Consider the following 202,769-nt stretch of genomic DNA (forward strand, 5'->3'; position numbering starts at 1 on the left):
GTAGCAGCGCCGGCATGCCGGCGCCAGGCGCCGGGACGCCGGCAGGGGGCACGGCCGCTGCCGCGCCCGGGGCAGCGACGGCGGCCGGGGGCAGCGCGCGCTGCATGGCTTGCAGCGCTTCGCGCGCCAGCGAAAAGCCGGGACTGTCCCGGCCCAGGCGCGCATCGGCGGCCTGCTCGAGTTCCGCCAGCGCGTCCAGGCAGAACTGGGCGTCGGCGGCGAAGGCGGCGCGGAACTGCGCCGAATTGTTGCGCCGCGCAGCCTCCATGTCCGCCAGTTTCACGCCGTTGACGCCATCCTGGTTGCTGGCGGCCCGCTTGCGCGCCGCGTCGAAGTCGATGCTCGACCAGCCGCCGGACTGCCTGTCCGTCAAGGCCATGGCGCGCACCAGGGCGGGCGTGCGCGCGAGAATCCAGCTCAGGTTGCCGATGCGCTGCTCGTGGTCGCCGTCATCGGCTTGCGGATACAGGCCCAGGTCCCAGTATTGCCGGCACAGGCCGGCCAGCAGCCGGTAGCCCTGGCCCAGCCCCTGCAAATGGTCTTGCCTGGCGCTCGCTTCGGCCAGCCAGGCGGCCAGCCGCAAGTCCTTGCTTTTTTCGGCCAGCAGCGCGGCGCAGCGGCGCTGCACGAAATCCCAGTCGGCTTCCTTCAGGTCGGTGACCCATTCGCCCTGGTCGAGCGAGGGATCGTCGAACTTGCGCGCCTGGCTGATCGCATCGAGGTCGGCGGAAAAGGAGAGGTCGATGCCGCACGGTTGTACGGCGCTGATGGGAAGGAGAAGCTGGTCGGCTGAAATCATGGTATTCCCGAAAATGGTGGCGGATGGCTTGGCGGGTGTGGCGGCCAGGTCTTACTGGACCATGCGAAATTCGATGCGGCGGTTGCGCGCGCGGCCGTCGATGCTGTCGTTGCTGGCGATGGGCCGGTCCGGCCCCTGGCCCGAGGCACTCAGCAAGTCGCCATCGATGCCCTTGGCCGCCAGATAGGCCTTGACCGCCTCGGCGCGCGCCTGGCTCAGGTGCTGATTGCTGGCGCGCAGCCCCTGGTTGTCCGTGTGGCCGATGATGTCGACCTTGCGTCCCGCCAGCTTTTGCAGCGCCGCGCCCATTTCGTCGAGGATGGCGCGGCCGGACGGCGTCAGCGTGGTCTTGCCGCTTTCGAACTCGATGGTGCGGTTGGCCAGCGTGCTGTCGAGGATATTCTGGTCCGCCGCGGAGACGCGCAAGCCATTGTTGACGGTGTAGGTGGGATTGAGGCTGGTGGCGATATCGCTGGCGATCTTTTGTCGCTGCGCCTCGTTGGCCACTTCGCCGCGCACGCTGACGACGCTGCCGTCGATCGTCAGCTGGCCACGGCGGATCTGCTTCAGGTCGGGCGTCAGCAGTTTTTGCACGTAGGCGTTCCAGTTGGCCGGCAGCGCGACCTGGCCGACGGCGATCTGGTCGACCACCTTGTCGGCGCCATACAGGTCGCGCAGGCGGGCCAGCACGGCGGCCTTGGACGCCTCGTCGGGCACCGTGCCGCTGGCCAGCACCTGGCCAGGCTGCGGCGTGGCGGCCGCCGGTATCGCGGGCATGGCGGCAGGGGCGGCCGCCGCCTGGGCGCGGGCGCCGGACGCGGCAAGCGCCAGGCAGGCGAGGAGGGCAATCCGGAATTGGCGCATGATCAGGTCCCGATGAAGGCGGCGCGAAACGAGTCGTGCGCCGATTTGAGTGACAGGTTCGCCTGCGCGAGGTAGGTTGAAACCTTCTTGATGGCGTAGTCGGCGCCCACGTGTTCCTCGACCCAGGCCAGGTCGTCGAAGGCGATGTGGTGCTCCAGCGCCGCCTGCGGCTCCATGATGGCGTGCAGCGTCTGTGCCGAGGCGCCGCAAAAGCCCAGCACCAGCGCGTGGCGGCCGCGGATGCGGGTGAGGAACAGCGCCAGTTCGAAGTCGGCGCGCGCCAGGAAGGGCGCGATCAGGTGCATCCAGAACGCCGCCACCAGGTTGCGGTACAGCGGGTCGTCCGGCAGCGGCAGTTCCAGGCTTTTTTCCAGCCGGCTGGAACTGCTGGCCATGACGGGCTGCAGCAGCATGCCCAATGCCAGCAGCACTTGCCGCACCGAGCCGCCAAAGCCCGTCGGCGCCAGCAGCGCGTCGAGGGCGCCGACCGTCTGCAGGTCGAGGAAGTCGTCGAAGGCGGCGTCATAGGCGCTGCTGCGCAAGTCCAGCTCGATGCTGGCGCTGGCTGCCGCCTGCAGCGCGGCAGCCGCTTCGGCGCCGCGCAGGCCGCCGCTGAGCGCATCGAGCCGGTTCCACAGGCGCGACAGCACCAGCGGGCTGGTGGGCACGAAGCCGGCCGGGTTGCCCACTTCCATCGCGCTCATCATCAGGAAGGGAAAGCGGCGCGACGAGGCGTCGCTGCTGGCGGCGATGTGGCCGGCGATGGCGCGTCCGCGGCGCGGGCCGATGAAGGCGAAATGCAGCGGCGCCAGCGCGTCATACGTGAGCTTCCAGCGCGCGTCGGCGCTCATCAGGTCCATGGCGTTGGCGAGCCAGTCGTCGAGCATCTTCAGCAGCGCGGGATTGTCGCCGCTCTTGACGAAGTCGCCACGGCTGGGGATCTTGCCGAAATAGCCGATCGCGGTGGGTGTCGGGCGGCTCATGGCGTGTTCCCGGCCAGTGCGGCGCCCGTGTCGGGGACGCTGTTGACCACCGTTTCCGGCAGCTTCAGGCCGCGGAAACCCTGGCCGCCGGCGGGGGCCGCCGCCGGTGCCGGCGTGGTGACGATCTTCAGGTTGGCCGTCACGGTGACGCCGCTGTTTTCCCAGCTCAGTTCGAATACGCCGCCTTCCTTGCGCGTGCGCTTGGCCGAATCGATCATTTTCTTCAGGCCGAAATGGCCGGGCTCATTCAGCAGCACCACGTTGCGCCCTTCCGGCGTGATGGCGCTGATGCGCGAACCGGGCACGCCTTGCGGGTTGGGCCAGACCATGTGTATCCACGGCTGCGGCTGGCCGCGCCAGCGCAGCGCCTGGCCATCGATCTCGATCGTGTATTCGCTGGCGCCGGGCGCGCTCAGCGCCTGCAAGTCGAAGCGCGTCTGCGCTTCGGCGGCGCCGGCCGCCGTCGCCACGCCGTTCGCGCTGAGCGGTGCGATCCAGCCCGGCAGGCTGGCCACCACGGGCGGCGCCAGGCTGATGCCCATCGATGCCCACGTCCTGGCGCTGATGCTGTCGCCGCGGCGCACCACCAGCGGCCCGATGGCGGTATTGAAGAACTTGGCGATGGCGCCTTCCGGGCCGAAGACCTGGCCGATGTCGGCGTTGCTCGCCTCGGTGCGGGAATCGGGCGCGAACGGGTATTTCGCCGCCAGCGTTTTCTGGAACGGTTCGAGCACCTGCGCCAGCCAGACCTTGTTGATTTCCGTTTCGGTGGGCTTGACGATGACGGCGAAGGTTTGCATCAGCGGGCGCACCAGCAGCGGCCGGATGGCCTGCTTTTGCGGATCGCTCATGCCCGTCAGCATCTGTTCGTCGACATATTTCAGGGTATCGGCCAGTTCCGAACCGCTGCCGTCCAGCGTTTGCTGCATCAGCTGCTTGGCGCCGGGCCCCGTGTCGCCCTGGTTCTTGATCTGGTTGAGGCGCACGCGCAGCTTGGACAGCGTGGCCAGGTAGCCGCGCATCGGCGAGGCATCCTTGTCCCGGGCGACGACCAGGCGGGCCACGCCGGAAAATTCGCGGCCGACGGGTCCCATCGGCAGGGCGCTGCCGGCCTGGCCGCCGGCCACGGCCGGTTTCTGGCGCAGCACCGTTTCCTTGAACCAGTCCATCACCCCGCGCTGCGCCCGCTGCAAGCCCTGGCCCAGCAGCGAAGGATTGTCCCACGAGGTTTCCTGGTACACCGTCTCGATCAGCTTGTTGATGGGCGACGATTGCGGGTCGCCGAGGCGGTTCATGGCTTGCGCCGCGTTGTCGAAGCCGTTCAATTCGCGGATGCTGACGCCCTGGAGGAATTTCTGCCATTCCTTCGCATAGTCGTTCTTGTACAGTTCGACGAGGGCTTTCTGGATCTGCTCGGGGCTGCCTTCCAGGGTCAGGTCGTCCTTCGACGCCGTTTTCAATACCCAGTCGGCGCTTTGCAATTCGCGGTTGGCCGCTTCCTGGAACGCTTGCTGGATGTATTTCTCCCAAGCGTCACGGGTAAACGTGCCGGGGATGGCGTAGCTGCCCAGCACCAGTTCCTTGTCCTGCTCGCCAACGATGCGGGCCACCGTCATCGACGGGAAGCGCGTGGCGGCGCGCGCCTTGACGTCGGCATACACGCGGTCGCGCGCCGGCATGCCGCGCACGACGCGGCGCAGGCTGTCGCGCGACTGGTCGACGAGGGCCAGCTTGCTGTCGATCTGCGGCCACGACGGATCATTGATCTGCGTCAGGTAGAACGAGATCATGCGCTCGGCGCTGCGTATCATCTGTTCGCGCGGCATGCTGCCCCGGTTGGCGTCGAGCCAGCCGCGCCAGTAACGGGTCAGCTGGTCGTTCAGGTGGCTGGCCTCGGCACGCGACTTGTCGCTCAGCATCAGATACGTCTTCAAGCCGTTGTAGGCGTCTTCCACGTTCGCCGGCGCGGCATCTTTGAATTGCTGGACGGCAGGTGTGGCGGAAGGCGCCGCCGGGGCAGCCGCAGCCGGGGCGACGGCGACAGTGGCCGTTGCTGCCGGCACGGCGGCCGCTGGCGGCGTGCCGGCCATCGGCTGCAGGCGGCCGGCGCCCGCATTGACTTCCGACAAGAACGCTTCCAGCGATTGCGTCACCGGCTTGAGCATGACTTCGCGCACGCCGGAAAAATATTCTTCGCGCAGCTTGCGCTCCAGGAAGTCGCCCTGGTACAGGCCCAGGCTGAGGGCCAGCGGGCGCTTGCTGCGGTACGCTTCCAGCTGTTCGATGCGGTCCTGCAGGATTTCCAGCGCCTCGAAGCGCGAATGCAGGTCCAGGCGCTTGTCCTGCACCTTGATGGCTTGGTCCAGGTCGGCCTGCACATTGGCCGCCAGCTGGCGGTTGGCCAGGTAGGACCAGCTCCAGCCGCCCAGCGCCAGGCCGGCCAGCGCGATGGCGGCAAAGAAGGTGGCGTAGCGCAGCCGGGTCTTGCGCGGGCTGGCGTACTGGGCCACCAGGTCCTTGTCGGCGAAGATGACCTTGCGGAACAGGTTGAGCAGGAAGTAGCCGTGCTGGTCCTGTACCGCCGCCTGTTCCTGCGGCTGCAGCTTGAGGTCGAAGCGCTGCGCCACCCGTTCCGACGAGGCCGAGACCGACACGCCTTCCTGCAAGGCGCTGGTGAAATAGAAGCCACGGAACACGGGCTTGAACTGGAACGGGTTTTCCTCGAACAGGGTGGCGATGAAGGTGCGCAGCGGCCCCTTGATCGAGCTGAATTCCAGCGGAAACGTAAACACGCCGGGCGGCATGCGCTCGCGGCCCAGCAGGGCCATGCTGGCCAGGCTGAGGTCCTTCAAACCATCGTACAGTTCGTCGAAGCGCTGGTCGAACTGTTCCAGCACGTCCTGTTTCGAACTGCTCACGCTGTAGGGCAGGGTGGCGCCCCAGACCTTGTCGCGCTCGCTGCGTTCGGCATCCTGGAAAAATTCGGTGAAGCCCGTGATCAGGTCGGCCTTGGTGAATACCACGTACACGGGGGCGTGGACTTCCAGCTTTTCCGTCAGTTCCTGCACGCGCTGGCGCAGGTTCTTCGCCAGTTCGATGGCGAATTCGGGCCGGCTGCCCGTCAGTTCGGCGATGCTGACGGCGATGATGATGCCGTTGATGGGCGCCCGCTTGCGGTGCTTTTTCAGCAGGCCGAGAAAGCCGAACCATTCGGCGCGGTCTTCGTCGTTGACGGAGTAGCGGCCTGCCGTGTCGAGCAGGATGCCGTCGGTGGTGAAGAACCAGTCGCAATTGCGGGTGCCGCCCAGGCCTTGCACGATCTTGCTGTCGACAAAGGGGAATTGCAGGCCGGAATTGGCGATGGCCGTGCTTTTGCCGGCGGCGGGGTTGCCGATGATCATATACCAGGGCAATTCATACAGGGCCGCGTCGCCCGACAGCTGGCCCAGCCTGGAGGTCTTGATGGTGCCGATCGCTTCGAGCATGCGTTTGCGGATGGCTTCGGTTTCCTCGCGCTGCACCGCTCCCGCCTTCGGCGCGGCGCCGGCCGCCTGCTGTTCCAGCATGTTGCTGAAGCTGGCGCCGTCGCGCCGCCGCCGCCGCTGGCGCCACCACCACGCGATGGCGACCAGCAGCGCCGCCGCGGCCAGGACCGCCAGCACGGGCAGGTAAGGCCATTCGAAGATGACGGTGCACACCAGGAGCAGCAGGACAAAAGCCACGCCGCCCAGGATGAGCAGGCTGAAGCGGGTAGTGAGGAGGTGCCAAAATCGTTGCATCATAGTGTAGTGAGCAAGCCGTTAATGTGCGTGGGTGGAAGGTGTCAGCGTCAGCCGGCGGCGTCGCCGTTGCCGGCGGGCGGGCCGACGACGATGGCGCCGTAGTGCAGTGGATCGAGGTTGCTGAGGCATAAGACCTGGCCGCCGCTGGCCGCCGCGTGCTGCGCCAGTGCCAGCGCCGCCAGGGCGGCGACGGGACCGGCATGGCCGCACGCCGCGCCGACGCTCAACACCTGGGTGCCGAGATCGAGTTCAGGCAGCAGGGCGCTGGTGCAATTCATCAGTTCGAGCATGCGGCCGGCGCGCTGGTCCGTATCGGCGCTTACCAGCGTGATGTCGGCGCTGGCCACGGCGGCGCTGGCCAGCGCCTGCGTGGCGAGGCTTGCCAGCAAGCCCGGCTCGCCCTGCTTGCGTGGCCCGGCGGCGCTGTCGCGCGCCTGCGCGGCTCCGCGGTGCAGCAGTACGGACGCCGGCGCTTCCAGCAGCGCCGCTTCGGCCGAGTTCGCCAATAGCAGGCCGGCCGCGCCTTCCCCTGGTATCTGTCCGTCGGCCTGCCCGGCGCTGAACAGCTGCTCCCTGCTGGCCCAGTCGTGCACGCTCATCTCGCCGATGTAGGAGTTGCAGGCCAGTACGATGGCCAGGACAGGTTGCCCGTCCTGCGCCGCGCGCGCGGCAATCTGTGCGAGCAGCGCGAACGGCGCCGGTTGCGGTGTGGCGGACAGCGTCGGCAAGGCCAGCTTTTCGGGCGGCCAGCCCTGCTCCAGCAGCAGCCGGTGCAGCCAGGCGCTGCCCGCCTGCGACTGGGCGGGGCTCCACGCCGCCGGCAGCAGCAGGTGCAGTTGCAGCGTGGGCAGCGCCATGGCCGCGCGGGCCGAGGCGGGCGCCATCAACCATGCGGGCAGCAGCGGATGCCGCATGGCTGCGTACATCAGGTCGGCCAGCACTTCGCCGCCCAGGGCCAGCGCGCGCACATCCTCGGGATTGAAGGGGAAGCGTTCTGCATCCAATCCTGGCTGCGGATGCTGGCGCAGCCAGGCGGCCAGGGTTTGCTGCTGCGTGTCTTCCTGTACCCCGGCCACTTTTCCACACAGCAAAGGGTAGCCGTTTTCATCGAGCAGGTCCGGGTCGAGCGCGGGACGGGCCTGCCTCGCTTGCATGGCCGTAGTCAGTTCCTCGGGCGTGGCGCCGCCCGGCATGCGCAGGGCGGCCGCGACGATATGCAGCGGCGCCGGCGGCGCTGCCGTGGGCGCGGCGTCGGCCGGTGGCGTCGCCGCGACGGCCGCCGCCATGGCGGGCCTGGCCGCCAGCCTGGCCAGCAGCTTTTTGCCCAGCCAGAAGGCCAGCAACAGCGACAGCGGCAGCAACAGCATGGCGCCGGCCAGGTCGCCCGCCGTCGGCACGCGCGTGCCGGCGCGCCAGTACCAGATGGCGCCGCCCCAGCACAGCGCGAACACGGCCAGCACCAGCAGGCAGCGCCGCAGCCACGCGCGCATCAGCGCTGTTCCTCGTGCCGGCGCGCGCTCATGCCTGGTCCGTGGTCGCTTGCTGGCTGGCGATCAGCACCGCGCCGCAGCTGGTCTTGTCGCCATGGCGGGCCACCGGCCGGCCATCGACGACCAGGCTCGGGTCGCCGCTGACGATGGGACAGACGCCGTGGCCCGGCAGGGGACAGGCAACCTTGTCGCCCACGCGCGCGATGCCGATGCCGCCGCTGTCGCTCACGGTCGACGCTTCGAGCACGGTGCCGCCGTGCGAGGTTTTATCGCCCAATCTGATTACCGGACCCGCCATATGCGCTCCTGTCAGCTTTTTTCATCACACCGGGCAAACGCAGCTCGGTATGTCCGAAATCCATCATTTTCCAGCGACCGCCCCACGTCATGCCGACCGATTCGGCCACTTCGCCATACAACTGATAGCCGCGCATGGCCCACGCATCCTTTTCCGAGATGACCAGCTTGCCGTCGCGCAAAAATGCGCTATCGGCGGCCAGGCCATACTGGTGCCAGCTCTGGAAGGCGGCCGCGTTGCTTACGCTGGGCCCCATGGCCGCCAGGGTGTTTTGCCGCTCCGGACTGCGATAGCCCTCCAGCAGCGCCATGTCGTAGCCATGCTTTTCCTTCATTATTTTAAAGACAAGCAATAAACGTTGCGCGTATTCCGTATTCAACAGTGTCCAGTTGCGGCTGGCAGATATCAGCAAGGGCCGCTCCAGCCGCACTTCTTCGGTGGCAAACACGAGCGGCGGGAGGTCGACGGGCGGCACCAGTTGCTCGCCCTGCAGCAGGCTGGCGACCTGGGCATTCATTTCACGCGTGGAGACGTCGTAGGCGCCCAGCATGCGCTTGCTGTCCGTCATGAGGACTAGTGCCGTCGGCAGGCTGATCACCGCCATGCCCGCCAGGCACAGCAGGTAGTGGCGCCGCAGGAAGGCCGCCGTGTGGCCGAGCGCCGCCGTCCCGCCCTGGCGCACGCTGGCCAGGCCCGCCTGCCGCTGTCTGGCGAAGCGGCTGACGTACGCGGCAAGGCGTTGCTCCGCGCCATACATTGCTTGCATGACGAAATCGCGCCCGGCCGGAAACAGCGCCAGCCAGCTGACCAGGCATGCCAGTATGAAATACAGTGCTACCGCGAGTAGAAACACGCGCACCTCAATCAAAAGAATGTTTGGCTGCAGAGTTTGTGCTATCCGCGGCGCGATGCCGGTGCATGGACACGGATATTGCTCGGGAGTATATCTTACAAAACTGCTAATTAACGGGCGGTGCATTTCAATTGTGCGGGGGTGCGCACTGTTGATTTTATGGCACGCGTCATCATTTTGTTGAATAGCGTAAAGTCTTGCAAATATTACAGGAGCTCACATTTTGCGACCTCACGACGACAGCCCCAGGGCCTCGGCCCGGCCCAGCCTATTGACGCCAGCGCAGCAGGCCGAGGCCGACCGTAACCGTATCCTGACCACGCTGCAAGGCGGCAAGGGCGGGGCTGTCGCAGGCGGCGCGACGGGTGGCCGGCTGGCGGTACGCTATGGGGCCGGGGCGGCTGCCGCCCTGTTGCTGCTGGCGGCCGGTGTCTGGCTGGGGCAGCGGGGAGCGGACGCACAGGCGCCGGTGGTCGCGGCCTTGCCGGCCGCCGCCGCGACTGTCCCGGATGCGCCGCCCGCCGTCGCCCGCATTCATGACGAGGTGCCGGCCGCCATCGACCCGGCGCCGCGGCAAAGCCTGAATGACATGCTGACGGCCGCTCCCGCCCGTAGCGCCGCCACGCCTGCCGGCGATGTGTTGAGCAAAGCCCTGGAAACGCCCTCGGCGCCTGCGGCGCGGCCGGCCAAAACGCCAGCCAGGAGTGTCCCTAAAGCATCTCATCCGCCGGCGAAGAAGCCGGCCGCCAAGGCCGAGACGGCGCCAGCTGCCAGCCGCGAGGAAGAAAGCGACATCGCCTTGCTGGCGGCCCTCGTGGCCCACGCGCAAGTTGCTCCTGTTCCCGCACCGCCCGTCGCCAGCCTGCAATCCCAGCTTCAGCAATGCGCCAGGTTGAAACGGACGGCCGCCGACGCCTGCCGCGAACGCGTCTGCAAGGGCCGCGGCGCCGGCAATGCGCAATGCAAGGCGGCCAGGTCCGCCGCGAGGGCCGGCGCATGAGCGGCGCGCGCGCCGACCAGGCCGCGCAGGTCGGCGCGTCGCTGGCCGGTTTCAGCAGCGTGACGCGGCTGTACGAGCTGGTCCTGGGCGGCGAGGGCGGCGATGCGGGGGACGCATTGCTGGTGGAAGCGTTTGCGTCCGACGAGCGCTTGCACGGGGTGGGCGCGCGCGACATCATCGTGCTGTCCACCAATGCCAATCTGGCGCTGGCGCCGCTGCTGGGCCAGCCTGCTACCTTGCAGGTCAGCCTCGCCGACGGCAGCCGCGCCGCATTCAGCGGCCATGTCAGCGAGGCGGCCATGCTGGGCAGCGAAGGGGGACTGGCCCGTTTCCGGCTGCGCCTGACGCCATGGCTGTGGCTGCTGAGCCAGGCGCGCAATAGCCGCGTGTGGCAAGACAAGAGCGTGATCGAGATCGTCGACAGCGTCTTCGACGCCTATGCGCCGCAGGCCGTCTGGCGCTGGAGCGATGACACGGGGCCGTTCATGCAGGAGGCGTCGCCGCGCAGCTATTGCTGCCAGTACCGCGAATCGGACCTGGCCTTCGTCAGCCGCCTGCTGGCCGAAGAAGGACTGGCATGGCGTTTCGAAGAACAGGATGGCGGCCACTGCCTGGTGCTGTTCGCCGACAGCAGCGCGCTGAGCGCCGTGCCGGAAGACGCCAGCAGCGCTGCCGGCGGCGGCTTGCGTTTCCATGGCGCGCGGGCCATGGAACAGGCCGATGCGGTTCAGGCGATCAGCCGTGGGCGGGCGCTGAGCACGTCGGTCGCGACCGTCCTCAGCTACGATTACAAGGCCAAGAAAGCCGTCAGCGCCAGCGTGCCGACGCGGCTGGCGCCCGGTGGCAAGAACGCCATGGTGCTGGAAAGCTATGATGCGCCGGGCCAGTATTTCTATGCCGATGCCGCCCAGGCCGCGCGCTATGCCTTGCTGCAGATGCAGGCCATCGAAGCGCGCAGCGAACGCTGGGAGGCGCGCTCCACCGTGCGCACCTTGCGCGCCGGCACCCGTTTTACGCTGACGCAAGGTCCATTGCAGCAGGAGGGCGGCGCGGCGCCCGCGCTGGTCGTGTTGCGCGTGTGCAGCGTGGGCGTCAATAATTTGCCGGCGCCGGCCCGCGAGGGGCTGGCTGAGCTGTTCGGCCCCATTCCCGCCTTGCTGCAGGAAGGCCTGGCCGACCAGGCGTTGGCACCGCGCGACATCGCGCATTTCGGACAGGTGATCGCGCAGGCGGCCGAGAGCGGCTATGCCAACCATATTGAAGCGATCTCGGCCGATACGCCATGGCGCCCGGCACAGGACGGCGGCGACGTGCGCCACCATCCGAAACCCACGGCCTTGGGCAGCCAGAGCGCGATCGTGGTGGGCGCCGATGGCGGCAATGCGGCCGGCGGCGCCAGCGAGATTTACTGCGACAGGCTGGGCCGGGTGCGCATCCGCTTTCACTGGCAGCAGGACGGCAGTGCGACTTGCTGGGTGCGCGTGGCGCAGCGCTCGGCCGGTGGCGGCATGGGCAGCCAGTTCCTGCCGCGCATCGGCCAGGAAGTGCTGGTGCAATTCCTGGAAAACGATATCGACCGCCCCATCATCGTCGGCGCGCTGTACAACGGCCAGGGCGAGGGCGGCCTGGCGCCGACGCCGGGCGGCGCCGCCAGCGCGAATGCGAGCGCCGCCGGCGTGTTCGAGGCGGCGCACGACCACGCCCCATCGGCGCAGGGCAACGTGGCCGGTGGCAACAGTCCGCTGTGGCATGGCGCGGCGGGCGGCACTGCGGGCCACCGCAACGGCACGGCGCAATGGGGCATCCGCAGCAAGGAATTCGGCGCCAGCGGCTATAACCAGCTGCTGTTCGACGATACGGACCAGCAGGGCCGCATCCAGCTCAAAAGCAGCCATGGCGCAAGCGAGCTCAATCTTGGCCACCTGATCCACGCGGCAGACAATTACCGGGGCAGCCTGCGCGGCACGGGCGCCGAGTTGCGCACGGATCACTATGGCGCCGTGCGGGCGGGCGCGGGCTTGCTGGTCTCCAGCTACCTCGTCAACCATGACGTGCAGGCGCGCGACCCGGCCGGCGACAATGCGCCTGGCATGGTATTGCTCAAGCAGGCGGCCAAGCTGGGCGAAACGTTCAGCGCCGCCGCCGTCACGCACCAGACCGTGGCCCTGGCCGGCCATCTGGGCGCGGCCAAGGCGGATGCCAGCGTGCTGGACGACAAGGCGGCGCCGCTGAAGGCATTCCTGACGACGGCGTCGGGCATGCTCAGCCAGGACAATACGACAGCCGCCAGGCGCGACGCGGCCGCCAAGCCCACGACTCCCGGCGACGACAAGCTGCCGCACAGCAGCGACGCCATCATTGCCATCGCTGCCCGGGCCGGGCTTGGCGTGCTGGCCGGCAAGGATATCCAGTTGGCGAACGGCGAAACCGTGTCGCTGATGAGCGGACTCGATACGCAGTTCGTCGGCGGCGGCCAGCTGCGCGTGCATGCCGGCCAGGCCATCGGCACCCTGGGCGGCGTCGTCAAGGCGGGCGAGAACAATATCGGCCTGCAGATGATCGCCGCCAAGCAAGCCATCGACCTGCAGGCGCAGGCCGACGTGCTCAAGGTGCAGGCGCGCGACGAAGTCAATGTGATCAGCGCCACGGCGCACATCGACTGGGCGGCGGCGAAAAGCATCCGTTTGTCGACGGCGGGCGGGGCGAATATCACTATCGAGGGCGGCAACATCACCATCCAGTGTCCGGGCAAGATCACGATCCATGCCGGCAAGAAAAGTTTTATCGGCCCGGAAAGCATGGCGTATGCGATGCCCGGTTTGCCCAGCAGCATATGCGTGGAGTGCCTGAAAAAGTCCCTGATGGCCGGCTCCGCTTTCACCATGGCAGGATAGACGATGCTGATTGCCCCTTATACGGATGGCTGGCTGGCGCAGTGCGACACCTTGGCGCGCGAGGCGGCGCCGGCAAACGCGCGGCTGTATCTCTTGCTCGACGGCGTCTTCCTGCCGGGGCTGCAGCGCAAGCTGGCCACGCTGTCGCCGGCCCTGCTGTTTGAAAGCTTGCCAGGCTGCAATGACGCCACGCGCGACGTATCGCCGCTGCTGCTGGCGTATCCCGGCCCGGGCATGGGCATGGCCGAGGCGTCCTGGCTGCAGCGCTGCAGCGGCTGGCCCATGCTGAGCGCCATCGCCACGCGGGAAAGCCAGGCGGCACTGGCCGAAAGGCTGGCGGCCTGGTGCGTCATCGAAGGCGAAGGCCAGCGCTTCAATTTCCGTTTCCCCGACACGCGCCGGCTGCCGGCCATCTATGCCGCGCTGACACCGGTGCAGCAGGCGCAGCTGGCTGGGCCCGCCGTCAGCTGGTCCTATATCGCCCGCGACGGCAACTGGCGGCAGTTGCCGGTACCTGGGCTGGACAGTGCGCTGGCGGAGCGGCCCGTGGCGCTGAGCGAGCAGCAGTTTGCCAGCCTGATCGGCGACAGCGAAGCCGATGAAATCCTCGCCATGCTGCATGAGCGCGGGCACGACCACAGCCATGACCGCCATGGCGCCTACCGCGGCGTGGCGCAAGCCCTGGCCGCCATCCAGGGCGAGCCGCTCGATTACTATGAAAAGGCCGACTGGTGCGAGCGTTGGCTGCAGAGTGGCGCAGCGCCCGATGCCGCGCGGCCGCCTGAAACCAGCCTGCAAGCGCAGGGGGACGCATGATGATCGTTCGAACAGCCGCCGGCGCGGGCTGGCGCGCGTTGGCAATGGGCGTGCTGTTGCTGCCCATGCTGAGCGCTTGCGCCGACAAGAACGTGCCGGTCAGCATACACGGCGTCAATTACAGCGGAGAAGTCTTTCGTTACGCCATCGTCGATCCCGCCAACAAGGACAATGCGGGCGGCGGCGAAACGATCGACCCGTATGCCGCCGGCGGCACGATGTGCTGCTACGACTTGCCCCGGCGCTGGCGACCCGGCATTCAGGTGCAGGTGGACGCCACCTACTGGCTGCCCCGGAAGGCTGATGGCAGCCTGCCGGAAGTGAAGCAGACGCAGGTGCTCGAAGTTCCCGCGTATGCCGACGGCAAGCCGGGCGAGCTGTGGGTGCTGCGCGGCGCCGATGGAAAGCTGGCGATCATTTCCAGCGACTACCAGCCCGATCACGCCAGCTGGCCGGGGAAGGTCAAGGGCTGGCCGCTGCCGTCGCTGGAATATCGGCGAGAGAAATGGGATGCCTACATTCAGCATGAAGAGGGCGGCGTCGAATTGTGGGAAAAGCTGCTTGAACAGATGCGCCTGGCGCCGCTCAAACATGCCAGGGAAGTGTGGGAGTCTGAGCGGAAATCAGACCCGAAAGCGTTCAGCGACTATACGGGACCTGACGATACGCGCTTTCACGCGTATTTGCGCGCGGACTATGCCCGTTTGCTGGCTGGCAGCCGAAGCAAATTGGAACAGTTAAAAAAGGAGCGTCCATGAGTTTCAGATTGATCGAGCCCGTCCCCGCGGAGTTTTCCAAGGCTGCCGATTTCGATACCTTGTTTTCTGCTATTGAATCGAGAAAAATACGCAAGACAGCGGAGGAGATCGAGAAGTCTGTCGTCAAGCCTCCCTGCGCAACCTGCAAAACCAATCTCTTTTTGGGTTTTTTCTTTGACGGCACGAAAAATAATTATATCCAGGCCGACGCCGGGAAGAATCACTCGAACGTCGCCCGCCTGTATGACTGTTTTCCAGGCCTGAGCACGCCGACGGTGCTGCCCGATGCCACCGATTGGGTACACGAAAAGGCAGCGTATTCGCATTTCTTCAAGGTGTATATTCCTGGCGTGGCGTCGCCGTTCGAGCAGATCGGCGACAGCGGCAAGGGCTTGCAACTGACGCGGGGCGCGGCTGCCGGTTATGGCGGTGAAGCGCGCATTCTGTGGGCGCTGCTGCAGGCGATTAATAATATACACCGCTATTTTTTGAAGAAACCCCTGTTATCGCCCGATGAAACAAAGTCGATCCTGAATAGAATCGTGCTCGACAGGGCACGGCGGCGCCTGATGAAACCGCGCCAGCGGTTTGAACGCGAGATGCCGAATGACGAGCAGAATGAAAAGACGCGTCTCGAATTTGAAAAAATCCTGAAGCGCCTGCATGCGGCAATCGCCGTGCACATGCCGGATAAATATGGCAATGTCAGGCAAAAAGACCCGGCGACGGTGAAGAAAATCTTCATTTCCATTTTTGGTTTTTCGCGCGGTGCCACCCAGGCGCGCGCCTTTGTCAACTGGCTCATGTCGATGTGCACGCTCGATGCCCATCTGTGTAAAAAAGCGGGCGTGATGACGCTCGGTGGTTTCGAGGTGGCATTCAATTTCCTCGGCCTGTTCGATACGGTGGCATCCGTCGGCCTGGGCAATACCCTGGGTAATAGCCTGCTGGGCAAGATGTTCGATGGCCATGGCGGCTGGGCCGATACCGATGACAGCTTGCGCATCCCCCCGGGTATCCCATGCCTGCACCTGGTCGCCGCGCATGAATTGCGGCGCAGCTTTCCGCTCGATTCGATTTCCGTCAAGCAGGCGTTGCCGCCGAATTGCGATGAGGTGGTCGTCCCTGGCGTGCACTCCGACCTCGGTTGCGGCTACATGCCGGGCGAGCAGGGCCGTGGTCTGGACAAGATGGGGGCCGACATGCTGTCGCGCATTCCGCTGATCTATATGTACCGGGCGGCCAGGCTGGCAGGCGTGCCCCTGAAGCTGGAATTCGCCAGCGCCGTGGCCAAGGAGCGTTTCAAGGTTGCGCCGGAGACGATCACGGCGCTGAACGCTTACCTGGCCACGTGCAAGGTGAAGACGGGCACCTTGACTGCCATCATGCGCGAACAGGGCAAGAATCATATCTTGTGGCACAGGTCGCGACGACCGACCAGCAAAACCCCGCTGGAATCGACGGCCAGCTTTGGCCGCGCCTCGAACTTCGACAAGAACGATCTGCAAAGCGCCAACCAGGAATTTGAACAGGAAATTCGGGCGTTCGAGACCTGGCTGGCAGAGAAGGGCAAAGGCTACAGAGCCAAGGCGCAGGAGCCGGGTTTTGACAATGACCACGACAATGAATGGGAAGAGATCGCGACCTGGTGGGGCAGCGCGCCGCAGCCTGGCGCCGAGACGCTCCATTTTTTTGACAATTACGTGCACGACTCGCGTGCCTGGTTTAAGTTAATTCCCGGAAATCCTGACAATGAAGGGGATTTGATCGAGAAGTTGCAATCCTGGAGCGCGAAGCGAAAAAGGGTGCAGCAACTGAATGTCAGCGGAGCACTGGCCCACGAGGAACGGCAAAAGATGATGGCGCGCGCCTACGGCATGAAATCGACAACGGGCCTGCAGCCCTATACGCCGATGAAGGATGGCCTGGACGATGCGCAGCGCAAGGCTGTCGAGGAGTTTGATCGCACGGGCAAGATTCCGCGCATGCAGACGGAGGGACGCGAACCATTCGATTCAAGCTGGGCCAGCTATGGCCTGTCCGGCCGGGCCGGCTATTTGCGTTACCGCAAGGTGTACAGCGGCTATGACAGCGTGCTGATCTCGAGAAATGGCAAGGCGACGGAAGAAGCCATCGCCTGAGCAGCCAGGCAAGCGGGCTTGTCTTGCCGCTATCGGGCGCGGGACGCCGCGGTGGCTTGCTGGTCGCACTCGCGCACGGCCGCTTTGCATGCGGAAAACGCCTGCAGATAGGTCACGGTGGCTTGCCGCTCTTCGACCAGTTCTGCCACCCGCTGTGTGAGCTGCTGCGGTGTCGACGAGGGCAGTTTCTCCAGTTTCTTGCTGATGTCTTTGAGAAAACGTTGCTGACGCGCCAGCTCCGCCGCCAGCACGGCCTTGTGCTCGGCAGCGGGCAGGGCCGGATACGGCCTGCCATTGCCGGCCTTGACGCTGCCATCCGAGGTCATCGACAGCGATTCGTGCGGGGCGCGAAATTCCAGCGCCAGCTTGCCATCGGCTTGCACGACGACCAGCAGCTCGTCGGTAGCATTGCCGGCCGGCAGCGCCAGCGTGCGCGTTTCCCGCTTGCCGTCCGGCAGCCAGCGGTATTCGATGTTGACCTGCAGGGGCTGCTGCGATGCGGCCGGCAGGTAGAAACAGCAATTGGCGGCGCTGCTCATGTAGGGATTCAGCGGATCCGTATCGACGGCATTCGCGGGATTGCCGGCGTCGCTGACGCCGACCTGGATGGGACGCGCGCTGTAGTTCAAGGTGCTGACCGATATCTTCGCTTCATCGGCCCCGGGCCGGTAGTCGTGCTGGCCGCGCTCGCCGCGTTCGGCATGGCCTGCCAGCAGCGGCCGGCGCTGCATGGACTGGATGCCGATGGCAAAGATATGGCTCAGGTAGCCGGTTTCCGAGCGGCCGTCGCGCGAATAGCTGTCGCCGGGCGTGTGGTAGAGGTAGCCGATGTCGGCGATCGCCAGGGCGTGCACCTTGCTGTCCTGGGGAAATAATGCTTGCTCCAGATAGCGATCCCTGGCGCCCATGACCTTGGCGGAAAGGACGCCGGCCCACGCCCGTTCCCCCGCGAAGCGGGGAAAGACGTTGAATTCGCCGTGGATGAACGGTTCGACCTTCAGCACATCCCGGGTCATGCCCGTGACGGGATCGATGACGGAATAAATCCCCGGGAAGGGCGTGTCGGCGGCATGCGAAGGCGGCGCCACGGCGAAGAACAGGCAGCCAGCCCCGGCGATGGCCGCCATGACGGCGGTTTTGCTTTGCCTGCTGCTTCCAGTAGCGGTAAAGGCGGGCATGCTCAGTTCTCCAGATAGCGCCAGACGGTCAATCCATATCCGGAACCAAGGTCGAGCATGGGCTGCTCCCGCTCGTACGACATGGCGCGCGCGGGAATATCGAGCGATTCCCACGTTCCCGCCTTGGGACAGGGATCGCCGGCCTTGGCGCGCAATTCGTTTGCCGGCACAGGGCCGCTGCCGGCCGGCGCATAGTCCATGCGTGCCTGCCGGAAGAAGGCCGTCAGGTCTGCCGGATAGAATTTGGCATCGCGATAGCTGCTGTCGTCGATATCGAGCAGGCAAGTAATGGCCGCCGCTTCCCATGACCAGTAGCCTGAAAAGGAGGTGTCGCGCTCGTGGCTGCCATAGTAGGGCTCGCGACGGCTGGCGTAATACCATTCGTCCAGGTAGTCCTGCATCAACGCCGGGCGATCATTTTTTTCTGCGGCGAATATCTTGAGCGTCTTGAAGTAGGGCAGGTGGCGCGTGCATTCCGGCCAGGCGGTATCCCGGCCGGCGATGGAAAATGCCAGCAGGCGTTCGACCAGCCCATCTTTTTCATGGTTGTTGAAATCGATGACTGGCGCCAGGCGGGGTAGCAAATTGCCCCAACCCAGGAGTATGCCCAGGCAGATCATCCGGTTGACCTGTTCGTACGCGACGTCGGGCAGGGCGAAGTGGGGAAATCCCTGTTCCGCGGCGCTTGCCTGCACGTCGAAAGCCTTGTCATATTTGGCATACGCTTCCCAGTATTCCAGTATCGTGGGATACAGCGCGCGCAGATCGGCCGTGGCATGGCCGGCGCTGTATGCGAGGGAGAGCTGGTCGATGCCGTCCCAGGCCCGCTCGCGCGTCGCCGTCATGAAATTTTCGGGGGGAATATTCTGCAGTACTTCCGCCGGCTGTTGCAAACCTGCCTGCACCATGTCGAAACCCTCGTCCTGGCTGGTTTTGCTTTCAACATAAATGGCGTATGACAACAGCAATTCTCTGCGGGATGCGAGAAAAGTCTTTTCATCCAGTGTCTGCATGCTTATTTCCTTAATATGTTGTCTGGAATATCCAGCATCAATTGGATTTCATGATTGCTTCCCTTCGACTGCCGATGCTTGTTCAACTGACGACCGGTGACCAGCGAGATCCAGCGCAGATACGGGGGCTTGGCGTCAGGGTTGAGGAGCTGGCCTGTGGCGTATTTTTTCATCAAGGGCTTGATGGTGAGTCCGGTAGCCGTCAGTTTTTCCTGCTGGAGCGAGCGGGCTATCCATGCGTGGCTCATTTGCGTGGGCAGCTTCGTTTCCTTATTTTCCCTGTTCAAGCCTTTTCTCAGTTCTTTTTCATCCGCTTCCTTGTTTCCCATTCTGGCGCTTTGATTTGCATGGGCATCGCGGTCCGCGTTATCGAAAATATTCGGTTTGTTATTGTTTGGCGTGGGATTCGCCGCTTCGTCCGCCCTCAGGGAACTGAATTTTTCCTGCAGATCGGCGGGCAGCGCCGCCATCAGGCGAAAGGAGTCGAAGATGCTCGACTTGGTTTCACCGACAATGAAAGGCTGGCTAAGGCCGGCGCCCTTGAACCACAGGTGATCGAGTCCGGTGTGCGGCACGCTATGCTCTTCCGTCAGCTTGCCGGCATTGTTTGCCTTCTTGAACAGCGCATGTCTTTTCTTCACGAAGTAATCGGTGATGTGCTCGGCCGGCACGCCGGTGCGCCATTTCTGTTTTTTCTTTTCGCCTTTTTTCTTGGTATTGACCTTGCTGGAATTCGGCTTGGCCTGATTTCCTGTGACATCCTTGTTCTTTTTCGCGGCGAGCCTCTTTTCGGCCTTGCTGGCGGCCTTTGCTTCCTTGCCGGCGATATCCTTCCCCACCTCCCGTGCTTCATGCTGCACGGTCTTTCCCGTGGCGTTGCCGACGGCGGCCGTGTTATGCGGCAAGTCATGGCCCATCATCTTGCCGTGCAGTTTTTTCAGTTCGGCGAAGGCGTCCTCGATCATTTTCGGACCGCGTTTCTGGATTGCCTGCATTTCCTGGATCAACAGCTTGACTTCCGACTTTCCCGCCACGGCTTTGACGACCCAGCTGTCAATGCCGTCGATGAAGGTGTCGATCACGCCCTTGAAGAGTCCCTTGCTTTCATGCGCCAGCACGTTCCAGTCGATCTTGCGCATGAATTTTTCGACGTTGCCGCGCAGCTTGGGCGAGACGGCTTCCAGCACGCGGCCGAAATTGTGCCCCTTGTTCATCAGCTTGAAACCGACCTTGAGCGTATCGCCCACGGCCGGTACGCAACCGACCAGGGTGATGGCCAGTTCCACCCAGGCGCCGATGGCGGACGGTGATTTGCTGATGACGATGATGCCAAGGATCAGGTCGCGCGCATCCATGGCCTGTCCCACGCCAGGGACGACACCGAGTATGCCGGTGATGATGATGTGCGCGGGAGAGGAACCGGAGCCGGTGACGAGGTCGCTCAGCCAGGTACCGATGCCGTCATCGGCTTGCCTGAGCGCGCGGCTGGCTGGCGAGGCGCCACGGATGGTGCTGGCCGGGACGGCTGGCGTGAGGCCGCTCATGACTCGCCGTCTTGCTGATCGTGCAAGTCGCGGTAGCTTTTGCTTGCGGCCTTGTCCGCACTGCTGTCTTCGTCCTTGTAGCGATAATCGTCGTAGTGAAAATCGTATTCCAGGGTGCTGGCGGTGGCGCCTGCAGGAAAGTCATCCGCCATGTCGTCTAGCTCATCCGGAAAGAAATTGTCTTTGTAATAGGCTGCCTCCTGTGCCAGGTAACGTTCGAGGACCGATTGCGCCTCGTCGTCACTTTTCGGCTTGCTGCCAGCCAGCTGGTTCGGTTTCTGCTTGTGGCGTGGAACCGCTTCCCTTTCGTCTTCGCCGTAGATCACGACGGCATTGCGATCAGGCAGGTTTTCCAGGCGGGCAAAGCCGTTGGCATCGAGCTTGCCTTCAAGGCGGGTGCCGTTGTCGAACAGCAAGACGTACGGCGCCCCCACCATGGGCTGTAAATCATCCCAGCGATAATTCAATTCCATGAAATTGCTTGCATCCCCAGCCTGCGGTAACAACGGTAATTTTGGGGTGCTGCTGGCCGGCCCCGTCAATTCCTTCATGCTGGCCTTGAAGTCGATTTTTCCGGGGCCGTGCAGCATGATGTTGCCGCCTTCGAGGCGGATGTAGGCGCCCTGGGCCGTCATCAGCACGTGCTGCTGGGCCGCCACGCCGACGCTCTTGGCCGTGCTGGTGACGGTGACGGCCTTGTCCGCCGTGAGCCGCGTTTCGTCGGCCTGGCTCTGGCTGCTGACCTTGCCGCTGGCCGCATGCAGGCGAATGCCGGTTTCCTGGTTCGGCTTGTCATTGTTGCTGGCCTTGCCGTAGGTAAACAGGCTGATGCCTTTCCCCAGCGCATACATGCTGTTGCCCTGCGCGGCGAAGTTGATGTCGGCGCCGGCCGTCACGCTGGCGCTGCCGCCCGCGGTGAGCACGGCAGTGGCGGGCGTGGTGGCGGCGATGCCCGACGGGCTGGACAATTGCAGATGCGCTTCGCTGTAAGCGCTGGCGTGGCCCTGGCCGCCCGCTGCCTGCTGGCCCTGTCCTGGGTCCGCCGCCTGGCCGGCGGCCGTTGCGCCCAGGACGGTCATGCTGTGTTCCATTTGCACGATGGCGGGCAAGGTGGCCGCCTCCGGCGCCGTGTCCGGCTGCGTCTGCGCCGCCGTTGCTGGCGGGCCGGCGTCCTCCGGGATGGCGAGCTGGAGTGCCTGATGCTTGTGCGCCTGCTCGGCCAGCGAGGTTTGTAATTGCAGGCTTTGCCGGACTTGCTCCAGCGCTTCCTGCGCATCCATCTGGCTGCCGGCGCCGCCATCGCGGCCATGCGCCGACAGCAGCAGGCCCGCTCCCGCGCGCAGAGCGGCGCTGTGTTCCGTTTTCAGCTCGGCGCCGAAACCGGCCGGCGCCAGCCGCTGGTTATCGCTCTGGTGGCGCAAATGGCCCAGGTTCAGCTCGGCCGTGCCCGCGTGCACGCCCGCATGGCGCTGCAGGGCGACGCGGGCCTGGCCCGGGCTGTCGTCGAACACCAGCTGGCTGTAGGCACCGGCGCCGCCCTGGCTCGCCTGCATCGCCTGGGTCTTGATGCCAGACAGCGCGGCAGGGTGGGCGTGGGCGCCGGTCTGGCCGGGAAACCAGGCCGGTGCATTGCCCGTCGCCGCGCCCGTGCCTTGGCTGACCTGGTTGCTTTGCGCATCGGCCTGGCCACGGCCGTTGTACAGCGTGCCGATCACGACGGGGCGGTCGATATTGCCCTCCAGGAAGTCGACCAGTACTTCCTGGCCCACGCGGGGCAGGGCATTGCTGCCCCAGTTGGCCCCGGCGACGGGCGCCAGCGGCGTTGCCACCCGCACCCAGGTGCCGGCGCTGTCGTCGCCGGGCGCGCCCGCATGGCCATCGGCGGCAGGATGGGCCAGCCGGCTGTGGCTTTGCGCGCCGCGCTGCCAGTGGAACTGCACCTTGATGCGGTGGTCGCGGTCCGTATGCAGCTGCGCGCCGGCCGGCCCCACGACGATGGCCGTCTGCTGGCCGAAGACGGTGGGGCGCGGATGCAGCAAGTGGCCGTGGCTGTCGGCGCGGCTGCTGCGGTACGGTATCTTGCTGCGGATGGCGTCGATACGGTTGCGATAGGGCGCGCGCTCGGCGATCGACTTGCCTGCCGCCAGCAGGCTGTCCGTTTCCGCATCGCCGGTCAGCATGTCCAGCAAGCCCTGGCCAAAGCGCTGCAGCAGGCCGCCGCCCAGTTCCGCGTCCAGATTGTTGTGCATCAGGTGCACGGTGCGCACGACGAGGAAGCTGCGTTCGTCGTCATTGGCCGCCGCATCGGTCTGCGCCTGGCCGGTGAGCGCGAAGGTGGTGCCTGGCGCCAGGGTGCGCACGGTGCCGGCGCCGACAAAGACTTCCTTGCCCGCCGTCAGCGCCTGCAGCTGCTGCTCGGCGATGCGCTGGCCCTGCTCGCGCGAGGCATAGGCATAGGCGCCGGGCGCGTCGCGGCTGACCAGCGGCATGCCGTCGGCGGCGGCGCCGCCAGCGCTGACGGGACGCTCGCCGCGCGTGCGGTAATCCCAGCTCGACAGCTCGATGCCGTTGGTTTGCTGGCGCACATGCATGCGCCAGCGGTCGATGCTGTCCTGCGGCATGACGGCGCCGGGCTGGGTGTAGGCGATGCTGGCCTGGGCATTCGGCTTGAAGCTGCCGTTATGGTCGGCGATCACGATGGTGTGGCTGCCCAGGCTGGCGCTGCCCGCGTCGCCCAGGTGCTCGACATGGTAAAACAGGCCTTCCTCGCTCATCAGCCGTTCCGCGAAGGCCCAGTCGCTTTCCTGGTACTGCGTGCAGATGCTGCGCTTCGGATAGCGCGTGCGGTCGAGCAGCTCGAAGCGCCAGGCCGGCGCCAGCATGCCCTGGCCCTGGTAGCGCTGGAACAGGACCTCGAGGATGTCGGGCACCGCCATGTCCTGGAAGATGCGGCTGTCGCGGCCGTGTGCGAGAAAGGCGCTCCACGGCTCCATCGTCAGCTTGTAGCGGGCAAAGCCGCCGTTCGCGCCGGCCAGTTCGACGGCGGTGACGTGGCCGTGGAACGGGCGCCAGCCGCCATCGGCCATGAGCAATTCCAGCAGGACGGGCTGGCCGATCAGCGACTTGAGCGGAATGGCCGCGTCGAGCGAGAGGGCGGTGATATGGAACACGCATCCCTGGCTCAAGCCTTCCTCGCCACGCACGGATTCGGCCAGCAGCTTGTCCGGGCCCAGCGGCGTGCTCAGCTTCAGCAGGCGCGTGGCCTGGCTGACGCCGTTGGCGACGGGTGACGGCGACGCGCTTGCTTGGACCAATTCGGACATTGAAGGGAACTCCGTGTGGCGAAATGAGCGTACTTGCAATTAATTCAATGACTTGCTTATAAGATTACACCTTAGAAATAGCGATTTCACAAGCGCGATTCAATTGAATCGCGCGCCAGGGGCTGTCTTGCGCAGGCCGTGCGGGCGATTTTGTCTCCGTCAGGTAGAGTGCCGTTCTTGCCAATTCCACCATCAATAAAAAATTGTGCAAAATATTATGTAGAAGCAACATGATGGCGGGCCGGGCCTGTTTCCGGCCGTCATTGCCGTGCCACGTGAACCGGAGAAAGTATGAATACGATGAAATGCGCCGCCGCCGCGCTGTGTGCCAGCCTGTCGCCCGCCATGGCGGCGTCCGCCCCCGTCGCACCGCCGTTCCTCGATGTGCTCGCCTATCAATATGCCAATTGCGTCCGGCCCGCCTATCACCAGGCCGACCTGCGGGTGCAGGATGGGGCGGGGCGCTACCGGATCGAGGTCAAGGGCGAGGCGTACACGGTCGAACTGCAGGAACGCATGGGCTTTTCGCTGCAGGCGGGCATCGGCGGGCCGGTGGCGGCCGTGGTCAAGCTCGACCGGCCGCCGGCGGGGCAATTCGAGGAACAGGCGCGCTGGCGTGAGCGCTGGCTGCGCGATGTGGCCGAACGCAGCGGCGTGGTCCTCGAAGAGCGGGCGCTGGCCGGCGGCGCGCGCCTGCTGGCCGTGAACAAGGGCGAGATCAAGGGAAATTATGTGGGCCAGTCCCTGCTGATCGATCCGCAACGGCTGTTGTTCATCGATATCGCGTGGCCGAATGCCCTGGACACGTATCGCGGCGCGGACGGCTTGCGGCACGTGCGGCAGGTGCAGGATGACGTCTGGCAGCACATGCTGTCCTGTTCGCCCGCTGCCTGACGCCGGCGGCGCTCGCATATCCCTACTGCGCACACGTGCATGCGCAAATAATAATGATTCTCATTTATAATGCGGCTCAATGGGGTGGCGATGGGCCGGCGCAATGGCGCCACGCGTGTGAAGGAGGGCATGATGGGCAGTTTGTACGGTAACGAGGATTTGATTGCGCACGAACATCGCGTGCTGATGGGCGAATATGGACGGGCGCAGGCCCGTTGCAGTGCGCAATTGGCCGGGCAGGCGGCGCGCATTGCGCAGCTGGAAGCGGAATTGATGCGCGCGCGGGCACAGGTCGTCATCCGCGACACGAAGCTGGCGCTGGCGCGCGAGGAACTGGCCGAGCTGGCTGCCGCCGCGCCGGGTTTGCCGACGCGCGCGCGGCTGGCGCGCAAGGTCGAATGGCTCAGCGAGCGGGTGCAGGACCTGATGCGCGAATTGCTGCGCCTGCAGTGGGTGCCTGCGCCCTCGGCCGTGCCCCGTGCCGCGCTGCAAGTGGACCTGCTGGCGGGCGTGCGCGAAAAGGCCGTGCTGTATGTGGGTAACTATTTGCACCCGGAAGCGGGCCAGGATGCGGATGGCGCCAACGTGGCGCAGCAAGCCATCGAGCAGGCCGGCGGACGCTTCCTGCATCACGCGGGCGGCGACGATGGCGCAGACGATGCGGCGGCGCTGGAAGCGGGCCTGGTGGCGGCCGACCTGGTGATTTGCCAGACGGGTTGCGTCAGCCATGACGCCTATTGGCGCGTGCACGACCACTGCAAGCGCACGGGCAAGCAGTGCGTGCTGGTGGACCAGCCGCAAGCCATGCACTTCGTGCGCAAGGAAGCGCTGGCCACCTGATTTCGCGCCGCTTAACGCCTGCTTAATCCGCATGGGGCAGAATGGTCGTCCATTCGACGAGATAGAGAGCGCCCATGCTGTCCCTGCAAATCGGCCCCCTGGCCCTGCCCACAGGCCTGGTCCTGCTGATCGTTTCGCTGTGCGTGGCCTACGGCGTGGCGCATTGGCTGCAACGCCGGCGCCAGATGCCCGATGCCGGCCCCCTCGTGTCCGACATGCTGATCGCCGGGCTGCTGGCGGCGCGGCTGGCCTTCGTGCTGCGCTGGCATGAACAGTACCTGGCGGCGCCCTGGTCCATCATCAATATCCGCGATGGCGGTTTCCTGGCACCGGCCGGCATCGCCTGCGCGCTGCTGGTGGCCGCGTGGCGCTGCCGGCGTCCCGCCATGGCGGCCGCGCGCCGTCCGCTGGCGCTCAGCGTGGCGTCGGGCGCGCTGGCCTGGGGCGTGCTGAGTGCGGGCCTGGGGCTGGCATATGACAAGCCGACGGCCCTGCCGGCCGTGGCGCTGCAGACTGTCGACGGCGCGCCGACGACCCTGGCGGCGCTGGCCGGCGGCAAGCCCATGGTGGTCAACCTGTGGGCCAGCTGGTGCCCGCCGTGCCGGCGCGAGATGCCCGTGCTGGCCGCCGCGCAGAAGGCGCATGCCGGTATCGTCTTCGTGTATGCGAACCAGCGCGAGGACGCCGCCCCCGTCCACGCCTTCCTTGCGCCGGGCGGCCTGGCGCTGCGCAATGTGGTGCTCGACAGCGAGGCGGCGCTGGGCAAGGCGGCCGGTTCCTCGGCCCTGCCCACCACCCTGTTCTACGACGCGCAAGGGCGATTGGTCGATACGCACCTGGGCGAATTGTCCGATGCGTCGCTGGCCAGCAAGCTGCAAAAGATCGCCGATCCTGCCTCATAAAACGTCGTCGCCATGCAGCCGCCCGTCCGCCAGGATGCGCGGCTTTTTTTGCGCCTTGCCGCGGCCGTGGCGGTTTCTGATAGTATACCCCCCTATAGTATTTATCGAGACGAAATCATGGGACACACATCGCACAACAAGACCAGGCTGCTCAATCGCGTGAAGCGCATCCGCGGCCAGGTGGAAGGCCTGGAGCGGGGCCTGGAAGAGGGGCGCGACTGCGGCGAGGTGCTGCAGCTGATCGCCGCCGTGCGCGGCGCCGTGAATGGCCTGATGGCGGAAGTCATCGAGGAGCACCTGCGCGAGCACGTGGCCAGCCCGGACATCGGCAGCGACGAGCGGGCCAGGGGCGCCGACGATATCGCGGGCATTTTGCGCACCTACCTCAAATGACACGGCAAGGAAGAACGGCATGAAACAGCAAAACATGGCGGAAGACCTCTCCGCCTGGCAGCACGAGCATGTGTTTGACGGCGCCAATGGCAAGGCGGAAAGCCGCGCGCGCCTCGTCATGTGGATCACCCTGGCCACCATGGCGCTGGAAATCGCCGCCGGCTGGTGGTACAACTCCATGGCCTTGCTGGCCGATGGCTGGCATATGAGTTCGCACTCGCTGGCCATCGGCCTGGCCGCGTTTGCGTATGCGGCGGCGCGCCGCTATGCGCGCGATCCCCGCTTTGCCTTCGGCACGTGGAAGATCGAAGTGCTGGCCGGCTACACGAGCGCCATCCTGCTGCTGGGCGTGGCCGTGCTGATGCTGGCCGCTTCCGTCGAGCGCCTGTTCTCGCCGCAGGCCATCCACTATCCCGAGGCGATGGCGGTGGCCGCCTTTGGCTTGCTGGTGAACCTGGCGTGCGCGCTGATCCTCGGCGGCCACCATGACCACGGCCACCACCATGGGCATGAGCATCACGAGCATCACGAGCACAACGGCCACCACCATGGCGAAGACCTGAACATGAAGGCCGCGTATGTCCACGTGCTGGCCGACGCCGCCACGTCCGTGCTGGCCATCGTCGCGCTGGCGGGCGCCTGGCTGTACGGCTGGCGCTGGCTCGATCCCGTGATGGGCATCGTCGGCGCCGTGCTGGTGGCGCTGTGGGCGAAAAAGCTGATGCAGGAGACGGGCAAGGTCTTGCTGGACCGCGAAATGGACCACCCCGTGGTGCAGGAAATCCGCGAGGCGGTGGAGGTGGACAGCGCCGGCGACACGCCGCGCATCGTCGACCTCCACGTCTGGCGCGTGGGCAAGCAACTGTATTCGTGCGCCTTGTCCGTCGTCAGCCGCGATCCGGCCTTGACGGCCGCCGAGCTGCGCGCGCGCATCGGCGTCCACGAGGAAATCGTCCACAGCACCATCGAAATTGTGCGCCGTACTTGATAATGATGGCTAAAAAAGCACGCTGATGCGGGGCGTAGGCAGTATACTGTCGGCTTTTACAGCACAACGCTGTTCACCAGACAGAGAGAAGTATGAGCACATTACCACCATGCCCGCAATGCAAATCCGAATTCACGTACGAAGATGGCAGCCAGTTGATCTGCCCTGAATGCGCGCATGAATGGTCGGCCACGGCTGGCGATGCGGTGGAAGAGGGCGCCAAGGTGTACCGCGACGCGGCCGGCAATATCCTGCAGGACGGCGACACGGTCAGCGTCATCAAGGACTTGAAGCTGAAGGGCGGCGGCGGCGTCGTCAAGATGGGCACCAAGGTCAAGAACATCCGCCTGGTCGATGCCGACCATGACATCGACTGCAAGATCGGCGGCTTCGGCTCGATGAGCCTGAAGACGGAATTCGTCAAAAAAGTCTAACGCTTTTACCCGTAATACGGCGCGCCGGGCTTCATTCCTGCGCGCCGTTTTCTTATTCAGACGCCATGCAAATCGACCACCTCCGCCAGCGCCTGCGCGCGCTCGGCGCCAAGCCCCTGCACGAACAGCGCGTGCTGCGCGACTGGATACAGGCGCAGCCGCATGATCAGGGCCGGCGCCGCGCCGAGGATTTCCTGCCGCTGCCCGTGCGGCTGGCCTTGCCTGCGCTGGACCTCGAATTGCAGGGCATGCTCAAGCTGCTCAGCACCCATCCGGGCGCGGACGGCTCGGCGCGCCTGCTGGTGGGACTGCATGATGGCCAGACGGTGGAAAGCGTGCTGCTGCCGCGCGACGGCCTGTGCGTCTCCAGCCAGGTCGGCTGCGCCGTCGGCTGCCAGTTCTGCATGACGGGCCGCGATGGCCTGATCCGCCAGGTGACGAGCGGCGAGATCGTCGCGCAGGTGGTGCTGGCGCGCACGCTGCGCCCCGTGAAGAAGGTCGTCTTCATGGGCATGGGCGAACCGGCGCATAACCTGAATAATGTGATGGAAGCGATCGAGTTGCTGGGCACCGAGGGTAATATCGGCCACAAGAACCTCGTGTTTTCCACCGTGGGCGACCCGCGCGCCTTCGAGCGCCTGCCGCAGGGACGGGTGAAGCCCGCGCTGGCGCTGTCGCTGCACACGACCAAACAGGACTTGCGCGAGCAGCTGCTGCCGCGCGCGCCCAGGCTGTCTCCGCGCGAACTGGTGGACTTCGGCGAGTCGTATGCGCGCCTGACCGGCTATCCGGTGCAATATCAATGGACCCTGATGGAAGGCGTCAACGATGGCGACGACGAGATGGATGGCATCGTCGACCTGCTGAAGGGGAAATATGCGGTGCTGAACATGATCCCGTATAACACCATCGACGACTTGCCGTTCCGGCGCCCCAGCTGGGACAAGGCGCGGGCCATCGCCGCCGCATTGCACGAGCGGGGCGTGCTGACCAAATTGCGCGATTCGGCGGGGCAGGACGTGGAAGGGGGCTGCGGGCAGCTACGCGCGCGCGAGGCGAAAGGCAAGGTCATTCCCATCCGTGCCGGCGTGACGGCGTAGGTCGGATTAGCGGAGCGTAATCCGACATTCGCACATACGCCAACAATGGTGTCGGATTACGCGGTGCCCGCTAATCCGACCTGCCCGGTTCACACCCCGCCGAGCAGATCGTTTTCATTCAGGATCGCAAACGCGATCTCGGGATGCGCGGCCAGGCAGCGCCGCACGGCGGCGGGGATGGCGGCGCGCGTCTTGCGGCACAGGCCCGGACGCTCGAGCAGGCGGATCTGGAAGCCGCGCACGGTGCGCACTTCGCCGCCGCCCGGCGCAATCTGCAGTTCCACTCCCAGGTTGGCCTGCAGGCGCTGCTGCAGCTGTTTCAGCTGCGCATACGTGGCAATGCCGTCGATATGCGCGAGCAGGCGCTTTTCTTCCGTCAGGTTCAGGCGCAGGATGGTGACATCCGCCTGCGGATCGGCGAGCAGCCGCTCGCGCTCGCAGTCGCACAGCTGCGGCGGGCACTCCTTGCGGACTTCAAAATCGACGATGCGCATGCGGGCGTTCCAGTGGCGTTCTATTGGCGATCCGGGATGAATCAAGTATCGGCCGGCGCCCGGCGCCTGTCAATCTGCGCCGCACAATCCACGCACAATCGCGCGCCGCCGTCAGCGGGGGCTGACGATCAGGCGCCAGCGGATCGCGCCCTGCTCGCTGCTGTGCTGGTGGTGGTTTTGCGGCGGCATGACGTGGCCTTCCGTCGAGACGATTTCATGCGCGCAGCCGTCGCAGCGGTAAATGCCCGAATACGGCACGGCTTCGCCGGGCGACGTCAGTTCGTCGAAGCGCGGATGCATGGAGCGGGCCACGTAGCTGGGATTCTTGTAGTCGGCCATGGGTTCCTCTGGAAGTGTGCGATGGCCCCATTCTGGCACACAATTGCATGCGCGCTTGACCGCGTGCCTTGGCGCGCGCACTCTCCCTATGTTGTAATGTTGATCATTCATACTGACGACCCAAGACCATGAGAACCCGCATCAAGATCTGCTGCATCGCTTCCATCGACGAGGCGCAACTGGCGATTGCGGCCGGCGCCGACGCGCTGGGGCTGGTGGGCGCCATGCCGTCCGGCCCCGGCCCGATCCCCGACGCGCGCATTGCGCAGATCGCCGCGTGGACGCCGCCGCCCGTGTCCACCTTCCTGCTGACATCCGAAACGACGGCGCAGGCCATCGCCGGGCACGTGCGCGCCACGCAGCCGACCACCGTGCAGATCGTCGGCCATGTCGACCCGGGCGAGGTGGCCGAACTGGCGCGCCTGCTGCCCCACGTGCGGCGCGTGCAGGTGATCCACGTGGAGGGAGACGAGGCGCTGGAGCTGATTCCCGCCTACGCGCCCCATGTGCATGCGTTTTTGCTCGACTCGGGCCGCCCCGGCGCGCCTGTCCCGGAACTGGGCGGCACGGGCCGCACGCACGACTGGGGCATCAGCGCGCGCTTCGTGCGCGCCAGCCCGCGTCCCGTCTTCCTGGCTGGCGGCCTCGATGCGGCCAATGTGACGGACGCGCTGCGCCAGGTGCGCCCGTACGGCATCGACCTGTGCTCGCGCGTGCGCACCGACGGCAAGCTCGATGTCATGAAACTGGCCTTGCTGATGGCGGCCGTGCGCGAGGCCGATGCGGCGCTGTACGCGGAAGGTTAATCCGCCGCCTGCAGCCCGTTCATCTCGCGCACGAACGCTTCCGTGAACGCGGCCACCATGCCGCTGGCCGCGCGCGGCGAGATCAGGCCGACGACGGAATGCGACTCGTCGTCGGGCAGGGCGATAAAACGCACGCCGGGCGGCGCCACCAGGCGCATGCTGTCGGGGACGATGGCGATGCCCATGTTGGCTTCGATCAGGTTCAGCTGCGACGTCTTGCGCGACAGGGCGCGCGCCGCCTTCGGAAAGAAACCCTGCGCCAGGCACAGGCCCGCCACCAGGTAGCTGAGGCCGCCGCGTTCCTTGTGCGGGATCGAGACGAACGCTTCGTCGCGCAGGGCGGCAATGGTTGTGCTCTGCAGCACCGCCAGCGGCGACGCCGCCGACACGGCCACCACCAGCTTTTCCGCGTACAGGTCACGCACGACGATGTTGGCGTGCTTGCGCAGGGTGGGCAGGCGCACGAGGCCCAGGTCGGCACGGCCTTCCTCGATGTCGGCCGCCTGGTTTTCCGACGAGCCTTTCGAGATATCGAGCGAGACGCCGGGAAACTGCGCCAGCAGCCGGTTCAGCACGGCGCCGATGGCGGGCGTGAGCGTGACCGAGCTTGAATGCAGCAGGCGGATGATGCCTTGCGCCCCTTGTCCCACGTGGCGCGTCTGGCGCACGGTTTCCTCGATATCTTCGAGGATGCGCCTGGCGCGTTCATAAAATACCTGGCCGGCCGGCGTGAGCTCGATATGGCGCGCGTCGCGCGTGAGCAGCAGCGCCTGCACCTCGTTTTCCAGCTCCTTGATTTGCCGGCTCAGGGCCGACTGGGCGATATACAGCTTTTCCGCCGCGCGCGAGTAGCTGCCCGCATCGACAATCTCGACAAAGTACTTGAACTGTTTGAGGGAAATCAATCGTATGCCTTTTCGAGATCGTTGACTGCCTGATTTGATATTAGCCTGGGTCCCGCAAGCACGCTACAGTGGACTGGTCTGCTGTCACTGCAAAGGAAAGACCATGCTGGAATTGATCGGGCTACTGGGGCTGCTCGTCAGTATTATCGTAAAACTGATTTTCGTCCAGGTCGGCGGGGCGGCCGAGGGCAAGGAAGATTAGTATGCCAGGGTCGCCACATGCGGTGCCGGCAACGTCAGCGCCTGCAGGCGGCAAGCTGGCGCGGCCGCGCTCCACTCCGCCAGCGGCAAGCCCGCGCACTTGAGCGTTGCCTCGCGCGCCGTCCAGGCCTGCGCCAGCCGCAGCGGGCGCTGCGCGGCGGGGCAGGCGGCCAGTTCCCGCGTCACCAGCGGCCCCAGGTAGTCGCGTGCCAGATTCGCCCAGTCGGGAATGTCCTGCACGCGCATGACGTCGATGCCGACGGCGCCATGCAGGCCGATGGCGGCCAGCGAGATGCCCTCGTCATGGCTGAACGACAGGCCCGCAGTTCGGCCGGCCAGCAGCAAACGGGGAGGGCTGCCTGGCGTCGATTCCAGCGCGATGGCGGCGATGTCCAGCTTCAGCCACCGCGCCACGGCCTCGCGCACGGCTAGCCGCAACCGCCGTCGTGCCTCGGGGCGCGAGGTCGGGGCAGGGATGCCGATCACCAGCAATCCATCCCCGGACCAGTACTGCGTCGCCTCCATCACGTCCGCAGCGGCGCGGCCGGGCAGCCGGCCCAGTTGCTGCCGGCGGGGATGTGTTCGCCCTTCATCACCAGGGTCAGCGGGCCCAGGCGCGCATTGTCGCCCACCCTGGCGCTGTACAGCACGGAGCTGCGCGGGCCCATGTAGACGCGCTTGCCGATCTCCACGTGGTCGATCTTCATCACGCGGTCTTCGAACAGATGCGTCTGGGGACAGGTGAGGGCGTTCAATTCGCTGTAGTCGCCGATGTGCACGCAATCGAATTCCGTGATGTCGGTGGTATCCATGTAGACGCCGCGGCCGATCTTGCAGCCGAACAGGCGGAAGGCCAGCGGCAGCCACGGCGTGCCGCGCAGGTAGCGCATGAAGTTGGGCACGGCGATGCCTTCGTACAGATTCGTCACGCCTTCCGATACCCACACGAACGGCGTCCACATGGGCGCCGCGTGCTTGCGGTAGCGCCCCAGCAGCAGCCACTTGAACAGCAGGACGACGACGAAATTGCCGATGCCGTAGGCGATGCCGGCAATCGCCAGGTCGCCCACCACTTCGCCCCAGCGTCCGGCGCCGGCGATCGGCATCACGTCGAGCACCAGCGTGTAGCCGACGGCGATCACCACCGCGTGCGGCGCGACGATGCGGAACGCTTCGATCAGGCTGCGGCCCAGGCGGCGCAGGATGGATGGCTTGAAGGTCAGGTGCTCGGCAAAGCCGCTGACCTGTTCGCGCGCCGGCAGGTGCATGGGCGGAGAACCGAGCCAGGTGTCGCCGCTGTGCATCTGTTCGTTGCGCGGCGCGTGCGTGTGCACGCCGATCAGCACGTGCTCGGGCAGGACGGTGCCGTCCGGGATGTAGCTGCCGTTGCCGACGAAGCTGCGGTGCGAGATGACGGTGGGGCGCATGGTCATCCAGCCGCCGTCGATCTGTTCGTCGCCGAGCATGACGGCGTCGGCGATGAAGGTGTCGTCGCCCAGGGTCAGCATGTCGGGCACCACGCCCAGCGCCGTGGAAATCTCGGCACCCTTGCCCACCTTGGCGCCCAGCAGCCGGTACCAGTACGGCGCGTACACGGTGGCGTAAATGCCGTGCAGCACGTTCAGGCTCGATTCCTGGATGTGGCTGACGAGCCACTTGGCGCAATAGATATTGCTGTGCACAGGCGAGCTGCCCGGTTTCAGGCGCGGCAGCGCGCCCCAGCGGATGGCCGCCGACAGCAGTGCCGTCAGCACGATCAGCACGGCGCTGGCGGGGAAGGCCAGCACAAAGTAGCGGGCCAGCTGCGTCGTCACGTCGCGGCCCTGCAGCCACGGCATCATTTCGCGTTCGTCGAACCAGTCGATCAGCACGAAGCTGGGGAAGACGGGCATGAAGAACAGCACGGCGATGAGCACCATGCCGTAGCAGAAGAACACGGTTTCGCCCATCAGGCGCAGGCGCGAGACGGCAGGACGCGGCGGCTGGCTGGCCGGGTCGTAGGGGCCGATGTCGCGCGCGGGCGAACCGGTCCAGATGCGGCCCGCCGGCACGGCCACGCCGTCTGCCAGTGCCGACTGCCCTTCCAGATGGGCGAAGGCAGCCATGCTGGTATTGCCTTCCATGATCGCGTAGGAGCTGATGCAGCAATCGTCGGCGATGCGGATCTGGCCCAGCAGCAGCCGACCCCGTTCGACCCGGGCGTTTTCGAAGTTGACGGCATTACCCACGCTGACGTTGTCGCCGATGTCCAGCAAATCGGGCGCGCGCAGGGTCATCGAGCCGATGACGACTTCCTTGCCCACTTTCGCGCCCAGCGCGCGCAGCCACCAGCTGTTCAGCGACGAGCCGCTGAGCAGGTAGGTGGGCGCCGATTCGACCAGGCGGTCGGCCAGCCACCAGCGGTAATACGTGACGCCCCACAGCGGATAGCTGCCCGCTTTCAGGCGTCCGGCGATCAGCCACTTGCCGCCGATGGCGATGGCAAATTCGGCCAGTGTCGCCAGCAGGAAGACGCCGATCGAGGCGGCGACGGCGCGCGGCACCGTGTCGCCCGCGTCGCCCGTGAAGAAGTGGTAGGTGAAGAAGGGCGCCAGCCATTGCGCCATGCGCAGGGTCACCAGGCCCGGCACGGCCGCCGCCTGCGCCGCGCCGCAGATCCAGCGTTTCCACGTCGAGGGCGGCGTCCACTCGGCTTCCGGCGTGGCCAGTGCGGGCGCTTCATTGAGCACGGCGGCGATCTTGCCGATCTGGCGGTTCTGGTAAATGTCGCGCACCGTCATGTGCGCGTAGGCCGGATTGGCGCGCAGGCTGGACGCCAGGCGCGCGGCCAGGAACGAGTGGCCACCGAGGTCGCTGAAGAAATCGAGCTGGCGCAGTATCGCCTGGCCAGGGAACAGCTGCGCCAGCGCCGCGAACAGGGCTGTCTCGGCCGGCGTTTCCGGCACGTCCGATGCACCGGCTTCGCCCGGCGGCGGGGCGGACAAAGGCATGGCTTTCAACGCTTTGCGGTCGATCTTGCCGGAAGTGAGGCGCGGCATCAGCGGCAGCAGTTCGAAGCGGCCCGGCACCATGTACGGCGGCAGGTGCAGGTTCAAGGCCGCGCGCAGGGTTTTCGCCGCCAGCGCGTCTTCCTGCGCATCGTCGCTGCCGACGATGTAGGCCACCAGCTGGTCGATGCCGTCGTCCTTGCGCAGCAACACGGCCACCGTGCCCACGCCGGGCTGCTGCGCCAGCACGGCTTCGATCTCGCCCAGCTCGACGCGAAAACCGCGGATCTTCACCTGGTCGTCGGCGCGGCCCAGGCACAGCACCTGGCCGTCAGGATCGATGCGCGCCAGGTCGCCCGTGCGGTACAGGCGCGCATCGTCGGGACAGGTGCTCCACGGATTGGGCAGGAATTTTTCCAGCGTCAGGTCGGGCCGGCCCAGGTAACCCTCGGCCAGGCCGGGGCCGATGATGCACAGCTCTCCCGTCTCGCCGCGTGGCAGCAGGGCCACTGGACGGTTTTCTCCCGGCTCGGCCACCTGCAGCACCAGCAAGCCGTAATTGGGCAGCGGCGTGCCGATGGTGACGGGCTCTCCCGGCCGCAGGCGGGCCAGGCTGCACGACACGGTGGCCTCGGTGGGGCCATAGGTGTTGAACATGGCGCGGCCCGGGCGCGACCAGCGCTCGACCAGCGATTCCGGGCACATTTCGCCGCCCAGGTTGATCAGGCGCAGGCTCGGCACGTCCTCCGCGAACAGGGCCAGCAGGGTCGGCACGGCATGCAGCACGGTGACGTGGTTGGCCGCCAGCGCGCGCGGCAGCGCTTCCGGGTCGCCCGAGATGTCCTTGGGGCCCAGCCACAGGGTGGCGCCCACCAGGTAGGCAATCCAGATTTCCTCGAACGACATGTCGAAGGCCACGGAAAAGCCCTGGTAGACGGTGTCGTCCTGCCGCACTTCGAGCACGGCGTTTTCGCTGCGCAGGAAGTGGCAGATGCTGCGCTGGCTGATCAGGATGCCCTTCGGCTTGCCCGTGGAACCGGACGTGTAGATCACATACGCGGGGTGGTCGGGCTGCACGGCGCCGCGCGCGGGCAGGCGTTCTCCCGGCGTGGCGGGCGCCAGCAGGCTTTCCGCCGTCCATACGGGGCGTTGGACTCCGGCAGCTTCCAGGCGCGGCGCAAATTGCGCGCAGCTGACGACGCCGGCCCCATTGGCGTCGTCGAGGCACACTTGCAGGCGCTCGACGGGCGTGTCTTCGTCGACGGGCAGCCAGGCGGCGCCCGCCTTGGCGATGGCCGCCTGCATCAGCAGCAGGTGGGCGCCGCGCGGCAGCCACAGCCCCACGATATCGCCGGGCTGGACGCCGGCCGCCACCAGGCGCGCCGCCGCCAGGCCGGCCTGGGCATCGAGTTCCGCATAGGTGATGCGGCGCGCGCCGTCGATCAGTGCGACTTGCTGCGGGCAGCGGCGCGCCGTCGCTTCCAGCAGGTCGGCCAGCACTTCCTCGCGCAGCAAATCCGGTCGCGGCGGACCGTACAGGATGTCGGCGTGGGTGGAGGGGGTGCCTGGGCTGGCTGCGGTGAAATCGTTCATGGATGACGCTTATCTGTAGTGCTGTGTGATGGATCAGACGGGCCGCGCGTGGTGCGCGGCGCAGTTGATACATTACAGCAAGCAGGGCATTTCAGCGTTGCAGAACGGGGAATTTTGTGGGGCTTTCAGCAATTATGTGGCTGCAGGCTCAATTGCCATGGTTACGGAATGTAAAACGGGGAAACATGGCGCCCAGTTGCGCCAGGGTCTGCGCCGCCGGATAGCCGTGCAGGGGGCGGCCGGCCAGCGCCGCATCGAGGCAGCCGTCGGCGCGGAACTGCTGCAGCACGTAGTTGCTGACGCCTTTGCCGGCCAGGGTGGCGGCCAGGGCCAGCAGCTGTTCATCGGGCAGCAGGTCCGGGTGGGCCGTGGTGCGGCATTCGTAGGCGACGCCGCTGGCCAGGATGGCGTCCAGGCAGGCGCGCGCCGGATCGCCGCTGCCGGCGACGCGGGTCACATGACGATAGTCGGCAAACGGCGCCTTGATGTCGAAGCCCACCCAGTCGAGCAGGGGCAGCACCTCGGTCAGGCGCTGCGGATAGATGCAGGCCGTATGCAGGCCGATGCCGAAGCCCAGCGCCTTGACCTCGACGATGGCGCGTCCCAGCGCCGGGTCCATGCAGGCCTCGCCGCCGCTGAAGACGACGGCGTCGACCAGGCCCACGCGGCGGCGCAGCCAGGTCAGGACGTCGCGCCAGGGCATCGCGCCGTCCGGCGTGCGCGCCTGCAGGTGCGGATTGTGGCAATAGCCGCAGCGCCACGGGCAGCCCTGCACGAAGACCACGGCCGCCAGCTTGCCCGGATAGTCGCTGGCGGAAAAGGGCGTCAGGCCGCCCACTTTCAGTTCAGCCGCCATGGCAGGCGGGCTGGCCAAGCCGGGCGCCCGTTTCCGTAAAGTACTGGCGCTCGTGGAATTCGCCCTGTTTGCCGATGTTGAACGAGGCAACGGGACGGTGATAGCCCATCACGCGGGTCCAGATTTCGCAGCGCTGGCGTTCGCTGTCGACGAGAGTGATGGCGGGAGTGAAGTCGGGACGTGCGTTCATGGCGTTTCCTCAAGAGATGCAACAGGGTGGGCCTGCTTGCGGGCGATGAGCTCCGCGTCGCAGGTGGGACAGAATTCGTGCTTGCCGGCCAGGTAGCCGTGGCGCGGGCAGATGGAAAACGTGGGCGTGACCGTGATGTAGGGCAGCGAGAAGCGGCTCAGGGCGCGCTTCACGAGTTCGCGGCAGGCGTTGGCGTCCGACAGCGCTTCCGTCATGTACAGGTGCAGCACCGTGCCCCCCGTATACTTGCGCTGCAGCGCATCCTGCAGTTCCAGCGCCTCGAACGGGTCGTCCGTATGGCCCACGGGCAGCTGCGAGGAATTCGTGTAGTAGGGGTTGTCCGGCGTGCCCGCCTGCAGGATGGCGGGGAAGCGCTTGCGGTCTTCGCGGGCGAAGCGGTAGGTCGTGCCCTCGGCCGGCGTCGCTTCCAGGTTGTACATATGCCCCGTCTCTTCCTGGAATGCCAGCATGCGGGCGCGCACGTGGTCGAGCAGGCGCACGGCCAGCGCATGGCCTTCGGGCGCCGTGATGTCATAGGCGTCGCCGCTGAAATTGCGGATCATCTCGTTGATGCCGTTCACGCCCAGCGTGGAAAAGTGGTTGCGCAGGGTGCCCAGGTAGCGTTTCGTGTAGGGGAACAGGCCTTGCTGCATCAGTTCCTCGATGGTGGTGCGCTTGATTTCCAGGCTGGTCTTGCCCAGTTCCAGCAGGCGGTCCAGGTCGGCCAGCAGCGCTTTCTCGTCGCCGCGCCACAAATGGCCCAGGCGCGCGCAGTTGACCGTCACCACGCCGAGGGATCCGGTCTGCTCGGCCGAACCGAACAGGCCGTTGCCGCGTTTCAGCAGTTCGCGCAAGTCCAGCTGCAATCGGCAGCACATGGAGCGGATCATGTTCGGCTTGAGTTCCGAATTGATGAAATTCTGGAAGTAGGGCAGGCCGTAGCGGGCCGTCATCTCGAACAGGCGTTCGGCGTTCTCGCTATGCCAGTCGAAGTCCTCGGTGATGTTGTAGGTCGGGATGGGGAACGTGAAGACGCGACCCTTGGCGTCGCCCGCCATCATGATCTCGATGTAGGCGCGGTTGATCATGTCCATCTCGGCCTGCAGCTCGCCATAGCAGAAGTCCATCTCCTGGCCGGCGATGACGGGGATCTGCTCGCGCAGGTCGTCCGGGCAGACCCAGTCGAAGGTGAGGTTGGTGAACGGCGTCTGCGTGCCCCAGCGCGATGGCACGTTGAGGTTGAAGATCAGCTCCTGCATGGACTGGCGCACGTCCTCGTAGCGCAGGCTGTCCTTGCGGATGAAGGGCGCCATGTAGGTGTCGAAGGAGCTGAACGCCTGCGCGCCGGCCCATTCGTTTTGCAGCGTGCCGAGGAAGTTGACGATCTGGCCGATGGCGCTCGACATATGCTTCGGCGGGCTCGATTCGATCTTGCCCGGCACGCCATTCAAGCCTTCGTGCAGCAGGGTGCGCAGCGACCAGCCGGCGCAATAGCCGGCCAGCATGTCGAGGTCGTGGATGTGCAGGGCCGCTTCGCGGTGCGCCGCACCCACAGCCGGCGGGTACACCTGGTCGAGCCAGTAGTTGGCGATGACCTTGCCCGAGACGTTGAGGATCAGGCCGCCCAGGGAATAACCCTGGTTGGCGTTGGCGTTCACGCGCCAGTCGCGCCGGTCCAGATATTCATTGACGGACGCGGCGACATCGACCTGGCCGGGGGCTGCTCTTGCTGGTGCTGTAGTTGACATGGAATCTCCAATAAACACAACATGCGGTGTTTTCATGGAGATTAATCACTAAATGTAGTGACGTCAAAGGGGGCGTACAGTTGCTTGCCAAATCCTTGACGCAGGTGAAAAAAGCGCCCCCGTTTACTTTTTCGCGCGCCCCTGGCGCAGGATGAAGCAGCTCAGGCCGAACCAGGCGGCGCCGCAGACGGCGATGCTGAGGAGGGAGGCGGGCAGCACGTGCGCCCAGATTTCCAGCGGCGAGAACGTGCTCCAGCTGGCGACGCGCAAGTCGAAGGTGACGTAGTTCGCCAGCAGCCAGTAGACGGCCAGCAGGCCCGTGCAGATGGCCGCCTGGCGCGGCACGGACATGGCGCGGCGCGCCAAGGCGGCCTGCAGGAACAGCAGCAGCACGCCCGGATACGCGCCCAGTACCTCGGGCGACAGGATGGACAGCGTCTCGGCGTCAAGGCCGTCGGCCGGCGCCGCCCACTGCACCTGCAGCACGGTGAGGAACAGGGTCAGCAGGAAGATCAGCAGCGGTTTGCGGGGCATGGCGGTCAGTGGAATCGGGTAATGGGACGGGCATTTTACAGCCAGGTCAAGCAATTCGCGCGCGTGCCGGCCATGCATGCATTCCTTCACCTGGGTCAAGGACTGGGCGCCATGGGCGGGGCTATAGTCTGCACCCTGAGCCGACACAGGAATGTGAATATCATGATGCTTGAAGCAACCACCGCCACCCGCGTGGCCGGACCGCTGGAACTGGTCTGTCCCGCCGGCAGCCTGCCCGCCCTGAAAGCGGCCGTCGACAATGGCGCCGACACCGTGTACCTGGGTTTTCGCGACGCCACCAACGCGCGCAATTTCGCCGGCCTCAATTTCGACGAGAAGGCCATCGCCGAGGGCGTGCGCTATGCGCACCAGTATGGACGCAAGGTCTTGCTGGCCTTGAATACCTATCCGCAGCCGCACAACTGGGCCGTATGGCGCAGCGCCATCGACCGCGCCGCGCAGGCCGGCATCGACGCCATGATCGTCGCCGATCCGGGCCTGATGGCGTATGCGGCCCAGCACCAGCCGCAGCTGCGCCTGCACCTGTCCGTGCAGGGGTCGGCCACCAATTACGAGGCCATCAATTTTTACCATGAACACTTCGGCATCGCCCGCGCCGTGCTGCCGCGCGTGCTGTCCATGGCGCAGGTCGAGCAATTGATCGCCAAGACGGATGTCGAGATCGAGGTCTTCGGCTTCGGCAGCCTGTGCGTGATGGTCGAGGGCCGCTGCGCGCTGTCCTCGTATGCGACGGGCGAGGCGCCGAATACCCACGGCGTGTGCTCGCCGGCCAAGGCCGTGCGCTGGCTGGAGACGCCGAACGGCCTGGAGTCGCGCCTGAACGGCGTGCTGATCGACCGTTACGCGCCGGGCGAGAACGCCAGCTACCCGACCCTGTGCAAGGGACGTTTCGAGGTCAACGACGAAGAGTATTACGCGATCGAGGAGCCGGCCAGCCTGAATACCCTGGCGCTGCTGCCGCAATTGATCGCCATGGGCGTGCGCGCCGTGAAGATCGAAGGGCGCCAGCGCAGCCCCGCCTACGTGGCGCAGGTGACGCGCGTGTGGCGCGAGGCGATCGACGCCTGCCGCGAAGGCAATGCGCGCTACGCCGTCAAGCCGGGCTGGATGGCGGCCATGGACAAGCTGGCCGAGGGCCAGCAGCACACGTTGGGCGCTTACCACCGCTCCTGGAAATAAAGGATGAACATGCTGAAACTCTCTTTGGGCCCCTTGCTGTACTACTGGCCGCGCGCCACCGTGTTCGAGTTTTACCAGCAGATCGCCGGCACCGCCGTCGATATCGTCTACCTGGGCGAAACCGTGTGCTCGCGCCGGCATGAACTGCGCCTGGCCGACTGGCTCGACATCGCCGACATGCTGGCCGCAGCCGGCAAGGAAGTGGTGCTGTCGACGCAGGCGCTGATCGAGGCGGGCGCCGAACTGGCGACCCTGCGCCGCATCACGGGCAATGGCCGCTATGCGGTCGAGGCGAACGACATGGGCGCCGTGCACTGCATGGCGAAGGGCGCGCCTTTCGTCGCCGGCCCGCACCTGAACCTGTTCAATGGTCCCAGCCTGCAATTGCTGGCGCGCCTGGGCGCCCGGCGCTGGGTGATGCCGCTGGAAATGGGCCAGGAAGCGCTGGCCGAGATGCAGCGCCAGAAACCGGAGGGGCTGGAAACGGAAGTCTTTGCCTATGGCCGCATGCCGCTGGCGTTTTCCGCGCGCTGCTTCACGGCGCGCAACCGCAACCTGCCGAAGGACGATTGCGGCTACAGCTGCCTGGAAGAGCCGGATGGCCTGCTGCTGCGCACGCGCGACGAAGTGCCGTTCCTCGTGCTCAACGGCACGCAGACGCAGTCGGCGCTGGTCTACAACCTGGTGCGCGAACTCGACGCCATGCACGCCATGGGCGTGTCCGTCGCGCGCCTCAGCCCGCAAGCCATGCACACGGATACAGTCATCGCCATTTTCGACCGCGCGCGGCGCGGCCAGGTCAGCGGCGTCGGTGCGCAGGCCCAGCTGGCGGCCTGCCAGCCGGCCGGCGCCTGCGACGGCTACTGGCATGGCCAGCCCGGCATGGAACAGCACGCCGCTCATTGAACGCATCGAAAGGAAGCACCATGCAAGATCAACTGGAACGATTGCCCGTCCCCGTGCCGGCCCCCGCCCAGGCCAGGGCTGGCCTGCCGAAGGGACCGCTGGCTTACCGGCTGCCGGAACCGCTGGCCGAATTGCTGTCGAAGCTGCCGCCGTATCCGGCGTCCTGGCTGTTCGTGCAGGGGCTGAACCGCCTGCTGGCGCCCCAGTTGCCCGACGATGTGCGGCAGAGCCTGGAAGGCCGCAGTCTGCGCTTGCGGCTGCTGGATGCGGGCATCGCCTTCGATTTCGAGTGGCAGGGCACGGTCTTCGTGGCCGAGCGCTATGTCGACGTGCCCGAGCTGTGCATCGCCGCCAGCGTGCACGACCTGATGCTGCTGGCGCGGCGCCAGGAAGATCCCGACACCCTGTTTTTCAGCCGCCGCCTGAGCCTGGAAGGCGATACGGAGCTGGGGCTGCTGTTCAAGAACACGCTCGACGCCATCGAGCTGCCGCCGTTCGACCTGCAGGCGCTGGGGCCGCGCCGCGTGCTGGCCCATCTGCGCGACCGCGGCGCGCGCGGCGGCTGACCGGCCGGGAAGGGGTTCAGTGGCGGCAGTGGCCGCAGGCGCCGCTGCACGACGGCAGCTGCTCCCCATCGGATGCCTCGCCCATGAAACCGGCATCGTTGACGGCGGCCAGCAGGCGCTCCTGGCTGGCCAGCCGCTCGTCGAATTGCACCGTGGCGCCGTGGCGGGCCAGCGAGACGCACACCGTGGCCACGCCGCTGACGGCTTCGAGCGCGCCCGTCAGCCTGTCGGCGCAGCCTTCGTGATCCATTCCGATAATATTCAAACGCGCTGTCTGCATGGATTCCTCTTGTTTTTCAGATAAAAAAAGAGCGTAGGCGAGGGGCGTGCATGCCGTCCAGAGCAGCACGCACAAATTTTTTTATATTTGTGCTTTTATTGATCTGGATTAATTCCAGCTCATCCAGGACTGCCTGAAACTACTGTTGTTTTGTACACAGTTTCCATATTCCAGTCGACAAGCGTGCTCTGCTGCGCGAGAATGTTATTCTGATAAGAATATGCTGGAAAGGAGGGGCCATGCAGCGCCGCCCCCTGCTCATGCTCGCCTGCCTGTGGCCGCTGGATGCGGCCATCGGCGCGCCGTCGCTGCCGCAAGCACTGCTATACCCGCGCCACCAGGCGCAAGACGATCCGCAGCAAGCCTATGTGACGGCCTTGCTGCGGCTGGCGCTCGCCCGTTCGGGCCATGCCTACGTACTGCGCCGTTCCGCACTGCGCATGGTGCAGACGCGCGCCATGCAGGAAATCGCCACGGCGACGGGCAGCGTGGATGTCGTCTGGGCCATGACCAGCCGCGCCAGCGAAGCGCAGTTGTTGCCGGTGCGCATACCCATCGACCGTGGCCTGATCGGCTGGCGCGTGGCCCTGGTGCAGGCGCGCCAGGCTCAGCTGCTGCGCCAGGTGCGCAGCCTGGCCGACCTGGCGCGCCTGTCCGCCGGGCAGATGCGCGACTGGCCCGACGCGGCCATCCTGCAGGCGAACGGCTTGCGCATCGATACGTCGAGCACTTATGAGGGCTTGTTCCAGCAACTGGCGGCGGGCCGCATCGATTACTTTCCCCGTTCCGTGATCGAGGCGCAAAGCGAGCTGGCCAGCCATGCGCGGCTGCCGCTGGCGCTCGATACGCACCTGGTGATCCGCTATCCGGCGGCCCTGTATTTTTTTGTCGGCAAGCACCGGCCCGAACTGGCCCGCCACATCGAGGCGGGACTGGAAAAAATGCTCGTCGATGGCAGTTTCGCCCAGCTGTTCCAGCGCCATTTCGGCCGCCTGGCGGACCAGCTGAAGCTGGCCCAGCGCCATGTACTGGACCTGGCCAATCCGGACCTGCCCGAAGAGACGCCATTGGCGCGCAAGGCGCTCTGGTACCGTCCAAAATATTACTAGTGGTATTGTTGATCGGTGTCAAATAGGCACTTCAATCGTGCGCAGCCTGTTTGAGAAATATCAAGACGAGTTCAACAGAACACCTGTTGACACTTAGAAAATTTTCGCCGAACATGATTCCACGTTACAACATTTTCCCAGTGCTTCCCCCTCTATGGCAGGTGTTGCGCGGGACCCCATACGCCCGTTCGACAGCCAGCGCCTGCCAGCCCAAGAACGCGCAGCCATCCGTATCTTTTCGAAGGTTTGCTCATGCTCGATTCGATCGCGTCGGTATTGCACCAGGTTCCCGAATTGGCCTTGTTCCTGGCCCTGGCCCTGGGCTACGCGGTGGGACAGATACGCTTCGGTCCGATCCAGCTGGGCGGCGTGTGCGGCACCCTGATCGCCGCGCTGCTGATCGGCCAGGTGGGCATCACCCTGGACGCCAGCGTGAAGAATGTCTTCTTCATGCTGTTCATCTTTGCCCTCGGGTATGCGGGCGGCCCGCAGTTCTTTGCCAACCTGAATGCCAAGGGCTTGCGCCTCGGCATACTGTGCCTGATCGAAGTGGTGGCGGTGCTGGCCCTGGTGCTGCTGGCCACGCGCATCATGGGCCTGGACCAGGGTACGGCGGCCGGCATGATGGCGGGCGCGGCGACGGAGTCGGCCGTCGTCGGCACGGCCACGGACGCCATTTCCAAGCTGGCCTTGCCGGCGGCCCGCATCGCCGAGCTGCAGGCGAACGTCGTCACCGCCTATTCGATTACGTATATCTTCGGCCTGATCACCATCGTCATCGCCACCAGCCAGATTTTCCCCATCTTGTTGCGCGTCAACCTGCGCGAGGAAGCGGACAAATTGTGGGCGCAGATGGGCGGCGCGCAGGCGGACGCCGACGCCTTGCAGGCGACGCCGGAAATGGTGGGCCGCGCCTACCGCATCAGCCGTGGCGCGGGGCGCCGTCTCGATGCCTTGCAACATATTTTTGCGGGCCGCGCCAGCATCACGCGCGTGCGCCGGCATGGCAAGGTGCTGGCTTTGGTGCCGGAACTGCGCCTGCGCACCAACGATGAAGTGCTGGTGATCGGCCACCGGCCCGCGCTGGTGGCGGCCGAAGCCATCCTGGGCGAGGAATTCGCCGATACGACGGGCTTGAACATGGCCGTCTCCGCCGTCGAAGTGGTGCTGCAGCAGGCGTCGCTGGTGGGCCAGTCGCTGCGCCAGGTGGCGCTGCCGGCCGGCGTGCATGTGGCGGCCGTCGTGCGCGGCGAACACAGCATGCCCCCGCTGCCGGACCTGACCTTGCAGCGCGACGACGTGCTGCGCCTGTATGGCACGACGGAAGGGCGCGACTTGAACACGGCCCTGGCCGCCATCGGCAAGCGCGTGCCCACGGGCGACCGCAGCAATATCGTGTATGCCAGCATCGGCATCGTGCTGGGCGTGTATATCGGCGGTTTTTCCGCCAGGCTGGGCGGCATTCCCTTTTCGCTGGGCACGGGGGGCGGCGCCTTGCTGACGGGCCTCGTGTTTGGCTGGTACCAGGCGCGCAAGCCCGGCATGCCGGGCATCCACCCCAGCGCGCTCGACATGATGAAGGATATCGGCCTGGCCACCTTCATCGCCTGCGTGGGCCTGGCGTCGGGGCCGCAGGCGATCGACCTGATCCGCCAGTACGGCCTGTCGCTGCCGCTGATGGGCGTCCTGATCGCCGTCATCCCCGCCTCGATCTCCTTGTGCGTCGGGCACTTTTTCCTGAAGCTGGAAGCGCCCGTGCTGCTGGGCGCCATTGCCGGCCAGCAGTGCAGCACGCCGGCCCTGTCCGCCGTGCAGAACGCGGCCGGCAATTCGACGCCCTTGCTGGGCTACACGATTACCTATGCCATCTCGAATGTGGTGTTGCCCCTGATGGGGCCCCTGATCGTGGCCCTGGCCGGCTCGGTGCACGCGTGAGCGCGGCCGCGGGCCGGTTTCAATGAATTCCTTCAAAACGAAAGGCGGTTAGCATGGAATGGTTGCATGAGTTATTCAAGAAGTCGCCTGAAATTGCCTTGTTCCTCTCTCTGGCAGTGGGCTACTACATCGGCAAGATCAAGTTCGGCTCGTTTCAGCTGGGCGGGGTCGCCGGTTCACTCCTGGTGGCGGTGCTCGTCAGCCAGGTGGGCGTCGCCATCGACCCGGGCGTCAAGTCGGTGCTGTTTGCCCTGTTCATTTATGCGGTCGGCTATGAAAGCGGCCCGCAATTCTTCAATTCCCTGGGCCGCCAGTCGGTGCGCGAAATCATCCTGGCCGTGGTGCTGGCCGTGACGGCGCTGTTGACGGTGGTCATCATGGCCAAGATCTTCGGCCTCGACAAGGGCCTGGCGGCCGGCGTGGCGGCGGGCGGCTTGACGCAGTCGGCCATCATCGGCACGGCCGGCGACGCCATCACCAAGCTGGGCCTGGCGGCCGACGAAGTGGCGCGCCTGCAAGGCAATGTGGCTGTCGGCTATGCCGTGACCTATGTGTTCGGTTCGTTCGGCGCCATCATCGTCTGCGTCAATATCCTGCCGAAGCTCATGGGCCGCACCATCCGCGAAGACGCGATCAAGGCGGAAACGGCGCTGCAAGCGGGCGTGCAGGTGCTGGGACCCGGCCAGACGCCGGCCGCGCCCGACCTCATCGGCCGCATCTATGAAGTGGGCCCGGGCGCCGGCCGCTCCGTGGCGGAGATCGAAAGCGCCAATCCGAACACGGCCATCACCATCGAGCGCGTCAAGCGCAATGGCCAGATCGTCGACGTCAGCCCCGACCTCGTGCTGGCGGCCGACGACATCGTGCTGCTGGTGGGGCGCCGCGAAGCCATGCTCAGCGTGTCTTCCCAGCTGGGCAAGGAATTGCATGCCGTCGAAGGCATGGAACTGGTCATGCAGCGCCGCGACATGGTGCTGACCAACAAGGTGTACCACAACAAGACGGTGGGCGAGATCCGCAACGCGACGGCGCCGGGCGTGCGCCACGGCATCTTTGTCGTGCAGCTGAGCCGCATGGGCAAGATCCTGCCCATGCAGTCGGAAACCGTCGTGCAGACGGGCGACGTGGTGACCATCTATGGCGCCGAGCAGGACGTCAAGCGCGTGGCGGCCGAAGTGGGCTACATGATCGTGCCGAGCGCCAAGACGGACTTCGTCTACATGGGCGCCGGCCTCGTCGTCGGCCTGCTGGTGGGCTTGCTGGTGGCGCGCATCGGTTCGATTCCGCTGACCCTGGGCAGCGGCGGCGGCGTGCTGCTGTCGGGCCTCGTATTCGGCTGGTTCCGCGCCAAACGCCAGACCTTTGGCTACATGCCGAGCGGCGCCGTGCAAATCCTGAAGGACCTGGGCCTGGCCGGCTTCGTCGCCGTCGTCGGCCTCACGTCGGGCCTGCAAGCGGTGGAAACCGTGCGCCAGCACGGCCTGACCCTGTTCGGCGTGGGCGTCGTCGTGACCATCCTGCCGATGATACTGACCATGTTGATCGGCCGCTATATCTTGCGCTACGACAACGTTGCCGTGTTTGCCGGTGCCTTGTCCGGCTCGCGCAGCGCCAACCCCGCCTTCGGCGAAGTGCTGAACGCGGCGCAAAACTCGATTCCCACGGTGCCATTTGCCATCACGTATGCCTTGGCCAATGTCTTCCTGACCTTGCTGGGCCCGCTTGTCGTGGCCTTTGTCTAGTCAGCGAGTGTTTGTACTACCCCAGCCGCCGGTACGGGGCTTCCTCACTGTAAGTTGATAAGGAGTAGCAGAAATGGATTTCAGTAACCCAAGCAAACTCGCCCTGTTGAGCCCATTCGAATTGAAGGATGCGCTGATCCAGACGGCCAAGCAAAGCAACCGTTTGATGCTGAACGCGGGCCGCGGCAACCCGAACTTCCTGGCCACCACGCCGCGCCACGGTTTCTTCCAGTTCGGCCAGTTCGCCATGACGGAAGCGGAGCGTTCCTATGTTTACATGGAAGACGTGGGCGGCTTCCCCACGCGCGACGGCATCGAGGCGCGCTTTGAAATCTTCGTGCGCAAGCATGCCGATACGCCGGGCGTGCATTTCATCGAGGCGGCCGTGTCGTACGTGCGCGACCAGCTGGGCCTGAGCGCTGGCGACTTCATCTACGAGATGTGCGAAGCGATTCTCGGTTGTAACTATCCGGTGCCGGACCGCATGCTGCGCCTGTCCGAGAAGATCGTCGGCCAGTATATCCACCGCGAAATGGTGGGCGACCATCCTTTTGTCGGCAACTTCGACATGTACGCCGTCGAAGGCGGTACGGCGGCCATGACCTATCTGTTCGCCAGCCTGAAATCGAACCACATCATCCAGGAAGGCGACACCATCGCCCTGGGCATGCCGATCTTCACGCCGTATATCGAAATTCCCCAGCTGAACGATTACAAGCTGAACACCGTGCATATCGACGCACCGCAATCGAATAATTGGCAATTCACCAAGAAAGAGCTGGACAAGCTGCTCGACCCGAAAGTCAAGGCCTTCTTCCTCGTCAATCCGAGCAATCCGCCATCCGTCAAGATCGACGACGAGACGCTCGAATACATCGCCAAGATCATCAAGAAGCGCCCGGACCTGATCATCCTTACCGATGACGTGTATGGCACGTTTGCCGACAATTTCGTCTCGCTGTTTGCCATGTGCCCGTACAACACCATCCTCGTCTACTCGTTCTCGAAATACTTCGGCGCAACGGGCTGGCGCATGGGCGTGGTGGCCACGCACGAGAACAATATCCTCGACGAAAAAATTTCCAAACTGCCGGAAACCGTCAAGAAGCAGCTCGATGCGCGCTACCACTCGATTACCACGGAGCCGCGCAAGCTCAAATTCATCGACCGCCTGGTGGCCGACAGCCGCACGGTGGCGCTGAACCACACGGCCGGCCTGTCGACGCCCGTACAGGCGCAGATGACCCTGTTCTCCCTGTTCTCGCTGATGGATGAGGAGCAAAAGTACAAGCAGTCGATGAAGCGTATCGTGCTGCGCCGCAAGGAAGCGCTGTACCGCGAACTGGGCTTGCCGATGGTGCACGACGCCAACTCCGTGCGCTACTATCACTTGCTGGACATGGAATCGCTGGCCGCGCAGATGCATGGCGAGGAATTCTCGCAGTGGCTGCTGAAAAAGCTGAAACCGAACGAAGCGCTGTTCCGCCTGGCCGAGGAAACGGGCGTGATCCTGCTGCCGGGCCGCGGCTTCGGCACCACGCATCCGTCGGGCCGCGTCTCGCTGGCCAACCTGAACGAGTACGACTACGCCAATATCGGCCGCGCCATCCGTGGCATGGCGTCCGAGTTCTTCGCCGTATTTGAGAAGGAAAAGGCGGGCAAGGGCGCCAAGAAAGCTAAAAAGTAAGGGCTTGCTGGCCAACTGACCGCAACGGGCGCTTCGCAGGAGGCGCCCGTTTTTGCGTGGAAGCGACAGTTTCCTCCAGTGCAGGCTGGAATGGACTTCCTTGCATATAATTGCTATTGTGAAAGTATAAACATGGCAATCCCGTGCTTTCCCCTCATTCATTGACTGGACGCTACATGGGCAGATTGCAAGCACACATCTCATTATTACTGGCCAGCGCCATGGGCGCGGCCTTGCCGGTCCAGGCGCAAACGCCGGCGGGCGCGCCGCTGACCTTTGGCGAAGCGCTGCAGCAAGCCGCCTCGGCCTCGGGCGCGGTGCAGGGCGCGGCGCTCGACGTGCGCGCGAAAACGTTGAAGGCCGAGGCCTTGTCGAATATCGACGGCCCGTCGGTGGACTTGACGGCGTTTCGCGGCCGCCTGTCGACGGACTTGAATATCGATACCAGCGGCCTGTCCGGCGTGGTGGGCGGCATCGAGTCGGTGCTGCCGCCGATACCGGGCTTGCCTACGCCCCATATTCCCAATTCCCTGAACCGCGAAGTGGTCACTGACCTGACCTCGTTCGGCTTGCTGGGCATGTGGCCCATCTACACGGGCGGGCGCCTGGACGCCGTCAAGGGCCTGGCCTCCAGCCTGACCCTGGCCGCGCAAGCGGAGCGCGCGGAGGCGGAAGAACAGCTGGCCACGCTGGTGGCGCAGCGCTATTTCCAGTTATTGCTGGCGAAACGGGTGGTGGCCGTGCGCGCCGAAGTGACTGCCGGCGTCATCGAGCACCAGCGCGACGCGGCCAAGCTGGAAAAGGGCGGCCTGATTTCGCGCGCCGAGCGGCTGCGCGCCGACGTGGCCCTGGACAGCGCCCGCAGCGACGAGGCGCATGCGCGCAGCGACGAGGAAATCGCCCAGGTGGCGCTCGACCGTTTGCTCGCCGTCCATACGCAGGTGCGCCCCAGTACGCCGCTGTTCGTCAACAGCTTGCCGGTCGGCACCTTGCAATCGTTCATCAGCACGGGCATGCGCGAAAATGCGAACTGGAAAAAGATCGACAGCAAGCGCGTACAGGCCGAGCAAGCCTTGAAGCTGCACGGCAAGGAATACGCGCCCACCGTGTTTGCCATCGGTAACTACAATTTGAATCGCGGCAATGAAAAGCTCGTGCGCTCGAACTGGGCCATCGGCCTGGTGGTGGCCGTGCCGCTGGTGCACCGCATCAATACGGGCAAGATGATCGCCGCCGCCAAGCTGGACCAGGAACGGGTGGAAGTGGTGGCGCGCCAGGCCGAGCGCGACATTCCTACCCTGATCGAGAAAAACTGGCGCGCGCTGGAAAACGCCCGCATCCAGTACCTGTCCACGGCATCGTCGGTGGAGCTGGCGCGCGAAAATATCCGCCTGCAGACGGTAGCTTTCCAGCAAGGGCAGGTGACGTCGCTGGAAGTGGTCGACGCGCGCCTGAACCTGGCCAAGGTCGAGACCCAGCGCGCGCAGACGGCCTATAACTATGTGATGGGCCTGGCGCAATTGCTGGAAGCGACAGGCGAGACGCAGCGTCTGGGCAGCCTGGCCGCCGCGGCCGACATCCAATTACCTGTGGACACCAAATAATGAGCAATTCCAAAAAACCATTGGCCATCGGCGCTGCCATCATCGTGCTGGCCTTCGTGGGCTGGGGCCTGTACCAGGCGTTCCAGCCGCAGCGCCTGCCCTTGCAGGGGCAGATGGATGCGCAGGAAGTCAACGTTTCGTCGAAAGTGCCGGGCCGGGTGGGCGAGCTGTACGTCAAGCTGGGCCAGAATGTGCAGAAAAACCAGTTGCTGTTCCAGCTGACGAGCCCGGAAGTGGACGCGAAGATCGCCCAGGCCACGGCGGCCACGCAGGCGGCCGATGCCGTGGCGAAAAAAGCGGAAGCGGGCGCGCGCCCCGAGGAAATCGCGGCCGCGAAAGCCAACTGGGAACGGGCGCAGACGGGCGCCACCATCGCCAAAACGACATTTACCCGCGTCAACAATATGTTCGAGCAAGGCGTGATCGCGCGCCAGAAACGCGACGAGGCGGAAGCGCAGTGGCGCGCCGCCGAGCAGCTGGCGCAGGCTGCGCGCGCGCAATATGACATGGCGCAAAAGGGCGCCCGTGCGGAAGACAAGACGGCGGCCGCCGCCCAGGCGCGCCAGGTGGGCGCCGTGCTGACGGAAGCGCAGATCGCCCTGGCCGAAACGAAGATCGGCGCGCCGGTGGCGGGCCAGGTCAGCAAGATCCAGATACAGCCCGGCGAACTGGCGCCGCAAGGCTTCCCCGTGATTACCCTCGTGAACCTCGACGACGCCTGGGCCGTGCTGCAGGTGCGCGAAGATGAGATGGGGGCGTTTTCCATGGGCAGCACGCACACGGCCAACGTGCCGGCCCTGAAACAGCAGCTGAGCTTCAAGGTCAGTTCCGTGGCCGTGCTGCCGGACTTCGCCACGTGGCGCGCGGCCCGTCCGGGCGGCACGGACTTGCGCACGTTCGAGATACGCCTGCGCCCGGCCATCAAGGTCGATGGCTTGCGTCCCGGCATGTCGGTCGTGTTTCCGCCGCTCTGATCGCCGATGAGCGAGACGGACAAAGAACAGCCGGCGGCGCTGGCGCGCGAGTGGGCGCGGCTGCGCGGCGATTTCTGGGATCTTGGCATGCTCAGCTGGATTCCCGTCGTGCTGTGCGGCATGCTGTGGCTGATTTTTTCCGCCGGCATCGCGCGCGACTTGCCCATCGTCGTCATCGACAATGACAATTCCGCCCTGTCGCGGCAACTGACGCGCTGGCTCGACGCCTCGCCGGGGATGAGCGTGGCGGCGAAAGTGGCGTCCAGCGACGATGCCTTGCATCACATCCGCGAACGTACGGCCTTCGGCTACCTCGTGATCCCCGGTGATTTTGAAAAACAGTTGCTGGGCGGCCGGCAAGCCACCGTGCAATGGTTGTACAACGCGCAATTTTCCTCGCATGCGGGCGCCTTGCTGCGCGACGTGCGCACCGTCAGCACCACCCTGTCGGCCGGCATCGAGATGACGGCCCGGGGCAAGAAGGGCATGTCGACGGTGCAGGCGGCGGCCCAGTTCGAACCGATCCGCACCACCCTGAACAGCCTGTACAACGACAACATCAGCTATGAAGCGTTTTTGACCCTGGCGCTGATGCCGGCCATGCTGCAGATTTTCATCGTCGTCGCCGTCGTCACCTCCATCGGGCGAGAGTTGCGCGACGGCACCGTGCCGCAGTGGCTGGCCTCGGCAAACGGCAGCTGGCTGCGGGCCGTCGGCGCCAAGCTGCTGTTTCCCTTGCTTGCCTATGTTGCGCTGGCGCTGCTGTATCTGCTGTTCTTCAGCCCGGCGCGGGGCTGGGCCGTGGCGGGCAGCTTGCCGGCCTTGCTGCTGAGCATGTTGCTGCTCGTGCTTGCCTACTGCGGCCTGGCCACCTTGCTGATCGGCGCCACCTTGTCCCTGCGCCTGGCGCTGTCGGGCGCGGCCTTCATCACGGCGCCGGCCTTCGCATTTGCGGGACAGGCGTTCCCGCTGCTGTCGATGCCGCCGCTGGCGCGCGCCTGGGCCGAAGCCTTGCCGCTCACGCATTATCTGCAGCTGCAAACGAAATACTGGCTGGCCGGCGCGCCATGGCGCTATGGCGTCCAGGAAATGCTGATACTGGCCGGTATCGCCATCGGCTGCGGCGCCGTGGGCCTGTTGCTGCTGGCGCGCCGCGCGAATAGGCCCGATGCATGGGGGCGCACATGATCTGGTCCGCCTTTCTCGCCACCTGGCGCGCCATGCTGACGGACAAGGGCGCGCTGACCTTGCTGTTTGTCGGCGGCATCATTTACTCGTTTTTTTACCCCTTGCCGTATTCGACGGAAATCGTCCAGCGCGTGCCTGTGGCGGTCGTCGACCAGGACCGCAGCGCCATGTCGCGCCAGATGACGCGCTTTGCCATGGCCCATCCATCGCTGGAGGTGATTGCCGTGACGCCAGACTTGCCCGTGGCGCAAGACTTGCTGTGGCGCGAGCAGGTCATGGGCGTGCTGATCATTCCCGACGGCTTGCAGACGGACGTGCTGGCCGGCCGCGCCGCCCATGCGCAAGTGGCGGGCAATGGCTTGTATCTGATGTTGAACAAGGTGGCCCTGAATGGCCTGGCCGAAGTGGTGGGCACGGTGTCGGCCGGCATCGAATTGAAACGCCTGGGCGCGGGCACGCCATCGGCCATCCAGGCCAACCAGCAGCGCTCGCCCATCGCCTTCGATGCCGTGCCCCTGTTTAACATCAAGGAAGGCTATGGCGCCTATGTCGTGCCCGGCGTGGCGACCTTGATCGTGCAGCAGACTTTGCTGATCGGCATGACCATGCTGTTCGGCACCTGGTACCAGCGCAAGGCGTTCCCGCTGGCGCAACGGCGCACGGCGGGCGGCTACTTCGGCATGCTGCTGGCGTTTGCCTCGGTGGCATTCCTCAACTGCTGCTATTTCTTCGGCTTCGTCTTCTGGTTCCAGGATTACCCGCGCGGCGGCAACTTTGGCGGCATGCTCTTGCTGCTGCTGTTGTTTTCGCTGGCGGAAGCGGCCTTCGGCATGCTGCTGGGCATGCTGTTCCGCACGCGCGAGCGGGGCACGCAGCTGATGATCGCCACCTCGATGCCGGTGCTGTTCCTGGCCGGCCTGACCTGGCCCGTGTCGTCCATGCCCGTCGTGCTGCAATGGCTGCGCTGGCTGTTGCCGTCCACGGCCGGCATCCAGGGCTTTGTTGCGCTCAATCAAATGGGCGCCTCGCTGCATGAAATCCGCCATGAAGTGGCAGGATTGCTGTGCTTGCTGGTGGCCTGCGTGGCGCTGGGCTGGTGGCGCTGGCGCAAGATGGAAGAGACGCTTGTCGATTTGAACAAGGCGTAACGGGCACGATATGCAATAATTTCGTTTTCACATTAAATAACAACGCCAGACAAAACCGACGCGCAGCAGGTTTTGATCGGCGCCAACCAGCCATGTCCGCCTTCAACCTGTTCCAGCGCCTGTCCCAAGCCCCCACCAAGCCGAAGGCGGCGCCCGCTGCGCGGCAGTTCGATGTGGCGGACCTGTACCAGGGACCCATCGCGCTGGGCGGCGATGGCGAGGCGCAAGCGCGGCCTTTCGATGAAAAACTGCGCCAGGCCTATTTCTGGATCGTCAACCACGCCATCATCAGCCCCCATTACGACATCGAGTACAACGATGGCCCGTCGCAGACGTATGCCGTGGGCGACAGCCGGCGCACGCTCAACTTGCCGTCGGCGCAAAGCTATTCCAGTTTTATTCTGCTGCCGCTGCTGACGTTCGCCACGCGCCGCAAATGCCTGTTCGTCGGCGGTCCGGGGCGGGGCAAGACGGCCAGCGCCCTGCTGATGGGCGTGCTGGCCGGCTCCACCGTCAAGGAAGTCAAGCGCGCCATGCAGCACGGCCATCCGCAGATGACGGTGGCCGACTTGCTCGGCAATCCGCTGCCGGCCGACCTGGTCAACGCGCAAAGCATGGACGATATCCGCATCGCCTGGCGCGCCTGGCTGGGCATGCGCGTGAAAATCGTCGATGAATACAACCGCATCCCCACGCGCACGCAAAGCGCGCTGCTCACCGTCATGGGCGACAACTACGCGGAAGTGCTGAACCATATCTATGAGTGTCCGGAAGCGGCCTGGTATCTGACGGCCAACGACGACCAGGGCGGCGGCACCTATCAGGTGATCGAGGCGCTGCGCGACCGGGTCGACGTGACGGTGCAGGCGCTGGCCTTCAATCCGCGCTTTTTAAGTGAATTGCTGCTGCGCGTGGAAGAAAACGTGCGCCCTGAGGAACTGGTGCCGCCCGAGATCATCTTCACGGAAGCGGAGGTCGACCAGATCGGCGCATCGATCCGCCAGGTTGCCGTGCCCGACGCCGTGCGCCGCCGCCTGGAGTTTTTCGCCAGCCAGTTCGAGCTGTTCGAGACGGCCGGCGGCCAGTTCGAATACATGACCAAGGATACGGCGCGCCTGTCCGGCGCGGACCGGGGCGCCGCGCAGGCGGCCGACAATGGGCGCGACCGCCTGAAGGACCTCGGCTGCCAGACCTTGAACGGCATCTCCGTGCGCACCCTGATGGCGCTGCTGATCTACGCCAAGGCCATGGCGTATTTTCGCGGCACCAGCGAGGTGGCGCTGGAAGACTTGCGCCAGGTGCTGCCGTTCGTGCTGCATAACAAGCTGCAGCCGGACCCGGATGCGCCCTTTTTCGCCCTGCCGGAAAACGCCGCCTACCGCAGCGACAGGCTGGGCTGGCTGCGCCGCCTGTTCGATTTGTCGAACGATGAATTCAACCGCCTGGACCTCGACCGCGATGATCCCGTCGGCGTGCTGTCGGCCGAATTCGACCTGGGCCTCGACGGCGTCAGCGAGCGCGAGACCCTGGCGCGCCTGAACCGCATCGAAAAGCTGATCGGCGAACGTACAAAAGGGCGCAAGCTGTATGGTCCCCTGTACGACGACCTGCTGAAATTGAAGTATCTGCATCAGCGCTATACGAATTACCGCAGCTGGCTGCGTTCGCAATGAATTACGCGCTGAACGTTGACCATTGCCGCGGCTTTCTCGATGCGCTGGCCATGTTGAACGGCGAGGCCAGCGACCTGTGCGCAAGCTACGAGCTGCAGCGCCTGCCCGACGCGCCGGACCTGGTCACGGCGCTGGGCTTGCGCGTCGAGGATTACGCCTTGAATGTGATCGCCCCGGCGCGCGACCTGCCGGCGCCCCTGTGGCACATCACGGTGGCGCCGTGCGGGCGCGCGCAGCTGGAACAGGTATGCCAGCGCTGGTTCTTCTCGTCGGACCACATGCAGACGGCGCCGCCCGGCCGTTTTCGCGCCTGCCTCGTCAACGCTTTCCTCGAAGCGCTGGACATGTCGCTGAGCGGATTTACGGTGCACAGCGTGAAGATGACGCAGCCGCCTGGCGTCTGGTATGCGATCCACTGGGACGAGATCGCGTTCGAATCCGGGAACGAGCGCTATCTGCTGCACTTTTCGCACAGCGATTGAGGGACGGCGATGATTTCTCCTGCCTTTGCGGCCATCCTTGCCAGCGGCCGCGCCCAGTTCAACGGCCGCGCGGCGGAAGCGCGCCGGCGTTTTCCCGCGCTCGACATGGCCGCCTTCGGCGCCTTTTTGCACGATGGCGTCGATCCGCTGGTGGCGGCGGTGGCCGCTGCCGCGCCCGAGCGGGCCGGCAGCGTCACCCTGGCCGCCTACGACATGGCACTGGAACTGGTGGGCCATGGCCTGGCCGGCCCGGCCGCGAAAAACCCTTTTCTGAATGGCGTGTGGCGCGCGCTGGCGCCGCAGTTTGCGCCGCTGCTGGCGACGGCTGCCGTGGACGTGCTGGGCTTGCTCAGCAACGCTGCCATCCACCTTGCGGGCGTGGCGGGCGCGCGCCCCGCGCAATGGCAGCGCGAACTGGCGGCGCTGGCGCCGCAGATCAGTGCTGTGGCTGACTTGCGCGCCGTGGGCCAGGTGCTGGCCTGGCGCGCCGGCGTCGCGCATTTCCGCCTGGGCGCGCTGGCCGCCGCCGATACCCTGCCGCCCGCGCTGGCGCTGGCCGCCTTTGGCGAACCGGGTGCGCACTGGCCGCACGTCCACGCGCAATTGCTGGCCAATCCGTGGCGCGGCAATGCCGAAGGCAGGGAGTTCGGCAGCTTCAGTGGCTTCGGTGGCGCCTTCGGCACGCCGCCGCAGGTGCGCGCCACGGCCGAGGGCTTTGTCGTGTGCAGCGGCGAACGCCATTATCTGCTGGTGGCCGATGCCTGTGGCGCCGTGCTGCATGGCGCCACGGCGGAAGAATACGCGCAGGCGTCAACCGACGTACCGGCGTCCGTGCGCCTTGAGGGCGCCGCCGTGCAGATCGGCGCGCGCCGCATTGAACTTGACCTGCCGGCGGGCGAGATCGCCATCGCCGCCAATGCGCATACCGTGGCCATCACGTCGCCTTACACGCATGCGATCCGCCTGCTGCCGCTCGCATGAAACCGGGCGCCGACACCGCGTTGATCGACACCTGGCACGCCGCCTGGCCCGAGGCGCTGGCCGTGTGGAGCAAGTTCACGCGCCTGCGCGACCCGAGCCTGTGCGCCAGCCGTGTCCAGGCCAGCAAGGAAGGCCTGTCCGGCAGTTTCGCCATGATCCGCCTGCTGGACCAGAGCGTGGTGGTCGATCTGCCGCTGGTGACGGAGCTGGGCCTGGACGACTATGCGCTGGAAATCCTCGCGCATGAAGTGGGCCACCACATCCTTGCGCCGGGCAGCGCCGGCGACCAGTTTCGCCTGCTGGCCCGCATGCGCCGCGCCTTGCCCACGCTGGAGCAGCACGCGCCCATGGTGGCCAACCTGTACACGGACCTGTTCATCAACGACCGCCTGCAGCGCCAGGCGAACCTGCGCATGGCGGACATTTACCGCAAGCTGCAGCAGGGCAGGGAGCCGGCAGCGGATGGCAAGGCCAGGGCCAGCGGCGGCGTATGGACCCTGTACATGCGCATCTATGAAAACCTGTGGCAGCTGAAAAAGGGCGAGCTGGGGGGCGCAGCGACCGGTAGTGATGCGGACGAGCGCCTGGATACGGATGCCTGGCTGGGCGCGCGCCTGATCCGCGTCTACGCGAACGACTGGATGCTGGCGGCGGGCCGCTTCGCCACCTTGCTGCTGCCTTACCTGGTGGAAGACACGGATGCCTTGAGTCCGAGCCGCTATCTGCACGACACGCGCGACGCGGCGCGCGGCTGCCAGACGTATGGCGCGCAGCAGATCGAGGATGACGAGGAGGACGGCGCCATCCATCCCGTGCACGACCAGCGCATCTCGGGCCTCGATGGCGAAGAAGCCGCCGCCGATGCGCCGGCCAGGGCGGCTGGCGGCCAGCTGCGCGAGCCGTTCGAGCTGGGCGACATCCTGAAGGCGTCGGGCGTGGACCTGAGCGACCATGAAATCGCCATCCGCTACTATCGCGAGCGGGCCTTGCCGCACCTGGTGGCGTTTCCATCGCGTCCAGCGCCCGAATCGCAGGAGCCGCAGATGGAGGGGCTGGAAGCGTGGGAAACCGGCGATCCGCTGGAAGACATCGACTGGCTGCAGTCGGTGCTGCAGTCGCCCCGGCCCGTGCCGGGTGTGACCACGGTGCGCCGCGTGTACGGCCGCGAGCCGGCGCGCGCCGTGGACGCCATGCCCGTCGACCTGGACATGTATGTCGACAGCTCCGGTTCCATGCCGAATCCGCAGGCGCACACCTCTTTTCTGACCCTGGCCGGCGCCGTCATCGCGCTGTCGGCCCTGCGCGCCGGCTCGAAAGTGCAGGTGACACTGTGGAGCGGCAAGAACGAGGTGATGCAGACGCCCGGTTTCGTGCGCGACGAAGACATGATCCTCGGCGTGCTGACGGGATTTTTTGGCGGCGGCACCTGTTTCCCCATTCACTGTCTGCGCAAGACCTATGCGGCCAGGCGCGAACGGCCGGCGCACATCCTGATGATTTCCGACGACGGCATCACCACCATGTTCGACGGCGATGAACAGGGCAACAGCGGCTGGGATATTGCCGCCAAGGCGCTGGCCCAGGGTGGCGCGGGCGGCACCATGGCCCTGAACCTGGAACGCGGCTGGGATGGCGCGGCAACCCACACGTGGCTGCAGCAAACCTATGAGGACCTGAAACGCGCGCGCCGCGAACAGGGCTGGGATATCCACGCCGTCGAGCGCTACGAGGATTTGCTGGACTTTGCGCGGGCGTTCAGCCGGCGCCACTATATAAAATCATGACATGCATACTCCCGGTCCCCACCTTGAAATCCTGACCCACCGCCTGGCCGACACCCCCGTCGAATTCCTGGGTGAGCCGCGCATCGCCGGCGTCGCCAACGCGCAGGCCGTGGCGGTGCCTGCGCTGGTCAATGATATTCTGCTGCTGCATGGTGCGCGCGCGCCTGCCGCCTCGCTGCAGGGTTTTCACGGCGCCCACGTGAAGGCGGACCGCAACCGGTTGGCACTGGCCATGGTCCTGTGCTGGCTGCTGGCCGCCGACTGGTTCATCGCGCAGGGGCTGGCGCAGCAGGACTTGCTGCAGGTGCTGGGCGAGGCGGCGCGCGAGCTGGCCGCGGCCACGCCGGCCCACCAGTTCACGCACGATCCCGAGCGGCGCGAGGAACTGGCGCGCATCGTGCTGGCGCGCCTGGGTTTCCGGCCCGCCGATGAAAGCGTGGCGCAGGCCACGGACAGGCTGTCGGCCATCAGCGGCACGGAGCGCCGCAGGCTGCTCGAAGCGAGCCGCCTGGCCGAGCAGCGCGCGCGAGAGATACGCGAAGCGCTGGCCAAGAAGGCGGCCGAGGAATCGGCCGACAAGTGGTCGCGCGAATGAGCGTGGATGCGAATCTGCCTGGCGGCGCCTGGGCATCCGACCGCGAATATTGTCCCACGCTGACGCAGGCGGGCAGGGACATGCTGGAGCGTTTGCGCAGTCACCCTTCTGCGCCCCGCTACCGCAACCGCAGCGGCAACAAGCTGCTGGCAGAAGAAGTCGACGCGCTGCGCGCCTATGAGCGCGAGGTGATGGAGGCCGGCATCGGCTGGAGCGCCGATGCGCCGCCGCCCTGGCTGGCGGATTTCCTCAGAAAGACCTATGCCGCCGTCCCCTATTACCGCGCCTGCGGTTCGCCGCCCGCGCGCCTTGTCGACGTGGCGCCCATCAGCCGCGCCGAGCTGGCGCACGACATCGCCGCCTTCGTGCCCGACGATGCGGACCTGGCGCGCATGATCAATTTCCAGACCACGGGCACCACGGGCCACCCGCTGCTGATCGCCTCGCACCCGCTGGTGGCCGGGCGCTACCTGGCTTTCCACAAGCGCGCGCTGCAGCGGTTCGGCGTGACCTTGCGGCATGGCGCGGGACAGGTGGGCGTTATGCTGCTGGGGCACCAGCGCCGCTGCTTCACCTATGTCTCCGTCACGCCCACGATGGGGGAGTCGGGGCTGGCGAAGATCAACCTGCACGTGGACGACTGGCGCGACCCTGACGATCGCGCGCGCTACCTCGACGCCATGGCGCCCGAGCTGATCGCGGGCGACCCCATCTCGTTTGCCGAGCTGTTGACCCTGCCCATGGCGCACCGGCCGGCCGCGCTGCTGTCCGTGTCGATGATGCTGTTGCCGGGCATGCGCGCGCGTCTCGAAGCGGCTTTCGGCTGTCCCGTGCTCGATATCTATTCGCTCAACGAGGTGGGACCCGTGGCCGTCTATGACGAGCAGGCGGGCGGCCACGTGCTGCTGCAGCACCGGCTGTACGTGGAAATCCTCGATGCGGCTGGCCGGCCCGTGCCCGAGGGCACGCGCGGGGAGATCACGCTGACGGGCGGCTTCAATTTCTGCCTGCCCCTCGTGCGCTACCGCACGGGCGACTACGCTTCGCTGGCGCATGGTCCGCACGGTCCCGTGCTGGTTGGACTGGCGGGCCGCAGTCCCCTGCGCTACAAAACGATCCACGGCGGGTGGATCAATAATATCGACATCACGCACGCCCTGAAGCCGCTGGCCATCGCCGTGTTTGGCGTGCACCAGCAGGGCGACGCCTCCGTCGTGCTGCGCCTGGCGCCGAACGCCATGCCGCATGAGGATCAGGCGCGCGCCTTGCTGGCGCCTTTCTTTGGCGCCATCGGCGTGGAAGTCTTGCTGGCGGAAGACAAGATCATTCAATACACGTCGGATTTGCGGGAAGCGGTGGCATGACAGGATTTGCAGTGAACAAATACAAGCGCGGCCTGGTGGTGGGTAAATTCTGCCCGCTGCACCTGGGCCATGAACTGCTGATACGGCGCGCGCTGGATGCCAGCGAAGAGCTGCTGGTGGTCAGCTACACCAAGCCCGAATTTCCCAGGCTGGAACCGGCGCGCAGGGAAGGCTGGCTGCGCGCGCAATTTCCTCAGGCGGCGGTCGTGGTGCTGGACGATGCGCGCCTGGCCGCCCTGTGCGCGGCGCGCGGCGTGCCGGCACGGACCTTGCCGCATAACGATGATGATGGCGATCTCCATCGCCACTTCATGGGCTGGCTATGCTGGACGGTGCTGGAGCTGCCCGTCGATGCCGTCTTCAGCAGCGAAGAGTATGGCCCCGGCTTTGCGCAGGTGCTGCAGCGGCATTACGCGACGGGCGCGGTGGCGCATGTGAGCGTGGACCAGGCACGCAGTCTGGTGCCCGTGTCCGGCACGCAGGTGCGGCAAGACCCGCATGCGCACGGCGCCTTCCTGTCGCCGCTCGTCCGCGCCAGTTTTGTGCGGCGCGTGTGCGTGCTTGGCGGCGAGTCGAGCGGCAAGACGACCCTGGCCGCAGCGCTGGCGGCGCATTGCGACACGGGCTGGGTGGCCGAATATGGCCGCGAGCTGTGGGAAAGCCAGGACGGCATCCTGGCCTACGACGATCTGCTGACGATAGGCAGGGAGCAGCTCAGGCGCGAAGCCGCGGCCGCCGGGCAGGCGCGGCGCTGGCTGTTTTGCGATACCTCGCCCCTGACCACGTATTTTTACTGCGTCGAGATGTTTGGCAAGGCCGAGGCGGAACTGGCGCAGCTGGCCGAGCATCGTTACGACCTGGTAGTGCTGTGCGCGCCCGATTTTCCGTTCATCCAGGATGGCACGCGCCGCGACGGGGATTTTCGCGCGCGCCAGCATGCGTGGTACCAGGCCGAACTGGCGCGGCGCGGCATCGCCTTTGTCACTGTGTCCGGCACGGTGGCCGACAGGGTCAGGCAGGTGGCGCAATTGCTGGTGGCGCCGTAGGGCGGAATTGCGGCGTACGCCGCGTAATCCGACGACATTGTGAGCGTATGTGGTGATGTCGGATTACGCTCCGTTAATCCGCCCTACGCCTCTGCGCACGCAGCGCTTACCGCAGCCAGGATTTCATCTGAAAACGCCTCATCGTCGACGGCGCGCGTCAGCGCCACGGCGCCCACCATGGCCGACAGCATGACGATGGCGTCTTGCCGTGGATTGCGCCTTTTCTGCCACGGAAAATGCGTGGCCAGCTTGCCGATGATGGTTTTCAGGTGGAAGGTGAAGGCGGGGCGCACGGCCGGCTGCTTGCGCACGTCGCCGGCCAGCGCGGCCAGCAGGCAGCCATTGCCGGGCGCATCGCGGTGGGCCGTGCTCACATAATCGCGCACATACTGGCGCATCGCCTCCGGGCTGGCCGTGGCCGCATCGAGCGCCGCGCGCGAATGGGCCGAGCCGTGCAGGGTGCTTTCCGCCATCAGCGCTTCCTTTGAGGAGAAATGGTTGTAGAAGGGGCCATGCGTGAGTCCCGTCGCCTTCATGATCTGTCCCACGCTGACGCCGTCAAAGCCCTGTTCGCGGAACAGGCGGGCCGCTTCCGTCAGGATGCGCTGGTGTTTTTCCGCCGTCTCGGCCGCTGGATATCGCATGCTGTTCTCCCGTGGATCAATAATTTCTGTTGACATCATACATTACGTACGTCATGCTTTATATTAAATATGATGATCGTCATGTTTAATATCGGTGCCAAACATGATGCCTATCATGCTTGGACGTGATTTATTTGAAACTAGTCAACTTGTAAAGGATTTATCATGAGTACAATCAATACACAAGGCACGGCCCTCGTCACCGGCGCCTCGTCGGGCCTGGGCGCCGTGTATGCGGACCGCCTGGCCAGCCGCGGCTTTGATTTGATCCTCGTGGCGCGCCGGGTCGAGCGCCTGGGCGTGCTGGCCAAATCGCTGGCGGAAAAATACGGCGTGGCCGTGCGCGCCATGGCGGCCGATTTGTCCGCGCCGGCCGACCTGCAGCGCGTGGCCGATGAACTGGCCACCAATCCGGCCATCACCATGCTGGTGAATAATGCGGGCGCCTCGACTCTGGCGCCCGTCGCCGATACGCCGAAAGCGGGGATCGCCGCCATGGACAAGGTCAACGTGACGGCCGTGGCGGAGCTGAGCTATGCCGTGCTGCCGCAATTCAAGCTGCGCAACAGCGGCACCATCATCAATATCGGCTCCGTGCTGTCCTTCCATATTTTGCCTGTGAGCACGGTCTACAGCGCCACCAAGGGCTATGTGATGAATTTCACGCGCGGCCTGCAGCAGGAACTGGCCGGCACGGGCATCGTGGTGCAGCTGGTGCTGCCTGCCTCGACGGCGACGGAAATCTGGGAATTGAGCGGCGTGCCGCTGGCACAGCTGGACCAGGCCACCATCATGCGTGCAGAAGACTGCGTCGACGCGGCGCTGGCGGGCCTCGACCAGGGCGAGCTGGTGACCTTGCCCTCCGTGGAAGACAAGGAACTGTGGGAGCGTTTTGACGCGGCCCGCCTGGCCCTGTTCGCGGGCGCGATGCGCGGCAAGCCGGCATCGCGCTATGCCATCGCGGGCTGATACCTGCGGCAGCGGAAGCTACAGCGGCCGCACGGGGATGCAGATCTCGCAAGAGAATTCGCCGGTGGCCGGGTCCAGCGCCGTGGCGGCGGAAAAGCGCTCGAAGCAGGGGCGCTCATCCCATTGCAGGCCGCTGGCCGGCATCCATTCGCGGGCCATGCGCGTCCACGCTTCGGCGATGGCGCTGGACGGTCCCTTGAATTGCGCCACCGCATAGCGTCCGCCCGGCAGGGTGGTGATGCTGGCCCTGCCGCCTGGCTGGAAAGAGTCTGGTACGGCGACGCAGGCGTCGTAGCGGCATTTGTCCGGCGGCGTGAGGCTGGGATCGTCATGGCCGATGCCGTAGCAGGTCGCGTCGCCCAGTCCATGCGATTGCATCCATGGCGCGACGGTGTCGCGCCAGAAGGCGCCGATGGCGGGACCGTAAGGGCCGATATGGCGCTGGCACGCCACGGTGGCGGGCGGCAGGTCGAGGATGGTGACTTGCATGGGACTCTCTCTGTAAAGTGAATTGGAGTGCCCATGGTGCTGGAAGTCCGGCCCGTTTTCCTGACCGGCATTGCGCAAGGCCTGATCAGGATTGCTATCTTGCCGGCGCTGGCGCATGGCCGCGAGCATGGCAGCGTTTTTCGCGGCGACGCCGGCGCGCCAGGCCGTCGGCGTGCAGCCGAACTTCAGCTTGAAGGCGCGCGCGAACGCCTCGCCGGAGCCGAAGCCCGTCGCCAGCGCGATGTCCAGTATCGCTTCGCCGGGGCGGCATGCGAGCCGCAAGGCGGCCGTTTCCAGGCGCCGGCGGCGCGCATAGTCGCCCAGCGTTTCGCCCATCCAGGCGGCAAACACGCGGTGGAAATGGAAGCGGGAAAAATGCGCGACGTCGGCCAGCTGCGCCAGGTCCAGCGGCGTGTCCAGGTGGCGGTCGATATGGTCGAGCACGGCGTTCATGCGCCGCGCGTATTCGGCGCGGAACTGGCCGGACGCCGGCTGCACAGGGGGAGTAGGAGGGGAGGACATGCGGCCGATTATGGCATGAACTCCCCTCGCTGCGGCTTGAAAAAGGCCTCAGGCCGCGTTCAAGGCCTGCTCCAGGTCTTCGCGCAAGTCGTCGATATGCTCGATGCCGACGGACAGGCGCAGCATGTCTTCCGAGACGCCCGCCTTGGCCAGTTCTTCGGGATTGAGCTGGCGGTGCGTGGTGGAGGCCGGGTGCGTGGCCAGCGACTTGGCGTCGCCGATGTTGACCAGGCGCGTGAACAGCTGCAGGGCGTCGAGCACGCGGGCGCCGGCCGCGCGTGGGTCTTCACCAGCAGCCAGCTTCAGGCCGAAGGACAGGATGCCCGAGGCGCGGCCGTGCATGTATTTCTTCACCAGCGCGTGGTCAGGGTGGTCTTCCAGGCCCGCGTAATTGACCCACGCGACTTTCGGATGGTTTTTCAGGTGCCTGGCCAGGGCCAGGGTGTTGTCGCAGATGCGGTCCATGCGCAGGGCCAGCGTCTCGATGCCCTGGATCAGCTGGAAGGCGCTCAGCGGCGAGATGGCGGCGCCCATATTGCGCAGCGGGACGACGCGCGCGCGGCCGATGAAGGCGGCGGGGCCGAACGCTTCCGTGTAGACGACGCCGTGGTAGGACACGTCCGGCTCGTTCAGGCGCTTGTAGCGCTCCTTGTGCTCGGCCCACGGGAACTTGCCGCTGTCGACGATGGCGCCGCCCACGGTGGTGCCGTGGCCGCCCAGGTATTTGGTCAGCGAGTGGACGACGATGTCGGCGCCATGCTCGATGGGACGGAACAGGTAGGGGCTGGGCACCGTGTTATCGACGATCAGCGGGATGCCGTGCGCGTGCGCGATCTCGGCCAGCTTGGCCACATCGGTGACGTTGCCCAGCGGGTTGCCGATCGATTCGCAGAAGATGGCCTTGGTGCGCGCGTCGATCAGCGCGGCGAAGGTCTCGGGCTGGCGCGCATCGGCGAAGCGCACCTCGATGCCGATCTGCGGCAGGGTGTGGGCAAACAGGTTGTAGGTGCCGCCATACAGCTGGCTGGCGGAGATGAAATTGTCGCCCGCTTCGGCGATGGTCTGGATCGCATAGGTAATGGCCGCCATGCCCGAAGCGACGGCCAGCGCGGCCACGCCGCCTTCCAGCGCCGCGACCCGCTTTTCCAGCACGTCCTGCGTCGGGTTCATGATGCGCGTGTAGATATTGCCGGCCACCTTCAGGTCGAACAGGTCGGCGCCATGCTGGGCGTTGTCGAAGGCGTAGGCCACCGTCTGGTAGATGGGAACGGCGGCCGCCTTGGTGGTGGGGTCTGGGGTGTAGCCGGCATGCACGGCCAGGGTTTCGATTCTCATGGTGTCTCCGGTTGCTATGGTATGCGGTGGTGAAATCCGCAGCCATTGTGCCATGAGCCACTTGCCAAGCTATCACGCTTGATAGAATATTAAGTCATAAGCTAGTGCGGTCTTGATATAAGTCATGCAGCTCCGCCAGTCCGATGAAACGTTCATGCGTGCCATGCTGGGCGCAGGCAAACGCGCCGGCGATGGCGCCACGGCGCATGGCGGCGTCCATGCCCGCGCCATCGAGCCACGCCTGCAGGAAGGCGGCGACGAACGAGTCACCGGCGCCATTCGTGTCGACCACGGGCAAGTCCAGCTGCGCGCACGGGAAGTGGCGGACTTCGTCGCTGCCGCGCTCCAGCAGGTAGGCGCCGTCGGCGCCCGCCATGGCGATCACGGCCTGCGCGCGGCCGGCCGAGACTATTGCGCGCATGACGGACTCCGCGCGCGCGCCCAGCGCGGCCGTGCTGAGGAAGACCAGGTCGGCGCGCAGCGCGAAAGTCCTGTGGTGCGGATTGACGCCATCCCAGTCGTGCAAATCGGTCGACACGGTGGTGCCGCACACTTGCGCGTCGTCAAACAGATCGGCCACCCAGCCCATGATGGAAAAGTGCGCGTGGCGCGCGGGGCCCAGGTAGGGCAGGTAAAACGCGGCCGGCATGCGCACGCCTTCCGGGTGGCGGCCGTCGTACAGCGACATCCGGCGCCCCTGCGGGTCGACCAGGTTGACGCTGCGCCGCGTGCCGGACGGCTCGACGATGTGCGAGAAATCGAGCTTGGCCGCCTTGTAACGCTGCAGGATGGCCGCGCCCTGCGCATCGTCGCCGATGAAATCGATGAACTTGCAGCGCAAGCCCAGCGCGTGGCAGCCGAGTGCCACGCCATTGCCCGTGTGGGCCACGTAGTCGAGGATGGGCGGCACGTGCACGGAATCGGCCACCGGCAGTTGCAGGTCGGGGACGCGCACGATGGTGTCGATGCCGGCGCCGCCGACCACTAAGATATCGTAGGTACTCATGGTGCAGCTTTCTCCAGCAGGACGGTGCCGGCCGCGTTCACCGCGACGGCGCCATCTTTGACGATGCAGGTTTGATTGGTGTAAGCGTCGCGCAGCAGGGCGCCGTCGGCGAACACGCCGTGCACCTGCAGGTTGATGGCTCCTTGCGCCTCCGGCACGGCGATGACGGCATCGTCCTGCGTCACGCGGGCGAACGCGTATGGCTTGTCGTCGATGAAGCGGTGTTCGCCGCGCGCCAGCGCCGGATGGCGCAAACGGAACTGGCCCAGCTTGCGCGCATGCGCCAGGGTGGCCGCATCGGGCGAAGCCCAGTTCATGCTTGACCGCGTCGCCTGCTGTTCGTCGCCGATGGGCGCCGCGCCAGGCTGGCGGCCGCTTTCATCGCCGTAGAACAGCTGCACGCCGCCGGGCGCCAGCAGCAGGGCGGACAAGCCGTGTTTCAATTTCTCGCGCGGGAACAGGCTGGTGTCGTGCGACGAGATGTACGACAGGATGTCGTGGCGGGGTTCATTGCCTATGCGCTTGCCCAGCAAGGTCGCATACTGGCGGTAGACGCCATCGAGCGTTTTCCAGTCGCCGCCGGCGCGGTGTTGAAAGTCGAAATTGATCATCGAGTCGAAACCCGCGTCGTGCCAGCCGCTGCGCTCGGGACCATGGCCCCACGCTTCGCCCGTCATCCAGAACGGCGCGTCGTCGATCTTCTGTTCAGGGTGGCGCGCCTTCCAGTCGGCCAGCGCATCGGTGGCGGCCGCGCGCAGGGCCAGCCAGCTGACCGGCTCCACGTGCTTGACGGTGTCGGCGCGAAAGCCATCGACGCCGAATTCGCGCACCCAGTCGGCCAGCCAGTGGACGAGGTAGTCGCGCACGCTGGCGCCTGGCAGGGCCACGGCGCGCGTATCCGCCTTGCGTTGCAAAATCGGCGGCAGGCCCACGGCCTTGCCGCTCTCCGTGCGGAAGTCGGGCAGGTAGGCCAGCTGCATGGTGAAATCGTCCTGGCCGCCGTCGGGATAGCCGGGCAGGCCGGCGCGCACCCAGTCCGGGCCCCACCATTGCCTGAATTCGAAGTTGTTGTAGTCGAGGTAGCTGTGATAATCGCGCAAGGTGGCTGTTTCGTGGCCGGGCCACAGCACGGGCACCTTGTACTGCGCCAGGGTGCGCAGGTCCGCGTAGCCTGGATGATTGAGCACGACGTCGAACAGCACGCGGATGCCTTGCGCGTGCGCCGTGGCTATCATCTCGCGCAATTCCTCGCGCGTGCCCATGTTGGCGTCCATGGTGGTGTAGTCGAGGGCCCAGTAGCCATGGTAGGCATAGTGCCGGAATTGCTGCTTGCCGCCCACCACCCAGCCGTGGATCTGTTCGTAGGGCGCCGTGATCCACAGGGCGTTGATGCCCAGTGCTTGAAAATAGCCGGCCTTCAGCTGCTGCGTGATGCCGGCGATGTCGCCGCCGTGAAAGCTGCCGATATTGCCGCCCTCGGGGTCGGCGGCGCGGCCATAGCTGTGGTCGTTGCCGGGATTGCCGTTGGCGAAACGGTCCGTCACGGCAAAATAGACGATGGGGTTGTCGGAGAATGTTGCTGAAACCTGCTTCCCTGCCTGCGCCGAAGCGCACACAAGCAGGGCGGCCAGCGTAGTCAGGGTGCGCCGCATGGTCAGCCCTTCACGCCGCCAGCCGTCAGGCCGGAGATCATCCATTTTTGCGCCAGCAGGAAGACGGCCGTGATCGGCAAGCCGGACAGGATGGCCGCGGCCGCGAAGTCGCCCCACAGGTATTTTTGCTCGTACAGGAACAGTTTCGAGCCGACGGCCAGGGTCAGGTTATTCTGTTCGTGCAGCAGCACGGAAGCGATCGGGTATTCGATGATGGCGCCGATGAAGGACAGCAGGAACACCACCATCAGAATGGGCACCGTCATCGGCAGCAGCACGTAGACGAAGGCTTGCCACTGCGTGGCGCCGTCGACCTTGGCCGCTTCCTCGATTTCGATGGGGATGGTCTGGTAATAGCCCTTGATGGTCCAGATATGCATGGCGATGCCGCCCGTGTAGGCCAGCACCAGGCTGCCGTGGTGGTCGATGCCCAGCCACGGCACATAGCTGCCCAGCAAGTCGAAGATGGCGTAGATGGCCACCAGGGCCAGCACGGCGGGGAACATCTGCAGCAGCATCAGCGCGGACAGGGTCTGCGACTTGAAGCGGAACTGCATGCGCGCGAATGCATACGCGCAGGTGGTCGACAGCAGCACGGTGACGGTGGCGCTCATGGTGGCCACCTTGATGGAATTCCATAGCCACAGCAGCACGGGGAAGTCCGGCTCGACCAGGGCGCCGTTGGCCGCCTGGTAAGACATGCCCAGCGCCAGGCGCCAGTGTTCGAAGCTGATTTCGGGCGGAATCAGGCTGCCCGAGGCGAAATTGCCGGGCCGCAGCGAAATCGACAGTATCATCAGGAAGGGGAACATCACCAGCGCGATCAGCGCGATCACGGCGGCATGGGCCGCCAGGATGCGCCAGCGGTTGGAACGGTCGACAACGATAGCCATGGTCTGTCCTTTATGCTTTGTTCATGCGCGTCAGGCGCATGTTGACCAGCGAAATCGCGGCCACGAGGAAGAAGATCAGGGTCGAGATGGCGGCGGCCAGGCCGAAGTTCTGGCCCGAATCCTCGAACGCGATGCGGTAGGTATACGACACCAGCAAGTCCGTCGTGCCGGCCGGCAGGGTCGTGTCGAGGAAATCGGGACGTCCGCCCGTCAGCAAGCTGATCAGCACGAAGTTGTTGAAATTGAAGCCCAGGCTGGCCACCATCAGCGGCGTCAGCGGCTTGATGATCAGCGGCAGGGTGATCTTGAAGAAATTCGTCAGCGGTCCCGCGCCGGCCAGGGCCGAGGCTTCGTACAGGTCCGACGGAATCGCCTTGATCAGGCCCATGCACACCACCATCATGTAGGGGTAGCCGAGCCAGGTATTGACGATCAGGATCATCGCCTTGGCCAGCGTGGTGTCCGAGAACCAGGCGGGCTTGATGCCGAACAGGGCGTCGAGCACGAGGTTGATTTCGCCAAAGTTGTTGTTGAACAAGCCCTTGAAGACGAGGATGGAAATGAAGCCGGGCACGGCGTACGGCAGGAACAGCAGGGTGCGGTACAGGCCGCGGAAGCGCAGCGCATCCCAGTTCAGCAGGACGGCCAAGACCATGCCCAGACCCGTCGTGGTGGCCACGCTGATCAGGGCGAAGACGATGGTCCAGACGAAAATGCGCAGGAAGGGACCGCGGAAGGCTTCATCGGAGAAGATTTTCACGAAATTGGCGAAACCGACGTTGACCTTGAAACCCGGCTCCAGTTTCGTGCCGTCCGGCATTTCGTAGAACCCTGTCTTGAAGTTCGGCTTGACCAGTTCGCCCGTGGCGATCTTCTTCAGGGTCTTGTCCGGCAATTGCTTGTAGACGTGCGCGACGGGGCCGAATTCGCGCAAGCCCACCATGCGCAGCTCTATCCTGTTCGGCATGACCAGGGTCAGCAGCTTCAAGTCCTTTTGCAGGGCGATGATGTCCTTGATGGGCAGCGGCGCAGCCAGCACGGGCGCCTGCACGGGATCGAGCGGCGCCACTTCCACTTTCAGGGGCACGGCGCTCTTCAGGGCCAGCGGCGGTGTCAAGAGCACTTCGCCCGTGTCCGGGCTTTCCAGGCGCAGCCGGTATTCCTTGTCTTCGCGATGCACGGTCAGCGCATAGCCGGTGCTTTCCACGCGCTGCGTCTCGTCGAGCAGGTATTGCGTGGCCCGTTCATAGGTAAGCAGGTTGCGCGAGCTGAAATTGGTAAAGCCGATCGACACCGTGTACACGAGCGGCAGCAGCACGAAGACGATCACCGCCGTGATGCCGGGAAACAGGTAGCGGTAGGCGTAGGCGCGCGGCGACGTGAAGACGAACGTCGTCAGGGTCAGCAAGCCGAGGAAGACGGCGGCCAGCATGGTCTGGCCGGAGATGTACAACATGAAGAGCAGATACAGACCCAGCGCCATGCTGATGGTCAATACCGTAGGGCCGATAAACTTGCGCACGATGGGATACCTGTGAAGATGGAGTGATACGAGATGGCGTAGGTCGGATTGGCGGCTATGCTGCGTAATCCGACAACATTGTTGGCTGCTGGTGTCGGATTACGGCCCTTCGGGCCTAATCCGACCTACGCCTTGACCTGCTTAATTGGCGGTCGTGATCCGCTTCGCCGCCGCGTCCAGGCCTTCCTTGGTGCTCTGGCGGCCCTGCGTGATGTTTTCCAGCGCCGATTGCATCGATGACCAGAAGCGGCCCATTTCCGGGTTGTTCGGCATCGGGCGGCCCGCCTGCGCGCTTTCCATCGTGGCCTGGATGTTCGGGTTCGATTTCAACTCCGCGAACAGCACCTTGTTCGCTGGCGTGCCCAGCGGGACGTCGGCATTGATGGTTTTCAGGCCATTGATCTGCAGCATCTGGTTTTCCAGGAATTCCGTCGCCAGGTCCTTGTTCGGGCTGGCTTTCGAAATCATCGCGCCCAGCACGCCGACGAACGGCGTGGCCGTCTTGCCTGCCACGGTAGGAATCGTTGCCACGCCGAAGTTGATCTTCGACTTGCGCGCATTGTCCCACGACCATGGACCGTTGATCATCATGGCGATCTTGCCCTGGTTGAAGCCGGCTTCCATCTCGGCGTAGCCGGCGCCCTTCGGCATGGCGCCGCTGTTGATCAGGGCCATCAGCGCATTCACGCCCGCCTGCGAACCGGCGTTGTTGACGCCCGTCTTGGCCGCATCGTAGCGGCCGTCGCCCTTGACTTCAAACGGGAAGCCGCCGCCCGCGCCCAGCAGCGGCCACGTGAAATAGGTGTTGGTGTAGTCCCACAGGATGGCTTTCTTGCCCTGACCCGTCAGTTTCTTGTCCAGCGCGGCGATTTCCTCGAAGGTTTTCGGCGGATTCGGCACCAGGTCCTTGTTGTAGACGAGGGCGACGGCCTCGATCGACATCGGGTAGCCCCAGGTCTTGCCGCCGACCGTAAACGCGTTCCACGCCAGCGGCAGGATGGCGGCGCGCGCTTCCTTGCTTGGCGTCAATGGCTGCAGCAGGCCGGCGTCGATCCAGGTGCCGATGCGGTCATGCGGCCAGATCCAGATGTCCGGACCCTTGCCGGCGGCGGCCGCCTGCTGGAATTTGTTCGGCGCATCTTCCGGGTGCTCGACGACGACCTTGACGCCCGTCTTCTTGGTGAATTCCTCGCCAACCTTGGCCAGGCCCTTGTAGCCCTTGTCGCCATTGATCCAGATCAGGAGGGTGCCCGCTTCGGCCGCATTGGCCATGCCGACGGTGGCCAGGTTGCCGATGCCGGCCAGGGCGGCGGCGATCAGGGTGGTTTTGATAAAGCTGCGTTTCGGGTGTGTGATGGACATGTCGATCTCCAGTTGTATTTTTATGAGGTGTGTATCAAGGCTGAACCCATGTAACCAGGCCAGGCGGCGCCTGTAGCGCCTGGCCCGCAAAATTCAAGGCGTCAGGTACGGGTCTGGCCGTGCTCGTCGAACACGTGGACGCGGGCCGGGGCCACTTGCAGCGCCACCTGCTGGCCGATGGCCCAGTCCGTTTCCGCGTCGGCGCGCACCACCAGCGGCTCGTCGCCGCCAGGCACCTGCACATACAGGTAGCTGATGTCACCCAGTTTTTCCACCGCCTGCACGCTGGCCGTGATGGCGGACGCGGCGCCGGGCGCGCACGCCTGCACGTGTTCGGGCCGCGCGCCGATGGTGACGGGCGTGCCGCTGGCCAATGGCTGCCTGAGCGCCGCCTGCAGCATGCCGCCGGCCGTCGTGGCGATCATGGCCACGCCGTCCGCATAGCTGTGGATCTTGCCTTTGAGGAAATTCATGCGCGGCGAACCGAGGAAGCCGGCCACGAACAGGTTGGCGGGGTGGTGGTACAGCTCGAGCGGTGCGCCCACCTGTTCGATACGGCCCGCGTTGAGCACGACGATGCGGTCGGCCAGGGTCATCGCCTCGACCTGGTCATGCGTGACGTAGATCATGGTCGAGCGCAATTCGCGGTGCAGGTTCGCCAGTTCGATGCGCATCTGCACGCGCAGCGAGGCGTCGAGGTTGGACAGCGGTTCGTCGAACAGGAAGACGTCGGGCTTGCGCACGATGGCGCGGCCGATGGCCACGCGCTGGCGCTGGCCGCCCGACAAATCCTTGGGCTTGCGTTCCAGCAAAGGCTCGATGCGCAGGATCTGCGCGGCGCGCTGCACGGCGTCGGCGATCTGCACCTTGTTCATGCCGGCCAGCTTCAGGCCGAAGGCCATGTTTTGCGCCACGCTCATGTGCGGGTACAGCGCATAGCTCTGGAATACCATGGCGATGCCGCGCTTGGCAGGGGGGACGTCGTTCATGCGGGTCTTGCCGATGAATAAATCGCCGCCGCTGATTTCCTCGAGGCCACAGATACTGCGCAGCAAGGTGGACTTGCCGCAACCCGATGGGCCCACGAAGACCATGAATTCGCCGTCGGCGATCTCCAGGTCGATGCCGTGCAGGGTTTGCACGTCGCCATACGCTTTCTTCAGTCCTGCCAATTTCAGTCCAGCCATGTCGTCCTCATTCTCACTGAATGTGCCTGGCCCAATCTATTGCGCGTCGACATCTGCGGCTGGCGATGCTCGCTGTGCATTCGCACAGCTGCGCTTCTCAGCCACAACTTTCATCCGCCCGCGACGATCTTGCCAAGCACTGATACTCTGTTGTTCGTCCCCGCTGATGCGCGGGGCTCGTTATTGTAATTGGCGGCATGGCCGCCAAAGCCTGCGATTTACGCCAGCGTGCCGAACCAGCCGCCATGCGCGGGCAGGGTGATCTCGCTGCCTTGTTTGTTGCCTGGCAAGCCGTGGCCCGCCAGGCCGGCCGCTTGCGCGGCATCTGGCCAGGTGAACGTGACGGCGTCCGTGCCCAGGTTGAAGGCGGCCAGCACGGATGGGTGACCTGCCAGGTCGCGGCGGAAAGCCAGCACGGGTTCCGGCGCGTCGAAGAAGGCGATCTCGCCGCGCAGCAATTGCGGCTGCGTGCGGCGCCAGGCGAGGATGGCTTGCGCGAAACGCAGCGGCGAGGCGGCGTCGCGTTCTTCCACGTCGACGGCGCGCTGCAGGTGCTCGGGCGGCACGGGCAGCCAGGGTTTCGCTTCGCTGAAGCCGCCGTGCGGCGCATCGGCTACCCATGGCATCGGCGTGCGGCAGCCATCGCGGCCCTTGAACTGGGGCCAGAATGGGATGCCGTACGGGTCTTGCAGGGCTTCGAAGGGCAGGTCCGCTTCCGTCAGGGCCAGCTCGTCGCCCTGGTACAGGCACGGCGTGCCTTTCAGCGCGGCCTGCACGGCCAGCACCACCTTGGCCAAGGATGGCGACGGCTGCTCGCCGCCCCAGCGCGTCATGACGCGCACGCTGTCGTGGTTGCCCACGGACCAGGATGCCCAGCCGTCGGCCACTTTCGCCTCGAACTCTTCGACCTGCGTGCGGATATGCGCGGCCGAAAACTCCGCCGTCAGCAAGTTGAAGCTGTAGGCCATGTGCAGCTTGTCGCCGCCCGTGGTGTAGGCGGCCATGGTCGCCAGCGCATTGTCGTCGCCGACTTCGCCGATGGAAATGGCTTGATATTCGTCCAGTATGGCGCGCACGCGCTGCAGGTAGGCGATGTTTTCCGGCTGCGTCTTGTCGTACACATGCGACTGCATGCCGTACGGGTTGATGGCCGATACGCTGCTGGCGTCGCGCTGCGCGGCGGGCGGATTATTGCGCAACTGCTGGTCGTGATAGGGGAAGTTGCAGGAGTCGAAGCGGAAACCGTCGACGCCGCGCTCCAGCCAGAAACGCAGGTTGTCCAGCTGCGCCTGCTGCACGGCCGGGTTGTGGAAGTTCAGGTCGGGCTGGCTGGCGAGGAAATCGTGCAGATAGTACTGGCCGCGGCGCGGCTCCCATTGCCAGGCCGAGCCGCCAAACACGGACAGCCAGTTGTTGGGCACCGTGCCATCGGGTTTCTGGTCGGCCCACACATACCAGTCGGCTTTCGGGTTGTCGCGGCTGGAGCGGCTTTCCACGAACCACGGGTGGTTGTCGGACGAGTGCGACAGCACCTGGTCGATCATCACTTTCAGGCCCAGTTCATGGGCGCGCGCCACCAGGCGGTCGAAATCGGCCAGGGTGCCAAACATGGGATCGACGTCGCAGAAATCGGCCACGTCGTAGCCGAAGTCTTTCATCGGCGACGTGAAGAAGGGCGAGATCCAGACAATGTCGGCGCCCAGGGCGGCGATGTAGTCGAGTTTCGAGGTGATGCCAGGCAAGTCGCCGATGCCGTCGCCATTGCTGTCGAGGAAGCTGCGTGGATAGACCTGGTAGATGACGGCGCTGCGCCACCAGTCGGCTGGCAGGTGGGCGAGGTTGTTCTGGATGGTAGGCATGAATGATTTCTTAAAAGTGCCTGTAGCGTCAGCTATCAGGGCGCGCGCTGCTGGTTGGTCGGTGATCGTCTTATTTTAGAATTCAAAGCGCTTTGGGTGTGAAATGAGTATAGTCCAAAGCGCTTTGAAAAGTAAAGCGATACACGATACAGACATGCGATTTTTTTATGGGGGTAATTCAGGAAGCGATGGCGGCGCCGCCGGCCAGGCGGCCGGCGGTGTGGGGGAGGGGCGGAAAACGCCTAGTTCGGCACGGGCCCGGCCGACTCGCCCGGCAGCAGTTCGCACGGCCACAGTTCCTGCAGCTCGGTGGCGGGCGTGCCGTCCATCAGGGCCAGCAGCATGTGGATCATTTTCGCGCCGGCGCCGCGCGGGTCGGGCTGGACGACGGTGGTGACGTTGTGGCCGGCCAGCGAATCCTCCATCACGCCCCAGACGATCAGCGACATGTCGCGGCCGATGGCGATGCCCGCGTCGAGCAGCGCGCGCACGGCGCCCACACCCGACATGTGGTTATCGACGATGACGGCGGTAGGGCGGGGCGAGCGCGCCAGCAGGCGCTGCATGGCCTGGTAGCCGGCGCGGCGGTCGTGCGCGTTGTCGACCAGGTTGTCGGGATCGACGGCCAGGCCGCCCGCCTGCATCGCTGCCTGGAAACTGTCGACGCGCTGGCGCACGAAGTTCAGGTCCGGCGTGGCGCTGATCAGGCCGATGCGCTGGTGGCCCAGCGACGCCAGGCGCTCGACGGCCAGGCGCATGCCGGCTTCATTGTCGTAGTCGAACCAGGCGTGCGGCTGGTTCAGCTGCGTGCGGCCATGGGCGACGAAGGGCATGCCCTGCTGCGCCAGGTAGGCGATGCGCTCGTCGAACGGTTTTGTCCGTCCGACCACCAGGCCGTCGATGCGGCGCCCCTTGACCATGCGTTCATAGGTGTGGAATTCGTTGTTGGCCGACGCCGGCGCGATCATCATGTCCATCTGCTGCGCTTCCAGCGCTTCCGACATGCCGCCCACGATCTCGATGAACATGGGGTCGGCCAGGTCGTTCGGCATCAGCGGGTAGATGATGCCGACGATGTTGGTGCGTCCCACGGCCAGGCTGCGGGCCATGGGGTTGGGGCGGTAGCCGGCCGCCTGCGCGGCGGCCAGCACCCGTTCGCGCGTGCGTTCGCTCACTTCCGGATAGCCATTCAAGGCGCGGCTGACGGTGGTTTCGGAAATTCCTAGCGTTTTGGCGAGATTTTTGAGGTTCATGGATGCTGCAGTCGGGGTCTATCCTGGGTGAGTCTTGCCGCTGCCGGCATCCTGCCGGTGGGCGGAGGCGGTGCGGTGCGATGACGGGTAGTTTATCTGATAAATGCCGGAATGATCAGGGTCGTGACAGCCGGCGGCGGCGCCCAAAAAAATACGCGGGCAAACCCAGGGGCGCCCGCGCTAAAAGAGGATACTGCTGAATCACTACATTGAAGCTGCCGGCCATCGCGTGCAGCGGCGCGCTGGTGCATCCGGTTACTGCCTGCCCCTTTGAAAGCGGGCGGTGTTGCTGCCACTGGCAGGTGCCCGCAGGCGCCAGCCTGTGCTTGATGCCTCTGAACAAAGAGCTTCTGACAAAACGTTCAGGGCCAGGCGCAAGGGGGCAGACAGTACGCTAGTACGGCAAACCCTTGCAACGCCGCCATGGACGTTTTTCAGATGCTCTTACCACCAGCTTTCGACCTGGACGCCGACCGTGCTGCCATTGGTCTTGCCGCCAAACACGCCCGTCGACGACAGCGCCGTTTCCGCCGCGGCCGCGGACTGGGCCGCCTTGTTCCATTTGGCGTAGGTGTAGAAGGCGCGCAGTACGGGGCGCGACCAGAAGCTGTTGCCGGCCGACAGTTGCGGCGCGATGGTCAGCTTGGTCAGGTTGCGCGTCTTGTCGCCTTCCGGCTTGACGATGTCGTGGCCCAGTTCCACGGCCAGGCTGTAGTTGTCCGTGAAGTGGTAGACGGGACGCGCGCCGATCGACGTCCATTTGCTGCTGACGCCCGCCGTTTCCTTGTCTTCATAGACAAACGTCGCCATGCCCGACCAGGCGCCTTTCGGCTGGATCATCAGCTGTTCCGTCAGGCGCACGACCTTGTCATCCTTGCCGGCGCCCAGGCTGAAGCCGCCCGTGTTGGCGCCGCTGCCCTTGCCGAACTGCAATGCCACCTTGTTGTAGCCGCCCAGCAGATTGCCTTGCGTATGCATGATGGTCAGCAAATGGCCGCTGGCAATCGGCGCGGCGCCGTCCGCGTTGCGTTTCTGGTTGTATTGCACGCCCAGCGTCAGTTCGCCATCGGGGTTGACCTTGATGCCGGAGAAGCGCAGGTCGTGGGACAGGCCCATGCGCTTGCTGTCGCCGTCATCGGCCGTGCGCACGACGGCGTAGGCCAGCTTGGCCATGCCCAGGTCGATGTTTTCCAGGCCGGCGCCCGGACCGCTGTTGTTCCAGAAGTAGTAATCGGTGATGTGCACGTCCTGGCGGTCGTAATAGCGCTTGCCGACCCAGGCGCGCGCCTCGGCGAAGGCGCCCGTGCCGATCTTGTCGGCCACCACGTTCATTTCGCGCCAGGCCGGGTCCGCTTGTTCCCAGTCCTGGTTCTGGTTGACGGAAAACGCCACCAGGGTATTGATGCGGAAGGTGGTGCCGTTGGCCGCCTTGAAAGCTTCGCCGCCGAATTTCAGCTCGCCGTAGGTTTCGCACTCATTGCCCAGGCGATACTTGGACGAGGCGCCGGCCAGGCCGAAACAGGCTTCCTTGCCGCCTTCGCTGCTGGTGCCGAAGCCCGAGCGGATGTAGCCGCCGAAGTCGATCGGCAGGGCGGCCTGCGCGGCCGACGCGCTCAAGGTCATGACGACTGCGGCGGGCAAAGCCTTCAAGAAAAATTTGTTCATCGTGTCTCCAGTGTTTTTATAGGTTTATGACTGCAGGATCGGTGCGCAGTAATTCGCACAACCAAAGCGCTTTAATTCTGTTTCAAAGCGCTTTGAGTATAGTTCAAAGCGCTTTTATAAGTAAACTCGTTTTATCCTTGAAATCCTCGGCATGCCTTTGAAACCTGCTTGGTGTTGCGGGGAAGCATCAGGGAGGGGGGGGCGGCGCGTTGGCGCCGCCGGGTCTTGCGGGAGGGGAGTCGTGCCGGGCGACGGCGCCTAGTTGGGCACTTTGCAGGCGGGCGCGGCGGCCGTGCTGGCCGCCGCATCGGCCGGATGGCGCAGGAAAGCCAGGATCAGCAGGGCCGAGGCTGTCGTAATGCTTGCCAGCACATACAGCAGGTGGCGGAATGCGGTGCCGTACGCCTGCGCCAGGTCGGCGGCGCCCGCTTGCGGCAACAACTGGCCCGCATGGCGCAGTTCGCCCAGCGCCAGGAACGGCGCCGCCAATGCCGCCTGGTGAGGGACGATGCCGGGCACAGTGGCCAGCGCGGCCGCCGTCAGCGTGCCCAGCAGGGCGCTGACGATGGCCAGCGCCAGGCCTTCGCCGGCCACGCGCGTCGTATTGAAGATGCCGGCCGCCATGCCGGCCCGTTCCACGGGCACGACGCTGATGGCCAGGCCATCCATCAAGCCCCAGGGCAGGCTGATGCCGCAGCCGATCAGCAGCAGCGGTCCCAGCAGGGTGGCGGGCGCCTGGCCCGGCGCGCAGGCGGATAGCCACAGCAGGCCGCCCGCCGCCAGCAGCAGGCCGCTGGCGCAAATGTGCGCGGGGGCAATGCGCTGCGCCGCCATGCCGGCCAGGACAGGCAGCACCAGCATGGGCGCCGACAGGGCGATCATCATGCGTCCCGCGTCAAAGGCGCTGTAGCCTTCGATGCCGATGAAGCGGGCCGGCAGCAGCACCAGCAGCACGACGAAGGAAAAAGCGGGCGCGGCGGCCAGCAATTGCACGCCGGCAAAGGCGGGCAGGCGGAACAGCGACAGGTCGAGCATGGGGCGCGCGGCGCGCCGCTCGACGCGGATGAAGGCGGCCAGCAGCACGGCCGCGCCGCCGAGCAAGCCCAGGCTGGCGGCGCTGCCCCAGCCGCTATCGGGCGCCTGCAGCAAGCCATAGGTAAACAGCGACAGCGCGCCCGTAAACGTCAGCGCGCCGGGCCAGTCCACGCCCTGCGCCTGCGGGTCGCGCGACTCGCGCATGGCGCGCGCGGCGGCCAGCAGGGCGATCATGCCCGCTCCCGCCGCCACGAGGAAGATGGCGCGCCAGCCCGTGCGGGCGATGAGCACGCCCGCGAGGAAGGGGCCGAAGGCGAGGCCCACGCCGAAGGCCGTGCCGATCAGGCTGAAGGCGCGCGCGCGGGCCGGGCCGTCGAATTCCTGCGCCAGCGCCGCCAGGCCGCTGGACAAGGCCATGGCGCAGCCCAGCCCCTGCGCGGCACGCAGCAGGTCCAGCAGCAGGATGCCGGGCGCAGCCGCCAGCGCCAGCGCGGCGGCGGAAAACACGCTCATGCCCAGCACAAACACGCGCTTGCGGCCGTAGCGGTCGGCCAGCGCGCCGGCCACCATCAGGCAGCCGCCAAAGCTGAGCATGAAGGCATTCGTGATCCACGCCAGCGCCAGGGGGCTGGCGTGCAGCTCGCCGGCGATGGCGGGAATGGCGATGGCCGGTCCCGTAAAACTGAGCGGCATGCATAGCGCGGCCAGGCAGACGGCGGCCAGCACGAGAGCGCGCCGGCGCGGGGAAGCCGCTTCGGCAAGGTGATTCGTATCCATGGGAGTGATTCCAGAAAGAGGGAATCTGATGATAATATGGACGCAATCAATGAAAAAGTGGCTGAAAATCCACTCATAACGGACAAAAAATCCTGAATAGGGGCGGAATGGATAATCTGAACGGCATTGCCGCCTTCGTGCGCGCGGCCGAAACCAGCAGTTACGTGGCTGCGGGCAGGCTGCTCGGCGTGTCGGCCTCGGCCGTGGGCAAGAGCGTGGCGCGGCTCGAGGAAAAGCTGGGCGTGCGACTGCTCAACCGCAGCACGCGGCGCATCAGCCTGAGCAACGAAGGCGCGCTGTTCTATGAGCGCTGCCAGCGCATCCTGGCCGATCTCGGTGATGCCGAAGCGGAACTGTCGCACCTGGCCGAGGCCCCGCGCGGCAAGCTCAAGGTCAGCCTGCCCGTGATCGGTTACCGCATCATCCTGCCCCTGCTGGCCGAGTTTACGCGGCTGTATCCGGAAATAGAACTCGACCTCGACTTCAATGACCGCCTGGTCGACGTGGTGGCCGAAGGCGTCGACGTGGCCGTGCGCAGCGGCACGCTCACCGATTCGCGGCTGATGGCGCGCGAACTGGGGCCCTTCGCCTTCGCCATCGTCGGCGCGCCCGCGTATTTCGCCCGCCACGGCGTGCCGGCCACGCCGCGCGCGCTGGAAGACCATGCCTGCGTGCGCTATAAATTTCCCACCACGGGCAAATTGCAGGAGTGGGCCGTGCAGCGCGCCGACGGCGACAGCGGCGGCGAACTGCGCCTGCCGACCGCCTTGACCTGCAATAATATCGAAGCGCTGATCGGCGCCGCCACGCAGGGCGTGGGCCTGGCCTACCTGCCGGATTTCATCGTGCGCGACGCCGTCGCGCGGGGCGAGCTGCAAGCCGTGCTATCGGAGTACCTGCTGCACTCCAGCAAGTTCTGGGTGCTGTGGCCATCGAGCCGCCACCTGTCGCCGAAAATCCGCGTGTTTGTTGACCATCTGTGTACCCACCTGCATTTTTCCGCACCCCCTCCCGTACGCTGACGGGCTCGGCAGCCGCCGTGGCGGCCGGTTGAGGAATATTCCTACTCAAAAGAGATTTTTCCTAACGTTGCAGAATTTTTATTTGCTGCGACGCACCACGCTATGCCGCGCGGCATCAGCTTATGCCCTTCCTGAATACCGGTTATGCGTTATCTAAATTGCCATGTGGAATTTATTTATGTTAATTTCATATCTGTTTCTGCAACATTGCATGTGTTCGATGGTTGCGGGAACATGGACATGAATAGGCGTAATAAGCGTGTAGTAACCAACAATTAGGGGCGCGAGCCCTGTTCCGCTCAGGGAGTGTGCATGAAGACAGTAACGACGACGCCGCCAAATCCGGCGCCAGCCGCCACGCAAAAACCGGCCCGCAAGACGGGCTTGCTGCTCGGTGGCGGCGCACCAAATTCAACCCTGATCGCGGGCGCGCTGGCCGCGTTTCTCGACGAAGGCATCGAATTCGACGTCATCTCCGCCTCCGGCGCCGGTGTGTTGATGGGCTTGCTCTACACGACGCCGCACGACGCGACGCCGCGCCAGGCGCTGCAGAGCTGGGCCGACACGGGCGTGGCCGACAGCATCTACAAGATGATCCCGATCAACTACAAGGTGTTCCAGAAGCCGGGCATGCACGCGAGCACTTTCCGTGACGCCTTTCAGGCGCCGGCCAACAATCCATTTTTTCAGGCGTTCAAGCAAACGTTTGCGGGCGTGCCGACCGCGTGGTCGGACTGGGGCAAGCTGATGGTGTCGTCGCTGTCGCCGTCCGACCTGTCGGCGAAGAGCCTGGGCCTGTGCGCGCACCTGCCGTTCCTGGAAAAAGCCGTGGATTTCTCGGGCGTGGCCCAGATGCGCCCCGATTTCTACATCAATGCCTACAACCTCAGCGCGCACCGCATGCAAATCTGGGGCAAGCACGAGATCGAGCCTATCCACGTGCGCGCGGCGCTGTCGTTTCCCTTCCTGTATGCGCCGACGACCATCGCGGGCGACGACTACATCGAGGGCGCGGCCCTCGATACGCTCAATTTCGACCCGTTTATCGAAGGCAAGGGCGAACATGCTGACGCCGACACCCTGGTGATCCTCGACATCCTCGGCGACGAGCGCCTGCTGCGCAAGCCCCGCAACCTGTACGACGCCTGGGTGCGCTCCATTATCACGCCGCTGGTGAAGATTTCCAAGAGCGAACTGCGCTTGTTCGAACTCGAGCACAACACGGATGCGCGCACGGGCCAGCCCAAGCGGCGCCTGCTGAAACTCGATTTGATGGACGGCATACCCGAGCAGCACTGGCCCGACACGCTGGACTGGTCCAGTTCGAACATGCAATTGCTGTTCGACGTGGGCCACAAGGCGGGCCTGGCGTTTTGCCGCCAGCATGGCGACTTGCTGCGCCGTACGCCAGACGCCGCGCCGCTGGCGGCGTAAGACCGGTTCCACCCGATTTTTCCCGGCCACCTGATCGGCAGCTTTCCTGTCCCGCCTGGCGCCGCCAGGTTGCCTTTTTACTGTGAAGCCATTATGAATATTACCAAGCAATTAATCCTGACCCTCGCCATCGCCTTGCTGGCCCTGCTGGTGCTGGGCGCCGGCGGCGCCATGCAGCTGCAGCGCGCCCAGGAACGTTTCGATACCGTGCAAAACCGCATCATTCCCAGCATCCAGGGCTTGAATGCCGCCAAGGGGTTCCTGGCCGATTCGCGCCTGGCCGGCTACCGCCTGTCCGTATTTTCGAACCTGGCCGACAAGACGGCGCTGGACAAGGCCGTGGCCGACGCCAACAGCAATTTCGACAAGGTCATCGCCACTTACCGCGCCGAGCGCCTGTACGACGCGACGGACAGCAAGATGCTCGACGCCGACCAGGCCGCCATGGAAGCGTACCGCCGCGCGCTGGCGCCATTCTTTGCCGCCGCCTACGCGGGCGACATGGATGGCGTGCGCGCCACCTTGCTCGCCGGCACGCCACTGGCCATCACGGCTGCCGTCGCCAAGAAAAGCATGGATGACCATATCGCCTACAACAACAAGCTGGTCGACGACGTGAAGGCCGAAAGCCTGGCCGCCTACGACACGGCCTTCAACACCATGCTGGCCGTGCTGGGCGTGGCCGTGCTGCTGACCGGCGCGCTGGCCTGGCATATCTACCGCACCATCAGCGGCGGCCTGGGCAATATCGAACATACCCTGGAGCGCGTCAGCGCCTCGCTGGACCTGTCCGCCGCCATGCCCGTCGAGCGCATGGATGAGGTGGGCCGCACGGCCACCGCGTTCAATAAATTCCTCGAGCGCATCGTCGGCGTGATCGCCACCGTGCGCACCTCGGCCGATACGGTCAGCGTGGCGGCCGCGCAGATTTCCGCCGGCAACGCGGACTTGTCCGTGCGCACCGAGCAGCAGGCATCGTCCCTGGAAGAAACGGCATCGAGCCTGGAAGAGCTGACGTCGGCCGTGCGCCAGAATACGGACAATGCGCGCCAGGCCAACTCGCTGGCCGTGTCCGCCTCGGACGTGGCGCGCAAGGGTGGCGCCGTGGTGGCGCAAGTGGTGGGCACGATGGGCTCGATCAACGAATCGGCGAAGAAGATCGCCGACATTATCGGCGTGATCGACGGCATTGCCTTCCAAACCAATATTTTGGCGTTGAATGCGGCAGTGGAAGCGGCCCGTGCGGGGGAGCAGGGCCGTGGCTTCGCCGTGGTGGCTACCGAGGTGCGCAATCTGGCCCAGCGTTCGGCGGCGGCGGCCAAGGAAATCAAGGGCTTGATCGAGGATTCGGTCGAGAAAGTCAATACGGGCAGCGTGCTGGTCGACCAGGCCGGCGCCACGATGGAAGAAATCGTCGCCAGCATCCGCCGCGTGACGGACATCATGGGCGACATCGCCAATGCCAGCCATGAGCAGAGCGCCGGCATCGAGCAGGTGAACCAGGCCATTTCCCAGATGGATCAAGTTACCCAGCAAAACGCGGCCCTGGTGGAGGAGGCGGCCGCGGCCGCATCTTCGCTGCAAGAGCGCGCCGTCGAACTGGTCGACGTGGTGGCCGTGTTCCGCCTGCGCGGCGATGCTCAAGTGAAATCATTGAAAGTGGCGGGCGGCTTGCCGGCCCCGGCGGCGGCCGCCAGCCGGCGGCTGGCGTTGCCCGGCCGCAGCGCCCGGGCTTAAACATGGCAAAAACCCCGGCATGCCGGGGTTTTTCTTTTGCCGTGGTGCTGTCAAATGTGGGCGCGTTGCCCGCGTTGCCTTCAGTGAGTCTTCAGGCAAATGCCCAAGTCCGGCGCCGGATAGCGGGCAGCCGGGCATGCGGCAGGCATCTGTTGAATGAGGTCAGGAGCGCTTCAACTGGCCGATAACGCTGGCCACCTTGGCGGTAATCATGTCGACCGCAGGGCCATTGGCGCCATGCGGCAAGATGACATCGGCATTGCGCTTGGTTGGCTCGATGAATTGCTTGTGCATCGGGCGGACTGTTTCCAGATATTGCTCGATGACGCTTTCCACCGAGCGGCCGCGTTCGGTAATGTCCCTTTGCATGCGGCGGATGAAGCGGACGTCGGAGGCGGTGTCGACAAAGATCTTCAGCGACATCATGTCGCGCAAGTCCTCGTCATACAAGGCAAACAGGCCTTCGATCACGATTACGGGGGCGGGCTTGACGGGAATGGTCCTGCTGGAGCGGTTGTGCAGCGTGAAGTCGTACTCCGGCATCTCGATCGCTTCGCCGTTGCGCAAGGCCTGGATGTGCTGCACCAGCAATGGCCACTCGAAGGCCTGCGGATGATCGTAATTCTGCTGGCGGCGAACTTCCGGGCTGAGATGGGTCTGGTCGCAATAGTAGTCGTCCTGCATCACGACCGAGACCATGTCGGCGCCAAACGACGCGAGTACCTGCTGGGAGACTGTAGATTTGCCACTGCCGCTTCCGCCAGCGACACCAATGATAAATGGTTGGAAAGGAATATTATTCATGCCGAATGATACCGGAAACGCGGGCGGACCGACAGGGGCCGGCTGCAGTCTTGATGCAGCCTTGTCTGCGATAAGGGTCAGCGTGGCAGCACAATGCAATTGTATTGATCTGGCAAGAAAATAACAGTGTATCCTGTAATCGCGGCACGTATTTTCTGCCGGAGCAAGGAAAAGCAGCGGCATTGCCAGGTATGCCATCGTTGGACTGATAATTGTCAGGGATCGCCTGCCGGCATGCAAGCCCTGCAGCCGGAGCCAGGCAGCCAGGCCTTGCGCGGCGCCGGCCCGGCGGCCCGTAACGTTGATTAAAATGATAGGGAGATTCCCCAATTGACGCATATTGAAGAAAGCATCCACATTGCCGTGCCATCCACGGTCATCGATCAGGTTTGGAGCGAGGTCGACCGATGGCACCTGTGGGATCCGGATACAAAGCAAGCGCGGCTCAATGGGCCATTTGCCGTCGGCACGCGTGGCCGCATCGTTCCCAGCAAGGGGATGGGCATTCCGATGGTGGTCACGGAGCGCTCCGCAGGCCGTTCGTTCACTGTCGAAGGCTACATCCCCCTGTTCCGCATACACTTCGAGCACACGGTGGCCACGGTGGATGGCGGATCGCTCGTCGCTCACCGCGTGTGGTTCACTGGAGCCCTTGCCTTTCTGTTCGGGCCAGGGGTTGCCAGGCAGGTTAGGGAAGGACTTCCCAAGACCATGCGCTCGCTGAAAGCCTACGCCGAGAAACGCGACGCCCAGTCATGACGCCTGATCTTGCATGGCTGTGCACCGCTGCATAGCCACATTTTCAGGCGCGGTTTTTTCCCTGTGGACGGGGAGCGGCACGTCATAGTTAGCTGCTCTTCGTCAATTCCTTGCAAAGCAGCGCGTCAAATTAACGTGCCGTTCCCGTCATGATGGAATACAATTCTTGCGTGGCAGCCAGCTTGCCTGGCAAGGCCGGGCACGGCGTCACGCTTTGATCCTGGAAAGATGTTGGCTTATGACTCTGCAGTTCCCTTTGCCGAATGTGTCCCTTGCGCCCCGCGCGCCATCCACGCTCCGCATTTCACGCAAGCCCCTCGTTTCCCTGTTCGCCCTGACGTTTTCGTGCTTGCTGGCCGCGACGCCGGCCATGGCGGCCGCGCCTGCCGGCGACAAGGTCATGCTGGAAGAGCTGACCAGCACGGAATTGCGCAGCCGCATCGACCATGGCGCCACCACCGTGCTGATACCGATAGGCGGCGTCGAGCAGAGCGGTCCCTACATCGCCCTGGGCAAGCACAATGTGCGCGCCGGCCTGCTGGCGCGCCAGATCGCGCAAAAGCTGGGCAATACCATCGTCGCGCCCGTCGTTTCCTACGTGCCGGAAGGAGCGATTTCCCCGCCGGCCGGCCACATGCGCCATGCCGGCACGCTGTCGATTCCGTCCGCCGCCTTCGAGGCCGTGCTGGAAGGCGCGGCGGCCAGCCTGCGCCAGCATGGTTTCCGCGACATCATTTTCCTCGGCGACCACGGCGGTTACCAGAAGAACGAGCAGAACGTGGCGAATAAGCTCAACCGTGCCTGGGGCAGGACGGCCGGCGCCAACGCGGCGCGCGCCTACGCCTTGCTCGATTACTATGACATCACGCAAACGGCCTACATTGCCGAGCTGCAAAAGCGCGGCCATAGCGGTGCCGAGATCGGCTTGCATGCGGGCCTGGCGGATGCGGCGCTGATGCTGGCGACGGATCCGTCGCTCGTGCGCAGCGAGGCCATGGCCCATGGGCCGAAGCCGGGCGTGGCCGATGGCGTGCGCGGCGATGCCACGCGTGCTACGGCAGAGCTGGGCCAGATTGGCGTCAAGCTGCAGGTGGACACCTCGGTGGCGGCCATCAGGCAACTGCTGCAACGCAATAAATAATCTTCCGCTGGAAGTGCTGAACTTCCGGCTTTTGCAACGAAAAGACGCGAACTTACATGAAAAAATCTCAACGACGCACCATTGTCACCCTGTCCGCCCTGGCTGCCGCACTGGCAGGCCTGGGCGTGGCCAGCCAGGTCACCGGCGCCAGTACGCCGGCCCCGGCGGCAGTCGCCCCCGCCGCCGCGTATTCGCCGCTGCCGGGCATGCCGCCGCTGGTCGACCCGAAAAACGTGTATGGCAGCATTGCCAGCAGCAATATGAATCCCGTCGTCAAGGATCATTTGCGCCGTGTCTACGTGCCCAACCTGCGCTCGAACGATGTCTACGTGATCGACCAGGAGACCCTGAAAGTGGTCGACAAGTTCAAGGTCGGCAGCGGCCCGCAGCACGTCGTGCCGTCGTGGGACTTGCGCACGCTGTGGGTGGCGAATAATGCCGAGCGCACGGACAAGGGCAGTCTGACGCCGATCGACCCGCTGACGGGCAAGCCGGGCAAGGAAGTGCCCGTGGACGATCCGTATAATATGTACTACACGCCGGACGGCAAGTCGGCCATCGTCGTGGCCGAGGCGCGCCACCGCCTCGATTTCCGCGATCCAAAGACCATGGCCGTGCAGTATTCGATCGACACGCCCCAGTGCGGCGGTATCAACCATGCCGACTTCTCGAACGACGGCCGCTACGCCATGTTCACCTGCGAGTTCGACGGCACCATCGCCAAGATCGACCTGGTGGGGCGCAAGGTCGACGGCTACCTGAAATTGCAGATGCCGGCCAAGCGCTTTGCCGAATCCGGCCCCGTGGGCGGCCCGGCGAACGAGATCTGCAGCGTCAAGAAGGGCATGCCGCAAGACATACGCATCTCGCCGGACGGCAAGAAATTCTATATCGCCGACATGGACGCCGACGGCGTGCACATCGTCGATGGCGCCACCCTGAAGGAAATCGGCTTCATCCAGACGGGCGTGGGCGCGCATGGCCTGTACCCCAGCCGTGACGGTAAAAAATTATACGTGGCCAACCGCGGCACGCACCGCATCCATGGCAAGCCGAAGGGCAAGGGCAGCGTCAGCGTGATCGATTTCGCCACGGAAAAAGTCGTGTCGAACTGGCCGATTCCCGGCGGCGGCAGTCCCGACATGGGTAACGTGAGCGCCGATGGCAAGTATCTGTGGCTGTCGGGCCGTTTCGATGACGTGGTTTACCGCATCGATACGGGCAATGGCGACGTGGCGAAAGTGAAAGTGGGGCAGGAGCCGCACGGCCTGACCGTGTGGCCGCAGCCGGGCCGCTATTCGCTCGGTCATACGGGCAACCTGCGCTAGTCGCTGCCGCATGCGTATCGATTCCGTGGAGCAACTGCGCGCGCATTATCCGCCCGCGCAGGGGCGGGCGCTGAGCAAGCAGCTCGACCATCTCGACCCGCATTGCGTGGCGTTCATCGGCCTGTCGCCGTTCGTCGTGCTGGCGACGGGCGCGGCCACGGGGCAGCTGGACGCTTCGCCGCGCGGCGGCGCGCCCGGTTTCGTGCAGGTGCTCGATCGCCATACCCTGCTGCTGCCAGATGCCAAAGGCAATAACCGGCTCGACAGCTTCAGCAACATCGCCGAGTCGGGCAGGGCGGGGCTGCTGTTCCTGATTCCCGGCGTCGATGAAACCTTGCGCGTGAATGGCGAGGCCAGCCTCAGCGACGATGCCGCGCTGCTGGCGCACTTTGCCGGCGAGCGCAACCCGCCGCGCCTGGTCATGCGCCTGCGCGTGGCGGAAGCCTACTTGCATTGCGCCAAGGCCCTCATGCGTTCGCGCCTGTGGGATGGCGCGGCCCAGGTCGAACGCAGCGTCCTGCCGACGATGGGCCAGATGATCCAGGAGCAGACGGGCGGCACTGGCCCGGTGGAAACGCAGGAACAGATGGCCGCCCGCTATGCGCCGGACCTGTAGCGGGGGCTTGGCAAGGGCGCGGCGCTGGCGCATACTACGATCCTGTTTTTTTAACATCCATGACAGGTCACCATGATTATTGATCACATCGGTTTAAACGTCAGCGATACGGCGGCCAGCAAGGCCTTCTTTTCAGCGGCCCTGGCGCCCCTGGGTGTTTCGGTGGTGTTGGAAGTGCAGGGCTGGGTTGGCCTGGGCAAGGACGGCAAGCCGGATTTCTGGTTCGGTGCGGGCGGCGCGCCGCATGCCGGCATGCATATCGCCTTTACTGCGGAGAGCCGGGCCCAGGTGCGCGCCTTTTACGCGGCCGCGCTGGCCGCTGGCGGCAAGGATAACGGCGCGCCCGGCATCCGCGCCATCTATCACCCGAATTACTACGGCGCCTTCGTGCTGGGCCCGGACGGCCACAATATCGAAGCCGTCTGCCATGCCCCCGAGGATTGATATCGCCCCTCATCTGAAGAGTACCGCATGAAACCGGGCGCCACCCTGTATGCCGACGCTGGCGGTCGCTACGCGTACGTGAGCGACGGCTTTTCCTGGCCCGCGTTTTTCTTCGGTCCCCTGTGGGCCGTGGCCAAGCGCCGCTGGTGGCTGTTGCTGCCCATGCTGGCCATGGAGCTGTGCCTGTGGTTCGGCAGCCAGTACGCCACGCAGTTGCGCATCGGGCCGCTGATGCTGCTGATGATGAGCGCGGAACTCAGTTATCTGCTGGCGCGCGGCTGGTATGGCAACCGCTGGCTCGAGGCCTCGCTGCGCAACCATGGCTATGCGCCCGTCGTGCCGGGCGCCGGCCTGCGGTATGGATACTGACTGGCATATATTTTCCATCCTGACACTGACGCTCGGCAAGAGTGAGCCGTCCAGCCAAAACTTTCTGCGCAGCCTAGCGCACCTTTGATCCAGATCATCCCTCGCCGGCGGTGCTCACGTAGCCTTGGGACTCGCGTTGTAAAGCATCTTCCCGCCAACCGGATATGTTTTTCGCGTCTCGTGGCACAGCTTGGTCATTCTCCTTGCAGCTTGCATGGCCGGGCCGTCACACAAGCAGTCCATCCCAACCGTCATTTAATGAGGAAACTCCATGTATCCATATTCCCGTAGTGTTACTCCTGCCGCCAAAAACCACCTGGAAGCCCAACTGGCGTTCTTTAATGGCCTGTCGAAGTCGCTGTTCCAGTCGGCACAGCAATTTAATGATTTGAACATGCAACTGGCACAAGGCTTGTTGGAAGAGAGCACGATCACCAGCCAGAACTTGCTGACGGTCGAGCGCGTGGAAGATGTGTTTCAGGTGGCCGCCGCATCGGGCCAGCCTGCCGCCGAGCAACTGCGCAAATACCAGCAGCAAGTGTCGCGCCTGGCCGCCGATACGCAGGTCGAACTGGCCAACGTGGCCGAGCAGCATGTGACTGAAACGAGCCGCACGGCCAAGGCCCTGGCTGAGGAAGTGGCCCGCACGGCATCGGAAGAAACGGAGAAAAACGTGCGCAAGCAGCAGGAAGCCATGCAGCGCATCGCCGAGCCGTTCCAGGCTTACCACCAGAACGGCGCCAACCGTGACCAGCAGCGCGGTGCGCAAAGCCGCGACGGCCAGAGCCTGCAAAGCGCCAGCCACCAGGGCAGCCAGCAGTCGGCCGGCAGCGAAAGCGGCGCGGCGCAAGCGAGCGGCGCGCAAAGTAAAAGCACCAGCAGCGCCAGCCGTAAAGAGTAAGCGGGCCGCTGCCGGCGGCCTGGCCGTGCCGCCAAGGGCCGAGCCTTGGCGGCGCCGGCAAGAGCCGTTCAGCAGTGTCGGGCTTGCTTGACTGGTGCAGCGCCCGTCCCTCAGGGGGCGGGCGTTTTGTCGTCGGGGGCCAGTTGCGTTGCGGCGGCCCGCGTGACGGCGTTTGCCGGCACCGGAGTGGAAGCGCGCGTGGCCGGGATTGGCGGCGTATCCGTCGAATCCGCCGTGTCCGCCTTGCCGTGGGCATCGATGAAGGCGCTGATATCGTCGAGCGTGGGCGCCAGGCCGCGCAAGGGGCCGGCCAGGGTCGCCACCAGCGAGGCGTGGCTGACCCTGTCGAAATAGCGTTCCGTGACGGGCCGGTGCAGGGCGCGCAAGGCGCCGGTCAGGCCGCCCGTGTTGCGCTGCGGATTGACCAGTTTGTCGTGGCCCGGTGCCGGCGCGATCAGCAGGGCCGGTGGTGCCGCCCTTGTTACATGGTGGATCGGTTGCGAAGACACGGGCGTGTCCGGGTAAAAGAACACGGGGCGGGCGGTGGGGTTTTCGATCGGCAGGAAGTCGTAGGGACCGGCCAGGCCTATCCAGCCGCGCAAGTCTTGCGGGCGCATGCCGTGACGGGCCAGCAGGCTGGCGTCGAGCGCCACCATGGCCGCATTGTAGGCGCCGGCGCTATGCCCCATGACGAACAGCCGCGTCGGGTCGCCGCCATGGCGGCTCGATTCCATCGCGGCCCAGGCCACGGCGCGGGCCGCGTCCTGCAGGATGTCAGGGTAGTGTACGTCTGGATACAGGCGGTAGTCGGCGATCACGGCCAGGTAGCCGCGCGAGGCCAGCGCATGGCCGACAAAGGCATAGTCGGCGCGCTCGCCCGAAGTCCAGTTGCCGCCATAAAAAAAGACCACCACGGGCACGGGGCCGGCAGCGTTTTTGGGCGCATACACGTCGAGTTTTTGCCGCGGCAGGGGGCCGTATGCCAGGCCGCGCGTGACTTGCGAGGCGCTGCCGGACGACAGGGCATTGATGGCTGTCAAGGGTGAGCAGGCAATCAGGCCGGCAGCCAGCGGAATTGCAGCCAGCAAGCCGAGCAGGGTAGTGCGCAGGATCGTCATGCTTGCCCCTTGTTTTTATGCATTATGCTTGCAGTGTAGGCCAAGCAGGGCGTGGCATGCACGCAATTGTTGCAAAGTGGCATAGATAATTAATCAGGAGGCAACATTTAATCCTGCAACAGCCACTTGCGGGCCGTGGCGATGACGGCGTCCGACAGCATGCGCGTGAGCGGCGTCTGGATATCCCACGCATGCCAGATCAGCGGCACGTCGAGCGCCTGGCCTGCCGCCACGTCGATCAGCCTGCCGGCGGCCAGCGCCGTTTCCGCCTGCAGCAGGGGCACCATGCCATAGGCATAACCCGCTTCGATGAAGCGCACGAAGTCGCGGGCCGAGCCGAGCACATGGTGCGGATAGCGGCCCGTGTAGCCAAGGCGGTGCTGCAGGTAGCGTTCGTGCAGCGCATCCTTGCTGCCGAACGTGATGGCGGGCGCCTGGCTGACGGCGTCGACCGTAAATCCATGGGGAAACCATTGCTGCGCAAACGCGGGCGAAGCCACGCACAGGTAGCGCATGCCACCCAGCGGCGTGGCCGTGGTGCCGGCCACGAGGTCGGTGGCGCTGGTGACGCAGGCAAAGACGCGGCCTTCGCGCAACTGGCTCAGCGTGTGGTCCTGGTCGTCGAGGCGGATGTCGAGCAGGCACGATGGCGGCGTCAGCAGCGGCCCCAGCGCTTCCGGTATCCAGGTGGCGGCGCTGTCGGCATTGACGGCGATGGCCAGCGCCGGCAGCTGCGTGGTGGGGCCGGGCTGGGCGTCGAGTGCCGCTTCCAGCAGCTTGACTTGGCGGTAATGGGCGATCAGGCGCTGGCCCGCTTCCGTCGGCGCGGGCGGGTGGCTGCGGATGATCAACAAGGTGCCTTCCAGGTTTTCCAGCGTGCGGATACGCTGCGACACGGCCGGCTGGCTGATTGCCAGCGCATGCGCGGCCTTTTCAAAGCTGCCCAGGCCGATCACGGCGTCGAGGGCGGCCAATCCACGGTAGTCGACGACACGCATAAGTTTCTCTTATATATGTTTAGAATCATTCATTATACTTATATTTACTTTTTCTTTACACTGTTGAAATAGGGTAACAACTCCACTCCGCAGCGCGGCCTGACAGGTACCGCTACACCCTCCACCTACCTCTGATGACTTTGCCATTACCGGCAGAGCGTGGGCGGCCGTGCGCGTGATGGAAAGCAATGGAAAGGAATCGATATGGATAGCGCAATTTTCTTGAAAGGCATGGGGCTCGGAGCGAGCCTGATCGTGGCCATCGGCACGCAAAACGCATTCTTGCTCAAGCAGGGCTTGAAGCGCCATTACGTGCTCACCTGCATCCTGGTGTGCCTCGTGTGCGACGCCATCCTGATCACGGCCGGCGTGGCCGGCATGGGCACGTTTATTGCCGACAACCCCAATTTCCTGCTGTGGGCCAAGGCCGGCGGCGCCACCTTCCTGATCGCCTATGGCTTGCGCGCCGCCAAATCCGCGTGGCGCCCCACGGCCATGACGGTATCGGCCGCCAAGTCGCCGGAAGGCTACTGGGCCGTGATTGGCGCGGCGCTGGCGTTCAGCCTGCTGAATCCGCACGCTTTCCTCGACACGGTCATCCTGCTGGGCTCGATCGGCGGCCAGCATGAAGGCATGGGACGCTTCTATTTTGCCGGCGGCGCCATCATGGCCTCGGCCCTGTGGTTCTTCCTGCTGGGCTTTGGCGCCCGCTACCTGGCGCCCGTGTTTGCCAAGCCCATGGCCTGGCGCGTGCTCGACGGCATCATCGCCCTCGTCATGTGGGCCATCGCCGCCTCGCTGTTCCTGTAAGCAGGACGCTTCCGGATGCGCCTCAGCGCGTCAGGAAGCCCAGCACGCGGCTGGCCAGCTTGCCATACGGCGGCCGCAGCAGTGTCAAAGGGCTGTAGCGTGCCTGGTAGAACACGGGCCGCAGCTTGCTGAACGTCTGGAAGCCTTCGACGCCGTGGTAGTGGCCCATGCCGGACTCGCCCACGCCGCCGAACGGCAAGTCGTGCTGGCCCACATGGAACAGGGCGTCGTTGACGGAAACGCCGCCCGACATCACGCGTTCGATCAGCATGTGCACGGTCTTGCCCTGGTTGCTGAAAGGATAGATGGCCAGCGGGCGCGGTCCCCCATTGATGCTGTCGATCACGCTTTCCAGCGTCGTGTAGCCGCGCACGGGCAGGATGGGGCCGAAGATTTCACGCGTCAGCAGCAGGCTGTCGGCGGGCGCATCGAGCACGATGTGGGGCGCGATCTTGCGCGTGGCGCGGTCATAGGCCGGTCCCGGCAGCAATGAAATGACTTGCGCCCCGCGCGCGCGCGCCTCGTCGAGCGCCTGCAGCAGGCGCTCGAACGATGGCGCATCGATGATGGAGGTGTAATCGGGCGTATCGAGCCGCGCATAGCGCGCGGGCACGATGTCGCGCGCATGTTGCACGAAGGCGGCGATGCTGTCCTGCGGCAGCCAGGCGTGGTCGACGCTGGTGCAGATCTGCCCCGCGTTCAGGTACTTGACGAACAGGATGCGCTCGGCCGCCGTGCGCAGATTAAAGTCGGGGCAGACGATGGCCGGCGCCTTGCCGCCCAGCTCCAGTGTCACGGGACACAGATTCTGTGCCGCGGCCGCCATGACGGCGCGGCCCGTCTGGCCGGAGCCCGTAAACAGCAGGTGGTCGAATGGCAATCGAGAAAAAGCAATGCCCACGCCGCCCGTCTCTTCAAAAAACTGCAGTTTTTCCGCTGGAAAGTAGGCGGGCATGGTCTCGATCAGCAGCCGGGCCAGGTGGCGCGAATTCTCGCTCATCTTGACCATGGCGCGGTTGCCGGCGGCGAAGATGTAGGTCAAGGGCACCAGGCTCAGGTTCACGGGGAAGTTCCACGGCACGATGACGCCGACCACGCCCAGCGGCTGCGGGATCACGCGGTTGCGGGCACCGGGAAAATTGCGCCAGTCCACGGCGCGCCGCTGCGGCCGCATCCATTTCTTCAGCTGCTTGAGCACATGGTCGATGCCGTCGATGGCAGGAAAGATCTCCGCCAGCAAGGTTTCGTGTTCGGAACGGTTGCCATAGTCGGCGCTGATGGCCGCGCACAGTGCCGCCTTGTGCTCGCGGATAAACCGTTGCAATGTCAGTAAATCGCGCCTGCGCTCGGCCAGCGAGGGCACCGGGTGCGCCAGATAGGCGGCACGCTGGCGCGCCAGGGTAGCGTCGAGCACGGCGTGCGCCGGGGGATCGGTCATGTGCATGGGTTTCCTCGCGTAGGCTGGCGTCGTTGACATGGCAGGGTACTGCAATCCGGCAACGATACGCATTTTGCAGTATTGCGGATCCAGCAATTATTGTCTATCGTCAATCGTGCGCATGCACGAGGCTTGCGCGCAATTGGCCGTAAAATGCAGGTTTGCCGATTCCACGGCATGTATTCAGGAAAGCCATGACCTCGACCACGCCAGACTCCCTGCACATCGTTTGCCCCCATTGCGACGCCGTCAACCGCCTGCCGCCAGCCCGCCTCAGCGAGCAGCCCACGTGCGGCAAGTGTCAGAAGGATTTATTCACGGGCCAGCCCGTGGACCTGGCCAGCGCCCGTTTCCTCAAGCATATCGGACGCAGCGACATCCCCGTGCTGGTGGACTTCTGGGCGCCCTGGTGCGGTCCCTGCCGCAGCATGGCGCCGTTCTATGTCCAGGCCGCCAAAGTGCTGGAGCCGGCGTTCCGCGTGGTCAAAGTCAATACGGAAGCGTCGCAAGACCTGGGCGCCCGTTTCAATATCCGCAGCATTCCCACCCTGGCCCTGTTCCGCAATGGCGTGGAAGTGGCGCGCCAGCCTGGTGCCATCGACGCCAATGCCATCATCGCCTGGGCGCGCGACAAGGCGCGCGGCTAAGCACGCAGCACGCAGGCAGGCGCGCCGGGCAACCGTCGTGCCTTTTTATTTGACAATAAGTATGGCGCCATACTATATTGTGCCATATGATAAAACTCGAACAGAAATACACGGCCCTGCTGGGCGACGTGCAGCGTCGCGCGCCCGGCGCGGCCATGCCGGAAGCCATCGGACACCTGCGCCTGTGCTTTGAAGTGCTGGGCCTGGCGTCCGCCATCGATGGCGATTGCGCCACGCGCCTGGGCCGGCACGGCCTGTCGGAAGGCAAGTTTGTCTTGCTGTTCCTGCTGCGTGACGTGCCACAGGGGCTCTCGCCGCACGAACTGGCCGAGCGGGCCGGCGTGACGCGCGGCACCATCACGGGCTTGCTCGACGGCCTCGAGCGCGATGGCTTCCTGGCGCGCCACGCGGACCAGGCTGACCGGCGCAAGCTGCTGGTGCGTCTGAGCGCCAAGGGGGCAACGGCGGCCGCGACGCTCGTCGATGAACACGCGCAGTGGATCGCCAGCCTGTTTGCCGATTTCACGGCCGAAGAAATGCACGTGTTGAGTTCCCTGCTGGAAAAAGCCTGGCGCAAAACAGACCGGGGCGCGGCATGAGCAAAGGCATCGCCGACATCGCGCCCGCGCGCCTGGCCCTGTTGAACGGGGGCGCGGTGGCCAGCGCCACCCTGACGGAAGGGCTGGCCATCGATTTCAGCATGCTGCTGGCGGCGGCCGTGCCCGCCATCGGCGAGGACAGGCTGGCCCTGATGCGGGCGCAGGCGGGGGCAGGCATCACCAGGCGCATGGCGCTGGCGGCGCAATTGCTGCTCGATACCCGGGTGGACTTGGCGCCGCTGCAGGCGCATGCGTCCGACACGGTGCGGGGCTGGGTTTGTTTCGCCATCGCCGCCCGGCCTGACCTGGATTTGCCGCAACAGCTGGCCGCCATGCGTCCGCTGGCCGACGATGGGCACTTCGGCGTGCGCGAATGGGCCTGGCTGGCGCTGCGGCCCCGGCTGGCGGCGAGCCTGGACGAGGCCATCGCGCTGCTGGCGCCGTGGACGGCGGAGCCGTCGGAACGCCTGCGCCGCTTTGCCTGCGAAGCGCTGCGTCCGCGCGGCGTGTGGTGCGCGCATATCGCCCGGTTAAAACAGCAGCCGCAGCTGGCCTTGCCGCTGCTGCAGCCGTTGCGGGCCGACCCGGCCGTCTATGTGCAGGATTCCGTGGCGAACTGGCTCAACGATGCGGCCAAGAGCCAGCCGGAGTGGGTACGCGACCTGTGCGGGCAATGGCTGGCGGACGGCAGCAACGCCGCCACGCAGCGCATCTGCAAGCGGGCCCGGCGTTCGCTGGCCTGACGATGGATCACTCAAGGAGAAAACATGCGCTATCTGCTGGAACTGTATAGCCCGAAACCGGCCTGGCTGGCCCTCGATGGCGCCGCGCGCCAGGCGTATTTCGCCGCGGTGGGCGCCGTCGATGGCGGCAAGTTGCATGGGGCGACCCAGCAATTTTATGCCGTCTGGCGCTTGCCGCACGAGGCGGCGCTCGACGCCTTGCTGGCGGGGATCGCCGCCACGGGTTGGCATGATTATTTCGATACCATCAATGCGGCCGGCCCGGCCGTGGATTTTCCCGCCCACCTGGCGCAGCTGGCAGCGCTCTAGGTAAACGGCGCTTTGCGCCCGCATCGGGTAAAGTTTGCCGTATTGCCATAATTACCTGACTGTCATGCCGTCCAAACTGCTCCCCATCCTGCTGTTTACACTCTTGCCGCTGGCGCCGCACGCCGCCCCGGCCGCCACGCCGCAAGCCCTCGTCGCCGCGGCCCGCAGCCAGGTGGGCGTGACCGTGCGGTATGACCCGCGCTACGAGCGCCTCGCCTATCCGGGCGGCGACGTGCCCCTCGAGCGGGGCGTGTGCACGGATGTGGTGGTGCGCGCCTACCGCCAGCTGGGGCAGGACTTGCAGGTGCTCGTGCACGAGGACATGCGCAAGGCGTGGCAGGTGTACCAGCAGCAGGGGCGCTGGCAGATGAAGGGGCCGGACCGCAATATCGACCATCGCCGCGTGCCGAACCTGGGCACCTTCTTTGCGCGCCACGGCACCAGCCTGCGGCCCAGCGAGAAGGCGGGCGCTTACCGCGCCGGCGACATCGTCACGTGGCGCCTGCCGCGCAATCTCACGCATATCGGCATCGTCAGCGACAGGCAGTCGTGGAATGGCGTGCCGCTCATCATCCACAACATCGGCGAAGGGGCGCGCGAGGAAAATATCCTGTTCAGCTATCCGGTCACGGGGCATTACCGCTGGCAGGCGCGCTGAGGGGAGCGATTTCCTGCAGGATGGCCAGCACGATGGCCAGCGCCGTGTCGATATCGAGCCGGTCGATGGCGCCATAGCCGAGGAACAAGCCTTCATGGCGCGCCGGACCATGGTAAAAGCTCGACAGCGCATACAGGCTGACGTCGGCCAGGCGCGCCCGGCGCAGCAGTTCGGCGATGTCGAGCGGCGCCTGCGCCACGGCCGCCACGTGGAAGCCGGCGCTGGCCGGCACCAGGCGGAACCAGGGCGACAACGGGCCGTTGAACCAGTGCTGCAGCCGTTCGCGCCGTCCCGCATAGATGTCGTGGCAGCGGCGTATGTGGCGCAGCAAATGGCCATCCTGGATGAACTTGGCCAGCGCGTGCTGGCCCAGGCTGGCCGTATGGCAATCGTCCAGGTATTTCACCGTTTGCACGGCGGCCACGATGGCTTGCGGCAGCACAACATAGCCGAGCCGCAATTCCGGCAGCATGATCTTGGAAAAACTGCCCACATGGGCCACGATGCCGTAGCGGTCCATGCTTTGCAGGGAATCCTCGGGCCGGCCCTCGTAGCGGAAGGCGCTGTCGTAATCGTCCTCGATGATGATGGCGCCCAGTTGCCTGGCCCGCTCCAGCAGGGCATGGCGGCGCGCCATGCTCATCGGCATGCCGAGTGGAAACTGGTGTGCCGGCGTGACATAGATCAAGCGCGTGCCATCGGGTATCTGCTCGACGACGAGGCCGTCCTCGTCCACGGCCACGCCCGTCACGCGCGCGCCATGGCTGGCGAACACGGCGCGCGCCACGGGATAGCCGGGTTCTTCCACGGCAACCGTATCGCCCGCTTCCAGCAGGGCATGCGCCAGCAGGCCCAACGCCTGTTGCGCGCCGCTCGTCACCAGCACCTGTTCTGGCGTGCAATGGATGCCGCGGCTGAAGGCGGCGTGGCCGGCGATCGCCGTGCGCAGGGCGGGCAAGCCTTCCACGGAGCTGTAGCGGCCGCGCGCCTGGCCATCCTGGCGCAGCGCGTGCAGCACGCAGGCGCGCCATTCATCCTGCGGGAAGTGCGATGGCGTGGCGCGTCCGCCGATGAAGGCATAGCGCGCCGGGGTTTCCTGTCCCGCCCGGCGCAGGGGCAGCGGCATGGATTCCCACTGCGCGATGCGCTGCGCGCTGGCCAGCGGCGTGCTGGCGTGACGGCGCTGCGGCGAGGCATGCGGCGTCTGCACGAAACTGCCCACGCCGACCTTGCCTACCAGCAGTTTTTCATAGGCAAGCTTGTCGTACACGTCCGACACCGTCTTGCGCGACAGGCCCAGCTGGCTGGCCAGCAGGCGCGAGGGCGGCAGTTGCTGGCCATCGGCCAGGCGGCCGGAGCGGATCGCTTCGCTGAGCTGGCGATACAGCTGGCCGCCCAGGTCGCGCGTGCCGTCGATCAGGATATGTAATTCCATGGGATGTCTGCTGGTGGTCTGCCATTTTTCGGCGGGATTGGCCTGCCGCGCGCGCTGCTCGCGCTTCTACAATAGTGCATCTTTACTCTATCAAGGAATGCATCATGACACAGCCAAGACTCGACTTCACACAAGCTTCGCCGGACGCCGTCAAGGCCATGTACGCGCTGGAAGCGGCGATTGCCAGGCTGGGCGTGGAACACTCGCTGCTCGAGCTGATCCGCCTGCGCGCGTCGCAAATCAACGGCTGCGCCTTTTGCGTGGACTTGCACACGAGCGACGCGCGCAAGGCCGGCGAAACGGAACGCCGCCTGTACGCCGTCTCCGTCTGGCGCGAAACGCCGTTCTTCACGCCGCGCGAGCGGGCCGTGCTGGCCTGGACGGAAGCGCTGACCCTGCTGCCGCAAAGCCAGGCGCCGGACGACGTGTACGCGGCGCTGGCCGAGCAATTGACGCCGGCGGAGATGGTCAACGTGACCCTGGCCATCGGCACCATCAATACCTGGAACCGCCTGGCCGTGGGTTTCCGCAAGATGCCCGAGTAAATCCTGTGTTCGTTCTCGAACAGACAGCTGGCTGGCCCCCGTGTAATCTGGCACGATGACTTATCAGCCAGGGAGCCGCCATGGACATACATACCGGTGACGCCGTCGACAAGACGCCGCAGCAACTTGAAGCATCGCAGGAAGAGGCGCGCCGCGCCTTCATCGCCGAACTGTGGCGGCGCTTTGAAGCCTTGCAGGAATGGGCCGTCAGCCATTGGCCGGACCAGCAAAATCCCCTCAGTTCGGCCGACTTCGTCGAGGCGCGCAAGGAAATACTGAGTTTGCGCTCGCCGGCCGGCTCATTGAACCAGCCGGCCGCGCGCGATGGGGCCGAACCGGAGCCGGAGCAGGGCGGGGCGCAGTATGTCGACGTCACTCCCGCGCCCTGGCCTTGAGGCAATCCTCAACGAAGTCGCAGGTCGGCTTGGCGCGCCATTGCGTCATCCGACATCACCCGCGAACCATGTTGTCGGATTACGGCCCGTCAGGCCTAATCCGAGCTACGCGTCTGCCTTACCCTGGGCAAATACCCAGCACAGCAAGCTCACCACCAATCCCGCCATCACGCCATACGCCAGGTTCAGGGCGTTGTCGAACAGCAGCGGCGCCACCAGTCCCGAAACGAGCGCGAACAGCAGCATCTGGATGAACGACTGCATCGACGATGCCAGGCCGCTGTTGTTGGGGAAGTGGTTCAGGGCCATCAGGGTCATCGGCGGCATGGCGATGGACAGGGCGAACGAATAGAAGAACAGGGGCAGCACGGCCCATGGCACTTCGGCGGCAAAGAAATAGTTGTAGCCGATGTTGGCCAGCGCGGCCACCAGCATCAAAATAAATCCGGCCCAGATCATCTGGCGCTGGCTGTAGCGGTGGGCGATTTTCGCCGACAGGGCCGAACCGATCACCATGCCGCTGATCAGGGGAATGAAGAGCCAGGCGAACGCCGTCTCCGGCAAATGCAGGATGTTGATGATGAAGTAGGCGGCCGAACCGATGTACAGGGCGAAGCCGCCAAAGGCCGCGCCGATGGCCGTCGACAGCAGCAGGAACTGGCGGTGGCACAGCACTTTCCAGTAATTGACGGCGATGTCGCCCAGGTGGAAGGCGTGGCGCTGCTCCTTCGGCAAGCTTTCCGGCAAGGCGCGCCAGACGATGACGAACATCAGCACGCCGAAGGCCGTGAGGAACCAGAAGATCCAGCGCCAGCCCAGGCCCACCTGCAGCCAGCCGCCCAGCACGGGCGCGATGGCCGGCGCCAGCGCGAAGACCATCATGATGTGCGAGAGGATTTTTTGCGCGGCGGCGCCCGAATAGCGGTCCTGCACGATGGCGCGGCCGATCACGGAGCCGGCGCCCGCCGACAGTCCCTGCAGCACGCGCCAGGCCAGCAGCCAGCCCAGCGACGGCGCCAGCGCCGCGCCCACGGAGGCGATCACGTACAGCACCAGCGAGACGAGGATCACGGGGCGGCGGCCGAACGAGTCGGACAGGGTGCCGTAAAACAGCATCATGAAGGCGAACGTGAACAGGAAAAAGCTCAGGGTTTGCTGTACCAGCAGGGGGCTGGCATTGAAATCTTGCGCGATGGCGGGGAAAGACGGCAGATAGGTGTCGATTGCAAGCGGTCCGACCATCGCCAGGCCCGCCAGGATCCATGTTAATAATTTAGTCATGTTGAAGAGTGTTTTTGTTAGTCCGTCATTTTACGCTAGTGGAGGCAATCGGGTTTGCCGACGCCCTTGCTGGCCTGGCATATGCGTTTTTCGCATATGCAAGCGTGAAATTCTTCGTTGGTGTCGCCGGTGCCGACCGCTAAGCTGGGGCGACCCGGCCTGCGCGCCGTTTTTCCGGAAGTGAGTCCCCATGCACAGCATCTATCCCGCAGCACCCGCCGACGACACGGTCCAGTGGAACCTGGGTCCCGTGATCCAGGCGCTGCGCACCTCGCGCGAGGAAAAGCACAAGATCCGCCATAACGGCAGGGTGCGCGAACTGCCGTCGCGCGAAGCCCTGACCACCATCGTCAACGGCTTGTCGGCGGCCCTGTTCCCCACCCATTACGGGCGGCCCAACCTGACCGATGAAAGCATCGACTACTTTGTCGGCGATACCCTGAACACCACCCTGAACCGCCTCAGCGAGCAGGTGCGGCGCGGCCTGCTGTTTTCTGCCCCGGCTCACGCCGTGCCCGCCGGCGACGAGGGCGATGCCGCCAGCGACGACGCGGCGCTGGCGCAGCAGGCGCGCGACATCACGCGCGCGTTCGCCGCCAGCCTGCCCGATATCCGCGCGCTGCTGGTGTCGGACGTGCAGGCCGCCTACGCGGGCGATCCGGCCGCCACCTCAGTGGCCGAGATCATGCTGTGCTATCCGGGCACCATCGCCATCCTGTACCACCGCCTGGCGCACCGCCTGCATGCGCTGGGTGCACCGTTCCTCGCGCGCCTGATCGCCGACATCGCGCATACCCTGACCGGCATCGACATCCACCCGGGCGCGCATATCGGCGCGTCGTTCTTCATCGACCATGGCACGGGCGTGGTGATCGGCGAGACGGCCATCATCGGCCAGCGGGTGCGCCTGTACCAGGCCGTCACCCTGGGCGCCAAGCGCTTCCCGGCAGATGCCAGCGGTGCGCTGATCAAGGGCACGCCGCGCCATCCCATCGTCGAGGACGACGTGGTGATATACGCGGGCGCGACGGTGCTGGGGCGCATCACCATCGGCGCGGGGTCGACCATCGGGGGGAATGTGTGGCTGACGCAGAGCGTGCCGCCGGAGAGCAATGTATCGCAGGCGCAGATGCGCAATGACTGAAGAGTGGCCGGGAAAACGTCCATGACAGCGTTGCAGCGCCTTGGCGTACTAGCGTACTGCCTGCGGCGCTGCGCCTTGCCCTGAACGTTTTTCGGGCACTCTTCACATGCGGGAGTGCGGGTTTTACTTCACCGTCAGCGCTTCATAGCGCGCCACGGGCACGCCATCCTTCAGCAACAGCAATTCCTGGTCGGCATAGCGGTAGCCATTGACTTCGCCCAGGGTGGTCAGCAGTTCGCGCTCGAGCTCCATGTCCTGCGGCTGGCACATCATCATGGTGCCGGCCATCTGGCCAAAGCTCAGGGTGCTGACGCCATCGCTGGTGTAGCCGCCCATCATCTGGTTGCAGCCGCTGTGGCCACCGGCGCGGCCTTCGGCCAGCAGCAGGGTCACGTCGCGCTGTTCGGGCGCCTTGCGCACGATTTTCTTGCCCTTCAATTCCTTCAGCTTCCACTGCGTGTCCGTCAGTTTCGGCGCCGGCTTGGCGGGCGAGGTGGCGCCGGGCGCCGCGGCGGCGGCATCGCTGCGCACCGGGGTTTGCGCGCAGCCGGCCGTGAAGGCGACGATGGCGGCCAGGGGAATCAGGGTGGCGATCTTGAACATGGCAATTCCTTATGAAATCAGGGGTAACAGAATGGCGCCAGATTAGCAGATAGGCGCCGCGCCAGCGTGCACGGTTGACAAGCTCATTCCTGCTTTTCCTGCTCCAGGCGCGCTTCGAGCAGGGTGCGCGCGGCCGCCACGTAGGCGCGGCAGGCCTGCGGGTCGACGAAGGCTTCGCTGCCTGCCGTCGCACTGGCCTCCAGCCGCTGCCACAATTGCGACGCTTCCGGGTGGGCCGAGATCAGCACGTCGCACGGCAGCTTTTCCAGCGTCTCGAAGCTGTGGCGCAAGTCGGCCAGCGCCTGCGGATACTCGCTGCTGGCGCTGAACTTGAAGCCGGGGCGCGAGACGGCATTGAGGCTGTCCGCGTACACCATGTTCAGGCAGCGCGGACCGTCGCACGATTGCCACGTCCAGCTCAGGCCTCCGGGCGTGTGGCCCGGCGTGGCGTGCGCCGTCAGGTTGACGGGGCCGACGTCGAAATGGCTGCCGTCGCGCGCCAGGCGCATGTCCTTCACGGGCGGGTACTTGGGCAGCGCATGGTATTGCGGGTCGTCCGGCCCCACTTCGCCGGACGCCAGGTCCAGCGCGGCCGACGGGCTGGCGGCCACCAGCGCATTGCTGCGCCGCTGCAGTTCGGCCAGGCCGCCCGCATGGTCGATATGGCCGTGCGAATTGAGGATCAGCTTGACGTCCTCGATGCGGAAACCCAGCGCGGCGATATTGGCGATGATCTTTTGCGCCGATTCCGGCAAGCCGCCATCGATCAGCACATGGCCTTGCGGCGAGCTGACGAGCACGGAGCTGAGGCCCTTCACGCCCACATAATAGGTATTGCCGAAGATGCGGAACGGCGCCTGGTCGGCGTTCCAGGCGGCGCAGACGTCGCAGCCGGGCGTGGCCGCTGTGGCGGGAACCTGCGCCAGCGCCACGGAGGCCTGGCCGGCCAGCAGCAGGGCCAGGGCGAGAGCGCCGTGGCCGGCCAGCGCGCGTGGAGATGTGAGGGGCATTGCAGTCCTTATCCGTGTTGCCAAGGTGGCGTATGCTGACACGGAACAGGGCGCGACGCAAATGGTCACAAGGATGCGGGCGGCGCACCGGCGCCATCGAGGTACACCAGTTCGATCAGGGTATCGTCCGCATAGCGGCTGTCGCCCAGGGGGGCCTGGAAGGACGTGCCCGTATCGTTCACCGGCAGCGCGATGCGGCGCACGCCATCGAGCAGGGTGGCGCTGGCGATGGCCGGATCGCTGTACGTGCCCATCTTGAGCTTGCCGGCGGCGCACCAGTCGGTGCCGCGCAGCTTGGCGGCGACAAGGGCGCGTAGCCAGAACGGCATTTCTTTCCTGGCAATCACGCTGCTTACCTGGCATTGCAGGCGCAGGTCGCCCAGACGACGCATGCCGGGCGGTATGCCGTCGCTGCGCACGCTGGCCTGCCAGCGGAACCGGTCTTTTTTCTGGTTGGTGACCAGGTCCGCGTCGTCGCTGTCGGCTTGCGCGCTGCGGGGCAGCACAAAGCTGCCATCGGCAGACAGGGGTACGCTGATCGCCGTCTCGTTGCCGACGATGCGCAAGGTTGCGTCCCGCAGGGCATCGGTCGCGATGCCGGGGCCGGGAATGAGCCGGAAGCGCACTTCGCGTGCCATGGGCGCCATTGCATGGTGGTCGTCAAAGGCATCGAGGCCGGCCGCCATCGCGCGGTAGGATGTGATTTCCGGGTCGCGTATGCTGCTGACGTGGATGGACTGGCTGGTGTCGGCCGGCGCGGCCCGCCCGTCGTTTTGCGCGGCGGCCTGGCCACCGCACAGCAGGCTGGCGGCCAGGACGCCGCAGGCGAGGAGGGGCGCTGGTTTGCCTGGAGAAGAAAAGGAATGCACGCACTTGCCCATGTATTATTAACACGGCAAGCTAACATGAATGGCAGGGCTTGTCACTGCCCCGCCACCTGGCGTTCAGGCGGCGGCCAGGGTGGCGTTGTCCGGCGCGATGCTGACCTGGCGCCCCGCGTGGCCGGCCGGCAGGCGCGGGCCGTGGCCAAACACCTTGTGGCGCAAGGTGCCGTCGTCGTAGCTGGTGCGGTAGCGCCCGCGCCGCTGCAGTTCGGGCACGATGTGGGCGACCACGTCGGCCATGCTGTCGTGCGCCACGGCGAAGGCGAGATTGAAGCCGTCGATGCCCGTTTCATCTGTCCATGCCTCCAGCTGGTCGGCCACCTGGCGCGCATCGCCGACGATGACGGGGCCGCGCCCGCCCAGGCCGATGTATTCGGCCGCCTCGCGCACCGTCCAGCGGCGATCGGGGTCGGCCTGGCTGAACGAGGCCAGCGCCGAGCGGCCCGCCTCGGAGTCGATGTATTCGATGGTGGCGTCGAGCGGATAGCGGCTGAAATCGACGCCCGTCCAGCCGGACAGCAGCACCAGCGCCGCTTCGATGTTCACGTGGCGCAGGTAGTCGGCGTGCTTGGCGCGCGCCTCGGCTTCGGTGGCGCCCGTGATGACCAGCGCCTGCGCGTAGATCAGCAGCGCGTCGCCGTCGCGTCCCGCCAGGCGCACGGCGGCGCGCAGCTCGTCGGCGTAGCGCTTCACCACCGTCTTGCTGGGGCCACTGACGAAGGTCGCTTCCGCATGGCGCGCAGCAAAGCGCGTGCCGCGCGGCGAGGTGCCCGCCTGGTACAGCAGCGGCGTGCGCTGCGGCGACGGTTCGCACAAATGGATGCCGGGCACCTGGTAGTGGCGGCCGTAGTGATTGATCGGGTGCACCTTGGCGGGATCGGCGTAGATTGCGCGCGTTTTGTCGTTGACGACGGCGTCGTCGTCCCAGCTTTTTTCCCACAGCTTGTAGACGACGTCGAGGTATTCGTCGGCCAGGTCGTAGCGTTCGTCGTGTCCCAGCTGCTGCTGCAGTCCCAGGTTGCGCGCCGCGCTATCGAGGTAGCCGGTGACGATATTCCAGCCGATGCGCCCGCCCGTCAGGTGATCGAGCGTGGAAATGCGGCGAGCGAACGTGTACGGGTGTTCGTAGGTGAGGGCGCAGGTGACGCCGAAGCCCAGGTGCGTGGTGGCTTGCGCCATGATGGGCACGAGCGCCAGCGGGTCGTTCAGCGGCACCTGCACGCCGTGTTCCAGGGTTGCATCGAGGCTGCCCCGGTACACGTCATACACGCCCAGCACGTCGGCCAGGAACACCGCGTCGAACAGGCCCGCTTCCAGCAGCCGCGCCAGTTCCGTCCAGTGCCCGGGATCGGTGTAGCGGTGGCTGCGGTCGCGCGCATGCGTCCACAGTCCCGGCGACTGGTGGCCGACGGTATTCATCTGGAAGGCGTTGAAGCGTATGGTCTTGCTCATGGCTTATTTCGCCGCCGTCTGCAAGGCTTGCTGGTAGTCGGGTTTCGAGTAGCCGGCAAAGTGTTTGTTGGTGATGTCGAGGAATTCGCGCGAGCGGTAGGCGGCCGCCAGGTCTTTCGCGAACTGCTTGTCCTTGTCGGCCGTGCGCACGGCCACCAGGTTGATGTAGTTGGGCGAGATTTTCTCGGCCACCAGCGCGTCCGTCAGTTTCAGCCCGGACGCCAGCGCGTAATTGCCGTTGATGAAAGAGTAATCGGTGTCGCCCAGCGAACGTGGCAGCTGCGCCGCTTCCAGCGGCAGCAGCTTGATTTTCTTCGTGTTGACGGCGATATCCTTTTCCGACGCGCGCACGGGGTCGAAATTGTCGCGCAGCTTGATCCATTTCAATTGGTCGAGCAGCACCAGCGCGCGCGCCTGGTTGGTCGGGTCGTTCGGCAAGCCTACCGTCGTGCCTTCCTTCACGTCGTCGAGCGTCTTGTGCTTCTTGCTGTAGATGGCGATCGGCGCCGTGGGTATCGTGATCAGGTCCGTCAGGGCCAGCTTGTGCTCCTGCGCGAATTTCTTCAGGTAGACGATGTGCTGGAAGACGTTGGCGTCCAGCGAGCCCTCGGCCAGCGCGAAATTGGGCTGGATGTAGTCGTTGAATTCGACCAGCTTGACCTTGTAACCCTGTTTTTCCAGGATAGGCTTGATGCCCAGCTTGATCTGGTCCGCATACGGCCCGGCGCTGGTGCCGATGGTGATGTCCTTGGGATCCTTGGCGTGGGCGAAGCCGCTGGACAGGGCGAGTGCCAGGGCGGTGAGAACGATGCTGCGGCGGGCGATGGTCATGGTGGCTCCTTGGTGGGTGAATCAGGAATAAGCCGTCGGCTCGGGCACGGTGCCGTTCAGGGCAAAGCGTCCCAGGTCGCGCAGCTTGTAGTCGATGGGGTCGTGCAGGGTATGCACGCGCACGTTGCGCCAGTAGCGGTCGTAGCCATACCGGGCCGAGGTGGAGCGGGCGCCCGTCAGTTCGAACATCTGGCTGCTGATCTCCAGTCCCGCCTTGTGCGCCAGGCACTTGGCTTCGGCCACGGCCACGGCCAGCAGGCCCCGTTCGCGTGCCGTCACCAGCGGTCCCTTGCGAAATACGCTTTCCAGCTCCTGCGCCGCCGCGTCGGCCAGCACCTGCGCGGGACGCAGCAGCAGCCATAGCTGACCGTAGCGGTGCTGCACCAGGGGATCGTCCGTGGCCTGCGCCACGCCGGAGGCGAACCAGGCCTTCGCCTGCTCGCCCGTATAGCGGCGCGCCGCCTCGAACGCACCTTCGGCGATGCCCAGGTACAGGTTGGCCATGATCAGCTGGGCGATCTGCGAGCGCACGGTGGCTTGCGGCGTGGCCGCCTGCGCGGGCGCCTGCAGCACCAGCTCCCGCGGCAGGGCGACGCCCTGGAAATGCACATTGCCGCTGTCCGTCTGGCGCTGGCCGAAGGCGTCCCAGTCCGCCTGCACGGTCAGGCCGTCCTGGCGCGTGGGCAGGGCGGCGATCAGCGCCGTCTGCGTGGGCGCGTGCCAGGCGGAGACGGTCAGCCAGTCGGAACCGACCGAGCCGGAGGAAAAGCTCTTGACGCCATCGAGGAGGTAGCCGTCTTCGGTGTCGATGGCGGTGACGCGCTTGTCGAGCGGATTCAAGGCATTGCCCCAGAACAGGCGCTCGTCGACGGTGAGCGTGAGCAGGCGGCGCTGCTGCTGCGCGCTGCCGTACAGCTGCAGGCCGGCCAGCTGCAAATGGTGGAAGCCGAAGACGTGCGCCAGCGCGCTGTCGGCGCGCGCCAGGATGCGGATCACCTGGTACACGAGGGGCCAGGACGCGCCCTGGCCGCCGAATTCCACGGGGATCGATAACGTCAGCAAGCCTGAGTCGCGCAGCCATTCGCGCTCCTGCGCCGCATGGCCGCCGGCCTGGTCGCGGGCATTCGCCGTTTCGGCCAGGCGCGCGGCCAGCGACGTGGCGATGCCGATGGCGTCCTGCAGTGGTTCCGGCGTGGGGATGGCGGGGCGGGTGGCGTGGAGGAAGGCGGTAGGCATTGGCGAAATTCCAGAAAGACGATGCAGCCGATATTGCACCGCCAGGCGAGCGCCGTACACGAAGAAAACCGCGCATGCATATGCGGAAAAAGCCGCGCGGGCGCCCGCGGCATGTCTTGCGGGGCGTCAGGCGCGGATAGTCGGAAAACGCATATCGAAGCGCGAAAGCATTCGTTTTGCCGGAGTCCTGATGGCGATAGGCTGCAAGCATCCGGGCAGATCCACTTTCGCACTTTCGATAACGCACAGGGACGGGCATTACATGAGCATCTTGTTATTGGGCGGTAGCCCCCAGCTACCATCGAGTTCCAGCCGCTTGCTGCTGCATATCGGCGACCAGCTGGCGCTGCAGGGCCACAGCTACGCCAAGCTGCATGTGCGCGACCTGCCGGCGCGCGCCTTGCTGCTGGCCGACTATGACGACGTGACGATCGCCCGCGCCGTGCGCGCCGTGGCCGACGCCGACGCCATCGTCATCGCCACGCCCATCTACAAGGCATCCTATACAGGCCTGCTGAAAGCCTTCCTCGACTTGCTGCCGCAAGATGGCCTGGCCGGCAAGCTGGTGCTGCCGCTGGCCACGGGCGGCGGCCACGCCCACACCCTGGCGCTCGACTATGCGCTGCGTCCCGTGCTCCATGCGCTGGGCGCCAAGCAGGTCTTCACCAGCATTTACGCCAATTCGCAACAGCTGGACTGGCATGAAGAACGGGGCCTGAGCCTGGATGCGCCGATCGCCGCGCGCGTGCAGGCCGGCATCGAGGAACTGTCGGCCGGCCTGTTCGTGCTGCAGGGCCGGCGTCCTTCCGCGCCAGCCGATATTGCGGCGCCCGTCCGTTCGCTGCAGGACCAGCCTTACGCTCCCCGGTTTCAAGCCGCCTGACCATTCACCGACCAAGGAAACGCCATGACACACCGCCACGCACAACGCCTCTCGCGCCGTACCACCCTGGGCCTGCTGTTCGCCGCCGCTGCCGGCGTGATGGCGGCCGGCATGCCGGTGACGGCGCAGGCCCAAGCCAGGGGGGAGGTACGCATCGGCTACCAGAAATACGGCACATTGACCTTGCTCAAGGGCCGCGGCACGCTGGAAAAGCGCCTGGCCGAACAGGGCGTGGGCGTGAAATGGACGGAATTTCCGGCCGGCCCCGTGCTGCTCGAAGGCTTGAACGTGGGCAGCATTGACTTCGGCACGGTTGGCGAGGCGCCGCCCATCTTTGCGCAGGCGGCCGGTGCCAACCTGGTGTACGTCGGCAATGAGCCGGCGTCGCCCGCCAGCGAAGCCATCGTCGTGCCCAAGGGCTCTGGCCTGCGCACCCTGGCCGACCTGAAAGGCAAGAAGATCGCCCTGAACAAGGGGTCGAACGTGCATTACCTGTTGTTGAAAGCGCTGGAAAAGGCCGGCGTCGCGTATGCCGACATCCAGCCCGTGTTCCTGCCGCCGGCCGATGCGCGCGCCGCCTTCGAGCGCGGCAGCGTGGATGCCTGGGCCATCTGGGATCCGTTCCTGGCTGCCGCCGAAAAGCAGCTGGGCGCCCGCGTGCTGGCCGATGGCAAGGGGCTGGTGGCGAACTACCAGTTCTACCTGGCGTCGCGCACCTATGCGGAAAAAAATCCCGAGATCCTGCGCATCGTGCTTGACGAAGTGGCCAAGGTCGATGACTGGGGCCGCAACAACCCGGACGAAGTGGCGACGATTCTGTCGGCGCAGACGGGCTTGAGCAAGGATGTCGTGGCGCTGGCCGCCTCGCGCTATGCCTACGGCGTGAAACCCGTGTCGGTCGACGTCATCGCCTCGCAGCAAAGGGTGGCGGACGCGTTCTCCAGCCTGAAGCTGATCCCGAAACCCATCGTCGTCAAGGACGCGCTGCTGCCGGCGCGCCAGCTGGCCACCAGCACCAAATAAACAAGCAAAGAAACAAGCAAAGGAAAGCGCACCATGTCATTGAATGTCTTCTGGTTTATCCCCACCCACGGCGACAGCCGCTACCTGGGCACGTCGCAGGGCGCGCGCCCCGTCGATGCCGATTACTTGCGCCAGGTGGCCGTCGCCGCCGATACCCTGGGCTACGACGGCGTGCTGCTGCCGACGGGCCGCTCCTGCGAAGACGCCTGGGTGGTGGCCTCGTCATTGATCAGTGTGACGCAAAAGCTCAAATTCCTGGTGGCCATCCGCCCCGGCCTGTCCACGCCTGGCCTGGCCGTGCGCATGGCTTCCACCTTCGACCGGCTGTCGAACGGGCGCCTCTTGATCAATGTCGTCACGGGCGGCGACCAGGGCGAACTGGAAGCGGACGGCCTGTTTGCCGACCACGCCAAGCGCTATGAAATCTCCGATGAATTCATCAAGGTGTGGCGCGCCACGCTGGCGGGCGAGGGCGGCGCTGCCGGCTACGATTTCGAGGGCAAGCATATCCAGGTGAAGGGGGCGAAAACCCTGTATCCGCCCGTGCAGAAACCGTATCCGCCCCTGTACTTCGGCGGCTCATCGGAGCCGGCGCACGAACTGGCGGCCGAGCAGATGGACGTCTACCTGACGTGGGGCGAGCCGCCGGCCGCCGTGGCGGAAAAGATCGCCGACATCCGCGCGCGCGCCGCGAAAAAAGGCCGCACGGTGCGCTTCGGCATCCGCCTGCACGTGATCGTGCGCGACACCAACGAGGCGGCCTGGCGCGCGGCCGATGAACTGATCAGCCATCTCGACGACGACATCATCGCCAAGGCGCAGGCGGCCTTCGGCAAGATGGACTCCGTGGGCCAGCAGCGCATGGCGGCCCTGCATGGCGGGCGGCGCGACAAGCTTGAAGTGTCGCCCAACCTGTGGGCCGGCGTGGGGCTGGTGCGCGGCGGCGCCGGCACGGCCCTCGTCGGCGACGGCCCGACCGTGGTGGCGCGCATGCAGGAGTACGCGGACCTGGGCATCGACACCTTCATCTTCTCGGGCTATCCGCACCTGGAAGAGTCGTACCGCTTCGCCGAGCTGGTATTCCCGCTGCTGGGCAAGGGCAAGGCCGTGGGCGAGCAATCCTTGAGCGGCCCCTTCGGCGAAGTCATGGCCAGCAACATCGTGCCGGCCGCGCCGCAGAAAAAGGCGGCCTGAGATGGCGGCCGGCATCGCCAAACGCGCGCCCGGCACGCCGTGGCGCGATGGCTTGGCGCCGTGGGCCCTGCCCGTGGCGCTGCTGCTGGCCTGGCAGCTGGCGTCGCAGTGGGGCTGGCTGTCGAGCCGCATCCTGCCCGAGCCGTGGGCCGTGGCGAAAGCCTTCTGGAGCCTGGCCGCGTCGGGCGAGCTGTGGCTGCACCTGAAAACGAGCTTGTGGCGGGCGACGGTGGGCTTCGTCATCGGCGCGGGGCTGGGTTTGCTGCTCGGGCTGTTGACGGGCAGCTTCCGCCATGCGGAAACCCTGCTCGACACCACCCTGCAAATGGTGCGCAACATCCCGGCCCTGGCCCTGATCCCGCTGGTGATCCTGTGGTTCGGCATCGACGAGACGGCCAAATTGTTCCTGCTGGCCGTCGGCGTGTTCTTTCCCGTCTACCTGAACACCTTCCACGGCATCCGCTCGGCCGACCAGGGCCTGATCGAAATGGCGAAAAGCTACGGCCTGTCCGGCTGGCCCCTGTACCGCGACGTGATCCTGCCGGCCGCCATGCCGTCCATCCTGGTCGGCGTGCGCTTTTCGCTGGGCCTCGTGTGGGTGCTGCTGATCGTCGCCGAAACCATCTCGGCGCAGGCCGGCATCGGCTACATGACCATGAATGCGCGCGAATTCCTGCAAACGGACGTGGTGCTGGTGGGGATCTTGCTGTACGCCTTGCTGGGCAAACTGGCCGATCTGTTTTCGCGCCGGCTGGAACGCCACTGCCTGCGCTGGAACCCCGCCTACCGATAATGACTGAAGAGGACACCATGCTGCTCGCCCCCATCCAGATCGAAACGGACTTCCTGTCCCATTTCGTGCAATACGACCCCGCCGGCGCGCCGCCGCAGGCGAAGACGGCGCCCGCCGCGCCCTTGCAGCGCCGCGGCGTGCCGTTGGCGTTGACAAAGCTGAGCAAGTCCTACACCAGCCGTCTCGTGCTGAAAAACGTCGACCTGCAGCTGGAAGCGGGCGAGTTTGTCGCCATCGTGGGGCGCAGCGGCTGCGGCAAGAGCACCTTGCTGCGTTCGATCGCGGGCCTGGAAAGCATCGATGAAGGGACGGTCGACATCGGCAGCGGCGTCGGCGCCCCCGATATCCGCATCATGTTCCAGGAATCGCGGCTGCTGCCGTGGAAGACGGTGCTCGACAACGTGGCCCTGGGCTTGCCCCGTTCCATCGGCGCGGCGGCCGCCTCGCTATGGACGGTGGGCCTGGCCGAGCGCGCGGACGACTGGCCGGCGGCCCTGTCGGGCGGGCAGAAGCAGCGCGTGGCGCTGGCGCGCGCCCTCGTGCACGAGCCGCAATTGCTGCTGCTCGACGAGCCGCTTGGCGCGCTCGACGCCCTCACGCGCATCGAGATGCAGCAACTGATCGAGTCGCTGTGGCTGGCGCGCGGCTTTACGGCCGTGCTGGTGACGCACGACGTGGCCGAAGCGGTGGCCCTGGCCGACCGCGTGCTGCTGATCGAGGAGGGGCAGATCACGCTGGATGTGCAGGTGGACTTGCCGCGCCCGCGCCAGCGCGGCCATGCGGCCTTCGCCGCGCTGGAGCAGGCTATCTTGTCGCGGGTGCTGCAACCGACTCCGCCAGCACGATGAAACCGTCGGCATCGACCGTCGCCACGATGCCCTCGTAGCTGGCGATGGCCGGGTGGCGCGTGGCCAGCGGGTGCGCATGCGTGGCGGTGACGACGACGACTTTCGCGCCAGCCGCTTCGCCCGCCTCGATGCCGACCGAGGCATCTTCGAACACCAGGCAGTCAGAGGGCGCTACGCCCAGCTTTTCAGCCGCCAGCAGGTAGCAATCGGGTTTCGGCTTGCCCGCCTTGACGTCTTCGGCCGTCACCATGATGGCCGGTATCGGCATGCCGGCCGCCTTCAGCCGCGCCGTGGCCAGCGCCCTGGGCGCCGAGGTGACGATGGCCCATTGCGCCGGCGGCAGCGACTGCAAAAAACGCCCGGCGCCCGCCACTTCGACAATCCCGTCCACATCGATGATTTCCGCATCCGTGATGCCCTGCGACTCGCGCTGCGCGTCGATGCCGGGCAGGCGCAGCCTGGCAATGGTGTCGACCGAGCGCGCGCCATGGATGGTGGGCAGGAAGGCCGCCACGTCGAGTCCCTGGCGCTGCGCCCACGTGCCCCAGATGCGTTCGGCGGCGGCGATGGAATTGATGACGGTGCCGTCCATGTCGAACAGAAAAGCCCGGTAGCGGCCGGCGGCCGATGGCAGTGATGGAGACGACGGCGAGGGCAGGGCGGACATGGCTTCCTTCCAAAAGATGGGCTGGAAGCCATTGTAACGGCAGTCGATTTTTATTTCACAGGTAGACCGATTCAAACCTGGCCACGGGCGCGCCATCCTTGAGCAGGACCAGGAATTCGCCATCGAAGCGGTAGCCGGTCACGCTGTTCAGTTTGGCCAGCACGGCATTTTCCAGCTGCATCAAAGGCGGCGGGCACGCCATGCGGGTGCCGGCCAGTTGCGTGAAGCGCAGGGCCGTGCCGTCCAGCGTGTAGCCGCCCATGACCTGGTTGCAGCCCGTGAATCCGTGGACCCTGCCCTCGTCGGTGAGGGTGATGCGCACTTCGCGTTCCTGCTCCGGCGCCATGACCACCGGGGCGCCATCGAGCTCCGTCAGCTTCCAGTAGGTGTTCGTCAGGCTGTAGCTGGGCGTCAGGTCGGTGCCCGGCGCGGCGCCGTCGTTCGTCACGGCGCAGCCGCCGGCCATGGCGATGGCGGCCGCGAGGGGCAGGTATTTGAGGCGATGCGTGAGGCGATGCAGCATGGAAGTCTCCTGTGTAAAAGGGGTATTCAAGGGAAATGTTCGCAAGACTAGCAGTTTTCCCGCACCGGCCTGCGTACCGCTGCGGCAAATGTTTCCATTTTGCCAGTCCTGGCATTAAACTCATGCTTTCTGCTGTTTCAACCTTGATCGGGGAGCCTGGCCGATGCTGCAAGCGCAAGCGCTGGATAATCGACTGGTCGCCACCACTGGCGACGATGTGCTGGTGGACCGCATCGTGCCCGGCGCGCCGCTGGTCATCGCCTTCGGCTTCGTTTCGTGGACGACGCGTCCGGCCTTCGACTTTTACGGCAGGCTGAAAAAGCTGGAGCAGGCCAGCGGGCAGCATCTGAACAAGATACTCGTGCGCGATTCGGGCAACGCCTGGTTTCACCGCCGCATCGCCGGCCTGGGCAGCCATGTGGACGAGACGGCGCAAGCCTTGCGCGACCTTGTGCGCAGCATCGCACCGAGTCAGGTCACCACCCTCGGCCAGTCCATGGGCGCGTACGCGGCCGTCATGTATGGCTTGCTGCTCGAGGCGCAGCAGATCGTCGCCTTCGGCCCGTTGTCTTTTCTGGACGTGGAGCAGGCGCGCCTGTATCACGAGCTGCGCTGGCTGTCCGTGATGGAGTCGCTGGCGCAGGACCCGCCACGCTCGGGCTATTATGACCTGGCCGCCCTGTGCCGCGCCAGGGCGACGGCCGATACGCAGCTGCACCTGGTGTTCGGCACGCGGCCCGACGTCGCCAATGCGGGCGCCAGTGCCAGCGAATCGGTGAACCTCGACGCCATGCACGCGCAGCGCCTGGCCGCCTTTGGCAACTGCACCCTGCATCCGTTTCCCCATTCGGGCCACGCGGTGGTGCAGCATCTGATCGACACGAAGCGCATCAACGGCTTGCTGGCCCAATGCATACTCGGCCTCGCTCTGGCGCCCGAGCCCATGCCGGACGTCAGCCGCGAGTGGCAGGACTGGGTGGCGGAAAACCTGCGCCTGGGCTGCGCCAGCGAGCAGCTGGTGGCCGTGCTGCAGCAGCACGGCTTTTCGCACGCCAGCAGCGTGGCCGCCGTGACGGCCGCCGGCGCCGGGCCGAAGGCGACATGACGGCGCGGTTCGAGCTCGACACCCTGAGAATCCGTCTCGCCGCTCCCGAACTGGCGGCGCTCGACTTGCGCGTGCGCGTGCAGCGCGCCTTGCGCCAGCTGATACTCGATGGCGTGCTGGCGCCCGGCCTGCGCCTGCCTGCGACGCGGGCGCTGGCGCAATCGCTGGGCGTGTCGCGCGACACGCTGGAAATGGCGTATGCGCAGCTGCGCCTGGACGGCTATGTGCGGCGCCAGGCGGGAGCGGGCAGTTTTGTCTCGGAATCGATGGGCGCCAGCTTGCTGGGCGCAGGCAGGCACGCACCGTCGGCGGCGCGGCCAGCCCTGCCTGCGCCACCGGTAGCGCTCAGCGCCAGGGGCGCACAGATGCTCGCCAGCGGCGGTGTGGCCGACCAGCAAAGCGTGAAGGCGTTTGCCACGGGCTTGCCGGAAACGCGCGCCTTTCCCGTCGATGTGTGGGAGCGGCTGCGGCGCCAGGCCGCGGGCGAACACCGTGCCAGCATGCTGCTGCACGGCGACCCGCAGGGCGCGCAGCCGCTGCGCCAGGCCATCGCCGACTATGTCAACCTGGAGCGGGGCGCGCGGGCCACGGCCGGCCAGGTGCTGGTGCTGAGCAGCACGCGCCAGGCCCTGTACCTGTGCGCGCAGGTGCTGGCCGACGCGCATGGTCCGATCCTGATGGAAGACCCCGGCTATTTCGGCGCGCGCAAGGCCTTCGAGATGGCGCAATTGGCGGTGGTACCCGTGCCCGTCGATGCGCACGGCCTGTGCATGGACAGCCTGCGCGCCGACCGCAGCGGCGCCAACACGGTGTATGTGACGCCGTCGCACCAGTATCCGACGGGCGTCACCCTGGCGCTCGAGCGCCGCCTCGCGCTGACCGCCTGGGCCGCCGAGCGGCAGGGCTGGATCATCGAAGACGATTACGACAGCCAGTTTCACTACGCGGGCTTGCCGACGGCCTGCGTGCAGGGGCTGGACCGGCAGCAGCGCACGATTTATCTGGGCACCTTCGCCAAGTCGCTGTATCCGGGCCTGCGCATCGGCTACATGGTGCTGCCGCCGGCCCTCGTCGCGCCGATGACGGCCGCGCGCAGCATCCTCGACGGGCATACGCCGCAGCTGGACCAGCTGACGCTGGCCCGTTTCATCGCCGATGGCCATTTCGCGGCCCATCTGCGCGCCATGCGCAAAGTCTACGCCGTGCGCCGCGATGCGATGGCGCGGGCCGTGCAGCGGCATCTGCCGCACGTCGTCGCGGCACAGCTGCCACCGGGCGGCTTGCAGATGCCCTGCCTGCTGCACGAGGGCAGGGCGGAGCCGGAGACGATACGCCTGGCGGCGCGGGCCGGCATCGTGCTGCCGGGCCTGAGCCGCCTGTATGCGCGGCCGCCGGCCCGCGGTGGCTGGCTGCTGGGTTTTGCAGCGTTGAGCCCGCACGAGATCGACAGCGGCATCGCCCGCCTGGCGCGCGCACTGGGCTGAGACGCGAAAGTGGTCTGCTGCATGTCGGGAAATTGGCCTGTCTGGGCAGTCCATGCCGGCATTAAGATGCCCCCTTTCACAGGCAAGGGAGCATTCCGCATGACGACAAGCGCAACAATCGAAAAAACGGCAGCGACGGCAGGACGGCTGCGCTGGCAGGATCTGGTATCGCCGACCATGGCGGCCTGCATTTCCGTCCTCGTCAACTATGGCGGCACTTTCGTGCTGGTGTTCCAGGCGGCCCAGCTGGCGCAGCTCAGCGCGGCGCAGACGGCGTCCTGGGTCTGGTCGCTGAGCATCGGCGTGGGCGTGACGGGCATCTGGCTCAGCTACCGCTACCGCGCGCCCGTCATCACGGCCTGGTCCACGCCGGGCGTGGCCTTCCTGGCCACCGTCATGCCGCACACGCCGTATGCCGAGGTGATCGGCGCCTACCTGCTTTCCGCCATCGCCTTCATCGCGCTGGGCATGTCGGGCGCGTTCGAGCGCCTGGTGCGGTTGATCCCGGGCGGCATCGCGGCCGGCTTGCTGGCCGGCATCCTGCTGCAGTTCGGCGTGAACGCGTTTGGCGGCGCCAGCGCCGATCCGCTGCTGGTGGCGGTCTTGCTGCTGTCGTATGCCGTGCTGCGCCGCTTCACGGCGCGCTACGCCGTGGTCGGCATCATGCTGATCGGCGTGGCCTTGCTGCTGGCGCAGGGGCGCATCGACGCGCAGGGCATAACCCTGACCCTGGCCGCGCCCGTGTTCGAGATGCCGCGCTTTTCCGTGGCGTCGCTGCTGGGCGTGGCGCTGCCGCTGTTCCTGATCACCTTGACGGGCCAGTACATGCCCGGCATGCTGGTGCTGCGCAACGATGGCTACCGCGTCAGCGCCAATCCCATTTTGACGGTGACGGGACTCGGTTCTCTGCTGATGGCGCCGTTCGGCGCGCATGCGTTCAACGTGGCCGCCATCACGGCCGCCATCTGCACGGGCAGGGATGCGCATCCGGAGCCGTCGAAGCGCTATATCGCCGGCCTGGCCTGCGGCGTGCTGTACATCACGGTGGGCATTTTCGGCGTCACCCTGGCCAGCCTGTTCATGGTCTTGCCGCGCACCTTCATCACGACCCTGGCGGGCCTGGCCCTGCTGGGCGCCATCGGCAACAGCCTGGCGCAGGCCATGGCGGACGCGCGCACGCGCGAGACGGCGCTGATCACTTTCCTGGCCACGGCCGCGAACGTCACCGTGCTGGGCGTGGGGGGCGCCCTGTGGGGTCTGGCGGCCGGGCTGGCGGCGCATGGCCTGATGCATGGCTGGCGCAAGGCGGTGGCGCATTGAGCGGGGCCTTGGGCGATTTTTCGCCCAAGGCCCCGGCCGCCGCATACAATTGCAGTCGTCCGTGCCCATTGGCACCTTGCTGTCGACTTGAATTGAACGATGCCCGAGATCACTTCCCTGGCGCAGTACCTGCTGGCGATCACGCCCGCCTTCCTCGTCTGCGCCGCCTTGCTGCTGGCAACGCAAGGTACTGTGCCGCTGCTGCGCGTGCTCGTGCATATCCTGTTCTTCGTGCTGGCGCGCGATGCGATGACGGCGCACGGCTACTGGCAGGTGGCGGCAGGCGGCTTGCGCTTCACGGCGCCGCCGCTGGTCTTGCTGGCGCTGGCGGCCATGTCGCTGGGGCTGGTGGCCAGTACGTGCTGGCTGGAAAGCGAGGCGCGCCGCCAGATCAGCTGGATGGGCAGGCGGCCGCTGCTGTCCGTGCTGCTGGGTGTGGCCGGCGCCATGCTCATCGTCGGGCTGGCCATGGTCCTGAAGACGCTGGCTGGCTTGCCGTCGCTGGCGCCCGTGGCGCCTTCCATGCTGCCTTTGCTGCTGGGCTTTGCGCTGGCGGCCAACTGTTATGAAGAATTGCTGTTTCGCGGCTTGCTGCAGCAGCAATTGCGCGCCTGGCTGCCGGCCTGGCGCGCGGCTCTGGTGTCGGGCCTGCTGTTTGGCCTGTGCCATGCTTTCCTCGCCACCACCGTCACGCAGGTGGGCGCGCCCATCCTCGTGTTTACCGTGATCGAAGGCGTGGTGGCGGGGCTGGTATATTGCCGTGCCGGTTTGTTGGGGGCTTCCCTGGCCCATGGCCTGGCGATTTTTGCGCTGGCGGCCGGCTGGGTATGATGTTTGTTGTTGACCATTAATCAAGAGTGAATGAAAGTGAAAATGCGATGCCTGTCAGTTCCTACCTGAATACCCGTCCCGTGCTGGGCGAACGCGTCTACCTGCATGACACGGCGCAAGTGATCGGCGATGTGCAGATCGGCGACGACTGTTCCATCTGGTGCAACAGCGTGCTGCGCGGCGACGTCAACCGCATCGTCATCGGCGAGGGCAGCAATATCCAGGACTTTTCCATGGGGCATGTGTCGCACAAGAATGCGGCCAAGCCCGACGGTTCGCCCTTGACCATCGGCAAGTACGTGACCATCGGCCATTCCGTGATCTTGCACGGCTGCACGATTGGCGACGAGTGCCTGATCGGCATGGGCAGCATCGTCATGGATGACGTGGTGGTGGAAAAACACGTGATGCTGGGCGCGGGCAGCCTGGTGTCGCCGGGCAAGGTGCTGGAAAGCGGGCATTTATATGTGGGCAGGCCCGCCGCCAAGGTGCGCGCGCTGACCGAGGCCGAGATCGCCTACCTGCGCTATTCGGCCGAACATTATGTGCGCGTGAAGAACAACTACCTGGCGGGCCGGGACGACGCCTGATTCAATTCGCGCTGGCGTCGTCGAGGCGGCGCAGTTCCGCCCGCGGCGCCAGGTCTTGCGGCAGGCGCAGGCCGGATACGAGGCCCATGCGTCGCAGCAACAGCAGCGCCCACCAGCCCGGGTCCCATTCGCCCGGCAGCAGGCCCAGCCTGGCTGAGCCCGGATAGGCGTGATGGTTGTTGTGCCAGCATTCGCCCATGGTCAGCAGCGACGTCAGGCGGATATTCCTGCCCTGCACGGCGGCGCCATCCACATGAAAATGCATCTGGCCATGGTTGTGGGCGAAGTAGCCGATCAGCCAGTGGCCCAGCACGCCCGCGCTGACCCGCGCGCACACGCCCCAGCAGACCAGGCCCCAGCCGCCCCACAGGAAGAACAGGATGGCCCACGGCAGTTGCTGCCACATCCACGTCGCTTCCAGGAAGCGATAGAAACGGTCGTGCGCGATGCGCGGCTCGATGGCGATCTGCGGCGGATGATCGAGCACCAGGCGGCAATGCAGTTGCCACCAGGCATCGCGCCAGAAGCCGCCGCCATGGCGCAGGTACGGGTGGCAATCGGGCAGGCGCTGCGCATAGTCGCGCAGTTCATGCTGGCGCAGCAGGCCCAGCGGTCCGCTGAGCCCTACCAGCACGCCCAGATACACGAACAGGTATGCCAGCCATCGGGGGCAGCGGTAGCTGTCGTGTATCAGTTTTCTATGGCTGCCGAGGGAATGGCCGAAGAGCAGAACGATGGCCGTGCTGATGAGAAAAAGCGCCAGACCGGTCCAGCTGAAGGCGAGGAGGGCGCCGCACAGCGTGCCGGCCAGCATGGCGATCAGCCACAGCGATTGCAGCGGCGCATAGCGTACTGAACCATTGAGCACGCTGTCGGCGTGCGTGGCGCGGGCGCGGTGGCCGGCCAGGCTGGCTGCGGACATCAGCCCTTGGGGGCCGACGACGGTTGCGTGTACTTGTCGAAATTGGTGATGTAGTCGTTGAAGTTGTCGGTCAGCATGCGCTTGTACTGTTCCGTGAAGAAGGCGACGGCGCCTTCCTTTTCCTGTTGCATCTTGGCCACGTCATTGCTCTTGCTGGCGACGAGGAAGGCGTTGAAACGGGCGGCCGCGTACAGCAGCGAAGTGGCCACTTCATTGCCGCCGCTGTGCATGCATTGTTCGTTGGCCAGGGCGATGACCTGGTCGGCGCGCTCCCAGAATTCCGGGCCCGGCGCTGGTTTGGTGCTTGGTGTGCTCATAAAATCCCTCATGAAAGTGCGCGTCAGTCTACACAGCGGGCTGCGCGCTGTCCAGCCGCGCGCAATGCTTCAGGGCGCTTGCAGGATCTGTTCCACGAGCACGGCCAGGGGCTGGCGGATGTCGAGCACGATGCCGGACTCGTCTGGCTGCAGCGGCTGCAGGGTGCGCAGCTGGCTGTCGAGCAGGCTGGGCGGCATGAAATGGCCGGGCCGCTGCACGCGGCGTTCCAGCACGTCGCGCGGACCGTCGAGGTGGGCAAAGCGCAGGGCCGGATCGCCTTCGCGCAGCAGGTCGCGGTAGGCGCGCTTCAGGGCCGAGCACGAGACCACCAGGCCGCTGCCCTGGGCCCTGGCCGTGGCGATGCGTTCGCGCAAGGCGGCCAGCCAGCCGGCCCGGTCGCCATCGTCGAGCGGCACGCCGGCGCTCATCTTGGCCACGTTCCCGGGCGGGTGCAGCTCGTCGCCTTCCACGTATGGCACGCCCAGCGCGCCGGCCAGCAGGCTGCCGACGGCGCTCTTGCCGCAGCCGGACACGCCCATCACGACCCAGCGCACGGCGGGCATGCCGGCACTCACGGCGCCGAGACGATGATGGTCACGCGGCGGTTTTCCGCCTTGCCCGTCTTGCTGGCGTTCGAGGCCACGGGCTTGCTCATGCCCAGGCCTTTCACGGTGATGTTGTCGCGCGGCACGCCCGTCGCGCTCATGGCGTCGGCCACCACGTTGGCGCGCGCCAGCGACAGCTTGTTGTTGTACGCTTCCGTGCCTTCATTGTCCGTATGGCCTTCCACGCGCATGTGCGTGATGCCCACTTTCAGCAGGGCGGCGCTGATCTTCTGGATGGCGCTGCGGCTGGGCGGCGTCAGCTTGGCGGCGTCGAATTCGAACAGCAGCTTGTCTGTGAAGCTCAGCTCCCAGCCTTCGTCCGTCTGGTTGAAACCCTGCTCCTTCAGGACGGCGACCTGCTCGGCGTTGAACAGCGGCTTTTTCTCGGGCGCGCTCTGGCAGGCCGTCAGCAGGCCCAGCATCAGGAGGAAGGGGGCGAGTAAGCCCAGGCGTAACTGCTTGTAGATGCATTGCATGGTGATGCTCCTTGTGGTCAGGGGTGGGTGTGGGTGTGCGGCAGGCGGGCCACCTGGCGCGTACCGCGCTGGGCCTGCTTGGCGCGGTACATGGCCTCGTCCGCCGCGCCCACCAGCGACATGGCGTCGATGGCGTGATCGGGGAAGACGGCCACGCCGATGGTCAGCGAGGTGACGATGCTGTTTCCTGTTGGTAATTCAATGGCGTGCGACATGGCGGCGATGATGTTGTCGGCGATATGCATGGCGTCGGCGCTGCTGCGCAGCGGCTTGAGCACGATGGCGAATTCGTCGCCGCCCAGGCGCGCCACCAGGTCGCCTTCGCGCAACTGCTGCTTGATGCGCGCGGCGATCGTCACCAGCACGCGGTCGCCCGAGGCATGGCCGAAGGTATCGTTGATGTACTTGAAGCGGTCGCTGTCGAGGAACAGCACGGCCACCTTGCCGTTGCCGACCCGCGCGTCGATGATGGCGCGCTCGAGTTCCGCTTCCATGAAGGCGCGGTTCGACAAACCCGTCAGGCTGTCGTGGTTGGCGCGGTGCGACAGCGAGGCATTTTCCTTTTGCAAATGGCTTTGCCACGCTTCAAGCTCGTCGAGCAGGGCGTTGAAGTCGTCATTGATCTGATTCAGTTCGGCGATATTGGCGGCCGGCACGCGCAACTCGAACGAGCGGTCGCGCCGCACGCGGTGCGCCGTCTCGGCCAGGTGGCGCAGCGGCGCCGTGATTTCCGTTTCCATGCGGCGCGACAGGCGCACGGCGACGATCAGGCTCAGCGCCAGGCACGCGAGCAAACAGCTGAGACCGCTCAACAGGAAGGGCAGCAGGCTGCGGCTGTGCGGTACCAGCTTGATGCTACCGATCACATTGTCGTCGTGCGTGATGGGGAAGGTCAGCGAATCGGGCAGCATCCAGCCCGTCAGCGCCCGTTCGATGTAGTAGCGGGTGCCGTGCTCGCCCCGTTCCCAGCGGGCCAGGACCTTGCCATCCTTGCCGCTCACTTGCGCCCGGTCAATGTCTTCATTGACGCCGATCAAGGCCAGCGCTTCCTTGGCGGCCATGGGGTCGCCAAAGACGACGGCCGCTTCCACCGTGTAGCTCATCGAGCGCGCCACCAGGCGCAGGTTCTGGTCCGAATACACGCGCAGGGCCAGCAGCGCCACGGCCGTCAGGGTCAGGCCGGCCGCCAGCACGGCGATCAGCGATACGCTCAGGTGGGCGCGCCGCAGCACGCTGTCGAGCGTGGGACGCGGTTTTCCGGCCAGCTTGCCGCGTAGTCGGAGGTTCATGGCTGGGGTCCCTTGCGACGTGCAATTTGCAAGGCGTTCGGATGCACGCGCAGGCCGCTGCGGGCGATGGCGTCGAGGTTGACGTCAAAGCCGAGCTGCGCATCGAGCAGGCGCAGGCAGAACATGGTGCCCACGGGGCAGGCCGTGCCCGGTTCGCTGACGGACAGGATAGGCTTGCCGATGATCTGCGTCAGCAGCAGTTCGCGTTCGTTTTCCGGCAGGCTGCCCATGTAGACGACGTCGCATTCATGCACGGCGCCCGCTACCGGCTGCACTTTCACGCGGATGCGTTGTCCCATGCTCGAGGCGGGCGTGTCGACGATGGCCGCGCCATGGCGGGTCGTGCCGACCATGCAGACGCGCACTTCGGGGCGCGCCACGGGCCAGCGCACATAGCTGATGATGCCGAACAACACTTGCGCCACGTCGGCCTGGCGCCTGGCGTCCGCTGCGGCGCTACCCTGCGCCCACGCCGTGGCGGGCGCCAGCATGCCGCAGGCGAACAGCGAGGCCAGCAGCAGGGCGGCGAGCAGTGCGGGCGGCGCGGTGCGCTGCCGGTGGCAGTGAGAGGAAGGCACGGCTTTGAGTGTCTTTATTCAGGTCGGGATGGCTACTCAAACTGCTACTCATCAACACAGACTGTACGGAACTGCGTGCTGAAAGTAAATCAATTGTGCGATATAACCTTGCATTATAAACACTAATGTGAAAACTTGCATTCTTTACCATGAGAATTGCACGTCAACATGGCTGAAGCCGGGCCGGACTGTGGCTATTCCTCCAATGTCGCTTCCAGCAAGTCGATCTCGCGCAGCAGGCGCAGGTGGATGGTGTCGTCCAGTTCGCCCGAGATGCGGCGGCGGAACAGCTCGTCGCGTTCCGCATTCAGCGCTTCCAGGCGCAGCGCCCGCTCGGCCCGGGCCAGCTCCTGCATGCGCGTCGCTTCGTCGTTGCTGCTTTCGCCATACGCGAGGCGCCGGCGGTAGGCTTCGATCAGGCGGTTGGACGCCTCGGTGACGACTTGCTGCTTGTCATCCTTGTCGATGCCGGCGCAGATTTTTTCCAGCCGCGCGATGGCGGCCTCGGCGGCGGCGGCGCGCGCGTTGCGCTCTTCCGTCGAGCGGCGCGCGGGCGGGGCGAAGACGAGGCCCTTGGTCAGCAGGGGCAGGGTCACGCTGGCCAGCAGCAGCGACAGCAGGATCACGCCCATGGCCAGGAAGATGACGAGGTCGCGCGCAGGGAAACGATTGCCGTCAGGCAAAAACAACGGCAGGGTCAGGATGCCGGCCAAGGTCAGCGCGCCGCGCACGCCCGCAAACGAGGCCACCAGCAGCAGGCGCAGGCTGGGGCGCGCCAGCAGCGCTGCGTCCTTCGGTTCGCCCGCCATCTTCTTGTGGTGCTTGAACAGGGTCAGCTTCATCGAGATGAAGACCCAGATGAAGCGCATGAAGGTCAGCCCCACCGTGATGGCGACGACGAACAGGGGCAGCTTCCAGGCGCTGCCGGCGCCCACTTCGGCGGACGCGGCCGGCAAGCCGGCGACGGTGGTGGGCAGTTGCGCGCCCAGCATGACGAAGATCACGCCGTTCAAGACCAGTTGCACGGTATCCCACACGGCCTTGCGCTGCGTGCGCGTGGCGGCCAGGGGGCGGCCGATCAGGTCGGCGTAATGCATGGAGACGCCGGCCGTGGCGGCGGCCAGGATGCCCGAGCCGTGGATCTGCTCGGCGCCCAGGTAGGCGGCGAACGGGATCAGGATGCTGATCAGGATCTGCAGGCCCGGTTCCTCGCCGACCTTGCTCACCAGCCATTTATTCGCCAGGCCCACGCCCCATGAGATGGCCAGGCCGATGACGATGCCGCCGCCCGCTTCCTGCAGAAAGCTCAGCGAGGCGGCGCCGATGGAAAAGCCGCCCGTCATCATGGCGCCCACGGCAAACGTGAAACAGACGAGGCCGGAAGCGTCGTTCAGCAGCGATTCGCCTTCGAGGATGTGCATCAGGCGCGGCGGGATCGGGTTGCCGGCCGCAATCGCCGACACGGCCACAGGGTCGGTCGGCGACAGGATGGCGCCCAGCGCGAAGGCGACGGCCAGCGGCACGCTGGGGATCAGCCAGTCGATGAAGAAGCCCATGCCCAGCACGGTAAACAGCACGAGGCCGATGGCCAGCATCAGGATCGAGCGCGCATCAGAAAAGAAGGCGCCCTTCGGGATGCGCCAGCCATCGAGAAACAGCAGTGGCGGGATGAAGAGCAGGAAGAAAATGTCGGGATCGAGCGGCACTTGCACGCCAAACACGGCCAATCCCGTGCCGCCGGCGATCTGGATCAGGGGCAGCGGCAGCCTGACCCAGCGCGAACGGGCGATGAAGCCGCACAGGACGACGGTCAGGACGAGGATGAGGATGATGGTGACGGTATGCATGGTTGGAACAGGTGCTGAAACGGTGATTATAAGGTGTGGCGGCGGCTGGCCGCGCAAGCGGGCTGTGCGCGCTGCGGCGGGAAGGCGGGGCGGACCAGGTGTCATTGCGTACATACAACAAGTCACAATCGCGGTAAGATTGTAACAATCGGCCCTGCCGCCGCTGCCATGCGCGTGCGGCCGGCGCGCGTGCCTGGACACTTACCGGATTCCTGTTTTGCTCAAAAAGATCTTCACCGGCCTGCTGCTATTGCTGGCACTGCTCACCGTGGCGGCGCTGGCCGCCTATCTGTATTACTGGCGCCCCGCGCTGGCGCCCGGCAATCCGCCCGCCGCCACGGCGTTTTCCCCGCAGGTGGTCGAGCAAGGCCGCATCCTGGCCGGCATGGGCAATTGCGCCGCCTGCCATACGGCCAAGGGGGGCGCCGACTACGCGGGCGGGCGCGGCCTGGCCACGCCGTTCGGCACGATACACGCCACGAACATCACGCCCGACACGCAGACGGGCATCGGCCGCTGGTCGCTGGCGGCCTTCCAGCGGGCCATGCGCGAAGGCGTGGGCCGCGACGGCGCGCACCTGTTCCCCGTCTTCCCCTACACGCACTTCACGCTCGTCTCGGACGCGGACTTGACGGCCCTGTACGCGTACTTCATGACGCGCCCGCCCGTGTATGCGGCCGCGCCCGCCAATACGGTGCCGTTCCCGCTCAATCTGCGGGCCTTGCAGGCCGGCTGGAAATTGCTGTACTTCAAGCCGGCCAGCTATCAGCTTGATCCTGCGCAAGGTCTGGACTGGAACCGGGGCCGCTACCTGGCCGAGGGCCTGGCCCACTGCGCCGCCTGCCACACGCCGCGCAATGCGCTGGGCGCCGAGATCGCCGGCTCGCCCTACCTGGGCGCGGCCATCGACCACTGGTATGCGCCGGCCTTGAACAGCGCCAACACGGCACCATTGCCGTGGACGCAGGATGAGCTGTACACCTATCTGCGCACGGGCGCCACGGCCTTGCATGGCGTGGCGGCCGGCCCCATGTCGGCAGTCGTGCATGAAGGCATGGGCGCTTCGCCGGACAGCGATATCCACGCGCTGTCCGTGTATTTTGCCGGCGTGGCCGGCGCGGAGCAGCGCCAGGTGGACGTGGATGCCGTGGTGAAAGCCGGCATCGCGCGCTCGCAGCGCGTCAGCCTGGTCGACAACGACCGCGGCGCCAGCCTGTACGTGGCCGCCTGCGCCGCGTGCCACTCGAACAGCGATGGCCAGCCTGCGGCCCTGCGCCCGGAACTGAGCCTGAACAGCGCCGTCAGCGCGCCTGATCCCGCCAACCTGATCCAGGTGATCCTGCGCGGCATCAGCAAGGATGAAGCCATGCCGGGCGTGCTGATGCCGGGTTTTGCCCAGTCGTTGACGGACAACGACGTGGCCCAGCTGGCCGCCTACCTGCGCCGTAGCCGCAGCCACCAGCCGGCCTGGACGAATCTGGAAGCGGCCGTGGCGCGCACGCGCGCCGCCAAGTGATGCACGCGTACCGCCAAGTGATTGAAATTGAAAGACTTTATGCATAATATTACCGTCAATGGCCAGCCCTTCAGCACCGACGTCGATGCCGACACCCCCTTGCTGTGGGTGCTGCGCGACGAGGCCCATCTGAAGGGCACCAAGTTTGGCTGCGGCATCGGCATGTGCGGCGCCTGCACCGTGCACGTCGATGGGCGCGCCATGCGTTCGTGCATCACGCCGATTGCGGCCGTGACCGGCTGCGCCATCACCACCATCGAAGGCCTGTCGCCCGATGGCACGCACCCGCTGCAGCAGGCGTGGATCGCCACGCAGGCGCCGCAGTGCGGCTATTGCCAGTCGGGCCAGATCATGCAGGCGGCCACCTTGCTGAAAGACTATCCGCAGCCGACGGACGCGAATATCGATGCCGTCATGAGCGGCAACCTGTGCCGCTGCATGGCGTACGTGCGCATCCGTAAGGCCATCAAGCTGGCCGCGGGCATGCCGCTGGAGGCGCCGCATGCTTGAATTTCCAGGCAAGTTGCCAAAAGAAGGCGCCGGCAGTCCTCCGTCGCCGGGGCGGCGCGGTTTCCTCATCGCCGCCGCCGGCACGGGCTTTACCCTGGCTTTCCTGCGCGCCGATACGTCGTTGGCCGCGGCAAAGACGCGCGCGGCGCCGGCGCCGGCCGCAATGCCGGCCGCGCCCGTGTTCGATCCCAGCATCTGGTTTGGCATCGATGTCGACGGCGTGATCACGGTCAATATCGCCAAGGCGGAAATGGGCCAGCATATCGGCACGGCCCTGGCGCGCATCGTCGCCGACGAGCTGGAAGCGGACTGGAGCAAGGTACGCCTGCATTATGTCGACACGGACCCGAAATGGGGCTTGATGGTGACGGGCGGCAGCTGGTCCGTCTGGCAGAATTTCGACCCGCTCAGCCGTGCCGGCGCGGCCGGCCGCCTCGCGCTGGTCGAGGAGGGCGCGCGCCTGCTGCGCGTGCCCGTCTCCGCCTGCCATGCGAAACTGGGCATGGTGCATGGACGGGGGCGGTCGATTGCCTATGGCGACATCGTGCGCCGTGGCAAGCTGGCGCGCCACTATACGCCCGAGCAGCTGCAAGCCATCGTGCTGAAAACGCCGCAGCAGCGCAGCCTGGTCGGCCAGCCCGTGCAGGCACTGGACATCCCCTCGAAAACGGATGGCACGGCCGTGTACGGCATCGATGCGCACATCGAGGGCATGCTGTATGCGCGCCCGAAGATACCGCCCACGCGCTATGGCGCGAAGGTGGTGTCCATCGACGATACGGCGGCCAAAAAAGTGAGGGGCTACCTGCGCAGCGTGGCCCTGCAAGACCCCAGCGGCACGGTGCCCGGCTGGGTCATGGTGGTGGCCGAAACGTATGCGGCCGCCATGCGCGCGGCCGAGCTGGTGCAGGTGAAATGGCGGGCCGGCGCGGCCGCCCACGTGTCCGAGCAGGATATCGTCAACTACGCCACCAAGCAGCTGGCCGATGCCACGCTGGGCGCGCGCGTGGTCGATGATGACGGCGTGGAGCAGGCGTTCAACGATGCCAGCCTGAAGCTGGAACGCCATTACACGACGGGCACGGTGCTGCATTTCCAGCTGGAACCGGTGAATGCCGTGGCGCAGGAAATCGACGGCGTCTGGCATATTCATGCGGGCAACCAGTGGCAATCGCTGATATTGCCTGTCCTCGCGCAGGCCCTGAAGGTGCCGGAAAGCCAGGTGATGCTGCATACCTATCTGCTCGGTGGCGGCTTCGGGCGGCGCCTGAACGGCGATTATTGCGTGCCGGCCGCGCTGGCGGCGCAAGCCGTCGGGCGCCCCGTCAAGATGATCTGCACGCGCGCCGACGATGCGCGCTTCGATTCGCCCCGTTCGCCTTCCGTGCAGCACCTGCGCATGGCGTTCGATGGCGACGGCAAGGTGGCGGCCATGGTGCACGAGGCGAGCGCGGGCTGGCCCACGCAAGCCATGATACCGGCCTTGCTGGCCAAGGATAAGCAGGGCCATCCGTATGACCCGTTCGCCATCGCCGGCGCCGACCACTGGTACACGGTGGGTGCGCAGCGCGTGCGGGCCGTGTCGAACGACCTGGCCAACAGCAGTTTCCGGCCCGGCTGGCTGCGCTCCGTGGGGCCAGGCTGGACGAACTGGGCCGTGGAAAGCTTCATGGACGAGGCGGCGCAGGCGGCCAAGGTCGATCCGCTGGCGTTCCGCCTGTCGCTGCTGCAGGCGACGGGGCGCAACGGCGGCAGCGCGCCGAACGCCGTCGGCGGCGCCGCGCGCCTGGCCCACGTGCTGCGCCGGGCGGCGGAAAAGGCGGGCTGGGGCACGGCCATGCCGCCCGACACGGGCCTGGGCATCGCCGCCACGTTCGGCCAGGAGCGCGACATGCCGACCTGGACGGCGTGCGTGGCCCGCGTCAGGGTGGACCGCGGCACGTGCATGGTGAAAGTCGAGAAACTGACCATGGTGATCGACGCCGGCACCATCGTCGATCCCGATGGCGCGCTGGCGCAGGCGGAAGGCGGGGCGCTGTGGGGCGTGAGCATGGCCTTGCATGAAGGCACGGCGTTCCTGAATGGCGAAGTGAAGGATACCAACCTGAATACCTACACGCCGCTGCGCATGGCCGACGTGCCGGAGCTCGACATCGAATTCGTCAGCAGCACGCAGGCGGCGACGGGCATGGGCGAGCCGCCCACCACGGCCGTGGCGCCCGCCATCGGCAACGCCATCTTTGCGGCAGTGGCTGCGCGCGTGCGGCATTTGCCGATCCGTCCGGAAGCCGTGCTGAAGGGGTTGGACCGGCATGGTGCCGTGTAAAATTGCTGTTTTGCAATTGTTGCCTGCCGCGCAGCCCAGGCGAGAACGGGCGCGCAGAAACGGGCGCAGACTGGTACACTGAAGGTTGCCGCTCAAGGCGTGCAGGCTGCGCCCGGCCCGGCAAAATCAGCGTCATAGCAGCTTGATTCCAGCTCGATAGCGGAGGCAACCATGCAAGAACAATTTGTCAGCATCACGGCCGATGAACTTCAAATGGATGGCGTGCTCGACATGCCCGAGCGCCCGGTAGGCATCGTCCTGTTTGCCCACGGCGCCGGCGCCGACAGCGACTATCTGGGCGCCTCCAGCCATGCCACGTCACAAGACTTCCTGCGAGCGGGCATCGCCACCCTGCGCTTCGACCAGGGCGGCATCGCGCCGGCCGGCGGCAGCAATGGCCATGCGTATTTCGTGCGCAGCGATATCGTGCTGCTGGCGCGCCAGCTGGAAAAAGCGCTGGGCTGGCTGCAAGTCGATCCATCCACGCGGCGCCTGCCGTGCGGCCTGTATGGCTATGGCACGAGCGCGGCCGTGGTGATGCAGCTGGCGGCCTGGCGCAGCAGCGAGATCGCCGCGCTGGCCGTCTGCGATGGCCAGGTGGAAATGGCGGGCAAGGCGGCGCTGGAAAACGTGCGCGTGCCGTCGCTGCTCATCGTGGGCGGCCGCGATCCCGACGTGGCCGGCCTGAACCGCATGGCCTTCGCCACCTTGCGCTGCGACAAACAACTGGAACAGATCGCTTCACCGGGCGGCCCCGACACGCGCCACCAGGCCGCCTTGCTGGCCACGGACTGGTACACGCGCCATTTCAACGGGCACACCAGCACGGCCCAGTAGCGGGGACTCAGGCGATGGCGCGCAGCTGGCGCGCATGGAAGCGCACATGCTCTTCCATGAAGGTGGCAATGAAGTAATAGCCGTGGTCGTAGCCGGCATGGCGGCGCAGCTGCAGTGGCTGGGCCGCGTCCTGGCACGCCGCTTCGAAGACGTCGGGGAACAGTTGCTCGGGCAGGAATTTGTCGGCCAGGCCCTGGTCGATCAGTATGCCGTCAGGAAACGGCGCCGTCTTGCCCTGCAGGCCACGCATCAGTGCGCTGGCGTCATACTGCTGCCAGCTGGCCGCGTCGCTGCCCAGGTAGCCCGAAAACGCCTTCTTGCCCCATGGACACTGGCTGGGTGCGGCGATGGGGGCGAAGGCGGAGACGGAACGGAACAGTTCAGGATTGCGCAAGGCCAGCACCAGCGCGCCGTGGCCGCCCATGGAGTGGCCGAAAATGCCCGTGCGCTGCGCATCGATGGCCAGTTCCTGCTCCAGCAGCGCGCGCAATTCGAGTATGTAGCTATACATGCGATAGTGGCCGCTCCATGGCGCCTCGCTGGCGTCGACATAAAAACCGGCGCCCACGCCGAAATCCCAGCTCTCGCTCTCGCCCGCGATACCGGCGCCACGGGGGCTGGTGTCGGGCGCGATCAGGATCAGGCCTTCCTCGGCGGCCACGCGCTGTGCGCCGCCCTTGGTCATGAACGTTTCTTCCGTGCAGGTCAGGCCCGCCAGGTAAAACAGGGCGGGGCGCCTGGCGTGACTCGCGGCGCCTGGCGCCGTGTCCGGAATGAAGGCCGAAAAACGCATGGGCAAGCCGATGGCTTGCGCGTCGTGGCGATAAAAACGTTGTACGCCGCCAAAACAGGCGTGTTCACTCAGCAGTTCCAGCATGAATTCTCCTCGTCAATCCCACAGTATAACGAGAGTGGCATGCGGCTGAGCCGGGATCAGCCCAGCATGGCCGCTAATGCAGGCAAGATGTCCTGTGCCGGCGCTTCGGTCTTGAACGCCAGCAAATGGTCGGCACGCGTCTTGCCCAGGTTGATGGCGGCCACGGGCTTGCCCGTTTCGGCCGCCATGCGGCACAGGCGAAAGCTCGAATACACCATGACGGACGAACCCACCACCAGCAGCGCGCTGGCGTCGCCCATCTTGCGTCCGGCCTCGGCCGCGCAGGCGGGCGGCACGCCATCGCCGAAAAACACCACGTCCGGCTGCAGGGTGCCGCCGCAATGCGGACAGCAGGGGAGGTGAAAAGTGGCCAGTTGCGACGGTTCCAGCAGGGCGTCGCCGTCGGGCGCCGGCGTGGCCGTGGCACCGAGCATCTGCGGATTGTCGCGCTCCAGCACTTCCTGGATCAGGCGGCGCGTGTGGCGGGCGCGGCAATCGAGGCACACCACGCCATGTATGCTGCCGTGCAATTCCGTGACGGCGGCGCTGCCCGCCCGCTGGTGCAGGCCATCCACGTTTTGCGTCACCAGCGCGCCTATCTGCCGGCGCTGCGCCAGTTGCGCGATGGCAAGGTGCCCCGCATTTGGCGCGGCGCGCGCCAGGGTGGGCCAGCCCACCATGCTGCGCGCCCAGTAGCGGCGGCGCACGGCTTCCTGGCGGCGAAAGTCGGGGCCTTGCACGGGCGCGTTGCCGCGCCGCACGCCGTCCGTGTCGCGATAATCGGGAATGCCGGACGCCGTGCTGATGCCGGCGCCCGTCAGCAGCAGCGCGTCCGGATGGCGCTGCAGGAACTGCGCCAGCTGGTCGAGGGCGGGATCGTCGCTGGCGGGCCGCTGGCTGGCGAGGGGGAAAATGTGCATGATGCGCCATGCTACCCGAAAAGCGCGGCGCCGGAGCGGGGCCACGCCGCTCGCGCATGCCGTCCACCGTGTGCGCCGCCGTTTATTTCATGCAGTTTAATCCAGCTTCATGCCGAAACGCTGCAGGCGCGGTTGCCAGTGATCCTCGATATCGGCCGAGACGAGGATGCGCTCGGCCTTGCCGATCAGTAATTTCCGCGGCACGAAGCCGAAATAGCGCGAATCGGCGCTATTGTCGCGGTTATCGCCCAACATCATGAAATGCTCGGCCGGCACCGTGACGGCCGCGAAACTGCGCGCCGCCCCCGCGATTTGCGGCAAGACCTGGATGTGGTGCTGTTCGGTATCGCTGCGTTCGCTGATGCGCTGCGCCGTCAGCTGGCCCACGTGGGCGATGGTTTCAGGCGCCGTGTCGAGCGCCGTGTAGCGCGCCGCGCGGCCATTGATGATCAGCTGTTCATCGCGCATTTCCACCGTGTCGCCGGGCAGGGCGACGATGCGCTTGATCAGCCGCGTGCCATCCCTGGGCGAGGAAAAGGTGACGATGTCGCCGCGCCGCGGCTCGCCCAGGCGCTGCAGCACGATATCGGTCAGCGGTACTTTCAGGTTGAAGGCCAGGCGGTTGACGAAGACCACGTCGCCTTCGAGCAGGTTGGGGCGCATGGACGTCGACGGTATCGGGTTCCAGTCGGCCACGGCCGTGCGGAAGACGCCGAACAGCAGGATAAACATCAAAAAACCTTTGTTGGCGCGCATCCATGTTTTCATCGTGTCTCGCTTTCGGCCTGTGCCGGTGATCGTTGGGGAGGGCGCCACTGCTGCTGGCGTCACCTGTACGATGCACGGCGTAGCTGAAGCCAGTCTTAAATGACGCGCACGGCAGGACGCGCAATGCCGGCCACGCAGTGTCATGCCGGACTTTGCAAGCGATGGCAGATTGACGAACCTTGACGCTATCCGTCCAGTATCGCCGTGCTTTGCGCTGTGACAAGGCCGTGGCCGATACGGGGACGTGCACATTTCCACCAGGAACTGTCAGCCGGCGGCGTGATCCTTGCGCCGTTCGAAATACAGCAAGTCCGACCAGGCATTCTGGAAGAACATGGCCTGTTCCGACTTGCCGTACTGATGAAAGCCATTGCGCCGCATGACGGCGATCGAGCCGAGGTTTTGCGGCCGCGCCGTCGCTTCCAGGCGCCACAGTTCCAGCTCGCCGAATGCTTCTTCCAGCAACAGGGCCACGATGCGCGTGGCGTAGCCGCGTCCGCCGAACCGTTCGCCGATGCGGTAGCCGAGCTGCGCCTTGTTGAAATAGGGGCGCGTGACGCCCGTCAGGTTGACCCGGCCGACGATCTGTCCGTCCAGCTTGGCCAGGTACTGGTGCGCGCGGTCTTGCTGGCGTTCGTGCTGCGCCTGCTCGATGGCGGCGGCGATGGCTTCCTGGCTGTAATAGCCCGGCGCGCGGGCCGTGACCCAGCTTTCAAAATAGGCGCGGTTTTCCAGTTCGAAATCCAGCAAGCCGGCAAGGTCGGCGCTGGTGGGCGGGAGCAGCTGCAGGCGGTCGGGGGCTGGCATGGGATCGGGTCGAAAGGCGATGCGCCATTATAATCAACAGGCGCAATTCGCCGCATACGTGCAGGATTTTGTAAAGGAGCAGCATGCTGTCCCATATTTGCCTTGGCACCAATGATTTTCCCCGCGCTTATGCCTTCTATGCAGTGCTGCTGGGGGAGCTGGGCTTGCTCGAGAAATTCCATGATGCGGCCAAGCCGTGGGCGGGCTGGATGGCGCGCGATGCGGCGCGCCCCCTGTTCGTGCTGGGCGCGCCGCATGACGGCTTGCCGGCCGCGCCCGGCAATGGGCAGATGACGGCCTTGCTGGCGGCCAGCCGCGCGCAGGTGGACCGCTGCCACCAGGCCGTGCTGGCGCTGGGCGCCGTGTGCGAAGGGCCGCCCGGCTTGCGGCCCCATTACCACGCCCATTACTATGGCGCCTACTTCCGCGACCTCGATGGCAACAAGCTGTGCGTCTGCTGCCACGCCGAAGAATAATTCAGCGCGCTCCCCAGACCTCGTCTTCCGTCCAGCCCAGTTCCAGAAAATCCTGCGCCCGCTCGTCCGCCTCGCCGGCACAAAAGAATTCGTCGAGCTGCGGCGGCGCGATGCGCGTGCCGGCCAGCATGGCATGCACCTGGCCCCGGTGGTGGATCTGGTGCTGGAACAGGTGTGCCAGCAGGCGCAGGCGCGTGTCGACTTGCGGCGTGTCGCGCAGGATGGTCACGGGCCGCGCCAGGTCCGCATCGCACAGGCTGCGGCAATGGGCGACCAGGCGCGTATCGGACGCCCGCTGTGCCGCCTGCAGCGCGGCGCAGTCCGTAAATGGTTCGTCCTTTTCAAAGAAGACATGGCAGTCCGGATGCGGTGATTCGGCGCGCAGTTCGCGCTCGAGCGCATCGAGATAAAACCAGTCGCATGTGAGGATGTGATTCAGGGTGAGCTGGATGGTGGGGAAGAAACTGACGCGCGTGGCCTGGAACTCGGCCAGCGATAATTGTCGGCAAGCCTTCAGCAGGCGGTGGTTGGCCCAGGCGTTGTTATACGCCTGGCTGGTGACGTAGCGGGCCAGAATGTTGCTCATGATGTGCCTTGCAAAGCAGGGGAGTGGCGAGAGCGCTACTGTAGCAGCTTGCCGCAGGTGACAACGCCTGCCGCACCGGCACGTCTGTCATCAAGTAAAATCGCGGGCGGATGTCGCGATAGTGATGCATATAGGGTGTGGATAGCAAAATGGGTTGGATAGGAAAATTACTGAACGGCGGCGACGAAAAAAACAAGCCTGCGCCAGTCGCGGCAGCGGCGGCGCCCGAGATGGCACGGCAGCCAGCCAGCATCAGCGAAATCGACGCCATCTATTACCGCTGGCTGGCTGCCGCGGGTTCGGCGCAGGCGCCAAAGCAGGCGGAACAGCAGATTCTGGACGAATTGACGCGCCTGGCCCGTGAACCGATCGCGGGCGCTGCCCTGGTGCCGCGCATTCCGGCCATCATTCCGCAGTTGATGCGTACCTTGCAAGAGGAGAACATGAGCGCGGCCCAGCTGTCGCGCCAGCTGGCCCAGGACGTGGTGCTCGTTGCCGAGGTCTACCGCGAAGCGAACCGGCCCTGCTACCACTCGCGCTACAACGCCAGCCCGTCGATCAACAACATGGAGGGCGCCATCATGCTGCTGGGGCAAAACGGCATGCGCATGCTGCTCGCCCGCGTCGCCTTCCGTCCCATCGTCAGCATGCAAAGCGGCGGGCTGACCATACGCACGGCGCCGCTGATCTGGCGCCAGTCCGAGAAATGCGCGCTGGCGGCCAACCTGGTCGCGCCGGCACTGCAGGCAAACGCCTTCGATGCCTATCTCGCGGGACTGATGTCGAATGTCGGCCTGGTGGTGGCGTTCCGGCTGATCGACCAGATGCATGCGCCCGATGCCTTCCCGCAATCGGATGCCTTCATTGCCCAGGTATTTGCGCAAGCGCGTATCTTGTCGGTGCGGATCGCCGAATTATGGGAGTTTCCCGGGTCCGTGACCCGCGCGATCGGGCAGGCCGATGCCGATCCGCAGGCGCAGGCGCTGGCGCGGGGCGACCGCTTGAGCAAGCTGCGCATGCTGGTCGATACCGGCCGCTTTCCTGCCGACGATCCTTTCGTGACGGCCGGACTCGGCAAGAGTGACCTGCAGGTGTTCGACAAACTGGCCGACGACGAGGATTGATGGCCGCGGGCCGGAATTATGTAGTAATGTAGCAACTAACTGAATGGCTTCAAGCGTCCGCAAGCCGCTATTGATGCCGACCGTATGCTCATGCTACCGAGGAGGTTCCTTGCTCCAATCTCGCCATGCCATGCTGGCTGCCGCGTGTTTTTTGACTGCGACACAGCTCTGCGCCGCCGCGCCGGACACACTGCCCGTCAAACCTGCCTTTACGCCCTCCGCCTGCGCGGTGCCGGTGCTGCCGGGCGAGAAGATAGAGTGCGGCATGCTGAGCGTGCCCGAGCACCGGGGCAAGGCCGATAGCCGCGCCATCGCCTTGCCCGTCATGATTTTCCGTAGCAGTGCGGCCGCGCCCGCAGCCGATCCCGTCGTGTATCTGCCCGGCGGGCCAGGCCTGAGCAGCATCGACGGGCGCACCAGCGGCAAGGGCAATCCGTTTTTGCTGGAACGCGACCAGATACTGCTCGAAGGACGCGGCAACAAGTTCGCCCAGCCTTCATTGGCCTGTCCCGAATTGAACGCGCTACGGGCGGCGGATGCGGCGCCTGCCGCGCAGACGCAGGCGGTCGAGCGCTGCCGCGCCGTCCTGGCGGCCTCCGGCATCGACCTCGATGGCTACACCTCGGCGGAATCGGCGGACGACCTCGACGACCTGCGCCGCCTGCTCGGCATCGCACAGTGGAATTTGATCGGCTTTTCGTACGGCACGCGCCTGGCCCAGGCGGTGCTGGCGCGCCATCCCGAGGGCGTGCGCAGCGTGGTGCTCGACTCCGTGCTGCCGGCCGACATCAACTACGATGAAATGGCCGCGGCGCCGCTGCAGCGCGCCATCGACCTGGTCCTCGACGGCTGCGCGACGGAGCCCGCGTGCGACGCGCGCTACCCGGACCTGCGCGGACGCCTGCTGGCGCTGCTTGCGCGCGCCGACCGCGACGGCATCGCGGCGCCGGGGCGCGTGCTGCGCCGGCGCGACATCGTCCATGCCCTGGCCGAGGGGTTGCAGCAGCCGGCGCTGATCCCCACCTTGCCTCGCCTGATCGGCGAAGCGTCGCAAGGCCGCCCGCTAGGCCTGCTGCCATTGCTGCGCAGCGCGCCTTCCAGCTTCAACTGGGGGCTGCGCCTGTCGATCTGGTGTGGCGAGGAAATGCCGTTTGAACAGCCCGGGCGCATGGCCGCGCAGGTATCGCCGGCCCTGGGGCTGGGCGGCGTGGATAGCCGCACGGCGACGCCCGACATGTGCGGCGCCTGGCGCGTCGCAGCGGCCGCGGCGCAGGCAAACGATGCCGTGAACAGCGAGGTGCCGGTGCTGATCCTGGCCGGCGAATTCGATCCAGTGACGCCGCCCGCGTGGGGACGGCGCCTGCTGCGCACGATGCCCAATGCGCGCTTCGTGCAGATTCCGGGACAGGCGCATGGCGCCATATTCAACCGCTGCGGCGGGCAGCTGACGCTGGCCTTCCTGCGCGACCCGCGCGCGCCCCTGAACCTGGACTGCGTGGCCAGGATGCAGGGGCTGGTGTTTTCCGGCGACTAGCGCGCAAAGTAGAGCGCATGCAGGTGCTCGAGATCGACCTCGGACGCCGCCTGCGACAGCGCCACTTTCCCGCTTTGCATCAGGTAGACGTGGTCGGCCACGCCCACGGCGCGCGCCGTATTCTGCTCGACGAGGATGATGGTGCGACGGCCGTCGTTCAGGCGCGCGAGGATCTCGAACAGCTCGTTGACCACCAGCGGCGCCAGGCCCAGCGACGGCTCGTCGATGATCAGCAGCGACGGGTCCGACATCAGCCCGCGCGCCATCGCCAGCATCTGCGCCTCGCCGCCCGACAGCGAGCCTGCCAGCTGCCGGCGCCGCTCGTGCAGGCGCGGGAACATGGCGTAGGCTTCGGCCAGGCGCGCCGGCATGTGGCTGCGGTGCTCCTTCGGGAAGGCGCCCATGATCAGGTTTTCTTCCACGCTCATGTCGCGAAACGTCATGCGGCCCTCGGGGATCATGGTGACCCTGGCATCGCTCATCTTCCACGTCGGCGTGCCGTTGATGGCCACGCCGTCGAGCGCGATGCGGCCGGCGCCCACCGGCAGCAGGCCCATGATGGCGCGCAGCAGGGTGGTCTTGCCGGCCCCGTTCGGGCCGATGATGGTGGTCAGCTTGCCCTTCTGGATGTCCAGGGAGACATCCCACAGCACATTGATGGCGCCATAGCCGGCGCGCAGGTTCTCTATCTTCAGCGTCGTTTCAAGCATGAACTGCTCCCGTGTAGCTTTCGACGACGGCGGGGTCGCGGAAGACGGCGTCCGGCGTGCCGTCGGCGATCAGCTGGCCGAAATTGAGCACGGCCACGCGCTGGCACAGATTGCTGATGGTTTCGATATCGTGCTCGATCATGACGATGCCGACGCCAAACTGCGCGTGCAAGTCCTTCAGCATGCCCATGAAGCGGCGCTTGCCGTTCGTTTCCAGCCCGGCCAGCACTTCGTCGAGCAGCAGCAGCTTCGGATTCGTCGCCAGCGCCTTGGCCACTTCCAGCGCCTTGAGCTCCGTCAGCGCCAGTTCGCTGGCCGCGTCGCGACCGGCCTTGCCCGCCAGGCTAGTAAAATCGAGGATTTCGTCGATCTGGCGCATGTCCACCTTGCCCGTGCCGAAGCGCTGCGCCACGATGAGGTTTTCGCGCACCGTCAGTTCATGCATCGGTTGCGGGATCTGGAAGGTGCGGCCCAGGCCCAGGCGCGCGCGCTGGTACATGGGCGTGGCCATGATGTCGCGCCCCTCGAAGCGGATATGGCCGCTGGTGGGGCGCACGAGGCCGGAAATGGCATTGAACAGGGTGGTCTTGCCGGCGCCGTTGGCGCCGACCAGGCCGATCACGTCGTGGCTGCCCACCTTCAGCGTGACGCTGTCTACGGCCGTCAGGCCGCCGAAGCGCACGGACACATTATCGAGTTCAAGCATGTGTTTTCTCCTTCGCCTTGAACGCGTTTTTCAGCCATTTTTGCAGCAGCGGCAGCAGGCCGTTCGGGCTGAAGACGATCATCGCCACCAGCAGCACGCCGAGCACCAGCTGGTGCCCGGTGGGGATCAGCGACTTGAAAATGAGCTGGTCCACCAGGTACACGACGACGGCGCCCAGCACGGGGCCGAGGATGGTGCGGTAGCCGCCGAAGATGGCCGCCACGATGGGCAGGGTGACCCACAGGCTGTTGAAGGCGTAGTCGGGCTCGAGGAAGTTGATGTAGTGGGCGTTGAAGGCGCCGAACAGGCCCGCCATGAAGGCCGATACCAGCAGCATCATGCCTTTCAACAGGGTGCTGTTGACGCCGACGACGCGCGTGGCGTCTTCGCTGTCGTGCATGGCGCGCAGGGCGATGCCGTAGTGGCTGGCGCGGATGCGGCTGTAGGCGATGGCGCAGCACACCACCAGGGTCAGCACCACCAGGTAGGCGCCCGTCTTGCTGGCCAGGTCGAAGCCGAAGACGGTGGGCAGGGTGGGAATGTTGTTGATGCCGCCGGCGCCGCCCGTGACGGAACTCCATTCCGTGGCCAGGATGCGGAAGATGTGGGCGTAGGCGAGGATGGCCAGCGCAAAATACGGCCCGCGCAGGCGCAGCACTGGCAGCATGATGATGGCGGCGATGGCCGCGCCCGCGCCGCCCAGCAGCATGGCGGCAAACACGGGCAAGCCCAGTTTCACGGTGGCCAGCGCGGAGACATACGCGCCCACGCCGAAGAATGCCGCGTGGCCGAAGCTGACCATGCCACCCAGGTTGCCCAGCAGGGCCCAGGACATGGCCACGCCGCCGATGATCAGGGCCGCCACCACCATGCTCATCACATACTGGTTGGCGCCCAGGAGCAGCGGCACGGCGACATAGGCGGCCAGCAGCAGGGCCGCCGTGGCCATCAGTGTTGAACGCTTCATCCGCGCCTCCGTTGTGCGCCGAACAAGCCGTTCGGCATGATGAACAGCACCAGCAGGAACAGCACCATGCCCGACAATTCCTGCAGCGCGGAGCTGGCCAGGGTGACGGTCAGCGCTTCGGCCACGCCCAGCAGCACGGCGGCGATCAGCACGCCCGGTATCGAGCCGATGCCGGCCAGTACCGTGATGATGAAGGCTTTCACCGTCAGCGCGCCGCCGTATGCCGGCTGGATCACGCCATAGCTGAACAGGGCCACGCCCGCGAAGGCGGCCAGGATGCCTGCGACCAGAAAAGAGACCAGCTCCGTGCGGCCCGGGTCGATGCCCATCAGCTTGGCCGCGTCGCGGTTGCTGGAGACGGCGCGCACGGCGCGGCCATACCAGCTGGTGGCCAGCCAGCGCCACAGGGCCGCCATCAGCACCAGGCTGACGCCGAAGAAAATCAGTTCGCTGCGCATGCTGAAGAAGGGGCCGATCTCGATGCCTTCCTGCAGCCAGCTCGACGAGGTGGAGCGGATGTCGGCCTTCCATACCAGCAGGATGAAATTGGTGAGGATGACGCCGATGCCGTAGGTCAGGATCAGCGAATTGATTTCGCGGTCCTTCTTGATGCGGCTGACGATCAGGTAGACGCCGACGGACGTCAGGCTGACGATCACCAGCGCGATGGGAATGGCGAACATGGGGCCCAGGCCCAGGCCCGACTCCACGCTGTAGGCGATGTAGGCGGCCAGCAGCACCAGTTCGCCGTGCGCCAGGTTGATCACTTTCATGGTGCCGAAGACCAGCGCCAGTCCCAGTGCGATCAGGGCGTAGGAGCCGCCCTGCAGCAAGCCCGAATACAGGGCTTGCAAGATTAATTCAGTCATGTCGTCATCCCGTCAGGCGGCCTGGCGCAGCATGTACGCAGCGTGCATGCAGTGCAGGACCGCCGTTCATCGGTGCGCGCCCGGAAGGGCACGCGCGTGTGCAGCGGGAGGCTGCCGCTTACCAGGGCACGGCCGGGTAGGCCAGCTTGCCCGTGGCGTGCTCCTTCGGCCAGACGATCACCACTTTCTTGTCCTGGTGCTGCGCCATGCGGTGCACGAAGTTCTGGTTGTCGCCGTTGGCGGCGAACTGCACCCGGCCGATCAGGGTTTCGCGGTCCGTCTTGCGCATTTCCTCGGCCACGCCGCCTTTCTTGATGGTGCCCTTGTCGGCCGCGCGCGCGATCGCTTCGAACAGCAGCATCGACTGCACGTAGCCGAACTGGCCCAGGTAGTCCGGCTCCTTCTTGTACAGCTGCTTGTAGGCGTCGCTGAACGCCTTGCCGTCGGCCGTCTTGAATTCCGTGGGGAAGGGCAGCAGGGCCGTGCCGAAGACGTTCGGCATCAGGTCGGGGAAGTCGGCTGCCATCTTCGGCGTGGCCAGCGACCAGACGCCCACCATGGCCTTGATCTTCGGTTTCAGCACGCGCGCGGCGCGGATGATGCCCACATAATCGTTTTCATAGCCGACCATGGCCACCACTTCCGATTTGTCTTGCAGCTTGATCTTGTTGATGATGGGCTTGAAGTCCGTGATGGCCGGGTCGAACGAGTGCGTCGTCACTTTCACGCCCCTGGCGGCCAGCGCCTTTTCCACGTCCTTCGCCAGGCCCGTGGTGGCGTCCTTGGTCGAATACACGATGGAGACGGATTTCGCGCCCACGTCGGCAAGCATGCCCAGCATGGCTTTTTCGTAGCCGGCCGTGTTATTGATGCGGAAAAAATTCTTGCGTCCGCTGGCCACCAGGCTGTCGTCGACGCCGCCCGAGGTGATGTAGACGAGCCCCAGCTTGTTGGCCGTATCCGAGGCGGGCGAGATATTGTTCGAGCCGTAGCCGCCCGTGATGGCCACGACGCCCTGGCTGGCCAGCTTTTCCACGGCGGCGATGGCCTTGGCCGGCGCCGATTCGTCGTCGACGGTGACGATCTTGACCTTGTGCTTGCCGTTGGTCTTGTTGAATACTTCGGCCGCGACCATGATGCCTTCCTGCATGCCGGCGCCGACGCGCGCCAGGTTGCCCGTCAGGGGAATTTCCGCGCCGACCAGGAATTCGTCGGCGCTGGCCTGCGACAGCCAGGCGCTGGCAACCAGCGCTGCCATGGCGATGCGTGTGTATGTGCGTTTCATCGTGTCTCCTCCGGTGATGTGACTTGGCTTGCCGGCGCCAGGATCGGCGCCGGCAACACTACCCGCCTGGGTTTTATTGTCGGGTCTCTTGCTAACAACTCGAATTCACTGCCTATCTTGCGCCATCTGCCGCAACTGGCCCTTCAAAATCTTGCCCGTGGCGGCGGCCGGCAAGGCTTCCATGACGATGATGGCGGACGGGCACTTGTACGGCGACAGCGTCTGCGCCAGCCAGGCCTGCAGCTCGGCCGCCGTGGTGCTCTGGCGCGAATCCAGCTCGACATAGGCGACGACGTCCTCGTTGCCGTCGTCCAGGGTGCGTCCCACCACGGCCGACTGGATCACGGACGGATGGGCGTTCAGGGCCGTTTCCACTTCCAGCGGATAGACATTGAAGCCGGAGCGGATGATCAGTTCCTTGGTGCGCCCGACGATGAACAGCGCGCCGTCCGCTTCCTGGCGCGCCATGTCGCCCGTATTGAGCCAGCCGCCGTCGCGCATGGCGGCCGCCGTCATGGCCGGCTCGCGGTAGTAGCCGGCCATGACGTTCGGTCCGCGCATCCACAGTTCGCCTGCCTCGCCCGGCGCCATGTCGACGCCCTCGAAGCTGACCACGCGCACTTCCACGCCCGGTATCGGCGTGCCGACGGAATCGTCGGGGCGCGGCGACTCCAGGCGCGTCTGGCTGATGGTGGGCGAGCTTTCCGTCATGCCGTAGCCATTGTGCAGCGCGGTGCCCAGCAGTTTTTCCACGTCGCGCTTGAGCGACGGCGCCAGCGGCGAGCCGCCCGCATAGGCAAAGCGCAGCCGCGTGGGCAGCGGGGTGTCGGGGCCGCCCAGGGTTTGCAGCAGTTTCGCGTACATGGCCGGCACGCCCTGCACGATGGTCAGTGCGTCGTCCTTCAGGGCCGAGAGCAGGCCGTCGACGGAAAAGCGCGGCACCAGGTATAGCGCGGCGCCCGCATACAGGGTGCCCAGGGCCACCGAGGCCAAGCCATACACGTGCGAGATGGGCAGCACGCCATACGCGCGGTCGGAGCTGGTCAGGCCGCGCAGGGTGCTGGAGACGGCGGCGATGAACAGCAGGTTGCGGTGCGTCAGCATCACGCCCTTGGCCTGGCCCGTTGTGCCCGTGGTATAGATCAGCGCCGCCACTTGCCCGTTGCCGGGCACGCAGGCTTCGGCAATGCTGGCTTCATTCAGTCCGCCCGCCAGCAGCTCGCCCATGGCGTCGACCGTGACAGTGCTGGCGCCGTGGCGCGCCGCATGCGCGGCCGCTTCCGGCGAGGCGCCGGCCAGGAACAGCATCCTGCGCGCCGTGCAGTGGCCGGCGATGCTGTCGATCTCGCGCGCCGACAGCCGGGCATTGACGTTGACGATCCACGCGTCGATGCTGGCGCAAGCGAAGATCAGCGCCACCTGCAGCGCGCAGTTCTCGCCCACCACCATCAGGCGGTCGCCGGGGCGCACGCCGAGCTCGCGCAGCAGCTGCGCGGCGTTGTCCACGCCGTGCCGCAGCTGGGCGTAGCTCCATTGCCGGCCGCCTTCGTGCAGCGCCGGCGCGTCGGGCGTGCGGTCGGCCCAATATGCGGGGATGGCCGACAGGCGCGCCGGCAAGCCGGCCAGCAGTGCGGGAATGTCCATCGCGGTCTCCATTACTTTTGCGCTGCCTTGATCATGTTGCGGGCGATGACGATCTGCTGGATCTGCGTCGTGCCTTCGTAGATGCGGAACAGGCGCACGTCGCGGTAGAAGCGCTCGGCCGCGTATTCGCTGATGTAGCCCGCGCCGCCGTGGATCTGCACGGAGCGGTCGGCCACGCGGCCGCACATTTCGGAGGCGAACAGCTTGCAGCATGACGCTTCCGTCGAAATGTCTTCCCTGTTGTCGCGCCGGCGCGCGGCGTCGAGCACCATGCTGCGCGCCGCGTAAATCTCGGCCTTGCTGTCGGCCAGCATGGCCTGGATCAGCTGGAATTCGGCGATGGGCTGGCCGAACTGCTGGCGTTCCATCGCATAGGCCAGGGCGTCGGCCAGCATGCGTTCGGCCGCGCCCACGCAGACGGCGGCGATGTGCAAACGGCCCTTGTCGAGCACTTTCATGGCCGTCTTGAAGCCCACGCCTTCCTTGCCGCCGATGAGATTCGCGGCCGGCACGCGGCAGTTTTCAAAGATGACGTCGCAGGTATGCGCGCCTTGCTGGCCCATTTTCCTGTCGATCTTGCCCAGCGAGAGGCCCGGCGTGTCCTTTTCCACGATGAAGGCGGAAATGGCCGAGGCGCCGCGCTTGACGGGGTCCGTGCGCGCCATCACGGTAAAGATGCTCGCCTCGGGGGCGTTGGTGATATAGCGCTTGCTGCCGTTGAGGATGTAATGGTCGCCATCGCGCACGGCCGTCGTGCGCAGCGAAGCCGCATCGGAACCGGACCCCGCTTCCGTCAGCGCGAACGAGCCGATGATCTCGCCGGCCGCCAGCTTGGGCAGGTAATGCTGTTTCTGCGCCTCCGTGCCGTCGATCACGATGCCTTGCGAACCGATGCCGTTGTTCGTGCCGATCAGCGAACGGAAGGCCGGCGAGGTGCGGGCGATCTCGAAGGCCACGCGCACTTCCTCTTCCATGCTCAGTTCCAGGCCGCCATAGGCTTCCGGGATCGACAGGCCGAACAGGCCCAGTTCGCGCATCTGCGCCACGATGGCGGGCGGTATCGTATCCGTTTCGGCCACCAGCGCCTCGTTGGGCACCAGCACTTCGCGCACGAAGCGGGCGATGCTGTCGAGCAGGATGTTCAGGGTTTCTTCTTCGCGTATCATCGGGGTCCTCGGCGCGGTTGTCGGAGCTGTCATTGAGAGGGGCGCGCAGTCTAACCGCGGCCCAGGTTTTTTTCCACTGTTTTGACGAGGGCCACCAGGCGCGGTCCCAGGTCGGATTCGAGTTTTTCGCGCGACAGCAGGAAGGCGGGGCCGCCGCAATTGAAGGCCATCACCTGTTCGCCGTCAGCGCCCAGCATGGGTACGCCCACGGCGTGCACGTCGTTCTGCCATTCGCCGGCCGAGATGCAAAAGCCCCGGTCCTGGTAATCCTTGAAGCCCTGTTCGATGCCTGCCTTGATGCGCGGCCAGCGTTCCGTCTCGTGCGCCCTGGCGTGGTCCATCAGGTAGTCGCGTTCGGCCTGCGGCAGGATGCACAGCAGCGCCTTGCCCATGGCTGTCGTCATCAGCGGAATGCGCGAACCGACATCGAGGCGCAGGGTGACGTTGGCGCTGCTGCGGCAGGTTTCCACATACACCATGCTGAGGCGGTCGCGCGTGCCCAGCGAAACGGAGGCTTGCGCATGTTCGGCCAGTTCTTCCATCAGCGGACGCGCCATCTTGCGCACGTCGAGGTTCGACAGCATGCGGTAGCCGAGGGCCAGCACGCCGGCGCCCAGCTGGTATTTGCCCAGGCTGTCCGAGTAATTGAGGTAGCCCAGCTTGGTGAGCGTGTAGGTCAGGCGCGAGATCGTCGGTTTCGGGATGGCCGTGCGCTTGGCCATGTCCGCGTTCGACAGGAACACTTCGCCGGGGCGGAAGCAGCGCAGCACTTCCAGGCCCCGCGCCAGCGCGTTGACGAACTGGCGGTCCTTGCCTTCCTCTTCGTCGCTGAAGACGATGAGTTCCGGATCCGTTGCGGCTGGCGTATTGCTCATGTTTGCGGTCATTTTTCAGGCTCCCTGGAAACCAGTTTGCCTAGCTGAAACGGACGTGTCAATCGTTTTGTGAAACATTCGTTTGCACAGCGAAATGCTGCGCTGCATGAAAATTGCGGGAAAAATTGACCTGCGCAGGGGTTTTCCGTCTTGTCGCTTGAGCATCGCTATATACGTCTGTATATTGCGCTGTGGGATGACGGCTGCCTGTGGGCGGCTGCTTTTTTGCATATCGCTATATAAGACGATATATAACGAAAAGATGGAAGAATAAACGATGTTGAAACAGCTAATGACGGGTGCCGTAGCGCTGGCGCTGGCACAGATGGCGCAGGCGCAGCAAGCGGTGGTCAAGGACGAGGCGGCGGCGCCATTCGTGCTGGGCACGGTGACGGTGGTGGGCCAGCGCGATGAACTCAGCGCACAGCAGGTGGGATCGCAGGTGAGCCGCGCCGAGATGCGCCGCTTTAACCGCGACAACGTGGGCGATGCCTTGAACCTGCTGTCGGGCGTGTCGCTGTCGACCAATTCGCGCAATGAGAAAACCGTCGCCATCCGCGGCTTCGACGCGCGCCAGGTGCCGCTGTACATCGACGGCATTCCCGTCTACGTGCCGTACGACGGCTATGTCGATTTCAACCGCTTCACGACCAGCGACCTGGCCGCCATCCAGGTGGCCAAGGGTTACAGCTCCGTGGCGTATGGCGCCAACACCCTGGGCGGCGCCATCAACCTGGTGTCGCGCAAGCCCACGGCCCGGATGGAGGGCGATGCCTCCATCGGTTTTGGCTCGGGCAGCGAGCGCCAGATGTCGGCCAACGTCGGCACCAACCAGGGCCTGTGGTATCTGCAGGCCGGCGTGTCGTATATCGACAGCGACGGCTTTCCCATGTCGTCCGATTTCCGCCCCACGGCCACGGAAGACGGCGGCACGCGCAACAATTCCTACCGCAAGGATCATAAACTGTCGTTCAAGGTGGGGCTGACGCCGGGCGGCGCGCAGGCGGGCGACGAATATGCGCTCAGCTACTACAAGCAGCATGGCGAAAAGGGCCAGCCGCCATCGACCAACCCCGTCGGCGCGCGCTACTGGCAATGGCCGTACTGGAACAAGGAAAGCGTGTATTTCGTGTCGCAGACGCGCCTGGGCGACGCCGAACGCCTCAAATTGCGCCTGTATCACGACAGCTACGACAATGAGATCACCTCATACACGAACGGCAGCTACACGACGTTGAAGACCAGCGGCCAGGGCAGCGTCAGCGGCGGGCGCAGCATCTACAACGACCGTACGAATGGCGGCGCGGTGGAACTCGAATCGTTCCGCCTGGCCGCGCACAGCCTGCGCTTTGTCGCCAGCTACAAGGCGGACGAGCACCAGGAACGCGATGGCAAGGGCGTGCGCACCACCTGGTACAAGGATGCCCTGTGGACCCTGGGCGCGGAAGACAGCATCGCCCTGAATGCGGCGACGGCACTGTCGCTGGGCGTGTCGCGCAACGAGCTGCGCCCCGATACGGTCTACAGCGCCGGCAATGCCTACACCTTGCCGGGCAATCAGGCGGCGACCGACCTGCAGGCGGGCCTGTTCCACAACATGAGTTCCGAGGCGAAGGTGTACGCCACGGTGGCGCGCAAGTCGCGCCTGCCGACCCTGAAGGACCGCTACTCGCAACGCCTGGGCACGTATATCGAAAACCCGGCCTTGCGCGCGGAAGAAGCGCTGAACTATGAGCTGGGCTACCAGGCAAGCGTGCGCGGGCTGGCGTTTGACGCCGCCCTGTTCTACAGCGACGTGAAGGACAAGATCCAGAGCGTGGCGAATGTGGCGGGCGTGCGCGCGCAGATGCAGAACGCGGGCAGGGCGCATATCAGCGGCGTGGAACTGGGCTTGCGCGGCCGCGCCGGCGCCTGGCTGGACTTCGGCGGCAACTACACGTACACGGACATGAAGAACGTCAGCGATCGCGCCATCCGCCTCACGGACGTGCCGCGCCACAAGCTGACGGCGCACGCCGTGCTGCACGCGGCGCGCCAGGTCGACGTGGTGGCGATCGCTGAATCAAACAGCGGCCGCTGGGTCTCGAACACACTCGAACTCGGCGGTTTTACCACCGTCAACCTGAAGGCCGTGTACCGCCCCATGCCGGCCTTGAGCCTGGAAGCGGGCGTGGCGAACCTGGGCGACCGCAATTACGCGCTGTCCGACGGTTTTCCCAGCGCGGGCCGCACGTTGCTGGCCAATGCGCAGGTCCAGTTCTGATGTTTTGAATGTTCCATGAAAGGATACGGCATGTTGAAGAAAATACTCGCTGCCTGCACTTCGGCGGCGCTGCTGGCGGCGGCGCCCGCGTGGGCGGACCCGGCGCCAGCGCGCGACAATATGAGCCACGCGCTGGCCGTGACGGGCATGGTGGAAACGCCATTGAACCTGAAGGTGGGGGACCTGCGCCAGCTGCCGCCGGCCAATGGCGGTGAAATCGCCGTCACGCGCCACAATGGCGAGAAGGCCGAAACCATCACCGGCTATCGTGGCGTGCGCCTGCGCGATATCCTCGACAAGGCCGTGCTCGATGCGCCCGGCCACAACGACGTCAAGAAGCTTGCCATCATCGCCACGGCCACCGATGGCTACGCGGTGGTGTTCTCGTGGGGCGAGCTGTATAACGCGCCGGCCGGCGAGGGCGTCATCGTCTATTACGAGAAAAACGGCAAGGCCCTCGACGACAACGATGGCGAGATCGCCCTGATTTCTGCGCAAGACATCCGTACGGGGCCCCGCCACGTGAAATGGCTGAACGGCATCGAGGTGCGCAAGCTGGTGGAGTGATGTCCACCTGGTGAAGAAAAAACGCGCCGTGGAACTGTCCACGGCGCGTTTTTTTATGCCGCCAGCGCCGTTCGTATGGCCGGGCCCGCTACATCGAACAATCCCCGCGCCGCCGGCGTCAAGCCCAGCATGTGGATGGACGCATGGATCATGCCGTCGAGCTGCACGCACGCGGCTGCCACGCCGTCATCGCGCAAGCGCCGCGCATACGTCTCGCCCTCGTCATGCAGCGGGTCGTATTCGCATACCAGCACGGTCGCCGGCGGCAAGTCCTTCAGCGAGCCAGCCCGCAGTGGCGCCGCATATGGGTTCGTGCCTTCGGCCGGGTCGTTCAGGTAGGCCGACCAGCAGAAGCGCATGGCGTCCCGCGTCAGCGAATGGCCTTCCGCATAGCGCTGGTACGAGGCCGTGTCGAAGGCGAAGTCGAGCGCCGGGTACAGCAGCAGCTGGTGCGCCAGGGCAGGTCCGGCCTGGTCGCGCGCCATCAGGGCGGCGGCCGCCGCCAGATTGCCGCCCGCGCTGTCGCCGCCCACGGCCAGCCGCTTCGCGTCGATGCCCAGCGCCTGCGCCTTGTCCGCCACCCAGCACAGGGCACGGTAAAAGTCATCGAGCGGCACGGGGAACTTGTGCTCGGGCGCCAGCCGGTAATCGACGGAAAAAATCACGCAGCCGGTGGCATTGGCCAGCGCGCGGCACGGATTGTCGTACAGGTCCAGCGAGCACAGACACCAGCCGCCGCCATGCGCGAAGACGATGGCCGGCAGGGGCTTGCCTGTGTCCGCGCCGGCAGGTACGTAGGCGCGCACGGCCAGTGCGTGTTCGCCGGGCACGATGTAGTCCTTGACGGACGCCACCTCTTCCAGCGGTCCGTGCAGCTGGCGCAAGCCCGTTTCCGTGGCCGCCCGCAGGTCCGCCAGCGCGGCGGGCTGCGGCGCACCGTTCGCCTGCGCCAGGAAGGCCGCTATGCGTGGATCGAGGCTCATGCAGGCTCTCCGGCCAGGAAGGGCAGCAGGTGGGCGATGAACGCTTCCGGCTGTTCTTCCATGATGAAGTGGCCGCACTCGGCGACGATGGCGCCTTGCAGAATTTTCGCCTTGCCCTGCATGGTCAGCAGCGGCGCGTCGTTGGTGGCGTGGTCGGCACCGATGGCCAGCACGGGCATGGACAGGCTCGTTTTCGCCCGCACCAGGTTTTGCCGGATGGTTTCCGGGATCGCCCGGTAATAGGCGAAGCCGGAGCGCAGCGCGCCTGGCGTGGCGTAGGCGTCCGCATACACGTCGACGGCCACCTTGTCGCGGCGGTATGACCAGCGGTCCAGGATGAAGCGGATGTATTCGCGCTCCTTGCCGGCCGTGAGCATCTCCGGCAAGTCCAGCACCTGGTTGAACATGAAGTGCCACAGGAAGATGTTGTCGGACGGCGCCACGAAGATGGGCGGCGCCGGCGCCAGGCCGGGAATCACGGCTTCCGTCAGCGCCAGTTTCGTCACGGCCTGCGGGAAATCGCTGGCCAGCGCATAGCCGACCCACATGCCGATGTCGTGGCCGACCACGTCGTACTGGGCATGGCCCAGGGCCAGCATGGCGCGGTGCAGGGTGGCCGCCACGGCGCCCGTGTCGTAGCCGCCGGCCGGGCGGTCGGAGTGGCCGCTGCCTGGCGGGTCGATGGCGATCGCCTGGTAGCCCTGGGCCGCCAGGGCCGCCATCACGTGGCGCCAGGCGTACCAGGTCTGCGGCCAGCCGGGGATCAGCAGCACGGGTTTTCCTTCGCCGGCGATGACGCAATGCAGGCGCTGGCCGTCGATGCGCACGTAGTCGTGGGTGTAGCTGTTGTCATTCTGATGCATGGCAAGTCCTTGTATTTATTCAGTTGATTAGTTGTGCTGGATGCCCAGCAGGGTATTGATCTGTTGCGCGCTGACGGGGGCGCCGGCGAAGTCGTCGAAGATCTTGTCGGTCACGGGAATGATGTGGGCGTTGATGAAAGCCACGCCTTCACGCGCGCCCACTTCCTGGTCCTTCAGGCAGCATTCCCATTCCAGCGTGGCCCAGCCCGCGTAGTCGTTCTGCGCCATCTTCGAGAAAATGGCCTTGAAGTCGACCTGGCCGTCGCCCAGCGAACGGAAGCGCCCGGCGCGGTTTTCCCACGACTGGTAGCCGCCGTAGATGCCTTGCCGTCCTGTCGGATTGAATTCAGCATCCTTCACATGGAACATGCGGATGTGGTCCTTGTAGATGTCGATGAATTCCAGGTAGTTCAGCTGCTGCAGCACGAAGTGGCTCGGGTCGAACAGCATCTTGCAGCGCGGGTGGCGGCCCACGCGCTCGTAAAACATCTCGAAGCTGATGCCGTCATGCAGGTCTTCGCTCGGGTGGATTTCGTAGCACAGGTTGATGCCCTGTTCCTCGCACACGTCGAGGATGGGCAGCCAGCGGCGCGCCAGCTCGTCGAAGGCCGCCTCGATCAGGCCGGGCGGGCGCTGCGGGAACGGGAACAGGTAGGGCCAGGCGAACGAGCCGGAAAACGTGCCCATGTCCGTCAGGCCCAGGCGCTTCGAGGCCATGGCCGCCAGCTTGACCTGTTCGATGGCCCACTCGGTGCGCGCTGCCGGCTGGCCGTGCAGGTGTGCCGGCGCAAAGCTGTCGCACAGCGCGTCGTAGGCCGGGTGCACGGCCACCAGCTGGCCGAGGATGTGCGTCGTCAGTTCGCTGATGACGAGGCCATGGCTGGCCAGCATGGCAACGAGGTCGTCGCAGTATTGCTGGCTGTGGGCGGCCTGCGCCACGTCGAACAGGCGCGCATCCCAGGCGGGAATCTGCAGGGCCTTGAAGCCCATGCCGGCCGCCCACTCGGCGATGGCGGGCAGGGTGTTGAAGGGCGCCGTATCGGCGGCGAATTGTGCCAGGTGCAGGCTTGGTCCTTGGATGGTTTTCATATCGGCTCCTATTGTTTGTCGATCGACAAAGAATAGGCGAAATTTTCCGCGCGGTCAAGGCCGTCATGCAAAATAAATCGGGAACGCGGTACGCGCCCCAGGCGTTATACTGGCCGCCACTTCGCAAGCAGAGGATCAAGATGGCAGGAAGACCGAGGGAATTTGACCGCGCGCTGGCGCTGGAAAAAGCGCGCGACGCGTTCTGGACGCGCGGTTACGAAGGCGTGTCGATGGCCGACCTGGTGGCGGCGCTGGGCATCGCCTCGGCGCGCATCTATGCGGCGTTCGGCTCGAAGGAGCAGCTGTTCCGCGAAGCCGTGGAGCTGTATGAAACAGGCGAGGGCGCGTTTGCCGTGCACGCCCTGGCCGCCAGCCTGAACGTGCGCGACGCGGTGGCGCGCATGCTGGAAGAAGCGGTGCTGCTATATACGCGCAGCGGCCAGCCGCAAGGCTGCATGGTGGTGACGGCCGCCACCAACACCAGCGCGGACAACGCCGGCATCGCCGACTGGCTGGCGCAGCACCGCCGCGCGCGCACGCAAGCCGTCATCGAGCGCTTGCGCGCGGCGCAGCTGGCGGGGGAATTGAAAGAGGAGGCGGACGTGCAGGCGCTGGGCGATTATTATGCGGCGCTGCTGCATGGCTTGTCGGTGCAGGCGCGCGACGGCATTCCCGCCGAGCGCCTGCTGGCGCTGATTGCGCCGGCCATGGCGCCGCTGGCGCTGGAAATGAAAAACCAGACTATCTTGCCGATAGTCGCAGTATCTACGTCTTGACGTTGATCAGGCTGCCCAGCGCCTGGTCGGCCGCCTTGACGACATTCGCCGATAGATTGAAACCGGCCTTGTAGACGAGGTTATCCGTCAGTTCGGATGCCAGGCCGACACCGTTCGGCCGGCTTTCCGCAGCCTTGGCCGCGTTGGCATTGGCGCCGCTGACGCTTTCGCCGGCGGCCAGCTTGCGCCCCTCGACGGAGAGGGTGACGCCCGTGCCGGCCGGGCTGGCTTCCTGGAAGCGGGCTTCCTGCGGCTGGAAGCCTGGCGTATTCGCATTCGCGACATTATGGGCAGCCACGTCCAGCGCGCGCTGGTTGGCGGTCAGCCCCGAGGTGCCGGTGGTGAGGGCGGATATGGACATGGCGACTCCTTCAGAATACCGCCAGTTTACTCCCGTATCGGGTAAAAATGGTTGGCGCAAGGCAACAATTCGCCGGCGGGTTGATTCCGGCGAAAAATAGTTATCTGACGTAACTTTTTGATCTTGTTCTGTGGCATGGCGCTGCCTAGACTGGCCGGGTAGTCATCCATGGAGTGCGTCATTTCCCGCCCTGTCCGCCACTTGCTCCCGAGTTTGCTGCTCGGCTTGTCTTGCCTGTCCCTGCACGCCCAGGCTTCCACACTGCCATTGCCGCTCGACGCCCGCTTGAACGAGCAGGTCATCCTGGTGCCGGCCGGCGACGGCAGGCGCGAGGCGCTGCAAACGACGCTGTTCCGCCCGTCCGGTCCCGGCCCGTTTCCCCTGTTGCTGATGAATCATGGCAAGTCGGCGGGGCCGGCGCGGCTGCAGCAGCGCGAGCGCTTCATTTACATGGCCACGGAATTCGTGCGCCGCGGCTATGCCGTCATGCTGCCCATGCGCGCCGGGTATGCGCAGTCCACGGGTGCGTACCGCGATGCCGGCTGCGACATGCTGGCCAATGCCCAGGGCCAGGCGCTCGACGCGCTCGACGCGCTGGCCTATGCGCGCCGCCAGAGCTGGGTCGACCCCGCGCGCATCGTCGTGGCCGGCCAGTCGTATGGCGGCATGGCGGCGCTGGCGCTGGCGACGCGGGCGCTGCCCGGCGTGCGCGGCGTGCTCAATTTTGCCGGCGGCCTGCGCGTCGATGCGCCCGGCTGCGACTGGCCTTCGGCGCTGGCCAGGGCCTTTGCCACGCTGGGTGCCTACAGCCGCATTCCCAGCCTGTGGCTGTACGGCGCGAATGACTCCTATTTCGGGCCGGCGTTGGCGCGGCGCCTGTTCAACTCGTATCGCGGTTCGGGCGGCAAGGGGGAACTGGTCGCGTATGGGCCGTTCAAGCGCGATGCCCACCTGACCCTGGGCAGCCGCGATGGCGTGGCCGTGTGGCTGCCGGCCACCCTGCGCTTCCTGCAAAAGATCGGCATGCCGGTGCGGCAGGTGTACGCCGTGGCCGATCCGCCGCCGCCTTGCGAGACGCATTTCGCGCCGTTCGATGATATCGCCGCCGTGCCCTACCTGGCCGAGCCGGGCCGCGCCGCCTACCGCGACTTCCTCGACAACACGGCGCCGCGCGCCTTTGCCGTCTCTGCCAGCGGTGCCTGGGGCTGGGCGGCGGAGGGCGAAAGTCCCGATGTGCGCGCGCTGGCGTCGTGCCAGCAGCGCAGCAGTGCGCCGTGCCAGCTGTATTCGGTCGATGAAAGCGTCGTCTGGACGGGAAACCGTAGTGGCGCGGGCGCCGCCGGCGGCGCGGAATAGGCGGGCGCGCACGATAGTTGTCGCCGAAACGGGCGGCGGGCGAATATACTAGGCGAAAAGGGAGGCGTTGCGCTTCCCGTCCGCCCTTATCATCAAGCGAGAATTCACCCTTATGGCGTCATCCCCAGAAAACCTCAGCATGGCCGTGTTTTGCGACTTCGAGAACGTCGCGCTCGGCGTGCGAGATGCAAATTACGAAAAATTCGATATCAAACCGATCCTGGAACGCTTGTTGCTCAAGGGTAGCATCGTCGTCAAGAAGGCGTATTGCGACTGGGACCGCTATAAAAGCTTCAAGGGCACCATGCACGAAGCGAACTTCGAGCTGATCGAAATTCCCCATGTGCGCCAGTCCGGCAAGAATTCGGCCGACATCCGCCTGGTGGTCGATGCGCTGGACCTGTGCTACACCAAGGCCCACGTCAACACCTTCGTCATCATCAGCGGCGATTCCGATTTTTCGCCGCTGGTGTCGAAGCTGCGCGAAAACGCCAAGCAGGTGATCGGCGTGGGCGTCAAGCAGTCGACTTCCGACTTGCTGGTGGCCAACTGCGACGAATTCATTTTCTACGACGACCTGGTGCGCGAAAGCCGCCGCACGGCCGCCAAGCGCGACGCGCGCGAAACGCCGGCCGCCAAGCGCTCGCCGGACGAGGAAGTGCGCCGCAAGGAAAAATACGAGTCGCGCAAGACGGAAGCGATCGAGATGGCCGTCGAGACCTTCGACGCGCTCGTCTCCGAGCGCGGCGACAGCGGCAAGATCTGGGCCTCGATGCTGAAAGAGGCGATCAAGCGCCGCAAACCCGACTTCAGCGAGTCGTATTACGGCTTCCGCACCTTCGGCAACCTGCTGGAAGAAGCGCAGACGCGCGGCTTGCTGGAGTTCGGCCGCGACGAGAAATCGGGCGCCTATGTCTACCGCAGCAGCGGCCTGGTGCCGGTAGCGGCGCCGCTCAGCGCGGAGACGGGCAGCGACGCCGCCGTCGCCGGCGAGACGGCCGTGACGGAAGAGGGCAGCCGCGAGGGCGGCAGCCGCCGTGATTCGCGCCGCAATGGCCGTGGCGGCCGCAAGCAGAACGAACATCGCCGCGGCGAAGCCGCGCCACAGGCCTTCGTGCCCGTGGCCGACGCCGAAGCGGTCGTCGTGGAACAGTATGCGCCGGCACCGCAGCCGGACGTGGTGCATGAAGTGGCCGAAGCTGCAGTCGAAGCGGCGGCCGACGAAGGCAATGCCAAGCGCGGTGCGCGCCGCAATGGCCGCGGCGGTCGCAAGAATGGCGATGGCGCCCGCGAAGCGCGCGCCGACGTTGTCGAGGCAGCGCCCGTGCCGGAAGCCGTGCCTGCGCCAGTGCCTGAGCCTGAGCTGGTCGTGGAAGCGGTAGCCGAAGCGAAGCCGAAGGCCAAGCCGCGCACGCCGGCCCGCAAGGCGGCAGCGGCGAAAAAGCCGGCCAAGAAGGCGGTAGACGCCGTGGTCGAGGCAGCGCCAGTGCTTGTCGAAGCGGCACCGGTGGAAATCGCGCCCGTGGCCGAAGACAAGCCGGCCAAGGCGCCGCGCAAGACGCCGGCGCGCCGTCCGGCGCGCAAGAAGGCGGAAGCGGCTTGATTGACACCCCCAATGCAGGTACCGGGGGGCGGACCCTCAGGGGCCGACCCCGGCATTTCTATTGGGTGAAGTTGCTTCACCTGGTCCCCAAGCGTGTACGATGAGCCTGTTTTCAACGGGGCGGGCGGTGGTGCATGTATTACGGTGAACGTTTCAACAGCATTTCCCATACGGTGGGCGCCGCGCTGGCGGCCATCGGCGGCGTCATCCTGATCGTCGTGGCGGCCCGCACGGGCGACCCGTGGAAAATCGTCAGCTGCAGCGTGTATGCGGCCATGCTGCTGACCCTCTACCTCACCTCCACCCTGTACCACAGCGTGCGCGGCAAGGCCAAGGCCGTGCTGCAGCGGCTCGACCATTGCGCCATTTACCTGCTCATCGCGGGCACCTACACGCCGTTCATGCTGGTCACCCTGCGCGGGCCGTGGGGCTGGTCGCTGTTCGGCGTCGTGTGGGGGCTGGCGCTGATCGGCATCGTGCAGGAATATGTGTATGCCAGGGGCGCGCGCATCCTCTCGCTGGTGATTTACGTGGCGATGGGCTGGCTGATCGTCATCGGCATCAAGCCCTTGCTGGCCGCGCTGGAATGGGACGGTTTCCTGTGGCTGGTGGCGGGCGGCCTGTGCTACACGGGCGGCATCGCCTTCTACGCCACCGACCACAAGCTGCGCCATGGCCACGGCATCTGGCACCTGTTCGTGCTGGCCGGCAGCAGCTGCCATTTTATCGCCATTTTATTCTACGTAGCCTGACGTTGGCCGCTGCCTTCACTGTTGCCATGATTCCATTATAATGGCGGAATATGTGAAATGCAGGCAATAATAAGGCTAGAATGGATATCAATTCCGACGATCTGAAAATCTTCGTCACCGTCATCGACAGCGGCACCCTGAGCGCGGCCGCCGTGCACCTTGGACAAACCACCTCGGGCGTCAGCCGCGCCCTGTCCCGACTGGAAGACAAGCTGGCGACGTCGCTGCTGACGCGCACCACGCGGCGCATGGAGCTGACGGAAGAGGGCCAGCTGTTCCTGGAAAAGGCGCGCGCCATCCTCGCCTCGATGGAAGACGTGGAAGAGTCGATCCGCATCCGCCGCCAGAAACCGGCCGGCCGCCTGTCCGTGGACGCCGCCTCGCCCTTCATGCTGCATTGCGTGGTGCCGCACGTGGCCGAATTTCGCGCCATGTACCCGGACATCCGCCTGGAACTGACCAGCAACGACCAGATCGCCGACCTGCTCGAGCACCGCACCGATATCGCCATCCGCATCGGCGCCCTGGTCGACTCGACCCTGCATGCGCGTCCGCTCAGTGCCAGCCCCCTGCACGTGCTGGCCACGCCGGCCTACCTGGCGCGCCACGGCACGCCGGCCACGCCGGAAGAGCTGGCCGGCCATGCGCTGCTGGGCTTTGCCCAGTACGAGCTGGGCAACAACTGGCCGCTGCGCCACGCTGCCGGCAACAGCCTGCAGATCGTGCCCGCGCTGGCCGCGTCCAGCGGCGAGACCCTGCGCCAGCTGGCCCTGCACGACCAGGGCATCGTCTGCCTGTCCGACTTCATGACGAAGGACGATATCGCCGCCGGCCGCCTGGTGCAGGTGCTGCAGCCGTACTACACGGGCTACCGGCAGCAGATCCACGCCGTGTACTACCGCAATACGCAGCTGGCGCAGCGCATCAGCTGCTTCCTCGAATTCCTGCAGCAAAAGCTGTAGCCCGGCCATGAAGGGGAACGGCATGCAGTGTCCGACCTGCGACGCGTATGGCGACCTGGTACGCGCAAGGGTCCGGAAAACAGGGCAGGAAGTCATCGTCTGCACGGAGTGCGATCTGCTGTGGCCGCATGCGGACCGGCACATCGATGCGGCGCGCGCCACGGATGTGGCCTCGTTCCTGGCGCAAGCGGGCCTGGACGGGGAATGGCAGGAACTCGACATCATCGCCAGGCTGCCGGCAGCGTAGTCCTGGCGCCGCTGGCTAGGGCGCGACGGCCGCTTCTTCCGCCCGCAGCAGCGCTTCCACCTCGTGCGCCGGCAGCGGATGGCTGAAATAAAAGCCTTGCGCCTCGTCGCAGCCGTGGCGGCGCAGGTAGTCGAGCTGTTCGGCCGTCTCCACGCCTTCGGCCACCACGCGCAGCTTCAGGTTGTGCGCCAGGGCGATGATGGAGACGACGATGGCCGCGTCGTCGGCGTCGCTGGCGACGTCGTTGACGAAGCTGCGGTCGATCTTCAGCACGTCGATGGGGAAGGTGCGCAGGTAGGCAAAGCTCGAGTAGCCGGTGCCGAAATCGTCGATCGACAGCTGCACTCCCAGCGCCTTCATGTCGTGCAGCTGGCTGACGGCCAGCGCCACGTCGTGCATGAACAGGCTTTCCGTCAGCTCCAGTTCCAGGCAGGCCGGCGCCAGGCCCGTCTCGGCCAGCACGTCGGCGATCGAGGCCACCAGGTTCGGCTCGTTGAACTGGCGCGCCGACAGGTTCACCGCCAGGCGCAGCCGGCCCAGTCCCGCCGCATGCCAGGCCTGCATCTGCGTGCACGCCTGGCGCATGACCCAGGCGCCGATCGGCACGATCAGGCCCGTATCCTCGGCCAGCGCGATGAAGCGCTGCGGCGCCACCATGCCCAGGTCCGGATGCTGCCAGCGCAGCAGCGCTTCGAGGCCGACGATGCGGCCGCTGGCCAGGTCCAGCTGCGGCTGGTAATGCAGCACGAACTGCTCGCGTTCGAGGGCGTTGCGCAGCGCCGTCTCGATGCGCAGGCGCTCCAGTGTGGCCTGGTTCATGGCCGGCGTGTAGAACTTGATGTTGTTGCGGCCCTGCTTTTTGGCGCAGTACATGGCGATGTCGGCCTGTTCGATCAGGTTCTGCGTCTCGCCATTCAAGGTCACGTCGCCGGGCATGTCGTAGCGCGACATGTCGTAGACGGCCACGCCGATGCTGCAGGTGACGAAAAACTCCTTGCCGTCGAGCATGACCGGCTGCGCCACGGCATCCATCACGCGCTGCACGATGGCGCTGCTGAGGGTTTCGTCGGCCTGCTCGCACAGGATGGTGACGAATTCGTCGCCGGACAGGCGCGCCACGGTATCGCTTTCGCGCAGGCTGGCCTGCAGGCGCGCGGCGATGGTTTTCAGCAGCAGGTCGCCGGCCTTGTGGCCCAGGCTGTCGTTGACGAACTTGAACCGGTCGAGGTCGATCAACAGCACCCACAGCGCGCGGTTCTTGCGGCGCGACAGGGCCATGGCCTGCGCCAGGCGGTCGCGCAGCAGGGCACGGTTGGGCAGGCCCGTGAGCACGTCGTGGTGGGCGATATGCTGGATTTGCTGCTCGGCCAGCTTGCGTTCCGTGATTTCCGAGCCCGTGCCCCGGTAGCCGCGAAATTCGCCCAGCTCATTGAACAGCGGTTCGCCGTTGATGCTGAACCAGCGCAGCTGGCCATCGCGGTCGTTCATTGCATATTCGAGGTTGAAGAAGGGCAGGTGGGCTTCCAGGTTGGCGATATGCTGCTTGCCCCAGCGCGAATTGCGCATCTCCGGGTTGTTGTCCCAGCGCGTCATGCCGATGAAGCGTTCCAGCGGCATGTTCGACTTGTCCGTGAAACCGCTGGTGATGTGGGTGAAGCAGAAATGGGCATCCTGCTCCCAGTACCAGTCCGAGGACAGGGCCAGCAGGCGGCGGAAGCGCTTTTCGCTTTCCTGCAGCGCCCGCTCGGTGCGCTGGCGCGCGCGCACGTCGGCGCTCAGCAGTTCATTACTGCGCTTGAGGTCGGCGGTGCGCTGCTCGACCAGCAGTTGCACGCGGCGCGAGCGCTGTGTCAGCGTTTGCACGAAGGCGGTCGTCAGCACGCTGAACAGCAATCCCGTGAGCAGGGTGAACAGGGAGCCCAGGTGGTCGGCCAGGAAAGGACGCGGATGGGCTACCACGCGCACATGCCAGGGCCGGCCGGCGGCGGCAAAGGCGCTGTCATAACCGTTGTGGTAAGCGAATTGCAGCCAGCGTGGCAGCGATTCCCAGGCGCTGGCCGGCTGGTCGGTGGTGGCCTCGCCATGCCGGAAGATGATGTGCCGCGGGTCGGCGCCCGCGTCCGCATAGACGCTGATTTCCAGCTGCGGATCGCTCAGCAGGTCGGCGCCGGCGAGGATTTTCTGTACCAGTTCGCTGCCGCGGATGACGGCCGCCGTATCGCCGATCAGCGCCGCGCGCCGCTGCTGTATGGTTTGCAGCGGCATGCCATGGCGGTACACGGGGCGCAGGATGACGAAGCCGCGCTGCGGCCCCTGCGCCAGGGCCAGCAGGCCGGTGGCCGTGGTCTGGCCGCTGATGATCGCCTGTTCCAGCGCGCCGGCCAGCAAGCCGTCCGGGCGCACGTTCAGGCCGAAGGCGGGACGGTTGCCTTCCAGCGGTTCCAGGTAGTCGACCATCAGGTAGCTGGCATGCGCGGCGGCCGGCACGACGGCGCCATTGCGCATTTCCGTCATCGCGTAGTCGGGCACGATGCGCCGCAGGCCGGCCTCGAATTCGGCGCGCTGCGCGTGCGGCACGAAGCGGTGGAAATTGAAGGCCTGGATGAAGGGGTGGCGCTGCAGCAGCGGCGTGGTGAAGTCGTGGAACTGTTCGCGCGTGACGGGCACGATGGCGGCAAACAGCTGGTTGGTGGTGGTCAGCACTTCCACCGCGTCGTCGAGTCCCTGTTCGATGGCGGCCACGCGCGCGCCGGCGCGCTGTTGCAGGCTCAGGCTCATCTTGTCGTATTCGAGCTGGCTGATGGCGGCGAACAGCACGGCCGTCACGCTGGCGCCGCAGGCAAAGGTCAGTGCGGCCGCGGCGGAAATCGAGAATGGCAGGCGGCCACGCAACATGGGGGGATTCCTATTTCACTTCATGGTGACAATTGTTCGGCAGCGCGCGGGCCGGCCCGCGCAGGCCGTAGTTTGTCATAAACCACATCCATCATGCTGATTTTGCACCAAATTACTGCTAATAAGCAACAAAATCTATGACCGGGGAAGACGACTATCGGTCGCTGCCTGCGTCCGCTTGCCGGCGTAGGCGCCACAGCTGCCACGCCGGCAGCAGCCGGTTCAGGAAGCCCATGCCGCAGGCGCGCCGCCAGCGCGCCAGGCGCACGACGCGCAGGGCGCGGCCGGCACCGAGCTTGTCCGGCCTGGCCGCGAAGATGATGCGGTTGTTGCCGGCGATGCCATCGAAGCTGCAGACGGCGCCGCGGAAGGTCAGCATCAGGCGCTCCAGCATGGCCGGATACTGGCGGTCATAGCTGAACAGGTTGGCCACCAGCACGCCGCCGGGCAGCAGGGCACGCAGGCAGTCCGCATAAAAGCGCGCGCTGCCCAGGGCCGGCGGCAAGCCCGTCTCGTCGTAGCCGTCGAGCAGCAGCACGTCGGCGCAGCCCGGATGCTGGCGGATGTAGCTGACGGCGTCCGTCTCGATGATGCACAGGCGCGCATCGTCGGGCGGCAGCATGAACTGCTCGCGCAGGGCGATCACGTCGGCGCGCAGTTCCAGCACGGTGATGCGCGCGTGCGGCAGGTGGCGGTGGCAGAACTTCAGCAGCGAACCGCCGCCCAGGCCCACCATCAGGATATGCCGCGGGCGCGGCACGAACAGGGTAAAGCACATCATGGCGCGCGCATAGCGCAGCAGCAGGTGGTCGGGGCGCGACAGCAGCATTTCGCTCTGGATCATGCCGGGCTCGAATTCCAGGCGGCGCCGGTCGCCGCAGGTATGCACTTGCGGGGCGCGCAGCGTGGTGAATTTGCTTTCCGACATAGGACGACTTCGCTGAGTAAACTTGGGCTCGATGTTTTGTTGCATTCAGAGAAATCTGATAAGCTCCCATGAGCATACCCGATTAATCCGCACACAGCGTCCGCGTGCAGCGGCGGCGGGCTGGCCGCCCGTCTTTTTGCGCGCGGGATGGCAGGCAGCGCAAGGCAGTATACGGCGCGCAGCGGCAGGGCCGCGCGGTCGGGCACCATGGAGACAAGCATGTTTTTGGATCACCCCATCATTACGGCGACGAACAGTTTTACGGAGCCGGACCGCATCGAGCGGCTGACGCGCGTGTATGGCTACGCGGCGGCGCTGGCCGACCAGGCCGACAATTTCGTCTTTATCGAAAAAGTGGCGCAGATCCACGATCACAAGGGCACCCTCATCGTCTTCTGGCATGAGGCGCCCAGCGACGCGGAAAAGCAGTACTTCGTGCAGGCCTGGGCCAGCAAGGTCGGCGACGGCAGCACCAATGTCGAACACGAAATCTGACCTGATGCGCCGCGTCGCCGCGGCGCCCGCCTAGCCCATGGATATCAAGACCCTGGTACTGGCCCTGGCACTCGGCAACCTGAGCCTGTGCGCGGCCCTGTTCTTCTTCGAGTACGAGCGCAAGAAGTCGCTCAGCATGTCCACCTGGGCGGTGGCCAAGCAGTGCCAGGCCGTGGCCTGGTGCCTGCTGTACTTCCGCGGCGTGCTGCCCGATTTCCTCTCCATCTTGCTGGGCAACAGCCTGCTGTTCGCCGGCATGGCGCTTGACGCGGGCGCCCTGTGGCAGGCGGCCGGGCGCAGCGGCTGGCGCCGCTACGTGCTGCCCGCGCTGGGCGTGTCGGTCGCGCTGTTTGCCGCCTGCTACCTGTTCGACGTGGCGCCGCTGTTGCGCAGCGCCGGCGGTTCGCTGATCGTCGCCGGCTTCTTCCTGGCCGGCGTGGCCGCCCTGTGCCTGAAATGGCGCGAAGCGAGCATGCTGCGCCGCTTCCTCGTCGTCAGCATGGGCATCCTGTCGCTGCTGATCGCCGCGCGCGGCGTGCTGGCGGCGGCCGTGCCCGATTTTGACGCGGAACTGATGCAGCTGGCCGGCTTCGGCGCGCTGTACCTGATGATGCTGACGAATGCCTTCGGCTACCTGCTGCTGTCGCGCGAAAAGCTGGGCGGCGAGCTGGCGCGGCTGGAAGTGCTGGACACGGCCACGGGCGTGCCGAACCGGCGCGGCTTTTACCAGGCGCTGGCACCGTGGATGGCGCTGGCGCGCCGGCCCGGCTTGCCGACGGCGCTGGTGGTGCTCAATATCGACCATTTCAAGCGCGTCAACGACAGCTACGGCCATCCGGTGGGCGACGCCGTGCTGAAGGCCATCGTCGACACGTGCCGCCAGCAGTTGCGCGACAGCGACCTGATGGGTCGCCTGGGCGGCGCCGAATTCGCCATCCAGCTGCCGCGCACCAACCTGGCCGATGCGCTGATGGTGGCCGAGCGCATCCGCGCCGCCGTCGAGGCGCTGCCCGTGAAGACGGAGCGCGCCGTGCTGCAGCTGACGGCCAGCCTGGGCGTGACCACCATCCGCGCCGAGGACAGCACCGTCAGCCTGTTCCAGCGCGCCGACGAAGCGCTGCAGGCGGCCAAGCGGAGCGGCCGCAACAGGGTCGTCGAGGCGCAGGGCGCCAGCACGCTGGACGCGTAGGCCCGCCTTACTTCTTGTGCGAGCCCAGCCAGCTGGGGTCTTTGCCGCATTCCTTGCTCAGGAACAGGGCGTCGAGGCCGGGATCGCAGCGCCGGTCAGGCGCCTTCATCGGCTCCACGTTCAGCCACTCGCTCCTGGGCAGTATCTTTTCTTCGCGTGGCGACACCGGTGGCGCGGGCGGCAGGCTGTCGAGGTCCACCCGCTTTGGCAGGGCGGCGGGCGCGGGCGGCGTGGCCCAGTCCGCATCAACGTCAAGGCGCGCCGGCGGCGTGCCCGTGCTGGCGTCCGCGCGTGGCGCCTGTGTGCTTGCCTGGGCGGCGGCGCAGAGCAAGCCGCCTGCGAAGATGAACAACGCCGCGCGCGCGGCTGTGCTGCATACTGAAATCATGGTCTCTCCTTAAGCTATGCCGGGAAGGCGTCCCCCTAGTATGACGGCATGAAGAAGTAAAAAGACAAGAAAATTGAAACTGCATGTTACCAAAGGGACTATAGTTACTGGTAGCGAGCAGGTGCGCCGCAGCAAGATGGCCGAGGGCGGGGCGCCAGCATGCAAGACGTGTGCATTCCCTAACTTTCATTTAAGCTAAGCAAGTTATGCTGTGGGGCGCACGCTTGCTTGCCTTTGCCGTCCGCGCCGCAGTTCCCCTTTTTTACTCTTGTCAGGCCCATAATGAAAATTCTTAAATCCCTGCCTGTATGGCCCCTTGCCGCGCCGATTGCCGGCTGGCTGTTCCTGTTCGGCTCCACGTTCAACTTTGGCGGCGCCTACCAGATTCTGCTGGTCGCCGGCCTGATCGGCAGTGTGCTGGCCGCCGTGTACCACGCGGAAGTGGTGGCGCACCGCATCGGCGAACCGTATGGCACGCTGGTGCTGGCGCTGGCCGTGACCCTGATCGAGGTGGCGCTGATCGTCTCGCTGATGCTGGCGGGCGGGCCGGAAACGACGGGCTTGGCGCGCGACACGGTGTTTGCCGCCATCATGATCATCCTGAACGGCATCGTCGGCATCTGCCTGCTGCTGGGCGCCGGACGGCACAAGGAGCAGACCTTCGGCCTGCTGGGCGTGAGCGCCTCGCTGGCCACGCTGGCGGCCATCGCCATTCTGACGCTGGTGCTGCCGAACTACACGTCGAGCGCCGCCGGCCCGTATTACAACTCCAGCCAGCTGATTTTCATCGCCGTGATCTCGCTGGTCCTGTACGGCACCTTCGTGCTGGTGCAGACGGTGCGCCACCGCGATTACTTCCTGCCCAAGGAAGCCGTGGGCGACGAGGAGGTGCACGCCGCGCCGCCGACGCCGGCCGTGGCCTGGATCAGCGCCGGCGCGCTGCTGGTGTGCCTGGGCGCCGTGGTGCTGCTGGCCAAGTCGCTGGCGCCGGCGCTGGAAACGGCGATTGCCGCCATGGGCGCGCCGAAAACCCTGGTCGGCATCGTCATCGCCGCCATCGTGCTGCTGCCCGAAGGCCTGGCCGCCGTGCGCGCCGCGCGCGCGAACCGCCTGCAAACGAGCTTGAACCTGGCGCTCGGCTCCGCGCTGGCCAGCATCGGCCTGACGATTCCCGCCGTTGTCGTCGTGTCGCTGGCCACGGGCCTGACGATCACGCTGGGACTCGATATCAAATCGACAGTGCTGCTGCTGCTGTCGCTGATGGTGGCCACGCTGTCGCTGGGCACGGGCCGCACCACGGTCATGCAGGGCACGGTGCACCTGGTGATTTTCGCGGTTTACCTGTTCACGACCATCGTACCGTAGAACACCTGTCAAAACCTACTGCGCGTCGGAATTTGTGGTCTGCGATGCTCACTGTACCTTCTTCGTACAGTTACGCTTGTTAACCACAACTTCCTTCCGCTGGCTACGGTTTTGTCAGGCGTTCTTAAACGTTACTACTACGCGACTTCCTGTCACAATCCTGTCATGCCGCTGTCATACGATGGGGGTAGTGTGGTAGGATTTTTAAATCGTTTAAATGATTTATATAGTTTAGCAACTGAGTTTGCCAACTTTTTCGCGGTTGGTGCAGCAATGACAAGACAAGAGGCCAGTATGTATGCAGCGGTGGACCTGGGGTCCAACAGTTTTCGTTTACACGTCGGCAAGCATGATGGCGACACGATACGCGTGGTCAAGAGCGTGCGCGATCCGATACGCCTGGCCGCGGGTCTGGACGCCAATGGCGACCTGACCGAGGCGGCCATGCAGGCGGCGCTGGCCTGCCTGCAGCGTTTTCGCGCCATCCTGGCCGGTTTTGAGCTGGAAGCCGTGCGCGTGGTGGCCACGTCGGCCATGCGCGTGGCACGCAATGGCGCCGTCTTCCTGCCGCTGGCCGAACAAGCCATCGGCTACCCGATCGAAATCATCTCGGGCGAGGAAGAGGGGCGATTGATCTACATGGGCGTGGCCAATTCGCTGGCTGTTCCCGGCGAGCGCCGGCTGGTGATGGATATCGGCGGCGGCTCCACCGAATTGATACTCGGGCGCGGCCACGATATCGAGCGCGTGGAGTCGTTCAGCCTGGGCACGGTCAAGCAAAGCCTGTCGTTCTTCATCGGCGGGCGCATCGACGCGCCGTCGTTCGAGGCGGCGATCCTGTCGGCGCGCAGCCATTTCGAGGATGCCGCGCCGCCATACCGCCCGCAGCACTGGACGACGGCCTACGGTTCGTCCGGCACCATCCGCACGATCGCCGACATTATCGCCCGCAACAAGCTGGGCGACGGCTTGCTCACGAGCGCCAGCCTCGATGCGCTGGCGCGCCGCTTCATCGAACTCGGTCACACGAGCCGGATCGACATGCCCGGCCTGCGGCCCGACCGCGCCAGCACCATCGTCGGCGGCCTGGCCATCCTGATCGGCCTGTTCCGCGAACTCGATATTCCCGCCATGACGCCGATCGAGGCGGGCTTGCGCATGGGCGTGATGTGGGACTTGTACCTGCGCTCCACCAAGCGCGACCGGCGCGAGCAGTCGGTGCAGGGCTGCATGGACAAATTCCATATCGACCAGCAGCGCGCCGGCAAGGTGGCGCAGCAGGCGCTGGCCATGTATGCACAGCTCAAGCCCACATCCGAAGCCCTGGTGAAATGCCTGCGCTGGAGCAGCCTGCTGCACGAGGTGGGCCTGGCCGTGTCGCAGACGGGCTATCACAAGCACGCGGCGTATATCGTTGAAAATGCGGATTTGCCCGGCTTTACGACGCGCGAGCAGAAGACCATGAGCCGTCTGATCCTGGCGCAGAAGGGCAATCTGCGCAAGATCGGCGAAGTGCTGTCCGATCCCGATTTCGCCAAGGCCGTGCTGGCGCTGCGTCTGTCCATCCTGCTCATGCATGCGCGTATCGAGGCCGATTTCAGCGAACTGCGCCTGCGCATGAAGAGCCGCATCGAACTCGACATCAAGCGCGGCTGGGTGGCGCACCATCCCACCGTCTCGTTCTGGATCGAGAAGGAGCAGGAGTTCTGGGATGAAGTCGGGGTCGATTTCACGATACGCGCAAGCGCGTGAGGAGGGGATAATATTGGCGCAACTTGATGTGCAGCAAGCAAGGTTTTGAAAAACAGTATATATTGTTTATATTATTTATTAGATTGGAAAACCCATGACCAAACCCGTTCCAGCCAAAAAAGCCGACAGCGCGCCCGTCTCGATGTTCCCCACCAGCGCCTCGATCAACGCCGCAGCCGCCAAGGCAGCACCGGCGGCCAAGCCTGCCGCGAAACCGGCAGCCAAGCCGGTAGCCAAAGCCGCCGCGAAGCCGGCTGCCAAGCCAGCGGCAGCGAAACCGGCAGCGGTCAAGCCTGTTGCCGCCAAGCCTGTCGTGGCCAAGGCGCCAGCGGCCAAGGCCGTTGTTGCCAAGCCTGTCGCCAAGGCTGCAGCCAAACCGGCCGCCAAGCCGGCCGCCAAGGTCCAGGTGAAAGCCGTAGCCAAGCCGGCTGCCAAGGCGGTCGCGAAGCCGCTGGCCAAAGCCGCTGCCAAGCCAGCGGCCAAGGCCGTCGCCAAGCCGGCAGCGAAAGCCGCCGCCAAGCCTGCCGCCGTGAAAAAAGCGCCGGCCGCCAAGGTTGTCGCCGTCAAGGAAAAGGCCCGCAAGCCGAAGCTGGTGCGCGACAGCTTCACCATGCCGGAAGCGGAATATGAAGTCCTGGGCCAGGTCAAGAAAGCCTGCCTGAAGGCCGGTTTCGAGATCAAGAAAAGCGAATTGCTGCGCATCGGCGTGGCGCTGATCAGCCAGATCGACCTGGCGACCCTGCAAAACGTGCTGGCCGGCTTGCCGCAGCTGAAAACGGGCCGCCCGAAGAAGGATTGATGGCGGCGGGCGGGAGGCCGGGCGGCTTCCCATGCCGCTTGCGCCATTCTGGTTTACCATGGGGCCTGTGATAGTTCCCCCATGGTTGCCATGTCAGAAGATACAGAGATCGAACGCGCCGGCTTCGTCGAGCGCGCCATCGTCCGCCACCGCGGCGGCGAATCCACTGCCGCCATCGACCACGTCGCCGAGGAAATTCCCGTCGCGCTGGTCTTCAACGGCATTTCCCACGTCGTCATGATGGCCACCCCGCGCGACCTGGAAGCGTTTGCGTATGGCTTCGCGCTGACGGAAGGCGTGGTCGCCTCCGCCGGCGCCATCTTCGACTGCGAAGTGTTCCTGCGTCCTGACTCGGCCGAGGTGGAGCTGACCATCGCCCAGGAGGATTTCGTGCGCCTGAAGGACCGCCGCCGCGCGCTGACGGGCCGCAGCGGCTGCGGCGTGTGCGGCATCGACAGCATCGAGATGCTCGACTTGCAGCCGCAAGCGCTGCCGCCGGCCCTGATCCACGTCGACCTGCCCGCCGCGCTGGCGCGCGCGTCGGCCGGCCTGCGCGAGCACCAGGCGCTGATGCTGGCCACGGGCGGCGTGCATGCGGCCGCCTGGTGCGCGCCCGACGGCGCCATCGTGCACGTGTTCGAGGATATCGGCCGCCACAATGGCCTGGACAAGCTGATCGGCCATCTCGCGCTGCACGATGTCGACCTGCGGCGTGGCTTCGTCTTCCTGTCGAGCCGCGGCAGTTACGAGCTGGCGCGCAAGGCGGCGCGCATGCAGATTCCGCTGCTGGCGACGATCTCCGCTCCCAGCTCGCTGGCCATTTCCATCGCCACCCAGGCCGGCATGAAGCTGGTGGGCTTCTGCCGCCAGGATGCGTACGTCGACTACACGCCCGGTATCAGCATTTAGGCGGCACTGCGCTGCAGCAGCACGGGCACGGACTTCGACGTCGGCGTGCCGGCGCCGTCGGCCGTGCTGGCCAGCGGCACCAGCGCGTTCGTCTCCGGATAATAGGCGCCCAGGCAGCCGCGCGGGATGTCATAGGCGACCAGCCGGAAGCCGTCGGCGCGGCGCGCCACGCCGTCATCCCAGGCGCCGAGCAGGTCCACCAGGTCGCCATCGGCAAAGCCCAGCATGGCGATATCGTCCGAATTCGCGAAGACCACCCGGCGCGTGCCGTACACGCCCCGGTAGCGGTCGTCCATGCCGTAGATGGTGGTGTTGTACTGGTCGTGCGAGCGCGTGCTCATCAGGACCATCAGGCGCTCGCCATGGCGCTTGCGGGCGCGGTGCAGCGGCGTGTCGAGGTCCAGCGGTGCGACGAGGAAGCTGGCCTTGCCGCTGGCCGTCTTCCACACGCGCTGGCGCGACGCCACCGTCAAATGAAAGCCGCCCGGCTGCGCCACCCTGGCGTTGTAGTCGTAAAAGTCGTCGAAGACCTTTTCGATGTCGTCGCGGATGCGCGCATAGTCGGCCGCATATGCGCGCCAGTCGACCAGGCCGTTGCCCACCGTCGCTTCGGCCATGCCGGCCACGATGGCCACTTCCGACAGCAGCTGCGGCGAGGCGGGCGCATTGCGGCCATACGAGATATGCACCATGCTCATCGAGTCTTCCACCGTCACGCCCTGCGCCACGCCGCCCTGCAGGTCGATCTCCGTGCGCCCCAGCGTGGGCAGCAGCAGGGCTTCGCGGCCGATCACCAGGTGGCTGCGATTGAGCTTGGTGGCCACCTGCACCGTCAGCGCGCAGTTGCGCAGGGCGGCACAGGTGACGGGCGTATCGGGCGAGGCGGCGGCGAAATTGCCGCCCAGGGCGATGAACACCCTGACGTCGCCGCGCTGCATGGCTTCGATGGTGGCCACCACGTCGTGGCCGTGCGCGCGCGGCGGCGCGAAGCCGTAGACCTGGCCCAGGCGGTCGAGGAATGCAGCGCTCGGCTTTTCCTCGATACCCACCGTGCGGTCGCCCTGCACGTTGGAGTGGCCGCGCACGGGACACAGCCCGGCGCCCGGCTTGCCGACCTGGCCGCGCAGCATCATCAGGTTCGACAGCATGCGGATGGCCGCCACGCTGTGCTTGTGCTGCGTCAAGCCCATGCCCCAGGTGGCGATGATGCGCTGGCCGTCGACGAAGATGTCCGTCAGCGCCTCGATCTGCGCGCGCGCCACGCCCGATTCCGCCACCAGCAGTTGCCAATTCTCTGCGCGCAGGTCGTCGGCAAAGGCGGCATAGCCGCTGCAGTGCTCTGCGATGAAGTCGTGATCGATGATGGCGGGCGCGCCGGCCGCCAGCGCCGCGTCGTCGCGTTCGAGCACGCGCTTGGCGACGGCCTTGATCAGGGCGAAGTCGCCGCCCAGGGTCGGCTGCACGAACAGGCCGGCCAGGCGCGTGCTGCCCAGGGTCGCCATTTCCAGCGCGCTTTGCGGGTCCGTGAAGCGTTCGAGCCCGCGCTCGCGCAGGGGATTGATGGAAACGATGCTGCCGCCGCGCCGCGCGCAGCCGCGCAGCTCGGCCAGCATGCGCGGGTGGTTGGTGGCGGGGTTCTGGCCGAAGATCAGGATGGTGTCGGCCAGGTCGAAGTCGTCCAGGGTCACCGTGCCCTTGCCGATGCCGACGGTGGCCGGCAAGCCGCGGCTGGTCGCCTCGTGGCACATGTTCGAGCAGTCGGGGAAGTTGTTGGTGCCGTACAGGCGCGCCATCAGCTGGTACAGGAAGGCGGCCTCGTTGCTGGCGCGCCCCGACGTGTAGAAGGCGGCCTGGTTCGGATCGGGCAGGGCGCGCAGGTGGCGGCCCACCAGGGCGAAGGCGTCGTCCCAGGCGATCGGCACGTAGCGGTCGCTGGCGGCGTCGTAGACCATCGGCTGCGTCAGGCGGCCGTGCTGCTCGAGCGCATAGTCGGACTGCGCCAGCAGCTGCGTCACGGTATGGCTGGCAAACAGCTCGGGGCCGGCGCGGCGGCTGGTCGCTTCGGCGGCGACGGCCTTGGCGCCGTTTTCGCAAAATGCAAACGTGGAAGCGTGGTTGCGGTCGGGCCAGGCGCAGCCGGGGCAGTCGAAGCCGTCCGGCTGGTTTTGCGCCAGCAGCGCCTTCAGGTTGCCGGGCGCCACGCGTTCCTGGCGCAGGCTGATGGCCACGTGTTTCAGCGCGTCCCAGCCGGCGGCCGGCTTCGTGTAGGGCGTGATGTGGGCGGCTTCCGGGGCCGCTTCCGGGGCGGCGTCTGCGTCTTTCATGGTGTCTTCCTGCTGGGCGAGTGTGGTAATTATGCACGATCTGCCCACGGTTTTGACTTGCGTCATGGAAATGACATTTGGCTGTCATTTTCCTGACATATTAGGCAAGTACGCTGGAGTCGTCTTGATCACAGGGGATGAAACCATGCAAAACATAATCGCATCGGCCGAAGCCAAGGCCCGGCCGGTCCAACTGGTGCTGAGCCAGGCCAGTACGGCCGAAGAATTGCGCGAAGTGCAGCGTTTGCGCTACAAGGTGTTTATCGAGACCATGGGCCTGACGTCGCTGGCGAACGCCGATGGCCTCGACAGCGATGAATTCGACGCCCATTGCGATCACCTGATCGTGCGCGACGCCGATACCCTGAAGGTGGTGGGCACCTACCGCGTGCTGAGCGCGGCCAAGGCGGCCAAGATCGGCCGCCTGTACTCGGAAAACGAATTCGACCTGAGCCGCCTGAACAACCTGCGCGGGCGCATGGTCGAAGCGGGCCGCGCCTGCATCCACCCGAAATACCGGGGCGGCAGCGTGATCATGCTGCTGTGGTCTGGCCTGGCCGAGTACATGCGCCGCGAACGCTGCGACTACCTGGTCGGCTGCGCCAGCATCAGCCTGGCCGATGGCGGCCACAATGCCGTCGCCGTGTACCAGGCGCTGGCGGAAAAGCACATGGCGCCGGCCGAATACCGCGTCACGCCGCACCTGCCGTTCCCCATCCACCAGGTGGAAGCGGCGCACAAGCCGCAAGTGCCGCCGCTGATCAAGGGCTACCTGCGCTCGGGCGCATGGATTTGCGGCGAACCGGCGTGGGATCCCGATTTCGAAAGCGCCGACATGTTCATGATGATGCCGCTGGCGAATCTCGATGAACGCTATGCGCGCCATTACGGCGTGGTGCCGGCCAACTAGGCGCCGCCTGCGCATCTCACGGCCGTAGCTGGTCGGCCAGCGCCTGCAGCGCGGCGCGCAGGCCGGCGTCCGCGCCGTCGGGCGGCAGCAGTTCGAGCAGGAAGCGTACGGGCAGCGTGAGCGCTTCCGGTTCGCCGATGCTGCCGTGGCGCCGCACGGCGTCGTGGTACAGCGTCAGGAAGGCGGCGCGCGCCGGCGCATCGAAGGGCTGGCCGTCCGGCACCTGCCACAGGGCCGCCAGCAGGGCGGCGCGCACGGGGGCGCCGGCGTCGATGGCGCGGTGTTCGTCCGCATGGCGCTGGCGCGCATAGGCGATGGCATCGTGCAGCAGCTCGCCCAGCTGCGGGTGCAGCGCGCGCCAGGCGCTGTCGTCGCCATGGACCTTCAGCAGCAGGGCGCCCGCCAGCACCTGGAAAATCAGGTCGCAGTCGGCCACGCCGCTGCGCAGCCGCGCCTCGTCCAGCGCGGCCAGGCAGGCATCCGTCATGGCGCGCAGGGCCGGCGCGCCCGAGCTCCCCCCGCCGCAGGCCAGGCGCGCGACGTAGGCCCAGTAACGGCCCAGCAGGGCCAGGCGCTGCGCCGTGGGCGCCAGTGCCACCAGCAGGTCGATATGCTGCTTGCCGTCCTGCATCAGCTGCCGGCCCTGCTCGGGGTCGGGCGTGGCCGGCACGTCGATGCCGGCGCCCGCATCGAGTCCGCACAGGGCCGCGCCCTGGCGTATTTCCAGTTCGGCCCAGTGCGCCATGGCGCGCAAGGCCACCTTGCCGTCGGCCGCGCTGTGCGCCGCGCGGTAATGTTCGATGGCGCGCAGGGTGTTGTCCAGGCCTCCGAGGCCGGCCCGCGTGGCGGCCATGTTTTCGCGGATGTCGGCGCAGCCGAAGAAGCGCGCGCGCACGGCTTCCTCGATGCTCGACAGTTTTTTCTCGATGGCGGCGCGCCGCGCCGCATCGGCGCCGGCCAGGCGCGCGTGCAGGGTTTCCAGGTCGGCCAGCAAGTGGCCGTGGTAGCGGTAGTCGGGCGCCTGCCAGGGCCGGCTTTGCGTGTTCGGAAAACGGTAGCGGTCATCGCCATAGGCCTGGTAGGCACCCCAGGTGTTCGAGGCGGGAAACTGCAGGTAGGTCGCCTCGCGCGCCAGGCGCACGGCGTCGCCGAAATATTCGCCGCTCAGCATGGCGTGATAAAAACTGTGCGCGAAGATGCTGGCCGCCTGGTCGTCGATGCGCCAGCCGGCCGCGATCACCGCCTGCGCGCCCATTTCGATGAAGGCCGTGGCCAGGCTGGCGGCCAGCTTCGACCACGGCGCGATGGCGTCCGGGCGCATGTCGCCCAGGTGGCAGCAATTGACGAAGACGAATTGCGGCACGCGTTTCAGCTTGCTCACCTGCGCCGCCGTCAGGCGCGTCTTCGGCCCCAGCACCAGTCCCGTATGGGCGATGCCGGGACCGGCCACTTCGCCATGGCCGGCCAGGTGGATGGCGAAATAACGCTCGTCGAACAGGTGCACCAGCACGCGCTGCGCCTGCGGTCGCAGCAGCTCGCGCACCTGGTAGCCATACGCGCCGAACATGCGCGCCACGTCCTGCGCCTCGGCTTGCGCGGCGGGCAGCTCGGGCAGGCCGGAATCCGTGTCGCCGATCACCAGCACGCTGTTGCTGGGCGGGCTGATGGCGGGCGGCTGTTCGCGCAGGCTGGCCAGCTGGCGCACCATGCCGATGCGCGTCGACAGCGGGCTTTCCTCGCTGCCCGCCTCGTCGCGCATCAGCTCCCACGGGTAGATGGCGGCGCTCTGATCGACGGCCAGGATCAGGCCGCGCATCTCGGGAATGGCCGCCTTCAGGCCGTTGGGCAGCATCAGTTCGTACAGGGCGCGCGACAGGCCCGGCTGGTCGGTGGTGTTGTCGGTGGCGTCCATGATCAGGCCATCGACGGCTTGCCGCTGGTTCGGTTCCTCGTCGACGCTGTTGTGGGCGCGGTCCGTCAGCAGGGTGAAGCGCAGCGCGCCGGAGAGATCGGCGGCGATGATCTGCACGCGGCGCCAGCCGTTGTCGCCGCTCAGGCTGGGCAGGATGCGCCGGTAGCCGCCGGGGCTGTGGCGGATGCGCCGCTCGAACGCGAAGCTGTCCTGGTAGCGCGCTTCGGCCATGATCTGCTCGATGGCCACGGCGGCGGCGATGGCGCGCGCCTCGGATTGCTCGTAGATGCCGATATGGCCGATGCGGCACGCCATGCCCGCGTCTTCCAGGCGCCGGTTGGCGCTGCGCGCGCCGTCGATCAGGGCGCGCGCGCACAGGGCGATGCTCAAGCCGCCATAGCCCGAGCCGGACAGCAGACTGGCCACGCGCAAGCCGTGTTCGGCCATGGGCGGCGCGGCCAGCTGGCCGGCGGCGCGCACCTGCAGGCAGACGCACGCGTATTCGAGCAGGCCGCCGGCAAAGGCGCGCGCCAGTTCGCCCGGCGTCAGTTCGCCCAGCGCGCCCAGGCCGATGACGATGGCGCCGCCGGGCCGGCGCGCCGCGTCGTGCTGCAGCACCACCAGCGCGGCGTCGGGGCGCTGCGGGAAGCGGCCCAGCGCATGGATTTCCTGCAGCTTGCCGCCCAGCAGGCGGTCGAGAAAGCTCATGCTGCCGCGCAGCGATTCATACGCATAGCAGCCGCTCATGACGGGCGCGTCGGCCGAGGCCATGCTGCCGTGGATGACGGAAATGCTCAGGCGCGGCGGCTGGTTCTCCGGCGCGGCGGCGGGGCGTGCGGCGCCGATGGCCGCGTCGAGCAATTCCTGCGGCAGCGGATACAGCGGCGCCGCGTCCGGCGCGTGCGGACGGAAGCGGGGCGGCATGCTGCCCGGCTGGTGCGGCGGGTGCCCGGCCAGCTGCGGCGCATGGCCGCTGTCGAGCAGCTGCGCGATGGCCGGGTACAGCTCCTTCTGCAGCAGCAGGTCGCCATGTGCGGCCGGCACATAGCAGGCGCGCACGCCGGCCGGGATGGCGCCTTCCCACGCCGTGCGCCCGTCGCCGTCCGGCGACCAGGCCACTTCGATGCCGCCATCGCGCAGGCGCAGCGCCACCGGCGTGTCGGCGCAGCCGGCCAGGTAGCTGCAGTGGCGCGCCTCGAGCGGGGCCGCTTCCAGCAGGGCCACGGTGGCGCGCGCCGCCGCCAGCGCCTGTGCCTCGGGCGCCTGCCAGCCGCCGGGCAGGTCTGCTGCGTGGTCGCCCTGCGCCAGCTGGCGCCAGGCGGCCGCGTCGAAATAATCGATGGCATCGCGGCCTGCCTGTGCGCGCGGCCACGGCAGCATTTCCAGCACGCCGGGAAAGGCCCGCACGAAGCCGAGGAACTGGCGCCGCGTGTGCTTCCAGCCTATCCAGCTGGCCAGCATCTGCACCAGCGGATCGCGTCCCAGCAGCACTTGCACCATGGCCTGCGTGCCGCCGTTGGGCGTGCCCACCTGCAGCAGGCGGCTGCCGGGCAGCTCGCCCAGGCGCTGCCAGCGTTCCTTCAGCGCCAGGCGCGCCACGAGGCCGCCCATGCCGTGGGCGACGATGCGCAGCGGCTGGCCGCGTTCCCCGGCATCGCGCAGGGCGGCGTCGAGCACGGGCAGGAAGGCGGCGGCGCCATCGCGCAGCGACAGGCGCCAGTCATAGGTAAATGGCCGCACTTCCTGGCTTTGCGCGAGAAAGCGGGCAAACGGTTCGTAGCACGGCTCGAGCCAGCCGGCGCTGACGATGTGCGGCTGGCCCACGGCCAGGCGTTCGATGCGGCCTTCGACCAGGTTGACGGGGTCGAACCAGATGCGGTTGCTGCCCACCTGCAGATGGCTGCCCATGATGTCGGGCAGCAGCAGCACGATGGGCGCCTGCGCGCGCCGCTTCGGCACTTCGCCGCCGCGCGCCAGCATGCCGTGCTCGGTGCCGGGCAGGGACTGGTAGGCGGCGTCGTCGCCGGCCAGCGCCTGCAGGGTGGCCATGCTCGATGGCGCGCGTTCGAAGTAGTTCAGGTGGTGCACCTGCGGGCCGCACAGCAGCAGTTGCCGCACGGGCGTGCTGCGCGTGGCGCCGCCGGCCATCGAGGCGCAATTGACCACGAGGTCGCTCTGGCCGCCATAGAAAATGCTGCCGAGGCAGTCGCCCAGCCAGCCCAGCAGGCTGTCGCCGCTGCACGCGCCGGCCAGCACATGCAGGGGGCTGGCCACGCGCACGTCTGGCGCGTTGAGCAGGGCCACCAGCGGCGAGTCGGGCATCATCGCCGCCAGCCCCGGCAGGATGCGCGCGTCGCAGCGCTGCTGCACCACGGCCAGCAGGAAGGCGGCGCAGCCATCGGCCGCCTCGGCCAGCGCCGCGCCGCCGCCGTCCACGCGCGCCGCCGGCCTGGCCAGGTTGAACATCACGCTGGCCCAGCGGTCGAGGCGGCCCGACAGCAAGGTGGTGCCGCGCGCGGGGCAGGCCACGCGCACGAAGCGGGCGACGCGGATGGCGCGCGTCTTGAGTTCCATGCTCAGTTCGCGCAGGCAGGCCGCATCGCCGGCATGGCCGCCGCGTCCGCACAGCTGCGACTGTGCCGTGAAATGCTCGATATCGTGGCTGTTGAACGCTTCGCCGCCCACCGTGTTTTCACCGAGGCGCCCCAGGCCGTCGTCGGCCAGGTCGACGGCGCCGCGGCTGTCGATCCGTTGCGCGCGCGCCAGCAATTCGCCCACCAGCCCGCCGCGTGAATGGGCCAGCAGGTGCAGCACGGCGCCGTGCGGCAGCTGGCGCACCAGCATCAGCGCATTGTGGATGGGACTTTCGCTGAGGCTGCGGTGTTCATAGCCATAGATGCGGTTGCCATACAGGGCCATCAGCTGCGGCGCCAGGCCGGCGCGCCACAGGCCGCCAAAGCTGCGCGGCGTCGACGAGGCCGTGCCGTGCAGCAGCAACAGCACAGGTTCGGGCCCGGCCGGCACGCTGGCGACCTGTATCAGGCTGCCCGGCTCCATGCCGCAGCGGTACAGCCCCAGGCGCTGCTCGAGCTGGCGGTCCTGGAAGGCCCCGGCCGCCGCCAGCGCTGTCATGGCGCCGGCGCCGCTGCGGTACACGCGCAGCGCGCGCAGCATCCAGGCGCCCAGGCCATCGCGGCTGGCGCCCGGCGGCTGGCGCGGCGCCTGCGGCCGCAGGGCCAGGCCCACCTCGATGCTGGCCGGGACGCCGTCGCGCGCGGCGCCGGGCGGGCCCAGGTAACGGGGCAGGTCGAGGCTGCTCGCCAGCAAGGAGTTGCCGTCGCACAGCAGCAGCTCCACCACGTCGCCCGGGCCGATATCGAGCGCCACGCGGCAGCTGCCGATGCCGCGCGCGCCCGACAGCACATGCGTTTCGCTATGCCAGCCGGGCGCGACGGGACCGTCGCCGGCACTGGCGAGGGCATCGCGCGTGAGCGTCAGGCGCAGCACGGGCGGCGCGCCCGGCGCGGTGTGGTCGCTGGACATGCTATCGAAGGAATGGGCTAAAAGCTGACCTTGATACGGGAGGCGGCAATGCGTGTTGCGTCAGATCAAGTCGAAGCGGGAATGTGGCGGGCGGACGGTATTGCGGGAGGGAGTGGCAGGGCAGATGTTGCGCTGGAGCGCATGGTCGGAGAAACAGGCAGCATGGTTTGGGCTGGGTTTCTTCGGTAAAGGGTGCTCTGCTGTGAGCGAACTACGCGAATTTCATGGCAAAAGTTCATGGCGCCGGGGACCTGGGTGCCTGGCATGGCAAGACAACAGCGTGGTGTTTCAGTGTACCGGGGTAGCCGATAGTTCCTTCAGTTCGCGGATGGTGATGTCCGATTTTTCATGCATGCGCAATAAAATCGTTGCACCGACCGACAATTTGCCGTGCCGAATCTTGCTGATGATGGGAGGCTGAACTTCCAGTACTCTGCACAGTTCCGCATCATTTTTCAGATTCATCTTCTCGATCAGGGTATCGAGCAGCTTGTTGGGCACAAAACTCGATGGTTCGAGCGCACGCGCCCGGTTCATCGCTTCAATCATTTCCAGCTTCTTTTGCCGAACGTTCATTTACTCCTCCTTCAGGTTATGCAAGGGACGGAGCCCGGAAAACGGGCCCCGGCTATAGTTCGTCATCGCAGTACGGCTCTCTGGCTGACGTAGTACAACATTCGCGTTAAAACATTGATAACCAGGCAAGTGTTTTCAATAATACTACGATAACAAAACTTGTGACACATGGTCAGTTAAATTAACTGATTGTTTGATCAATTCGGTTGACGATTGTTGTATTTTGTAATCCGCTTTTGGTCAATATCATGGTCCTGTCCGCCATTTCGGCGGCGGCCAGCGAATGCGTGACCATGATGGCGCAACTGCCGTTGGCCTTGATCTCGGCGCGCAGCAATTGCAGGATGCCGTGCGCCGTGTCCGGGTCGAGGTTGCCGGTCGGCTCATCGGCCAGCACCAGCGCGGGCTTGTGCACGAGCGCGCGGGCGATCGCCACGCGCTGCATTTCGCCGCCCGACAATTGCTGCGGAAAATCGCCGCCGCGTCCGCCCAGTCCGACCGCCTCGAGCATGCTGGCGGCACGCTCCTGGGGCAGGCCGTTGAGCAGCAGCGGCAGGGCCACGTTTTGCAGCAGGGTCAGGTGCGGCAAGACGTGGAAAGCCTGGAAGATAAAGCCCATGCGGGCGCGACGCAGCCGGGTCGCGGCGGCGTCATCGAGGCTGGACATGGCGATGCCGTCCACCAGGATAGGGTGCGCTTCGGCACCCGCGTCGGGCGTATCGAGGCCGGCGATCAGGTTCAGCAGGGTCGACTTGCCGACGCCCGAGTCGCCCATGATGGCGATGAATTCCCCCGCCTTGAAGCGGCAGGAAATATTCGCCAGGACGGGCCGGGCATTGGCATAGGACTTCGACAGATGGCGCAATTCGAGCATGGTGTTAACGACTATCGTAAAGGGAGGCACGCGGGGGAGAGGGGGGCCTGGGGACTACAATGGCGCGCGGATTGTTTGGCCGGCAATGTGTAGTATACGACAGGCTTGCCCTTTTTGCTTGGCAATACCACTTTTGCGTGCGCGCCGCCTCGCGCGGCCCCGTGTTGACCTTAAGTTACCTGCCGCACGGCTGGCTTTGGAGGATTCCGCTATGATGGGAAAAAGGCATCGGCAAAGGCGCCCGCCAGGGCTTGCAGCGCAGGCTGCGGCAGGGGTGTTGCCAGGTGCAAGTCAAGCAAGCCCATCGAGAACCTTGAGAGACGACGCCAGCCCATGACCATGCCATTCGCGCAGCAGCAGTCCGATTTTCCATCCGCCAGCCGGGCAACGGCCAGCGCCACGCCCGCCACCGTCGCCGAGATCGCCAGCGGCTTGCTGGCGCAGGCCGCCTGGACTTCGCCCAAGTACCTGTACGACGCGCTGGGCTCGAAACTGTTCGAGGCCATCTGCGCCTTGCCCGAGTATTACCCGACGCGCACGGAGGCGGCCATCTTTGCGCAGCACGGCGCCGAGATCGCGCATGCGGTGGGGCCGGGCAGCACCCTGATCGACCTGGGCGCGGGCAATTGCGCCAAGGCGGCCAGCCTGTTCCCGCTGCTGCACCCGGCCCAGTACGTGGCCGTGGACATCTCGTATGATTTCCTCAGTGAATCATTGAGCCGCTTGCAGCAGCGCTTCCCGCATATCGAGATGAGCGGCCTGGGCCTCGATTTTTCCAGCCGCCTCGATTTGCCGGCCAGCGTGCGCGACGCGCGGCGCCTGTTCTTTTATCCCGGCTCGTCGATCGGCAATTTTGCTCCTGAGCAAGCGATCGCCTTTTTGCGCCGGCTGCGCGCGAATGCCGACGGCGATGGCGGCTTGCTGATCGGCGTCGACCTGATCAAGGACGACGCCATCCTCGACGCGGCCTACGACGATGCGCTCGGCGTCACGGCCGCTTTCAACCTGAACATGCTGCGCCACGTGAACGGCTTGATCGGCGCCGATTTCGACGTGCGCGCGTGGCGCCACCACGGCTTTTTCAATGCCGACGAAAGCCGCGTCGAGATGCACCTGGAAGCGCGCAGCGAGCAGCTGGTGCGCTGGCAGGGCGGCCAGCGCCGCTTCGCGAAAGGCGAGCGCATCCATACAGAAGACAGCTATAAATACACGCGGGCCGGTTTCGTCGGCTTGCTGGAGCAGGCGGGGTTTTCCACGGCGCAAGTCTGGATGGACGCGCAGCAGTGGTTTGCCGTGATTTACGCACGCGTCATCAGGAACTAAGAAAAAGATGCTGATCGATCATTACAACAAGGTGCGCCGGCACTCGCTGCTGCTGGCCGAACCGCTGTCGGACGAGGATTGCGGCGCGCAATCGATGCCGGATGCCAGTCCCGTGAAATGGCACCTCGCGCATACCACCTGGTTTTTCGAAACGTTTATCCTGGAAAGCATGGAAGCGGCGTTCGCGCCATTCCATCCGGCCTTTCGCGTGCTGTTCAATTCCTATTACAACGGCGTCGGCGACAAGCATCCGCGCGCGCAGCGGGGCTTGCTGACGCGGCCCGGCATGGAGGTCGTGCGCGCCTACCGGATGGACGTCGATGCGCGCATCGCCCGCCTGCTGGCCGGCGAACTGGCGCGCCCCGAGCGCGAACGGCTGACCATGCTGCTGGCGCTGGGCCTCGAACACGAGCAGCAGCATCAGGAATTGCTGTTGACGGACGTCAAGCACCTGCTGGCGCACAGCCCCCTGTTTCCCGCCTACCTGGACAGCGCCATTGCCGCGTCCGGTCAGCAGGCCGCCGTTGCCGTCGACTGGGTCGCCTTCGACGGCGGCCTGGCGCAGATCGGCCACGCGGGCGACGGCTTTTGCTTCGACAATGAATTGCCACGCCATCCGCAATACGTGGCGCCGTTCCAGCTGGCCTGCGCGCTGGTGACGAATGGCGAGTACCTGGCCTTCATCGAGGCGGGCGGCTACCGCGCGGCGCACCTGTGGCTGGCCGAAGGCTGGGACTGGGTGCGCAGCCAGGGACTGCAGTGTCCGCTGTACTGGCAGCGTGATGAGGCGGGCCGCTGGCAGGAATTCACCTTGTTCGGCTTGCGCCCGCTCGATCCGCTGGCGCCGGCCACGCACCTGTCGCTGTTCGAGGCGGACGCCTATGCGCACTGGGCGGGCGCGCGCCTGCCGACGGAAGCTGAGTGGGAAGTGGCCGCGCAAGGCATGGCCGTCGAGGTCGGCCAGCTGCATCCGGCCGCCGCCACGCCCGGCACGGGGCTGCGGCAACTGTTCGGCCATTGCTGGCAATGGACGAGCAGCAGCTACGCGCCATATCCGGGCTACCGCACGGCGCCGGGCGCGCTCGGCGAATACAACGGCAAGTTCATGCTGAACCAGTATGTGCTGCGCGGCTCGTCCTGCGCCACGCCGGCCGGCCATGCGCGCGCCAGCTACCGCAATTTCTTCCCGGCCGGCGCGCGCTGGCAATTTTCCGGCATCCGCCTGGCGCGCCAGGTGGAATAACTCGCTTACTGCAAGCGCGGCACGGCCGGTGCAGGGCGGGGCGGCGCCAGGTCCTTGCCGCCTTGTTCCAGCTTGAACTGGCTGACGAGGGTTTCCAGGTCGCCCGCCTGTTCATGCATGGCTGCCGCCGCCGCGGCCGCCTGTTCGACCAGGGCCGCGTTCTGCTGCGTCGTCTGGTCCATCTGCATGATGGCGGCATTGATCTGTTCGATGCCTTCGCTCTGCTCGTGGTTGGCGACGCTGATGTCGCCGACGATGGCGCTCACTCTGCCCACGCTGGCCACCACTTCATCCATCGTGGCGCCGGCCTGGCTGACCAGCTGCGCGCCCTGGCCGACACGGTTGACGGAGTCGGCAATGAGTTCCTTGATTTCCCTGGCCGCCTGGCCAGACCTCTGCGCCAGGTTGCGCACTTCGGACGCCACGACGGCGAAGCCGCGCCCCTGCTCGCCGGCGCGCGCCGCTTCCACGGCCGCGTTCAGGGCCAGGATGTTGGTCTGGAAGGCAATACCGTCGATGACGGCGATGATGTCGACGATCTTGCGCGAAGACGCATTGATGGCGTCCATGGTGTCGACCACCTGGGCCATGGCCGTGCCGCCGCGCTGGGCGATGGCGGAGGCGGAACGGGCCAGGCTGTCCGCCTGGCGCGCATTGTCGCTGTTGCTGCGCACGGTGCCGGTCAGTTCGATCATCGACGACGCCGTCTCTTCCAGCGCGCTGGCCTGCGCCTCGGTGCGGGCCGACAGGTCGGCATTGCCGCTGGCAATCTGGCTCGACGCCACGGCAATCGTGCCCGTGCCGCCGCGCACCTGCCCCACCAGGGTGGCCAGGTTGTCGTTCATTTCGCGCAGCGCATGCAGCAGCTGGGCCGTTTCATCCTTGCCCTCGGCCACGATCTTGCTGCTCAAGTCGCCCGCGGCCACGGCTTGCGCCACGCGCAAGGCGTAGGCGACGGGCGTCGTGATCGAGCGCGTGACCCGCCAGGCAAAGAGGATTCCCAGCAACAGGGCGGTGGCGCCGAAGCTGGCCATCAGCACATTCGCCGCTGAAATATTCTGGTGTATCAAGTCGCCGCCATGCACGACCACGCCGCGCTGCACGTCGTTCAGGGTATTGACGGTTTGTTGCAGGCGGCTCAGCGCCGGCAGGGTATCGTCGCGCACATGCGTGGCCGCCTGTGCGCGCTCTCCCGCCACCAGCAGCTTGTCGGCCTGGCTGAACGAAACGACATAGGCCTTGCGCTGCTGTTTCAGGGTGGCCAGCAGTTGCTTGGCTTCTGGCAAGACGATCAGGCGGTCGAGAATGTCCAGCGCCTGCGTGATGGTGACTTTGTTGGCGTCGATTTCCGTGTGGATGGCCGCCGCCCTGGCCGGATCTTCATGGATGAACAGTTCCAGCACGAGCGCCGCGTTCGAGCGCGTGGTGCTGCGGATGGTGGCGATGGCGTCCGCCTTGGCCCAGTCGCGTTCGATGATGGAGTCGCTGAGCGCGCCGATCTTGTCCAGGCGCAACAAGCCCGTCAATACCAGTGCCGCCATCAGCAGCAGTACCACGCCAAACGCGGCGCCCAGGCGCGCGCCTATCTTCATATCCGTCAATTTCATTGTGATTCCCTCGGTAGCTAATGATCTGTCTCCGGTGGTCTTGTTATGAATTGATTATACGGCGGGCAATACCTGATTGGCACTACTAATTGCCCCATAGAAATGAAAAAGCGGCACGGCGATCAAGCCGTACCGCTTTTTCTCCCTATGAAGGGCGCGTGACGAGGACTCAGGCGGCGTTCGCCGCCACCTCGGCTGCCGTTGTTTTTTCCGCGTCCGTCTGCTTGATGCGGCGGTTCACGGCCGACAGCACGGCCTTGAACGAGGCGGTGACGATATTGCTGTCGATGGCGGCGCCGAACAGGGTCGGGCCGTTATCGAGACGCAATTCCACATAGCAGGCGGCCTGCGCATTGGCGCCCGAGCCGATCGAATGCTCATGGTAATCCATCAGCTTGATGTCGAGGCCGAGCGCATTGACGAAGGCGTCGATGGGGCCGTTGCCGCCGCCCTGCAGGGCCAGTGGCGTCTGGCGGTGCGACAGGCTGATGTCGATCTGCACGGATTCATCGCTGCTCGTGTCTTCCACCATGCGGTGCGAAGCGTAGGCGTACGGCGCCGTCTGCTCCAGGTATTCCTTCTGGAAGATGTCGTGGATATCGTGCGCGGCGATTTCGCGGCCCGTGGCGTCGGCCACGGCTTGCACGGCGCGCGAGAATTCGATCTGCAGGCGGCGCGGCAAGACCAGGCCGTATTCCTGTTCCAGCAAGTACGCCATGCCGCCCTTGCCGGACTGGCTGTTGACGCGGATCACGGCGTCATAGCTGCGGCCCAGGTCGGCCGGGTCGATCGGCAGGTAAGGCACTTCCCAGATGGCGCCAGCTTCCTGCTTGGCGAAACCTTTCTTGATCGCATCCTGGTGCGAACCGGAGAACGCGGTAAACACGAGGTCGCCCGCATACGGGTGGCGCGGGTGGACGGGCAGCTGGTTGCATTCCTCGACGCACTTGCGCACGCTGTCGATGTCGGAGAAATCGAGGCCCGGATGCACGCCTTGCGTGTACAGATTCATGGCCAGGGTCACCAGGTCCACATTGCCGGTGCGTTCGCCATTGCCGAACAAACAGCCTTCCACGCGGTCGGCGCCCGCCATCACGGCCAGCTCGGCCGACGCGACGGCCGTGCCGCGGTCGTTATGCGGGTGCACGCTGATGATGATGGAATCGCGGCGCGCGAGTTTGCGCGACATCCATTCGATCTGGTCCGCATACACGTTGGGCGTGCTGCATTCCACGGTTGACGGCAGGTTGATGATCATCTTGTTGGCCGGTGTCGGCTTCCAGATGGCGCTGACGGCGTCGCAGATATGCTTGGAGAAATCGAGTTCCGTGGTGGAGAACGATTCCGGCGTGTATTCGAAACCCCATTCCGTTTCCGGATGCTGCGCCACCAGTTGTTTCACCAGCGTGGTGCCGGTGGTGGCGATATTCGTGATTTCCTCGCGCGACATGCCGAACACGACCTTGCGGAACACGGGCGCCACGGAGTTGTACAGGTGGACGATGGCGCGCTTGGCGCCGGCCACGGATTCCACCGTGCGGCGGATCAGCTCTTCGCGCGACTGGGTCAGCACGATGATGGTGACGTCGTCCGGGATGCGGTTTTCATCGACGAGCTTGCGCACGAAGTCGAAATCCGTCTGCGAGGCGGAAGGGAAGCCCACTTCGATTTCCTTCAGGCCGATGGCGATCAGCATGTCGAAGAACCGCAGCTTCTTTTCCGCGCTCATCGGCTCGATCAGCGATTGGTTGCCATCGCGCAAGTCGGTGCTCATCCAGATAGGCGGCTTGCTGATGATCTGGTTCGGCCATTGACGGTCGGTCAATTTGACGGGAGGGAAGGCGCGGTACTTGGAAGCTGGGTTCTGCAACATCATGATCGGGTACTCCTGAAGATAGGGGGAAATCAATGGTTGTGGCGCAAGCTTGCCGGGCGGCCACGAGACACTAGGCCAGGCAAGCGATCGGTAGTTTTAGCAGGCAAAGCACGGCAACGGCGCCAGCGGCGGTCGCGTCAGAAGTTACGGGTGTAGCGGGGGATGGTGCAAACATCATCAAACCTTCCAGGGTTTTTGAAACACGCCGGCGTGTGACCAGGCGAAGCAATGCGGCAAACTTATGCGCGTGCTAGTAGTAGTCGCGATAGCGACAGCAGGGAAGGGGAATGAAGTTTGAGGGAGGACATGCACTTAATGTAAGGGAGGTTGGGGCGGCCTGTCAAGCGTTTACTGGTGACACCTTGCTTCAGGCGTAACGCACGTGGGCGGCCAGCGCGGGGAACTCGGCGGCCAGGCGTGCCAGGCTGCGCCGCAGCACGGCGGCCTCGCGCGGCAGGCGCGCTTCCAGTGCCTGCCAGCCGGCGAAGTCCAGCTGTTGCGGCATATCCACCAGGCCCGTGACGGCATCCCAGAAGGCGTCCCAGTTCATGCCGTAGATGGCGGGAAATCCCAGCGCGGCGGCCAGGGCCGCATGCAACTGGCGCGGCGAGTGGATCTCGCTCAAGTCGATGCGGACATGGGCCGGCCTGCTCATAATATCCCCTTGAGCAAGTTCTGCAGGTTTTGCCGCATGCCGCCCACCACCGTCTCGTGGCGTTCCAGGATGGCAGGCGCATCCTGGAACGCTGCCGGGTCGAGGTACAGGCGCGGCAAGTCCGCCACCGCCACGCCGCGTGGGCCGCCGCGCAGGATCTCGCCGGCATGCTTGCTGATGGAGTTCACCGCCGCCTGCATGCGCGGCGTGGCGGACGCGGCCAGGCAGGCGGCCAGTGCCGCGTCGAGTTCCGCGCGCGCGGGCGCCTGCGCCAGCACGGGAGCGGCGATCTGTTCCAGCGGCGACATGTTGACGGCCGGCTTGCGATACGCGAGCAGGGCGTCGAGCGCCATCAGCCGGTGCGCGCCGCCTTGTCCGAGCCAGCCGGCGATGCGGGGCCAGGGCGTGTCCAGCAGGGCCGCCGCCACGCCCCATTGCCCTGCCACCGGCGAGCCGACATTGGCGTCGATCCAGTCGATGGCGGCATGGTTGCCCGTGTAGGCCAGCAAGATGGCGTTCGCGGAGCGCAGTGCGGGCGCCTGCGTGGCGAGGATGGCGGTCAGCCAGGCGAGGGCGCCGTCGGCCGGACAGGCCGATAACTGTTGCGCAAACGGTGCGTGCAGGGCGCGGCTGTCGGCAAATTGATGTTCTGTCATATCGGGAGCAGGTAAAAAAATCAGGCGCCAGTCTAGCAGCAGTTTGGTGGCAACCGCGGTGCGCACAAACATTGTCATTTATAAACATTTAAGACAGGCTTCAGTGCCGGCGGCCCCGCTTGCGCTACAATCGGCTCTCCTTTATTGCCACTGCCGCGTGCGGTTCCCCCTCGCCACCATGTTTCCTAAACGCCTGACCCTGCTTGCCCTGGCCGCCTTTGCGCTGGCCGGCTGCGATACCACCACCCCGAAACCCGTACAAGTCTTAACGCCGCCCGAGCCCATCGTCGTGCCGCCGCGCAAGATCAAGATTGGCCTGGCGCTGGGCGGCGGCGCGGCGCGCGGTTTCGCGCATATCGGCGTGATCAAGGCGCTCGAATCGCAGGGCATCGTCGCCGACCTCGTCACGGGCACCAGCGCCGGCAGTGTGGTGGGCGCCTTGTATGCGGCGGGCAACTCCGGCTTTGCCTTGCAAAAGATGGCGTTCGACATGGACGAGGCCGCCATTTCCGACTGGGCCTTGCCCCTGTTCGGCAAGTCGTCCGGCGTACTCAAGGGTGAAGCGCTGCAAAGCTATGTCAACAAGGCAGTCAACAACGTGCCGCTGGAAAAGCTGAAGATACCGTTTGGCGTGGTGGCCACGGACTTGAAGAATGGCCAGCCGATCCTGTTCCAGCGCGGCAATACCGGCATGGCCGTGCGCGCCTCGTCGGCCGTGCCGGGCGTATTCCAGCCCGTGACGATTTCCGGCCATACCTATGTCGACGGCGGCCTGGTGGCGCCCGTGCCCGTGCGCTTCGCGCGCGACATGGGCGCCGATTTCATCATCGCCGTGAATATTTCGTCGCAAACGGATACGCAAAAGGCCATCAGCTCGATGGAAGTGCTGATGCAAACCTTCGCCATCATGGGCCAGCGCATCAACCAGTTCGAGCTGAAGGATGCGGACGTGGTGATCCAGCCCAGCCTGGGCACCATGAAGGGCAACGATTTCAACAGCCGCAACCAGGCCATCCTGGCCGGCGAGCAGGCGACCTTTGCCGTCATGGCGCAGCTCAAGCAAAAACTGAAAGCCAAGCGCGAGCAGTAAGGGTGGTGACGCCGTGCATTTCGTATACAATTTTGATTCAACATAACAAGGAAGCATCATGCAATCGAAACCGATTTTGACCCTGGATGACGTGAAGAAAATCGCCGCCGCCGCCGAAGCGGAAGCGGTCAAGAATAACTGGGCGGTCGTGATCGCCATCGTCGACGACGGCGGTCATCTGCTGTGGCTGCAGCGCATGGACGGCGTGGCGCCGATCTCGTCGCACATCGCCCCGTCGAAAGCCAAGACGGCCGCCCTGGGCCGCCGCGAATCGCGCATCTATGAAGAGATGATCAATGGCGGCCGCGTCTCGTTCCTGAGCGCGCCGGAAATCGACGGCTTGCTCGAAGGCGGCGTGCCCATCGTGTTCGACGGTCACTATGTGGGCGCCGTCGGCGTCTCGGGCGTCAAGTCGGCGGAAGACGCGCAAATCGCCAAGGCAGGTATCGCCGCACTGGTGTGATGGGCACGTGGCCAAACCTGCTGCGCGGCGCGCTGTGCGGCCGGCGATGCTCACCGTACTTTAGTACGCTTGCGCTTCTCGGCCACAAATCATCTCCGCTCGCTACGGTTTTGCCAGGTGCCGTGAAGCTGGCAACAGGCTAAGCGGAAGATAAGTAGTAGCCGCTATGGCGGATTGGGAAGAATGAACGAGCCGCTCCGCACACGCCGGGCGGCTTTTTTCATGGGGCGGGGGTTTTTGTTGCTGCGCAAAAAAATGCCGTGCTTTCTGAATTTTCTTCCTTGTGGAAAAGCTTCCTTTTGGTTATAATTCAAAGGTTTAGCCAATCACACATATACCGTAGCGACTACCCATCCCCTCATTCAAAATGACCGTTGAAACGCCCTGAGTGCATGCAGCTCGGGTATCTAGGCGGTCGGTCTGACGTGGCGCAGCTACGGTAACTTTATCAGGAGTTGCCCTTGCCGCCATTTTTTTCTGGCCCTGCCGTTCCAGCCATATTAGCGCTTGCTGATGGAACGATTTTCAAAGGTTTTTCGATCGGTGCCGCCGGTCATACCACGGGCGAGGTTGTTTTCAATACCTCGATGACCGGGTATCAGGAAATCCTTACCGACCCAAGCTATTGCCGCCAGATGGTCACCCTGACCTATCCCCATATCGGCAATACGGGCGTCAATCCGGAAGATGTCGAATCTTCCAAGGTTCACGCCGCTGGCCTCATCATCCGCGATCTGCCTTTGCTGGCATCCAATTTCCGTTCCACCCTTTCCCTGTCCGACTACCTGAAAGCTGAAAATATCGTCGCCATCGCCGGCATCGATACACGCAAGCTCACGCGCATCCTGCGTGAAAAAGGTGCGCAGGGCGGCGCCATCCTCGTCGGCACGCAAGGCAATGAGCCATCGGCCGCGCAAGCGCTGGAACTGGCCCGTTCCTTCCCCGGCCTGGCCGGCATGGACCTGGCCAAGGTCGTATCGAGCAAGGCGGCCTACGAATACCGCGAAACGGAATGGACCCTGGGCGAAGGCTATGGCCAGCTGGCCGACGCCGACGCGAAGTATCACGTCGTCGCCTTCGACTACGGCGTCAAGCGCAACATCCTGCGCATGCTGACGGCGCGCGGCTGCAAGGTCACCGTGCTGCCGGCGCAAGCCTCCGCCGCCGACGCCCTGGCGCTGAACCCGGACGGCATCTTCCTGTCGAACGGTCCCGGCGATCCGGAACCATGCGACTACGCCATCGCGGCGACGAAAGAGCTGATCGAGAAGGGCATCCCGACCTTCGGCATCTGCCTCGGCCACCAGATCATGGCCCTGGCCTCCGGCGCGAAAACGCTGAAGATGAAGTTCGGCCACCACGGCGCCAACCACCCGGTGCAGGACCTGGAAACGAAACAGGTCTTGATTACCTCGCAAAACCACGGTTTCGCCGTCGACGCGGCAACCTTGCCCGCGAACTGCCGCGTGACCCATGAATCGCTGTTCGACGGCTCCCTGCAGGGCTTTGCCCGCACGGACAAGCCGGCCTTCTGCTTCCAGGGCCACCCTGAAGCGTCGCCGGGCCCGATGGATGTTGCTTACCTGTTTGACCGCTTCATCAACCTGATGGCTGCGGAGGAGAAAAAGAAAAATGCCTAAACGTTTAGATATTAAAAGTATTCTGATTATTGGCGCTGGCCCGATCGTGATCGGCCAGGCCTGCGAATTCGACTATTCCGGCGCGCAAGCGTGCAAGGCCCTGCGCGAAGAGGGCTATAAGGTCATCCTGGTCAACAGCAATCCTGCGACCATCATGACGGATCCGGAAATGGCCGATGTGACGTACATCGAACCGATCACCTGGTCGGTCGTCGAACGCATCATCGCCAAGGAGCGTCCTGACGCCATCCTGCCGACGATGGGCGGCCAGACGGCGCTGAACTGCGCGCTGGACCTGTTCAACAATGGCGTGCTGGCAAAATACAACGTTGAGCTGATCGGCGCGTCGCCGGAAGCCATCGACAAGGCCGAAGACCGTTCCAAGTTCAAGGACGCGATGACCAAGATCGGCCTCGGTTCGGCCCGTTCCGGCGTGGCGCACTCGATGGAAGAATCGTGGGCCGTGCAGCGCACGCTGGGCTTCCCGACCATCATCCGTCCATCGTTCACCATGGGCGGCTCCGGCGGCGGCATCGCCTACAACGAAGAAGAATTCGAAACCATCTGCAAGCGCGGCCTGGAAGCATCGCCGACGAAAGAGCTGCTGATCGAAGAGTCGTTGCTGGGCTGGAAAGAGTACGAGATGGAAGTGGTGCGCGACAAGGCGGACAACTGCATCATCATCTGCTCGATCGAAAACCTCGACCCGATGGGCGTGCACACGGGCGACTCCATCACGGTTGCGCCAGCGCAAACCCTGACGGACAAGGAATACCAGATCATGCGCAATGCCAGCCTGGCAGTGCTGCGCGAGATCGGCGTCGACACCGGTGGCTCGAACGTGCAATTCTCGATCAACCCTGTCGATGGCCGCATGATCGTCATCGAGATGAACCCGCGCGTGTCGCGTTCGTCGGCCCTGGCATCGAAAGCGACGGGTTTCCCGATCGCCAAGATCGCCGCCAAGCTGGCCGTCGGTTTCACCCTGGACGAGCTGCGCAATGAAATCACGGGCGGCGCCACGCCGGCATCGTTCGAACCGTCGATCGATTACGTCGTCACGAAGATCCCCCGTTTCACGTTCGAGAAATTCCCGACCGCCGACCACCACCTGACGACGCAGATGAAATCCGTCGGCGAAGTGATGGCGATCGGCCGCACCTTCCAGGAATCGTTCCAGAAAGCCTTGCGCGGCCTGGAAGTGGGCGTGGACGGCATGAACGAAAAGACCAAGGACCGCGAAAAGATCGAAGAGGAACTGGGCGAGCCTGGTCCCGAGCGCATCTGGTACGTGGGCGACGCATTTGCCCAGGGCTTCACCCTGGAAGAAGTGCACCAGCTGACCAAGATCGACCCATGGTTCCTGATCCAGATCAAGGAAATCGTCGACCTGGAACTGTGGCTCGACACGCAGAAGCTGGAAAACCTCGACAAGAACACCCTGTACAAGCTGAAGCAAAAGGGTTTCTCGGACCGTCGCCTGGGCTTTTTGCTGCAGACGACGGACACGGCCGTGCGCCAGCAGCGCCATGCGCTGAACATCCGTCCCGTCTACAAGCGCGTCGATACCTGCGCGGCCGAATTCTCGACCGACACGGCGTACATGTATTCCACCTACGACGAAGAGTGCGAATCGAATCCGACCGACAAGAAAAAGATCATGGTGCTGGGCGGTGGCCCGAACCGTATCGGCCAGGGTATCGAGTTTGACTATTGCTGCGTCCACGCGGCCCTCGCCATGCGCGAAGACGGCTACGAAACCATCATGGTCAATTGCAACCCAGAAACGGTTTCGACCGACTACGACACCTCGGACCGCCTGTATTTCGAGTCGCTGACGCTGGAAGACGTGCTGGAAATCGTCGCCATCGAAAAACCGGTGGGCGTGATCGTGCAGTACGGCGGCCAGACGCCATTGAAACTGGCGCTGGACCTGGAAGCCAATGGCGTGCCGATCATCGGCACCTCGCCCGACATGATCGACGCGGCCGAAGACCGCGAGCGCTTCCAGCAAATGCTGCACACCCTGGAACTGCGCCAGCCGCCTAACCGCACGGCGCGCACGGAAGCCGACGCCCTGGCGCTGGCACAGGAAATCGGCTACCCGCTGGTCGTGCGTCCTTCGTACGTGCTCGGTGGCCGCGCCATGGAAATCGTCCACGAGCAACGCGACCTCGAGCGCTACATGCGCGAAGCCGTCAAGGTCTCGCACGATTCGCCCGTGTTGCTGGACCGCTTCCTGAACGACGCCATCGAGTGCGACGTCGATTGCATCTCCGACGGCGAAACCACCTTCATCGGCGGCGTGATGGAACACATCGAACAGGCTGGCGTCCACTCGGGCGACTCGGCTTGCTCGCTGCCGCCGTATTCGCTGGCACCGGAAACCATTGAAGAACTGAAACGCCAGACGGCGCTGATGGCCAAGGGCCTGAACGTGGTCGGCCTGATGAACGTGCAGTTCGCGATCCAGAAGCAAGAGATCGACGGCCAGATGAAAGACGTCGTCTTCGTGCTGGAAGTCAATCCGCGCGCTTCGCGCACCGTGCCTTTCGTCTCGAAAGCCACGGGCCTGCAACTGGCGAAGATCGCCGCGCGCTGCATGGTCGGCCAGTCGCTGGCCTCGCAGGGCATCACGCAGGAAGTCGTGCCGCCATACTTCAGCGTCAAGGAAGCCGTGTTCCCGTTCGTCAAGTTCCCTGGCGTGGACACCATCCTGGGCCCTGAAATGAAATCGACGGGCGAAGTCATGGGTGTGGGCCTGACGTTCGGCGAAGCGTTTGTGAAATCGCAACTGGGCGCCGGCGTGAACCTGCCAAAATCGGGCAAGGTCTTCATCAGCGTGAAAGCGTCGGACAAGCCGCGCGCCGTGCAAGTGGCGCGCGACCTGGTCGACTCCGGTTTCACCGTCGTCGCCACCAAGGGCACGGCCGCCGTGATCGCTGCTGCCGGCATCGCCGTCACGCCAGTGAACAAGGTGATCGAAGGCCGTCCGCACGTGGTCGACATGATCAAGAACCATGAAATCGTGCTGGTGATCAACACCGTGGAAGAAAAACGCAGCGCCATCGTCGATTCGCGGGCCATCCGCACGTCGGCCCTGGCCTCGCGCGTGACGACCTACACGACCATCGCCGGCGCGGAAGCGGCCGTCGAAGGCATCCGTCACCTCGATGAGTTGCGCGTGTACGATCTGCAAGGTCTGCACAAGACCCTGCAACAAGCTTAGTAGTCCGCGTGTTATTTGCAGTGGCCGCCGTTAGGCGGTACACTGCATGCTTATCAACCACAGAGTTCCGTGCAGAGCAGCGCGCGGCCTCTGTGGTTTTCACTTGGTAAGTCCGTTAACCTTGATAAAACACTGGCAACGGCGCCGATAACTAGCAGATAGTAGAGATAACATGACCTCAGTCCCATTGACCAAATACGGCGCAGAACTCTTGAAAGAAGAGCTGCATCATTTGAAGACCAAGGAACGCCGCATCGTCATCGATGCGATCGCCGAAGCGCGTTCGCACGGCGACCTGTCGGAAAACGCCGAGTACGACGCCGCCAAGGAGCGCCAGGCGTTCGTGGAAGGCCGCATCGCCGAACTCGAAGGCAAGCTGGGCGCTGCGCAAATCATCGACCCGACCGCGCTCGACGCGGAAGGCCGCGTGGTGTTTGCCTCGACCGTGAACCTGGAAGACCTGGAATCGGGCCAGAAAGTCACGTACCAGATCGTCGGCCTCGATGAAGCCGACCTGAAAATGAACAAGGTTTCCGTCACGTCGCCGATCGCCCGCGCGCTGATCGGCAAGTATGCCGGCGACGTGGTGGAAGTGCAGGCACCGTCCGGCCCGCGCGAATACGAAATCCTGGAAGTACTGTACATCTGATGCTGAGCCGCCTGCGCTTCCTCGTCGCCACCCTGTGGGCCGGCAGCCTGTGGACCATCGGCTTCATCGTGGCGCCGACCTTGTTCGCGACCTTGAGCGACCGCGTGCTGGCAGGTAATATCGCCGGCAGCATGTTCCGCGCCGAGGCGTGGCTGTCCATCGCCTGTGCCCTGGTGCTGCTGGCCTTGCTGCAATGGGGTGCTGGCGCCGTGGCGCTGAAACGCCGGCGCCTCCTGGGCGCGCTGGTGCTGTCCATGCTCGTGTGCGCGCTGGTCAGCCATTTCGGCATTTCGCCCCTGATGGCCGAGCTGAAGGCGCAAGCGCCGGCCGGCGTGATGGACGAGGCCATGCGCAGCCGTTTCGGCATGCTGCATGGCGTGTCGACCGTGATCTTTGCCGTGCAGAGCTTGCTGGCGGGCGTCTTGATCTGGAAACAGCAGTAAGCGTGGGCCGTGTTGTCGGATTACGCGTGGCCTGCGGCCCCGCCCATCCGACCTGCGGTGCTGCTGGCAGGTCGGATGAGCGCTCAGCGCGTAATCCGACAATACCGTAATGGCAATAAAAAAGCGGAGCAGGGAAGATCCCGTGCTCCGCTTCTTGTTTCAACAGCCTTGCGGCTGCCGAGAGAGGCTTACTTGCTGCCCAGTGCGCTTTTCTTGGCGCTCTTCTGACGTGGCTTGGCACGCTTGATGGAACCGCCTTCGGTGACGCGCTCATTGCCTTTGATCATGACTTTCGTCACGCTCGGGCGCTTGGTGCCGCTGGCGCTGGCCTTGACGATGGTCACTTCGCGCATGCCTTTGCCGGCGCTGACCTTCTCCTTAACCACTTCTTTTTTCGGACGGTAAATTACCAGCAGTTTGCCAATATGTTGTACCGGGGCGGCGCCGAGATTGCCGCAAATCGTATCGTACATTCCGACGCGGGCTTCGCGGTCGTCGCCGAACACGCGGACTTTAATCAGGCCGTGCGAATCCAGGCCAAGGTCGATCTCTTTGAGGACAGCAGGTGTCAAGCCCGCTTCGCCAATGATGACGATAGGCTTCAGCGCGTGTGCTTCGGCGCGCAGTGCGCTGCGCTCTACGGGTGTAAGTTTTAGCATAATAATATTTAGTAATTCCCTTAAAAGCAGTATTCTACGCGAATGGCAAAGAAGAAATTAAACAAAAACTGGTTGCACGACCACATAAATGATCCTTATGTGAAGTTGGCGCAAAAAGAGGGCTACCGTGCCCGGGCAGCATACAAGCTCAAAGAAATCGATGAAGACGAGAAACTGATCAAACCTGGCCAGGTAATTGTTGACCTGGGCTGCACTCCTGGCAGCTGGGCCCAGTACACGCGGCGCAAGCTGGCCGGCAAGGACGGCGGCGGGGTCAATGGTACCCTGATTGGCCTGGACATGCTGGAAATGGAGCCGATTGCCGATTTCCACTTCATCCAGGGCGACTTCCGCGAAGCGCGCGTGCTGCGCCAGCTGGAAGTGGTATTGCAGGGACGCAAGGTGGACCTGGTGCTGTCCGATATGGCGCCCAACCTGTCGGGCATCGCCACGGCGGACGCCGCGCGCATGGAGCATCTGATCGACCTGGCCATCGAATTTTCGCAATTGCATTTGAAGCCGTCCGGCGTGCTGCTGGTGAAATGCTTTAAAGACATGGGTTTCAGCCAGATCGTGGAGAAATTCCGCGCCGAATTCAAGGTCGTGGTGCAGAAAAAGCCCAAGGCCAGCCGCGATAAATCGTCAGAAATCTTCCTGATGGGGCGTGGGATCAAGAATCCGCTGAAAAATGCCGTTGAAGAAGATGATTCCGCTCTTGATATTTAAGGCGTGATCCGCACATGGGAACGAGAAGTGCGGTAGTGGGCAGTGGTATAAAAGCCTAAATTGTTTATACTGCATTTTTTTGCGTGAACGCGATTTTTTTCGCGCGCACGGATCGGCGGGCTTTGGCACGGCCCGCTTATTGCGAGTAAAATCGTGTTTCTAGCTATAGGTAAAGAGATGCGCACTGCATCCAAGGAGTCTTCGTGAATAACATGTTTTCCAAATCTGCCATCTGGGTAGTCGTATTGCTGCTGTTGTTCATGCTGTTCAAGCAATTCGACAGTCATGGCGCCACAGGCGGCAGCAAGGCCATCGCTTATTCCGATTTGCTGGATGAAGTCAAAGCCAAGCGCGTCAAGGATGTCGTGATCGAAGGTTCGTCGATCACCGCCAAGCTGATGGACGACACCAAGGTGCGTACCACCGCCACCAGCCTCGACAAGGGCCTGATCGGCGACTTGCGCGACAATGGCGTGCATTTCGACGTGCGTCCGCCTGAGGAAGCGTCGTTCCTGCAACAAATTTTCGTTTCCTGGTTCCCCATGCTGCTGTTGATCGGCGTCTGGGTATTCTTCATGCGTCAGATGCAAGGCGGCGGCAAGGGCGGGGCATTCTCGTTCGGCAAGTCGAAGGCGCGCATGATGGATGAAGCCAGCAACACCGTCACCTTCGCCGACGTCGCCGGTTGCGACGAAGCGAAAGAAGAAGTCAACGAAGTGGTCGACTTCCTCAAGGATCCAAGCAAATTCCAGAAACTGGGCGGCCGCATCCCACGCGGCGTGCTGATGGTCGGTCCTCCGGGCACGGGTAAAACCCTGCTGGCGCGCGCCATCGCCGGCGAAGCCAAGGTGCCGTTCTTCTCGATTTCCGGGTCCGACTTCGTGGAAATGTTCGTCGGCGTCGGCGCGTCCCGCGTGCGCGACATGTTTGAAAACGCCAAGAAACACTCGCCGTGCATCATCTTCATCGACGAGATCGACGCTGTCGGCCGTCACCGTGGCGCCGGCATGGGCGGCGGCAATGACGAGCGCGAACAGACCTTGAACCAGTTGCTGGTCGAGATGGACGGTTTTGAAGCGAACTCCGGCGTGATCGTCGTGGCCGCCACCAACCGCGCCGACGTGCTCGATAAAGCGCTGCTGCGTCCAGGCCGTTTCGACCGCCAGGTCTCCGTCGGCTTGCCCGATATCCGCGGCCGCGAACAGATCTTGAACGTGCACATGCGTAAAGTGCCTATCGGCACCGACGTGAAAGCCGATATCCTGGCCCGCGGCACCCCTGGTTTCTCGGGCGCCGACCTGGCCAACCTGGTCAACGAGGCAGCCCTGTTTGCCGCCCGCCGCAGCAAGCGCCTGGTGGAAATGGCTGATTTCGAAGATGCGAAAGACAAGATCTACATGGGTCCAGAGCGTAAATCGATGATCATCCGCGAGGAAGAGCGTCGCAATACGGCTTACCATGAGTCCGGTCACGCAGTCGTCGCCAAATTGCTGCCGAAAGCCGATCCCGTGCATAAAGTGACGATCATGCCGCGCGGCTGGGCCCTGGGCCTGACGTGGCAGCTGCCGGAACACGATAACCTGTCCGCTTACAAGGACAAGATGCTGGAAGAAATTTCCATCCTGTTCGGCGGCCGTATCGCCGAAGAGATTTTCGTGGGACAGATGTCCACCGGTGCATCGAACGACTTCTCGCGCGCCACCAAGCTGGCCCGTTCCATGGTGACCCGCTTCGGCATGTCCGACAGCATGGGCGTGATGGTCTACGAAGACAGCGAAAACGAAGGTTTCTTCGGCGGCGCCACCAAGACGATCTCGGAAGCGACCCAGCAAAAGGTCGATGCTGAAATCCGCAACATTCTCGACAAGCAATATGCGCTGTCGCGCAAGTTGTTGGAAGAGAACCGTGACAAGGTGGAAGTGATGACCAAGGCCTTGCTGGAATGGGAAACCATTGACGCAGAGCAAATCAACGACATCATGGCCGGCCTCGAGCCGCGTCCGCCAAAAGTCATTCCGCCACGCCGCAATGCGGGCGACAATGGCGCGGGCGGCATCTCGCCGAACGCGACGGCGCCAGCCTGATAGCTGCAGCCTCCTCATCGGTGGCATGCAATAAGAAGGGTAAGGAGCAATCCTTGCCCTTTTTCGTTGCCGCAGCAGTTTTTTCCTGATGATAAAAAAGAGTTACATGCGACACTATTTGCAATTCGGCCGTTTCGGCTTCAACCTGCAGGGCACGCAGGCGCTGGTGATGGGCATTCTGAACGTCACGCCCGACTCGTTTTCCGACGCGGGCCAGTATCAACACCTGGAATTCGCCCTGTCGCGCGCCGAGCAGATGATACTTGACGGTGCAGACATCATCGATATCGGCGGCGAATCGAGTCGTCCCGGCGCGCCGCCGCTGCCGCTGCAGGACGAGTTGCAGCGCGTCATGCCGGTGCTGTATGCCTTGCGCGACTGCGGCAAGCCGCTCTCCGTCGATACCTACAAGCCGGAAGTGATGCGCGAAGCCATCCTGGCCGGCGCCGACATGATCAACGATATCAACGGTTTTCGCACGCCAGGCGCCATCGATGCCGTGAAGGATAGCGATTGCGCGCTGTGCATCATGCACATGCAAAGCGTGCCGGAAACCATGCAAATCCAGCCGCAGTATGAGGACGTGGTGCGCGAAGTCATCGCCTTCCTGCACGAGCGCGTCGAGACGATGACGGCGGCCGGCATCGAACGCGAGCGCCTGTGCATCGACCCCGGCTTCGGTTTCGGCAAGACGGTGGAGCAGAACTATGCCTTGCTGCGCGCCACGCGCCAGTTGCGCAGCGAGCTGGGCTTGCCCGTGCTGGCTGGCCTGTCGCGCAAGTCGATGATAGGCGCCGTCACGGGCCGTGCCGTCGAGCAGCGCCTGGCCGGCAGCCTTGCCGGGGCGCTTGCTGCGGTAGCGCAAGGCGCAGAAATCATCCGTGTGCATGATGTGGCTGAAACCACCGATGCACTGAAGGTGTGGCGCATGGCGCACTGAACCTGTAAAATTTCATTATAAACAACAAGAAGAGAAATACTATGACGCGTAAATATTTTGGTACCGATGGCATCCGTGGCCTGGTAGGTGTTGCTCCGATCACGCCCGACTTTGTCATGCGCCTCGGTTACGCTGCCGGGACGGTGCTGGCCAAGTCGCAGGGCAGCAAGGTGCGCCCAACCGTGCTGATCGGCAAGGATACGCGTATTTCCGGCTACATGCTGGAAGCGGCGCTGGAGGCGGGCCTGTCGGCGGCCGGCGTGGATGTGATGCTGGCCGGTCCCATGCCGACCCCGGCGATTGCCTACCTGACGCGCGCGCTGCGCCTGGCGGCTGGCGTGGTCATTTCCGCTTCGCACAACCCGTATCAGGACAATGGCATCAAGTTCTTTTCCGGCCAGGGCACCAAGCTGCCCGACAGCGTGGAGCTGGAAATCGAAGCGGCGCTCGACGCCCCCATGGCTTGCGTGCCATCGGACAAGCTGGGCCGCGCCAAGCGCCTCGACGATGCCCAGGGGCGCTACATCGAGTTTTGCAAGAGCACCTTCCCGAACGAACTGGACTTGCGCGGCTTGAAGATCGTCGTCGATTGCGCGCACGGTGCCGCCTACCATATCGCGCCGCACGTCTTCCATGAACTGGGTGCAGAAGTCATTTCCATCGGCAACAAGCCCGATGGCTTCAACATCAATGCGGGCTTTGGCGCCACGGCAACGAAAGCCATGACCGAAGCCGTCATCGAGCATGGCGCGGACCTGGGCATCGCGCTCGACGGCGACGCGGACCGCCTGATCATGTGCGACGCCACGGGCCGTTTGTATAACGGCGACGAGTTGTTGTATGTCATGGTCAAGGACCGCCTGGCGACGGGCCCCGTGGCTGGCGCCGTGGGTACGTTGATGACCAATATGGCGCTGGAAGTGCTGTTCAAGGAACAGGGTATCGGTTTTGCGCGCGCCAAGGTGGGCGACCGCTATGTGCTGGAAATCATGAAGGAAAAGGGTTGGCTGCTCGGCGGCGAAGGTTCGGGGCATCTGCTGTGCCTGGACAAGCACACGACGGGCGATGGTATCGTGTCTTCGCTGCAAGTGTTGTCCGCGCTCAAGCGCAGCGGCCAGAGCCTGCAGCAATGCCTGGCCGAACTGGTGCTGTTCCCGCAAACCCTGATCAACCTGCGCGTGGCCCCAGGCTTCGACTGGCAAAAGAACGCCGCCATGGTGGCCGAGAAGGAGCTGGTGGAAGTGGAGCTGGGCGACACGGGCCGCGTGCTGATCCGCGCTTCGGGCACGGAGCCGCTGATCCGCGTGATGGTGGAGGCCAAGGATGCGGCCAAGGCGGAGAGCATGGCGCGCCGCATCGCCGACAAGGTCGCCAGCTGAAAACGCCCGGGGCGGCGTTGCACGGCCTTGCCGTACTGGCGTACTGTCTTCGGCGCGCGCCTTGCCCTGAACGTTCTCGGCAAGCGTCCCAAGCGGGAGCGATAGTTATTTCCATCTAATTTGTCTATGGCAATTGACGAAATTGGGTAGGGGCGTTATTATCTTATCTTCGGAGTGTGGCGCAGCCCGGTAGCGCACCTGGTTTGGGACCAGGGGGTCCAAGGTTCGAATCCTTGTACTCCGACCAAAGTCATAAGCGGGCTGTCAGAAATGACAGCCCGTTTTCTATTCCGCGCCGCTATTTCCATTGCTGGCGCGCATGCATTAAAATACTGCACCTTTCCGCCCATCGTTCAACGGATAGGACAACGGTCTTCTAAACCGTGAATGGGGGTTCGATTCCCTCTGGGCGGACCAGTTCCATACTGGCCCTTTCTCTGCGCACCGGTTCATGGCTGCGCACACAATACCTCACTCAGTAAATACAGCAGTGGCAGCGCGCACAGCAGCGCGGAGCCCAGCGACAGCATTTTCCTGCTGGCCAGGCGCGCCAGGCGCAGCCGTTCGCGTATGGGCAAGTGCTGGCGGAGCACGCCGCGCGCGCGTGGCTGGAATGGTGGTTCGTGCATGCTTGCTCCCCTGCGAGATGGTTGATGCCATCGAGCATAGCGAGCCTGGTCTAAACACGGTGTAAAGAGTCGCATGCGCGCCGCAAACGGGGCGTAAACAATAGGCGCGGGCGGCGCGAAGGCGGCAGCCGGCGCGAGCGCGCCGTTGCCGCGTTGCGCATACTTATTGCCCCTGGCGACGGCGCGCCAGGAAGCCCAGCAGGCCCAGACCTGCCAGCAGCATGGCATAGGTTTCCGGTTCCGGAATGGCGGAAACGTAGGCGCGGTAGTTGCTCAGGTCTTTCGGCAGGCCCGCTACCGTGAAGGTGGTGCCGGCGGCGACAGGGGCGGCCCAGTGGAACACCAGTTCGCCCTGGCCGAAATGGATGGCCAGGTAGTCATAGGCGGCCGCGCTCGTATAGGAATTGACGCCGCCGCTCAGGCCCGCCGTGGTGCCGGCCGTGCAGCCCGATGTGGCATTGTCGCAATACGAAACGGCGGCGCCCAGGCTGGTGCCAAAGACGCCGTTGATATAGCCCTGGATGTCGGATGGGCTTTGCGGCGTGAGATTGTCGTCATAGTATTTCACCATCAGCGCCGGCGACGGCGTGTAGGTGACGGTGCTGCCGCCGATGACGAAACCGCTGGCCGGTCCCACGTTCACCCAGGTGGCAGCCTGTGCCGCGCCAGCCAGCGCCGTCACGGCGGCCAGCATGGATGCCCGGATGGCAATGCTCTTTATGCTTTTCATGAAAATCCCCTTTTTTTGTTGCAGTCATTTCACCGTCGCCAGGCGCGCTCCTTCCTGTCGAGGAGTTCATCCTGTCGCCCGGTTGCCCTGTGCGTGAGTACGCATAAGCCAGCTTAGGTTTGATTTAAATTAATACAATTTAAATAATACTATTGGTTAAGTTGATAATATCGCGTGCGGCTATGTACGCCAGGATACGGAGGGCGCTGGGCCGGACGAGGCTGGCGTGACGGGGCGCCGCGGCGGGCGCGATGGCGTGCCGGGCGAAGGGGAGAGGAGGGATGGCGGGGGTTAATCGCTGCTGTTGCTGACGCCAAACAGGCGATCCTTGGCATTGAGCAGCTTCTGTACCTTGGCGCCCATTTTCATCAGTTGCGCCATCGATTCGGGCGACAGGCGCTGCAAGTCGTCAAACCAGGTGTTGGCCAGGTCGACCAGTTCATACATTTCGCGCATGCGCTCCTGCGCATACTGGTCCACGGGTTCCGTGGCCGGCGCCAGCAGCGATTCGCGCAGCACCGTCAGGGTGGGCGCCACTTCGCGGCGGCGGCGCTCGGCGGCCACCACGCGGAAGATTTGCCACACATCGCCCAGCGAGGAAAAATATTCGCGCCGGTCGCCGGGAATGCGTGACTGGCGGATCAGGCCCCAGCCCTGCAATTCCTTCAGGCCGATGCTGACGTTCGAGCGCGAAAAACTCAGGTGTTCCGCGATTTCGTCCGCGTGCAAAGGATGCTCTGCGACAAACAACAAGGCGTACACTTGACCCACCGTGCGGTTGAAGCCCCAGCGGCTGCCCATCTCGCCAAAATGGCTGACGAAGGTCAGGATCAGCGGCGTCATGTGGATATTTTGAGTTTTCATAATTATCTGAATTTTTTCACGCCACACCCGCAGGGTCAATTGATATATGTCATGTTTCGCAGTATTATACAAAAAATCGAATTTACAGAAAATTCTGAAAACTCAAAAAGTATAGAGATGCCTATCACGCCACTGTCCTTGCCCCGCTTTATCCTTCCCCGTGTCGCCAGCCTGGTGCAAGGCGGCGCCGCCTTGCTGTGGTTGCCGCAATCGGCCTTGCTGGCCTGGGCCCTGCAAGCCATGCTCGACGGCGCCGGCTGGCGCGCCGCGCTGGCGCCGGCGGCCGGCGTGCTGCTGCTGGGCGTGTTGCGGGCCTGGGGCGAAGCGTTGGGCGCGCGG

At 65.3% G+C, this 202,769-nt stretch carries 182 protein-coding genes, 2 tRNA genes and 1 pseudogene; 98 read left to right on the plus strand and 87 right to left on the minus strand.

From position 1 onward, the window contains the following. The 7 genes from tssA to AC1RDJ_RS21865 form a co-directional block, all read right to left on the minus strand. Positions 1 to 799, minus strand: a 799-nt coding sequence (gene tssA, locus AC1RDJ_RS21835) for a type VI secretion system protein TssA (RefSeq protein ID WP_493028673.1), incomplete at its 3' end; no start/stop codon positions are given. A 51-nt stretch (positions 800 to 850) separates the two neighbouring features. Next, positions 851 to 1,663 carry an OmpA family protein gene (locus AC1RDJ_RS21840; RefSeq protein WP_493028674.1) on the minus strand — a complete coding sequence of 271 codons (813 nt, stop codon included), beginning with the start codon at positions 1,661 to 1,663 and terminating at the stop codon, positions 851 to 853. 2 nt (positions 1,664 to 1,665) lie between these two features. Continuing rightward, positions 1,666 to 2,646 carry a type VI secretion system-associated protein TagF gene (gene tagF / locus AC1RDJ_RS21845; RefSeq protein ID WP_071324361.1) on the minus strand — a complete coding sequence of 327 codons (981 nt, stop codon included), beginning with the start codon at positions 2,644 to 2,646 and terminating at the stop codon, positions 1,666 to 1,668. Then, positions 2,643 to 6,425, minus strand: a complete 3,783-nt coding sequence (gene tssM, locus AC1RDJ_RS21850) for a type VI secretion system membrane subunit TssM (RefSeq protein ID WP_493028783.1) — start codon at positions 6,423 to 6,425, stop codon at positions 2,643 to 2,645. The genes tagF and tssM overlap by 4 nt, the downstream gene beginning before the upstream one ends. 50 nt (positions 6,426 to 6,475) lie before the next feature. Next, positions 6,476 to 7,918 carry a hypothetical protein gene (locus tag AC1RDJ_RS21855; protein WP_493028675.1) on the minus strand — a complete coding sequence of 481 codons (1,443 nt, stop codon included), beginning with the start codon at positions 7,916 to 7,918 and terminating at the stop codon, positions 6,476 to 6,478. A 28-nt stretch (positions 7,919 to 7,946) separates the two neighbouring features. Continuing rightward, entirely contained in the window at positions 7,947 to 8,216 is a 270-nt protein-coding gene (locus AC1RDJ_RS21860; RefSeq protein ID WP_071324359.1) for a PAAR domain-containing protein, read from the minus strand. Further along, the gene (locus AC1RDJ_RS21865; protein ID WP_493028676.1) at positions 8,185 to 9,069 is read right to left on the minus strand and encodes a M15 family metallopeptidase; all 885 of its coding nucleotides are present in this window, start codon (positions 9,067 to 9,069) and stop codon (positions 8,185 to 8,187) included. The genes AC1RDJ_RS21860 and AC1RDJ_RS21865 overlap by 32 nt, the downstream gene beginning before the upstream one ends. 223 nt (positions 9,070 to 9,292) lie before the next feature. Here AC1RDJ_RS21865 and AC1RDJ_RS21870 point away from each other — a divergent pair, with 223 nt between their 5' ends. Genes AC1RDJ_RS21870 through AC1RDJ_RS21890 form a run of 5 tightly spaced genes read left to right on the plus strand, consistent with a single transcriptional unit; the run spans position 9,293 to position 16,678 of the window. Further along, positions 9,293 to 10,069 (plus strand): hypothetical protein, encoded by a 777-nt coding sequence (locus tag AC1RDJ_RS21870; RefSeq protein WP_493028677.1) that lies wholly within the window; start codon positions 9,293 to 9,295, stop codon positions 10,067 to 10,069. Next, complete coding sequence (locus tag AC1RDJ_RS21875) at positions 10,066 to 12,963, plus strand: type VI secretion system Vgr family protein (protein WP_493028678.1); 2,898 nt, start codon at positions 10,066 to 10,068, stop codon at positions 12,961 to 12,963. Before AC1RDJ_RS21870 ends, AC1RDJ_RS21875 begins: the two co-directional genes overlap by 4 nt. A gap of 3 nt (positions 12,964 to 12,966) precedes the next feature. Beyond that, on the plus strand, positions 12,967 to 13,779 hold the full coding sequence (locus AC1RDJ_RS21880; RefSeq protein ID WP_493028679.1) for a DUF4123 domain-containing protein: 813 nt from the start codon (positions 12,967 to 12,969) through the stop codon (positions 13,777 to 13,779). Positions 13,780 to 13,829: 50 nt separating this feature from the next. Then, positions 13,830 to 14,537 (plus strand): DUF3304 domain-containing protein, encoded by a 708-nt coding sequence (locus AC1RDJ_RS21885; RefSeq protein WP_493028680.1) that lies wholly within the window; start codon positions 13,830 to 13,832, stop codon positions 14,535 to 14,537. Then, on the plus strand, positions 14,534 to 16,678 hold the full coding sequence (locus AC1RDJ_RS21890) for a T6SS phospholipase effector Tle1-like catalytic domain-containing protein (RefSeq protein ID WP_493028681.1): 2,145 nt from the start codon (positions 14,534 to 14,536) through the stop codon (positions 16,676 to 16,678). Before AC1RDJ_RS21885 ends, AC1RDJ_RS21890 begins: the two co-directional genes overlap by 4 nt. Positions 16,679 to 16,707: 29 nt before the next feature. Here the strand turns inward: AC1RDJ_RS21890 and AC1RDJ_RS21895 are convergent, their stop codons facing one another. The 4 genes from AC1RDJ_RS21895 to AC1RDJ_RS21910 are packed head-to-tail and all read right to left on the minus strand — an operon-like array spanning position 16,708 to position 23,736. After that, the gene (locus AC1RDJ_RS21895) at positions 16,708 to 17,856 is read right to left on the minus strand and encodes a hypothetical protein (protein WP_493028682.1); all 1,149 of its coding nucleotides are present in this window, start codon (positions 17,854 to 17,856) and stop codon (positions 16,708 to 16,710) included. 2 nt (positions 17,857 to 17,858) lie between these two features. Then, positions 17,859 to 18,869 (minus strand): PoNe immunity protein domain-containing protein, encoded by a 1,011-nt coding sequence (locus tag AC1RDJ_RS21900; protein WP_493028683.1) that lies wholly within the window; start codon positions 18,867 to 18,869, stop codon positions 17,859 to 17,861. A 2-nt stretch (positions 18,870 to 18,871) separates the two neighbouring features. After that, on the minus strand, positions 18,872 to 20,413 hold the full coding sequence (locus AC1RDJ_RS21905; protein WP_493028684.1) for a hypothetical protein: 1,542 nt from the start codon (positions 20,411 to 20,413) through the stop codon (positions 18,872 to 18,874). Beyond that, positions 20,410 to 23,736, minus strand: coding sequence for a type VI secretion system Vgr family protein (locus AC1RDJ_RS21910; protein ID WP_493028685.1), 3,327 nt, complete (start codon positions 23,734 to 23,736; stop codon positions 20,410 to 20,412). Before AC1RDJ_RS21910 ends, AC1RDJ_RS21905 begins: the two co-directional genes overlap by 4 nt. A gap of 291 nt (positions 23,737 to 24,027) precedes the next feature. On the opposite strand from AC1RDJ_RS21910, the gene AC1RDJ_RS21915 reads away from it, so the two are divergent. From AC1RDJ_RS21915 to AC1RDJ_RS21945, 7 genes are all read left to right on the plus strand, one after another. After that, entirely contained in the window at positions 24,028 to 24,630 is a 603-nt protein-coding gene (locus AC1RDJ_RS21915) for a hypothetical protein (RefSeq protein WP_493028686.1), read from the plus strand. 129 nt (positions 24,631 to 24,759) lie between these two features. Then, positions 24,760 to 25,470 carry a DUF2325 domain-containing protein gene (locus tag AC1RDJ_RS21920; RefSeq protein WP_493028687.1) on the plus strand — a complete coding sequence of 237 codons (711 nt, stop codon included), beginning with the start codon at positions 24,760 to 24,762 and terminating at the stop codon, positions 25,468 to 25,470. A 74-nt stretch (positions 25,471 to 25,544) separates the two neighbouring features. Next, positions 25,545 to 26,372, plus strand: a complete 828-nt coding sequence (locus AC1RDJ_RS21925) for a prolipoprotein diacylglyceryl transferase family protein (RefSeq protein WP_493028688.1) — start codon at positions 25,545 to 25,547, stop codon at positions 26,370 to 26,372. A 117-nt stretch (positions 26,373 to 26,489) separates the two neighbouring features. Further along, entirely contained in the window at positions 26,490 to 26,765 is a 276-nt protein-coding gene (locus AC1RDJ_RS21930; RefSeq protein WP_071324348.1) for a metal/formaldehyde-sensitive transcriptional repressor, read from the plus strand. A gap of 19 nt (positions 26,766 to 26,784) precedes the next feature. Beyond that, the gene (gene dmeF / locus AC1RDJ_RS21935; protein ID WP_493028689.1) at positions 26,785 to 27,753 is read left to right on the plus strand and encodes a CDF family Co(II)/Ni(II) efflux transporter DmeF; all 969 of its coding nucleotides are present in this window, start codon (positions 26,785 to 26,787) and stop codon (positions 27,751 to 27,753) included. A gap of 92 nt (positions 27,754 to 27,845) precedes the next feature. Further along, the gene (locus tag AC1RDJ_RS21940) at positions 27,846 to 28,187 is read left to right on the plus strand and encodes a zinc ribbon domain-containing protein YjdM (RefSeq protein ID WP_493028690.1); all 342 of its coding nucleotides are present in this window, start codon (positions 27,846 to 27,848) and stop codon (positions 28,185 to 28,187) included. Positions 28,188 to 28,252: 65 nt separating this feature from the next. Next, positions 28,253 to 29,287, plus strand: coding sequence for an RNA methyltransferase (locus AC1RDJ_RS21945; RefSeq protein ID WP_493028691.1), 1,035 nt, complete (start codon positions 28,253 to 28,255; stop codon positions 29,285 to 29,287). Positions 29,288 to 29,376: 89 nt separating this feature from the next. Here AC1RDJ_RS21945 and AC1RDJ_RS21950 read toward each other — a convergent pair whose 3' ends face one another. Next, entirely contained in the window at positions 29,377 to 29,781 is a 405-nt protein-coding gene (locus tag AC1RDJ_RS21950) for a hypothetical protein (RefSeq protein WP_071324345.1), read from the minus strand. Between the two features lie 111 nt (positions 29,782 to 29,892). Then, complete coding sequence (locus AC1RDJ_RS21955; RefSeq protein WP_070218305.1) at positions 29,893 to 30,120, minus strand: hypothetical protein; 228 nt, start codon at positions 30,118 to 30,120, stop codon at positions 29,893 to 29,895. 128 nt (positions 30,121 to 30,248) lie between these two features. Here AC1RDJ_RS21955 and AC1RDJ_RS21960 point away from each other — a divergent pair, with 128 nt between their 5' ends. After that, positions 30,249 to 30,926, plus strand: coding sequence for a phosphoribosylanthranilate isomerase (locus tag AC1RDJ_RS21960; protein WP_493028692.1), 678 nt, complete (start codon positions 30,249 to 30,251; stop codon positions 30,924 to 30,926). Here the strand turns inward: AC1RDJ_RS21960 and AC1RDJ_RS21965 are convergent. The 7 genes from AC1RDJ_RS21965 to AC1RDJ_RS21995 form a co-directional block, all read right to left on the minus strand. Continuing rightward, positions 30,923 to 31,831 (minus strand): LysR family transcriptional regulator, encoded by a 909-nt coding sequence (locus tag AC1RDJ_RS21965; protein WP_493028693.1) that lies wholly within the window; start codon positions 31,829 to 31,831, stop codon positions 30,923 to 30,925. The two genes, AC1RDJ_RS21960 and AC1RDJ_RS21965, sit on opposite strands and share 4 nt — an antisense overlap. Positions 31,832 to 32,029: 198 nt before the next feature. After that, positions 32,030 to 32,518 (minus strand): 4'-phosphopantetheinyl transferase family protein, encoded by a 489-nt coding sequence (locus AC1RDJ_RS21970; RefSeq protein ID WP_493028694.1) that lies wholly within the window; start codon positions 32,516 to 32,518, stop codon positions 32,030 to 32,032. A gap of 38 nt (positions 32,519 to 32,556) precedes the next feature. Then, positions 32,557 to 36,612 (minus strand): Pls/PosA family non-ribosomal peptide synthetase, encoded by a 4,056-nt coding sequence (locus tag AC1RDJ_RS21975; RefSeq protein WP_493028695.1) that lies wholly within the window; start codon positions 36,610 to 36,612, stop codon positions 32,557 to 32,559. A gap of 148 nt (positions 36,613 to 36,760) precedes the next feature. After that, entirely contained in the window at positions 36,761 to 37,468 is a 708-nt protein-coding gene (locus AC1RDJ_RS21980; protein WP_493028784.1) for an anaerobic ribonucleoside-triphosphate reductase activating protein, read from the minus strand. Further along, positions 37,458 to 37,658 (minus strand): anaerobic ribonucleoside-triphosphate reductase, encoded by a 201-nt coding sequence (nrdD, locus tag AC1RDJ_RS21985; protein ID WP_071324339.1) that lies wholly within the window; start codon positions 37,656 to 37,658, stop codon positions 37,458 to 37,460. The genes AC1RDJ_RS21980 and nrdD overlap by 11 nt, the downstream gene beginning before the upstream one ends. Then, positions 37,655 to 39,406, minus strand: a complete 1,752-nt coding sequence (locus AC1RDJ_RS21990) for a ribonucleoside triphosphate reductase (protein WP_493028696.1) — start codon at positions 39,404 to 39,406, stop codon at positions 37,655 to 37,657. The genes nrdD and AC1RDJ_RS21990 overlap by 4 nt, the downstream gene beginning before the upstream one ends. A gap of 123 nt (positions 39,407 to 39,529) precedes the next feature. Then, positions 39,530 to 39,940 carry a hypothetical protein gene (locus AC1RDJ_RS21995; RefSeq protein ID WP_156894884.1) on the minus strand — a complete coding sequence of 137 codons (411 nt, stop codon included), beginning with the start codon at positions 39,938 to 39,940 and terminating at the stop codon, positions 39,530 to 39,532. Between the two features lie 162 nt (positions 39,941 to 40,102). On the opposite strand from AC1RDJ_RS21995, the gene ubiU reads away from it, so the two are divergent. The 3 genes from ubiU to ubiT are packed head-to-tail and all read left to right on the plus strand — an operon-like array spanning position 40,103 to position 42,612. Next, on the plus strand, positions 40,103 to 41,140 hold the full coding sequence (gene ubiU / locus AC1RDJ_RS22000; protein WP_493028697.1) for a ubiquinone anaerobic biosynthesis protein UbiU: 1,038 nt from the start codon (positions 40,103 to 40,105) through the stop codon (positions 41,138 to 41,140). A gap of 9 nt (positions 41,141 to 41,149) precedes the next feature. Next, positions 41,150 to 42,046 carry a ubiquinone anaerobic biosynthesis protein UbiV gene (gene ubiV, locus AC1RDJ_RS22005; RefSeq protein WP_493028698.1) on the plus strand — a complete coding sequence of 299 codons (897 nt, stop codon included), beginning with the start codon at positions 41,150 to 41,152 and terminating at the stop codon, positions 42,044 to 42,046. Between the two features lie 20 nt (positions 42,047 to 42,066). Continuing rightward, entirely contained in the window at positions 42,067 to 42,612 is a 546-nt protein-coding gene (gene ubiT / locus AC1RDJ_RS22010; protein ID WP_083411902.1) for a ubiquinone anaerobic biosynthesis accessory factor UbiT, read from the plus strand. A 16-nt stretch (positions 42,613 to 42,628) separates the two neighbouring features. On the opposite strand, the gene AC1RDJ_RS22015 is transcribed toward ubiT, so the two are convergent. Continuing rightward, the gene (locus tag AC1RDJ_RS22015) at positions 42,629 to 42,892 is read right to left on the minus strand and encodes a heavy-metal-associated domain-containing protein (RefSeq protein WP_493028699.1); all 264 of its coding nucleotides are present in this window, start codon (positions 42,890 to 42,892) and stop codon (positions 42,629 to 42,631) included. 239 nt (positions 42,893 to 43,131) lie between these two features. On the opposite strand from AC1RDJ_RS22015, the gene AC1RDJ_RS22020 reads away from it, so the two are divergent. From AC1RDJ_RS22020 to AC1RDJ_RS22090, 15 genes are all read left to right on the plus strand, one after another. Continuing rightward, a complete protein-coding gene (locus AC1RDJ_RS22020) occupies positions 43,132 to 44,001 on the plus strand; it encodes a substrate-binding periplasmic protein (protein ID WP_493028700.1) in 870 nt (289 codons plus the stop codon). Between the two features lie 252 nt (positions 44,002 to 44,253). Beyond that, positions 44,254 to 45,936 carry an aspartate-alanine antiporter gene (gene aspT / locus AC1RDJ_RS22025; protein WP_289888931.1) on the plus strand — a complete coding sequence of 561 codons (1,683 nt, stop codon included), beginning with the start codon at positions 44,254 to 44,256 and terminating at the stop codon, positions 45,934 to 45,936. 53 nt (positions 45,937 to 45,989) lie between these two features. Further along, complete coding sequence (gene aspT / locus AC1RDJ_RS22030) at positions 45,990 to 47,678, plus strand: aspartate-alanine antiporter (protein ID WP_071324334.1); 1,689 nt, start codon at positions 45,990 to 45,992, stop codon at positions 47,676 to 47,678. 73 nt (positions 47,679 to 47,751) lie between these two features. After that, positions 47,752 to 49,365: a bifunctional aspartate transaminase/aspartate 4-decarboxylase gene (locus AC1RDJ_RS22035; RefSeq protein WP_071324333.1), complete on the plus strand. Its 1,614-nt coding sequence runs from the start codon at positions 47,752 to 47,754 to the stop codon at positions 49,363 to 49,365. A gap of 176 nt (positions 49,366 to 49,541) precedes the next feature. Beyond that, on the plus strand, positions 49,542 to 50,969 hold the full coding sequence (locus AC1RDJ_RS22040) for a TolC family protein (protein WP_493028701.1): 1,428 nt from the start codon (positions 49,542 to 49,544) through the stop codon (positions 50,967 to 50,969). Next, positions 50,969 to 51,943 (plus strand): HlyD family secretion protein, encoded by a 975-nt coding sequence (locus AC1RDJ_RS22045; RefSeq protein WP_493028702.1) that lies wholly within the window; start codon positions 50,969 to 50,971, stop codon positions 51,941 to 51,943. The genes AC1RDJ_RS22040 and AC1RDJ_RS22045 overlap by 1 nt, the downstream gene beginning before the upstream one ends. Positions 51,944 to 51,949: 6 nt before the next feature. After that, positions 51,950 to 53,131, plus strand: coding sequence for an ABC transporter permease (locus AC1RDJ_RS22050; RefSeq protein WP_493028703.1), 1,182 nt, complete (start codon positions 51,950 to 51,952; stop codon positions 53,129 to 53,131). Continuing rightward, positions 53,128 to 54,279 carry an ABC transporter permease gene (locus AC1RDJ_RS22055; protein ID WP_493028704.1) on the plus strand — a complete coding sequence of 384 codons (1,152 nt, stop codon included), beginning with the start codon at positions 53,128 to 53,130 and terminating at the stop codon, positions 54,277 to 54,279. The genes AC1RDJ_RS22050 and AC1RDJ_RS22055 overlap by 4 nt, the downstream gene beginning before the upstream one ends. Positions 54,280 to 54,371: 92 nt before the next feature. Continuing rightward, positions 54,372 to 55,952, plus strand: coding sequence for an AAA family ATPase (locus tag AC1RDJ_RS22060; RefSeq protein ID WP_071324328.1), 1,581 nt, complete (start codon positions 54,372 to 54,374; stop codon positions 55,950 to 55,952). Continuing rightward, a complete protein-coding gene (locus AC1RDJ_RS22065) occupies positions 55,949 to 56,434 on the plus strand; it encodes a hypothetical protein (protein WP_493028705.1) in 486 nt (161 codons plus the stop codon). The genes AC1RDJ_RS22060 and AC1RDJ_RS22065 overlap by 4 nt, the downstream gene beginning before the upstream one ends. A gap of 9 nt (positions 56,435 to 56,443) precedes the next feature. Then, positions 56,444 to 57,415 (plus strand): hypothetical protein, encoded by a 972-nt coding sequence (locus AC1RDJ_RS22070; RefSeq protein ID WP_493028706.1) that lies wholly within the window; start codon positions 56,444 to 56,446, stop codon positions 57,413 to 57,415. Continuing rightward, positions 57,412 to 59,199 (plus strand): VWA domain-containing protein, encoded by a 1,788-nt coding sequence (locus tag AC1RDJ_RS22075; protein ID WP_493028707.1) that lies wholly within the window; start codon positions 57,412 to 57,414, stop codon positions 59,197 to 59,199. Before AC1RDJ_RS22070 ends, AC1RDJ_RS22075 begins: the two co-directional genes overlap by 4 nt. Before the next feature lies 1 nt (position 59,200). Continuing rightward, the gene (locus AC1RDJ_RS22080) at positions 59,201 to 59,794 is read left to right on the plus strand and encodes a hypothetical protein (RefSeq protein WP_493028708.1); all 594 of its coding nucleotides are present in this window, start codon (positions 59,201 to 59,203) and stop codon (positions 59,792 to 59,794) included. A gap of 2 nt (positions 59,795 to 59,796) precedes the next feature. Beyond that, positions 59,797 to 61,158, plus strand: coding sequence for an acyl-CoA synthetase family protein (locus AC1RDJ_RS22085; protein ID WP_493028709.1), 1,362 nt, complete (start codon positions 59,797 to 59,799; stop codon positions 61,156 to 61,158). Beyond that, positions 61,155 to 62,204, plus strand: coding sequence for an AAA family ATPase (locus tag AC1RDJ_RS22090; RefSeq protein WP_493028710.1), 1,050 nt, complete (start codon positions 61,155 to 61,157; stop codon positions 62,202 to 62,204). Before AC1RDJ_RS22085 ends, AC1RDJ_RS22090 begins: the two co-directional genes overlap by 4 nt. An 83-nt stretch (positions 62,205 to 62,287) precedes the next feature. Here AC1RDJ_RS22090 and AC1RDJ_RS22095 read toward each other — a convergent pair whose 3' ends face one another. Then, positions 62,288 to 62,848 carry a TetR/AcrR family transcriptional regulator gene (locus AC1RDJ_RS22095; protein ID WP_493028711.1) on the minus strand — a complete coding sequence of 187 codons (561 nt, stop codon included), beginning with the start codon at positions 62,846 to 62,848 and terminating at the stop codon, positions 62,288 to 62,290. A gap of 165 nt (positions 62,849 to 63,013) precedes the next feature. On the opposite strand from AC1RDJ_RS22095, the gene AC1RDJ_RS22100 reads away from it, so the two are divergent. Continuing rightward, on the plus strand, positions 63,014 to 63,817 hold the full coding sequence (locus AC1RDJ_RS22100; RefSeq protein ID WP_493028712.1) for an SDR family NAD(P)-dependent oxidoreductase: 804 nt from the start codon (positions 63,014 to 63,016) through the stop codon (positions 63,815 to 63,817). Positions 63,818 to 63,835: 18 nt separating this feature from the next. Here AC1RDJ_RS22100 and AC1RDJ_RS22105 read toward each other — a convergent pair whose 3' ends face one another. The 12 genes from AC1RDJ_RS22105 to AC1RDJ_RS22160 form a co-directional block, all read right to left on the minus strand. Then, positions 63,836 to 64,828, minus strand: a complete 993-nt coding sequence (locus tag AC1RDJ_RS22105) for an AraC family transcriptional regulator (RefSeq protein ID WP_071324319.1) — start codon at positions 64,826 to 64,828, stop codon at positions 63,836 to 63,838. A 48-nt stretch (positions 64,829 to 64,876) separates the two neighbouring features. After that, entirely contained in the window at positions 64,877 to 66,163 is a 1,287-nt protein-coding gene (locus AC1RDJ_RS22110) for an O-acetylhomoserine aminocarboxypropyltransferase/cysteine synthase family protein (protein WP_493028713.1), read from the minus strand. 94 nt (positions 66,164 to 66,257) lie between these two features. Next, positions 66,258 to 67,169, minus strand: a complete 912-nt coding sequence (locus tag AC1RDJ_RS22115) for a carbohydrate kinase family protein (RefSeq protein WP_493028714.1) — start codon at positions 67,167 to 67,169, stop codon at positions 66,258 to 66,260. Then, complete coding sequence (locus AC1RDJ_RS22120; RefSeq protein ID WP_493028715.1) at positions 67,166 to 68,866, minus strand: alpha-amylase family glycosyl hydrolase; 1,701 nt, start codon at positions 68,864 to 68,866, stop codon at positions 67,166 to 67,168. The genes AC1RDJ_RS22115 and AC1RDJ_RS22120 overlap by 4 nt, the downstream gene beginning before the upstream one ends. Beyond that, positions 68,824 to 69,714, minus strand: coding sequence for a maltose ABC transporter permease MalG (gene malG / locus AC1RDJ_RS22125; protein ID WP_071324315.1), 891 nt, complete (start codon positions 69,712 to 69,714; stop codon positions 68,824 to 68,826). Before malG ends, AC1RDJ_RS22120 begins: the two co-directional genes overlap by 43 nt. A 10-nt stretch (positions 69,715 to 69,724) precedes the next feature. Next, positions 69,725 to 71,236, minus strand: coding sequence for a maltose ABC transporter permease MalF (gene malF / locus AC1RDJ_RS22130; protein ID WP_083411899.1), 1,512 nt, complete (start codon positions 71,234 to 71,236; stop codon positions 69,725 to 69,727). Between the two features lie 141 nt (positions 71,237 to 71,377). After that, positions 71,378 to 72,598 carry a maltose/maltodextrin ABC transporter substrate-binding protein MalE gene (malE, locus tag AC1RDJ_RS22135; RefSeq protein WP_493028716.1) on the minus strand — a complete coding sequence of 407 codons (1,221 nt, stop codon included), beginning with the start codon at positions 72,596 to 72,598 and terminating at the stop codon, positions 71,378 to 71,380. A gap of 101 nt (positions 72,599 to 72,699) precedes the next feature. After that, the gene (locus tag AC1RDJ_RS22140) at positions 72,700 to 73,785 is read right to left on the minus strand and encodes an ABC transporter ATP-binding protein (protein WP_071324314.1); all 1,086 of its coding nucleotides are present in this window, start codon (positions 73,783 to 73,785) and stop codon (positions 72,700 to 72,702) included. Positions 73,786 to 74,003: 218 nt separating this feature from the next. Next, positions 74,004 to 75,644, minus strand: coding sequence for an alpha-amylase family glycosyl hydrolase (locus AC1RDJ_RS22145; RefSeq protein ID WP_493028717.1), 1,641 nt, complete (start codon positions 75,642 to 75,644; stop codon positions 74,004 to 74,006). Positions 75,645 to 75,886: 242 nt separating this feature from the next. Next, a complete protein-coding gene (locus tag AC1RDJ_RS22150; RefSeq protein ID WP_071324312.1) occupies positions 75,887 to 76,897 on the minus strand; it encodes a substrate-binding domain-containing protein in 1,011 nt (336 codons plus the stop codon). Positions 76,898 to 77,341: 444 nt separating this feature from the next. Continuing rightward, positions 77,342 to 78,562, minus strand: coding sequence for a maltoporin (locus AC1RDJ_RS22155; RefSeq protein WP_493028718.1), 1,221 nt, complete (start codon positions 78,560 to 78,562; stop codon positions 77,342 to 77,344). A 258-nt stretch (positions 78,563 to 78,820) separates the two neighbouring features. After that, a complete protein-coding gene (locus AC1RDJ_RS22160; RefSeq protein ID WP_493028719.1) occupies positions 78,821 to 80,374 on the minus strand; it encodes an MFS transporter in 1,554 nt (517 codons plus the stop codon). Positions 80,375 to 80,481: 107 nt separating this feature from the next. Here AC1RDJ_RS22160 and AC1RDJ_RS22165 point away from each other — a divergent pair, with 107 nt between their 5' ends. The 3 genes from AC1RDJ_RS22165 to AC1RDJ_RS22175 all read left to right on the plus strand — a co-directional run bounded on the left by AC1RDJ_RS22165 (position 80,482) and on the right by AC1RDJ_RS22175 (position 84,567). After that, on the plus strand, positions 80,482 to 81,396 hold the full coding sequence (locus AC1RDJ_RS22165) for a LysR family transcriptional regulator (protein WP_289888905.1): 915 nt from the start codon (positions 80,482 to 80,484) through the stop codon (positions 81,394 to 81,396). A gap of 312 nt (positions 81,397 to 81,708) precedes the next feature. Then, the gene (locus AC1RDJ_RS22170) at positions 81,709 to 82,830 is read left to right on the plus strand and encodes a patatin-like phospholipase family protein (RefSeq protein ID WP_071324308.1); all 1,122 of its coding nucleotides are present in this window, start codon (positions 81,709 to 81,711) and stop codon (positions 82,828 to 82,830) included. Between the two features lie 93 nt (positions 82,831 to 82,923). Continuing rightward, a complete protein-coding gene (locus AC1RDJ_RS22175) occupies positions 82,924 to 84,567 on the plus strand; it encodes a methyl-accepting chemotaxis protein (protein ID WP_493028720.1) in 1,644 nt (547 codons plus the stop codon). Positions 84,568 to 84,729: 162 nt separating this feature from the next. On the opposite strand, the gene udk is transcribed toward AC1RDJ_RS22175, so the two are convergent. After that, positions 84,730 to 85,728, minus strand: a complete 999-nt coding sequence (udk, locus tag AC1RDJ_RS22180) for a uridine kinase (RefSeq protein ID WP_493028721.1) — start codon at positions 85,726 to 85,728, stop codon at positions 84,730 to 84,732. Here udk and AC1RDJ_RS22185 point away from each other — a divergent pair. From AC1RDJ_RS22185 to AC1RDJ_RS22215, 7 genes are all read left to right on the plus strand, one after another. After that, a complete protein-coding gene (locus AC1RDJ_RS22185; protein WP_071324305.1) occupies positions 85,702 to 86,130 on the plus strand; it encodes an SRPBCC family protein in 429 nt (142 codons plus the stop codon). The genes udk and AC1RDJ_RS22185 overlap by 27 nt on opposite strands. A 238-nt stretch (positions 86,131 to 86,368) precedes the next feature. Next, a complete protein-coding gene (locus AC1RDJ_RS22190) occupies positions 86,369 to 87,271 on the plus strand; it encodes a creatininase family protein (protein ID WP_493028722.1) in 903 nt (300 codons plus the stop codon). Between the two features lie 56 nt (positions 87,272 to 87,327). Continuing rightward, the gene (locus AC1RDJ_RS22195; protein WP_071324304.1) at positions 87,328 to 88,599 is read left to right on the plus strand and encodes a YncE family protein; all 1,272 of its coding nucleotides are present in this window, start codon (positions 87,328 to 87,330) and stop codon (positions 88,597 to 88,599) included. 10 nt (positions 88,600 to 88,609) lie between these two features. Further along, entirely contained in the window at positions 88,610 to 89,215 is a 606-nt protein-coding gene (locus AC1RDJ_RS22200) for a pyridoxamine 5'-phosphate oxidase family protein (protein WP_071324303.1), read from the plus strand. 72 nt (positions 89,216 to 89,287) lie between these two features. Further along, a complete protein-coding gene (locus tag AC1RDJ_RS22205) occupies positions 89,288 to 89,659 on the plus strand; it encodes a VOC family protein (RefSeq protein WP_493028723.1) in 372 nt (123 codons plus the stop codon). 27 nt (positions 89,660 to 89,686) lie between these two features. Then, the gene (locus tag AC1RDJ_RS22210) at positions 89,687 to 90,028 is read left to right on the plus strand and encodes a DUF2628 domain-containing protein (RefSeq protein ID WP_071324302.1); all 342 of its coding nucleotides are present in this window, start codon (positions 89,687 to 89,689) and stop codon (positions 90,026 to 90,028) included. A 271-nt stretch (positions 90,029 to 90,299) separates the two neighbouring features. Next, a complete protein-coding gene (locus AC1RDJ_RS22215; protein ID WP_493028724.1) occupies positions 90,300 to 90,929 on the plus strand; it encodes a phasin family protein in 630 nt (209 codons plus the stop codon). Between the two features lie 110 nt (positions 90,930 to 91,039). Here the strand turns inward: AC1RDJ_RS22215 and AC1RDJ_RS22220 are convergent, their stop codons facing one another. Next, entirely contained in the window at positions 91,040 to 92,047 is a 1,008-nt protein-coding gene (locus tag AC1RDJ_RS22220) for an alpha/beta hydrolase (protein ID WP_493028725.1), read from the minus strand. A 107-nt stretch (positions 92,048 to 92,154) separates the two neighbouring features. Further along, positions 92,155 to 93,045: a LysR family transcriptional regulator ArgP gene (locus AC1RDJ_RS22225; protein WP_493028726.1), complete on the minus strand. Its 891-nt coding sequence runs from the start codon at positions 93,043 to 93,045 to the stop codon at positions 92,155 to 92,157. Between the two features lie 204 nt (positions 93,046 to 93,249). On the opposite strand from AC1RDJ_RS22225, the gene AC1RDJ_RS22230 reads away from it, so the two are divergent. After that, a complete protein-coding gene (locus AC1RDJ_RS22230) occupies positions 93,250 to 93,855 on the plus strand; it encodes a LysE/ArgO family amino acid transporter (protein WP_071324298.1) in 606 nt (201 codons plus the stop codon). 22 nt (positions 93,856 to 93,877) lie between these two features. Here AC1RDJ_RS22230 and AC1RDJ_RS22235 read toward each other — a convergent pair whose 3' ends face one another. Continuing rightward, positions 93,878 to 95,293: a coniferyl aldehyde dehydrogenase gene (locus AC1RDJ_RS22235; RefSeq protein ID WP_493028727.1), complete on the minus strand. Its 1,416-nt coding sequence runs from the start codon at positions 95,291 to 95,293 to the stop codon at positions 93,878 to 93,880. 194 nt (positions 95,294 to 95,487) lie between these two features. On the opposite strand from AC1RDJ_RS22235, the gene trxC reads away from it, so the two are divergent. From trxC to AC1RDJ_RS22260, 5 genes are all read left to right on the plus strand, one after another. Then, on the plus strand, positions 95,488 to 95,940 hold the full coding sequence (gene trxC / locus AC1RDJ_RS22240) for a thioredoxin TrxC (RefSeq protein ID WP_071324296.1): 453 nt from the start codon (positions 95,488 to 95,490) through the stop codon (positions 95,938 to 95,940). Between the two features lie 89 nt (positions 95,941 to 96,029). After that, positions 96,030 to 96,539 (plus strand): MarR family winged helix-turn-helix transcriptional regulator, encoded by a 510-nt coding sequence (locus AC1RDJ_RS22245; protein ID WP_493028785.1) that lies wholly within the window; start codon positions 96,030 to 96,032, stop codon positions 96,537 to 96,539. Then, positions 96,536 to 97,282, plus strand: coding sequence for a DNA alkylation repair protein (locus tag AC1RDJ_RS22250; protein ID WP_493028728.1), 747 nt, complete (start codon positions 96,536 to 96,538; stop codon positions 97,280 to 97,282). The genes AC1RDJ_RS22245 and AC1RDJ_RS22250 overlap by 4 nt, the downstream gene beginning before the upstream one ends. A 24-nt stretch (positions 97,283 to 97,306) precedes the next feature. Continuing rightward, complete coding sequence (locus tag AC1RDJ_RS22255) at positions 97,307 to 97,591, plus strand: DUF6616 family protein (RefSeq protein ID WP_493028729.1); 285 nt, start codon at positions 97,307 to 97,309, stop codon at positions 97,589 to 97,591. Between the two features lie 64 nt (positions 97,592 to 97,655). Beyond that, positions 97,656 to 98,249 carry a DUF1287 domain-containing protein gene (locus AC1RDJ_RS22260; RefSeq protein WP_493028730.1) on the plus strand — a complete coding sequence of 198 codons (594 nt, stop codon included), beginning with the start codon at positions 97,656 to 97,658 and terminating at the stop codon, positions 98,247 to 98,249. On the opposite strand, the gene pdxR (AC1RDJ_RS22265) is transcribed toward AC1RDJ_RS22260, so the two are convergent. After that, entirely contained in the window at positions 98,218 to 99,684 is a 1,467-nt protein-coding gene (gene pdxR / locus AC1RDJ_RS22265) for a MocR-like pyridoxine biosynthesis transcription factor PdxR (protein ID WP_493028731.1), read from the minus strand. The genes AC1RDJ_RS22260 and pdxR (AC1RDJ_RS22265) overlap by 32 nt on opposite strands. Positions 99,685 to 99,788: 104 nt before the next feature. Between pdxR (AC1RDJ_RS22265) and AC1RDJ_RS22270 the strand changes: the two genes are divergently transcribed. Both AC1RDJ_RS22270 and AC1RDJ_RS22275 read left to right on the plus strand, forming a co-directional pair. Then, a complete protein-coding gene (locus tag AC1RDJ_RS22270; RefSeq protein ID WP_071324290.1) occupies positions 99,789 to 100,229 on the plus strand; it encodes a carboxymuconolactone decarboxylase family protein in 441 nt (146 codons plus the stop codon). A gap of 80 nt (positions 100,230 to 100,309) precedes the next feature. Continuing rightward, positions 100,310 to 100,624, plus strand: a complete 315-nt coding sequence (locus tag AC1RDJ_RS22275) for a hypothetical protein (protein WP_071324289.1) — start codon at positions 100,310 to 100,312, stop codon at positions 100,622 to 100,624. A gap of 105 nt (positions 100,625 to 100,729) precedes the next feature. On the opposite strand, the gene AC1RDJ_RS22280 is transcribed toward AC1RDJ_RS22275, so the two are convergent. Continuing rightward, positions 100,730 to 101,905 carry a multidrug effflux MFS transporter gene (locus AC1RDJ_RS22280; protein ID WP_493028732.1) on the minus strand — a complete coding sequence of 392 codons (1,176 nt, stop codon included), beginning with the start codon at positions 101,903 to 101,905 and terminating at the stop codon, positions 100,730 to 100,732. Positions 101,906 to 102,095: 190 nt separating this feature from the next. Here AC1RDJ_RS22280 and epsC point away from each other — a divergent pair, with 190 nt between their 5' ends. Further along, positions 102,096 to 103,049, plus strand: coding sequence for a serine O-acetyltransferase EpsC (gene epsC / locus AC1RDJ_RS22285; RefSeq protein ID WP_493028733.1), 954 nt, complete (start codon positions 102,096 to 102,098; stop codon positions 103,047 to 103,049). Positions 103,050 to 103,172: 123 nt separating this feature from the next. On the opposite strand, the gene AC1RDJ_RS22290 is transcribed toward epsC, so the two are convergent. From AC1RDJ_RS22290 to AC1RDJ_RS22315, 6 genes are all read right to left on the minus strand, one after another. Then, positions 103,173 to 103,652: an META domain-containing protein gene (locus AC1RDJ_RS22290; protein WP_289888878.1), complete on the minus strand. Its 480-nt coding sequence runs from the start codon at positions 103,650 to 103,652 to the stop codon at positions 103,173 to 103,175. An 83-nt stretch (positions 103,653 to 103,735) separates the two neighbouring features. Beyond that, positions 103,736 to 104,662 carry a subclass B3 metallo-beta-lactamase gene (bla, locus tag AC1RDJ_RS22295; protein ID WP_493028734.1) on the minus strand — a complete coding sequence of 309 codons (927 nt, stop codon included), beginning with the start codon at positions 104,660 to 104,662 and terminating at the stop codon, positions 103,736 to 103,738. A 65-nt stretch (positions 104,663 to 104,727) separates the two neighbouring features. After that, positions 104,728 to 105,531, minus strand: a complete 804-nt coding sequence (locus AC1RDJ_RS22300) for a hypothetical protein (protein WP_493028735.1) — start codon at positions 105,529 to 105,531, stop codon at positions 104,728 to 104,730. 75 nt (positions 105,532 to 105,606) lie between these two features. Next, positions 105,607 to 106,998, minus strand: a complete 1,392-nt coding sequence (locus AC1RDJ_RS22305) for an LLM class flavin-dependent oxidoreductase (RefSeq protein WP_493028736.1) — start codon at positions 106,996 to 106,998, stop codon at positions 105,607 to 105,609. Between the two features lie 3 nt (positions 106,999 to 107,001). Next, complete coding sequence (locus AC1RDJ_RS22310) at positions 107,002 to 107,829, minus strand: MetQ/NlpA family ABC transporter substrate-binding protein (protein ID WP_071324283.1); 828 nt, start codon at positions 107,827 to 107,829, stop codon at positions 107,002 to 107,004. 21 nt (positions 107,830 to 107,850) lie between these two features. Beyond that, positions 107,851 to 109,065, minus strand: coding sequence for an acyl-CoA dehydrogenase family protein (locus AC1RDJ_RS22315; protein WP_071324282.1), 1,215 nt, complete (start codon positions 109,063 to 109,065; stop codon positions 107,851 to 107,853). Between the two features lie 262 nt (positions 109,066 to 109,327). Here AC1RDJ_RS22315 and ssuE point away from each other — a divergent pair, with 262 nt between their 5' ends. Genes ssuE through AC1RDJ_RS22340 form a run of 5 tightly spaced genes read left to right on the plus strand, consistent with a single transcriptional unit; the run spans position 109,328 to position 113,806 of the window. Beyond that, positions 109,328 to 109,948, plus strand: a complete 621-nt coding sequence (gene ssuE / locus AC1RDJ_RS22320) for an NADPH-dependent FMN reductase (protein WP_289888871.1) — start codon at positions 109,328 to 109,330, stop codon at positions 109,946 to 109,948. 24 nt (positions 109,949 to 109,972) lie between these two features. Continuing rightward, positions 109,973 to 110,971 (plus strand): sulfonate ABC transporter substrate-binding protein, encoded by a 999-nt coding sequence (locus tag AC1RDJ_RS22325; RefSeq protein ID WP_493028737.1) that lies wholly within the window; start codon positions 109,973 to 109,975, stop codon positions 110,969 to 110,971. A 33-nt stretch (positions 110,972 to 111,004) separates the two neighbouring features. Then, the gene (gene ssuD, locus AC1RDJ_RS22330; protein ID WP_071324279.1) at positions 111,005 to 112,165 is read left to right on the plus strand and encodes an FMNH2-dependent alkanesulfonate monooxygenase; all 1,161 of its coding nucleotides are present in this window, start codon (positions 111,005 to 111,007) and stop codon (positions 112,163 to 112,165) included. 1 nt (position 112,166) lies between these two features. Further along, positions 112,167 to 112,958, plus strand: coding sequence for an aliphatic sulfonate ABC transporter permease SsuC (gene ssuC, locus AC1RDJ_RS22335; RefSeq protein ID WP_071324278.1), 792 nt, complete (start codon positions 112,167 to 112,169; stop codon positions 112,956 to 112,958). 17 nt (positions 112,959 to 112,975) lie between these two features. Continuing rightward, on the plus strand, positions 112,976 to 113,806 hold the full coding sequence (locus AC1RDJ_RS22340) for an ATP-binding cassette domain-containing protein (protein ID WP_493028738.1): 831 nt from the start codon (positions 112,976 to 112,978) through the stop codon (positions 113,804 to 113,806). Here AC1RDJ_RS22340 and AC1RDJ_RS22345 read toward each other — a convergent pair. Further along, complete coding sequence (locus AC1RDJ_RS22345; RefSeq protein WP_493028739.1) at positions 113,763 to 114,473, minus strand: HAD-IA family hydrolase; 711 nt, start codon at positions 114,471 to 114,473, stop codon at positions 113,763 to 113,765. The genes AC1RDJ_RS22340 and AC1RDJ_RS22345 overlap by 44 nt on opposite strands. A 55-nt stretch (positions 114,474 to 114,528) precedes the next feature. Then, positions 114,529 to 114,996: an META domain-containing protein gene (locus AC1RDJ_RS22350; RefSeq protein WP_493028740.1), complete on the minus strand. Its 468-nt coding sequence runs from the start codon at positions 114,994 to 114,996 to the stop codon at positions 114,529 to 114,531. A 163-nt stretch (positions 114,997 to 115,159) separates the two neighbouring features. Between AC1RDJ_RS22350 and AC1RDJ_RS22355 the strand changes: the two genes are divergently transcribed. The 5 genes from AC1RDJ_RS22355 to AC1RDJ_RS22375 all read left to right on the plus strand — a co-directional run bounded on the left by AC1RDJ_RS22355 (position 115,160) and on the right by AC1RDJ_RS22375 (position 120,326). Next, entirely contained in the window at positions 115,160 to 116,101 is a 942-nt protein-coding gene (locus AC1RDJ_RS22355) for a hypothetical protein (protein WP_493028741.1), read from the plus strand. Next, positions 116,098 to 117,585 carry a MocR-like pyridoxine biosynthesis transcription factor PdxR gene (gene pdxR, locus AC1RDJ_RS22360; RefSeq protein WP_493028742.1) on the plus strand — a complete coding sequence of 496 codons (1,488 nt, stop codon included), beginning with the start codon at positions 116,098 to 116,100 and terminating at the stop codon, positions 117,583 to 117,585. The genes AC1RDJ_RS22355 and pdxR (AC1RDJ_RS22360) overlap by 4 nt, the downstream gene beginning before the upstream one ends. Positions 117,586 to 117,684: 99 nt before the next feature. Beyond that, a complete protein-coding gene (locus tag AC1RDJ_RS22365) occupies positions 117,685 to 118,905 on the plus strand; it encodes a benzoate/H(+) symporter BenE family transporter (protein WP_493028743.1) in 1,221 nt (406 codons plus the stop codon). Positions 118,906 to 119,004: 99 nt separating this feature from the next. Further along, entirely contained in the window at positions 119,005 to 119,736 is a 732-nt protein-coding gene (locus tag AC1RDJ_RS22370; protein ID WP_493028744.1) for a CPBP family intramembrane glutamic endopeptidase, read from the plus strand. Between the two features lie 47 nt (positions 119,737 to 119,783). Then, on the plus strand, positions 119,784 to 120,326 hold the full coding sequence (locus AC1RDJ_RS22375) for a gamma carbonic anhydrase family protein (RefSeq protein ID WP_289888859.1): 543 nt from the start codon (positions 119,784 to 119,786) through the stop codon (positions 120,324 to 120,326). Position 120,327: 1 nt separating this feature from the next. On the opposite strand, the gene AC1RDJ_RS22380 is transcribed toward AC1RDJ_RS22375, so the two are convergent. The 7 genes from AC1RDJ_RS22380 to AC1RDJ_RS22410 form a co-directional block, all read right to left on the minus strand. After that, entirely contained in the window at positions 120,328 to 121,248 is a 921-nt protein-coding gene (locus tag AC1RDJ_RS22380) for an acyl-CoA desaturase (protein ID WP_071324270.1), read from the minus strand. Further along, entirely contained in the window at positions 121,248 to 121,565 is a 318-nt protein-coding gene (locus AC1RDJ_RS22385; RefSeq protein ID WP_071324269.1) for a DUF3144 domain-containing protein, read from the minus strand. The genes AC1RDJ_RS22380 and AC1RDJ_RS22385 overlap by 1 nt, the downstream gene beginning before the upstream one ends. Positions 121,566 to 121,634: 69 nt before the next feature. Continuing rightward, positions 121,635 to 122,129 (minus strand): gluconokinase, encoded by a 495-nt coding sequence (locus tag AC1RDJ_RS22390; RefSeq protein ID WP_071326551.1) that lies wholly within the window; start codon positions 122,127 to 122,129, stop codon positions 121,635 to 121,637. Between the two features lie 8 nt (positions 122,130 to 122,137). Continuing rightward, positions 122,138 to 122,647 carry an outer membrane lipoprotein YfiB gene (gene yfiB / locus AC1RDJ_RS22395; RefSeq protein WP_071324268.1) on the minus strand — a complete coding sequence of 170 codons (510 nt, stop codon included), beginning with the start codon at positions 122,645 to 122,647 and terminating at the stop codon, positions 122,138 to 122,140. A gap of 17 nt (positions 122,648 to 122,664) precedes the next feature. Further along, the gene (gene dgcN, locus AC1RDJ_RS22400) at positions 122,665 to 123,936 is read right to left on the minus strand and encodes a diguanylate cyclase DgcN/YfiN (protein WP_493028745.1); all 1,272 of its coding nucleotides are present in this window, start codon (positions 123,934 to 123,936) and stop codon (positions 122,665 to 122,667) included. Continuing rightward, on the minus strand, positions 123,933 to 124,514 hold the full coding sequence (gene yfiR / locus AC1RDJ_RS22405) for a regulatory sequestration protein YfiR (protein WP_232250920.1): 582 nt from the start codon (positions 124,512 to 124,514) through the stop codon (positions 123,933 to 123,935). The genes dgcN and yfiR overlap by 4 nt, the downstream gene beginning before the upstream one ends. A 194-nt stretch (positions 124,515 to 124,708) precedes the next feature. Beyond that, entirely contained in the window at positions 124,709 to 126,361 is a 1,653-nt protein-coding gene (locus AC1RDJ_RS22410) for a Na+/H+ antiporter (protein ID WP_071324266.1), read from the minus strand. Between the two features lie 217 nt (positions 126,362 to 126,578). On the opposite strand from AC1RDJ_RS22410, the gene AC1RDJ_RS22415 reads away from it, so the two are divergent. The 4 genes from AC1RDJ_RS22415 to AC1RDJ_RS22430 all read left to right on the plus strand — a co-directional run bounded on the left by AC1RDJ_RS22415 (position 126,579) and on the right by AC1RDJ_RS22430 (position 131,550). Next, a complete protein-coding gene (locus AC1RDJ_RS22415) occupies positions 126,579 to 127,877 on the plus strand; it encodes a cytochrome c (protein ID WP_493028746.1) in 1,299 nt (432 codons plus the stop codon). Positions 127,878 to 127,916: 39 nt separating this feature from the next. After that, the gene (locus AC1RDJ_RS22420) at positions 127,917 to 128,387 is read left to right on the plus strand and encodes a (2Fe-2S)-binding protein (protein ID WP_493028747.1); all 471 of its coding nucleotides are present in this window, start codon (positions 127,917 to 127,919) and stop codon (positions 128,385 to 128,387) included. Then, entirely contained in the window at positions 128,380 to 130,713 is a 2,334-nt protein-coding gene (locus AC1RDJ_RS22425) for a xanthine dehydrogenase family protein molybdopterin-binding subunit (RefSeq protein WP_493028748.1), read from the plus strand. Before AC1RDJ_RS22420 ends, AC1RDJ_RS22425 begins: the two co-directional genes overlap by 8 nt. 171 nt (positions 130,714 to 130,884) lie before the next feature. Continuing rightward, positions 130,885 to 131,550: an alpha/beta hydrolase gene (locus AC1RDJ_RS22430; RefSeq protein ID WP_071324262.1), complete on the plus strand. Its 666-nt coding sequence runs from the start codon at positions 130,885 to 130,887 to the stop codon at positions 131,548 to 131,550. Positions 131,551 to 131,557: 7 nt separating this feature from the next. Here the strand turns inward: AC1RDJ_RS22430 and fghA are convergent, their stop codons facing one another. The 4 genes from fghA to AC1RDJ_RS22450 form a co-directional block, all read right to left on the minus strand. Further along, positions 131,558 to 132,427 carry an S-formylglutathione hydrolase gene (gene fghA, locus AC1RDJ_RS22435; RefSeq protein ID WP_493028749.1) on the minus strand — a complete coding sequence of 290 codons (870 nt, stop codon included), beginning with the start codon at positions 132,425 to 132,427 and terminating at the stop codon, positions 131,558 to 131,560. A gap of 56 nt (positions 132,428 to 132,483) precedes the next feature. Beyond that, a complete protein-coding gene (locus AC1RDJ_RS22440; protein ID WP_493028750.1) occupies positions 132,484 to 133,347 on the minus strand; it encodes an NAD-dependent protein deacetylase in 864 nt (287 codons plus the stop codon). Positions 133,348 to 133,443: 96 nt separating this feature from the next. Beyond that, positions 133,444 to 134,115, minus strand: a complete 672-nt coding sequence (gene lepB, locus AC1RDJ_RS22445; protein WP_493028751.1) for a signal peptidase I — start codon at positions 134,113 to 134,115, stop codon at positions 133,444 to 133,446. Positions 134,116 to 134,382: 267 nt separating this feature from the next. Further along, positions 134,383 to 134,922 carry a GNAT family N-acetyltransferase gene (locus AC1RDJ_RS22450; RefSeq protein ID WP_493028752.1) on the minus strand — a complete coding sequence of 180 codons (540 nt, stop codon included), beginning with the start codon at positions 134,920 to 134,922 and terminating at the stop codon, positions 134,383 to 134,385. 83 nt (positions 134,923 to 135,005) lie between these two features. Between AC1RDJ_RS22450 and AC1RDJ_RS22455 the strand changes: the two genes are divergently transcribed. Next, a complete protein-coding gene (locus tag AC1RDJ_RS22455; RefSeq protein ID WP_071324257.1) occupies positions 135,006 to 135,398 on the plus strand; it encodes a VOC family protein in 393 nt (130 codons plus the stop codon). 1 nt (position 135,399) lies between these two features. On the opposite strand, the gene AC1RDJ_RS22460 is transcribed toward AC1RDJ_RS22455, so the two are convergent. Then, positions 135,400 to 135,984: a DinB family protein gene (locus tag AC1RDJ_RS22460; protein ID WP_493028753.1), complete on the minus strand. Its 585-nt coding sequence runs from the start codon at positions 135,982 to 135,984 to the stop codon at positions 135,400 to 135,402. 230 nt (positions 135,985 to 136,214) lie between these two features. On the opposite strand from AC1RDJ_RS22460, the gene AC1RDJ_RS22465 reads away from it, so the two are divergent. Continuing rightward, positions 136,215 to 137,108: an HDOD domain-containing protein gene (locus AC1RDJ_RS22465; RefSeq protein ID WP_493028754.1), complete on the plus strand. Its 894-nt coding sequence runs from the start codon at positions 136,215 to 136,217 to the stop codon at positions 137,106 to 137,108. Between the two features lie 265 nt (positions 137,109 to 137,373). Then, positions 137,374 to 138,642, plus strand: a complete 1,269-nt coding sequence (locus tag AC1RDJ_RS22470; protein WP_493028755.1) for an alpha/beta fold hydrolase — start codon at positions 137,374 to 137,376, stop codon at positions 138,640 to 138,642. Here AC1RDJ_RS22470 and AC1RDJ_RS22475 read toward each other — a convergent pair. From AC1RDJ_RS22475 to AC1RDJ_RS22510, 8 genes are all read right to left on the minus strand, one after another. Further along, entirely contained in the window at positions 138,639 to 139,352 is a 714-nt protein-coding gene (locus tag AC1RDJ_RS22475) for an ABC transporter ATP-binding protein (protein WP_071324253.1), read from the minus strand. The genes AC1RDJ_RS22470 and AC1RDJ_RS22475 overlap by 4 nt on opposite strands. After that, entirely contained in the window at positions 139,345 to 140,058 is a 714-nt protein-coding gene (locus AC1RDJ_RS22480) for an ABC transporter ATP-binding protein (RefSeq protein ID WP_493028756.1), read from the minus strand. The genes AC1RDJ_RS22475 and AC1RDJ_RS22480 overlap by 8 nt, the downstream gene beginning before the upstream one ends. Continuing rightward, complete coding sequence (locus tag AC1RDJ_RS22485; RefSeq protein ID WP_493028757.1) at positions 140,051 to 141,025, minus strand: branched-chain amino acid ABC transporter permease; 975 nt, start codon at positions 141,023 to 141,025, stop codon at positions 140,051 to 140,053. The genes AC1RDJ_RS22480 and AC1RDJ_RS22485 overlap by 8 nt, the downstream gene beginning before the upstream one ends. Then, positions 141,022 to 141,894: a branched-chain amino acid ABC transporter permease gene (locus AC1RDJ_RS22490; RefSeq protein ID WP_493028758.1), complete on the minus strand. Its 873-nt coding sequence runs from the start codon at positions 141,892 to 141,894 to the stop codon at positions 141,022 to 141,024. The genes AC1RDJ_RS22485 and AC1RDJ_RS22490 overlap by 4 nt, the downstream gene beginning before the upstream one ends. A 118-nt stretch (positions 141,895 to 142,012) precedes the next feature. Then, positions 142,013 to 143,179: an ABC transporter substrate-binding protein gene (locus AC1RDJ_RS22495; RefSeq protein ID WP_071324249.1), complete on the minus strand. Its 1,167-nt coding sequence runs from the start codon at positions 143,177 to 143,179 to the stop codon at positions 142,013 to 142,015. Between the two features lie 105 nt (positions 143,180 to 143,284). Then, complete coding sequence (locus tag AC1RDJ_RS22500) at positions 143,285 to 144,823, minus strand: class I adenylate-forming enzyme family protein (RefSeq protein ID WP_493028759.1); 1,539 nt, start codon at positions 144,821 to 144,823, stop codon at positions 143,285 to 143,287. 11 nt (positions 144,824 to 144,834) lie between these two features. Further along, positions 144,835 to 145,989, minus strand: coding sequence for an acyl-CoA dehydrogenase family protein (locus tag AC1RDJ_RS22505; RefSeq protein WP_493028760.1), 1,155 nt, complete (start codon positions 145,987 to 145,989; stop codon positions 144,835 to 144,837). Positions 145,990 to 146,039: 50 nt separating this feature from the next. After that, complete coding sequence (locus AC1RDJ_RS22510) at positions 146,040 to 146,864, minus strand: IclR family transcriptional regulator (RefSeq protein ID WP_493028761.1); 825 nt, start codon at positions 146,862 to 146,864, stop codon at positions 146,040 to 146,042. A gap of 277 nt (positions 146,865 to 147,141) precedes the next feature. Here AC1RDJ_RS22510 and AC1RDJ_RS22515 point away from each other — a divergent pair, with 277 nt between their 5' ends. Further along, a complete protein-coding gene (locus AC1RDJ_RS22515; RefSeq protein ID WP_493028762.1) occupies positions 147,142 to 149,127 on the plus strand; it encodes a TonB-dependent receptor plug domain-containing protein in 1,986 nt (661 codons plus the stop codon). Between the two features lie 30 nt (positions 149,128 to 149,157). Beyond that, positions 149,158 to 149,694, plus strand: coding sequence for a molybdopterin-dependent oxidoreductase (locus AC1RDJ_RS22520; RefSeq protein WP_289888838.1), 537 nt, complete (start codon positions 149,158 to 149,160; stop codon positions 149,692 to 149,694). Between the two features lie 53 nt (positions 149,695 to 149,747). Here the strand turns inward: AC1RDJ_RS22520 and AC1RDJ_RS22525 are convergent, their stop codons facing one another. Genes AC1RDJ_RS22525 through AC1RDJ_RS22535 form a run of 3 tightly spaced genes read right to left on the minus strand, consistent with a single transcriptional unit; the run spans position 149,748 to position 152,629 of the window. Next, positions 149,748 to 150,677 carry an alpha/beta hydrolase gene (locus tag AC1RDJ_RS22525; RefSeq protein WP_493028763.1) on the minus strand — a complete coding sequence of 310 codons (930 nt, stop codon included), beginning with the start codon at positions 150,675 to 150,677 and terminating at the stop codon, positions 149,748 to 149,750. Next, positions 150,674 to 151,540 (minus strand): alpha/beta fold hydrolase, encoded by an 867-nt coding sequence (locus AC1RDJ_RS22530; protein ID WP_071324244.1) that lies wholly within the window; start codon positions 151,538 to 151,540, stop codon positions 150,674 to 150,676. Before AC1RDJ_RS22530 ends, AC1RDJ_RS22525 begins: the two co-directional genes overlap by 4 nt. Positions 151,541 to 151,567: 27 nt before the next feature. Next, positions 151,568 to 152,629, minus strand: coding sequence for a sugar phosphate isomerase/epimerase family protein (locus AC1RDJ_RS22535; protein WP_493028764.1), 1,062 nt, complete (start codon positions 152,627 to 152,629; stop codon positions 151,568 to 151,570). A 140-nt stretch (positions 152,630 to 152,769) separates the two neighbouring features. Between AC1RDJ_RS22535 and AC1RDJ_RS22540 the strand changes: the two genes are divergently transcribed. Next, a complete protein-coding gene (locus AC1RDJ_RS22540) occupies positions 152,770 to 153,405 on the plus strand; it encodes a TetR/AcrR family transcriptional regulator (RefSeq protein WP_289888836.1) in 636 nt (211 codons plus the stop codon). Here the strand turns inward: AC1RDJ_RS22540 and AC1RDJ_RS22545 are convergent. Further along, positions 153,395 to 153,766: a flagellar basal body protein gene (locus AC1RDJ_RS22545; RefSeq protein WP_493028765.1), complete on the minus strand. Its 372-nt coding sequence runs from the start codon at positions 153,764 to 153,766 to the stop codon at positions 153,395 to 153,397. The two genes, AC1RDJ_RS22540 and AC1RDJ_RS22545, sit on opposite strands and share 11 nt — an antisense overlap. 201 nt (positions 153,767 to 153,967) lie before the next feature. On the opposite strand from AC1RDJ_RS22545, the gene AC1RDJ_RS22550 reads away from it, so the two are divergent. The 5 genes from AC1RDJ_RS22550 (at position 153,968) to AC1RDJ_RS22570 (ending at position 158,686) form a co-directional block, all read left to right on the plus strand. Beyond that, positions 153,968 to 155,122 (plus strand): dienelactone hydrolase family protein, encoded by a 1,155-nt coding sequence (locus tag AC1RDJ_RS22550; protein WP_493028766.1) that lies wholly within the window; start codon positions 153,968 to 153,970, stop codon positions 155,120 to 155,122. 112 nt (positions 155,123 to 155,234) lie between these two features. Beyond that, positions 155,235 to 156,725 (plus strand): NYN domain-containing protein, encoded by a 1,491-nt coding sequence (locus AC1RDJ_RS22555; RefSeq protein ID WP_083411894.1) that lies wholly within the window; start codon positions 155,235 to 155,237, stop codon positions 156,723 to 156,725. Between the two features lie 134 nt (positions 156,726 to 156,859). Further along, entirely contained in the window at positions 156,860 to 157,477 is a 618-nt protein-coding gene (gene trhA / locus AC1RDJ_RS22560; protein ID WP_071324238.1) for a PAQR family membrane homeostasis protein TrhA, read from the plus strand. 80 nt (positions 157,478 to 157,557) lie between these two features. Further along, complete coding sequence (locus tag AC1RDJ_RS22565) at positions 157,558 to 158,439, plus strand: LysR family transcriptional regulator (RefSeq protein ID WP_071324237.1); 882 nt, start codon at positions 157,558 to 157,560, stop codon at positions 158,437 to 158,439. Between the two features lie 22 nt (positions 158,440 to 158,461). Further along, a complete protein-coding gene (locus tag AC1RDJ_RS22570; protein ID WP_156894880.1) occupies positions 158,462 to 158,686 on the plus strand; it encodes a hypothetical protein in 225 nt (74 codons plus the stop codon). A 15-nt stretch (positions 158,687 to 158,701) separates the two neighbouring features. On the opposite strand, the gene AC1RDJ_RS22575 is transcribed toward AC1RDJ_RS22570, so the two are convergent. Continuing rightward, positions 158,702 to 161,581: a bifunctional diguanylate cyclase/phosphodiesterase gene (locus AC1RDJ_RS22575; RefSeq protein ID WP_493028767.1), complete on the minus strand. Its 2,880-nt coding sequence runs from the start codon at positions 161,579 to 161,581 to the stop codon at positions 158,702 to 158,704. A 154-nt stretch (positions 161,582 to 161,735) separates the two neighbouring features. Next, positions 161,736 to 162,509, minus strand: a complete 774-nt coding sequence (locus AC1RDJ_RS22580; RefSeq protein WP_493028768.1) for a spermine/spermidine synthase domain-containing protein — start codon at positions 162,507 to 162,509, stop codon at positions 161,736 to 161,738. 219 nt (positions 162,510 to 162,728) lie between these two features. Here AC1RDJ_RS22580 and AC1RDJ_RS22585 point away from each other — a divergent pair, with 219 nt between their 5' ends. Together AC1RDJ_RS22585 and AC1RDJ_RS22590 are read left to right on the plus strand one after the other, a co-directional pair. Further along, positions 162,729 to 163,004, plus strand: coding sequence for a hypothetical protein (locus AC1RDJ_RS22585; protein ID WP_071324233.1), 276 nt, complete (start codon positions 162,729 to 162,731; stop codon positions 163,002 to 163,004). A 37-nt stretch (positions 163,005 to 163,041) separates the two neighbouring features. Next, positions 163,042 to 164,193, plus strand: a complete 1,152-nt coding sequence (locus AC1RDJ_RS22590; RefSeq protein ID WP_493028769.1) for a GGDEF domain-containing protein — start codon at positions 163,042 to 163,044, stop codon at positions 164,191 to 164,193. Between the two features lie 7 nt (positions 164,194 to 164,200). Here the strand turns inward: AC1RDJ_RS22590 and AC1RDJ_RS22595 are convergent, their stop codons facing one another. Then, positions 164,201 to 164,581, minus strand: coding sequence for a hypothetical protein (locus AC1RDJ_RS22595; protein ID WP_493028770.1), 381 nt, complete (start codon positions 164,579 to 164,581; stop codon positions 164,201 to 164,203). Between the two features lie 282 nt (positions 164,582 to 164,863). On the opposite strand from AC1RDJ_RS22595, the gene AC1RDJ_RS22600 reads away from it, so the two are divergent. The 4 genes from AC1RDJ_RS22600 (at position 164,864) to fdhD (ending at position 169,406) form a co-directional block, all read left to right on the plus strand. After that, on the plus strand, positions 164,864 to 165,946 hold the full coding sequence (locus AC1RDJ_RS22600) for a calcium:cation antiporter (protein ID WP_071324230.1): 1,083 nt from the start codon (positions 164,864 to 164,866) through the stop codon (positions 165,944 to 165,946). 294 nt (positions 165,947 to 166,240) lie between these two features. After that, complete coding sequence (locus tag AC1RDJ_RS22605; protein ID WP_493028786.1) at positions 166,241 to 167,698, plus strand: Ppx/GppA phosphatase family protein; 1,458 nt, start codon at positions 166,241 to 166,243, stop codon at positions 167,696 to 167,698. A gap of 94 nt (positions 167,699 to 167,792) precedes the next feature. Beyond that, positions 167,793 to 168,497, plus strand: a complete 705-nt coding sequence (locus AC1RDJ_RS22610; RefSeq protein ID WP_493028771.1) for a hypothetical protein — start codon at positions 167,793 to 167,795, stop codon at positions 168,495 to 168,497. Between the two features lie 90 nt (positions 168,498 to 168,587). After that, a complete protein-coding gene (fdhD, locus tag AC1RDJ_RS22615) occupies positions 168,588 to 169,406 on the plus strand; it encodes a formate dehydrogenase accessory sulfurtransferase FdhD (protein WP_493028772.1) in 819 nt (272 codons plus the stop codon). Here fdhD and AC1RDJ_RS22620 read toward each other — a convergent pair. After that, positions 169,403 to 171,730, minus strand: a complete 2,328-nt coding sequence (locus AC1RDJ_RS22620) for an FdhF/YdeP family oxidoreductase (RefSeq protein ID WP_493028773.1) — start codon at positions 171,728 to 171,730, stop codon at positions 169,403 to 169,405. The two genes, fdhD and AC1RDJ_RS22620, sit on opposite strands and share 4 nt — an antisense overlap. Positions 171,731 to 171,875: 145 nt before the next feature. Here AC1RDJ_RS22620 and AC1RDJ_RS22625 point away from each other — a divergent pair, with 145 nt between their 5' ends. Further along, the gene (locus AC1RDJ_RS22625) at positions 171,876 to 172,640 is read left to right on the plus strand and encodes a GNAT family N-acetyltransferase (RefSeq protein ID WP_071324226.1); all 765 of its coding nucleotides are present in this window, start codon (positions 171,876 to 171,878) and stop codon (positions 172,638 to 172,640) included. Between the two features lie 16 nt (positions 172,641 to 172,656). Here AC1RDJ_RS22625 and AC1RDJ_RS22630 read toward each other — a convergent pair whose 3' ends face one another. From AC1RDJ_RS22630 to AC1RDJ_RS22640, 3 genes are all read right to left on the minus strand, one after another. Further along, positions 172,657 to 178,095 (minus strand): DUF7379 domain-containing protein, encoded by a 5,439-nt coding sequence (locus AC1RDJ_RS22630; protein WP_493028774.1) that lies wholly within the window; start codon positions 178,093 to 178,095, stop codon positions 172,657 to 172,659. A 288-nt stretch (positions 178,096 to 178,383) separates the two neighbouring features. Then, positions 178,384 to 178,671 carry a hypothetical protein gene (locus tag AC1RDJ_RS22635; RefSeq protein ID WP_034786045.1) on the minus strand — a complete coding sequence of 96 codons (288 nt, stop codon included), beginning with the start codon at positions 178,669 to 178,671 and terminating at the stop codon, positions 178,384 to 178,386. Positions 178,672 to 178,852: 181 nt separating this feature from the next. Continuing rightward, positions 178,853 to 179,545, minus strand: coding sequence for an ABC transporter ATP-binding protein (locus tag AC1RDJ_RS22640; protein ID WP_071324224.1), 693 nt, complete (start codon positions 179,543 to 179,545; stop codon positions 178,853 to 178,855). Positions 179,546 to 179,878: 333 nt separating this feature from the next. Here AC1RDJ_RS22640 and egtD point away from each other — a divergent pair, with 333 nt between their 5' ends. Both egtD and egtB read left to right on the plus strand, forming a co-directional pair. Then, positions 179,879 to 180,868, plus strand: coding sequence for an L-histidine N(alpha)-methyltransferase (gene egtD, locus AC1RDJ_RS22645; RefSeq protein WP_493028775.1), 990 nt, complete (start codon positions 179,879 to 179,881; stop codon positions 180,866 to 180,868). A 7-nt stretch (positions 180,869 to 180,875) separates the two neighbouring features. Next, positions 180,876 to 182,111 (plus strand): ergothioneine biosynthesis protein EgtB, encoded by a 1,236-nt coding sequence (egtB, locus tag AC1RDJ_RS22650; RefSeq protein ID WP_493028776.1) that lies wholly within the window; start codon positions 180,876 to 180,878, stop codon positions 182,109 to 182,111. A gap of 5 nt (positions 182,112 to 182,116) precedes the next feature. Here the strand turns inward: egtB and AC1RDJ_RS22655 are convergent, their stop codons facing one another. The 4 genes from AC1RDJ_RS22655 to AC1RDJ_RS22670 form a co-directional block, all read right to left on the minus strand. Next, positions 182,117 to 183,718 carry a methyl-accepting chemotaxis protein gene (locus AC1RDJ_RS22655; protein WP_493028777.1) on the minus strand — a complete coding sequence of 534 codons (1,602 nt, stop codon included), beginning with the start codon at positions 183,716 to 183,718 and terminating at the stop codon, positions 182,117 to 182,119. A gap of 169 nt (positions 183,719 to 183,887) precedes the next feature. Continuing rightward, positions 183,888 to 185,594, minus strand: a complete 1,707-nt coding sequence (gene leuA / locus AC1RDJ_RS22660) for a 2-isopropylmalate synthase (RefSeq protein ID WP_071324221.1) — start codon at positions 185,592 to 185,594, stop codon at positions 183,888 to 183,890. Between the two features lie 367 nt (positions 185,595 to 185,961). Beyond that, the gene (locus tag AC1RDJ_RS22665) at positions 185,962 to 186,249 is read right to left on the minus strand and encodes a barstar family protein (protein WP_071324220.1); all 288 of its coding nucleotides are present in this window, start codon (positions 186,247 to 186,249) and stop codon (positions 185,962 to 185,964) included. Continuing rightward, entirely contained in the window at positions 186,246 to 186,905 is a 660-nt protein-coding gene (locus AC1RDJ_RS22670; RefSeq protein WP_493028778.1) for a hypothetical protein, read from the minus strand. The genes AC1RDJ_RS22665 and AC1RDJ_RS22670 overlap by 4 nt, the downstream gene beginning before the upstream one ends. 178 nt (positions 186,906 to 187,083) lie before the next feature. Between AC1RDJ_RS22670 and AC1RDJ_RS22675 the strand changes: the two genes are divergently transcribed. From AC1RDJ_RS22675 to AC1RDJ_RS22700, 6 genes are all read left to right on the plus strand, one after another. Then, positions 187,084 to 187,995, plus strand: coding sequence for a patatin-like phospholipase family protein (locus tag AC1RDJ_RS22675; RefSeq protein ID WP_493028779.1), 912 nt, complete (start codon positions 187,084 to 187,086; stop codon positions 187,993 to 187,995). 58 nt (positions 187,996 to 188,053) lie between these two features. Then, a complete protein-coding gene (locus AC1RDJ_RS22680) occupies positions 188,054 to 188,458 on the plus strand; it encodes a GlcG/HbpS family heme-binding protein (protein WP_071324218.1) in 405 nt (134 codons plus the stop codon). A 461-nt stretch (positions 188,459 to 188,919) separates the two neighbouring features. Continuing rightward, positions 188,920 to 190,098 (plus strand): glutamine-hydrolyzing carbamoyl-phosphate synthase small subunit, encoded by a 1,179-nt coding sequence (gene carA, locus AC1RDJ_RS22685; RefSeq protein ID WP_071324217.1) that lies wholly within the window; start codon positions 188,920 to 188,922, stop codon positions 190,096 to 190,098. Beyond that, positions 190,091 to 193,327, plus strand: coding sequence for a carbamoyl-phosphate synthase large subunit (gene carB, locus AC1RDJ_RS22690; RefSeq protein ID WP_071324216.1), 3,237 nt, complete (start codon positions 190,091 to 190,093; stop codon positions 193,325 to 193,327). The genes carA and carB overlap by 8 nt, the downstream gene beginning before the upstream one ends. A 172-nt stretch (positions 193,328 to 193,499) precedes the next feature. Then, a complete protein-coding gene (gene greA / locus AC1RDJ_RS22695; protein ID WP_034757428.1) occupies positions 193,500 to 193,976 on the plus strand; it encodes a transcription elongation factor GreA in 477 nt (158 codons plus the stop codon). Next, positions 193,976 to 194,419, plus strand: coding sequence for a DUF4149 domain-containing protein (locus AC1RDJ_RS22700; RefSeq protein ID WP_198043715.1), 444 nt, complete (start codon positions 193,976 to 193,978; stop codon positions 194,417 to 194,419). The genes greA and AC1RDJ_RS22700 overlap by 1 nt, the downstream gene beginning before the upstream one ends. Positions 194,420 to 194,607: 188 nt before the next feature. Here AC1RDJ_RS22700 and AC1RDJ_RS22705 read toward each other — a convergent pair whose 3' ends face one another. Continuing rightward, a complete protein-coding gene (locus AC1RDJ_RS22705) occupies positions 194,608 to 195,078 on the minus strand; it encodes a YhbY family RNA-binding protein (protein WP_010397237.1) in 471 nt (156 codons plus the stop codon). A 42-nt stretch (positions 195,079 to 195,120) separates the two neighbouring features. On the opposite strand from AC1RDJ_RS22705, the gene AC1RDJ_RS22710 reads away from it, so the two are divergent. The 6 genes from AC1RDJ_RS22710 (at position 195,121) to AC1RDJ_RS22735 (ending at position 200,624) form a co-directional block, all read left to right on the plus strand. Continuing rightward, positions 195,121 to 195,804 carry an RlmE family RNA methyltransferase gene (locus AC1RDJ_RS22710; RefSeq protein ID WP_034757436.1) on the plus strand — a complete coding sequence of 228 codons (684 nt, stop codon included), beginning with the start codon at positions 195,121 to 195,123 and terminating at the stop codon, positions 195,802 to 195,804. Between the two features lie 203 nt (positions 195,805 to 196,007). Beyond that, positions 196,008 to 197,888: an ATP-dependent zinc metalloprotease FtsH gene (gene ftsH, locus AC1RDJ_RS22715; RefSeq protein WP_071324214.1), complete on the plus strand. Its 1,881-nt coding sequence runs from the start codon at positions 196,008 to 196,010 to the stop codon at positions 197,886 to 197,888. Positions 197,889 to 197,994: 106 nt separating this feature from the next. Then, on the plus strand, positions 197,995 to 198,828 hold the full coding sequence (gene folP / locus AC1RDJ_RS22720; protein WP_493028780.1) for a dihydropteroate synthase: 834 nt from the start codon (positions 197,995 to 197,997) through the stop codon (positions 198,826 to 198,828). Between the two features lie 41 nt (positions 198,829 to 198,869). Then, the gene (gene glmM / locus AC1RDJ_RS22725; protein WP_493028781.1) at positions 198,870 to 200,207 is read left to right on the plus strand and encodes a phosphoglucosamine mutase; all 1,338 of its coding nucleotides are present in this window, start codon (positions 198,870 to 198,872) and stop codon (positions 200,205 to 200,207) included. Positions 200,208 to 200,377: 170 nt separating this feature from the next. Then, a tRNA-Pro gene (locus AC1RDJ_RS22730) sits at positions 200,378 to 200,454 on the plus strand. Positions 200,455 to 200,549: 95 nt separating this feature from the next. Further along, positions 200,550 to 200,624, plus strand: a tRNA-Arg gene (locus AC1RDJ_RS22735). Between the two features lie 32 nt (positions 200,625 to 200,656). On the opposite strand, the gene AC1RDJ_RS22740 is transcribed toward AC1RDJ_RS22735, so the two are convergent. From AC1RDJ_RS22740 to AC1RDJ_RS22750, 3 genes are all read right to left on the minus strand, one after another. Beyond that, positions 200,657 to 200,836 carry a hypothetical protein gene (locus tag AC1RDJ_RS22740; protein WP_071324211.1) on the minus strand — a complete coding sequence of 60 codons (180 nt, stop codon included), beginning with the start codon at positions 200,834 to 200,836 and terminating at the stop codon, positions 200,657 to 200,659. A gap of 163 nt (positions 200,837 to 200,999) precedes the next feature. After that, positions 201,000 to 201,566, minus strand: a complete 567-nt coding sequence (locus AC1RDJ_RS22745; RefSeq protein WP_493028782.1) for a PEP-CTERM sorting domain-containing protein — start codon at positions 201,564 to 201,566, stop codon at positions 201,000 to 201,002. Positions 201,567 to 201,857: 291 nt separating this feature from the next. Next, positions 201,858 to 202,430 carry a GbsR/MarR family transcriptional regulator gene (locus AC1RDJ_RS22750; protein ID WP_232250916.1) on the minus strand — a complete coding sequence of 191 codons (573 nt, stop codon included), beginning with the start codon at positions 202,428 to 202,430 and terminating at the stop codon, positions 201,858 to 201,860. A 117-nt stretch (positions 202,431 to 202,547) separates the two neighbouring features. On the opposite strand from AC1RDJ_RS22750, the pseudogene AC1RDJ_RS22755 reads away from it, so the two are divergent. Then, a pseudogene (locus AC1RDJ_RS22755) lies at positions 202,548 to 202,769 on the plus strand (thiol reductant ABC exporter subunit CydD); the annotation flags it as partial.

It is taken from the genome of Janthinobacterium sp. GW822-FHT07H10, assembly GCF_058798675.1.

Bases quoted from the DNA above. Each gene is read 5' to 3' on its own strand.
- AC1RDJ_RS22035 (WP_071324333.1), top strand. From the start codon at position 47,752: ATGGATTTCAGTAACCCAAGCAAACTCGCCCTGTTGAGCCCATTCGAA.
- AC1RDJ_RS22620 (WP_493028773.1), bottom strand. From the start codon at position 171,730: ATGAAAGACGCAGACGCCGCCCCGGAAGCGGCCCCGGAAGCCGCCCAC.
- AC1RDJ_RS22425 (WP_493028748.1), top strand. From the start codon at position 128,380: ATGCTTGAATTTCCAGGCAAGTTGCCAAAAGAAGGCGCCGGCAGTCCT.
- AC1RDJ_RS22390 (WP_071326551.1), bottom strand. From the start codon at position 122,129: ATGCCCGCCGTGCGCTGGGTCGTGATGGGCGTGTCCGGCTGCGGCAAG.
- AC1RDJ_RS22540 (WP_289888836.1), top strand. From the start codon at position 152,770: ATGGCAGGAAGACCGAGGGAATTTGACCGCGCGCTGGCGCTGGAAAAA.
- AC1RDJ_RS22665 (WP_071324220.1), bottom strand. From the start codon at position 186,249: ATGAGCAGGCCGGCCCATGTCCGCATCGACTTGAGCGAGATCCACTCG.
- malG (WP_071324315.1), bottom strand. From the start codon at position 69,714: ATGGCTATCGTTGTCGACCGTTCCAACCGCTGGCGCATCCTGGCGGCC.
- pdxR (WP_493028742.1), top strand. From the start codon at position 116,098: ATGACGGCGCGGTTCGAGCTCGACACCCTGAGAATCCGTCTCGCCGCT.
- AC1RDJ_RS22095 (WP_493028711.1), bottom strand. From the start codon at position 62,848: ATGCGATATCCAGCGGCCGAGACGGCGGAAAAACACCAGCGCATCCTG.
- egtB (WP_493028776.1), top strand. From the start codon at position 180,876: ATGCTGATCGATCATTACAACAAGGTGCGCCGGCACTCGCTGCTGCTG.
- AC1RDJ_RS22480 (WP_493028756.1), bottom strand. From the start codon at position 140,058: ATGCTTGAACTCGATAATGTGTCCGTGCGCTTCGGCGGCCTGACGGCC.
- AC1RDJ_RS22580 (WP_493028768.1), bottom strand. From the start codon at position 162,509: ATGTCGGAAAGCAAATTCACCACGCTGCGCGCCCCGCAAGTGCATACC.
- AC1RDJ_RS22045 (WP_493028702.1), top strand. From the start codon at position 50,969: ATGAGCAATTCCAAAAAACCATTGGCCATCGGCGCTGCCATCATCGTG.
- AC1RDJ_RS21860 (WP_071324359.1), bottom strand. From the start codon at position 8,216: ATGGCGGGTCCGGTAATCAGATTGGGCGATAAAACCTCGCACGGCGGC.
- bla (WP_493028734.1), bottom strand. From the start codon at position 104,662: ATGCCCCTCACATCTCCACGCGCGCTGGCCGGCCACGGCGCTCTCGCC.
- AC1RDJ_RS22460 (WP_493028753.1), bottom strand. From the start codon at position 135,984: ATGAGCAACATTCTGGCCCGCTACGTCACCAGCCAGGCGTATAACAAC.
- AC1RDJ_RS22700 (WP_198043715.1), top strand. From the start codon at position 193,976: ATGCTGAGCCGCCTGCGCTTCCTCGTCGCCACCCTGTGGGCCGGCAGC.
- AC1RDJ_RS22430 (WP_071324262.1), top strand. From the start codon at position 130,885: ATGCAAGAACAATTTGTCAGCATCACGGCCGATGAACTTCAAATGGAT.
- AC1RDJ_RS22505 (WP_493028760.1), bottom strand. From the start codon at position 145,989: ATGATACGCGAAGAAGAAACCCTGAACATCCTGCTCGACAGCATCGCC.
- AC1RDJ_RS22080 (WP_493028708.1), top strand. From the start codon at position 59,201: ATGCATACTCCCGGTCCCCACCTTGAAATCCTGACCCACCGCCTGGCC.
- AC1RDJ_RS22315 (WP_071324282.1), bottom strand. From the start codon at position 109,065: ATGCCTACCGCCTTCCTCCACGCCACCCGCCCCGCCATCCCCACGCCG.
- AC1RDJ_RS22380 (WP_071324270.1), bottom strand. From the start codon at position 121,248: ATGTCCGCAGCCAGCCTGGCCGGCCACCGCGCCCGCGCCACGCACGCC.
- fdhD (WP_493028772.1), top strand. From the start codon at position 168,588: ATGTCAGAAGATACAGAGATCGAACGCGCCGGCTTCGTCGAGCGCGCC.
- AC1RDJ_RS22270 (WP_071324290.1), top strand. From the start codon at position 99,789: ATGACACAGCCAAGACTCGACTTCACACAAGCTTCGCCGGACGCCGTC.
- ubiV (WP_493028698.1), top strand. From the start codon at position 41,150: ATGCTGAAACTCTCTTTGGGCCCCTTGCTGTACTACTGGCCGCGCGCC.
- AC1RDJ_RS21950 (WP_071324345.1), bottom strand. From the start codon at position 29,781: ATGCGCATCGTCGATTTTGAAGTCCGCAAGGAGTGCCCGCCGCAGCTG.
- egtD (WP_493028775.1), top strand. From the start codon at position 179,879: ATGACCATGCCATTCGCGCAGCAGCAGTCCGATTTTCCATCCGCCAGC.
- AC1RDJ_RS22235 (WP_493028727.1), bottom strand. From the start codon at position 95,293: ATGACCGATCCCCCGGCGCACGCCGTGCTCGACGCTACCCTGGCGCGC.
- greA (WP_034757428.1), top strand. From the start codon at position 193,500: ATGACCTCAGTCCCATTGACCAAATACGGCGCAGAACTCTTGAAAGAA.
- AC1RDJ_RS21940 (WP_493028690.1), top strand. From the start codon at position 27,846: ATGAGCACATTACCACCATGCCCGCAATGCAAATCCGAATTCACGTAC.
- AC1RDJ_RS22260 (WP_493028730.1), top strand. From the start codon at position 97,656: ATGCCGTCCAAACTGCTCCCCATCCTGCTGTTTACACTCTTGCCGCTG.
- AC1RDJ_RS22385 (WP_071324269.1), bottom strand. From the start codon at position 121,565: ATGAGCACACCAAGCACCAAACCAGCGCCGGGCCCGGAATTCTGGGAG.
- AC1RDJ_RS22655 (WP_493028777.1), bottom strand. From the start codon at position 183,718: ATGAAATTGACGGATATGAAGATAGGCGCGCGCCTGGGCGCCGCGTTT.
- AC1RDJ_RS22575 (WP_493028767.1), bottom strand. From the start codon at position 161,581: ATGTTGCGTGGCCGCCTGCCATTCTCGATTTCCGCCGCGGCCGCACTG.
- AC1RDJ_RS22545 (WP_493028765.1), bottom strand. From the start codon at position 153,766: ATGTCCATATCCGCCCTCACCACCGGCACCTCGGGGCTGACCGCCAAC.
- AC1RDJ_RS22160 (WP_493028719.1), bottom strand. From the start codon at position 80,374: ATGGATACGAATCACCTTGCCGAAGCGGCTTCCCCGCGCCGGCGCGCT.
- tagF (WP_071324361.1), bottom strand. From the start codon at position 2,646: ATGAGCCGCCCGACACCCACCGCGATCGGCTATTTCGGCAAGATCCCC.
- AC1RDJ_RS22175 (WP_493028720.1), top strand. From the start codon at position 82,924: ATGAATATTACCAAGCAATTAATCCTGACCCTCGCCATCGCCTTGCTG.
- AC1RDJ_RS22670 (WP_493028778.1), bottom strand. From the start codon at position 186,905: ATGACAGAACATCAATTTGCCGACAGCCGCGCCCTGCACGCACCGTTT.
- ubiT (WP_083411902.1), top strand. From the start codon at position 42,067: ATGCAAGATCAACTGGAACGATTGCCCGTCCCCGTGCCGGCCCCCGCC.
- ssuD (WP_071324279.1), top strand. From the start codon at position 111,005: ATGTCATTGAATGTCTTCTGGTTTATCCCCACCCACGGCGACAGCCGC.
- AC1RDJ_RS21880 (WP_493028679.1), top strand. From the start codon at position 12,967: ATGCTGATTGCCCCTTATACGGATGGCTGGCTGGCGCAGTGCGACACC.
- AC1RDJ_RS22205 (WP_493028723.1), top strand. From the start codon at position 89,288: ATGATTATTGATCACATCGGTTTAAACGTCAGCGATACGGCGGCCAGC.
- tssM (WP_493028783.1), bottom strand. From the start codon at position 6,425: ATGCAACGATTTTGGCACCTCCTCACTACCCGCTTCAGCCTGCTCATC.
- AC1RDJ_RS22370 (WP_493028744.1), top strand. From the start codon at position 119,005: ATGCCCGAGATCACTTCCCTGGCGCAGTACCTGCTGGCGATCACGCCC.
- AC1RDJ_RS22165 (WP_289888905.1), top strand. From the start codon at position 80,482: ATGGATAATCTGAACGGCATTGCCGCCTTCGTGCGCGCGGCCGAAACC.
- AC1RDJ_RS22570 (WP_156894880.1), top strand. From the start codon at position 158,462: ATGCAGTGTCCGACCTGCGACGCGTATGGCGACCTGGTACGCGCAAGG.
- AC1RDJ_RS22210 (WP_071324302.1), top strand. From the start codon at position 89,687: ATGAAACCGGGCGCCACCCTGTATGCCGACGCTGGCGGTCGCTACGCG.
- AC1RDJ_RS22230 (WP_071324298.1), top strand. From the start codon at position 93,250: ATGGATAGCGCAATTTTCTTGAAAGGCATGGGGCTCGGAGCGAGCCTG.
- AC1RDJ_RS22220 (WP_493028725.1), bottom strand. From the start codon at position 92,047: ATGACGATCCTGCGCACTACCCTGCTCGGCTTGCTGGCTGCAATTCCG.
- AC1RDJ_RS22015 (WP_493028699.1), bottom strand. From the start codon at position 42,892: ATGCAGACAGCGCGTTTGAATATTATCGGAATGGATCACGAAGGCTGC.
- AC1RDJ_RS22065 (WP_493028705.1), top strand. From the start codon at position 55,949: ATGAATTACGCGCTGAACGTTGACCATTGCCGCGGCTTTCTCGATGCG.
- AC1RDJ_RS22525 (WP_493028763.1), bottom strand. From the start codon at position 150,677: ATGAGCCTCGATCCACGCATAGCGGCCTTCCTGGCGCAGGCGAACGGT.
- AC1RDJ_RS22020 (WP_493028700.1), top strand. From the start codon at position 43,132: ATGCAGCGCCGCCCCCTGCTCATGCTCGCCTGCCTGTGGCCGCTGGAT.
- AC1RDJ_RS22595 (WP_493028770.1), bottom strand. From the start codon at position 164,581: ATGATTTCAGTATGCAGCACAGCCGCGCGCGCGGCGTTGTTCATCTTC.
- AC1RDJ_RS22120 (WP_493028715.1), bottom strand. From the start codon at position 68,866: ATGGATGATCTCCGGCCTGACGGCTGGCGGCGTGAAGGGCTGACCATG.
- AC1RDJ_RS22070 (WP_493028706.1), top strand. From the start codon at position 56,444: ATGATTTCTCCTGCCTTTGCGGCCATCCTTGCCAGCGGCCGCGCCCAG.
- pdxR (WP_493028731.1), bottom strand. From the start codon at position 99,684: ATGGAATTACATATCCTGATCGACGGCACGCGCGACCTGGGCGGCCAG.
- epsC (WP_493028733.1), top strand. From the start codon at position 102,096: ATGCACAGCATCTATCCCGCAGCACCCGCCGACGACACGGTCCAGTGG.
- AC1RDJ_RS22450 (WP_493028752.1), bottom strand. From the start codon at position 134,922: ATGCCAGCCCCCGACCGCCTGCAGCTGCTCCCGCCCACCAGCGCCGAC.
- AC1RDJ_RS22475 (WP_071324253.1), bottom strand. From the start codon at position 139,352: ATGCTTGAAACGACGCTGAAGATAGAGAACCTGCGCGCCGGCTATGGC.
- AC1RDJ_RS21920 (WP_493028687.1), top strand. From the start codon at position 24,760: ATGATGGGCAGTTTGTACGGTAACGAGGATTTGATTGCGCACGAACAT.
- aspT (WP_071324334.1), top strand. From the start codon at position 45,990: ATGGAATGGTTGCATGAGTTATTCAAGAAGTCGCCTGAAATTGCCTTG.
- AC1RDJ_RS22325 (WP_493028737.1), top strand. From the start codon at position 109,973: ATGACACACCGCCACGCACAACGCCTCTCGCGCCGTACCACCCTGGGC.
- AC1RDJ_RS22420 (WP_493028747.1), top strand. From the start codon at position 127,917: ATGCATAATATTACCGTCAATGGCCAGCCCTTCAGCACCGACGTCGAT.
- ubiU (WP_493028697.1), top strand. From the start codon at position 40,103: ATGATGCTTGAAGCAACCACCGCCACCCGCGTGGCCGGACCGCTGGAA.
- AC1RDJ_RS22155 (WP_493028718.1), bottom strand. From the start codon at position 78,562: ATGAACAAATTTTTCTTGAAGGCTTTGCCCGCCGCAGTCGTCATGACC.
- AC1RDJ_RS21905 (WP_493028684.1), bottom strand. From the start codon at position 20,413: ATGAGCGGCCTCACGCCAGCCGTCCCGGCCAGCACCATCCGTGGCGCC.
- folP (WP_493028780.1), top strand. From the start codon at position 197,995: ATGCGACACTATTTGCAATTCGGCCGTTTCGGCTTCAACCTGCAGGGC.
- nrdD (WP_071324339.1), bottom strand. From the start codon at position 37,658: ATGAACGCACGTCCCGACTTCACTCCCGCCATCACTCTCGTCGACAGC.
- AC1RDJ_RS22375 (WP_289888859.1), top strand. From the start codon at position 119,784: ATGCCTGTCAGTTCCTACCTGAATACCCGTCCCGTGCTGGGCGAACGC.
- AC1RDJ_RS22500 (WP_493028759.1), bottom strand. From the start codon at position 144,823: ATGGACATTCCCGCACTGCTGGCCGGCTTGCCGGCGCGCCTGTCGGCC.
- AC1RDJ_RS22555 (WP_083411894.1), top strand. From the start codon at position 155,235: ATGGCGTCATCCCCAGAAAACCTCAGCATGGCCGTGTTTTGCGACTTC.
- fghA (WP_493028749.1), bottom strand. From the start codon at position 132,427: ATGCTGGAACTGCTGAGTGAACACGCCTGTTTTGGCGGCGTACAACGT.
- AC1RDJ_RS22600 (WP_071324230.1), top strand. From the start codon at position 164,864: ATGAAAATTCTTAAATCCCTGCCTGTATGGCCCCTTGCCGCGCCGATT.
- AC1RDJ_RS22200 (WP_071324303.1), top strand. From the start codon at position 88,610: ATGCGTATCGATTCCGTGGAGCAACTGCGCGCGCATTATCCGCCCGCG.
- lepB (WP_493028751.1), bottom strand. From the start codon at position 134,115: ATGAAAACATGGATGCGCGCCAACAAAGGTTTTTTGATGTTTATCCTG.
- malE (WP_493028716.1), bottom strand. From the start codon at position 72,598: ATGTCCATCACACACCCGAAACGCAGCTTTATCAAAACCACCCTGATC.
- AC1RDJ_RS22060 (WP_071324328.1), top strand. From the start codon at position 54,372: ATGTCCGCCTTCAACCTGTTCCAGCGCCTGTCCCAAGCCCCCACCAAG.
- AC1RDJ_RS22530 (WP_071324244.1), bottom strand. From the start codon at position 151,540: ATGCATCAGAATGACAACAGCTACACCCACGACTACGTGCGCATCGAC.
- AC1RDJ_RS22740 (WP_071324211.1), bottom strand. From the start codon at position 200,836: ATGCACGAACCACCATTCCAGCCACGCGCGCGCGGCGTGCTCCGCCAG.
- AC1RDJ_RS22040 (WP_493028701.1), top strand. From the start codon at position 49,542: ATGGGCAGATTGCAAGCACACATCTCATTATTACTGGCCAGCGCCATG.
- AC1RDJ_RS22680 (WP_071324218.1), top strand. From the start codon at position 188,054: ATGCAATCGAAACCGATTTTGACCCTGGATGACGTGAAGAAAATCGCC.
- AC1RDJ_RS22345 (WP_493028739.1), bottom strand. From the start codon at position 114,473: ATGTCCGCCCTGCCCTCGCCGTCGTCTCCATCACTGCCATCGGCCGCC.
- AC1RDJ_RS22675 (WP_493028779.1), top strand. From the start codon at position 187,084: ATGTTTCCTAAACGCCTGACCCTGCTTGCCCTGGCCGCCTTTGCGCTG.
- AC1RDJ_RS22050 (WP_493028703.1), top strand. From the start codon at position 51,950: ATGAGCGAGACGGACAAAGAACAGCCGGCGGCGCTGGCGCGCGAGTGG.
- AC1RDJ_RS22710 (WP_034757436.1), top strand. From the start codon at position 195,121: ATGGCAAAGAAGAAATTAAACAAAAACTGGTTGCACGACCACATAAAT.
- AC1RDJ_RS22310 (WP_071324283.1), bottom strand. From the start codon at position 107,829: ATGACCATCGCCCGCCGCAGCATCGTTCTCACCGCCCTGGCACTCGCC.
- AC1RDJ_RS21995 (WP_156894884.1), bottom strand. From the start codon at position 39,940: ATGCCCCGCAAACCGCTGCTGATCTTCCTGCTGACCCTGTTCCTCACC.
- AC1RDJ_RS21895 (WP_493028682.1), bottom strand. From the start codon at position 17,856: ATGCCCGCCTTTACCGCTACTGGAAGCAGCAGGCAAAGCAAAACCGCC.
- AC1RDJ_RS21890 (WP_493028681.1), top strand. From the start codon at position 14,534: ATGAGTTTCAGATTGATCGAGCCCGTCCCCGCGGAGTTTTCCAAGGCT.
- AC1RDJ_RS22495 (WP_071324249.1), bottom strand. From the start codon at position 143,179: ATGAAACGCACATACACACGCATCGCCATGGCAGCGCTGGTTGCCAGC.
- AC1RDJ_RS22610 (WP_493028771.1), top strand. From the start codon at position 167,793: ATGACCAAACCCGTTCCAGCCAAAAAAGCCGACAGCGCGCCCGTCTCG.
- AC1RDJ_RS21840 (WP_493028674.1), bottom strand. From the start codon at position 1,663: ATGCGCCAATTCCGGATTGCCCTCCTCGCCTGCCTGGCGCTTGCCGCG.
- AC1RDJ_RS22110 (WP_493028713.1), bottom strand. From the start codon at position 66,163: ATGAGAATCGAAACCCTGGCCGTGCATGCCGGCTACACCCCAGACCCC.
- AC1RDJ_RS21955 (WP_070218305.1), bottom strand. From the start codon at position 30,120: ATGGCCGACTACAAGAATCCCAGCTACGTGGCCCGCTCCATGCATCCG.
- AC1RDJ_RS22410 (WP_071324266.1), bottom strand. From the start codon at position 126,361: ATGCATACCGTCACCATCATCCTCATCCTCGTCCTGACCGTCGTCCTG.
- AC1RDJ_RS21975 (WP_493028695.1), bottom strand. From the start codon at position 36,612: ATGAACGATTTCACCGCAGCCAGCCCAGGCACCCCCTCCACCCACGCC.
- AC1RDJ_RS21960 (WP_493028692.1), top strand. From the start codon at position 30,249: ATGAGAACCCGCATCAAGATCTGCTGCATCGCTTCCATCGACGAGGCG.
- AC1RDJ_RS22195 (WP_071324304.1), top strand. From the start codon at position 87,328: ATGAAAAAATCTCAACGACGCACCATTGTCACCCTGTCCGCCCTGGCT.
- AC1RDJ_RS22090 (WP_493028710.1), top strand. From the start codon at position 61,155: ATGACAGGATTTGCAGTGAACAAATACAAGCGCGGCCTGGTGGTGGGT.
- AC1RDJ_RS22140 (WP_071324314.1), bottom strand. From the start codon at position 73,785: ATGGCTGGACTGAAATTGGCAGGACTGAAGAAAGCGTATGGCGACGTG.
- AC1RDJ_RS22075 (WP_493028707.1), top strand. From the start codon at position 57,412: ATGAAACCGGGCGCCGACACCGCGTTGATCGACACCTGGCACGCCGCC.
- AC1RDJ_RS22535 (WP_493028764.1), bottom strand. From the start codon at position 152,629: ATGAAAACCATCCAAGGACCAAGCCTGCACCTGGCACAATTCGCCGCC.
- AC1RDJ_RS22340 (WP_493028738.1), top strand. From the start codon at position 112,976: ATGCTGCTCGCCCCCATCCAGATCGAAACGGACTTCCTGTCCCATTTC.
- AC1RDJ_RS22585 (WP_071324233.1), top strand. From the start codon at position 162,729: ATGTTTTTGGATCACCCCATCATTACGGCGACGAACAGTTTTACGGAG.
- AC1RDJ_RS22100 (WP_493028712.1), top strand. From the start codon at position 63,014: ATGAGTACAATCAATACACAAGGCACGGCCCTCGTCACCGGCGCCTCG.
- AC1RDJ_RS22455 (WP_071324257.1), top strand. From the start codon at position 135,006: ATGCTGTCCCATATTTGCCTTGGCACCAATGATTTTCCCCGCGCTTAT.
- AC1RDJ_RS22145 (WP_493028717.1), bottom strand. From the start codon at position 75,644: ATGCCTACCATCCAGAACAACCTCGCCCACCTGCCAGCCGACTGGTGG.
- ssuE (WP_289888871.1), top strand. From the start codon at position 109,328: ATGAGCATCTTGTTATTGGGCGGTAGCCCCCAGCTACCATCGAGTTCC.
- AC1RDJ_RS22105 (WP_071324319.1), bottom strand. From the start codon at position 64,828: ATGTCCTCCCCTCCTACTCCCCCTGTGCAGCCGGCGTCCGGCCAGTTC.
- AC1RDJ_RS22190 (WP_493028722.1), top strand. From the start codon at position 86,369: ATGACTCTGCAGTTCCCTTTGCCGAATGTGTCCCTTGCGCCCCGCGCG.
- AC1RDJ_RS22565 (WP_071324237.1), top strand. From the start codon at position 157,558: ATGGATATCAATTCCGACGATCTGAAAATCTTCGTCACCGTCATCGAC.
- AC1RDJ_RS21930 (WP_071324348.1), top strand. From the start codon at position 26,490: ATGGGACACACATCGCACAACAAGACCAGGCTGCTCAATCGCGTGAAG.
- AC1RDJ_RS22640 (WP_071324224.1), bottom strand. From the start codon at position 179,545: ATGCTCGAATTGCGCCATCTGTCGAAGTCCTATGCCAATGCCCGGCCC.
- leuA (WP_071324221.1), bottom strand. From the start codon at position 185,594: ATGATGTTGCAGAACCCAGCTTCCAAGTACCGCGCCTTCCCTCCCGTC.
- AC1RDJ_RS22520 (WP_289888838.1), top strand. From the start codon at position 149,158: ATGTTGAAGAAAATACTCGCTGCCTGCACTTCGGCGGCGCTGCTGGCG.
- AC1RDJ_RS22170 (WP_071324308.1), top strand. From the start codon at position 81,709: ATGAAGACAGTAACGACGACGCCGCCAAATCCGGCGCCAGCCGCCACG.
- AC1RDJ_RS21990 (WP_493028696.1), bottom strand. From the start codon at position 39,406: ATGTCAACTACAGCACCAGCAAGAGCAGCCCCCGGCCAGGTCGATGTC.
- AC1RDJ_RS22355 (WP_493028741.1), top strand. From the start codon at position 115,160: ATGCTGCAAGCGCAAGCGCTGGATAATCGACTGGTCGCCACCACTGGC.
- AC1RDJ_RS22350 (WP_493028740.1), bottom strand. From the start codon at position 114,996: ATGCTGCATCGCCTCACGCATCGCCTCAAATACCTGCCCCTCGCGGCC.
- AC1RDJ_RS22745 (WP_493028782.1), bottom strand. From the start codon at position 201,566: ATGAAAAGCATAAAGAGCATTGCCATCCGGGCATCCATGCTGGCCGCC.
- AC1RDJ_RS22365 (WP_493028743.1), top strand. From the start codon at position 117,685: ATGACGACAAGCGCAACAATCGAAAAAACGGCAGCGACGGCAGGACGG.
- AC1RDJ_RS22305 (WP_493028736.1), bottom strand. From the start codon at position 106,998: ATGAGCAAGACCATACGCTTCAACGCCTTCCAGATGAATACCGTCGGC.
- AC1RDJ_RS21910 (WP_493028685.1), bottom strand. From the start codon at position 23,736: ATGTCCGAATTGGTCCAAGCAAGCGCGTCGCCGTCACCCGTCGCCAAC.
- carB (WP_071324216.1), top strand. From the start codon at position 190,091: ATGCCTAAACGTTTAGATATTAAAAGTATTCTGATTATTGGCGCTGGC.
- AC1RDJ_RS22115 (WP_493028714.1), bottom strand. From the start codon at position 67,169: ATGAGTACCTACGATATCTTAGTGGTCGGCGGCGCCGGCATCGACACC.
- AC1RDJ_RS22510 (WP_493028761.1), bottom strand. From the start codon at position 146,864: ATGAGCAATACGCCAGCCGCAACGGATCCGGAACTCATCGTCTTCAGC.
- AC1RDJ_RS22590 (WP_493028769.1), top strand. From the start codon at position 163,042: ATGGATATCAAGACCCTGGTACTGGCCCTGGCACTCGGCAACCTGAGC.
- AC1RDJ_RS22215 (WP_493028724.1), top strand. From the start codon at position 90,300: ATGTATCCATATTCCCGTAGTGTTACTCCTGCCGCCAAAAACCACCTG.
- AC1RDJ_RS22465 (WP_493028754.1), top strand. From the start codon at position 136,215: ATGGCACGGCAGCCAGCCAGCATCAGCGAAATCGACGCCATCTATTAC.
- trhA (WP_071324238.1), top strand. From the start codon at position 156,860: ATGTATTACGGTGAACGTTTCAACAGCATTTCCCATACGGTGGGCGCC.
- dgcN (WP_493028745.1), bottom strand. From the start codon at position 123,936: ATGAACCTCCGACTACGCGGCAAGCTGGCCGGAAAACCGCGTCCCACG.
- AC1RDJ_RS21980 (WP_493028784.1), bottom strand. From the start codon at position 37,468: ATGGCGGCTGAACTGAAAGTGGGCGGCCTGACGCCCTTTTCCGCCAGC.
- ssuC (WP_071324278.1), top strand. From the start codon at position 112,167: ATGGCGGCCGGCATCGCCAAACGCGCGCCCGGCACGCCGTGGCGCGAT.
- trxC (WP_071324296.1), top strand. From the start codon at position 95,488: ATGACCTCGACCACGCCAGACTCCCTGCACATCGTTTGCCCCCATTGC.
- yfiB (WP_071324268.1), bottom strand. From the start codon at position 122,647: ATGCAATGCATCTACAAGCAGTTACGCCTGGGCTTACTCGCCCCCTTC.
- AC1RDJ_RS22055 (WP_493028704.1), top strand. From the start codon at position 53,128: ATGATCTGGTCCGCCTTTCTCGCCACCTGGCGCGCCATGCTGACGGAC.
- AC1RDJ_RS22605 (WP_493028786.1), top strand. From the start codon at position 166,241: ATGTATGCAGCGGTGGACCTGGGGTCCAACAGTTTTCGTTTACACGTC.
- AC1RDJ_RS22515 (WP_493028762.1), top strand. From the start codon at position 147,142: ATGTTGAAACAGCTAATGACGGGTGCCGTAGCGCTGGCGCTGGCACAG.
- AC1RDJ_RS22290 (WP_289888878.1), bottom strand. From the start codon at position 103,652: ATGTTCAAGATCGCCACCCTGATTCCCCTGGCCGCCATCGTCGCCTTC.
- dmeF (WP_493028689.1), top strand. From the start codon at position 26,785: ATGAAACAGCAAAACATGGCGGAAGACCTCTCCGCCTGGCAGCACGAG.
- AC1RDJ_RS22250 (WP_493028728.1), top strand. From the start codon at position 96,536: ATGAGCAAAGGCATCGCCGACATCGCGCCCGCGCGCCTGGCCCTGTTG.
- AC1RDJ_RS22225 (WP_493028726.1), bottom strand. From the start codon at position 93,045: ATGCGTGTCGTCGACTACCGTGGATTGGCCGCCCTCGACGCCGTGATC.
- AC1RDJ_RS21855 (WP_493028675.1), bottom strand. From the start codon at position 7,918: ATGCGCGCGTGGCTGCGGCGCTGCCTGCTGGTGCTGGCCGTGTTCGCG.
- AC1RDJ_RS22485 (WP_493028757.1), bottom strand. From the start codon at position 141,025: ATGAAGCGTTCAACACTGATGGCCACGGCGGCCCTGCTGCTGGCCGCC.
- AC1RDJ_RS22280 (WP_493028732.1), bottom strand. From the start codon at position 101,905: ATGACTAAATTATTAACATGGATCCTGGCGGGCCTGGCGATGGTCGGA.
- AC1RDJ_RS21945 (WP_493028691.1), top strand. From the start codon at position 28,253: ATGCAAATCGACCACCTCCGCCAGCGCCTGCGCGCGCTCGGCGCCAAG.
- AC1RDJ_RS22625 (WP_071324226.1), top strand. From the start codon at position 171,876: ATGCAAAACATAATCGCATCGGCCGAAGCCAAGGCCCGGCCGGTCCAA.
- AC1RDJ_RS22440 (WP_493028750.1), bottom strand. From the start codon at position 133,347: ATGCACATTTTCCCCCTCGCCAGCCAGCGGCCCGCCAGCGACGATCCC.
- AC1RDJ_RS22275 (WP_071324289.1), top strand. From the start codon at position 100,310: ATGGACATACATACCGGTGACGCCGTCGACAAGACGCCGCAGCAACTT.
- aspT (WP_289888931.1), top strand. From the start codon at position 44,254: ATGCTCGATTCGATCGCGTCGGTATTGCACCAGGTTCCCGAATTGGCC.
- glmM (WP_493028781.1), top strand. From the start codon at position 198,870: ATGACGCGTAAATATTTTGGTACCGATGGCATCCGTGGCCTGGTAGGT.
- AC1RDJ_RS22470 (WP_493028755.1), top strand. From the start codon at position 137,374: ATGCTGAGCGTGCCCGAGCACCGGGGCAAGGCCGATAGCCGCGCCATC.
- AC1RDJ_RS21915 (WP_493028686.1), top strand. From the start codon at position 24,028: ATGAATACGATGAAATGCGCCGCCGCCGCGCTGTGTGCCAGCCTGTCG.
- AC1RDJ_RS22705 (WP_010397237.1), bottom strand. From the start codon at position 195,078: ATGCTAAAACTTACACCCGTAGAGCGCAGCGCACTGCGCGCCGAAGCA.
- AC1RDJ_RS22750 (WP_232250916.1), bottom strand. From the start codon at position 202,430: ATGAAAACTCAAAATATCCACATGACGCCGCTGATCCTGACCTTCGTC.
- AC1RDJ_RS21925 (WP_493028688.1), top strand. From the start codon at position 25,545: ATGCTGTCCCTGCAAATCGGCCCCCTGGCCCTGCCCACAGGCCTGGTC.
- AC1RDJ_RS22630 (WP_493028774.1), bottom strand. From the start codon at position 178,095: ATGTCCAGCGACCACACCGCGCCGGGCGCGCCGCCCGTGCTGCGCCTG.
- AC1RDJ_RS22490 (WP_493028758.1), bottom strand. From the start codon at position 141,894: ATGACTGAATTAATCTTGCAAGCCCTGTATTCGGGCTTGCTGCAGGGC.
- AC1RDJ_RS21900 (WP_493028683.1), bottom strand. From the start codon at position 18,869: ATGCAGACACTGGATGAAAAGACTTTTCTCGCATCCCGCAGAGAATTG.
- AC1RDJ_RS21875 (WP_493028678.1), top strand. From the start codon at position 10,066: ATGAGCGGCGCGCGCGCCGACCAGGCCGCGCAGGTCGGCGCGTCGCTG.
- AC1RDJ_RS22255 (WP_493028729.1), top strand. From the start codon at position 97,307: ATGCGCTATCTGCTGGAACTGTATAGCCCGAAACCGGCCTGGCTGGCC.
- AC1RDJ_RS22150 (WP_071324312.1), bottom strand. From the start codon at position 76,897: ATGAACCTCAAAAATCTCGCCAAAACGCTAGGAATTTCCGAAACCACC.
- AC1RDJ_RS22635 (WP_034786045.1), bottom strand. From the start codon at position 178,671: ATGAACGTTCGGCAAAAGAAGCTGGAAATGATTGAAGCGATGAACCGG.